Origin of the sequence: Acinetobacter sp. Marseille-Q1618, from assembly GCF_902809855.1 — a bacterium.
Classification (GTDB): domain Bacteria; phylum Pseudomonadota; class Gammaproteobacteria; order Pseudomonadales; family Moraxellaceae; genus Acinetobacter.
On the sequence record NZ_CADDWJ010000001.1, the window covers coordinates 1,038,088 to 1,268,773 of the forward strand.

The following is a 230,686-nucleotide window of genomic DNA, read 5'->3' on the forward strand; positions in this document are numbered from 1 at the left end:
CTGATTTGTTGCACGATAGATTGATAATCAATTTCTGATTTTGGTAAAGCGACTTTGTCCCCATTTGCATCACGGATGCTATCTGCACTGTAATTTTGGAAATAGGTTTGCGCATACCAGCCTGTTCCTGCGGGTACAGCACCATCAACAAAACTCGACATCCCTAAGTTAACGGTAGGTAAATCACTTGCAAAGATTTGGGCTGAGCTACAGATCAACGCCAGCGATAAAATTTTCTTATTCATGACAATATCCTTATTGTTTTGGATGAGTTTAGCTGAGGAGAAGCCACTCCTTATGGCATCTCCTTGATTTTGTTTTAAATTAAAATTGTGAAATTAGTAACGAATCATCACAGATTTAACTTCGGTATAGTCTTCGATAAAGGCATCTGAGAACTCACGTCCAACACCCGAAGCTTTTACACCACCGAATGGAACTGCAGGGTCTAAGAATGTATGCATATTGATCCAGATCGATCCCGCTTCGATTTGTGGAATTAAACGCAATGCTTTAGATAAATCATTGGTCCATAAACTCGCAGTTAAACCAAAACGAGAATGATTCATCATTTCGATCAACTCTTGATCCGTTTCAAATGGAATCACATCGACCACTGGGCCAAATGTTTCTTCGATGAATAAGGGATCATCAACACCGCTGACTTTTAAAAGCGTTGGTTCAACAAAATATCCTGTACCTTCCAGTGCTTTACCGCCTGTAATCACTTGATTATTTTGTTGTGCGATATCTAAATAATGCTTCACTTTTTCAAAGTGTGGTTTATTTGATAGAGGACCAAACATACTTGATTCATCTAATGGTGAACCAATTTTTAACTGTTGCACCGCAGCAGATACTTTGCTGACCAATTCGTCATATTTTGACTGATGTACAAAGAAACGTTCTGGTGCTGCACAAACTTGCCCTTGGTGTACAAAAGTTGCTTGTAACAATGTTGGTAAAATTTCATCAATATTGGCATCAGCAAGAATCGCAGCCGCATTTTTGCCGCCAAGCTCCAAGCTTACACGGGTTAGATCACTTGCCATGGCTTGTTTACCAATCGCAATCCCCGTTGGAACTGAACCTGTAAACGATACTTTTTTCACCAATGGTGAATTAATCAAATGCTGACCTGTATCTCCCTTACCAGTGACAACGTTAATTACACCTTTAGGGATACCTGCTTCAATTGCCAATTCAGCCAAACGCAATAATGACAAAGTCGTAAATTCACTTGGTTTAACCACAATCGTACAACCTGTGGTTAATGCTGAACCGATTTTCCATACACCGATCATCAATGAGAAATTCCACGGCACAATCCCTGCAACTACACCAATTGGTTGACGCATGGTATAAGCCGTATATTTTTCACCATTTGCAGATGGGATTGAGGGCTGCATGGTTTGACCATTGATTTTTGTTGCCCAGCCTGCGAAGTATCGTAGGAATATAACAGTTTGAGCCACTTCCAAATGACGCGAAATATTGATCAGCTTACCTGTGGTCAATGTTTCTAATTGCGCCAACTCTTCAGCGTGCGCTTCAACTAAATCAGCTAATTTATTTAACTTAAGACCACGTTCATAAGGAGAAGTATTTGCCCACGCATTTAAAAAAGCATCATGTGAATTTTTAACAGCTTTTTCTACATCGTTTTGGTTTCCCACCGCAATCGTTGAAACCACTTGTTCCGTTGCAGGGTTATATAACTCGATACGCTCTACAGCTTCTGCTGCAACATTTTCACCATCAATAAAATGCCCATGTTGGCGAGCAATAAATTGTTGAACACTTTCTAAAATTTGTACTTCACTCATCACATTTTCCTCATTTAAATTCTATTTAGGATTGACGTAACACTCTAAATTGTCACATCATAGATTCGCTGTAACTTATGCAGCACCATTTAAAATAAAATCAGAACCACGTTCACCAATCATGATGGCAATGGCATTGGTATTGCCACTCGGGACTTGTGGACAAATAGAACAATCAATCACTCTCAAGTTATTAAAACCATGTACTTTTAAACTTTGATCTGTCACTGAGTCTTGTGCTGAGTCGCCCATTTTGCAGGTTCCCGCAGGATGATAAACCGTCTTAATATTTTGACGCATCCATTTATTGATACCTTCAATATCATCAGGTTCTACATTTGCAGGTTCAATGACTTCTTTTACAACAGCTTGTAACGCAGGTTGTTTAAGTAGACGTAAACCTGCTTGTACGGCACGAATGTTGGCATCAATATCATCTTGATGTCCTAAGAAGTTAGGATCAACGATTGGCATTTCTTTCGGATCAGTACTTTTCAAACGAATCGTACCACGTGCTTTGGGTTGTAAATGTCCAACTTTAATGGTTAAGCCATGTTGTTCTGCTTCAGCCTTTTCGCCTGGAGTATTATCAAAGTTATCCAACACAGGTAAGAAGTGGAATTGCACATCTGGACGACCAAAATTATGTGTATCGATAAAACCAGCACCTTCCAAAATATTACTGGTCAATAAACCTGAACGTGTAAAGTACCATTGCAAGCCATTTTTAATGGCTTTAAAACCTTTGTCATTACCGATCAAACTATTGTTAGTCGTTACCGTTGCATTCACCGACATATGTAAATGGTCATGTAAATTATCACCAACTGGCAAATCTTTTTTACATGCAATACCAATGGATTCTAAATGTGCTTTTGGCCCAATGCCTGACAACATCAACACTTTCGGACTACCAATAGCACCTGCACTGACCACCACTTCTTTACGTGCTTTAACTGTAACAGGTGCAGCACCTTTGACACTAAAAGTAACGCCAGTTGCTGTTTGACCTTCAGTTTCGACTTTATGTACTAAAGCTTCAGTAAGTACCGTAATATTTGGACTATCAATTACAGATTTTAAATAGGTTTTTGAGGTACTTGCACGTTCACCATTTTTGGTTGTGGTCTGATAGAAACCGACACCATCTTGATCCCAGCCATTGATGTCATTGACATATTTCATACCCATTTCTTGACCAGCACGGATACATGCCAAAGTTAATGGATGACGGTAACGGTTTTCGCTGACGGGTAGAATCCCTTTTTGACCATGAAACTCATCGCCAAGACTTTCGTTATTTTCAGCTTTTTTGAAAAATGGCAGCACATCTTGGTATGACCATTTTGTGCAGCCCCATTCTGAAGCCCATAAATCATAGTCATGACGCTGACCACGACAATAGATCATGCCATTCACAGAACTTCCGCCACCTAAGACTTTACCTTGCGCTAAAATCATTTCGCGGTTATTACAATGCTGTTGTGGCACAGTCATATAAGGCCAAGATTTTTGTTGAAACACTTTAATCACTGTCGCAGGAATCGTGTGGAAGATGCTGCTATCCTTTTCACCAGCTTCCAACACCAATACTGTTCCTGCCTTTGCTTCAAGTAAACGTGCTGCAACCACACAGCCAGCAGAACCCGCGCCAATGATGATGTAATCGTATTCAGTCTTCATATTTTTTCTCTACTAAAACAAGTCCTTTAGTAGGATTTCATCATTATTTCGTGCTGATTACTTGTTCAAAAATGACATTGACCCTGTGTAAAACTGACATTTATTTTATAAATATCATTGCAAAATAGATCATTTAAAATGATGGCTTAAACTTGAGCTCGAAACGCTTTCGGTGAGATGCCCACCGTTTTTCTAAATAATTTTGAAAAATGTGCGCTATCGCCAAAGCCCCATTTCAAAGCGATATCGGTGATAGAAACATCTTTGTTTTTATTGTCTTTCAACTCATATTGCACTTTTTCCAAACGTCTCATTTGGATATATTTATGTACTGACTGCTGCTCGTTTTCAAAAAGACGATATAAATGCCGTAATGAAATACCCAAATGATCGGCAATCATCTGTGCAGTTAAATTTGTCTGTGATAAATTTTCTAAAATATATCGCTCTGCTTTACGCTTTTGATGATCTATATTTTCAATATTCTTATAATTGATCGTGGGCTTAATCAAAGCAATCAAGGCGTCTTCAAAGGCATTGCCATCTTCTTCGGCATACCACAGCTCAATATTTTCTGGTGATAAATTTTGCAACATACATTTGAGTAAATGACCACTCATATTTGCAGTCATTAATTTTCCAAAATACTCTGTTGTAATGCCTTGATTAAAAACTTTTTCACGAGAAAGATGTACCGAAATATGACTGAACAATCCTTGTGGATGCATTTCAATGGTTTCATCAGGATCAAGCAATACGATATCACCTTCGTTAAGATGAATATCTTGCCCTTGATAAGCAATACGCATTTTTCCAGTATATTGCAGGATTAAAAAACAAAACCGATCTTTTACTCGGTCTGGAATGCCTTTTTTTCGAATTAAATAAGTGGCATTACTACGAATAAAAGCAATCTCTGTTTCGCCCAATAAAAAAGATTTGACCTCTCCGATAAAAAGATTGCTTTGCTTATCAAAAGCCGTCTCAAAATCCCCACATACATTTTGGATACTTTCAGTCCATTGCATCATTTCATTGTTTTGATCGTGTGGCATATCCTGATCCTTCGGATGAATCGTTTAAATATTGACGAAAATACCCAACGCAATATCGTTCAATGATTAAATTTGTGCTTCAAATTAAATTAGCATAACTGTAATTTTTTTTCGATTTGATCTATAGAACGGTGTTTTTTATTTTTTAAACAATATATCCAAAGTGAAATATTAAACTTGAGTATTTCGGTATACTTATATCACTTTACTGCAATAATGAGCATTTAACCCATAAATATACGGGCTTTCAATTTCATAAAATAAAAGTATATTTAAATTAAAAATCAAATAGATAAAAAATAAAACAGTATTATAAAAAACTTTAAAAACATCATACGATGTAGACAATTCTATTTTTCAAAATATACCTAAAAGGTATTTATAAAAACTTTTTAGGTTCTAGTTATAAAAAAATAAGCACATATAATAAAAGTCATTGGATGATAACAGGCACCCTCCAAACAGCACTGAAAAATATGAATGCTATCAGTGTTCACAGCAGAGGTATTGTAGAGATTGAACTCACTCCCCATGTTGTTGTAAGGAAGACGATCTGATCAGGGTACGCCGAAATTTACAATATAAAGTTCATATTTTTGGCAAATTTAAGGAGACAGCCATGAATGTAAAGATTTTTGACACACAAGAAGTACAAGATTTTCTGCGTTTAGCAAGCGGTTTAGAGCAAGAAGGCGGTAACCCTCGTGTCAAACAAATCACGCATCGTATTCTTTCTGATTTATTTAAGATGATTGAAGACTTAGATATTACTTCAGATGAATACTGGGCAGGGATTGCATACTTAAATCAATTAGGTTCAAGTCAAGAAGCTGCATTATTGTCACCTGGTTTAGGTTTAGACCGTTTCCTTGATATGCGTATGGACGCTGAAGACGAAGCGTTAGGTGTTAAAAATGGTACGCCACGTACGATTGAAGGTCCATTATATGTGGCAGGCGCACCAGTAGAACATGGTTTTGCACGTCTTGATGATGGCAGCGATCCAGATGGTCAATTGTTAATTATGCATGGTGTTGTTTATGATGCAGACAATCAACCTATTCCAAATGCGCAAGTAGAAGTATGGCATGCCAATACCAAAGGTTTCTACTCACACTTCGACCCAACAGGTGAACAAGTGCCTTTCAACATGCGCCGTACCATTATCACTGATGATCAAGGTCGCTACCGTTTCCAAAGTATCGTACCTAAAGGCTATGGTTGCCCACCAGAAGGTCCAACACAGCAGCTTTTAAACCAATTAGGTCGTCATGGTAATCGCCCTGCACACATTCATTTCTTCATCACGGCTGATGGTCATCGTAAGTTAACGACACAGTTAAATATGGAAAATGACCCATTGGTTTATGATGATTTTGCATATGCAACACGTGAAGGCTTAGTGGTTCCAGTGATTGAACATACGGATGAAGCAACCATTAAAGCCAACGGTGTAGATGCACCATTTTCTGAGCTCATCTTTGATTTTAAATTAAGTAAATTAGTAGATGGTGTAGATAACCAATTGGTTGATCGCCCTCGTCTACAAGCTTAAAAGCAATAGTCAATTTACAGCAATGATTTAGAAACTGGTTGGCTGCAAGTCAGCCAGTTTTATTACAAAGGACATGTAGAGAATAAAGCGATGGATATGCACGTTTTCGAACAGGCAACACAAGATATTTTAACTGTTTTACCACAAAGTAGCGCAGATTTTGCTCGTCTTAGAGAATTGGCACGCACCAACGCAAGTCCTACAGTGACGGTGATTGGTAAATACAACCATGGCAAAAGTAGACTATTAAACGAGTTGATCGGTGAGGATATTTTTACTGTCGCTGATCGTAGAGAAACCATCGCCTTGGCTGAGCATCAACATCAACAAGTACGATGGTTAGATGCCCCCGGTTTAGATGCCGATGTATTCGGTCAAGATGATCATCTTGCACATGAAGCACTGTGGACACAATCAGATATACGCTTATTTATCCATTCTGTTCGAGAAGGTGAACTGGATTCTGCTGAACATCCTTTAATCCAACAATTACATCAAGATCAACAACGTAGCCAACGCCAAACTTTACTCGTCCTAACACAAATTGATCAAATCGCAGATCCGAATGTTTTAGCAGATATCCTTGCTTCTATTGCTAAACAAGTACCGAGTACCCCACTATTTCCTGTTTCAGCAACACGGCACAGACAAGCCATCGCAGGCAATAAACAAGTATTACTCAAAAAAAGTGGAATAATTGAGCTAAAAGAGGCGCTGACCACAGCTTTAAATCATGTGCCACAGGCACGTTTGCATGAAAAAAAGCAAATTATTACTGAAACACAAAGTCTGCTTCAACAATTAAAACAACAACATCACCAAGACCTTGCACAATTACAACAGCTCCAAATCACACAACGACAGGCATTTGAACAAGATTTAAATAAAGTATTGGATAAAATTCAGAATGACCTACAACCCTTATTGCAAATTTCGGGTACTGATGAAGCTTTAGTTCCTGATTCATTTGAAAATATGTTTAAAATGACAGCAGGAAAACAAGAACGTGCTCGCATTCAAGTGGCCTACTCTCGTGCATGTATCGATATTAACAGTCATTTAATTCGCTATGGTGTGGTGGGTTTACCTAGCCACCAACAAACTAATGTACGCAGTTTAGATACAGTCATGGTTGCCGTGATGGGCGTTTCTGTAAAATTCCGCGATGATTTAAAAAAAATCTTCTGCTCAACTTCTGGACGTGAACGTTTACAACGTGAATTTTCGCATTATTTTGAACTTTCGGCAGATCGTGAAGCCTTAAAACAAAATATCACTGCGCTCAATAAATTATTGGCATTAGATGAAAAAGCACATATTGCACTCCAACATTTGGAGCTTGAATTATGCTAAAAAACAGCGCTATTCAGACATTTATTCAACTGTCTAAAGTGTCACCAACATCATCAGACCTCACTTCACTTTTACAAGAATTGCAAAATTGGCGAGATCAACTCGGTCAAAACTTAGAACAAAGTCTATGTGCAAATCACGTACTACACCCCGAAAGCGTACTTGCTAACCAACTTCAAACATTGAAGCAATTCCTTTTAGAACATCAACAAAACTGGGACAGCAAATGGCTTGAGTTCGCCCCAGCACAGTCATTGGCTGATACCTTTGACCATAAAGTGATGCTTTTGGTTTTTGGTAAATTTAATGCAGGTAAAAGTTCTTTATGTAATCTACTTGCGGATTTTTTTCATTTTCAGGGACAACAGGTTCAATATTTTCATTTAGATCAGGGTGAAATTATTTATGCGCATACACCTTTTAAAGAAGGTGCTACCGAAACCACTGCTCGCTTGCAAGGTGTCTGTTTAGGTGAAAGCTTAGTACTACTTGATACCCCAGGACTCCACTCTGTCACCATTGAAAATGCTGAACTTACCCAACGTTTTATCGACAGTGCGGATGGAGTTTTATGGTTAAGCAGCTCATCTTCTCCAGGACAAGTTCAAGAACTAGATGCTCTTGGACGAGAATTACGTCGTCATAAGCCGTTATTGCCGATTATCACACGTAGCGATCAAGTTGAAGAAGATGAAATAGATGGCGAAATTTGCACCATGCTTTGCAACAAAAGTGCTGCACAACGCGCATTACAAGAGCAAGATGTTTTACAACGTAGCCAAGAAAAACTCATAGCCATGGCAGTTGATCCATTGCTTTTAAAACATCCCGTTTCTGTTTCGGCACAAATGGTACGCCAAGCTGAGTTTTCAGCACAGGCAATGTCTGAAGCAGGATTTGAGCATTTATTTAGCGCTTTACTGGATATTATTCATCCTATTTTAGACTATAAGCAGAGAAAACCTGCTGAAATGTATTTACATTATTTGCAAGAGCATATTCTGCAAGCTTTACAAGATATGTGTGCAAGCACTGTCAAAGACATTGAAACTCAACTGGCGCAGATGCAAGCGGCTTTAGAACAGCAACAAAATAAAATCATTGAACAGACATGGCGTAGTGTTGTACCGCAGATCCCTGCTCTACTTGATCAATATCCAGAAAGGCAATCCATTCAAGCTGTTGTTCAAACGATCCAACAATGGACAGTAGCTGCTTTATCTGAACAAATGACATTACAGTTAGCAGATTATGCTATTCAGATTGACCCAGTACTTTCTTTGGCTTTAGAACAAGCCATAAGTCATGAAATGCTTTCAGCCACGACCACAGTACAAGAAAATATATTTGAACATGAAGGTTTATATAAAGCGCTTACTGCACAATTACAGTTGCAACTGCGTGATATGAGCGACAAAATCATTGCACAATGTACTGAAATTTTAGCAGTTCAAACTTTTGAAATAGAAAAGTTTCAGCAACATATCCTAGAATCAGCGCAAGAACTATACAGAATTGCCCACGATATGCGCCATACTGCTTAAATATTCTGAGTAAAGCTTGGATGCGAAATTATACCAATCAATAAAATTTTTATAATATATTTCGGAATGTTTTTTTCTGCTTCCAATCATATATTGAGACGCGGAAACGTCATCCGCAATTGTCTGAGGCAGGACTACCAATGATGAATAATGTTTTTGCAATACATCAACCAATTTGCGGTATTTGTCGAGTTCTGCGGTGAGGAGCAACGCTCCGCAAGGTGGTTTTCTTGCGCAGTTTCACTGCTCATTTTGCCGAAACAAAAGTAGGTCGAGCCGAAGGCTAGTCGCTAAATACAAACTTTAGAAGTAAGACTCCGTCGAAAATAAACCACTTATATTATGTTAATTTCCAAGAATGGTATTACAGCATTTTCAAACAATATATGGCATCACTGATGTTAATCCATAACATCAGTGATTCAGATAAAGACATCAAAGCTCAATGAAAATCAATGTATTTTCAAGCCTGTGATCAACTAAAAATAGATGAATAGTTGTCGTAAAATACGATTAAAAAGTAACTTTAGTCCCTAAGGCAAATACTAAGGCATTATCCAAATCATGTGAGGCACCTGGATGCACGATGTATTGCAAACTTGGGCGTAACATCAGCCATTTGGTTGGATTATAGCTATAGTTTAATTCAATATTGTATTCTGCATCCGCATCATACTGTGGCTTGCCTTCACGAAAACGATCATTCACATGAATACGGTTAATACCAAAGCCTAAATTATCATTCGGCAATTCATCCACTAAACCATAATATTTCAACCCAATTTGTTGAGAGTTATCAACTTTGTTGGTGCTACGATTATGGAAAGTAAAGTTAGCAAAACTGTGTAAACCTTGCTTGCCTGAACCTGTAGAAGTCAATTGCTGATCAAAATTAAACCAAAAACCATAGGTATGATCTTCTGCTTCACCTGTGCGAATATCTTTTTGATTTTTAACCTCATCCGCAGTGTTATACATCGCACCGACACGATATGTTCCTGCCAAACCATTCAAAAATGCTTTTGGTTGCCAAATCATTTCTACAGGAATCGTCACGCCATCGGCTTGATCAGTGTCTAGATTCCAACCATGTCGTTCTAAAGCATTTTGCGGATTATATTCATATACGCCGATTTGCGCAGCAACTTCGGGGTTGACCTGATATTTTAAACGTCCGCCCCACTGTGCAATGGGCGAGTTATACCAAATTCCACTTTGCCATTTTCCCATTTGTGATGCGCAAAATGAATTATTTTGAAACTCACACGACATCACATTAAAGTCAGCACCAATCCCTAAGCGTCCTAACTTAATATTTAAGCCTTGTTCCTTAAAATTCTTTTCTAAAGACAATTCTGTTAGACGACTTTTACTATTACCTCGTCCATAATTGGCTTGGACATTGGCAATATGTGCAATAGAAGGGTCAGAAATAGCGTCCGAAGAGACACTTTGTCCTTGTCGAGCGGTTACGGTACTGCGAATGGTGACACCTTCCCAATTTACCAATTTCTCCATGTCTAAACTAGTGCCTAATAAAAATTGACTGGCATATTTTGGCGCTTGTCCCGAATCATCACCACCATCTGCCAAATAAGCAGTATCTACAATGGCTGTCGCATCCAGCTTAATGCCTTTTTCGACAAGTTCGGTTCGTTTTCCATTCCAATCCCCAAACAAATAGCTGCTATTTTTATCAAATGCACTTTGTGCTGCATAGACTGGCATACTCATCAATGAAAAAATTGGGATTACTTGTTTGATAAAATTTGACATTATTCACCCTTGTGCTTGTCACTCAAATCATGACAGCCTGCTCACTATTCGCTTTGATGATCTTTAAAATATTGTTCAATCTTTTTATTGGGTAAAAACAAAAAAACCGCCAGTACCGCTAATGCCAGTAATGTCAATTTGGTATTGATAAAACTAAGAAAAATGGATGTGCCATAAAGCAAGACAGAAATAAATAATTTATTATCTTTACCCAATAAGTGGGCAGCTAAAGAGTCCGCCCCCTCTAACTTGATCAGCGTTTTTTCCAATAAACGATAAGACAATGAACACATAAACAGAATAAATGCATACAGTGCTGTCGGGGTTTGAGCATAGTTGCTATAAGATGACCATCCTGTGGTCAACGGAATCATGGTTAACCAAAACATCAAGTGCAAATTTACCCATAAAATTTTGCCATTAATGCTTTTTACCACTTGAAATAAATGGTGATGATTATTCCAATAAATCCCGATATAAATAAAACTCAAGATATAACTAAAAATCAGATGTAACTCACCTTTAAGTGCGGATAGATCATGACCTTCAGGAATTTTAAGCTCCAATAGCATGACAGTAATAATAATTGCAAAAATTCCATCACTGATCGTTTCTAATCGGAGCTTATTCATTTGTTATCCCTCTACTGAGGCTCAACAAATCGCTGTTTTGCAGCGAGATAAGACAAATACAACACAGGCAGAATGAAGAAAGCGACACTCCAAAAATCTAAATACACATATAAAAATGCACCTAAAAATGCGCCGAGCACAAAACCAATCACAATACTTAAGCTGTGCTGTAACTTCTGTTTGTTATCCTCAGTTTTATTGCGTAGATAATTTGAAATATCAATCCCAAGCTGTGTAGTATTTCCCGTCATCATCGTACTTGGGCTGATGTGTTTAATTAAAGTTTTGCTTGAGGTATTTCGAATGGCTAAAGCAATCAAACCTAGACCACCAGTGATTGCCACAGTCACACTGTTGGCATCTTTAAATGGCTCGAAATATAATCCTGCTAGCATAAAACCTGTTAAAAAAATGGCTTCACCCAAAAACAAATAACTTAAAGTCGTATGTTTTTGAGTACTGCGGTCAATCCAATATTTAGTAATTGCGACAGTCAAAATAAATAAAGGAATTGCACCCAGTTTAATCCAAATACCTGCGCCACCTTTGACCCAAGCAGCTCCTGCCAAGACCAAGTTTCCTGTCACGTGTGCGGTAAAAAAACCAAATAATGCAATAAAACCAATGGTATCAATTGCACCACCGACAATGGTCAGTAAAATTGGATCTCGACAAATGCTCCAAAACCCTTTGGTTTTAGCCGTTTCTACATTTTCCATTTTAAAAATCCTGAATAAATCAAACTGTATAAAAATTATGCTTTTTTATAGTTTTCTCGATAGATATAGGTTAAAACCAATAAAATCGGTGGCACGATAAACAACCATAGAAGCGCAGACTTATATACGATCGCAGCAATTGCACATCCCAAAGCAAAACTCAACATGGTCGGCAAGATCGAATATACGCGTTGATAAATCTGTGCTTTTTTCTCCGTAGACGGCTTAGAAAAAAGTTCACCAATGTCTAGCATGAGCTGTGTGGTTGAACCTGTCATCACTGTGGTTGGTGATTCTTTTAACCAATGAATACGATGCATGGCATTTTGTATCGCCATTGCTGCCACCAGCAACATGCCCACAATAAAACTAATCAGCGTATCGTGTTTAGGAAAAGGTAAATAAAAAACTGAAAGTACTGCAGCCAAACTAAACAACACAAACATAAGCTTTAGAAGAAATGTATACGAGTTTTTCTGAAGTTTTAAAAATCGCTGATCAATCAGTTTGGTCAATAAAACCATCAGACAAAACATCGGCAAAGCAGCAAGTTTCGCCCATGCACCAGTTTGACTGTCTGAGACCAAAGCTGCTCCCAAAGTCACAAAGTTACCTGTGACATGTGCAGCAAATAAACCGTGCAATGCCAAAAAGCTTGCTGTATCGACATAACCTGCATTAAAACTTAAAATTTTTCCCAGATGAATTCGCATCATTTATTCCAAAGCTTTGGTTTTTAAGTCATTAAATTTTTGATCACAGGGATCAATTGTTCACCCACGACCATGCCCAACAAACCACAAAGCGCAACCAATGGTGGTGCTGGAGATTTCACATGAAGTACGTAATACAGAACACCAACAAGCAGTCCAACTGCTAAAGAAATTAAATACATTTTCATGAGGTATGCTCTAAAATCCCACCCTAAACCTCAGGTGGGAGTTTTTAAATGGTGTTTCGTTAGAAAGCAAAACATGAACAGCCTAGCGCACCCCAGAATGATTTTTTGTCTTTATCATTCACAGGAACATCAAGCATCCATGCATGTGAATGTCCGTGCATACCACAACTGCTAGAACACGCACACATTGCCGAATTATTTTGTAAAGGTTGTAAAGATGGCGCATTGCGGTTTTCAGACAAACGCCACTGACCACCAAAACGTTTTACTGGAGACCATTCAGGCGAAGCTGGTGGAAGTGGTGGATCTTCTTGTTTAAATTCCGCACCTGCATAAACCACTTTACCGTTCATGACTGTCATGACTGATTCGATAAACTGAATCTCATCACCTTCAACTGAAAAATAGTCATCTGAAAGCACAACTAGATCAGCGTGTTCACCCGTAGCTAAGGCACCCTTTTGGCTTTGCTCACCTGAGAACCATGCAGAACCTTTGGTCCAAAGTTTTAAAGCAGTCTGACGATCAAGCAAATCTTTTTCATCATATAACGGTAAACCGCCCACTGTTTTACCTGTGGTGAGCCACGCTAAACATACCCATGGGTTGTAGGATGCCACACGTGTTGCGTCCGTGCCTGCACCCACAGGCACACCAAGCTCAAGCATTTTTTTCACGGGTGGTGTGTCTTTTGCTGCTTCTGCACCATAACGCTGGACAAAGATTTCACCTTGATATGCCATACGATGTTGAATGGCAATACCACCGCCTAATGCGCCAATACGCTCAATATTTTTTTCAGATACAGTTTCGGCATGGTCAATAATAAAACGAGTTTCAAATGGTTTTTTTGCATTAACACGTTCAAAAACATTTAATAAACGCGTGATACTTTCATCATAAGTTGCATGGATACGAAACGGCCATTTCTTCTCAGATAAATGCTCGACGATTGCTTCTAATTCACCTTCCATTTTTTCAGGTAAGTCAGGACGTGGCTCATAAAAATCCTCAAAGTCACCAGCCGACCAAGTGAGGTTTTCACCTGCACCGTTCATCATGAACAATGAATCGCCATCACCTGGAAAGGTCATTTCTGTCCATTTCTTATAATCTTCAAGCTCAGAGCCTGCATTTTGTGCAAAAAGGTTATAGGCGATACGCACCGTCATTTGGTCTTTTTCATGAAGTTCACGAATAACATCATAATCTTCAGGATAATTTTGACCACCGCCCCCAGCATCAATCGCAGAGGTTAAACCTAAACGGTTCAACTCACGCATAAAATGACGTGTTGAATTGATCTGATCTTCAACAGGTAATTTGGGTGCTTTACCTAAAGTTGAGTACAAAATCGCAGCCGATGGCGTTGCTAACAACAAACCAGTCGGCTCACCTTTTTCATCACGTTCAATTTTCCCACCCGGTGGATCAGGTGTATCTTTATTAAAACCAAGTACATCAAGTGCTGCACGGTTTAGCATAGCACTGGCATATAGATGCAAAACAAATACTGGGGTATCAGGTGCAGCTTTATTGATTTCAGCCAAAGTCGGTAAGCGTTTTTCAGCAAATTGGAACTCTGTCCACCCACCAACCACACGCACCCACTGTGGTGCAGGGGTATTATCCGCTTGTTCTTTTAAGAGTTTTAGCGCATCAGCAACCGATGGCACACCTTCCCATCGTAACTCCATGTTGTAGTTTAAGCCACCACGAATGATATGTAAGTGGCTATCATTTAAACCAGGAATCACACGACGACCATTTAAGCTAATGACTTTAGTTGTATCATTTGCCAACTTCATGATGCTGTCTTCATCACCTGTCGCAACAACTTTCCCATCGGCAATTGCAATGGCTTCTACTTCTGGTTTTTTCGGATCGAGCGTTGTTATTTTTCCGTTTTTGAGAATCAACTGTACATCAGACATGATCTTCTCCATTGCATGGATAATTTGAGTTAAAAAATAAGGCATTGTTTCATGCCTTATTTAAATCTATTATTTTGCTGCAACTGGTGCTAATACTTCGTGTGGTGTTTTGGTTCTTTCTGGTGCTTTATGGACCATTGTGTAAGCATAGTCAGCGCCCATGCCATACGCACCTGAGTGTTCACGCACAATATCCATCACTGCATCATAAGTATCACGTTTCGCCCAATCACGTTGCCATTCAAGTAAAACTTGCTGCCATGTCACTGGAATGACACCTGCTTGAATCATGCGTTGCATCGCATAATCATGTGCTTCTTTGGTGGTACCGCCTGAAGCATCTGCCACCATGTAAATTTCATAGTCGCCTTCGAGCATTGCACCAAAAGAGAAAGTAATATTACACACTTCAGTCCATAGCCCTGAAACAATGACTTTTTTACGATCATTTTTTGCCAGCGCATCACGCACTTTTTGATCATCCCAAGAGTTCATTGAAGTACGCTCCAATAATGGTGCATTTGGAAATACATCTAATAACTCTGGAAAGGTGTGACCAGAAAAGCTTTCTGTTTCTACGGTGGTAATCGTGGTTGGAATATTAAAAACTTTGGCAGCTTTTGCTAAACCTACAACATTGTTCTTTAAAGTTTGACGGTCTATCGACTGCACGCCAAACGCCATTTGCGGTTGTTGATCAATAAAAATAACCTGACAATTGCTTGGTGTAAGTTGTTCTAAAAGTGACTTATTCATGTGAAATACTCTATGTTGTCGTGAAGTGATGTCAAAAGATTAATTTTATTTGGCACTAAAAACAGTACTATTTTTAGAACGCTGCATCTTATTTTGCAGGGATTGGTGCTAATACTTCATGTGAGGTTTTGGTTCTTTCTGGTGCTTTATGGACCATTGTGTAAGCGTAGTCAGCACCCATGCCATACGCACCTGAATGTTCACGCACGATATCCATCACTGCATCATAAGTATCACGTTTCGCCCAATCACGTTGCCATTCAAGTAAAACTTGCTGCCATGTCACTGGAATGACACCTGCTTGAATCATGCGTTGCATCGCATAATCATGTGCTTCTTTGGTGGTACCGCCTGAAGCATCTGCCACCATATAAATTTCATAATCACCTTCAAGCATTGCACCAAAAGAGAAAGTGATATTACACACTTCAGTCCATAGCCCTGAAACGATGACCTTCTTACGATCATTTTTTGCCAGTGCGTCACGCACTTTTTGGTCATCCCAAGAGTTCATTGAAGTACGCTCCAATAATGGTGCATTTGGAAATACATCTAATAACTCTGGAAAGGTGTGACCAGAAAAGCTTTCTGTTTCTACGGTGGTAATCGTGGTTGGAATATTAAAAACTTTGGCAGCTTTTGCTAAACCTACAACATTGTTCTTTAAAGTTTGACGGTCTATCGACTGCACGCCAAACGCCATTTGCGGTTGTTGATCAATAAAAATAACCTGACAATTGTCTGGTGTAAGTTGTTCTAAAAGTGATTTATTCATTGCATTTCATCCCGAAATTCTGATTTTCTTGACATCACTCAACACATTAAAAGTGATGATACTGCATTAAAAAATGATTTAATGTGACGATGTAAGCACTTATAAATATAAATATTTTTCGAAAAACCGCAAATACTTTTTATTTTTTATTGTAAGTATTACATGGAATTTTCAACAATTTTTTACATTAATACTGTATTCAAAATTGATTATATCTGTGCAATGTTTAATTTAAATGAAGAATCACAAAACCAAATAATATTTAATTATAATTAAATATTATTTAATACAAGCTAAACAAAAATAATATAATGATCTTATAAAAATTTTAATTTAAATAGTGAGTTAGATATAAAAGCTACTGTGATAAAAAAACGACACCAAATTGTGCATTTTCTATACATTAATGAATAGATCATCATACAAATTTGGAATCTATCTTACCTTTGAGAAGATAAATTCCAGTTAAAAAATGCGACATTTACTTTAAAAAAAGAACGCTTATTTTTGAGTTTTTGGCAAAAATAATGCCGCAACGCCGAGCAAAGGCAAATATGAACAAAACTGCATGACCCACTCTATACCTTGATGATCTGCCAAATACCCTAAAGCCGCTGCGGCAATGCCACTGATCCCAAACATTAAGCCAAACATCAAACCTGCGATCATACCTACTCGCCCAGGAACAGCTTCTTGTGCATAAACCACCATTGCAGAAAAGGCGGATGACATCACCAAACCTGAAATCATGGATAGGATTAATGTCCATTGCAAATTGGCATAAGGTAAAATCAAAGCAAAGGGTGCCATAGCTAAAAAGGAAATAATAATTACGGATTTTCGACCAATTTTATCACCGATTGGCCCACCCACAAATGTTCCGAATGCCACAGCAGCTAAAAAACCAAATAAATAAAATTGTGCATTTTTTAAGGATAAATCAAACTTTTGCATCAAATAAAAAGTGTAATAATTACTCAAGCTGACGATATATATAAATTTTGCCAACATCAGTATCGCAATGAGCAGTAATGCTCGAATTAAGGTTTTACCTTGTAATTTGTGCTGAGTTTTATGGATGCCTGCATTCATTGGTGCTTGTTTGCGCTGTATGGTCCATTTACTGACTTGGTAGAGCACCCAAATCGCCAATAATGCAAATAGCATAAACCATGCTGTGGCTGCCTGACCATTTGGAATAATAATCGCTGCTGCCAATAAAGGACCTATTGCCGAGCCTGAATTTCCTCCAACCTGAAAGGCTGATTGAGCAGTTCCAAACTTACCACCCGATGCCATACGGGCAACACGTGAAGCCTCAGGATGAAAAGTTGAAGAACCAACACCAATCAATGCGGCTGAACATAACAACATGCTAAAGTTTGCTGCAAATGCCAACCCTCCAATGCCAATCAGAGTTACACCCATTCCAATAGGTAATAAATACGGTTTCGGATGTTTATCTGTATAGAAACCAATCCACGGTTGTAAAAGTGAGGCTGTGACTTGATAAACCAGTGAAATCAGCCCAATTTGAGTAAAATTTAACTGAAAATTAGACTTGAGCATGGGATAAATAGCAGGCAATATCGCTTGAATTAAATCATTCAATAAATGCGCTATCGCCACCGCAGCAATCATAGACTTAACCATTTGTGCAGGCTGGCTCGAAATGGTTTTCGTGGAGCTGATTTCACTTGGTTGAGGGTTCTGCATATTACATTTTCTATTTCAAATTTTTAAGAACACATTATAATTCGTCATATTAAAGCTTATATTCCAAAAAATATCGCCTAACTGACAATTTACGAAAGAACGAATAGCGAACGAAAGCAATGATCAACAATGTAACTTCATCCTCTTCCCCCTTAGTCACTTCTTTGGGTTCTTTACGACAACACGGTAGTATTATTCCACCGCATTTTCATCATCGTGCACAATTGTTATATGCTGCTGAAGGTCATATTCGTGTCTATACGGCTGAACATATTTGGATTATTCCCCCACATTGTGCTTTATGGATCCCTGCTTATTATGAGCATAGTGTGGTGTCTTATGGACAAGTGCGTCTAATCTCCGCTTTAGTGGAAGAAAGCGCAGCACAAACTTTAGGACAAAGCTGCTTTTTAGTGCGTATGAGTGATTTGCTTCGGGAGTTAGTATTACGTTTAAACCAACCGACGCCCCTTGAACCTCATGTAAATCATGACTGTCATGTTTTAGATCAAGCTTTACATTTACTTATTTTTCATGAAATTCAACAATCACATAATTTTCCACTCGAAATTCCTTGGCCGCGTGATCCTCGTTTAATTCAGATTTGTACCACCTTAGTTGAACATCCCGACAGTCAAAAAGATTTAAATGCATGGGCAGATCAAATTGGGACAAGCTCTAGAACCTTGATTCGTCTATTTAAAAAACAAACTGGTTTAAATTATCGGCATTGGTTACAAAGAATGCATGTCATTTTGGCTTTAGGTTACTTAGCTGAACAAATTCCAATTTCTAAAATTGCACATAAATTAGGCTATCAAAGTAGTAGCGCTTTTACTGTTATGTTTAAAAAACAATTAGGACAGTCACCAAAACATTTTAGAAAATAATAACTTGTAAATTTTCATCAACTCTAAGCTTATTTAAAAGCCAAATTAGGTCTATGCAATAGCATATTTATCTTGCGCAATCATTGTTATGATTTAAGGCTTGATTAAACATAAAATAATTGTGCTCATGAGTTTAAATGCAAAATCTTTTATTATTGATTTATTACTCGCATCTGGCGGGCAAACTTTATCGATCAAACAATTGGTCAGTGCAGCACATATTTTAAATATCAGTGAAAATAATACTCGTGTTGCGGTCACACGTTTATGTCAGGAAAAAATGATCGAATCCGTTGCACGTGGGCAATATAAATTAACAACCAATGCCGAACGCTGGGGTTCAATCATCATCCATCGTAATCATGGATTGCGTCGTACCAAAGCATGGAATCAACATTATTTGGCAGTACTTACCACCCACTTGGGACGCACTGATCGCACTGCATTAAACCGCCGTGAAAAAATTTTAAAACATACAGGCTTTAGAGAATTAGAAACGGGATTTTTTGTACGCCCCGATAATTTAAATTTAACCTTAGATGAGTTAAAAAAAGAATTAACCCAGCAAGGCTTAGAAAGTGCAGCAACACTGATGCAGGTTGCCCAATTTAACGCTGTAACACAAGCACAAATTTCTACTTTATGGGATACGCAAAAGCTTAATCAACGCTATGAAAAATATAGCCTTCAACTTAAACAATGGTTAGCGCATGCCCAAGACATGCATCCACTCGATCTTGCTCGTGAATCTTTTTTATTAGGACGGGAAACAATTGCACTCATGTTAACCGATCCACTATTGCCCTCGCCTTTGGTCGATACAGCACGTAGAGAAGATTTTTTTCAGGCTGTTTTACAGCTCGATCAGATTGGACAACAAACATGGCGACAACTAAATCAAAATCATCTCAACTAATTGACCAACTTTTTATAAAAATTTAAGTAATTGTATTTGCTTATATTTATTTTTCATTCTCAAATATTACATAATTTTTATAAAAATTAATTGACTGTAATATTATTTTATCTACAATCATAAAATCCAATAAAAAAATTAAAGGACTAAACATGAATGCGCGAATCAGTGTCACTGAACTTTTTTCTCGTGACGAAATTGATGAACTTACCACACCATCCGACTTCGCTGGTTTATGGGCAGTAGGCTCAACTTGGGCAGTGATCGCAGGGACTTTTGCGGGCGTTGCCCTCTCTTGGGAATATTTACCGACTTGGGCTAAAGTCATCATGATTGCAGCAGCTTTGGCTATCATTGCTGGACGACAACTTTGTTTAGCGATTTTGATGCATGATGCTTCACACAATAGTTTATTTAAAAATAAATGGTTAAATAACACCTTAAGCGATTGGTTATGTGCCAAACCCATTTGGAATGATTTACAAAAATATCGTGTGCATCACACACGACATCATGCCAAAACTTCTCTCCCCGAAGATCCAGACTTAAGCCTTGTCGAGGGTTTTCCTATTAGCAAAAAATCACTGTTGCGTAAATTTAGTCGTGACCTAACAGGTTTAACAGGCATTAAGTTTTTAACAGGTCGTCTTATGATGGACTTGGAGCTTTTAGAATGGACTGTTGCCAATGATCAACGTAAAATTCCAGTAAACGGACGTACAGCTTTTGATTTTGCTAAAACGCTATTAAAAAATAGTTCAGGTGCGATCATCACAAATGCAGCCCTTTATTATGCTTTGAAAAAAGCTGGACATGCCAAACTCTACTGGCTCTGGCCGCTTGCTTATATTACCCCATTCCCTTTATTTATTCGTATTCGTTCTATGGCTGAACATGCAGGCATGCAAACTAGCCATAATGCTTTAACCAATACACGTACTACACATGCCAATTTTATTGCACGGGCTTTAGTTGCACCACTACGGGTAAATTTTCATCAGGAACATCATTTGATGGCATCTGTGCCTTATTTTAAATTACCGAAAATGCATCAATTCTTACGTGAGCGTGGTTTTGTGGAACAACCACCAAGTTATTTTGATGTGATTGCATTGTTGTCAAATAAACCTTTAGAACAACAAAAACAACTTTCAAATGGAACAGCACCATGAATATGCTCGAAAAAATCTTTGACCGTGGTGCAAAGTTTCCTGTTCGTCATATGAAATTTCAGTTTGCATCAACACAACATAGTTTATTTCAGAATAATCCTTGGGGAGAATATTGGCTTGCAACCATGTCTGCCATGTTCCCTGCAGGTGAACGATTTTTTGTACATAGCGTACGAAATTTACAACATCGTGCGCAGTCACAGGCTTTAAAAACTGATATTGCAGCATTTATTGGCCAAGAAGCCATGCATGCCAAAGAACATGAGGCTCTAAATGCGTGGATTCTTGAACAAAATATGGATACACGGTTTATTTCTGCCAATGTCGAATGGCTCATGGCAGCATTGAAACACTATTGTTCAGCCTCACAACAACTTGCTATTACCGCAGCTGCGGAACATTTTACCGCAATTTTGGCGCATCAAATTATGCGTCGTGAAGATTTACAACAGCGTTTATCAAGCAATGAAACTTTAAAAAACATTTGGTTATGGCATGCCATTGAAGAAAGTGAGCATAAGAATGTTGCCTTTGATTTATATCAAGATGCACAAGGTTCAAATGTCATGCGTGTATTGGTCATGCCACCCACGACCTTATATATGATCGGTTTAATGGTGTATGGCACAGTCAAAATTGCCTTGCAACATCGCCAAAATTGGAATCTAAGACAATGTGCTGAATTTTATCAGTTGATGTTGGATGAAAAAGGATTTATTCGCACTTTAAAAAATGACTATCTAGATTATTACCACACAGATTTTCATCCTTTACAACATGACTCAAGTACGTGGGAAAGCCTGACCAAAATCAAACTCGGTCTAAACTAGAAGAGAAAAAATAATGTCAGCAACACAACAAGAAATTCAGCAGTTTTTAGAGTTTGTTTTTCCACAAGTTAATGATCATTTTCAGATTCATGCTGTTGGCCATAAGTCCGCAGAAATTGGTTATAAAATAGATCAAAAAGCCTTACGTCCTGGTGGAACTGTCGCTGGCCCTGTCGTGATGGCACTGGCAGACTTTGCACTATATGTCGCAATTTTAGGTGAAATTGGTATTGTACCTTTGGCAGTCACAACCAATTTGAATATCAACTTTTTACGGAAACCTTCAGGGGATCAAGACTTACACGCTGTATGTAAACTCATTAAGGTCGGTAAAACTCTCGCTATTGGTGATGTTTCTATATATTCACTTGGTAGTGATGAAGTCGTTGCACATGCAGTAGGTACTTATGCTTTGCCTGCTCGCTAATCAATAGCTTGTTATACAGATAAATAAAAATAATAGATTTTAAAATCTTATTCTTTCAAGTTCTTTCAAGCAATCCTATAAAAACTCCACCTTAATAACATCATTAGCCAGCATTCTGGTGGATGATGTTATTTCCCAACATATCCAAAATAACTAGTTTTTCCTTAGCCATATGCGCTATATCACTTGCTCTTATGATGAATATTGTCTCGATTTACAAAGCACTACTCTAAAACTATAAGTCTGGCATTCAGTCAGGGAAGTGTAAATGAAATCAAAACATTTTATCGCAAATCGTATTCTAATCGCAAGTACACTGTCATTTACTACCTGTTTTATGGTGTGGGTATATTATTTATCATATAAAATAGTTTGGATAAGGACGAATAATCTGAGTCAAACGATAAATAAATTTTTGAGATGACTATTTTTCACATCTTCAAATCTATAGTCATCTTCTAATTTCCCAACTTTTGAAAATCTCGAATTGATAATTGATTGACTTCACCACGCCAAATCCATTTTAAATTACTCTCTTCAAAATGATCACCCTCAAACCATACAAACAGACCTTCCATCATTTGAGGCCAGTCAGCTTTATCTATGTGATGGCGTCCAGAAATCACAGCGATAATGGCGGCTAAGATCGTATCATGACTCACCGCAAGATTGAGTCCCTGCGCATTTTGTGGATGAGTGTTATAGATCAACTCCAAGACATCCACCACACCAGAAATAGGATGTTTCATCCCTGGTAAGGCATTATTAACAAAGCTATTAATAAAGCCTAAAGCACCTTGTTTTTGAAAATAAGGCGCAGCTTGCTGAATATCTAAAACAAAACTACCTGGTTCAACCAATAAACCTTGCTCAACGATTTCTATATGATGGGTATTATGTTTTTGATTGCTTAAATCTGCACCTTCAATCATTAAAGCTGCGGTATCTACACAACGTTGAATTGGGCTAGAGATACAATGTTGAATGACACGATCGGTATTATCTGTAAGATACAATCCCCAAGCCTGAGCCAAATCACGCCCTTGTGATGTCAATTGCAAATCATAGCCTGCTAAACCTTGCCCACTGACCATTTCACGTATCGAATGGCGTGTAAACAACGTCACAGGCGTTTCAGGGTCTGGCAATAAATCTATTGCTTTCAACATGCTTTTTGGCAGTAACTCAAGCGCCATAAGGACTCAATATGTATGTTTTCGTCATATGTCACTATACCATGACCAAAAAAACTCTCAATCTTATAAGCGCACGTTACTGAGTGCATTTAATGCTATTTTTTGATTTTCTTTATCTCTAAAAGCGATAAAACCCTCATTTAATACCGTTTCACGCTGATTATACGTAAAAGCTTGTGCTTTTAAACTTACCAGTCCGCCACCAATGCTTTCAAGCAAACCTTGCCCAGCACTAGTATCCCATTCTGAAGTCGGATGAAAACGTGGATAAATGTCGATCTCGCCTTCAAGCATCATACAAAATTTATAGGCACTGCCAGCTTCACGTCGAATCACAGGATTTTCCTGTTCAATATAATCAATATATTGCTGATATTTTGGATTTTTACTACTATGGCTTAAACCCACTTGGATGGCATCGGTTTCTACATCTTTAAACTTGCTATAACGCTCCCATGTATTTTGAGTAAATGAATATTTATAAGGTAATTCAGTTAGATAACCTAAATACATCACTTGTTCGGTTGGCACAGCAATTAAGGAAAATATGGTTTGGTGGTTTTGAATGAGACTTAAATTAATTGTAAATTCATCTCGTTCATGAATAAACTCTTTTGTCCCATCCAAAGGATCTAGCATCCAACACATGTTCCATGCATGACGCTCAGAATAATCACTTTCTTCAGACAACACAGGAATTTCAGGCGTCAAAATGGCCAATTGTTCAAGTAAATAGGCATTTACTTTTAAATCTGCCTGAGTGACTGGCGACTGATCAGGTTTTTCATCAATACTAAACTCACGCCCAGCACAATATGCTTCATATTCATCCAATAAAATTTGGCTTGCATACGCCAAAATTGGAACTAAATTCAGCATTTGTTGATCTTGTGGTGCTTGGGTGGTAATAAACATTGAGTGCAACCTACCTTCTTTTTTAAATCAGCATTCTTAAACGTATCATTTTAACATTTTAAAATGACATAAATATTTTAAATATAAAAAATCATGATCGTATTGAAGCAAATTTTTATCTTATTGTCCTGTACAAATTATATTCTTTTTTCAAATAGAGCCCTTTCTACCGCTCTACGATTGATCAGTCCTTGCATGCGTTTCCCACTTGCATAAACCCATACATCAAATTGTTCAGCTGCTTTTTGATAATTTGCCGCATTTAAATTGCGTAATAATGTAGAGTTTTTAAATGCATTAATGCCAATGTTGTAGCTTAAAGACACTAAAGCGTCAAATTGATTTTGATTTAACATGACTTGAACTGCGTGATTGACCGCATTTTCAAATTTTTGTAAATCATGCTGCATATAAGAGTTTGCCTGTTGCACACTACATGTATCAAAAGCTTTTACCGGTGTTTGATCTGGATAGCGTGTAGTCCCATAACCAATCGTCCAACAGCCTGTACCATCATCATAAGCTGTCAATGCTAAACCTTCAAAAGTACAAATCAGTTCTCGCCCTTGAGGACTGACCTGAAGTGTATCAGTTGCAACCGCTATTTGACTTTCTTCATCTACAGCAATCGCAATATCTGCATTTCTGTGTGCAGTTGCATGTTGAGATTGAAGCAACCATTTTTTTAGCTGTTGGATGAGTGTGGAAAAGGACATAAAACTCTCAAGCGATCATATAAACTTATTTTATTAATAACAGTATCATTCAATTAATATCCATAGCACAATTATATTTTTATTCAACCTAACTGTTAAAAATCTACAGGATTATATTTAGAATATTTTACAATACCTTTAAAATACAACACGCCACTTTAATTTAAAGTGGCGTGTTAAATAAAGCTATGTGTTGAATATTAAAAATTAAAATCGAAGTTTAATTTCCAAATTTAAATTCTAATCTAAGATTAAACAACACAAATTAATGTGTTACACGATTCCAAGCATCTTTAACAGCAAGTTTTGCTTCTTCCCAAGTCAGTCGTGACTCACGTTTAGTTTGTTCCCATTTTAAACGTAAATCATTTTCTACATCTTCAAAGCGAGTTTCGTGCGGATAGTCATGACGTGTAGAATAACCTAAACGATATGCATCCTGATAATCTCGATCATAATCTAGATCGCTATAAGTGGTTAATGTTTCACTATAATATGGCGTATTCAAATGCTCTGCACGCCAATACGCATCTTCTTCAGTAGGGTTTACTTTTTCAGCAACACCTTTACCTGCTAAACCACCAACTACAGCGCCTACCACACCACCTACCACAGCCCCAACTGGCCCACCTACCGCACCAATAGCAGCGCCTGTAGCCGCACCACCTGCTGCACCGACACCAGTTCCGATCGGATGAGCACCTGGCTCACCTGTAATTGGGTCTGCATTTAATTCATCTCTTTGCTCTTTTGGTAATTCTTTTACTACGTCACGATCAATATTTGGGTTAGTCATAATATAAATTCCCTATGTTATGTAAGATGTAAGTTTTAAAATTTTTAACAAGCGCTAGCTTTAACAATTACTAAGCTGATCACAATTATTAATTAAGCAAAAATTTATGAATATTGTGAATTAAAACACTTTTTGTATTGTTATGTATATCATGTTAATGGTTAATAGATAATCATATACAAATATTAAAATAATAGAATTAACATATAAAATATATAATTTTTAAAGCACATCAAGACTAGCAACTTTAACAAATAATTCAATCACTTAAAAATCCAACATATGTTGCATTTAAAATAAAAACCATTCTCAAACAACATCCATAATAAAACCTATTTACATAACAAGAATAACTTTACAGAAGACATTTAAAACACAAAATACCGATACATATACTTACTCTAGTGAGATTAATAATCACCACCTATTTATATAGGTTTACTTAAGCGTGCTAAAAACTTGCTTTCGCCTTATGAAAGCTTAACTTAAAATAAGTTTTTTAAAGTGGGTTGCTATTTCATTTTAACTTTTGTTTTATACTATTCCGTGTTCACAGAAAACCGACCTTCCTTGTATAATACCATCGGCGTCTGCAATGACCTTTCTTAATGGTTTCTTCTTCAGTTTTGCCCAACAACTTTTTTCTCATAACAATTTTTTGAAAAATAATCAGGTTTTATTTTCCATGTTACAGTTTACATTTTTAGGAACATCCTCAGGCGTACCCTCACTGACTCGCAATGTATCAGGTTTAGCGGTTCGTCACAGCAAAACTAAAGATTGGATTTTGATTGATGCAGGTGAAGGCACACAACATCGCATTCAAATGACCAATCTTAGCCTACAAAATCTAAAAGCAATTTGTATTACGCATGTGCATGGCGATCATTGCTATGGTTTGCTTGGCCTACTGGCGAGCGCAGGCATGAATGGTCGTAAAGAAGCGCTCACACTGATTGCACCTAAAGAAATTCAGACTTGGTTACAGAGTTCGATAGAATTAACAGCACTGTTTCTAGCCTACCCTATTCATTTCATTGATGTTTCAGAAATAAGAGATAAAATTGAAATTAATCCTGAATTATTTATTTCTGCTCATGCTTTGCATCATCGCGTAGCGAGTTATGCCTTCGCCATTGAAGTTATTCACCAGCAGAAAAAGTTAAATGTCGATGCTTTAAATGCTTTGTCTATTCCTAAAGGAAAATTATGGGGTGACTTACAACACGGTCAAGACATTGAATGGAATGGTGAAATTTTACAATCACAGGATTTTGTTGAAGTTACCACGCAACAAGTCAAAGCAATTGTATCTGGGGATAATGATCAACCTGAATTATTGCATCAGGCTTGTGAAAATGCCGACATGTTGATTCACGAAAGTACTTATACACAGGAAACTTTAGAAAAAGTCGGTAAAAGCCCGATGCATAGCTCGGCAAAAATGGTGGCAGCATTTGCCGAGTCTGTGAAGTTAGCGAATTTAATTCTGACGCACTTTAGCCCACGTTATCATGATACAAAAGGTATTACCTTGTTAGAACAAGAAGCCAAAAAGTTTTATACAGGACACCTGTTTATGGCGGAAGACTTAAAAACATTTGAATTGAATGCTTCAGGGCAATTAAAAGTCGTGTAATTTATTCATTTATTTTAAAACTCAAAAAAACTTAAATATTTCAATAAAAAGCTAACAATTAATATCAATATTTTTAATAACTTGAGATTTTTATCGTAATTCAATTTGTATAAAAAACTAAACTTTGCTAATTTAAGACCTCAACTTAAAACAAAGACAGGTGTCAGTCTTTAAAACGCAAATCATGCCGATACAAGTCATTGTTGAAGACAACAATATCGAACTTGCCCTACAGCAACTGCATTATAAACAATACCTTTTACAAGCCACTCGATGGTATAAAAAACGCCAAGGCTATTATGAAAAACCCGCAATTTTAAAGCGCAAAAAACTTAAAATGAAACGTATTGTGAGCCAATCACAAAACTGGTTTTCACAATGTCCTCTATATTTTCAAAGTCCAGCTAACTTATGGCTAAAAATTGACTTAGCACAACAACATCAACCTACAAGCAATAGTTTTGCTGTAGGTCGATAATGCTTTAAATTTCTCTTTTTATTTCATCACTAGAGACAGGTGTCAGTCTGTAAAACACATATTATGAGTATTCAAGTTCAAGTCAAAGATGACAATCTCGATCTGGCTTTAGAGCAACTTCGCATCAAAAGCTATTACTTAACTACGCATCATTGGTATAAAAAATGCCACGCTTATCATGAAAAACCACCGAGTAAAAAACGTAAAAAAGCCGATATGAATCTATTGATTGGGCATCGTCAGGTGTTGGATGATGACCCTTTGGCGCAACGGTTGGATATTCATTTGGAGGAATATTACCTAAATATGAATAAAAAATAATCGTATAAATTTTTCAATTAACACAAATCTACGTTGGATCACACGTAGATTTTTTGACAATTTAAATGTAAATATGAAATTTAATAAAAAAGAAGTTAGGCACTTGGCTGGTTATTTACAGGGTATTTCTGAAACAGATGGAGAAATTCGTGAGTTTTTAATAACAGCAGATTACATCAAATACAATGAAAACTTGGATATAGAAACCAACTTTTTTAAACACTACCACTTTTTTAAAGGTCAAAAACTCATCACAAAAAAAATTTCATTGAAAGAGTTAGAAGAAAAAATACTTCCTAAATTCGTACTACTCAACACGATACTTCCACCTAAAGCATTAAGTGATAAAAGACAGTTCCTCATCTTCCGAATTCTTGATTACATTTGTTATTGTTATGAATACCAATTTCCGCAAAATACGATGTATTTTTCTCAATTACAATTTGAAGATGGTCAAAATAATTATTATCTCATTATTACAAGTGAAAAATACGCCTTAGATATTTTATTTAGAGGATATAAAAATATATATTTAGATATATTTAAAGATAATTAAATCTCAAACACAAATAGTTTTTTAAAAATCAATAAATGAAATTAATTTTAATTGATTATATATATCAATATCTTAATATTTATTTTTAAAAACAAATTCAAACTTGGCACGCTCTCTGCAGTATATACAGCACATCATAAAGATGTAGAAAATTTTCACCTGCCTGCAACCGCTTGGCAGGCAGGTTTAGGGAAAGGAAAAAGCTATGACTATGTCAGTAATTGAACAAATTGAAAAACAAGCACAGAATGAACGTGCATATAACATTATTCAGGATGCTAAAGGCGTTCCAATTAAAATGTGGACTAAAGGCGTGCCTGTCGATGAAAAATCGAAAGATCAACTATTAAAAACTGCGCAAATGCCATTTATTTACAAGTGGATGGCGGTGATGCCTGACGTACATGTTGGTATTGGCGCAACGATTGGAAGCGTGATTCCAACCAAAGGGGCAATTATCCCTGCTGCGGTGGGTGTCGACATCGGTTGTGGAATGATGGCAGCACGTACTTCGCTGACTGCATCGGATTTACCTGATAACTTACATGCGTTACGTACAGAACTTGAACGTTTAATTCCACATGGAATGACCAAAGGTCGTGGTCGTCGTGACCAAGGTTCATGGGAAAATACGTCTGAACGTGTAGATCAAGTTTGGGCTGAATTGGTCACTGATTTTGAATATATTTGTGCCAAACACCCACGTTTAAAAAATACCAATAATCATAAACAGTTAGGGACTTTAGGAACAGGTAATCACTTTGTTGAAATTTGTTTAGATGAATATCAACAAGTTTGGATTATGTTGCACTCAGGTTCTCGTGGCGTTGGAAATGCGATTGGTAACCACTTTATTGAGCTAGCACGTAAAGATATGCAAAAGCATTTTATTAATTTACCTGATAAAGACCTAGCGTATTTAGTAGAAGGAACTGAGCATTTCGATGATTATTGGTTTGCTGTGGGTTGGGCGCAACGTTTTGCCATGAAAAACCGTGAGTTAATGATGGAAGCTGCTGTACAAGCTTTGCGCATCATCATGAATAAACCATTTAATGCGAAAGTTGAAGCGGTGAATTGTCATCATAATTATGTGGATAAGGAAGAACATTTCGGGCAGGAAGTTTTAGTCACTCGTAAAGGTGCGGTGCGTGCGCGTTTGGGTGAATATGGAATTATTCCGGGTTCGATGGGTGCGAAGTCTTTTATTGTGAAAGGTAAAGGAAATCAGGAATCATTCTGTTCATGTTCGCATGGTGCTGGTCGTGTACATAGCCGTACTGCTGCCAAAAAATTGTTTACTGTGCAAGATCAGATTGAGCAAACGCAAGGTGTGGAATGTCGTAAGGATGAAGCCGTGATTGATGAGATTCCGTCTGCATATAAACCGATTGAAGATGTGATGAAAGCGCAAAGTGATTTGGTGGAAGTGGTTTATACACTGAATCAGGTTGTGTGTGTGAAGGGGTGACAACTCCTCACACACTCTGATCAGGAGATAATAATGTGTAATGTCATCTTAATTAGCACAAAACAATGGATTGATTTAAGTGAATTTAATTGTGAGGATATTTCTTTTACACAATGTCTTCCCGATTATGTTCCTGAAATACATGAAATGAAATTTGAGAATCGTTGGTACATTGCAGGCTATCCAAATGAACAGTCATGTAGTTGCCATTTTAGAATTCGACCACTTGAGTTAGGTTTCAATCTACCTGAAGAATGGTTTAATGAAGATGAGCAATCTATTAAAGCCACTTTGAAAGCTTATGAAATTTTTACTCAACTAATGAAACTGAGTATAAATTTTGAAATTATTGTGTCGTGGACACAAGGTAGTGTGAATACTGATATTAATACGATTCATGACATTGATCTCGACTTTAAAAAAATCAATCAAGATGAGTTTTGCTTTATTGAAAACTCTAGAATGTTATTTAGTACGAGCAATAAATAATACAACATAATATCGTATTTTTTACGCATGAAATCAGAGTAAATCAAGAGATTCTCTTTGATTTACCACAAACACCTTACATTTTGGTGATTGCGATTCATAGTCAAAATGTAGAAAAAGAATGGCGCAATCAATGCTGTGATTAGATTGTAAAATCAGAGCAATGCTATTGGGCTTTAGCTTGGAGATATGCATGTTCAATTTGAGATGATGCATTGGATTGGAGTTACTTAGAGTTCTGTAATTATAAATTATCTGATGAGGAAGATTATCAATTCATGACCACTTGGCATGAAGACCAAACTTTGGATGAGGTTATAGAGTTTGCAGAATCCATTTCTATCAATACATTATCCGAACAGAAGATTAATCAAATCGTGATTTTAAATATTTGTTAAAAATGAGGAAAAAGAATATGAAACTCGCAGAAGCATTACTTTTACGAAGCGATCAACAGAAGAAACTCGCTTCACTAAAACAACGTATCAATGCCAATGTATTGGTACAAGATGGTGATGAACCATCGGAAGACCCAAACGAGCTGTTAAAGCAAGTATTTGCATTAACTCAGGAATCTCAAAAACTGGTTTTAGCCATTCACCAAACCAACGCTTTGGCAAAATTAACTGATGGTCGTTCGTTGTTGGCTTTATTGACTCAACGTGATGAACTTGTAGAACGTCATAAAATTTTAACGTCTGCAATCAGCAATACCCATCGTGAACCTGATCGTTACAGCACACGTGAGATTAAATGGCATAAAGTGATTCCAGTATCATCCTTGCAAAAGCAAGCCGATGATATCAGCGCCAAACTCCGTGATTTAAATGTTTTGATTCAGGCAACTAACTGGCAAGTTGATTTAATTGAAATTTAAAATCAACAGTTTAAAAGTTTTGATGTAGTTCGCTACATCAAATCCGAAATATATTGGGCGAGTACAAGATCTAAGGCTGTATAGATTGAAATAAAAGTCAGCATCATTTTTAGGTAATGAGCAAAATGGATAAATGCGGCAATGCACAAATCAATCCATCATTGATCATCATTTAAACCTTTGTGAATCAAAGTAACTATTCACATAATATTACCAAGTACTGACAATATATTTCTTCTTAAGCAAATAATTGTTTAAGATAACACCGAACATACTGGGCGAGTGCAAGATCCCCTACTTCCACAATACAGGATTGAAAATAACGTGTAGTGGCTTGCAGAGCGAGCGGGTTAGCTTAAAACTTTAAGCACAATTCAACCCATCACCTTGCACAATTTAAAACTTAGCCCATAAAGCTAAGTCACAACTCACTTGTCATTACCATGTACTGACAGTATGTTCACCCCTTTTAGGAATTTTAATGAATTACCCTTGTACTTGTTGTCATCATTACACTAGAGATCAACCTTCGGGTAATTTTGACTTTGAGATTTGTCCAGTTTGTTTTTGGGAAGATGATCCTGTACAAAATATTCACCCAAATTCAAAAAGTGGTGCAAATAAAGTTTCATTAAACGAAGCAAAAGAGAATTATAGAAAATTTGGCGCAAGCGAAGAACGGTTTATAAAATATGTTCGTAAACCAAATATTTTAGAAAAAAATAATGAAGAGTAAAATGAATACACAATTAAAACCTCAAACCATTCAACTCGATGGATCAATCGGCGAAGGCGGTGGACAAATCCTGCGTACAGCCCTTTCACTTTCTATGTTAACAGGTATTCCATTTGAACTTGTAAATATTCGTGCAGGCCGTAAGAAACCAGGACTAATGCGCCAGCACTTAGTTTGTGTACAAGCATCTCAACGCATCAGCAATGCCACTGTTGAAGGCGCAGAACTGCATTCACAAAAACTGTATTTTCAACCTCAGCAAGTCCAAACTGGAAAATATGATTTTCAGATTGGTTCAGCAGGTAGCACCATTCTGGTGTTACAAACACTACTCCCAGCTTTAATGATGCAAGCTGAAGCAAGCCATATCAATATTCATGGTGGAACGCATAATCCTATGGCACCAACTGCAGATTTTATTTCACATTGTTTTCTACCTAATCTTCAAAAAATAGGAATCCAAGTTGATTTTGAATGTGAAAGAGCTGGTTTTTTCCCAATTGGCGCAGGTCAGATTAATGCAACTATTCAACCGTGGACAACTCAAACACAATATACAGTTTTGAAAAAAGGTAAATTAATTGAGGTGAATGGCTTTGCTACAGCACTCAACATTCCAAGTAATATTGCAGATCGTGAACTTGAAGTTTTAAATAACAAGTTAGATTTAACACAACGTAAACGGTTAAATTTTCAAGGCATTAGTCAAGGAAATACTGCATTTGTAATATTAAATTATGAACATCATCAGCAAGTCTTTTCTGCTTTAGGGGAAATGAAAAAGAGTGCCGAAAAAGTCGCACATGATTTAGCTAAACAAGTGAAAACATATTTAGCAACTGATGCTGTGGCAGATGAGTATTTAACAGATCAACTGTTATTACCATTGGCTTTGGGTAAAGGTGGGGAGTTTTCTGCTCAAATGATCAGTGAACACACCCGAACTCAAGCGGCTATGATTCAAAAATTTATAGATTGTGAGATTCACTTCGAAAAAATAGACGATATTTTTAAAGTAAGCGTTAAAATCTAACGCTTACTAATTAGCAATTAACCTTTCCACTCAAAACTACTAAAAGACTCATCTTCTTTCAGGGTATTTTCAACAGCATTTGCCAACTGATTGATCATACTTTGCGTTTCAATTTTTTTAAACCAAACTTGTTGTTCATCTACATGTGCAGAAATTTGGCAAGTCAGCAGCCCTTCTTCATTTAAACGACAATTAACACCCAAACCCACAGGATGATTTTCAACTGTCACAGCTAGATTTTCTTCAGATGTCGTTGTTTCAGCCTTAAAACCGTACTGCATAAGTTGTTTTGACAATAAGTCAGTCACATATTCTTGAGTGACATGACATGCATTTGCCTCATGTTCAGCATTTTTCACATGGTTTTCGCAGTTTGCAGTAAATTGTAATGTTCTCATTGCTTCATCCAAAATGCTTTATAGTTGTATGGTTTTAGAATAAGCAATAAAAACCAAACAGCCAAGCGTTTGCTTGGCTGTTGTCGAACAAATATACAAATATTAGACTATTTATTCAGTAACTTGAATATTTAAACCCGCTTGGCTTGCCAACTGAGTAAAGGTTGGAAAACTCGTCGCCACAGTTTCAGTACCAACAATTTTAATTTCCTCTGAATTACGCAACCCTGCCATTGAAAAGCTCATTGCAATACGGTGGTCATGATGAGATTCAATTTCACCACCAGTGAAAATTGCCCCCCACTCACCTGATTTACCTTTCCCTTCAATGATGATGCCATCATCGGTTGGGGTGCAGTCGATGCCCATAGTTTTTAAACCATCTGCCATGACTTGGATACGATCAGATTCTTTGACACGTAATTCTGCAGCACCTGTCAGCACCGTTTGACCTTCAGCGCATGCTGCAGCAATAAACAATGCTGGGAATTCATCAATCGCTAAAGGTACTTGATCTTCAGGCATATGAATGCCTTTGAGTGTACGTGTACCACGAATACGAATGTCTGCAATCGGCTCACCGCCTGCAATACGTTCATTTTCAACAGTTAAGTCAGCGCCCATTTGTTTCAAAATTTCAATCACACCTGTACGGGTTGGATTAATACCAACTGCTTCAAGTGTTACATCTGAATCTTCGGTGATTGCCGCACCAACCATAAAGAAAGCTGCTGAAGAAATATCTGATGGTACTTGAATTTTAGTTGCGACTAATTTTCCACCACCCTGTAGCGAAATACGGTTGCCTTCAGTTTTTACATCATAACCAAAAGCACGCAACATACGTTCAGTATGATCACGCGTTGGCTCAGGCTCAGTCACAGAAGTTTCACCTTCTGCCCATAAACCTGCTAAAAGAATTCCTGATTTCACCTGAGCCGAAGCCATTGGCAAATCATAATGAATCCCTTTTAAGGTTTGCGCCCCTGTAATTGATACAGGCGGTGTACCACGTTCACCCGTTGTTTGAATCTGTGCGCCCATTTCACGTAAAGGTTTTGCAATACGCTCCATCGGACGTTTAGACAATGAGGCATCACCTGTCATCACTGAATCAAATTGTTGTGCAGCCAACATACCTGAAAGCAAACGCATCGAGGTACCTGAGTTCCCCATATACAGTGCTGTTTTTGGGGCTTTTAAGCCATTTACACCAACACCATGGATGGTAACTTCACCATTTTTAGGGCCTTCAATACTCACGCCCATATCACGAAATGCTTGTAAGGTGGCTAGTGCATCTTCCCCTTCAAGGAAACCAGTCACATGAGTGGTACCTTCCGCAATCGCACCAAACATGATGGAGCGATGTGACACAGACTTGTCACCCGGCACGGTAAATTTACCTTTAAATGTCTTTTCACCCGGCAAAATGGTAAATTGTTGTGTCACCTTATTGTTCTCCATCAAAGGTTTATTAGCGAGCATATGATTAAAATGCTGTCGTGCTGCTTGTGCATGCCCGAGCAGCCCCATCAATGCTTGTGAATTTTCATTTTCAATCAGTTGACGTAAAGTCGCAAGTTGCGCCTCAAAACCATCAACTGCTTTTAAAATGGCTTTTTTATTGGCAAAAAAAATGTCATGCCACATCTGAGGGTCACTGGCAGCAATCCGTGAAAAATCACGAAAACCACCTGCTGCATAACGAAAAATATCGAGATTATCTTCACGATTTGCCAGTTGCTCAACCAAGTTAAATGCCATTAAATGAGGTAAATGACTAGTGTGTGCAAGCACTTCATCATGTTTATCCACATCCATACAAATCACTTCAGCTTTTGCAGCTTGCCAAAGCTGTGTCAGCTTTTCGACTGCCCAGTCTGCACTACTTGGTAACGGTGTTAAAATCACTTTGTGATTGGCAAATAAATCAACTTTACCTGCATGTACACCTGTATGCTCTGCACCTGCAATCGGATGTCCCGGTACAAATCCCAGAGGTAAATTCTCACCAAAAACCGCTTTAGCAGCAGCAACTACATTGCCTTTAGTACTTCCCACATCAGTAATAATAGTTTTTTCAGATAAATATGGCTGAATGGTTTCTAAAATTTTTTGAGTCGCCCGTACAGGCAAAGCCAATACAATCAAATCAGCATCTTGTACTGCCTCGATCGGATCAGCATAGCCTTGTGAAATGATTCCTAAGGCTTTTGCATCATCTAAGGTTTTTTTAGAACGTGTCGACGCAACAATCGTATTTGCCAACTTTTGCGCAACAATGACACGTGCCAAACTTGAGCCAATCAGTCCAAGCCCAATAAATGCAACTTTATTAAATAAAGGTTGTGACATATTCATAACAACCTAAACTTACAATACAGCGATTGGGTAAGAACCTAAAACACGCACTTCTTTGACCAATGGGCGAATTTCTTCAATGGCAGCTTTAACATTTTCTTGCTCCACATGTCCTTCAAGGTCGATAAAGAACACATAAGCCCATTTTTCAGGCAAAGCTGGACGAGTTTCAATACTGGTTAAACTAATATTATGTTTGGCAAATGGAGCTAAAATTTCTAATAATGCCCCTGCACGGTCATGTGCAGAAATCAATAATGAGGTTTTATCATTACCACTTTGAGGTACTTTTTCACGACCAATCACAAGAAAGCGTGTGGTATTTTCAGGATTATCTTCAATATTGCTATGTAAAATTTCTAAGTCATATAAGTTTGCAGCAACATCGGATGCAATTGCAGCAGAATGCCATTCATTACGAATACGACGTGCTGCTTCTGCATTTGAGCTTAAGGCTACACGCTCAACACCTGGGTAATGTGCATCCAACCAACCACGGCACTGCGCTAAAGTTTGTTGATGTGCATAGATTTGTTTAATACTGTCTTTACGGGTATTTGCAGAAATCAAAAATTGATGATGAATGCGTAGTTCAACTTCACCAATCACATTTAAATGAGAAGCTTTAAAGCAGTCCAATGTATGATTTACGACACCTTCAGATGAGTTTTCAACAGGTACTAAACCATAATGTGCTCCACCCGCTTCTACTTCACGGAACACTTCATCAATGGTTGGCAATGGACGAATCACAGCATCTTGCCCAAAATGTTTTAATACCGCTGAATGAGTATAAGTACCAACAGGCCCTAAAAATGCAATACTTTGTGGGGCTTCTAAAGCCAAACACGCAGACATAATTTCACGAAATAAACGTGCCATCGTCGTATCAGACAATGGACCTTCATTACGATCCATGACTTTACGCAAAACTTGTGCTTCACGTTCAGGACGATAAAACAACGGATTCTCTTCTGCTGCAAATTTTGCTTTAGCAACTGCTTCCGCCAGTTTTGCACGGCGATTAATGAGTTGTTGAATTTGTTGATCTACAGAATCAATATCTTCACGGATTTGAGCAAGATCGAGAGAAGTCGTGTTTTGATCATCGTTGATCATTGTTATATCGCCCTTTTGAAAGTCAAGAATTACGAGAGGTTTGAATATCCAACCGCTGACAGTATAACAATAGTTCAATTCATTTTGTTGCAAAATACTGCTTTTATCTGAGTTTAAATCCACGCTTTGCTGCGCCAAAAGCTAGTTTTTATTCATTCGCTTTTAAACAATTTATTTACAAAGCCTCTACAGAATTTTATCACTTGGCATTTATGATAAAAACTACAGCGCAATTCGAGCCATAGAATATGAATAAAAGAATCGCCGTTTTTATTACCCATGATTTTGAAGATGCTGAATACCATGATCCTGTAGAAGCTTTTCGTGCAGCAAGCCACTCTGTGCGTAACATTGAAAAAACCGCAGGAAATATCGTCTACAGTAAGCAACGAAAATCAGCCGTAAGTATTGATTTAGGGATTGATGAAATTACTGTGCAAGATTTTGATGCGTTAATGATCCCCGGTGGCAATTCACCCTATCATCTCAAACAAGATACCCGATTTATTGATTATTTACGCAACTTTGCAAATGCACAAAAGCCGATTTTTTTATGCTGCTATAGCCCACATTTATTGATCGATGCGCAAATTGCGATAGGACGCCGTTTAACCTCAATTGAAGCAATGATTCAGGAATTAAAAGACGCTGGTGCTGTAATATTTGATCGTGAAGTTGTCAATGATAATAATCTGTATATTTCATCACGCTCTACGCAGGAGCTACCTGTATTTATTGATGAATGTTTAAATGTATTAAGTGCTTAACTCTCTTCGTATTTAATGTTTATATCCTGTTTAGGTTCATGGCAATGAGCACAATGCTTTTAAAAAGCCAATCTAAAGCTTTAATTTTTGCTGTGCCATGATGACTAAAAAGAAATGCTGCTTGCACCACGGGCAAATATCTTTCATTAAAAATCCAAAGACCACAAAAATAAAACCAAATATTCCAATCATCATGCTCAACACAAATACTAAGCCTTGATTAGAAAACACCGTGTTAAGCAGGGAATAAATCAGAAAAACTGACAAAGTTAAAACAATTAAACCAATGCCAAAATAATTTCTTGCCTACAACAACTTTTGATACTGCGCTAAAGTCGTCAGTTGCTTTTTCATATTCATAGCTGATCTTGCTTGAATGATTGAGTGAGCATTATGAATATTTGCTCTGTTATAGTAAAAAAGCCACCTAACGGTAGCTTTCTTCTGTACAACATTTTTATGTAATGCAATAGAAATAATTAACGTCCTAACATGCCACGTGCCACGATTTCTTTCATAATTTCATTCGTTCCACCGTAGATGCGTTGGATACGTGCATCTACAAAGAAACGTGAAATTGGATATTCAGTCATATAACCATAACCACCAAATAATTGTAATAAACTATCGATGATTTTCATTTGCATGTCTGTACTAAAGCTTTTCAGTGCAGCAGCTGTTTCCACATCTAGCTTGCTTTCTTTATATAAAGCTAAATTTTGATTATAGAATGCTGCTGTTGCCAACTCATCAATTTTTGCTTGAGCTAAAACAAAACGTGAATTTTGAAAGCTTCCAATTTTTTGTCCAAATGCTTGGCGCTCTTGCACATATTGAGTAGTTACATCGATTGCACCACGAATCGCACCCAATGCTGTAGCAGCGATTGCTGTACGTTCACGTGGCAATTCTTGCATCAAATATGCAAAACCTTGTCCTGCATTACCCAACAACTGATTTGCAGGAACTTTGACATTGTCAAAGAACAGCTCTGAAGTATCTTGTGAATGTAAACCAATTTTGTCTAAATTTGTGCCCTTTTTGAAGCCATCTAAATGCGTATCCACCAATAATAATGAAACGCCTTTTGCACGTGCTTGAGGATCAGTTTTTGCAGCCAAAACCACCAAATCTGCATGCTGACCATTAGAAATAAAGGTTTTTGAACCATTTAATAGATAATGATCACCATTTAAAATTGCAGAAGAACGCATACCTTGTAAGTCAGAACCAGCTCCTGGCTCAGTCATTCCGATGGCGCCAACAACCTCCCCAGAAACCATTTTAGGTAACCAATATTGTTTTTGCTCTTCATTGGCAATATGCAAAATATAAGGTGCTGCAATCTCAGAGTGACAAGAAATCGCGGTAGAAAGTGCGCCATAACCTGCGCGTGCAGACTCTTCAACCAACATTAAAGAATATTCTGTTGGGACACCATAACCACCATATTCTTCAGGCACATCTACACATAAGAAACCATTTTCACCCAAAAGTGTCCAAACTGAACGAGGCATTAAGCCTTCTTTTTCCCATTGCTCATAATGTGGAGCAACATGTTCACTCATAAAGCGCTTAAAATTATCTCTAAATAGCTCTAAATCTGCATCATACGCCAACATTTTTGATATTCCTTTTACTACACTTATTTTTTGGGTTTAGTTTCTTGGATGTTATATAATTTTTAGTAGTTTGTCATGAACATCAGTGACACATATTGAATGTTAAAAATGTCAATACGATTAAAAATGCATCTCATCTGTTTAAAAGAAATTTGTTAATAATAGCTTTTAGATCTTAATCATTTAGTGATTAAATTAAATATTCATTATAGCCAAATTAATTAATCAAACTACTTTTATTTAAACGTGAAAAATATATTTAATTATAATTATTAAAATATTTATTAAAACCTTAAAAATTAGCTTTATTACCATTATATATATTTAACCATACCTTAAATTTTAAGTTTATTTTTAGATCTAAAACTTATCTAAATAACATATTTGTCCTATGAATACATTCATTTAAAATCAATACCTTAAGAGATAGGTTGTCATTTTTTCAGTTTATTTTTTTTAATTCTCCATTTCTACAATAAATACCAAGTTTTATTCACTTGGTAAAAGGAATTTTTCTATGGATATTCACTCAGACTTTGAGAAGCCTAAAAAGCCTCAAAAGTTTTATCAAATCCTGTATGTACAGGTTATTGCAGCAATCGTTTTAGGTATTTTATTAGGGCATTTTTATCCTGATGTTGGTGAAAGTTTAAAACCATTAGGGGATGCTTTTATTAAACTCGTTAAAATGATTATTGCACCTGTTATTTTCTTGACGGTTGTAACGGGTATTTCAGGCATGAAACACATGGGTTCTGTGGGTCGTGTTGCAGGTAAAGCCATGCTTTACTTCCTGACATTCTCAACTTTGGCTTTAATTGTTGGGATGATTATTGCCAATCTGATCCAACCTGGTAAAGGGTTAAATATCGACCCAAGCACATTACATTCTGACAAAATCAGCGAATATGCAAGCAAAGCTCATGATGCTTCTATCGTAGATTTTCTCATGAATATTCTACCAACTACCTTGATCAGCCCTTTAACCAGTGGTGATATTTTACAAGTGTTGTTTGTGGCGGTGTTATTTGGTTTGTCGTTGGCTGCGGTAGGTGAACGTGGTAAACCTGTGGTTGAGTTTTTAAACCATTTAACTGCACCAGTATTTCATTTGGTTGGGATGCTGATGAAGTTTGCACCAATCGGTGCATTTGGTGCGATGGCATTTACGATTGGCAAATATGGTATTGATAGTATTGGTAATTTACTCTTACTTATTTTGACTTTCTATATCACTTCTTTGCTGTTTATTTTAGTGATTTTAGGCGCAGTTGCAAAATTCAACGGTTTTTCGATTCTTCATTTAATTCGCTATATCAAAGATGAATTATGGTTGGTATTAGGGACATCGTCATCTGAAGCAGCATTACCCTCATTGATGCGTAAAATGGAAAAAGCAGGTTGTGAAAAATCTGTAGTTGGTTTGGTTATTCCTACAGGTTATTCATTTAACTTAGATGGAACAAATATTTATATGACTATGGCAGCATTATTTATTGCCCAAGCATGTAATATTGACCTGAGTATTCAAGATCAAATCTTATTGCTCTTGGTTGCCATGATCAGTTCTAAAGGTGCTGCTGGTGTAACGGGTGCTGGCTTTATTACTTTAGCGGCAACATTATCTGTAGTGCCTGCCGTTCCTGTGGCGGGTATGGCATTAATTCTAGGTATTGACCGTTTTATGTCTGAATGTCGAGCATTAACCAACTTAGTTGGTAATGCTTGTGCAACAATCGTTGTAGCACGTTGGGATCATGCACTTGATCAACAACAATTAGACGCAACATTAAAGCGTAATAACAATGTTTCAATGGACTAATTTTTGATTAAATCATTTTGAGTTTAATATTAAAAAAGGAAGCTAAGGCTTCCTTTTTATTATGCTAAAACTGGTTAATCAAATCAGCATAAGATTTAATCAAGGATAAGCAATCGATACGTTTTGATCTAAGCAGAATAAACTTTCACACTAGTAATCATGCAAATATTGCCTATAATAAAAAACATACTTTCAATAAGATTTAATTATGAAATTTACGACACTTTTACTTGGTTCTAGCCTATTTCTTGGTTCATTTTTGAGTACTGTTCAAGCTACTGAGCTCGATGATTATTTGGTTCAACAGAAAATTATTGATGCAAACTATAAAATTAAAAATACTAAAAGATTGGCTGATGTTTTAAGTTACTTAAGTGATGAAGATTCACGCACTTTACCCTTACAAATTGATCAAAATACTTTAATTGAAAAACTACGTTTATATCCGAATTATATTGAAATTCAAGGTATTATTACTTCACCAGATTTTAAACAATTTACTCAAAATATGAGTTCACAAGATGTTAAAAAATTATTTACAGATAATTTAATACGAAACTGTGATCATTTATTTGAACATCAATTTCAACGGGTAAATCCTTATGAAGTGCGTATGAAACTTTCTACCGATGAAAAACAATATTCTTTAGAATTACAAAACACGCAATGTCAGTTTTGATTTAAAAAGTCTGATCTTTGTGCTTAGGTTGGATTATTCAAACATAGTAATTCTGAATGATATAATTGATTATGCATATTAATCCTGACCATTATTTAGAAACAAAGCGTGGTCGTCTTTGGACTGTGAAACGAAATACTGCTGCGTGGCAACAATGTTTTGCAGACCTAGACCATGCCTTAATCCATCATTCTAAAAATTCGGATGTGTATATTTTAATAGGTTGTCAGGCAAGTGGTAAAAGCACATGGGCAAAGCAGCACCTTTTAAAACATCCCGATGATATTGTATTCGATGCAATTTTAGTAAAAAAATCGGAACGAGAACCTATTTTAAAACTTGCCAAAAAGTATCATAAAGTCTGTATAGCTGTATGCTTTCAGACTCCGTTAAAAATTTGTCTGCAAAGAAACCAACAAAGACCTCAAGATCAAATTGTCAATGAAAATGCTTTAACCAATGTTTATAAAGCATTAGAAATGCCAACAGATAAAGAAGGTTTTAATCAGATCATTATCATTAATGCTTAGAAATAATATTCTAGATTTTATTTCTTATAATACCCAACATATTATTAAAATATATTATATATTAAAATAAATTTTACCAATATTATGGATTCATTGAAAGCATGTATTTAAAATACAAAATTATAAGAAAAGCATAAATAAATGTTAATTGGATTTTAAAAACCTATATTTTTGTATATTCACAAAATTTTACCGAACTATATAACAAATAAATTTAAAACTTAAAATATTCAGTTAAATTAAAATTATAGAAAAACTTAGTTAAACTTCTCTTAGGTCTATTACTGATGTTGAAATCAAACTTTAGAAGATTATTATTGATTGGCGGTGTCGTAGCATTAGCAAGTGCAACTTTAGTACATGCTGGAAATGAAGATATTCCAACAGTACAACAAGTGGACTTAAAAAAATATTTGGGAGAATGGCATGAAGTTGCACGTAAACCATTATATTTTCAAAGAATGTGTGACTACAATGTAACAGCTAACTACTCATTAAATAGTAACGGAAATGTCAAAGTAGATAATAAATGCTTTGATAAAGAGGGTAAATTAAAGCAATCAATTGGTGAAGCATTTGTTAAAAATGCACCAAAAAATTCTAAATTAAAAGTTAGTTTTCTACCTAGTATAATCCGTTGGCTGCCTGTTGCACGTGGTGATTATTGGATATTAAAACTTGATGAGGATTATCAAACTGCATTAGTAGGTAGTCCAAATAAAAAATATTTATGGGTTTTAAGCCGTACTGCCACACCAGATAAAACTGTTATCGATGAGTATCTAGATTATGCAAAATCACTTGGTTATGATTTAAGTGACATTATTTATACCAAACATAAATAATAAATAAATTGTAAATACCATTCTCCTCTTACCTTATATTTATTAATATTAAGAGTATTAAAGAGGAGAAGTTCTAAACTATATAACTTCTTTAGTTATTTTAATGTTCAAACCACCACCACGGCATCATACCGCTTTTTAAAATTTTTCGATGATTTTTATAATTTAAATCATATTTTTCAACTTCCGCCCAAAATGCAGGGCTATGATCAAAATATCGTGTATGTGCCAATTCATGCACACAGACATATCGCGTTATGGCTTTTTCACACAATACCAATGCACTATTGAGCATAATATCGTGTCGAGCTGTACAACTCCCCCAACGCGTTTTAGGTTGACGAATCGAACATTCAGCGAATTTTAAGCCAATTTCAACACTGACTTGTTGTAAATAAATCGGTAAATGCTGCTTTGCATAAGCGATCACAAATGCTTTTAAATACTGTGTAGGCTGACGATCACTGATGAATAGTTGCAAATTTTTCTCATCAAAAATAAAGGATTTTTTTTGCGTTTGATAAGTAATCTCTAAAGGCTGATCTAAATTAAATAAATTCAGCGCTATTGGTAATACTCTATCGACCTGCCCTATTTGATCTTGTTGTTTTTGCCAAGTGTCAATCATCCATTGTTCAGACTGTTTTAAAAAATCCTGAATCTGACGTTTGCTACAAAATTTAGGTACCGTTAAACGAATCTGAGTCGGCTCGACACGCAGCCGTAAGCGAGTTGCACGTGCATGATGGGTGATTTGGATTTCGGGGAGGTTTTGGGTCATTTATACTATAATTTTATTACGAAATTTGTAGTTCCCTCTCCTTTCAGGAGAGGGTTAGGGAGAGGTTGATCCTCTCCTCATCCTAACCTTCTCCCTGAGGGAGAAGGAACTTTCAATATAAATTCAATTAAGTTTCACTTAAACTTTTAATAGAACTGTATTGAACCAAAAAATTAAACCGCAGTACGTTCTTCAATACCATTATCAGTCGCAACAATGGCAATATCGGCTTTATTGATTGCGAAGATACCATTGCACACGACACCAGGAATATCGTTTAATGTTTTTTCTAACTCTAAGGCATTTAAAATATTCAGGTTATAAACATCCAAGATCACATTCCCATTATCTGTCACCACACCTTCACGATAGACTGGATCACCACCCAAAGTCACGATTTTACGCGCCACTGCAGAACGAGCCATTGGAATCACTTCCACAGGAAGTGGAAACTCACGACCTAACTGCTCTACCCATTTCGAGTCATCCACGATACATACAAATTTTTTCGCAATCGAAGCTACAATTTTTTCACGTGTCAGCGCAGCACCGCCACCTTTGATCATATGCATATGACGATCAATTTCATCCGCACCATCGACATATGCGTCCAAACCACCGACATGGTTCATATCAACGACTTCAATGCCCAATTTTTTCAAACGTTGTGCGGTTGCTTCAGAACTCGCCACCGCAGCTTCGAGTTGTAACTCTGGTAAAAGTTCAATCAGAAAATTGACCGTACTCCCAGTACCCACCCCTAAAATGCCCCCTTTAGGTAAGTGTTTTAAAGCGGCTTTGGCTGCTGCTTGTTTTTTCTCATCTTGGGTTGCATAAAGACTCATGACATTACTCGACTAAATTTCAGATTCTTTGCACATTTTGCATATTTTTAAAACGCAAATGTGCAGGGGTTTGTTACAATGAGCGCTCATTTTAAACTGTTATATGGAAAATTAACATGCTGTCTCGTTTGGTTCGACAAATTTTACAGGCAACGGTCTATGACGTTGCAATCGAAACCCCACTCGAAGCAGCGCCACGAATTAGTGAAAAGCTAAATAATAACATTCGCTTTAAACGCGAAGATTTACAACCTGTCTTTTCTTTCAAACTGCGCGGTGCCTATAACCGTATCAGTCAATTACCGAAATCTCAGTTGGAACGTGGCGTTATTACGGCTTCAGCAGGTAACCATGCGCAAGGTGTGGCACTATCTGGTCAAAAACTGGGAATTCGTGCCATTATTGTCATGCCAAAAACTACACCCGATATTAAAGTTCAAGCTGTTAAACGCTTAGGTGGTGAAGTAGTTTTACATGGTGATTCGTTTGATGTAGCAAATAAATATGCCATTCAACGCGCTGCTGACGAAGCTATGACCTTTATTCCACCTTATGATGATGAATTGGTCATGGCAGGTCAAGGAACCATTGCAAATGAGATTTTACGTCAATGGCGTGATGTAGACTATGTATTTGTGGCTGTCGGTGGTGGCGGTTTAATCGCAGGTGTTGCAGCTTATCTCGGTGATGTTGCACCTCATGTCAAAGTGATTCCTGTCGAATATGACGAGTCTGCATGTTTAAAAGCAGCATTTGAAGCCAATGAACGTGTAGTTTTACCTTCTGTCGGTTTATTTGCGGATGGTACAGCCGTTGCGCAAATCGGTGAGAAACCATTTGAAGTGATTCAATTACAAAAATCAGATAATTCAGGTCCAATTGTTGAGCGTGACGTTATCCTCGTAAATACGGATGAAATCTGTGCTGCGATTAAAGACACTTATGATGAATGTCGCAGTATCGTAGAACCTTCTGGTGCTATGGCTTTAGCAGGCATCAAAAAATATGTTGCAGAACATGAATTAGTTGGTAAAAACATGGTATCGATCGTATGTGGTGCCAACATGAACTTTGACCGTTTACGCTATATTGCGGAACGTACTGAACTTGGTGAACGTAAAGAAGCAATTTTTGCCGTCACCATTCCTGAAGAAAAAGGTTCATTCTTAAAATTCTGTCGTGCTTTGCAAGGTCGTAACATTACGGAATTTAACTACCGTGCCAGTGATGCAACTGCGGCACAAGTTTTTGTTGGGATTAGTTTAAAATCTGGCGACAAAGAACGTCATGATATTTATGAATCTTTAAAACTTCATTATGACGTAGATGATTTATCGGATGATGAAGTCGCAAAACTGCATATTCGTTATTTGGTCGGTGGTCATGCAGATATTGAAAATGAGCGTTTATTCCGTGTGGAATTCCCTGAACGTCCAGGCGCATTACTTACGTTTCTAGAACGTCTAGGACCTATGCATAATATCACCCTGTTCCACTACCGTAATCATGGCGCTGCGGAAGGTCGGGTATTGGTTGGTTTAGAAGCTGAGGATGCACAACAAAACCCAGATGGTTTAATCGAAACCTTGGAAAGTATCACTTATCCATATGAAGAAATTACCAATAATTTAGGTTATCAACGTTTTTTAAAGTAATGGTTATTTAATGATACTTTTATAAAACCAAGCCAGTTTATGATGTTATAGACTGGCTTTTTAATTTGTAGAGTCTGCGAAAAGTCAGATTCTCAAACCTTATTTTATTTTTTCTAAGAAATGAATTAATTCAATGATTGAATTCAGTTCTAATTTACGCATTGCGCTGGCACGACGTACTTTGATGGTAATTTCACTCAGATTTAATTGCGCTGCGATTTGTTTATTTAAACAACCTTTTGCAACTTGTTTGATGACCTCTTGTTCTCCGTGATTGAGTTTATTCCATAAAGTATGAAAATGTTGCTGCTCTAATTCTAACATCACGCGCTGTTTATCTTTCTGCATCGCGATTTGAATTGCATCAATCAAATCTTGGTGCTTAAAAGGTTTAAGTAGAAAATCAATAGCGCCTCGCTTCATCGCAAGTACACTCATTGCGACATCACCATGACCTGTAATAAAAATCACAGGTAGATGAATATCCAAAGCTTGCATCTGTTTTTGAAACGCTAAACCACTTTGCTCAGGCATACGCACATCTAAAACTAAACAACCATGTAAAGCGCCATGCGCATGCGCTAAAAACTGGTATGTAGACTCAAATTTTTTAACTTCAAGCCCAACGGACTGTAATAGATCCTCTAATGAATCTCGTATTGAAGCATCATCATCAATAATATAAACAAAGGCTTGTAGCTGCTGGTATTTTTTCTCTTGCATCACCGACTCTATCTCTCTTTTGCAGCAGGAATATCAAAACTAAAAATTGCACCGCCTTTTGGATTCGCTTTAAAATTTAAATGCCCATGATTTGCTTCAATAATCGTTAAACAAATACTTAAACCAATTCCGATTCCTTCCTCTTTACTACTCCAAAAAGTTTCAAAAATATGTTGTCTTTGCTCTGGTTCTACGCCATGTCCATTATCTACGATTGAAAATACGATTTTGTCCGTTTGTTGGTTAGAATATAGCTCAATTTGGCGTTGGGCGATTGGGTTATTTTTCAACGCATCTATCGCATTCGTAATTAAATTATGAATCACTTGCTGAATTTGAATCTCATCTGCATAGGCATAAATTTTAGTTTGACTGAGTTGATCATTTAACCTGATTTTATTTTTTTCTAAGTCATTTAAAGATAATGTCAATATCTCGTGAACTGCTTGATTAAAATCAAAATGCGTCAATTCAGGTTGCTTGGCTTTGGTTAAACGATGAACTCGGCGAATAATATGACTAATTCTTTGGCTATCATGGTCAATTCGTTGGATGGCTTTTAATGCTCGATCTGTATTTGGTGGATTTTGCTCTAACCATAACTGAGCAGAATGGCTACTTGTTCGGATCGCTGTTAACGGTTGATTAATCTCATGTACGATCGACTCTGTCGTTCCTTCTAAACTTTTAATGCGCGAAATACGAATCAAGCGTGCCTGAAACTCATTTGCTAAAGTCGTGACTTGGGCTTTTTTAATCATCAGAGAAGTCAATAACATCATCGATAAGATACTAATCAGCATATTAATAATCCCGATTTTGTAATTTCCAAAAGGCGTCAGTAACATACTGATGATGGTTAAAAAAACACATAACCCAAAAATATAAATAAGTCTCTTTTTAGAGGCTTGATGACCGACCAAGTAAATGACAATGTTGTAAAATACCGATATTGCGATGTCATAATCTGTGGTTGTATCACAAATAAAAATAATCAATACGATTAAAAGAAAAGTGAAATATCCAAGCCCCTTATTGAGTTGAGTTTTGTTAAAAACTAACATTTTCATAGATTAGAATTGATTTAATAAACAAGAAAAATCAAGCATTTTAAAACCCCTTGTCACTGATATTGATGATCAATTCAGTATAATCTTTAGACACATCTTAAGCAAAGCTCATTCATCTTTGGCATTCCAAAATGCCTGTTTAACCCCTTCAAAAGTTTCTGCCATATCTACAATTCGATCAATTTCATGGGCTAACACAGCCGTTGCAAACAAAGTAAATTCCATTTCGACGTCACCTCGACCAAAAGTATGATCCGTTACTTTTCGTGCTGGATAAGTAGAATGTTCCAATAAATCGATCATTTTTTCTCGTATTTCGGATTTATGATTTTCTGTACAAATCACATAAATCATATAGCTTGCTTCGCCCGTTTCTTCTCGATACGGTAAGCGATTAATTTGATTCACAACGGGACGTAATAAGGTATTACTCGCCAATACAAATAATGCAGCAACCACTGCCTCAGCTAAAAAACCAGCGCCTGCACATGCACCGACTGCACCTGTTCCCCATAAAGTTGCCGCTGTATTTAAGCCTGAAATATTCGCCCCTTCTTTCATGATGGCGCCTGCACCTAAAAAGCCAATTCCAGAAATGACATAAGCAACAATATGTATAGGCGTCTGCGTTCCGCCCATTTCTTGATAAATTCTGACACCCAATGATACAAAAATTGCAGCACCTACAGCGACCAATGTATTGGTACGTAAACCTGCTGTTCGTTGTCGAATTTGTCTTTCAAATCCAATGATCATGCCCAAAATAAATGCCGACATAATATGAATAAAGTTAATCAACAACATATTCCAGCTGCTTAAATGGATAAACTCTTGCATAAGCTAACTCTTTAATTTCTATATTTTTAATTTAAAAAACAATACGATTGAACTTGCTTTTATTTAGATTTGGCTTAGATCAAGCAAACCTAAATCTCTCAAATACAAAGGCTGTGCTTAAAAGTCATAATTCAGCCCTAAGGCGAAGCGATTCAGATGCGTTCGGTTTTTAGAAAAAACATGGTCAATATCGTAGTTTTTTGCATGTGCTAAAGAGGAATATAGTTTTAATTGTTCAGATATCGGATAGAGATAACCCACCGACATGATTTTTGGTTCGTGATAGTGATTTGATTTGTCTGAAAATTTTAGATTGGCAGATGAATAGTGTAGTTGCATTTCTCCTTGAAACAGAGGCAATGCCGTTGCGATATAAAAAGCATCGAACTTCCCATCATTAATAAACTCATCTGCGCCTAGCCCAATGTTTAAATCAGGTTGCTGCATACCATTTAAACCGACAAAACCATTTTTTTGTCGACTCCAAGCCAAAGCGATTTGTACTTGCTCAGGCAACTCATATTTCATTCCCAACTGTAATGCTTGAGGCGTTATTTTTTGATTTATATGGCTTTTAAAGTGATCAAGTTTTTCATAACCTGCTGTCAGTAGCAGTGTATCTAAAGCGTACTGCGTTGCAAAACTATACATTTTATGTGGAGATTGTTGCTCTGAAGCAGCTATATCAGGACTGTAACTGAATGCAGCAGAAAAATGATAGATTTCAGGACTAAACCAACTGACTTGGTGGGCAACTTGATAATTATCTGCTGCACGCAATAGCGCCCCCATGCCAAAATCTTTCCAAGCAGCGATTTCAATATTGGAAATATAATGCTGTGCAGCGGTATATTGGCGCCCCATACGTAATTCACCATAATCATGATGCTTTATGCCTAACCATGCAGCTTGATTAAAATGATGTTTTTCATCAACAAACTGCCCTTCTGTTAAATCAATAGCACTTTCAAGCTTGGCATTTACAATAAAATCATGGTCAAGTTGCGTCTGTAGCGCTACGCCAATAATAGAATCTGTTAAACCGCCACTTATCAGTTTAAATTGATTGGCTTGCTCATTTCCCCACGTCAAAGCAGCATCAAATGTGGCATAAATATCTAATGTATTGTTTTCATTCAGTTGAAAATGCTGCGCATGGCTAAAATTTGAAAATATAACCAAAGAGAAAGGAAGTTTTAATTTTAAAATTTGTTTTAAATATGAAGGATTTTGGACTATTTTCATCATGACTTTCTCGAACATTTTGATGATGCAGAAGAAAGCTTGCCTATTTTAAATTTGCAAAAGCTCCTCCTCATCAAAAATTATTGATAATGGTTGCTGCTTATGTTTTGGTTTAACGCCCACAAGATTGGAGTATTCCCACCTGATAGGCTGAATTTGATTGTCGTCTTCCATTTTTCTACCTTAAAGACCCTGCGTTTTTGACCATCCAGATCGGAATAGCTGTAAGCAATAATACGGTGATTAATTGGACGGGCATGGTACCATTCCAAGATAACTCAGGCATAACCCTAAAGTTTTGACCATACCAATTAATCAATGCCACACCCGGAATAAATGCCGCCCATAACACCGAAAAGACTTTGGTGATATTGAGATTGCTTCGAGATACACATTCGCCTGCCACACTCCAATGAAAACGTTGTCGTTCAATTAAAAATTGAATACGTCTTTTGGTTGCCTCTATTTCACTCATTAAATCTTCTACATAATGCATATCTAATTGTGAGCGTTGTAAAACTTGATATTTTAATTGACGCGTTGCCAGTTCTAAATCATTCACTGTATTCAAAACATGCCCAAGTAAGGAACTCAACTGATTTAAATCCGTATCAACCCGTGAAAGATCTTCAACGCCTGCGGCATATTGATTGTTCGGGTTTAACTGAAAATTGCGAATAAAAGTAACATTTTCAGAAACATTTTGATCAATATAATCAATAATATGAATCGCTTGACCTAAAAGCTGATTTAAAAATACAAAGGCAATGCTGTGAGAGCTGTCCAAATGAAGCTGTTGAAATTGCATTCTTTCTAAAGCTTGTGCAGGACGAATCACTCGATATTTGTTTTCAACGGTATAAATAGGCTGTGCATCTTCAGCGACATACCACAGTAAATCGGTCAGCAAAATCTTTTGATTTTCGATTCGGACACAACGGATACACAAGGTTTTGTTATTTTGCGCAAAATTTTTAGGCTTAAAATCTATCGCAAACTGTTGCTTTAGATAAATAAAGTCTTCCATTTCTTGCGCTGATAAACGCTGCCAAAATGTTAAACATTTGATTGCATCGAGTACATTCATCTCATCCATCCTTTATATTTGATATACAACAAAGGAACCAAAGAGAAAAAACCTGTTAGCAACATCACAATCCATTCACCATATTGCAAAGTCAGCTCTGGCATATATGCAAAGTTTTGCCCATAAAATGCCGTAATTAAAGTTGGTGGTGTAAACACTGCTGTAACCACAGTAAATACTTTAACAACCTGATTTTGCTTAATATCCATCGTGGTCATGAGTGACTGTTGTAGATTGCGTATTTTGTCATGTTGAAATAAAGCATAACGTTTCAGGCTATGGATATCTGAAATCAATAGCGAAATATGCGCATGCAAAGACGTTTGCTTTGACATACGTCTTAACCAACGGCTCGCCCGAGCCAGCATTAACTGACCTTCTATTGTTTTTGCAACCAATTCTTCTGCTTCACCCAACGCAATTGCAGTGTCCGCAATGTCAGCGACCCCTGCTTGGCTTTTAGAAAATTCAAAACCACCACTTGCCAATGCAACCAGTTCACTTCTTTCATCCAGTTGTAATGAAATTTCTCGTATCGCAATATGGGTGGTTTCATTTAAAGATTGCAAAATATGAAACAATAATTGCCCTGTGTGTAGCTCTAACACATTTTCTAAGTGTTCATTCAGTTTATGTTGAGCATGATCGAGTGGATCTGTGTATTGCATATCCTCTAAACTAATTAAAATATTTTGATTAAAGGCAAAAACAATTCTGGTTTCAACATAATGCTCTGCATATAAAACCACCAGCTCTATCGGAATAATAAAAAAGCCATTTTCTTCAATCACTGCACGATTCATCTGATCGCTAATATTGATGTTATATTGCTTTTGCAATGCCTGAATAAGATCAACTTGCTGATGATGTAAACGAATCCATGGTTGATTTTTTAGCGAAAATTGCGCTATTTTTTGTTGAATATCTAGATTCATGCTCTTTTTTCCTCAGCAACACTGACTGGCGTTAGCTCCACTGTGTTTTTAGCACTGGCATATAAGTGCAAACCTGCAAAACTCCCCAAAATAAGTGCATAGAGAATCACCACAGCAATCATGATTTCTTTCTCAATCTGCGCAGTACGTGGACGACTTGATCTGGCATGCTCAATGGCATTTTTACGCTGAATCGCAGACTGATTAACATCATCTAAAGTTAAATCTTTATTCCAAACCAGACCGTGATTGTGACTAATATCTACAACATTTTTATCATGTATATTTTTTGACATTTTCAGTTCCTCATTTTGCTATCTTCAGATTTAACGCAACCAGCCACGCTGTTTGACGTACAACAGAGGTAAAAAAGCCAAACTAATTGTTAAAATAATGGTAATCGGTTCAGCATATTGCAGCTCTAAAGCAGGCATTACCTCAAAGTTCATACTGTAATACGTTGAAATTAACATCGCTGGCAAAAACACTGCAGTGATCACAGAAAAGACTTTAACAATCTGATTTTGTTTAACATTAAGCGCCATATTATTTGAGCTATGCAACAATCTGACACGATTATGAACAAAGCTCACATGCTCCTCTACCGCTTCAATATCCTCAATTAAAGTCAGATATATGCGATTAAGATCACTTTGATCTTTAGGAATACGTGCTTGCACATGTCTTGCCACTAAAGTTAATTGCAATTGGCTTTCAATACAGTCTGAAAGTAGCTCTTCAATTATGGCTAAATCAGCTTGAGTTGTAACAACATCACTTGCCCCAAAATCTCGATCTTTACTTTCTAAACTGTTCAATACCGAACTTGTTGAAACCAAAACCTTTCCTAAATCATCATTAATACTGTCAAGTAATTGGTCTGAAGAATCATTAATCGATTGCAAGATTGTAGCGAAAGTCTCTAAAACAGACTTAACTTCTTGATTCTGACTTAATTTCGATACGATATGATCAAATAGCTGTGGCGCCTGATCTGGCTCTAAAGAGATGATGCAATCTTTTGCAACTACGAAAATCACCCGAAATGCTTGATGTTTACTGTGTTGCTGACTTAAAAACTTGATTGGATAATAACTCAGCTCACCATCTTGGTTTAAGTTATGGTGTATTGCTTTCTCAATATCGACACCTAAGTTTTTCTTAAGCGATTTAAGCATGTGGCTTTCAGAAATTTTGACCCGTAGCCAGTTAAACTTTTGATCATTCTTGTCATATTTATACATAAAAACCTCTATAATTTTTAATCACTTAATTTCAAATTTATAAGTGTGGATGAAATTAATTATTCTTAAAGAGACTATGTGAGCCTGAAGTTGAAGAAGTTTTGGTTTCAAGATGGCTATTACCAAAATGTAAAGCCGTCACCACACAAACCAATATTCCCCAACTACTCCCTAACATGACAAAAGATAGTTTTTCATAATTCGACCATTTTTTTGAAATCGTTGCAGCTTGAGTAGGTTTGATTTGTGCAATAGGACGTTGCCAAATATGCTCTGCTAAATGTTTTTGCACGATTTGATCTGTTTGATTCAATTCAGTTTTCCACATGAGCTTTATCCTATAAAAATTAGATATGTCTATAACTTTCGAAGCGTGATACGCTTTAATTTCGAACACTTCTCTATACTCATCGCGTGTATATGATGAAGACTCTTAACTCTTTAGTTTTTAAATCAGTGAGATGGGTTCACCAATAACTGAATCATATTTTGATCAAGCAATAACAAACGCTGATAGGCATCGGAAGACAGCCCATTTAAAAGATTGTTGCGTTCGGAGACAGAAAGCATGGTTAAGACATCTGCGATAATTCGACTCGATAACCCTGATAAAGCATGTGCAAAATGGCGACTACCATGTGACTTTAATAAATTTTTTAGATGTTCTGAGCGGCGGCTCATGACTGCATTACGAATTGCATATTGCAAAACTTCTTGAGATTTTCTTTTAAATAACAACATGTGAATCTCCTTGGAACATTCCTCCACAAGTAGATTTACATGCTTAAATTGCAGCAAATTTGGAAGGAATATTTAGGCGTTAATCTTATATAAACAGCGTGTATTTTGTAGACAAGCTCTACAACTCGGTTCAGGATCCATATTTCTCACCTTTCAAGTTAACAATTAGGAGGAATAAACGTATATTTCAATTCATCCCAAAATCAAAATTTCAAACATAATTAAAACTTGCCGCATTTTCTATTGTCATGGCTTCATATGCAATTATTCCTTGGCATAGAAAGAATATACTCAAGTATATAAAAACAACTTAACTATTTATTTTGATTAAAATTATTTAAAAAAATATCATAACAACTAAGTGAGTTTCATAAAAAACTACCACATCGTAAAAGTTTTTTATGTGCATTTCAAAGCTACAAATTATAATGATAATGTGGTTTTAATGATGTTTGGAAACAAGCAAGGAATGAAGGTGCTTTTTGATAAAACTTCAAGAATTTATATTAGATAAATTTTAATAAAAAATAAATGATACCAATAGCTTAAGTTTAATAATAATTTCACTATAAAATATCTGGTATAAAAAAACCTGTATCCAATGGGTAAGATACAGGTGTAAACTTAATATAACATTTAATTATAATAACATTAACATTTAAAAAATAAAACATGATAAAAATTAAATAATTACAATTCCATAATTTATTTATGGAATTATCTAATAAGCTCGTACCTACATATCAGTAAAATTTATCATAAATATAAATTAACCTTATAAAACAATAGCTTAATTAATGCTCATTTTTATTTTTTATAATTATATAACAAATACTTATGTTTACATTTTATTATAATGTCGTATGCTATATGGAACAATAAAAACAACCTCGGTGATTGTTGTTCATCTACAAACTCTTTAAACAGGGAGTTTGTAGATTTTTATTTTACATTAGTAAAACTTTCAACTTATTGATTTTTATAAATTTATAAACAATAGATCAAATTCCAAGATTTAGACTACTATTTATTTAAAAAATAAATCAAAGCAATGATGGCAAGAACAACAATTAATAGTTGTAAAATCAATAAAATCATTTGTATTCTCTAAGATTAATTTTTTAGCTTTTCTACCCTAGTGGTAAAATCTACAAAACCGATAAAAAAATACATTTAAAAACAAGAGTAATACTTGACTAAAACATATTTTATTTCTTAAAAAAACATAAATAATTCAATCTACTGCCCTATTCAGACATAAAAAATCTATCCAACTTATAAATAAAGTAAAAAACAACAATAAAACTAGATATTTCAAAGCTTTTCTCATATTTTTTTCATTCTTTTTTTTTAACAATAGGTCAAATTAATATACCAGCTCATATCTTGCTAAAAAATATAAAAATACTCTATCAAAGAAAAACTTTAGAAAAAAATTCTAGTATCAAAATAAACCTAGAAAATATTTATTTTATAAATTAAACAGAAAAATATGTATAAAAAACACACGATTGAATATAAAACAAATAATTGATTAAAAAATTTTTAGTAGATTATTTGTTGAAAATTCTGTATAAGTAAATTGCAGCAAAGTTACTTTAAGTTATTGTTTTCTATCATTTCTATATGATCTATTTTTGTACTGCATCTTGCGTATGATGACAAAAACATTTGTTTATATATCAATTAATTAGCTTTATTTCACTCTTACACATAACAAATATCAATAAAAGCAATTGTTAGTTGTCCCCATTTTTGCCTAAAATACAACATTATTAATTAGAACCATATTTTTAGGTAGCTGACGCCATGACCTTTGTTGTCACTGAAAATTGTATTAAGTGTAAATATCAAGACTGCGTAGAAGTATGCCCAGTAGACTGCTTCTATGAAGGACCTAACTTTCTCGTGATCAATCCAGATGAGTGCATTGACTGTGCCCTTTGTGAGCCAGAATGTCCTGCAAATGCAATCTTCTCTGAAGATGAGCTACCAGAAGGTCAAGAAGTCTTTATTGAACTCAATGCAGACCTTTCACAAAAATGGCCGAACATCACACAAATTGGTGATCAACCTGAAGATCGTGAAGAATGGAATGGCAAACCAGATAAATTGCAATATTTAGAAAAATAATCCATAAAAAGATCAGCTAAGCTGATCTTTTTTATAATTCCAACTAAAATTGTACATTTGTTTGCAATTTATACAGATTATCTCCTCACTATTGGCATAAAATAGTGGATTAATTCACAAGTACACTTATTAGAATGAAAGATATTTTGAAGGGCTTATTAGCCATCAGCATAGTTCCAATGATGATGACCGGATGTACATCCACCCCTCAAAAAGGTCAAACCATTGGAACGCCTACACCAAGCCAACGTATTTATATTCCACAAGAAAAAGTGGTGATTCAACATACTGCACCACAAAAAACCATGCCTGCATCCTATCGTTATTGGTTAATGCAAGGTGACAATCAGGCACGTGCCCGTGAATATGAACGTTATTTAGAGCAAAATAACGTAGGAAATATCATTCCTAGCTTCGAATTATTCCGAACTGCGCGGGATTGGCAAAAATGTGGCCGTGAAGAATACATGATCCCAAGTCGCGAGGTATGGTCAAACCAAATCGCAACTTTACGTGTGTTTAAATATTTAGTTGCCAGTAAAGTTTTAACTGATTTTGAAGTAACCTCGGTTTATCGAGACTTACCACTTAATCAATGTGCGGGTGGCGCAGGTTCTTCACGTCATTTATTTAACTCTGCGATCGACTTTCGAATTGGGCCAGCCTACCCACAAGCACAAGATTACGCATTTATTGAAAATACCAAATTTAAACTGTGCCAATTTTGGTCGCAATATGGTCAAAACTTCAATATGGGCTTAGGTTTGTACGCTTCTGGTCAGATTCATATTGATACACAAGGTTATCGTACTTGGGGGCCCGACCACAGTCGCAATAGTTCAATGTGTAATTTCTAATTTTTCATTTGAGAATAAAACATTTGCACGTAAATATAGAGGTCAATTGACCTCTTTTTTATATTCTGATGTTGAAAAATTTAAATCTGTATCGAAATAGACCAACGAGAATTGCACTCTGCGCTCAAAAGTTTAAAATGCAGCTAATTCAAAATTAGCCAATCTTATTTAGGTGAAATCATATGCAACAAATGTGGTCAGACATCGATGCTTATATCGAATCACATTTAATTCCAGAAGATCCAATTCTCACGCAAACTTTAAAACATACTGATGAGCGAGGCTTTCCTGATCATTTAGCGGTTGCACCCAATCAAGGTATGCTATTACAAATGCTCATTCAAATGAACCAATGTAAACGTGTTTTAGAATTAGGAACTTTTGCAGCATATAGCACCATGTGGTTGGCACGCGCGTTACCTGAAGATGGCTATATTCTAACAATTGAAGGACGAGACACACATGCTGCTTTAGCGCAGGAAAATATCGACAATGCCAAGTTACCACAAACCATTGATCTGAAAGTAGGACGCGCCGCTGATATTTTAAAAGCTTTGCCGAAGGATACAGCAGCATTTGACTTTATTTTTGTAGATGCAGATAAACAAAGTTATCCTGAATATTTAGAATTAAGCTTAAATTTATCACATTCAGGGACGATCATTGTATTGGACAATGTCATTCGTGCAGGCGATATTTTAGACCCAGAAAATATAAAACCAAGTATTCAAGGCATTCGTGACATGTATAAAGCCATGCAAAATCACCCAAAGATTTTGTCATGCACTGCCCTACAAACTGTGGGAAGTAAAGGTCATGATGGTTTCGCTATTGCCATTGTGAAGTAATCGTTTTTTCATATTAATAATCACTTTATTTGAATTACGGAATGATCTGTATAAAACTATGATCTAAATTGTTCGTTTTAAAATGAGTTATCCACTAAACTTGTTTGTAGATTTGTGGATAACTCATTTATAACTAAATAAGTAAATGAAAATAAATAAATATTTTTAAAAGATCAATTTTCATACAATTTAAACAACCTAAAAAACATTGATAAATATTTTTAAAAAATCAAGTTTATTGGTCATATTTTTTTATTTCAGACAAAAAAATACCATAATTACATTTCAATCATGGTATTTTTTAAATCTAAGCTTTAGGTGCTTCTATTTCACGACTAACAGCGGTACATTTGCACTTCGGAAAATACTGGTGGTCACACTTCCTAAGAAAAATTGATGAATTTTACTATGACTAAATGCACCTAAAACGATGAGTTGAATCTGATGTTGGTTTTGATAGTCTAAAATATTGTCAGCAACATCACCGTAACGATATTCAATTACCACATCTAAACCAGCCTCTTTCAGACGATTGGCAGGTTCATTTAAGATTTCAGGATGATCTCCTACATATAATAAATGGCATTGTAACTGGCGCAACAAATCACTTTTAGCGACACGCTCTAACATTTTTTGGCAAGTTTCAGAATATTCATATGCAAAAATAAAACGTGTCGGTGCTTTGAAAGTTTCACCTACAGTTAATACTGTACATTTTGCACCACGAATAAAGTTTTCAACGTTGCTACCGATTGTTTTATTTTTCTCAGCCGAGCGCTCCCCAACTCGACCAATAACCACAAAATCATCTTCTCTCAGCACATTAAAGCTTTGCTCTAAGAAATCACCTTTTTCTTGTATATGTGATGGCGTAATGCCATATTTTTGCTGAATCATTTCAGAAATATGTTTGAGCAAATTATTACTATAATCTAGTGCAAGATCACTTTGTTTCTGTTCTAGTTCTGCTAACTCTTTAAGCAACATGGCATTACTTTCAAAACCAATTACCCCACTAATCTCCCCCAAATGGTAACTCGCAGGATAATAATCCAGTACTTGTAGCAGCACTAACTCACGATTGGTTTTTTGTGCAATCCAAGCAGCAGCTTCAGCCAAAGCATTAATACAAGGTGAAGAATCAATACATGCAATTACGCGTTTCATAGTTGCCTCTCTCTGGCATTGCAGCCCTAGGTCTATTTCTTATAAATAAAAGTATCATAACTTTTTTATAGATTGGGCGTGATCATGTAATTAATTTCATTAAAATACAATGAAATTGTACAAAATGTTAATTTAATCACGGTATCGGATAAAACGAGCAGGATTTCCCGCCACGATTTCTCTTTCAGCAACATTTTTAGTGACCATACTATGCATTCCAACCACAGCGTGAGCGGCAATGCAAACCCCATCCTTGACACCAACATGCGCCCCGAGCCAGACATCTTTCCCAATTTCAATACCTTTAGAAGTGACAGCTTGTTGATAAATCGGTAAATTTAAATCCATACCATGATCAAAAGCATATAAATGACAGTACGCTGCGATACGCACTTGATCATGTAGTTTAATTCCTGAACGCCCACCATCTAAAATACAATGATGATTAATTGCTACTTCATTGCCAATGTCTAAAGGGCCATGCAAAGTGCAATCTGCTGCAATAAAAGTATTATCTCCAATTTTTATGGTACGCCCTGGTTCAGCAAAAATATGTGCGAATGGCGAAATAAAGCAGTTTTTACCAATTTCAACAGTTTCCATTTCCATTAAATACTGCTGATATTCTTGTTGCCACTGCTCTGCCCAAACACGATGTTTTGGTTTAAGCGAATAATACAACCAAGGCATATAATTTAAACGATGCTTATGCTGCTCTCGATATTTTAATAAACGATCCTCAGTCATTTTGCTCATCCATGACTTTTAAAGTTTCTCGCCCACGTGTGACATGTTGAATTTTTTCTGCCAAAGGCGTTATTTGATGTAGTTGTAAACGTGCAGAAACCATAACACCTTCTGCATTATAGTGTTCAATAAATTCAATATTATGTTGATTCAATTCATATTGGAAAATTGACCATTCACTAAACAAGCATTGGAATTGCACATCTTTCTTTTCAATCAGCTCAATCTTTTCAGCCAAGAGTAGACATTGCCCAGCACAACCACCGTAGGCACGCACCAAACCGCCTGTACCGAGTTTAATACCACCATACCAACGATTTACCAGCACAATGGTATTGGTCAATTCATTGCCTTCTATGGTTGCTAAAATCGGACGTCCTGCCGTTCCTGAAGGTTCACCATCATCATTAAAGCGAACATTGTGTCCTATTTTCCATGCCCAACACTGATGTGTAGTAGAAACATCCAAATGTTTTTCGAGAAAATCTTTAACATCCTGTTCACTCTCAACAGGTGCAGCAATGGCTTGAAAACGACTTTTTTTAATGTCTTCTTCATAAAAAACTTCGGTTGCAAGGGTAAATGGCATAAATTTAAAATTTTAAAGCGTCAATCAGCCTACAGTATAGCGTGTTTTATTTTTAAATCAGTATTCGATAGGTATAAGAATTTAAATAAAAAAAGAGAGCTTAGTGCTCTCTTAAATTATAAAAATGAGTGCTTAAACAATAAAATCATCACCCAAATACACTTTACGTACCGTTTCATTTGCCAATACTTCTTCTGGGGTACCTTCTGCAATCACCGCACCTTCACTGACAATATAAGCATGTTCACAAATCGCCAATGTTTCACGCACGTTATGATCTGTAATAAGTACACCGATACCACGATCTTTCAACTGACGAATAATGTTTTTAATATCCTCAACAGAAATCGGGTCAACCCCTGCAAAAGGTTCATCGAGCAACATAAATTTAGGGTCAGCTGCCAAAGCACGGGCAATTTCTGCACGGCGACGTTCACCACCTGAAACACTCATACCCAAAGAATCTTTAATATGCGTGATTTTAAAATCTTCCAACAATTCTTTTAGTCGCTGTTGGCGTTGTTGTTTATTTAAATCGTCACGGGTTTCCAAGATCGCCATGATATTTTCAGCAATAGTTAATTTTCTGAAAATAGAGGCTTCTTGTGGTAAGTAACCAATGCCTTTTCGGGCACGTTGGTGCATGGCTAAGTCAGAAATATCTTCATTGTCTAAATGGATTTCGCCTTTATCCATGCGTACTAAGCCAACCACCATATAGAAACTGGTGGTTTTTCCCGCACCATTGGGGCCAAGCAGTCCAACAATTTGACCACTTTGCATACTAAATGAAACGTCTTTGACCACCCAACGTTTGCTATATACTTTTGCCAGATGCTTGATACATAAGGTTTGTGGTTGGTTGAATGCTTCACTCATTAATCACGTGCCCCTGGGAAAGTTTTGCTGGCATTTGGTGGAATAATAATTTGCACACGACCTTTGGATGTTCCTGTTGAACTCGCTCCACCATCCGCTTCGATGTCACCTTTATTCATGCTGTATTTTAAGGTACCGCTACGAATACTTGCACCATCTTGATTTAAATAAGCATTACCAATCAGGTTAATAATTCCAGTTTCAGCGTTATATATGATTTTTTGCGCTTGACCACGTGCTATGCCTTTTGCTGCATCAACTTGTTGCTCAAATTTTGCAGGTGAACCAGTCGCAGTAATGGTACTGATTTGTTTGTTTTTATTAAGCTGAGCGACAATTGACGCAGCTTGTAGCTTCATCGTCCCTTGCTCGATCACGACATTACCTGAATAAGTCGTCACCCCAGTTTTATCATTATAAGTTGCTCGATCTGCCAACAATGAAATCGGTTGATTACGGTCAGACGGCAATGCAAATGACGCAGCGGAAACACAAAGTAAACCAGCGAGCCACAAAGATTGTTTTAGGAAAGTTTGTGGTTGGGATAAAAATTTAGTTCGGTACATACTTTCCTCGAATATGTGAAAATTCGTATTCACCTGTGTTTAAATCTGCATTTAAACCTTGGCTAATAAATGATGCATTTGGTGCTGTTACAGTGACTTCATGCGTTGTTTCTAACACTCGGCGTTTAGGATAACCTGTTAATTCATCCGTTAAAAACACCATTTCTCCTTGCTCACCCATTTTTGTCGCTTTGACTTGTCCTGTCAAAACTACTTTTTGGTTATCCTCATAACCATTGGCTTGTTTGGCATAAAATGTTGAATTGACCTGATTATTTTCATACATTGAGGCATTCAAATTGGTCACTTTTGAAGTTTGTTTGCGCAAATCTTGTTCGAGATGATCAACTGTCGCACGTAAATGTAAATTACCCTTTTCATCAGTTTGTACCACATGGATACCTTCAGCAGAATAGGTCATGCTCTGGGCAGAATTCGCATCCAGTTTTTTACCTTTTCCGCTGTAATAGTAATAACCACCACTCACTGCTGCAATGAGCACTGCGGTGACATACAAAACTTTAGTATCCATAAATACTCATCAACATACTGAATTTAAATACAGGACTTCACTATTAATGTGGGATTGAAATGAATTTTTCAAGGAGTTCTTGGTAAACGCCTTTAGACATCAGTAACATATCGCACACTTCACGTACTGCACCACGTCCGCCCATCGCCTGAGTAACTAAGTCTGCACGACGACGCACTTCGACATGACCATTCGGTACCGTCACTTTCATGCCTGCAATGGCAAATGCAGACAGATCAGGCCAGTCATCCCCCATGTACAAACAATCTTCAGGATCAATATTCAACTGAGCGCAGGCTTGTTTCAATGCCACACCTTTGTCTTCACGCCCTTGATAGACTAAGTCTACACCTAAATCTGACATGCGTTTTTCAACAATATTACTTTTACGGCCTGTAATGATAATGACTTTAATGCCCGCTTGTTGCACCAATTTCATACCAAGACCATCACGAATATCAAACGATTTAATTTCATCACCTGAATTGGTCATCGTGACAAAACCATCACTTAAAATTCCATCCACATCTAAAACCAACGCTTCAATATGACGTGCCTGTTCCAATAAAACATAAGAAGCCATGCTTTAGTTTACTCCCGCTTGGATTAAATCATGCATACTAATCACACCAATTACTTTATGTGCATCATCCACCACGACAAATTGGGTGATTTTCTTTTCATTCATTTTTTCTAAAGCTTCAACTGCACGTGCTTCTTGAGAAATGGTCAATGGATTTTTTATCATCACTTCGGATATCGCCAAATTCACATCAAAACCTTGCTGTTTATCAATCAAACGACGTAAATCACCATCAGTAAAAATACCCAACAAAATATCATTTTCATCAACAACAGTGGTTAAACCTAAACGTTTATTGGAAATTTCATACAATACTTTATTCATTGGGGTATCTGGTGAAACTTTTGGTAGCTCTTCGCCTGTATGCATCAAATGTTTGACATGTAATAACAATCGCTTACCTAAAGCACCCGCAGGATGAGATCGAGCGAAATCATCCGAGGTAAAGCCACGTGCTTCAAGTAGCGCCACTGCTAACGCATCGCCTAAAGCTAAAGTTGCTGTGGTACTTGATGTCGGTGCCAGACCAAGTGGACAGGCTTCTTGAATGTCCCCCAAAGTCAAAGCCACATCTGCATTTTGTGGCATTGGTCCTTTATCATGACCGCTAATGGTAATTAAAGGTACACCAACGTGTTTAATTAAAGGCATCAGCATCATGATTTCATCGCTTTTGCCTGAATAGGAAATCGCAATCAATACGTCACCTTTGACCAACATACCAAGATCACCATGCCCTGCTTCACCAGGATGCATAAAGAATGATGGCGTTCCTGTCGAAGCAAAAGTTGCTGCCATTTTACGTCCGATATGTCCTGATTTTCCCATGCCTGTGACCACAAGACGTCCTTTACACTGCAAGATAATTTCACAGGCTTGGCTAAAGCGTTCATCAATTTGTGATGCTAAAACGTGTAAAGCATGCTCTTCAACGCTTAAGGTTTCGAGTGCAACTTTTTGAAAATCAATCTGATTCGGCATATTTGTAGGATTCAAAGTCGATTTACCTGATCTTTGCAGAGAGGATCACTCGCTGCAAGCAAAAAATAATTTTGGCAATTTTATCATAGCTATGCAGCGAAGGTATTTTCTAAATGTATAATTTTCATTTTCTTAGCAATGAATGTGCATAATTTATGTAGAGAGCATCGTTTGCTCTCGTTTCATATATTTAATGATTTTGAGTTATTGATGTACCCAAAAACCATATTCATCTACGAAATAAGTATGATAATCTTCAACCTCAATATTATAAACAAAATCCTTATAAGCCTCCACACCCCAATAACCAGCATTTATAATAGAAGATATCAACTCACTATAATACAATATAGTTTTTCTATCATTTTCTCCATTTAATATAATTGTATAAGGAATTTCTGTTAAACCATCTTCCTTCATTTTCTTTATGGCGTGCCTAGATTCATAGCCTAATAATGAATAGTCATCATCACTATAAATTGCCAAAGGTTCGCCTGATCGAAAATCAATTAAATCATATGGCGTCTCCCCAACTAGGCGATTTTTATCTTCAGAATATTGAATATGCAGTGCCAGACCTTCTTCTGTTGTTGCAACCAGATATAATCCACCGATATTAAAGGGAGGTCTAGTTCTTGATGGTGTATAGGATGGATAAACAAAACCATCCCTCAATGTAAAAACTTGATGGTTCATTTCAAAATTATCTAAGCCTTCAGCGGTAATCCAACCTTCATCTTCCACCCAGAATAAGTGATTTGCAGTACAATAAACTGTCGGAAATGGCCCCATAATTGGCATTTTTTCTGCAGACTTAAATGTTTTAAGTACTCTTTTATAAGCTGTTTCTCCCTCGCCATTTTCAGGTTTAGATAAAACTAAATCACCAACTTTCAACCGTTCAATTGGTACCAGTCCTTTATCGGTACGCACCAACGTCCCTGCAACAAAACCACTATTTTTGTTCATTTTGTTTTCCTATTTTTTATTATTGATGTACCCAATAACCGTATTCACTTACAAAATACGTGTGATAATCTTCAACTTCAATATTATAAACATATTCTGAAAAAGCACCTTCAAATCGTTTTTCTATGTCCTGTAATAGCTCAACATTAATTGGATTTTCACTTAGTACATAATTACGATCATGTAAATCTAAATCAAAATCTTGTAATATTCTAGAATACTCTGCAATTTCGATATCATCTCGTCCTTTTCTTAGGACAACATACTGATCCTTTTCTTGCTCAATTGTGTCAAGATTGAATTGCTCATAACACTGATTTTTCCAATAACCCAAAAGACTGTCATTATCATCTGTTAAAATATACTGTGCAGGATATTTTCTAAAATCGATAAGTAAATATCCACCATCTTTTGCTCGATAGTCATATTTATTATTACTGAAATAAGCTACAGCAACACCTTCCGTACCAGAGCGTGCTAGATACAAACCACCTAAATTAAATACATCATGTGTGCCTTCATCTACTTCAAATACCTGTAAAGACCCTTTAATATTATTATTTAGTGGGGATTCATTTCTATGGAGATTAGATAAAGTAAAAAGACCATCTCCATCCAAATACATATCTTTAAATGGAACCCACCCTCTGCCAATCTCCCAGAATGGATGGTCATCCGTACAGAAAATATCAATCAGACCTCCCATTAATTCTTTTTTCTCAACAGATTTAAAAGTATTCACTACACGCTTATAAGCTATCTCTCCTTCGCCATTTTCAGGCAAGGATAAAACCATATCCCCAACTTTTAGTTCCTGTATTGGCACTAAACCTTTATTTGTATGTACCAATATCCCCGCAACAAAACCACTATTTTTATTCATTTTGTTTTCCAATTTTTTATTATTGATGTACCCAAATACCTCTTTCTTCAACAAAATAAGTATGATAATTATCTACTGTAAAATTATATACACGTGTTTTATAACGGTCATAAAATCCACCATGTTTATTTTGCTCAAAACATGTCATAAATCTTTGAACTACATCTAGACTTTCGTGACCTATTAATATTTTATTAATACTGTCCGACTCATCTATATCTGATTCTATACCTTGTCCATCAAAGAAATGCCCTACATTATACGCTTGTATTTTATTATCCTTAAACTCAATCACGAACTCTGGCATATGATCCCAACTCGACACTAGATAACCGATATCCTTATAAGGTGTTTCTAATACTGGCTGAGCATACATTTTTACAAGCTGACCAGATGCAGACACTTTCGCAATAGCAACTGCACTTTTTTCAAACAATTCATCTGGGCGCATCCAACCATTTACTTGTATACCATCATATTCTTGCACCCAAATAGGATATTCACCAGTGACAAAAACCACTTTTAAATCTGTCTCCCAATTTGTTGCATCACAGTTTTGGTGAAATAGCGCCCAAATTTCTTTATCTTCAGAAACAAATTTTTCTGTAACAGGTTGATATACAAAATCTCCTTCACCATTTTCAGGTAAGGATAAAACCATATCCCCAACTTTTAGTTCCTGTATTGGCACTAATCCTTTATTTGTATGTACCAATGTACCTTTAGCAAGCCCACTATTTTTATTCATTTTATTTGCCCAAGCATTTAAAGCATTCTTTTATAAAAATTTGTTATTTTGCAAAACAACTGTTATTTAAAAGTATTCATCTCAAAATGCAATCAAAAACCCATCTTTATTTTCATTTTAACTTTATGAAAAAAAATGCTTAGGTTAAGATGAAGCACCATTTTAATGAAGCATTTAGAAGACCTATGCAACCTTTTGTTCTTTACAACTCTGAGCAACGTAAAAAAGTTGAATTTGTTCCACGTAAAGAAGGACATATCGACATGTATGTATGTGGTATGACAGTTTATGATTACTGTCATATTGGACATGCCCGTGTCATGGTTGCATTTGACTACATCATTCGTTTCTTGCGCAGCCAAGGCTGGAACGTCAAATACGTTCGTAATATCACCGATATTGATGACAAGATCATTGCCCGTGCCAATGAGAATGGTGAAAGCATTACAGCACTTACAGATCGTTTTATCACGGCAATGAATGAAGATGCTGCACGTTTAGGCTGTGCTGAACCAGACGAAGCACCACGTGCAACAGATTACATCGATCAAATGCAAAATATGATCGGCACTTTGGTGAATAATGGTACAGCTTATCCATCGAACAATGGTGACGTGTATTTTGAAGTTGAAAAATTTGCCAAATATGGTCGTCTTTCAGGTCGTAAGCTAGAAGATATGCAAGCAGGCGCATCTGAACGTGTGGATGTTGAAGTAGAGAAAAAACATCCATTTGACTTTGTACTATGGAAACATGCTAAAGAAAATGAACCGTCTTGGGCTTCACCTTGGGGCAATGGTCGTCCAGGTTGGCATATTGAATGTTCTGCAATGTCGACGTGCTGCTTAGGCAATCATTTCGATATCCATGGCGGTGGTTCAGACTTAACTTTCCCACACCATGAAAATGAAATCGCCCAATCTGAAGCCTCTACAGGTGAACAATATGTAAACTATTGGATGCATGTCGGTTTCATCAATGTCGATGGCGAGAAAATGTCAAAATCTTTGGGCAATTTTTTTACTATTCGTGATGTCATGGAAAAATTCCATCCTGAAGTGATTCGTTATTTCATTGTATCATCACACTATCGTAGCCCTGTAAACTTCTCTGACTTTGCATTAAAAGAAGCAAAAAATGCGTTAACCCGTTTCTATCATGCATTTAAAGCCTATGAGCAAGTTTATGACGACAAAACTGTTGATACTCTGGAAAATGGTTTAGTTGAACGCTTTAACTCAGCGATGCGTGATGACTTTAATACATCTGAAGCGATTGCAGTTCTGTTTGAAATCATCAAAGAGTTAAATCGTGCAGTGAAAGAAGAAAATGCAGAACAATCTGCGATCTATTATTCGACTTTACGCTACCTGACAAATATTTTAGGTTTGGTACAACACGATGTCGATGACTTCTTAAAATCTGATATTGGTCAGGAAGCACTTGGTTTATCTGAAGAGCAAATTGCAGATTTAATCCAACAACGTGTCGATGCCAAAAAAGCCAAAGATTTTGCGAAGGCAGATAAAATTCGTCAGTCTTTATTAGCTCAAGGCGTGGTATTAGAAGATACACGCCAAGGCACTGTTTGGCGTCGTGCAGATTAAAGAAAACTTGTTTTCTATTCTTAATAAATTAAAAAGCAGGATTTTTCCTGCTTTTTAATTTAATGACAGTGATAATCACCAGTTTTACTATTGGTATGACAGCCTTGTGAGTTCGTCCCACCTGAATGAGCATGTGCAGCACTCACTGTTAAAATAATTAAACATAAAATGAAGAGTTTATTCAAAATAACACCTTTTAAATCAATAATATAAAAATAATAGTGTATAAATTTATTTAATTATTTCAAGTTATATTAAAAAACCGCATTCAAATATGATGCGGTTTTCTAGTTCTTAATTAAAAAATAGAAATCATTACAACCATCAAGCTGACTTCATATTTCCTGTTTCTTCAAACTGTGCATGCCAAGACAAAGCTTCACGCAATACATGTGGGGTTTGACCACCCAAAGCACATGCTCGTTCAAAATAATTCAACAAATCAGCTTTATAGCTCGGATGTGCGCAATTCTCGATAATTTTTAAAGCTCGCTCACGTGGTGCAAGTCCACGCAAATCCGCCAAACCTTGCTCAGTCACCAAAACATCAATATCATGTTCAGCATGATCACAATGACTTACCATCGGTACAACCGAAGAAATCGCTCCGCCTTTAGCAATCGACTTGGTCACAAAAATCGCTAAATGCGCATGACGCGTAAAATCTCCAGATCCCCCGATACCATTCATCATTTTTGTGCCTGTGACATGGGTTGAGTTCACATTGCCATAAATATCAAACTCAAGCGCAGTATTGATCGCAATAATGCCTAAACGACGAATAATTTCAGGATTATTAGAAAGCTCCTGCGGACGCAAAACGATTTTATCTTTATAGCGTTCAAAATTATTCATCACACGTTTGGCACATTCATCTGACAAAGTCATCGAACAGCCTGAGGCAAATTTCATTTTCCCTGAGTCAATCAACTCAAACGTACAGTCTTGTAAAACTTCTGAATACATTTCGAGATCATGAAAATTTGAATGTTCAAAACCTGCAAAAACTGCATTAGCAATCGAACCTACACCAGACTGAAGTGGTCCTAAATTTTCAGGTAAACGCCCGACTGCAACTTCATTTTCAAAAAATTGGATCAAATGTTTGGCAATCGCAAGAGTTTCATCATCTGCTTCATCCATTTTGAATGACGTATCTGGAATGTCGTTTAAAACAATCGCAGAAATTTTGCTTGGATCGACATGAATACCCACCGTACCAATAAGATCTCCTGCCTCAGTTAAAGGAATCGGTTCGCGATGTGGACGTGCTTTAGGCAGATAAATATCATGTGCGCCTTCTAGGACTGGGCTAATGGTATTGTCAATTTCAATGATGACATGCTCAGCTATTTCAATAAAATTGGCTGAGTTACCGCACGAGCCTGTTGGAATGATTTGTCCATCTTCGCTAATCGCCGTTGCCGCAATCACCGCAACATCGATTTTAGGTAAATTTTTATGACGAATATTATCTGCCAACTCTGACAAATGCTGATCGATATACATCACTTCACCATTGTTAATGGCTTTGCGTAATGTTGGATCTGCTTGATAAGGATAACGACGTGCCAAAGCATGTGCGTCATTCAGACGTCCATCAATGCGATTACCTAAACTCGCACCTGTCGCCAATGTGATTTTCATTGGATGCTTTTGTGCATAATCTGCCAAGGCAAGTGGTACCGTTTTTGCTTCTCCTGCACCACCAAAGCCACTTAAACCGACCACAGCACCATTTTGAATGAATGCAATCGCTTTTTCTACAGACATGACTTTTTCGTGCAAAGCTGCACAGCGAATACGTTCTAAACCGTTAATCATTGAAAAATCTCAAAAATACATCTAAAAATTAAAAATACAGCTTGTAAATATTCAACACCCTTGCGTACAAGGATGTTGATTCATCTTGAGTTTTAAATTTATAGAGAAACGATTAAATTAATTCAATCGCAATTGCAGTCGCTTCACCGCCACCGATACACAAAGCAGCAATGCCTTTTTTGCCACCTGTACGTTTTAAAGCATGGATCAAAGTCACGATGATACGAGAACCAGAAGAACCTAATGGATGACCGAGCGCACATGCACCACCATTGATATTGACTTTTTCACGATCTAAATTAAAACCATCAATTGCAAGCATTGCCACCATTGCAAACGCTTCATTGACTTCCCAAAGATCGACTTCTTCAGCTTTCCAACCCGTTTGTTTTAATACTTTTTCAATTGCACCTACAGGTGCAATCGTAAACTCAGATGGATGTTGTGAATTGGTCGCGTATGCAACCACTTTCGCTAATGGTTTTAAGCCACGTTGTGCTGCGATTTCTTCTGAAGTTACCACTAACGCTGATGCGCCATCTGAAATTGAACTGGCATTAGCAGCAGTAATCGTTCCGTCTTTCTTAAATGCTGGACGTAAGGTTGGAATTTTATCCACTTTGGCATTTAAAGGTTGTTCATCTTGATCAACTACAACATCGCCTTTACGTGAAGACACTGTGACTGGCACGATTTCAGCTTTGAAATAACCATTATTTACCGCTTCTACCGCTTTATTTAAAGAGCTAATGGCATAAGCATCTTGTTGTTCACGGGTATAACCTTTTTTATCTGCCATTTCTTGAGCAAGAATACCCATCGACAAACCTGTTTCCGCATCTTCCAGACCTTCTTGGAACATATGGTCAGTCACTTTGCCATGTCCCATGCGATAGCCTGCACGAGCTTTATCCAGTAAATATGGCGCATTTGACATGGACTCCATACCGCCTGCGACCACGATATTTGCAGAACCTGCTTTGATGGCATCGGCTGCTTGCATAACCGCTTTCATACCTGAACCACAGATTTTATTAATTGTGGTTGCACCTGTCGTATCAGGCAAACCTGCTTGACGCATGGCTTGACGTGCAGGACCTTGTTTTAAACCTGCTGGCAGTACACAACCGAAAATCACTTCATCAATATCAGTGGGTTGTAAACCTGCACGTGCAACAGCTTCTTTAATCGCTACTGCGCCCAAATCAGGTGCGGTACATGTCGATAATGCACCTTGAAAACCGCCCATTGCGGTACGAACTGCGTCTACAATTACAATCATTGTTATCTACCTATTCCATCTATTTTCAGTTTTGTTATGCATTTTGAGCGAGCGTACTCACTCAAAACTGTCCATGATTTATCTTTAATCATGTTTGAATCAATTATTGCAAAGCATCATTCAATCCTCCCCCTTACAGAACATGTTCCTCACCTTTTTCAAAGGAGGGAGTTTTCCATAACTTGCATAAGCGAGTCATTCTCCTCCCTTCTCAAAGGGAGTTCGGGAGGGATTATCCTTTAACCAAAGTCATTAAGCCTGCGCTGTAAAATAATCTTCAGGCAACTGCATCACCAACTCCGCACCCGCCTGAATACGTTGCTTACGTGCAGCTAAATCAGGAAGTACTTTTGCCACATAATACTGCGCCAAGACCAATTTATTTTGATAGAAGCTTTCAGACTTGGTTTGTGCAGCTTGTGCAATACGTGCAAACATATAGGTAAAGCTGAGTAAACCAACGGCATGTAAATAATCTACCGCCACAGCATTTGAAAAGTCAGGATGAGTCTTCGCCTGTTCAATAATAAACTGGGTCAATGCTTCAACTTGATTACATACATCTAAAGTTGTAGCTTTAATGCTTAAACTATCTTCCATAGACGCTGCAAACTCACGAATTTCCGCGATATATTCAGCAATGAATGCACCATCAGACTTAATGGTTTTACGACCAATCAAATCAATCGCTTGAACGCCATTTGTTCCTTCGTAAATCTGAGAAATACGCAAATCACGAATACATTGCTCCATGCCCCATTCACGAATATAACCATGCCCACCAAAACACATTTGTGCTTCTAATGCAGAATCTAGTGCTTTATCAGTTAAATAAGCTTTGGCAATTGGGGTAAGTAATGCCACACGATCATTGGCTTTACGCACCGCCTCAGCATCGTTGGAGAATTTGGTAATATCGAGTTGTTGCCCGACATAAACCGCAAAAGCACGAGATGCCTCATTATTAGCACGGACATTCAACAACATGCGGCGCACATCGCCATGTACTAAAATAGAATCAGCAGGTTTTTCAGGAGATTTCGCACCTGTCGCAGCACGACCTTGTAAACGATCAGTCGCATATTGTGCTGCATTTTGGTACGCATATTCAGATGCACCAATACCCTGAATCCCCATAGATAAACGTTCATAGTTCATCATGATAAACATCGCTGCCAAGCCTTGATTTTCTTTACCTACCAAGAAACCTTTAGCAGCATCAAAATTCATCACACATGTAGCAGAGCCTTTGATTCCCATTTTATGTTCAATCGAGCCTGCACCTAAAGTATTGCGCTCGCCCAAAGAACCATCTGCATTGACTAAGAATTTCGGCACGATAAACAGTGAAATACCACGCGAGCCCGCAGGTGCATTCGGTGTTTTTGCCAAGACGAGATGAATAATATTTTCACAAAGGTCATGCTCACCACTGGTAATGAAAATCTTAGTACCCGTGATGTTATAAGAACCATCTTCATTTGGTTCAGCTTTGGTTTTGATGATGCCTAAGTCTGTGCCTGAATGTGGCTCAGTCAAACACATGGTGCCAGACCATTCACCTGTATAAAATTTTGGTAAATAGGTCGCTTTTTGCTCTTCCGATGCAGCTTGGTCGATTGCTATACCCGCACCCACAGTTAAAAGTGGATACAACATAAACGATGGGTTGGCACTCCAGATCATTTCATCTGCAAGAACGGTCAGCATTTTAGGCATGCCCTGACCGCCCCATGCTTCATTTGCACCTAAGCCGACCCAACCACCTTCAGCAAATTGTTGGAATGCTGCTTTAAAGCCTTTTGGTGTTGTAACCACACCATTATTAAACTGTGCACCGCCTTCTTCATCGGCTGTCCGATTTAAATCAAGGATGACATTTTTAGAAAATTTTGCCATTTCTTCCAAAATCGCATTGGCTGTTGCCATGTCTAAATGAGCTAAATTTTCATTGTTTTGCCAAAATTGTTCCGCTTTAAACACATCATTTAAAATAAAATCCATGTCTTTGAGCGGTGCATTATAGATAGGCATGTCGCATTCCTTTTTACAAGCTTCTGTTTACTCTGAAGCCTTTTTACATAATAAAAATCATTGAAATGACATTTGTAATCTCAATAAGCATATGACTGATTTAAATTTGCTTGAAATATCAAATTTAAAAACATTTCTTGGCAATGTTTTTTATAGTGCAATATAGAAAATTCTAAGCGATGTGAATGATTTAAAATCAATCTCATTGGCTTAAAATATATAACATGACTCAAAAACATTGATCTGCAAATATTCAACAGTGTACGCTTTTGTAAGCCCCAAAATGGCATTACTTACTTTTACATTTCAAACTTATTAAAGTTTTAAATTGCGCAAAAACAATAAATGAAATTCTTTAAAATTGGAATTTTATTCCTTGATAATGACCTCATAGGTTCAGTTTTCTTGACAAGTAAAACATCAAAGTAGGATATTGAATGATTATGTGATTTTTCTAGTTAAAATTAGAATTTCTAGCCAAAACTAGACGATAGTTTGATTCACACTCAAGAATACCTGTTATAATTCATTTTCGTTCTTTATCCATCATTTGGAACTATTTAAATGAGTACAGTTCGCCAACAAAATTTTCTACTCAGAAAAGAGAAAATTTTAGCCATGGCAGAAACCCTTTTACTCGATAATAACCAAGATATTACCCTTGCTGAATTGGCGGCAGAGTTAGATATTGCCAAAGGCACCATTTATAAACATTTTAAAAGCAAAAACCAGTTGTACTTAGAGCTGATCATTCTTAACGAAAAACGTTTATTAGAAATTTCTAAAAACCACAACCATGATATTAAAACCTATGTATCGCAATATATGCTTTACAATATGCTTAATTCAAATCGCACAATTTTATTGCATGTCATCGAAGAACGCCTCACTAATAATGAACGTAAACTCAAAGATTTATTTGAAGAATTATATCAAGTTCGTGAAGCTCGGATTTTAGAAATTCGTGATTTATTTGCGGATCATTTAAAATCCTTGAACAGCATCATGTCCATCCGAGATTATCTTTCATACATTTGGACAGTAACCTATGGGGCATCATTACTTTTAAATTCAACCCATTATCAAAAATCAATCGGCTCACGTGAGCGTTTAATCAAACTTTATGTAAATCAAGCGCTAATGACACCAGATAAATTGACTGACACTGATCATCAAACAGCATAAATTTTAAAATCAAATCTCACTTATTAAGATAGATCTTCATTTCCTACTATCTTCATGATCTTGCAATGCATCTTCAGGTTTTAAATTTAACAACTGTCTCGGTAAAGGCATCGAATTTACCTGACTAAAAATCTCATAGCACATGTGTCTAAGCCATTGATGACTGGTTTTATGATGACAAGACATATGCCAATATTGCTTAATCGAATACGTTGGAAATGAAATCGGGGCAGGTAAAATCTGCAAATTCCCCCGTGACAATAACACCTGACTTAAATAATACGGTACGGTTGCAATCGAATCCGTATCTTGTACTACCAAGCCCACACCTAAGTAACTCGGAATACGCATCAAGACATTACGTTTTAAATCCAAATTTAACAACTCATTGGCAATATGGTAATGCCCCACCCCTGCATCAATATCAATATGCGATTCACTTAAATATTGCTCAACCGTAATTTTTTGCTCGCTCAAACGTGGGTGATCTTTTGATGCAATCACCACATAAAACTGTTCAAATAACTTTTGCTGATAAAAACCATTTTCCAAATGCGGTAAAAAACCGATGGCTAAATCAATTTCACCATTTGCCATCTGATAACTGGTTTCAGAGGTGATTGCACGGACATTTAGTTTTACATGCGGTGCGTGTTGTTTTAAATATTGTGAAATTTTCGGCAATAACACCAAATGTGAAACATCAGTCATCGCAATGGTAAATTGCTGCTGCGATGCTGCCTGATCAAAGTTGACACTAAAATTATTAATAATTTCAACTTTACTCAGCGCTTCACTGACCAATGGAAAGAGTTGTTTTGACAATTCGGTAGGTACCATTTCATTGCCAATCCGTAAAAATAATGGGTCATTATAATGTGAACGAATTTTATTCAGGATATTACTCACAGTCGGCTGACTCATTTCCAAATGATCTGCCGCCAAAGATACGCTTTTAAATTTATAAATATGATAAAAAATGCTGAGTAATTTACAATCCAGTTCAAACACGTATTTAAATCTCACCTTTTATTTTGACGTTAAATTAGTCGCATGTTGTCATCAACAGCGCTTTATATCATCTACCTTTTTTTATTATTTTCCAATGTTAAAATTTAGTCATATTTAGAGAAATAATCTATTTTCAATGTATTTGTACATTTTTATTTCAAAATAAAAAAGAATACTCTCGATAGAATATTCTTTTAACTGCCAAATCAGTTCATTTTTTAGCGGTATGCCAATTATTCTTCCACAAATAAATCGACCATGAGTTCTTCATCTGAATCCTCATAACGATATTGATCAAAATTGGTTTCACCACGCTCTGTTAAAATCTGTTCATCAATCATCAAGCGACCTGTTAGGGCTCGATTTTCACTGATTAAAATTTGATATGCTGCATCTGCCATAATGCTGGGTTTGCGAGATCTAGGGAATAGCGCTTTGCCTGCACCACCGAGTGAAAATTCAACTGCGGCTGTGGCAATCAAAGTTCTTGGCCACAAGGAATTCACACTAATTCCAAACTTCTCAAACTCTTGGTTCATACCGATGGTCAGCATACTCATGCCGTATTTTGTGATCGCATAAGGGGCATAAGTTGCAAACCATTTTGGATCTAAATTTAACGGTGGAGATAAACTTAAAATATGTGGATTTGCACTTTGTTTTAAATAAGGCAAAGCGGCTTGACTGGCAACCATGACGGCACGAGTATTAATCTGATACATCAAATCAAAACGATTTGGATCAAGCGTTTCTACACCTGATAAATTAATTGCACCTGCATTATTAATTAAAATATCAATGCTGCCAAAATGATCAAAAGCTTGTTTCATTGCCACAGCAACTGCCTCTTGATCACGTACATCGAGCTGCAATGCCAGAGCTTGACCGCCTGCTGCTTCAACTTCTTTTGCAACAGTATAAATAGAACCACCTAGTTTTGGATGCGCTTCGGTAGACTTTGCAGCAATCACGATATTTGCACCATCACGTGCAGCACGTAAGGCGATTTCACGTCCAATTCCTCGACTTGCACCTGTAATAAATACAGTTTTTCCTTTTAATGACATAGTTGCCTCGATTCTTTATTCTTTTGCCATTTGAATGTACTGAATAAAACACAGCCACCACAGTACAAAATATTCCAAAAACATCCTCTAACTCACCAAAGTGCTCATTTTTTCTAAACCCATGAGTCAGTAAAACACGTTGTAATACAGCCTAAAAAATGTCCACTTACTTTTTACATAAAGTTTGTATGCTTTAAATAGGTTATAAAAGATGATGAGAAATCAATTCACTAAATAGAAAAGAAGGTAAAAAAATATGAATTCTACGCTTATTTATTCAGTACAACCGATTGAATTTCGCCTTGATCTAAAAGACCCTTTTTTGTTTACCGCACATCATATTGATCATTACCCAATCGGCAATGAACATATGCAGCCTACCACTCCTACAACCGATGAAAAACCTTATCGAATGTACTATAGCGAAACTGGTGTACCTGGTTTTCCTGAGCATCCACATACAGGTTTTGAAACTATTACTTTGGTTGAAAGTGGTTATGTAGATCATTTTGACTCTTTAGGAAATAGCGGTCGCTATGCTGCAGGTGATGTGCAATGGCTCAGCACAGGCAACGGCGTTGAACACTGTGAAATGTTTCCTCTACTTCATACCGATAAAGAAAACCCTTTTGAGTTATTTCAAATCTGGTTTAATTCATCGCCTGAACAAAAAACCCATGATGCTGACTACAAAATGATGTGGCGTGAACATATTCCACATGTGATTGAAACTGATGCGCAAGGACATAAAGCCGATATACGTGTCGTTTCAGGTCAATTCAAAGATAAAGAGGCGATTCCTCGTCCCCCACACTCTTGGGCGGCTGCGAAAGAGAACAAAGTCAATATTTATATGATCCATTTAGAGCCGAATGCCGAACTGACCGTTCCTGCGACAACCGCCACAGCAACACGTTTTTGTTACTTTTATGAAGGAGCCTTACTGAAAATTGAAGATGAAGATATTCATTTTAAACATTTAGTTGAGCTAAAACCTAATGTTGCGATTCAACTCAAAAATGGCCCTGAAGCTGGACGTATTTTATGGTTAGAAGGTGAACCTATCGGCGCCCCTGTTGCGATGCGAGGTCCTTTTGTTTTAAACAGTGATGAGGAATTAAACCAAGCTTTTGCACGCTATCGCCAAACACATTTTGGGGACTGGCCTTGGGAAAGCCCTGCGCCTGTATTTGAGCGAACTCAACCTCGCTTTGCAAGTTATAAAAAAGGCGAACAACTGGAATATCCTGAAGCTTAAATAAAACTTTTTTCATTTGAAGCTCAGTTTTAATGATATGAGAAATGTTGTCTAGCAACATTTCTCATTTAAAATTATTTTTAAAGATAAGCTTAAAAAATTTATTTATTCAACAAGCGCTGAACCTTTAGGTTGCTCAGGCGTATAATCAATTAAATACTCTTTTAAATCAAAATGTTTTAGTTTTTGTTTTAATCTAAATGTCGTCCAAGGCCAAACTGTACTATTCCGTCCATTTTTATCAATAAAATAACTATGACAGCCCCCTTTATTCCAGACTGTAGTTTGTAGTGCGGCTTGGACTTTTTCATTGTATTTACGAGTAATTTCAGGTTCTGGCTCTATGGTTTGGATACCCAACTCTAAAGCCTGTTTGATTGCCGACATAATATAAGTTAATTGCGCCTCAATAATAATAAATGCTGAAGAACTCACTGCAATATTTGGACCAAACATTAAAAAGCCATTTGGACATCCTTCAACCATAGTTCCTAAATAACCTTCTGCACTCCCTTGCCACACATCCGACATTTTTTGATTAAAACGATTGTAAACACGGCTTGCGATCGGTGGGTTTGCAATTTCAAAACCTGTGCCTAAAATAATAATGTCTGCTTCACACTGCTCACCATTACTCGCAATCAACGTATTGCCTTGAATTTTACTTAAACCACTGGCAATTACATCGACATTTTTTTGAGCCAGTGCTGGATACCAGTTATTCGACTGCAAAATACGCTTACAGCCAATAATAAAATTCGGTGTTAATTTTTCTCTTAAAGCAGCATCCTTAATATGAAAATTTAAATGCCATTTGGCTAATTTTTGAAATTGCATCATTGCCGCAGGACTTTGAATACCCCCATTAATGGTTTCAAAAATCCCATAAACTGAACCACGCATTAACTGCTGCGTCAAAGGCAATAATTTAAACATCGCACGTACAGGTGTAAGCAGTGGCATATCTGATTTTGGTAAAATCCATTGTGCAGTACGCTGAAATATCGTGAGTTGTTTTACTTGGGGTTGGATTTGCGGCACAAACTGAATCGCTGATGCCCCCGTACCAATGACTGCAACACGCTTACCTGTTAAATCAATATCATGACGCCAACGAGATGAATGGAAAATTTCCCCTTTAAATGATTCAATTCCTTGAATATCTGGCATCACTGGTTCATGCATCGGACCACATGCCATAATGGCAAATTGCGAACGAAATTCACCTTGATTGGTTTGAATAATCCAACACTGCTCTGCATCCGACCACTTTGCAGCTAAAGCTTCATGCTCAAGTTTGACATGTGGCATGATGTTATATTTATCTGCGACATTGAGTAAATATTCTTTAATTTCAGCTTGTGGTGCAAACACGCGTGACCATGCTGGATTTTGTTCAAAAGAATAAGAATATAATGCTGAAGGTACATCACAGGCACATCCTGGATAGGTGTTTTCACGCCAAACACCGCCTAATTCAGCCGCTTTTTCTAATAAGATAAAATCATCTATGCCCATTTCTTTGAGCTTAATGGCTGCACCTAAGCCTGCAAAACCACCACCTAAAATCGTGACACGATGATAATTCTTTGAATCACTCAAATTCTGCTTGTTGTTGTTTTGCTGCATAATCAAAATCACAAAAATATAACCCATGTAAATCTGTCAAAACGGTCATTACTTGTCAATTTCCTTGTCAGACAGTTTTGTGATTTTTTTGGTAGTTTTTACCAACTGAGTAAGCATGATGATCGCTTAGCAACGCTTATTTTATCGCTAGAATACTTCTCGAATTTCAACGTTCGGATCATAAGCATCTAAGCGTTTCGCCAAAATATGTAAATTTCGGGTAGGTACGGCAGGAAATAAATGATGTTCAACATGATAAAACATATTATAGGTGATGACCCGCTTGAACTCATTGCGAACAGTACGTGCCATATAAATATGATCTTCCGTATCATGATGTACAGTCCATACTGCAAAAAATGCGGTCATACATTGTCCAATCAACATCGCAATGACATGATATTTTAAGAATGTCAGATCTAAGATAAAAAATACCAAAACCAGTACCATCACATTGGCTAAAAGCTCGGCGCTCATCCATTTTTTCTGTGTCGCTGTTCCAACCTCAAAGGCTTTTTTATGTAACATAAACGGAAAAATTGGACCAAATAAAAGTGCTTGCCACCATTTCATACGTGCACTTTTTGCTTCAACATCTTGTGCTTGCATACAGTATTGATGATGTCGCAAATGATTAATCTGCACAGCATGCATTGAACCCAACATTAAAATGCTGAGTATTAACATCGACCAATGGGTTTGTTGTCGACTAATTCCCAAAGCAAAATGAAACGCATTATGAACTTGTCGCAAACCTGTTAAAAAGAACATAAATGAACAAAATAATGCGATGGGATACCAAGCAAAATACGCCAGAATAAACGATAAAACCAACCACGGCAGTGAAATCATTAACTCAAAAACAATATCTTTTTGGCGCAAATGGACGAGATCTCGCCATTGGACTTTTTCTAATAAATGCGTATGTGAGTTCATTTTATTGCGTATTTATTATTGATCATCTTGCCTTGAAGATAAGATGAACATTCCATAAAATCAAGCAAAAATACCGTATCTATAATAATTTAATTATTCTGCCTTTGCATAATTTGCTCACTAAGCAATTGATAGACCTGTGCTAAATCTTCACGTTGTGCGTCTACTAATAAATTTCGATGCATCATTAAAATATTTTGATCACCACGCATCGCAGGCCCTGTCTGTACAATTTTGGGATCATTTTGGGTGGCTTTATTGGCAGTTTCTAAAATTAATGGATAAAGCAAATTAAAATCTACCTGATGTTGATCAACAATTTGTTTTGCCATGTCATAACAATAATTACTGAAATTACATGCAAAAACAGCCGCTAAATGCAAACTTAAGCGTTGTTCTGAAGAATATAAATAGACACGGTCACTTAGGCTATTTGCTAAATTAAACAATTTTGCTTGTTGATTATCTAAGGCTGCTTCAATAAATAAAGGTGTATTTTTCCAGTTAATTTCACTTTCAAAACTAAAGGTTTGCAATGGATAAAAAACCCCAACATTATCATAGTATTGTTTTAATACATTTAAATGCGTACTTCCTGAAGTATGCACAATCAAGGTTTGTTGGAAATAATGCGATAACTTTTGAATGGTTTGCGAAATCATCTGATCACTTACTGCAATCACACATAAGTCGATGTTCGGCTCAATGGCTTCAAAAGTATTTATCGCTTGTGCGTCTACCAAATCTGCAAGTTTTTGTGCGTGTGCTAAAGTCGGACTCATAATTTGCACAATCTGATGTTGTTTCGCAAAAATCTGTGCTAAATGTGTCGCAACTCGACCTGAACCAATAAAACTTATCCGCATGATAATATTCACTTTTTATGATTAAAACAAAACAAGAAAAACCTGTGTATTTTTCAATGAATCCATACTGAATGCAAATAAAAAACGAGTGATCATTGTCACTCGTTTTTACTTTGAGAAATATGACTTGGGAAAAAATTAATTTTTCTCTTCTTCTACACCTTGCTCATCTACTTTTCGTACAGTTCCAGTTTCAGTATTAATCACTTCAAACTCGATACGACGATTTTTAAACTGACCTTCTTTGGTCGCATTATCCGCTACAGGGTCAGCCTGACCGAAACCTTGTGCTTGTAGTTTACTTGGATCTACCCCTTTACTAACTAAATAGTCCACTACAGATTTTGCACGTTTTTGAGAAAGCGTTTTATTGGCATCAGCGTTCCCCGTTGCATCGGTATAGCCTTTCACAATCAACTCGACATTCGGTACTTTGTTAATTAAAGCAGCAGCTTGATCTAATACAGATTTATTCACTTCTGGAATTTCTGCTGATGCAGAAGCAAAGTTAATAATTTGTAAATTTAGTGCAGTAGCGATATCAAGTGGACGTACTTGATTTGGGTCAATTTGACTCAAAGCTTGTTTGGCTTTGTCGATACTTGTATTTACGGCTGTATTTTCATCCAAAATAGCAGGTTGCTCTACAACAATTTGCACATCTTTTACCAAAGGTTTGATTTTATCCGCCAAGCTTTGCAAAGTAGCTGTATCTGCACCTTGTAAAGTAATTTGATTGCCTGTCCATATCATAGATACATTCGGTACGCCTTTTAACAGTTTTAAAACACTCACCAAGGCATTTTGATCTACCAATGCAGCATTAAAGTTGTTGCTTGAGTCTGCACCGCACCCATTTACATGGGTGAAAATTTGCTTCACTTCTTTTTGTAAAATATCAATATAATTTGGATCGCCTATCTTCGCCTGACAGGTCACTAAACCGCCAGTAGCATCCGTAGAAATTTGAAAATAAGCAGGCTGCTGGTTCGTATTACTGACTACAGTACTGCTAACGGGTTCAGCTTCTTCAGTCTTACAACTGCGTAACAACCAAAATGCCAACAATAATAAAATCAATAAAGCAATTAACGGAATCCAAGGACTTGATTTCTTCTTTTCTTCAACAACGGGTTGTACAGGTGTTGGCGTTACAGGTTGAGACGTTGTGTTTGCAGTTGTTGCTAATGTACCAAAACCTAACGCAGCCAAAATACCTCTTGCCCAAGGTGCTAAACCTGTTCCAATATCATGATGATGTTGCTCTAAAAAATGTTGAATGACAGTCGGATCACTTGAGCCTGCTTCATCTTCCAGTACATTTAAAGTTGCAGGAATCGAGCGATTGAGCACGTTTTCAATTTCACCTCGAGGAACATGTTGACTAACACTATCCAAATATTGCTCTTTCAATTCAGATTGAGTATTAAAAACATCACTTAATCTTGGATTTAAGTTATTTTGGAATAATGAAATTAAGCTCGGTTTAGCCTTTAAGATCGCCAATAAAAATGGGAAAAATTCAGCTAAGGCTGTGCTTTTTTCTGTTAAATATGTAGTTTCACCTTTTAAAACTACAGGAATGACTTTTTCTTTTAACAGTGAAATTAGATTCATTCTAACGCTCCTCACATGAAAATTTTTTGTTATGTGACTTTTTATTACTGACACTAGTATGCGCCTAAAACTCCAACGATTTATTTAAGTTTTGTTATTTTACTTATGCTTAGATAACAATTTACTCACAGTAATTGGAGTAACACGAATATTTGAGTTTTTATTTGAATATAATTTAAATAAGTAAACTATGCCCTTATAGTAGTAGCCAGAGGTATACAAGACATTTCTATTTATCATACTAATCATTTTTAGAGAGTGTTTATAAAATAAATGCTCAAGTACCTAAAAAAAGCATGCCTAATTGTATTTTTATAAAATTAATTTCAAAATTTTCGAGTGCAAGTGTTATTTTAGCCAGTTCTTTATAATCATAACTCTTAACAACTCACTCATATTCTAATACCAGTCAGTTAAGCAAGTTTATTGAATAGATTTCTAAAAATCTCCCCTACCCCTCTTTGAGAAAGAGGGGAACTTCAAGTAACTAAAGTAATTTTTAGTAATCTTGCGTAGCAGTGCTACTCATCCCTCCTTTGAAAAAGGTGAGGAACATGTTCCGTAAGGGGGAGGATTAAAAAATTCTTAACTGATCAGCATTACACTCATATTCAGAATTAATAAACTCAAGTCTATATAATAAGACTAAATAATTAACGTAATCTTTTACGAAGTACTTCTTTGAAGCTTTGTTCTAGCACATCGATAGCTAACCAACGCTCAATCTCATTAGGATCACGAAAATTTTTATCATTGTAAATTTCCCAAAGTTTGGTTAATGATGCAAAGGGATATGCTCTTGAAATTAAAAAACAATTATCATTTAACTGCATATTGCCTGTTTTAATAATACGATAATACCAGCCTACGCAGCCTTGCTCTTGTAAAAATTTAGCTACTCCACGCTTATTTAATTGAGAGTCTATTTTCCAACAAGGGCGTCTAGGTCGAGTAATTTGCATTTGTACTGAACCAATTTGAAAGATATCACCAATGCAGACATTCGTTTCATGCATATCCGATACGATTAAGTTTTCTCCAAGCATGCCTTCATAGATTGTAACTGAAGGAAATTCCGTTTGAATCAACTTATAGACGTGCTGAGGCATTTGGTGAACTGCCTGTAATTGCCCACCATGGAAAAAGGATCTCCCTGTTCATCACCTATGCATCCCGTCGTCGTAACTGTAACTTTATCAACAGCATATTTATTAATTGCACTAACTTGCTCACGAACAAAAGGCATGACTTGACCGATCTGAAGGCGACGTACTGTTCCTACGACGGAGCTATTTTCTATTTTAATCATCTCGATACCTCTTATATAGCATAGGAAAGTTGCTAAAGTATGAGTGCATATAGTTCCAGAAAATATTTAGAGCATCCCTTCCTAAATAGATACAAATGTTATAAGCTCATAAACTCAATATAAAAGTAATTCTACAAAGATTCTTTTCCATAAAGCCAATTATACCCCATATCAATTAATCTATAGGGTATATATAGACATAAAAAAGCCCTAAATCATTATAATTTAGGGCTTTTTATTCATATAAATATATGTAAGTTTATATGAATTTAATATCTTGGTAGGTTTAACCAGATTCGAACTGGTGACCTCTACGATGTCAAAGAACAGTACAACTTTTAAAATCAATAACTTAAATCTTATTGGCGCCCAAGTGTCGCCCTTTATTTTGTTACAATAAAATCACACCCACCCTTTTAACTTCGCTAAATGCTTTTTACGATCTTCCAAGCCATTTACCCCACCGTTAATTTTCTTTGTAATAGATAAAATATCATTCTGATCTGCCAACTCGTTGAGCCCTTGATCGGACCAATATTTACAAGCAACAAGTATTCCAACACTTGGATAAGCCACCATATCTGGATGATTTTCAAAATCTAAACCTAGCGCTTGACCATACTTACGATAATTTGCACGTCCAGTGAGTTGAATTGATCCACGTCCCTTATAACGCTTTCCATCACCAGAATGTACATTGCCCAAGTCTTTGCGACCTTCATAAGCTGCCCCAGATGCGATTTCTTCCATGTAAATAAAGTTGCCACTTTCATGTGCCACCTGCGCTAAAAAATGTACAAAGCGATTTACATTGTCTAAGATTTTATAAGTACGCATGTGAACATTTGCAGCCAAGCCTAATTCAGATGCACGGATATTATTTGCACCGAGCTTTTTAAAAATTGCAGTAAGCGTGTCTTTACCTAAAACCCCATCAGCATTCACACCCACAATTTTTTGGATTTTGATAATTTGATCTTTATTCATTTAAATATCGCCCCAAATGTTTCTTTAATTTCAGTGATGATTTCAGATAGCGATTTACCTTTGAACATTTGGATGGATTGATAAAGGATGCCAATACATAACATGCCAAATACTGCAAATAACAACATTACAAAGCCTTGCGCCATGTGTGTATAGTGTTGATCAAGTTGGTAATATTCAATAAAAGCTGAGCCGCCATATAAACTGATTGCCACGCTAAATGTAAATTTCATAATGACACTGGGCGTAATCTTAATTCGCCCTTGGGTATCAATATCTCCTGACAAAGTTAATGCGAAAATTGCTCCAACAACAGCAGCCACAATTTTGAGTAACCAAGGCAGACCTTTTAAAGAAATCGGGTCGTTCATATTTAATCCTTAAATTTAGACAATAAAAAAGCACCCTTTCGGATGCTCATGTTTTGATGCATTTACCAAAAAACAAATTGAAATCTGTTTTTATTGTTCATACCGATTTGCTTTAACTCGACTTCAATATCTTGTTGAAGTAAGCGCTCAATTAAAAAACGGTCACGTTGCTGTCGATAATACAAATTTCCATTTTTTAGATAGGCAAAAATAATGTCTGCATTACCTGATTGATGTAGTCGATGATCATCAAGAGAAAGTTGAGGATTGAGATAATCCAATCCATATTCAGTGGTGATTTGCTTGCCTTGCGCTGTGTCATACCAATACAAATACATTTTAAAATCAGAAATATAGGCAATAGTTGGATGCATATTGAAATCAAATGCCAAACTCAAAGCTGTGACATGTTCGACTTGAATTAAGCGATGTAAAATGTCACCTGATTGCACACAAATCCAATTACCATCATAAAAACACGTCCAGATTTTGACTTGTAACCCCTGTGAAGTATCCAGTAAATCCACACCACCCCATTCATAGTCGATAAGCGGATCGTATCGATCAGGCACTAAAAAAGCCCCGAAAATGGGGCTTGATGAAAGAGTGTTTTCAGGCATCATGGTGTGTATCGCCCCCAACTTAATTCAAATGTGTACTGAATTTCCATATTTGGATTTTTTAAGATGGGCGGCTCAATTTGGATTTTATAACCATTCTGTGATGTTTCAGGACTGCAAAGTCTTGACACAGGAATTACAAAGCTTTTATGCAACATATTTGCCATATCTAGTCTTAAAATAGCCTTGTTTCTGCAACTTTTAGCTGTTGGGTATGTTGTTTTTGAGTAATCTGTATTATCAACCGTACCTTGTGGGCTTATGGTCACTGAAGTACCCGCATCTCCACTAAACACTGTCATTCTTTCCCCACCTGCCCAGTCGGTGTACGCACCAAGTAATACGTTCCCTAAAATAAAAGAGGGGGAACTGATAAAAAGACAAGTACCACTGATTGTGTGGTTACTTTTAATATTTCCCAATTTATCTAGTAAATTAAAACTCCCTGTAATTATTTCTTGAGGATACGCACGAATCTCTACAATAACATCAAGAAACTCGTCATTAAGAACAGTTAATGTTGTTGGATTACCATTTAAGTCTTTTATCAATGTTCGATTAAAAAGATTGGTACTTGTCCAACCAACTCCGATTTCCGATAAATTGCCTGCCGCAACGCCAGCATTAAATCTATAAGTTCTTCTAGCCCACGAGTAATAAGGTTTTGTTACTAATTGGTTTCCTACTGCATCTGCGCCATTTTGCGAGTTTGTACTTGCTATAAAATTATCTAAGGATGTTTGTGAAATATTTGGAATACTGTTCCCCGAGCCAACAGAAACATAGCCTAAAACAGATCCAACTGACATTCTCTCAAGACCAGAATCAAGTACGAGATTATGAAAGTAATCCGTCTCCTCAGTTGGCTTGGAAGCATCCCCTTTATGTTTGATTAATTTGAATTGTGCACCAACATTAATATTTGACTTTAAGTACATGATTTTTTAACCCTGTATCAGAACTGCATCAGTCAAACTAATATTAGTTTGAACAGATGTTGGTTCCTGTTGATATTTTAAAAAATTAAATTCTTTAGTGGTTTGCGCAGATACCACACTTATTTGAGAATTTAAGTGAAGAGGATCTATCTTTAAATTCAGATAAGATACTTCTTTTGTGATTTGAGCAGATGGCAATATTAAAGTAGAGTTAATCGACCCTATTTCAACAGGATATGTGATTTGAAGCTCTCTAACACTTGCTGTGAGCAATGTGATTGATGATCCAACGCTTTCTTGAATATTTTGAGCATCATGTACCACAACTTTTTCAAGAGATATGCTTGCTGATATCCTTTCATCAAAATAATTCGGATAAGGCTTACTCGTCAGTGCATATGCCACATTTCTAAAGAAATCCTGATCACCTTGGAACACCCCTTTTTCATCATAAACACGCAAACGATAAGAGCCATTGATACAGATCATGGCACTACCATCGTCATCCAAGATGATTGGGTTCGGGTTTAAGAAAGATTTTTCAGGGTTTTGATAAGATGGTTTTGGCATCGTAGATTCAAAGTCATGTGTATAGACTTTGCCAAACCTTAAAGCCTTCCCAAATTTATCAAAGAAAAATGTTCTAAACTCAGTGCTAGGTACCCATCTTTCTTCGATCAATTGACCTTGTTTATCAAAGATTTTTAAGTGATGATTTCCGTTTAAATAGATAAATGCACAGCCTGCCCCATCCAAAACCACAGGGTTTTTATTTAAAGCAGTTTTCTGTGCATTTTTATAAGTCGGTTTAAATTCACCTGTACCCACTTTATAAGAATAGATTTTCCCGCCAACAAGCGGTTTGCCTTGTTGGTCGAAGAATTGCATCTTGGGAAGTTGTACAGGCATTGCGATGGTTAAAAGCATATCAACCTCATTGATTTGGGAGGTTTGCTCCACTTAAAATCCCTGCTTTTACAAGTCGATCTATTAGTGATAATTCAGCACCGCTACTTGGGTTTTGTGTGGATGTTTTTGCTAAAGCGTTTGCACCTTGATTGATCTTAATGTGCGCATTTACTCCTCGACTTGGAGAGACCACCCATTTATCTACAGCACCCTTAACCACAGGTAATTTAATGAATGAGCTTAAGTAATTTGCAAAAGCGGATGCTGAGTTTGAGTGGTTGACGTTAGCACCTGGCGGTTGGCTAATTAAGTAACGACCTGCTGCATTGATATTTTTCAAATGCTTCAATTCTTCAGGCTTAAAAAATAGAGCTAACTTTCGATCGCCAATTGATTTTAAAGCATCACTCATCCCTTTTGGGCTAAAGGTATCTAACACTCCAAATGATTTTTCAGCAATGCGTTTTACAATCATTTGTTTAATGTTGTTTAACACTTCAGGGGTGTTTTCTAGCTCTTTCACCATTGATTCAAGCTGACGAACATTGCCGCGCCAAACTAGCTGATCAAATGCTTTATCAGGTTCAGCATCATTTAATGCTTTTTTCAGTGCAGGCGTGCGATCAATCAAGCCAAAACGCCCTGTTGCTGCTTTTCGTGCATCATCCCATGCAGTTTTTGCTTGCCCCTGTAGTTGTGTACCAAAGGCATTTAGTGAGTCATCCACTTCTTTTTCAAGTGAATTTCTAAATGACTGTAGTGCGTATCGTGTTTGGTTGTCTGCGCCTGAAATTCTGCGATTAAGCTGCTTCACCATGACTTCTTTTTCAGCAAGCGTAAAAGGTTTTACACCATTTGCAAAATCTTGAACTTTCTTTAAAAGTGGCGATGGGAGTAAACTTATATCAGCTAGATCTTCATCAAGAGCGTTTTTCATATTATTGGCAAATCGACCTGCATCAAGTGTTAAGTCATTGCCTGTATGCTGTTTTGCATGATTATACATTGCAGCAATATAATTGTTTCTTGATTCATCCTGTTGTCGAAGTTGCTTAAATAGATCATCACCCACTTGAAACTCATCTGCCGCATTACCACCTGTTTTAAACTCAAAATCATCAACTAGTGCTTTTAGATTTGCATGATCTTGTGAGTATTTTTTTGCAAGTGGTTCTGCACCGTCTAGCTTTGATAAATTTGTTTCTTTTGTCCAAAGTTGAGCGCTGCCTGTTGCTTGCTTGCCAGTTGGTTTAAGATCAAAACCCTTGGATTTTAAGTCAGTAAATACGCTCATGCGTTGTAATGTTTGAGCGTCAGGCGTGCGACCTTGCTGCATTAATTTTTTTACTTCATTCTTTAATTGTGCCTGTGCTTGTGCTGTTAAATCACCTAATCGAATACCATTTAAACCATCATCCATTTGACTTAAAATAATATCAATTTGACTCTCAACCTGTGCATTCGTCACATGTGTTGATGATGCAGGATTGAATTTACGGTTGAGAGAGCTGACACCACGACCAATCTTCTCGCCAATTGCTCCACCTGCTGCACCACCAACACCGCCCAAAGCGGTATTCAACATTCGATGATCTGCATCTTTCGCAAAGCTTGCTGCCCCAATGCCCGCCCCAACTGCTGCATTTTGTGCTGCAACTTTGGCACCTGCACCTGACAGTATTTTTGCACCTTGATACGTTCGCCCCAGTGCTGCCATGGGTGCGGTTGCTGCAACTTGCCCGCCCAAACGCATCCAGTCAAAACCTTGGTCATTTGCCTCTCTACGCAAATTATGGTTTTCTTCAATCTCTTTGCGTTGCTGTGTAACTCGTTCATAAGATTTGGTATCGAGATTAGTGCCTGCAACCTTATTTATGCCTTTGCTCACACCATCAGCAGCATAATTCACACCTTGTAAAACACCTGCACCCAAATCAGAAAAACCCAGTAATCCTGATTCCCAAGCCTTGGTTTTGCCTTGTTCTTTGGCTTGTGCCTTTTTACTGTCTTGTTGCATTTTTGGGAGATCAACAGGCTGATTAGAGATTTTTAGCCCCAAACCTGCGGCAAATTGGCGATTTGTAACACCAGTCTCTTGGTTTGCTTTTTTAAGTCCTGCTACAAATTTCGGATTATCAAGCAACTTATTGAAAATTTTAATATCACTTGTACCTGCGCTACGTTCATTTGCAATAAATGCTCTTGTTTGCTCACCCGCCATTATTTAGCTCCCAGTATTACCTGCCATTATTTTTTGAAAATCTGTTGCTGAAATTTTCCCCATCAATTGGGGCTTAGAGTTGTTATTCCCCATGATTTTTTGAAAATCTTCTGCTGAAATTTTACCCATTACCTTCGGTTCAGATGTACCGCCCGATATAATTTTTTGGAAGTCATCTGCTGAAATTTTGCCCATCATTTTTGGGGGAGATGTACTACTAATCTGTTCATGTCCTACATCTGTTCCAAGCTGTTTATTAATAAATTCCCAAGAGCGCTTACCTTGCTTATAAGTTGAACTCGGTAAAGATGCCCACTCAGGACCTAGTTTTAAAATTGCCTGACGATAATTTCCTTTGATCACATCGTCGAGTGCGCCACGACCCGCAATTAAAGCGATTGCCCCTAAGTCCTGATTCCTTGGTGAAAAGTCCCTTAAACCGTATTGCTGAGCTACATTGTTCCAAGTGCCATTTAAAAATTGATATCGCCCTGCAGCAGTAGTGACATTGGTTTTACCATCAGTCTGAGTGAATCTTTTTTTAATGTTTGGATGGGCTGATAAATTTTGAATAAGTTCGTTGCCAAACAGTGTGTTATATCCATGTTTTACGCCCTCAGATGCAGCAATCGTATTCAACATCTTTCGCACATTTGGATTTGCGAGTGCTTCTTGAAGCTCTTTTAAAGTTGCCATGGGTTTTCCTTAGGGAATAAAAAACCACCCGAAGGTGGTTTAATTAGTATTCATTGGTGGTGGTGGGCTTTTTATAGTATTTAGTTGCTCACCTTGTTTAATTTTTTCTATTTCAACTTGTAATTTCAGTCTATTTAATTCATACATCTGTTGTTGATACGCTTGTTCTTGAAAATAAGGAACGATTTTACTTGCTAGTTTGGATTTTTTTGCAAGCTCAAGCATTACTTCAGCGTTCCCTTGCCCCTCTTTATATATTCTATTCTTTTCCCTCTCTATAGCATTATTAGCATTGATTTCCGATATTCGATTGCCATCTTCCATCATTTTTATAATATCAATGTTTTTTACTTGTAAAGGAATAGAAGTGTCAAGAGGATAACAATTACCTCTTATCATAAAAGTAAGTAACCCACAAATTAAAATTAGTTTTTTCATTTTGTATTCCTAAGAATAAATATTTTATTCTTTTTTATTTAAAATATTCACAATTGAATTCATAACTAGAAACAGTTGCAGGGTATTTCTTATCCTCTTCTCCCTCTGTATATATTTTGAGATTATTACCATACACATCTTTAAAATTAAATATGCAGGGAGCCATACCTGTTCCTGCACAATTCTCAACCTCACGATAGCCTTTGTTCCAAAAAGTTAACCCATTCCCGTACCCTAAATTTTCTTTAGCTGTATTGATATTAAGTGTCCTAAAAGGTTGCCATTGATTACCAATAAGTAATTTACGTGCTTGATGGTAAGATTTTCCCGTGATATTTGGTATCTTTGCATGTTTTTTTGGAACACATTCGCCTGCATGCGTTATGGACGAAAATACCCAACAAAATAGAAGAATTACAATATTTTTTGACTTCATTAAATTTCCCCCACCTAAATGAGGGGAATATAGCATAAAAAATGCACAAAGCTTATTACACAAAAAGTATTTTAAGGCGCATACCCATACGAATCAAAAGTTTCAGGGGCATTTTGCTTTGGTTGTTGCCCCCCTTGTTGTGGTCGCTGTATGCCATAATTACCATAAATACCATCAATATTTTGATTTAAGGTTTCTATGATATTTCGCTGTAACCCTGCTAAACGATTCAAAACTTGCATCGCAGCTTTATTATCTCTTGGAGGATTTGCAGCAATAACCCTTGCAGCACGCTGTGCATCTCCTTCTGTTTGAGTACCTTTTGCTAACATTAAAACATCATTGACAGCTTGATTTAAAACCGTATTAAAGTTTTCAACACCCAAGCTGTTTTGATCAGACATTCCCGCAAAGTTTTTAACTTTAGCACCTATCTGATTTGCAGCACTTAAATTCAAATTACCGTCTCGGATATCTACAACCAGTTGTCCAATTTTTCGATAGTTTAAATTAGCTTGAGATAGTGCCATATTTGCATCATTAACTTGATTTAATGCTTTATCTGAAAGTTTGGGAGTACTTAGTTTTTGTTGCTCAACAACAGTATTTCCTGACTTATCGGTTAGCAAATCAACACTACCATCAGAATAAACACCGTAAACATTCCCGTTAGGGGCTGTTACTGTTTTTTCAAACTTAGGAGTATCAAACTGCTTTTGATCTTGCTCAAGTTTATTCGCTGCAGTTTGAGCGACAGTATCTATGCCGTATTTACTCGTCTGAGCGCTCAGTTGTGCATTTTCTTTTAAAGTTTGATTATCAAGACGATTATCGGCAGACGTATATTGGATTGACGCAGGGTCTTTCGCATTCGCAAAATTAATCCCACCTGCAAATTGTTTTAGCTCATCAGGGGTCATGGCATTTACAATAGTTGATTGATGTTCGTATTCTTCTGAGGGAATCATACCGGCTCTCACTAGCCCATTTAAACCAAGTAAAACCTGTGTTTTATCTCCTGTCATTGATGCTTGTTGAAATGCGCCTTGTATTGCACCTAATTTTTTACCTGAATTATCTAAAGCATAACCACCCCCTTGTTGGTTGTTTTTATATGCTTCGGATTGAGTTTTACTTATATCAGCGAGTGATTGTTGCTGATCAATTGCTGCCTTTGCTTGAGCAGCTTTTTGAGACTGCAATTGTGGCATGATCCAACGAGCGTATTTAGATTGTGGTGCTATAGATAGCATCTTATCTAAATCGCCTTGTGACTCGTTATAGATGCGAGAAAGCTCACCTTCTGATTTGTCCTTTATCCACATGTCCGCAAGTTCAGAACCATCTTTAAGCATTTTCAATCCATCAATGCCTTGCGTCATCAAAGGAATGCGAGCATCAATCACCATTAGATTGTTCCTCCAGTTTTTGTATTGCGATTTGCATATGCTGCTGCAACCGTACCTAGCTGCCCTATAGCATTACCCCAAGCATTTGCTTGACCAACTTGACCTGCTGCCAAAGCATTCGCGCCTGCCATTGTGTTATTTGCTACAGCTTGTCCTGTCTGTATTCCTGCATTACCCTGCTGCACAGCCGCACTTTGCCCCATGTTTGCTAACTGCATTAAACGGTCATAACGGTTATTCTGATCCGTTGTAAAACGGTTATAGGCATTGTTATCTTGCGACTGCCAGTTATTAAATGCCTGTTGGTGTTGGGTCTGATTTAATTGTTCTTGATTAAAGTATTGATTAAAACGCTGATTTTCAGTATTTAAATATTGTCCATACAGCCTTGCATCATCTGTCTGATACTGATTAAAGCGCCGATTTTCATCGGTTTGATATTGATTAAAAGCATTGTCATATTCTTGCGAGGCAAGATTACTATTGTAATTATTCAGTGCTTTTAAAGTAGCACCACTCAGCAATCCTCCCCCTGCAGCAGCTTGAGACTGAATCCCATCCATACCTTGTTGCTTGCGGAATTGATAGCTCGGTGATTCTTCAAATTTAAATTGCTGTGCTTCATAAGGTTCTTTGGCTTGGTAAGGGTCTGCTGCTACAAATTGCTGACTACTATATGCAGGGTTAGATGAACCATTAAAGCTAAATGGGTTGCCCTCGTAGTTTTGAGGATTAAAACCCGTTAATTGTCCAAGTGCATTTGTCCCAGCTTGGCGATACGGGTCAAGATCAGATCGAGTCTGATCATACATTTCTTTTTGAATTTCACTTGCTCGATCTGTTGATTCCGCTTGTTGTTTTGCGGCTTTTTTAGACGCTCTTGCTGATAAAGCTGCTCCTCCAACGGCACCTACAACTGCTGCCCCTGCTGCCCATACACTCATTACTCAACTCCCTGATTTGATTTACAATCCAAACCTAACATTTTTCTAAACTCTCTCACCTCATCGTCAGGAACAGTTAGCCATTCTTCAATTTTTGCTACATCTGTTTCATTGGTCGGATGAATTGTTACCCAAATGATATCTGTATGTGTATATAAAGCTCTTTTAACACCCGCAGGTGATTTTCCTATGTAGGGAGCTTCTAAAGTAATTATCTTATCTTCGGTTGTAACTGTGCATTTACCTTCTAGCAATATAAACATGTGTTCATGACGATGCGTTTTACCGACCAGCAGGGTATTTTCAAAGCAGCGAAATTCTCGCGTATAAACACCTGGCGCAAAGTGATGGATTTCTCCATGCCATGCTTGCTCTTGATTTAAAAGTAAATTTTGAAGATTATGTATTTTATCCGTATAATCTTGTTTTACTTCATCTACATGATTACAAACTAAATTATCAAGTAGTAAATTACCAATTTCATCATGTACATCTAAATCGCTCATACCGCTTGCTCCGACACTGATAACATTGCATTAACCCCATTGCCCACTAAGACCACTTTCATGCCATCGGTCAGCACATGGTTGATCACTTCAGGACACAGATAGGATTCATTTTGAGATAAAACTTTTTTCACAAGGCGCTGACCAGATTCAACCGTTGGGATATTTGAACGAATCAAATACACTTCAATGTCCATATTGGCGGCTGTGGTATTGTGAAAAGTTAAAGCACGAATGTGAGTAATAGTATTTGCAGGTACGGTATAGACTTCATTATTACCTGCAGCTAAAGCTTGTGCTTTGAGTGGGGAAAGATACTTAATCATGCTTTAATCACCTGATCTGTTGGTGGCTCAATAAAAGGAATGTCTTGCACTGGGCATAAAAAAACCGCCTGTAATGGCGGTAAATGTTCGATATGCGGTGCGGATATTGGGATGTTTTCTATTGGTATTTGCTCAGGTAAATAAACTGGCAAATAATCAAAAGTTAAATTCTGATGCTGCATAAAAATAGGAATTTGCTCAACTTGGTTTTGCAATGCTATAAGATCAAAACCCTGCTGTGCTTGAATAGACTGGCTTGGTAACTCAGCAACTTTTTGTGCTAACTCAATTAGTTGAATCAGATCGGCATCATTACGCAAATTAGATAAACGCTCAAAAAATCGAATCCATACAGGTGTCATCACACCATGTACATACATTGGCTCTTGTAAGGGCACTTGAGAAATTTGAGGAATAATCATGCTCTCACCTTTGCCTTAGCACCCATTAAAATCAAACGCCCACCGCCTGCCATACGCACTCGAAATACTCGCCCAAAGGATTGCCCGAATCTGCGAAAGATCACTCGTTTCTGATATTCCCCGATGCCACCGATGTCTTGACTCAAGTCCTCAATCCGATCATTCGACCAAGATTTGCCACGATCATCTGACCAATCAAACATCAGCAAAGGTTTAAAGTTTTGTTGCTGCCCGACCTGACAAATCAGCTCCACCTCATCAAAAATCATGCGTGTTGCATGTGGGTTAATACATGGTGTCGTACGCTCACGCACAATGTCTGCACCAAAATCCGTTTGGTTATCAGGATCAAGTACATAAACAATGCCATTTTCACGATCACCAACTAGGTGCTGACCATTGAAAAAACAATGGGTTTGCGCGCGATGATGTTCATGTTTAGAAATGCCTAAATTATAAAAACTGCGCTCATGCCACATTTGTGTAGTTGCGTCATAGACCCACGTCTTTTCAGCCGCTGGAAAAGAGATAAAATAAAAACTATGTCCATTGCGCTGATATGAAAATGCATAAGCATCATCTGTACGTTCATAAGCAGCGATTTCGGTTTCAATGGCATGATTGCTGATACGCTGCGGTTGATAGCCATTCATCATGATGATTTGGTTATGACCATGTTCAGTTTGTGCCAACCACACTAGACTTGAACCAAACACCGTAATCGAATTTTTGGCAACACAACCCACTGGAATATAAGCACCCGACATACGCTGATACGGTAAATCCTGTGAACCTGTGCTATTCCAAATCTCAGTGGTTTTTTCACCGATTAACCAAAGTTGCCCATTCGATGCAATCACACGGACCAAATCATCACTTTTGGCTTCGGCAGTGGCATAGCTCAATGCTGTTGTATCCGAACTTAACAACTTGGACCATTGAATCTGCCCAGTGTAGGGCACAGTCCAGATAAAACGTGAATCTAAAAAGGTGACTGTCGATGCACCAAAGAAACCTGAATCCTCAGTAATCTCTAAGGTTTTTAAACTGTGATCTTCGATGTTATAGACATAGGTTGCATCACCTGTAATCACCACTTGCACACTGTCATCTGCAAAGGTCACCATTTGATGACCACTAATTACACCAACTTCATGCACCACATTATCTTGGAAGCGATACAGCTTTTGCCCTGCAACCACTAAGACCCGATCACGCAGTGCATATAGACCACGAATCGCCCCTGATAACTCAAATTTTTTAGATAAACCTTCAGTCGGTAACAGTGCAGCGACTTGTGGGGTATTGCCGCTTTCAATGACCTGTGGATAGAGATTTAAAGTACGCTGACAGTCAATCGACCAATCTTTTAAATGGTAAGACTGCCCCACGATAGGTAAATCAATAACAGGCATGGCGCACTCCCACAGGCAAATCATTCTGCACATAGTAGGGCGTAGAATTACTACGCTTTAACAGATCAATCGCACTGCTTTGGTTTTTAATTAGCAACATTGAAGGTTCAACCCCAAACATTGGTGCGATTTCTAAAGCCAAGCTGAGGATTAAGGGACGTTCATATTTATCAGGAATGTATAATTGGTCTTGAGCCTCAAGGCTTGTGGGCAATACACAGGCTTTGACGTTTAAGCTTTTGGCATTGTCTACAACTCGAAAGGTCCAATACGGCGTATCTTCGCTATAAATGACTTTTGCAGTATTTTTATCATTGGAGCTTTGTTCTAAGTCCCGACGCATTTGGATTTTTTCATCATCCAAACTCGCTGTTTCGAGTACATCTTGGATTGTTTGATTGAGCGTATATATTCCTGTACCTTGCAACATGATCTCTATGTCTTGGATTTTGTAGAGATAGAGGCGTTCAGTTGCCCATTGTGCAAGGAGTGCTTTGAGGCAGTCCACTGCGTCAGCAACTTCATCGGCATTGGCATGTTCACCTGCTGCAAGGACTCCGAGTTGTTTTAATGCGGATTCGACTATTTTACTGACGTTCATGGGTATGTTCCTAAAATGAAAAAACCACCCGAAGGTGGTTTAAAAGTTAGTATTACTCTAATGGATCATCATCTATATAATGAGTTTGTACAGCTTTACCTTCAGCGAGTAATTTTGCATCTTGTAAAGACTGAACAGTCATATAGGAATGAGTTAGTTCTGTTCGGTCTCCTGGAGGATCATCATCTGTCAATGGATCCTCATTAAAAATATCTTTAATTTTACGAACACCCAAACAGTATTCTTTAGCTGGTTGATCATAATAAGTCATACCTTCAGCTCCCGCACCATTGATCAAATCAATGTGAGCTTGAATTTTTTGGTTCAATTCCTCTTGTGTATTAAAATTAAATAGTACAAAACTTTCCTCAACAGGAAATTCCGTTTGTGTACCTTCCGTCACCTCAAGTACATTGATAAAACTAACTACTACCCAAGTCATGTGTGTTCTCCTTATTTTTTATCAAAGCGGTTTTTACCATCACAATTGTAATGTTTTTCCGCTTTCTTAATTTTTAATTTGATTTGCGGGTCTGTTTCAGAATTTCTTAGATTCTTTAACCACTTACAAGGATCTTCATCTCCATTTTCTTTGTTCTGTACTCTACGTACATATTCATTAGCTTGATTCTGTTTACCCCCTTTAGAATATTTGGCATTCGCCTCTAACTGATTAACAATCGGCTGTGCTTTAGCAGCATCCTGCTCAGCTTCATTTAAGATATCCTGAGCTGCGGCAGTGGTGGCTGCTTGTGCATCTGCATCATCTGATTCTGCATTAGAAATGACTTGGGCTGCAACGGTTTCTAGTGGGAGGGTTTTTTCTTCAATCGGCTCGATGCGTGCAACACGTTGTGTAGGCTGATAGGCATCATATCTATTTTGCTCAGCATTATAACCAACACAACCAGGATATTCCCTATCTGGTTGATCAACTGATACAAACGTCCAACCAAATCCTGTCTTATTCCAAAAGGCACGGCATGCAGCAGTGGCAGAATTATATAAAACACCATCATATACCCATTGATAAGTAGGGTCTGATTCTGCGTTAGGAGGATAATATTTAATTTGGTTATTCGCAGGATCAAGCACCCAATCTACCGCACCCAATAACTCATCTACAGCGATTGAAAGTGCAAAACCACCTGCTCCACGCACCAAAACCTTACCTACATCTTTTGCAGTTGGTGCAATCATCGCATGTGATTTTTTAGCAATATCTGCAACGGTTTTTTGCGCATCAATTCGGCTTTTAGCACCATCAGGGGTTAGATTATTGATACCCCAACCATCTAGCGTGGCGACATTGGCGTTACTCAAACTGCTTGTAGCGAGCAAAAATACACTAGCAAGCCCTAAAACAAATTTTTTCATTTATTTTTCCTCAATAAAAAAGCAGCCTTTTGGCTGCTTTGGTTTAAATAAATTTCGGTGATTTATAGGCAATAAAAAACCACCCGAAGGTGGTTTGATGAATTTGAATTTAAGAGCAATCTTCTACTTCTTATTCTTTAAATCTTCTTCCGTGAAAACAGACCAAAGTTCTCCATTTGGTTTATACCATTTATAACCTAATTGCCTCATATCATCTACATAATATCCTTCTTCCGCTAACTGACCATTCATTCGCCAATATTGAAAAAAACCATTTAATTTTCCATTTCTATATTCTGATGATATTACTAAATTACCATGTTTATCCCATTGCCTATATTTGCCATGAGCCAAATTATTTAAATAATTTGACTCATAGAGTATTTTACCATCCCTACTCCAATGCTTAAGTTGACCGTTTTTTTGCATCTTTTCATCTACATAGTACTGCAACTTAATTTCTCCTGAATTATGGTATTCAGTGATCAATTGCATTTTTTCAGTATTCATCGGTAAATCCTTATTACAAATCGTTTTTACTCCAAGGTGGAGGTGCAAAAGGGTCAGGCTGCCCACCATTTCTATAGCATAATCTTAATCTATCTGCTGCACGATCTTTACATGCTCGATACCATCGATCAGGATCCTCATCAGGTCCTTCAAATCTCCATACATCACATTGATTAACCTCAAAACTCCATTCTTCATAACATACATCATCTTCTTTAGCATTCGCCTCTAACTGATTAACAATCGGCTGTGCTTTAGCAGCATCCTGCTCAGCTTCATTTAAGATATCCTGAGCTGCGGCAGTGGTGGCTGCTTGTGCATCTGCATCATCTGATTCTGCATTAGAAATGACTTGGGCTGCAACGGTTTCTAGTGGGAGGGTTTTTTCTTCGGGCTTGGCATTAGGATCGTAATTTAAATTAGGGTATTTATTTACTTCCCAACCATGAAAATTTTCACCAACACACTTCCCGTAAGGTCCACCATTATTACTATAAGTAATTTCACCAACCCAAGAACCAGCATTAGCAGCATTTTGTAAAATACAAGATGATGATGGTTCTATAGCTAGAAAAGCACTATCTGGACCATAAAGAAAAGGATATAATTTCGGATTTTTTTCAGGTGGCAAAGTATAAACAATCTGATTATTCGCAGGATCAAGTACCCAATCCACTGCATCCAATAATTCTTCCACAGCGATTGATAGTGCTAAACCGCCTGCACCACGCGCCAAAACCTTACTCACATCTTTCGCAGTTGGTAGGATCATCGCATGCGATTTTTTGGCAATATCTGCAATGGTTTTTTGCGCATCAATTCGGCTTTTAGCACCATCAGGCGTTAGATTGGTGATGCCCCACCCATCTAGCGTGGCAACATTGGCACCACTCAAACTACTTGCAGCGAGTAAAAACAAGCTGACAAGCCCTAAAACAAATTTTTTCATTTATTTTTCCTCAATAAAAAAGCAGCCTTTTGGCTGCCTTAAACGATTAAAAATGTACTTATTTTAAAAATTCACCCTGCAACAACCCAACCAACACAGGCTTAGTATCACTTTTCAAATACTTCACGCCTTTTTCATCCAAACGAACACGCAATTGCTCGACAGTCAGTGCATTCAAATCTTCCGTTTCAGGTAATGTCACTACTTCACTGGAACTCGGCTGAAACGAATCCATCATGGCATTTAAAGACTGATTTTCCTGCTCAAGTTCCATGATACGAGTTTTAAGCTGCTCATTTTCAACACGCAATTGGGCATTTTCAGTCTGTAACTGTGCATCAGCTTCCTGTGTACTTTCAGGTTCATATCCCACAACAGACTCAGGCAAATCCGCAAAATCAACCAACCCAATTTCACGGAATTGTGATTCTTCATCAAGACTATGCACCACACGACAGGAATAATTCACTGTGTCGCCTGTATACAACATTTTTGGGTATTCCATCTTGTTCTCCTAAAAATGACAATGCCCCAATCAAGGGGCAAAGTTGACACAATGTTTATTGTTGAATAATACGGCAAGCATGCAGTGGACGAACCACTTGAAAGCCATATAACACGTCTATACGCGTACGTTCATAGTCCTCATCACCATCGCCAAAGGTCATGACACGCACCGAAATTCCACTTGGCAAACGTGCGGTATATCCTTCACAAGACGCCAATACAGGTAAAGGTGCAAACGCTGTGGTAAACGCATCTTTATGGAATTCAAGATTTTGAAAACCATTCACCGATACCACACTGATCACTGCGCCATTGGCAGCCAAAGCACTCACAGTTTTCGCAGGTGCTACTGCTTTGAGCGATGGAGAAATATGTACTGCTGTTGCCGCACCGACATTAACCGTTTCACGTACGACAAACTGCTGTAATACCCCCAAGTCTTGCCCAGTAAGCGGATGAACCGCATTCACACCTGCAATGGTAAAAATCGTACCTGCAGTTAAACTGCCTGCTGTTGCTGCAGCCATCGCCAAACGATCTCCTGTTTGCGCTGCACCTGCAACGGTTAAACCTGCTGCAGTCCCGTTGTTATGTACCGCAACCGATTGATGCTCATAAAGATCAGCGCCAAAAGCACTGGACACATAACCTTGCAAATAAGCTTTTTCACTACTGCGTGTCGGATTATACATCCGAGAAACTTCATTGCTTAGTGCAACATTGGCAGTACTCGACAACAAAGCCGAACGATCCCCTGCAGGGGTTAAATACTGATTTAACTTGGCACGTGCCAATGCCAAAGCATTAGAGGGATTACCACCTGTTAATGACATTACCACTTGGTTAGCCGTACCTGCCACACCTCGCCCGATCAAATCCGCTTCTAATACAGAGGATAATGTCACGATCTGAGGACGTAAAATACGTTCTTTAAAGTCGGTAATGTCTAAAACTTTTTCTTTGGCACCAAACTGCAAAGCCACATGCTTTTGCGTATCGAGCTTAAGTTTGACTGATTCTTCGATCACGGCAGAAGCACCATTGCCCTCCGCAAATTTTGCCCCATTAAAGACTTGACCTGCCGTTGGGATTTTAATGGTGACTTCATCACCTTTCTTAAAACCTTGGACATCCTTTCCAAATTCTTCTTGACGACCTTTATTGATATTGGCAATAAAAGGCGCTTCCTCTTCTAACATCTTGGCTGCTTCACGAGCAATCATCTGATGCGTTAACACTTCATTTGGCATAATTATTTACCTTTTCGTTTATTGATTTCCGCCTTGTACCATTCGTCATCGCTCATTTTTGCGGCATCACGAATGACTGGTGCATTGGCTTGTACGGGTTTAATCGGAGGAGGTGCTTTACTGACAAGTGGCGTTACAGGTTTAGCCCAAGTATCAACCCGCTCACTGAGCAAACGTGCTGCTTTTAACTTAGAAGCATGTGAAACGCTTTCATGAAATGCCTGATCTTTGGCTATTTCATAGAGCAAACGGACTTGGGTTTGTTGGTCATAGCCAAACTCATCCGCCAACTCATCTAAAGTAATGGACATCGGCAATGGACGTTTTAAACCCGCTTGTACCACCTCATCAAAATCTTGATGCTGATCCGCAAACTGATCGATGGCAGACTGCATCGCATTGCGCTTCTCAACTTCAGACTGCTCTGAATCGCGTTGATTTAATTTTGCTAAAACACGCTCTTCAGCTTTGGCAATGTGGTATTCCTCTAAAGCATCCTCATAAGCTGCATAGCTTTCAAAGGCTTCAATGCTTGGACGCTGAATATCCTGCTTTTGCTGTGCTGCTTCATAGTCTGCTTGCTTACGTTTCAACTCGGCATTTTCACGTGCCAAATGCTCAATCCGTTCTTGCGCTCGACTACGCTTTGGCTTTTCAGGCTCTACTTTCGAATCAGGCATTTCGACTTGTTCTGTCTGTTCGACCTGTTCAGTTTCATTCGGTTCAGCTTGCCATTCTTGAATCTCTGGGCTTGCTACACCTGTATTTTGCGTTGCGGTGGTTTCAACGTTGCCTTGAGTATCAGAAGTTTCCACTGTCATCTTGCTTCTCCATAGGTGGCATTAAGTCACCTGTAGCCATTGCGCTATCCCCGACTTGGCTAGGTTCAGGAGCGAAATTTGGTTGATCCATTGCATCAGACAATAAAAAACCCTGCTCAGTGGCAGGGTCTTGAAAGTCTGATTGCGGCAGGTCAGGCGGTGGATCAAAACCTTCTGACTGCGAAATTGGTTGATCTTGATTGGATGTATCAGCGCTTGGTGCATACTGATCTACGCCCTCACCTTGTTGTAACCAACTCGGCGGTGCATTGGCAATGTCAATACGCTGCTTCAGCAACTCCACCGTACCACGTAACTCTTGTACATCGGCACGACTGGCTGCATTGATCTGCGCCACTTGAATATCCTTTTCAGCCTGTAACTGCGCTTTCATCATTTCAATGTTGCGATCTGCATTTTTATCTTGAAGCTCTTTTTGCAGCATTTCCAAATCATGCGTCATCTTTTGCACCAGTTGGTCTAGCTGCTGAATCTGCGCTTTGGCTTGTTCAGGGTCGATCTTGTCTTTGCCCAATGCCTGCGGTGGCACCAGCATTTTCACCCGTTCCGCAATTTCCTTAGCATTTAACAAAGGCGAATTGATCACGATCAAATCAGCGACCAAATTAAACAATGCAGGATTACTTTGTACCAATTGCATCATCAACGCAAAAGACTGCTCACGTTGGGTATTAAACGATGGGCCTGTATCCATACGCACATCAAAACGTCCCACAGACATATCATTTAAAATGCCATTAATCACCTTGCCCGTTTCATCGGTATTTTGCGGATCAGCATTCAAACGCACCAACTCGCTGTCCCCATCTGCACCCACGATACGACGCACCATTTCCGTATCATATAAAATCGGAAATAACCCAATCAAAACACGGGCTGAATGTCGAATGGTCTTATTTAAATTGTCCTGAAAATGAAACTGTGCAGTATCCGACTGACGTTGCAATAAACCAATGGCACGCCCCGATTGCTGATTCACCTCTTGTCCCATCTGTGGCGCATGCATATTTAAAATATCTGGAATCAACATCTTTGCCGATTCACTGGCATTTAAAATACCGACTGGCGGTGTCGCTGCACCCAGTTTAGTGGGATAGGGAATATTATTACCCATATCATCAGTGGCTTTAAAACGTAAATATTGCGCCTTAGACGGATTTTTCCATTCCTCAAAACCTGCAATACCACGATCATCGACAATGGTCATTTCATCTTGGTTTTTCTGTAAAATATGCGCTTCAGTCGACTTCCAATAATTAAACAAGCGCTGTGCATCTTTAGCAAAATGCACCAACGAAAAAATATGCCGCTCATTTTCAAGCCAAGTCACTTCACCATAGACTGGGAAAATCGGAATAAATTGACCAGGGAAAATACCTGTTTCAAGCACCTTACAACCTGTCAGTTTTGCCCAACGAATTTCAGTACGAAAAGTATCACGCTGATTGGCAATGACTTGTTTCAATTCATCTTCTGCCCATTGCTCAAGCAATACCGATTTAAAATCGACTGAACCATCCAGCAACTGACACAAAGTATCGGAAACTTGTTCCTTATAAAAATACTCTGCCACACAAACGGTTTTATCGGTGGTATTTTGCCAATGACTTGCACCGTCCATCTCAAAGTTGCTGACTGCATCCTGACCATATTGCTGTTCGATCTGTGCTTGATCCACCCATTCACAGACCAAGGCTTTGCCCATATCTGACCCATCCAAAGCCTTAGACAAAGGATCAATCAGCACCGCTTGAGGATTTTCAATGGTTTTAAAACGTGGCTCTTGATTAAAAGACTTTTCATTTACAAAATCAGTGACAATACGATAAAACCCAACGGCACTATGCACTTGGTTGGCAGCCGCAGTATCCAACGCATCTTCAAAATTCGATGATTCCTCTACATCCTTGATCAAGCCCTCTAAAATCTTGGCGACTTCAGGATCAGCACCACTGTCTACAGGCACAACTTTGGCTTGAGGACGGTTCTGCCGCATGGTATTGATTTGCTGCTGTACATAAGCCCGCACCAAATTAATTTCCAAAGTGGGTTTGCCTTCAGATTCACGCTTAGCCAACGCCGCTTTATCCCACTGTGCGCCCTTCAATGACACAAAACGCTTATCATCTAGTCCTTCATCATAAATCCGTTGCCAATGTGCTTGTGCTTCATCTCGGAATTTCTTGGCATCCGCCAAAATACTTTGATTAATTTTTTCATTATCTCGCTGATGATCTTCTCGCTTTTCGCTTTTTGGAAAAGTACGGTCAATCATTTCGCTCAGAAATTCTATATCAGATTTCATTTTATCCCATCCAAGAAGATTGACGTGTCGGTGGTGGCGGTGAAGATGGTTGAGCGACAGACATTTTATTGATATTTAAAGCGCCCTCACCAAAACCATCCGCAGCATGCGAAGCCCAATCATGTACAGGGGTTGGCTTAAACTCATCCAATTTGTCATTAAACTCACGCCGATAATTCTGCAATGCACGAATACCCTGCTTACAACGTTCTGCATCAAACCAACAATGTTTTAAAAACTGGCGTGTGGCTTCAATCCGATCCTCAACTCCAAGCCTTGCACCTTTGCTCATGCGATAACCTAAATCTGCCATGGTTTGCTCACGGCTGACCCCTGAACTTAAATCTCGTGCAGCAATATCATGTGGTGCAAAATGCTTGGCATATTGATAACCAAATTGCTGCTTTTTCTGGTCTAGCAGATGTGCATAATGTGCAAGTGGTTCATTGTTGGCTTCATAATAATCAATCACCCGAATCTCTTTGCCATACACTTGGAAAAACCAAATCGCAGTTGGGTCTAAAATACCCAAATCCCACGAGGTATAAACAGGTAAGTTTGGGTCATGCGGTACTTTGCAGATTCGATTTTCACGCTTAATCTGCTCAAATTCAGATTTATAAATCGCACCGTCTGCAATCTCTTTGGGTCTACCCAAATAAATATGCTCATATTGGTCATAATCTTCGGCTTTCATCTGTTCAGCCAAAGCAATTAACTCCGCAGGGCAATTTTTATTTTCATCATAATTAATCTGTACCACCACTGTGTCTTTGCGTTCAGGTAGTACATAATCCGCATAGACTGCATCACTTGGCAGTTTTGGATTCATGGACATGATGATCTGTGGATGTGCTGTCCGCACGACAGTCGGGATCAAAATCTGTAAAGAATAAGCGCTCACGGTTTGCGCTTCCTCAATCCACGTAATCGTTGCCCCTTCAAAAGACTTAATCGAATCTACTGTATGATTTTGTAAACCTGAAAATGAAAATTCAGTTCCATTCATACCTCGGATTTCAGTGTCTAAAACTTGATAAAAATAGCCCAAACCCAATGCCACAATACGATCTGAAAGTAATTTATGCACTGATTGCTTAATTGACTTCTGAATCTCACGACAACATAAAATACGATGCTTTTTTTGCGCACCTTCAATCAATAAATAATCGGCAATTTCCCAAGACTTTCCGCCACCACGCCCACCGTGATAGACATAGAACAATTTGAAATTATTTAAATGGGTATAAAGCGGTTTAAACTTAGACGGTACTCTTTTCTCCCTCATGTTCAAATACCACCCTTAAACTCATATCCACAGGCTGACCATCTGCCCCAGTAATTTCCACTTTGTCTTTGAACATACCCAAGTGCCTGCCCATATCCACCAATGCAGCACGCTTATCGCTTAGTTTAAATTTAGTGCGCTTCACGTTTTGTGCATCATCACCCCGACCTTCGGTGTATTCTTCAATGGTCACTTCACCTATGGCTGCGGCTTGATCACGGGTAATCGCTGAAAAGTCTGGTACAAGATCACCGCCATTGGTCACAGACACATAATCCAGCATGTTGCTAAACCCGATCTTTGCCAGTTCATTCAGCACCATGTCTTGGGTAATTTGGGTACGCTTAGAGCGATTGCCCTGTGCTTCTGTAATCTGAGTACTTAGCATTTTGGTCAGTAACTGACCTTTGGAATACGCAGTTTTTGCGGAGTATCCTGCACGAATGGCAGCTTGCGTTGCGTTTAGGTCAATCAAATATTCTTCAATAAAACATTGCTGTTTTGCAGTGAGCTTTGACATATTTCCTCCTGCAAAACCCAAATTTCAGACAATAAAAAAGCCCACAAAAATGTGAGCTTTTTTAAACAAAAATCTTGCTTAATTATATAGGATACCCTATAATATTTTCTATCAAAGCAATTCAGCAATGATGACAGTAACAGGTCAATGTTACAAATGCTCGGAGAGATACGATGAAAACCATTCTACTGATCATCGTTATTGTTCTCTTGGTTCTGATCTCTCGATCAGTTTACTAAGATAACAAGGGTTAGGTAGCTCCAACTGCCTAACCTCTCCTCCGATTAAATTTACTATAGGACAAAACCATGGCTAAATCAATACGACAGATCAATGAAGAAAGCAATGCTAAACGTGGCATTGTAAACAAAGCGTTCAAGCTTCACGAAAGCACCGTTGAGCTTGTTAAAGCTCTTGCTGAAGATACTGGCAAGTCCCAAGCTCAAATTGTCACTGAAGCTTTAAAAATGTACGCTGAAAACATAAAAAAGCCCGATTAATTCGGGTTTTTCATTTCTTCAAGACAAGATGCCTTTTTTTCTTCTCTACTACGTGAATCAACAGGATTTATAACGCATTTACAGTAAGCATAATACTTTTTCTTATCCAGTCCCTCAGGGGGATCTATACCACGACATTCAGTGATTTCTGTCCATAATCTACGGTATTCATTATTCTTTGTATTTTCTGCAATCTTTGGCTTTGAAGAAACTTCAGGTTCATATGTAATCGCGAGTATTGACGCTATTAAAAATAGGAATAAAAAAATATATTTCATTATAATCAATCCCCCCTAACTCACATTATACCTATAAGACAAACCCTGATATTAAAACAAGGTTTGTCTGGATCTTAGATATTTAAAACAATTTTAATATCTCAAGTTAAATACCAAGTAATGCCATAGCTAAAGCTGATTTCCAATTCAAAGCTGCACTATTGACACAAGCTTTTGACTGAGTATTTCCCATTAAAATGTTATACCAACTCTTAAAAAAGCTTTTAAGGAATTCTGCACCGAATTGTGCCGTCTTCTTTTGTAACCATTGCTTACTTTTATCTTTTAAAGAGTCTTCAGCAAATTTGAATGGGTTACCCACATCAGATCCAATTAAACTTTGAATAGCATCTGCCAAGGCATTAACAATTGTAGTAAAAATACCCAAACCTACCGTACAATTACGAATTTCATAAGTAATTGTTTCCAAGATATCAACTACTTCTTGGGTAATCATGCTTTCATCTACATAAATTGAATTACCATATAAGGCTTTGATAATACTTACGTATGCTTCACGTTCTGCGGTTGTCATAAGTTTTCTCCTGACATAAAAAAAGCCACCCTTGTGAGGTGGCTTTCAATTGACTTAACCATTAAAAATTTAATGGCACAAAAAAACATCCATTTAAGGATGTCGTAAAATATGTAATTTAATTAACTAAAATTTTCTTTTAACTAAGTTCGCACAGTATTTAGATTTTTCTTCGTTATTTTCCATTGCAGACATTCGAATGCACGAACAAAATTGCTCAGCCTGATTAAACTTGATCTCTTCTGGTATTAAAATGCCATAACACTTAGCATCAATCTCCCTGAGCACTGGCGATGCAATCCATTTTCCTGAGATAAAGGGATAAGCAAAACCAACGATAACAATTATGAGTAATACAATAAAAGGGAAATTGCGTTTTAAGAATTTCTTCATTCTCAAGTCTTATAAAAAAGCCCGATTAATTCGGGCTTCATTTCAGTGTTTTTCATAGACTTCGTCTACGATACACCAAATATGGCATAATGCTGTCGACAAGTCAAATCGTTTATTCAGTGAGCAAACTGCGCATTTTAAACCGAGTTGCAATCCGCACTGTGCCCAGTAATTTATCCCTTTTAACCGCATACATACTCATCTCAAAACGTTCCGCTATGTCCTCTTCGCTATACCCATCGACATAGTATTTAATGACGATTTTAAGCCATTGTTTCACCTTTGCGCTTTCTGTGTTGAGCAAATGACTCAACATATCTTCAATTGCCATTGCATGCTGTTCATTGATATTACAACGTGGCAATGCTCGTCTACGTCTGTCTATTTTAACTCCTTGCACCATATCCAGAATCTTTCCCAAACTGCAATGAGCGCCTAAGTCTTCATAATGACAATCAAGTAAAAGCCAAGAGCCATATTGTTCAAGCCATTGCTCTAAGGTTTTTTGCTTCCAATCAATCGCAATCTGAAAATTCTTTCTCGTTTGTACCGCTTCCATAGTCACCTCAACTTTTCTCAACCTGCCAAAGGGTTAAATTTCTTCGTTTTTGTCTACTCAGTGCTAGAAGTGCTATAAATTGTCTTTTTTCTATAAAGTCCTATATATATAAATAGAAAGTTAAGAAAAAATTGCATTTTTCAGCACTTATAACACTGCATTTACTTTTTCAATCTCTTTAAGCACGTAAAAAATTACCTATACGCAAAAATCAACATGCTTAAACCTAAAAACTATTTTTTATTTACATCTAAATCCGTAAACTCTGCGGATTCACGCACACGGACACCTGTAAAATGTTTGATACCGTTAGAACGTATACTTGAAAATTTTCCATTTAATCTTCGGCTAAGTGCTTTTGCAGAAGGGATATACCTAAGTTCACGCCTTGCTTCTGCATATGCTTGCCAACTGATCCATAAATTTTGTGATGTTTCCCTGAAGTCACCTTCCTCACAACATTCACGGATCCAGTCACCAAGTAAGTCCATATCCTCTTTATATTCTTCACGTGCTGCTTTGGTGATCGCAGGCTCATTCAACCCATCTTGCTGATACTCCAATGCACCTTGCACCAACCACGCTAAAACGCCTTCTATTTCATCTGCCAATTTTTCTGATCGGCTTGTGTCCTTTTTGACAGTCAAATCTTTGTCATAATTTCGAGTAAAAGGTACAAGCATCAAACGTCGCCAAATCCCATGATCACCGCCTTTAATAATGGGCTTGTGATTGGTAGGCATCACCACTGTCCATGTCGGTTTAAACTCCACCGAAACCTTGGAATACAACCCACGTGCAATAATGGACTCACCACCTGTCATGGATTTGACCAAGCCTTCTTTAAGCTCTTTGTTTTCTTCAGGCTCACCAACATAGACAAAACGTGCACCACGCAAACGCAGTAAATCTTCACGTGCGCCACCTGCGCTACTTTTACCCTCACCTAAAAAGGTTTCTGCAGGTGTCATCTTGGCGTAGTCGCCTAAGGCTTTGAAAATGGTTGTAAGGACAGTCGATTTACCGTTAGAACCATCCCCAAACGGAATGACCATGAGATTTTCTTTGGGATTTCCTAAAATGGCATACCCCATTAATCGACGGAAAAAATTAGACATCTCTTGATTGCCAAAGAAAGCATCAAGCACCGTTTTTTCAAATAAAGGACATTTGGCTCTGGGGTTATAATTGACACCTGTGCTATTGGTAATTAATAATTCTTGTGAAGGTTTGATTAAATCGCCTGTACGCAGATCCACTGCGCCATTGGCACAGCCCAATAAAAATAGATCACTGTCTAACTCTTTGATAGGAACTAATACACGAGGGTCGGACTGAGCAAGCGACACCATGTTTTTGACCATAAACGCCTTTTGACTTGCTGCACAGAATTGGTAAAACTCTGCACGTTGGGCATCATCATCGATTTTCTTGGCTTCATCGCCCATTGCCAATACAGTTTGCTTAGCGTATTGCTCAATGACCATATTCACGCAAGGTTCCCAATAGACGGAGTTCCATCGGTACCAATTACCTGTTTCAGCCACGAACATAATTTCACTGCCGTAAGCATCCAGCATTCTTGAGGCATTACCGAATTCAGTCATCGGGCGTTTTTGTGCATCGTCTAATGCAATCTGCACTTTCTTACCGCCCATGGCGATATTGACTTCACGGTGAGCAATGGTAAATTTAGTGATCTGTTTATATTGTTGTCGAAGAAGTCCTGCAAGTTCGGTACGAAGGGCCAAATCTGTACCTGCAATTTTGCCTGCTTCTTTGGCCACAACTTGAATCAGTTCCTGCGCGTCCTTGCAGTCGGCGATTTTCTCTTTCACGCCTGCAAGGACTTTGCGTTTTTCTAAACGTATTTTTTCTTGTTTCGATTCACGCCCAACTTTGAGTAACCAGTGCGCTGTGACAATGCTTTCGCCTGTCTGTTCGAAGGTGCCCCATCGGTATTCATGGTCTTCAAACGTAGAATAGTTACTTGCTGTTGAGCTCCAATCATTCCAAAGTTGCAGAGCATCATCGCTAGCACTAAATTCATGATGCAAAGACATGCCCACACGTAACCAAGTGTCGTAATCTTCATTGTCGATATAATCTAAATATTTTTTTGCGTCATCCAAATCCCATCCAATGGTTGCGGTGATTTGATTTAAAAAATCCTCATCATCGGTCAGCTCACTCGATGTCTTTGCCCCGATACGTGCTTGACTATTTTTGACACGAACAAAACCATGCGTTAAAGCCATTTCTTCAAAGGTTTTTATCGCAAGTTCAATCTGTTCTTTGGTCAGTACCGTCAATGAGTTTGCTGAGAATTCAACAAGCCCACCAAAGAAATCTACCCATTCATAGGGTTTATTGGTGTCGGGATGGGTATGATAAGCAACAAATTGCTGACCACGCCCCAAAACCTCAACCCGATGTTTAGTAATTTCCTTAAAAGGTTTATGCGCATCTGCAGCATCTGCAAACCATGCCGACATGGATTTGCCCCAGTCTGCATCTTCCGCTCGATAAACCAGTAGGATTTTTGGGGCACGTCCGATCCGTTCGCAGCAAACCCCAAGATTGTCACGGCACCAATTGGCATATTTTTCTGCAAGATCAATATCTAATACATCAATATCAATGGCACAAATCGGAAAAGGTCCTTGCCCAGTCAGTACACCGATTCCTTGATTTTGGTATCGTGGTAGATCACTGGCATTCATTCTAAAATTTTGCCATTCATCCATCACAGGGCGTTTCATACCCTGTCTTATGGGGATCAGCATATAGTGATTGGCGAGTAAGGTTTTACCGAATTCTTTGAAGTAATTCATGGATCAACCCTCCTTAGGGCCTTTTACCTTTAAAGGATGTGCCTCTTCTAAAATCCATTCTTTTGTAAAACGACCATTCGTTGCATTCGCCAGCGCTTCCGCATAGTTGGTTTCGCCTGTGTACTCTGTTCTAGGTAAATGCTGTTGTTTAATCCAACGACCAATAATCGTTGTAGAAACACCACACGCTTCACCTGCGCCCGTTTGTTTCCCATCTATGGCTCTAACCACTCTAGCTAGAGGTGTTTCATCTAAGAACATAGCTATTCCATTTTTAAAAAATTAAACATTATGTTTCTTTATTAAACCATAAGTCATAATTAAATTTCTACATTCAGTTGATTTATTTTAATAAACATTTAGTTTAAAATTTAAATATTATGTTTAATTAGCCTTAAAAAAGACAAAGGTACCTCACCTTAATTTGTAGGTAGTGAAAAATGACTATTGCTGATCGTATTGAAGAAAAAATCCGTAAAATTAAAATAAAGGATGGAAAAAAGATGTCATGGTCACGAATGGCTACTGATTTAGGTTTTTCAGCGCAAGCATCTACTCGTTGGAAAAAAGATATTATCGCAACAGATACCCTTCAAAAGATTGCAGAATACTTAGATACGAACGTTGGATGGTTATTAAATGGTGAAGGTAGCTCTGCCAAAATTAACAATACAGAATCCTCTGAATCAAATAATGAATCTTTTGAAAAAAAACAAATGGATAACAATGCACGCCTAGCATTTCAGGGAGAAGGAAGAAAAATTCCTATCATTAGCTATGTAGAAGCAGGATCCTGCAGTACTGTATTTGAACTAGATTCAACTACTGAATACATAGTTTCGTTTAATGAAGATTTGAGTGATGAAAGTTTTGCTCTAATTGTCAAAGGGTATTCTATGGCTCCAGAATTTAATCCAGGTGATGCAATTATTGTTGATAAGAAAATATTACCTTATCCTGGTGATTGCGTTGTAGCCCAAAATGAAGGGCACGAAGCGACTTTTAAAAAGTATAAACCTCGTGGATATACCGAAACTGGAACTGAAATATTTGATTTAGAACCTATAAATCCTGACTACCCTATACTTCGTTCAAATGTTCAAAATCTAAGGATTATTGGTACTGTCCTTGAACATCATAAAAAATTAAGGCGTAAGTAAGTAAGTAAAAAATAATAGCCGCTTTCATTAGCGGCTTTTTTATAACTAATAAAAACTTTAAATTTTTAAAAATTAAACACATATAAATATATTAAACAAATTGTTTAATTTTATCTTGATAAAAATAAAACTCTATGTTTAACTTTAAAACATAAACAATCTGTTTAATTTTTAAAGTGAGAATAAACAAATGAACACACCTATTGCTAATAATCACTACGTACCCTCTGTTCAAGAAATTCGCCATTCACTATGTTCTCAACTTATTGGTGCAGGCTTAAAAACTGCCACTGATATTGTGGATACAGCTAAAGCCATCGAAGCATATGTTTTCGATAGCAAAGCACAAGCAGAACTTGAAATGCGATATGCCGACAATAATGCTGTGCAATCCAATAAAAACATCGAAGAACCAAAAACAGAAACCCAAAGCACAGCGCCAGTTGCAGAACAAAAAACTGTTGAAGCTGTAGCCATTGAAACCAACGAAGTTGCTGCAGAAGAAGCACCGCAATTCACTTTCGACGATGTAAAAGCTGCTTTGATGCGCGTTGCCAAAGTCAACCGTGACAAATTGAAAGGCATCTTGGACCAAGTCGGTGCTGAAAACGTCCCTGCCATCCACGCTGACAAATACGCTGTGGTCATGCAACTTGCTGAGGGTTACTAAAATGCGTAACTCCAAATTAGACCAAATCTGTGCCAAGCGCATGAAGTCTAACGACTTTGCGCAAGCACCAAAATCCAACCGCCTTTTAACTAAACATGAAACCTTTGCATTTGCCCTCCTATTTTTAATGGCTGCGATTTGCATAGGCTATTTAACCATTAGCACCTATTTTGCATAAGGAAATCAACATGACTTCACACGCAAAATTAAGTCCATCATCTGCACATCGTTGGATGCAATGTGCAGGCAGCCTCATCTTAGAAAAAGATATTGCTGACACTCGCTCAGAACATGCAGATGAAGGCACAGCAGCGCATTTCTTGGCATCTGAATGTTTAGAGCAAGTAAAAAATGCAACTGACTTTTTGAACTGTTTTATAGGTATTAAAAAAGGCAATGCCTACTGGTTAGATACTGCTTTTGATGATAATCAAAGCCGTTTCACAGTTGACTTAGAAATGTCTGAGAACGTGCAAAAGTACCTAGATGCAGTACGTTCCCAAGCCGATGGCAATGAACTTCTGGTAGAACAACGTGTCGATTTTTCAGATTTTATTGGCGTTGAAAACTCATTTGGTACCAGTGATGCAGTTGTTTTAACTGCAAATGAAATTCAGATCCACGACCTTAAATACGGACGTGGTGTCAAGGTCAATGCTGATGACAATGAACAACTGAAACTGTATGCGCTTGGCGCATTAAACAACTTCGGTATGTTTGGCGACTTTAAACAAGTCCGCCAAGTCATTCACCAACCTCGTTTAGGTCATACCTCTGAATCTGTACTGACAGTCGAAGAATTGTATGCCTTTGCGCAAGAGGCAAAATACCAAGTCAATATTATCCGTAGTCTTGAAGAAGGACTGGACTGTGGCGATGGTGGATCGATTGCAGATTTTGAAAGCTCATTTAATCCCGGTGAGAAACAGTGCCAATGGTGTAAAGCCAAAGCCACTTGCCCTGCTTTGACTCAACATGTTTTGGAAACGGTTGCAGGCGAATTTGAAGACTTGGACGCTATCGAGATCAATGCGCAAATTGATATTGCAACAGGCGAAGTATCAAGCCTTGAAAATACCCGTTTAAGTAAATTATTTAGTGCCATTCCTTTGATTGAAAATTGGATCAAAGCGGTCAGTGGTGCTGTGCATAACAAGTTACATGCAGGTGAATCCGTCCCTGGTTTTAAAGTAGTGCAAGGCAAACAAGGCAATCGTGCTTGGGCAAATCCTGAAGAAGCTGAACAACTGTTAAAAAGCATGCGCCTTAAAACCGATCAAATGTATGACTTGAGACTCATTTCACCAACTACAGCAGAAAAACTTAAAAAAGAAAATGTCATCGGCGTTCGCCAATGGACAAAAGTTGAAGCCATGATTACACGTGCAGATGGTAAGCCAACTGTCGTACCCGAGTCTGACAAACGCCCTGCGTTGAATTTAAACCCACAAAATGATTTTGAAAACCTAGACCAATAAATCTTGATGCTTAAGGAGCATTCACAATGAAAATTGCATTATCGAACGTACGCCTTGCTTTCCCTGCTTTATTTGAAGCAAAAACAGTAAATGGTGAAGGCGAACCCGCTTTCTCTGCATCCTTTATTTTGCCTGCCAACCATCCGCAGATCGGCAAGATCAAAGCAGCCATGGAGCAGCTTGGAAAAGACAAATGGGGCGCTAAATGGCCACAGGTTAAAAAAGAAATCGAAGCCAAAGACCGTACGGCTTTACACGATGGTGATACCAAAGCGGATTACGAAGGCTATGCAGGAAACTTCTTTATCTCTGCTCGCAATAAAACCCGTGTCACAGTGGTAGATCGTGACCGCACTCCACTTGTTCAAGCAGATGGCAAACCCTATGCCGGTTGCTATGTCAACGCTTCAATCGAACTTTGGTGCCAAGACAATAACTATGGCAAACGTATCAATGCCTCTTTACGTGGCGTTCAATTCTTAAAAGATGGTGAAGCATTTGCAGGTGGCGGTGTGGCATCTGAGGATGAATTTGAGGACTTGGATATCGGTGCAACAGGTGACGATTTAGAAAACGACCCAATGTTTGCAGGTGCTTAAAAATATCACGGTGAGTGAGCATGCCCAGTTTGTCCATGGCAATTTCGACTAGCTATGAGTGTCGATACTGGAAATAACCATAGCAGTGAATAATACGTTCCCCTATTTCCGCGTAGGTATTTACCGAGTGTCGCTGCGTCAGTGCGACTTGTTTTGGGAAATAAACGGATAGCTGACCCTCTGCGTTTATTTCACCAAAGCAAAATTGCTAAGGAAATTAAAATGACAAACCTTCTCTTTCTCGACCTCGAAACCTACTGCGAAACGCCAATTAAAAACGGCACACACGCTTATGCAGAAAATGCAGAAGTCATGATTTTTGCATGGGCTCTGAATGATGGCGAAGTGCATGTTGAAGATTTAACGCAAAACGACCCTTCAGGAGAACTTTGCACATATTTGACCAATCCGAATATAACATTCATTGCGCATAATTCAGGTTTTGACCGTACTGTTTTACGCCATGCAATGCCTGAACTTGATTTAAAAATCGAACGTTGGCAGGACACCATGGTCCAAGCTTTAAGCCATTCGCTACCAGGTGGGCTTGATGTGCTATGCGACATTTTCAAGATTGATTCTGACAAGGCAAAAGACAAAGCAGGTAAACAACTAATACATTTATTTTGCAAGCCTCGCCCTACCAATCAAAAAATACGTCGTGCAACGTGCGAAACGCATCCTGTCGAATGGTCAAGATTCGTGGACTATGCCAAAAACGATATTTTAGCCATGCGTGAACTCTATAAAAAAATGCCGAAGTGGAATTATCAAGGCAATGAATTAGCACTCTGGCATTTAGACCAACAGATCAATGATCGTGGCGTTTGTATCGACCTCGAGCTTGTTAAATGTGCCATGTCTGCGGTAGAAAAAGCGCAAAAGGTCTTGGCAAAACGCACCAAAGCATTAACCGATGGTGAAGTTGAAGCCGCGACCCAACGTGATGCCATGCTGAAACACATACTCGAGGCGCACGGCGTTTCACTTCCAGATATGCAAAAAAGTACTTTAGAGCGTCGCTTAAATGATGATTCATTACCCTTAGCCGTGCGTGAATTATTGGCAATTCGTTTGCAAGCCTCTACCACCAGTACCGCAAAATATAATGCCCTTGCCAAAGGTACAAATAGCGATGGTCGTTTACGAGGAACCTTACAATTCAATGGTGCAAGTCGCACAGGACGCTGGGCGGGTCGCTTATTTCAACCGCAAAACCTACCACGACCTGCCTTAAAACAGGCTGTGATTGATGAAGGTATCGACATTTTAAAAGCAGGCTGTGCCGATTTATTTCATGACAATGTGATGGAGCTGACCTCCTCTGCTATTCGTGGTTGTATCTGTGCGCCTAAAGGTAAAAAGCTTGTTGTTGCCGATCTTTCCAATATCGAAGGTCGAGCATTGGCATGGCTTGCAGGCGAAACGTGGAAAATCAAAGCCTTTTATGATTTCGATGCAGGCATTGGACATGATCTGTATAAATTATCGTATGCAAAATCCTTTGGCGTATCGCCTGAAGCAGTAGACAAAGAACAACGTCAAGTCGGCAAAGTACAAGAATTGGCTTTAGGTTATGAAGGTGGCGTCGGTGCATTCCTTACCTTTGCTGCAGCCTATGGCTTAGACCTTGATGCTATGGCGGAACAAGCTTTCGACAGCATTGAACCAAGCATCATGAATGAAGCGATTCGTGCATGGGAATGGCATAAAAAAGAACGCCGTAGCACCTTTGGACTGAAAAAGAAAACTTGGCTTGTGTGCGACTCATTTAAACGCTCATGGCGCTATGCACATCCTAATATCTTCGCTTGGTGGTCTGAGTTAAAAACGGCTGCAACCAATGCCCTGCAAAGTCCAAATACACCGTTTAAATGCAGAAAAGTTGATTTTATCAAAAAAGGCTCTTGGCTTTTAATTCGCCTCCCCTCTGGTCGTTTCCTTTGCTATCCGGGGGCGAAAGTTGAGGACGGTAAAATCTCATATATGGGCAATAACCAATACACCCGTAAATGGGAACGCCTTTATACCTATGGTGGAAAATTTGCCGAGAACATTACCCAAGCCGTTGCTCGTGATGTCTTAGCCCACAACATGCCACTCATTCAAAATTCAGGTTATGACCTTGTATTAACAGTACATGATGAAGTGATCACAGAAGCACTCGATCTACCTGAGTTTAATCATGAACATTTATCTAGCCTGCTTGCAGCCAATCCAGTTTGGGCAAGTGATTTGCCATTAGCAGCAGCAGGCTTTGAAGCCCCAAGATATAGAAAGGATTAAACCTATGAATAAATTAATGCTTGATCTAGAAACATTAGCACTTAGTGACAAACCAGTGATTGCGGCTATTGGTGCAGTGGTTTTTAACGATGAAAAAATTATTCAAGAATTTTATGTACAAATTGACCTTGAAAGCTGCACTAAAGTTGGTCTTGAGATTGATGCTAGCACTGTCCAATGGTGGCTTACCCAATCCCCTGAAGCAATCCAAGCAACATTTGGAGGAAATCAGGAGCTCAAATGGGGTATCAGGAGCGCTTTAGAAAGCCTTATAGATTTTTACAAAGAAAATGAATGCCAAACAATTTATGGCAATGGTGCACTGAACGATATTGTTTGGATTAACTCAGCGATTAAAGCAGTTGGGTTGGAAAAACCTTGGGGGTTTAGAGAAGAAATGTGCTTTAGAAGTCTACGCAATCATTTGCCTTGGGTAGAAATTGATGATTTTGACGGCACAAAACATAAAGCAATTGATGATGCAAAGTGGCAGGCCCTTTATCTAATTAAAGCTTTAAAAAATGCGCGAATCGAAAATTGAAAAACACCTTGTGGACAAGGTCAAAACCCTTGGCGGCGAAGTCAGAAAAGTTAAATGGATCGGGCGTAATTCTGCCCCTGACCGTATCGTGATGCTGCCTGAAAATAGCTTTTGGGCAGAGCTAAAAGCCACAGGTGAAAAGCCCGCCAAAGCCCAATTACGTGAGCATGAACGCATGCGAAATATGGGGCAACGCGTGGAAATCATCGACAGCATAGAACGAATTGATGAGTTATTAAAATAGGCAATTATCTACTTTAATAAATAAATAGGCGATTTTTAACAGGTAATTACCTATTAAAATAAAATTATAGGTGTGAAATGACAACTCAAGTATATATTCCACGCACATATCAAAATGCAATTATTGATCATATTATTGATCATCCACGTTGTGGAATTTTTGCTGGTATGGGTACAGGGAAAACCTCGTCTACCCTCACCGCTTTAGAAATTTTAGAGGCTTTTGAGCCGGGTCCTGCTCTAGTAGTTGCCCCTTTACGAGTAGCTGCAACAACTTGGCCAGATGAAGCAAAAAAATGGCAACACTTAGAACATTTTAAAGTGGTTGCAGTGGTGGGTACGCCTGAACAACGGGTCTATGCGCTTAAACAACGAGCCAATGTCTACACCATTAACTATGAAAACTTGCCTTGGCTTGTTGGCTATTTAGGCACAAAGTGGAATTTTAAAAAAATTGTAGCGGATGAAAGTACCAAGCTTAAAGGTTTTCGCATTCGACAAGGTTCGGTACGCGCAAGAGCTTTAGGCAAAGTTGCACATACCAAAAGGGTTGAGCGCTTTATTGAACTGACAGGCACACCCGCACCCAACGGCTTAAAAGACCTATGGGGGCAAGCATGGTTTCTCGATCGTGGACAACGGCTAGGAACAAGTTTCGGTGCATTTACCCAACGCTGGTTTCAACAAATTCAAGTTGGAGCAGACCGTAATGCTGTGCAACTTGTGCCATTTCCACATAGCCAAAAAGAAATACAAGACAAGCTGCAAGACATTTGTATCAACATAGAAGCCAAAGACTATTTTGATATTCAACAGCCCATTGTCAATGTCATCGAGATTGAACTAAAAGGCAATGCCCGAAAGCTGTATGACGACATGGAAAAAGAAATGTTCATTGAGCTTTCAGAGTCCATTGAAGTAGAAGCATTTAATGCTGCATCCAAAACCATGAAGTGTTTACAAATTGCTTCAGGTGCAATTTACACCGATGAAAACGGTACATGGCAAGCCGTACATGATTTGAAAATTCAGGCGTTGGAATCTGTCATTGAAGAAGCTGCAGGCATGCCCGTTTTGGTGTCTTACCATTTTAAAAGTGATTTGGCACGTTTACTCAAAGCCTTTCCACAAGGTCAGCACTTAGACAAAGACCCGCAAACCATTCGAGATTGGAATGAGGGAAAAATCCCTGTGCTATTTGCCCATCCTGCAAGTGCAGGTCACGGACTAAATTTGCAAGATGGCGGCAATATTTTAGTGTTCTTTTCGCACTGGTGGGATTTAGAACAGTACCAACAGATCATTGAACGTATTGGACCAACTCGCCAAGCGCAAGCAGGTTATGACCGCCCTGTTTATCTGCATTTTATTGTTGCAAAAGACACCATGGATGAGGTGGTGATGCAGCGCAGAGAATCAAAGCGCGAAGTACAGGATTTATTGATGGAAGCCATGAAACGCAAGGGAGTTGCATCATGTTAATGATTTTAATAGCCGATTGGCTAACTCTAAATTTAATTTTAGCTGTGCATTGGGAGATGATTTGAAATGAATAAATATATCGTGGTTATTGAATCAGAAAAACCACCTCAGATTTTTCTAGGTGATCATTTTGCAGGTGGTAAAATTGTTGAATTAAAAGCAGAGGAATTACCGCATCGCGTAACTGCTGCTTGGCTTGCTCAGCGTTTTAATTTATCTCGTAAAACAATTATTGAAAAAGTAGGACCTTTAAATAAGGGGGATCAGAATAAGCATCTCTATGATCCCAAGGAAGTAATACCCCTATTGGAAAATTTGCATATTACATCTGCCAAGCGTGGTGCTAGACGTAAGAATTAGAAAAAAGCCCCATTAAATGGGGCGTAATTTTCTAAGCAGCATTCAACATTTTTGCTATCTCTGAAGCCGTTGGATTGTAATAAGTATTCAACAATACACTCAGCGTTTTATGCCCTGTCACCTTTGCCAGTATCTCTACAGGCAGTTTTTGATTATTCACCATACGAGTAATCGCTTCATGCCGTGTATCGTGAAACGTCAACTCACCATCTAAGCCAGTACGTTTTAAATTTCGTTGCCATAAAAGTCTAAATGAATTCGAGCTATGGGGGATCAAACTCCCTTTACGATCAGGTAATAAATCTAAAAGTTTTCTAGCCTTGTGGGATAAAGGTACATCACGTGAAGTACCATTCTTGGTATCAGGCAAATGCACATAGTCACCATAGTCATGTTCTTTATGAATACCTAGAATTTCACCTTTACGCATTGCTGTTTCAAGCGCAAATAAGAAACACCACGCAACAAAGTGACCTGATGTCGTTGGTACCATGTTTTCATGATAATGATCCAACCCCCTTAAGATTTTTTCGATTTGTTGTTGGCTGATACGATTTTGTCTGGATTTAGGCTTGATTGGTTTTTTGACCAAATTAAATGGATTGGATGGAATTAAAAATGCCTCACGCACACCAAAGATAAATATAACCGATCCTAAACTCATTTCTCTATGTACAGTTGCAGGTTGCACCATCTTCAAGCGTCTATCACGATTTTCAGTGATCAGTTTTGGTGTAATATCATGGATGGATTTATCAACTAGATCGCCATAGTAACGATCAAGCCACTTTAGGTGATTACGTGTATATTCTTTACTTTTTTTAAATTGGCCACACTTTTCGTAATACATATGAAAAAGCTCACGTAAAGTGCATTTGGGTTTATTTAAATTTTCCAGTTCTTTTTCATATTCAATTTGCAGCTCCATCAAGCGTCTGTGCGCCCATTGAATACATTCTTCAGAGGAATCACGTGTAGCTGCGTCACGTAGATGTTTATATTTGACTTGGATGCGCCATGCATTGCCACGTTTGACAGGTTTTTGCATAATTACTAACTCTAAATATTTGGGGCCGTAATTTGGGCGCCAAAACCATCCAAAGACACATACGTTCTTCAAAATGGCGCCCAAAAGCGAAATATAAAGCAGTTTTTAATGCAAATTTTGAGTATTTTGATTACTCAAAGCTGACCTATTTGACATGAAAAACAGGGCAAAATCATTACAATTTCACCCTTAAATTATTGATACATATCAATAAATATCTTGGTAGGTTTAACCAGATTCGAACTGGTGACCTCTACGATGTCAACGTAGCGCTCTAACCAACTGAGCTATAAACCTAGAATGGAGTAGATCATATTCACTATTTTTGATGATGACAAGTTTTTTTCACATTTCTTAATTCAGTCGAACATTCTTTAAGCAAATTTTCAAATTCCGAAACTAACTCGCTATTTTCTTGTTTTAAATAAACTATTTTTTGATACATCAGATAACTCTGTTTAAAACATTGTGGTTGATCTGCATATTCAGCCAAACGTAACATCCACTGCTGAAAGCTTTCATTCTCTTGTTGTCGATCTTCACTATTTAAATGCCTAGAAAACTTTGAAATCGTTCGCTCAAATTGACTTTGTCTGGTATAAATATTGGCTTTTTTAATCATAAAATAAGTCAATAAAATAAATAATATTCCTACAATTAAAATCATCCCATAACTATAACTTGAGTCCAGTCCTAATTTTTTCATCCAATTTTTTTGTTTATCCGTATCATAACCAACAACTTTGCTTTGCCATTGGTAACTTGCATAATCACTCCAAATACGCAAAGTTTTTAATATCGAATAATGCTGATAGCTAAAATTTGAATCCCCCAAAATATTACGGTCTTGATTGATTAAATCCTGCATCCCTTGATCGATACGTTGCGGTGAAATAATCGCTGTAGGGTCAATACGTTGCCATTTTCCATTTAAATAGATTTCAGACCAAGCATGCGCATCCAATTGACGGACTTCCCAACTTTTTTGATCAGGTGCAAATTGTCCACCTTGATAACCAATCACTACCCGCGCTGGAATTCCCACATAACGCATTAAGAGAGTAAAACTCGACGCATAATGTTCACAAAATCCTTGTCTGCTGCCAAATAAAAAATCATCAACACGATTTTCTCCTAAGCGACCGGGTAACAAAGTATAGCTAAATCCATTTACGCGATACCAATTCAAAACATTATTCACATATTTTTCAGGGTTAGATTGGCTTTGGACAAAAAGTTGCGTTGCCAATTGTTGCGCCTTGCTATCAAATTTTTGTGGATATTTTAAATTAATTCTTTCTCGATTTTCTTGATGATGCTGATCAAATATTTCTTGATTATTGCCGATCCATTGTAAATTTATAGGACTATTCACTTGAACCGCACGACGTGCTGTAATTGCACCATCTTGATGTAAATAATATCGAGATTCATTTGGTATAGACTGCTCTAAAGCAGTGATCCATATTTGATTTTGATCTGCATTTAAATATTGATAATTCAGATACTTATTTGAATGAAGATTTAGATTATGTTGAGGTAATGTATTTAGTGCATTTCGTGTCCATGTCTGACCATCATATTGATCCAATACCATTGCACGCCAATATAAATTCTCTCTCTGCGGTAATTGTTGTATATTTCCAATAATTCGAAATGCCAATGCTGTTGATTGTGATAACTCAGCAATACTACCCGGTGACATTTGATCACTTAAACCAGTTACAGCATTGTTTTTAGGAATAGGCACATGCCATAAAGGTGGAAATCTTGGGAAAAACAAGAATAGTAAAATAAAAAATGGCACGGCTAAAGCCATTACTTTTAGCACATTCAGGAGATCTGTTTTTAAGTTTTCAGTATAAACATCGGTAACTAAAAATAATGCCATTTGTACACGATATAACCCAACTAGACCGAGAGTCAAACATAGCAAAACCGTAACTGCCATTATAAATGACTGGCTAAATAAAAATAAGCTTGCACTTACAAATAATGCAAAGTTAAATAAAATAATTAAATCCCTGGTTTTTTTAGTTTCTAAAGCTTTTGCCAATAGAAACGTTGCCAATACAGGAACACCTGCATCGACCCCAAGAAAAGTAGCATAATTAAAATAGATTATGGCTAAACTAATCAGAACAAATATTAATTTATAATAGGAATAAAATTTTGGTATTTTATCTAGTGATGGTTTTTTATTAAACTGATAAATAATAAAAATTTGTACTATAAAAAATAAAGATAAAGCGATTGGAATAAAAGCAACCAATGCTAAACAAATCAATCCAAGCATTGCGATAATCATGATTTGTAGTGATTTATGCATAATTATGCCTGCGCTAATTTTATTTTAACCATTTGATAATGTGTAAATCCTACACCTTGTTCTATGTCTACATGAGGCAAAGTCACTCGGTAAACTCGCTGCTGTTGTTCACATTCATCTACAAGAGTCATCATTAAACTCAGTTTAACTTCATGTTCATCTGCAGGCATACAATGATAATCAATCTGCATAGTTTCTTGATCTACATGATCCTCAAATCTTTTAATATATAGCCCCTGACCGCGTGCAGCTTGCTTCCATGACACTGCGTTAAGCGAGTCACCTTGTTTGTATTGATTTAATTCATAGAACTCATCCCAGTCTGGCATACCAGAACTTCGTGAGCTGAATAACTCATTTTCCGACTTATATGGTTCAGGTGCAATCCAAATCGGCTCAGACATATAGATATATGTCCATGCTCGAACTAAACCTAAAGGATAAGTTGAGAAGATTTGAATCGTGGGGAGTTTAAACTGTCCTCTTTGTTGAGGTTGGAAGTTAAATTCTATTTGTTGTTGAGAATGAACGGCGACATGCTGAAACTGATCATCCACTTTGAAATTTAAAAATTTTATCGCTTGATCTGGTGTATGAAGTATTAATTTTAATGTCAATACTTCATTTACTCTTCCCACTTCAGGGAAAACAACTTCAATTTTCAAAGCATAAAGTTGTTTAAAAGTAATATAAAAACTGATACACAATATTGCACTAATTAAAAAACAAAAAGCTAAAATCAAATTATTTGCATAATTCACACCTGCAATAAATGTAATCAAAATTAAGACTAAATATAAATAACCTTGTTGATATAAAAACACTAAAACTTCTTTTTGTTTTAATACATTTATGCCTTTATATTGAAAGCGTTGATGTAACCATTTTAAAAATCGCTGTTGCAGCATTTAGGCATCCTCAACCATTTACCGCAACTTTTTGCATTAAGGCAAACGTATCTTTTTCACCTAAATTCAGCCGATGTGAGGCAACAGCAACAAAAACAGCTTTTACATCATCGACCGTGACAAAATTACGTTTTTCTAGCAAAGCATATGCTTGCGCTGCTTTTTTTAACGCCAACAAACCCCGTGTAGATAAGCCATGTTGGGTTTTACGTGTTTCAGTGGCTAAATCAAGTAAATAATCAAACACCAAGTCGTTCAAATAAATTTTTTGTACAAGTTGTTGTAATTTTATAATTTCAGCAGCTTTAAAAATTGCATTCACATTATTAATTAATATATGACGAGGACGTTGTTGTAATAAAAGCTTTTCAGCATCACGTGATGGATAACCTAAAGATAAACGCATTAAAAATCGGTCTAATTGCGACTCAGGCAAAGGATAAGTCCCACTTTGAAACAATGGATTTTGTGTGGCAATCACCCAAAATGGCTGGGGTAGCTCATAACGCATTCCATCAATGGTGACAAAACTTTCTTCCATTGCTTCCAGCAATGCGCTTTGTGTTTTTGGACTGCAACGATTAATTTCATCAGCCAATAAAATTTGTGTGAATATTGGACCTTGTTTAAATTCAAATACATGTTCACTTTGATTAAACATATTGATGCCAATAACATCACTTGCCAACATATCATTGGTAAATTGAATTCTTTGAAAATCAAGCCCTGCCAAATGTGCCAAAGCGCTTGCCAATGTGGTTTTTCCTAAACCCGGTAAATCTTCAAACAACAAATGACCACCTGCGAGCAAACTACACAATGCCAGTTTTGTTTGTTGCGGTTTATCTAAAACGATATCATTGATTTGTTGTAAAAAAGCATCTATTTTTTCATAAAATGGTGCTAATTCCTGTTCATCTATTAAATCAATTGTTTCATTTTGCTTTGTTTTTTGTCCCCAAAACACGATGAAAATTCCTATTAAATAATTATGTTTTACACCAACATACATGATTTTCTTAAATACGCAAAATTTAATATTTTTTAAATAACAATCTAAAATGTATAAACCACACTGCTATTTTTTAATTTTTAAGATGTAATCTAGATTGTGTTATTTTTAAACTCACAAATTTAGTCTTCTAAGTAAAATTCATATACATATATTTTCTTACATTTATCATTCGACATAGTATACTGCTGTGATCTATTTAGCTCATTTCTTTCTGAGTGCATTTTCATCACTATGAAAAATTCCAGTTTATCCCAAACATTTGTGAAATCTTTGAGTGTCTTAGCGATCTCCATTGGGCTTGTTGCATGTGGCAAAGGCTCATGGTTTGCTGAAGATGAGCCTCAGCTTGAAACGGAACAAATTCGTAAACTCATTCCAAACCGTGTGCAAAATCGGGAATCTTGGGCAAAAGATATGTTTGATATCTCTCAAGAGCTAAATATTCCGACCACCAAAGACAATGTCTGCACCATGATTGCTGTGGTCGATCAGGAATCAAACTTCATCGCCAATCCTGTTGTGCCGGGCTTAGGCGATAAAGCCGTCAAAGAAGTTACCACACGTTTAAATGAGAAATTTGAAGATAAACTTGGTGTCACCATCGGCGGTACAGTTGCTACCTATTTTGAGCAAGTATTAAAAACCCAACCCACACCTGATGACAACTATCTAAAACAAATGCGTAAAGTCAAAACAGAAAAAGACTTAGACGTTTTGTATCGAGAAATTTTTGCCTATATGGCACAACATTATCATGTCAGTGCACTCACAGGCGCTGCAAAACTGGTTGGACAAGACATTGGTGAAAAAATGAATCCAATTACTACATTGGGTTCTATGCAAGTGCATATTAATTATGCCAAAGAAAATAAACGCAGTAGCATGAGCACCAATGAATTACGTGATGATTTATATACCGAATATGGTGGCTTATATTATGGTATTCATCGTTTGATGCTCTACCCTGCCGATTATGACAAGGCGATTTATCGTTTTGCTGACTATAACTCAGGAATGTATTCAAGTCGAAATGCCGCTTTCCAAAAAATGGTGGATAAATTAGCAGATGCAGACTTAGCACTAGATGGTGATTTACTCTCTTATGATAAAAATGGCAGCCCTCGATCTGCGACCACCACCACAGAAAAGACCATCATTAATTTATTTGCAAAAAATAATATCTTAGTCACACCTCGCCAGTTGCGAAATGATTTAAAGAAAGAAAAAGAAAAATCTTTTGAAAAAACGCAAACCTATATTGCAATTTCCAAATTATATAAAGAAAAAACAGGTCATGAGCCTATGTATGCCATCATGCCTGAAGTGGTCATTTCTGGGCCAAAACTAAGTCGTGATTATAATACCAATTGGTATGCAAGCCGCGTAAATGGACGCTATGAAACATGCATGCAAAGAGCAAAACGTATAAAAACTTAGCCTTATTTGATTTTGATGGTACCTTGTGTAAAAAAGACAGTTTCACAGGGTTCATTTTTTACGCCTTATCAAAACGGCATATCGTGAAACAAGCCATTAAAATTTTGCCTTGGATACAAGCCTATTATTTAAATATTTATCCTGCCGATGCCATGCGTCCTAAACTCTTTAAAGCCATGTTTGCAGAAGCAAACGCTGCGGAAATTAATCAACTCGCTGAAGAATATGCGCCATATCTACTCACACAGCTTGATCAAAACCTGTATCAGCAGTTTTTAAAACATAAAAGGTTAGCTGATGATATTGTCATTGTTTCAGCCTCAGTGGATGTTTATTTGGAATATATTTGTGCGCTGTTAGAGGTTGATCTCATTTGTACTGAAACTGAAATTGTAAATCATGTATTTACAGGACATTATTCGACACCTGATTGTAGTTGTGATCAGAAAAGAATTCGTATTTTAGAAAAATATGACCTAGATCGCTATCACAAGGTGTATGCGTATGGAAATAGTGTTGAAGATTTAGAGATGTTAAGTTTGGCGGATTTTAAATTTATGGTGGGTAAAGATCAGCTTTTACCTTCACTAAAAACTGATAATAAGAAATTTGCCTAAAATTACTAGTTTTTTATTTCAGTAATGTGCCGTTTTGAATAATCCACAGATAAACAATAAAATAAGAGAAATTTATGAATAAAACCTATTTATTAAAACAGCGATCTTTTATGTTTAATGATGAAAATTATCATTGTGTACTAGAAGGTGAATATGGTGCGATTCTATATAAAAGTCACGATCTTGACCGCTTAACTGAGCAGTGGAAATCCTTAGAGTTTCAATTTGCGCATCAGAGTTCATGGCTGCAAATTATCAATAATGAAAATGGTTTGGATACAAGCTCAACTTTTCAAAAAATCATTCAGAACCATAAGACTGACGTTTACCAAGTGCTCAGTGAATTAAACCGAGAAGATCTATTCAATATTTTAATCGAATTAGATGCCAATATTTTTTCATGTATTGAATATATTGACCAAACTAAATTTTATGTCTTATGGAATGCAGCAGAAAATGACTACGACATCAGTGATGCGAATGTTCCTGAACTTGAACCACCACAAATTTTTCTCAGTAAAGCTGAAACTTTAGAAAAACTCGTCAATAATTATACTATTGCCAAAAATATTCCAGAAAAACTAGTAGGCTCTTTACACGAGTTAAGCGATTCTCCTGTATTGCTCAAAGCGACCATTGAACAATATCCATGTTTCCATTTTAACAATAATGTGCTTCAAATTACTGAACCTGAAACAGATGCAATTCTTGCTATCAATGAATTATTAAAAACGCCACTGTTTCAATATAAACAACTGACATTTGATGAGATTATTCAAATTGAACAAGCTTTCAATGAAAATTTAGAGAGCTATGATGATATTTAAAGATATTCATATAACAAAAAACCTCGCTAACTTGCGAGGTTTTTTATTTTAAATTGAGCTTTGAAAATTAATAAATCGCCATATGGTTTCTATGTATCATTTCCAAAGAACGTGCTTCACCTAACACCTGATGCACTTTATCCGATGCTAACCCTTTGACGATCTCAGCCGAACGAGAACTAAAATTCACCCGACCAACAGCCACACGATGCCCTTGCGTATCGACACACTCAACCACATCACCACGCTCAAAATGTCCTTCTACTGCTTTTACACCGACAGGCAATAAACTACGATGATTTTCTTTAATGGCTTTTACAGCACCATCATCCAACACCAAACGCCCTGCGGTTTGCAAATGCGCAGCAAGCCATTGTTGATGCGCAGTAACACGGTCATCATCAGTGATAAATAGCGTACCCAGCATCTCACCAGACATAAGCCGAGCAAGTACATTGTCACTTTCACCACTGGCAATCAGCGTTGGACAACCTGATTTTGCCGCCAAACGTGCAGCTCGAACTTTGGTCAACATACCACCGCGACCAAACTTACCACCACCGCCAGCCATATCAAATAAAGTTTCATCCATTGCACGAACAGTATGGAAAAGTTTCGCATCTGGATTTGAACGAGGGTCAGAGTCAAACATGCCTTGCTGATCGGTTAAAATAATCAACAAATCTGCATGCACTTGACCAGCCACCATCGCAGCAAGCGTGTCATTATCCCCAAAACGAATTTCATCAGTAGATACTGTGTCATTCTCATTGATCACAGGAATCACCCGCCAATCAATCAAATGTTGCAATGCATCACAAGAGTTCAAATAACGGCGACGATCTGCCAAATCATCATGAGTCAGTAACACTTGAGCCGTTTGAATAGCATGATTTTCCAAAACACTTGACCATGTTTGGATGAGTCCCATTTGACCAATGGCAGCACATGCCTGAAGACTGGGTAGATCGGTGGGTCGACTGTCAAGCTTCATACGAACCATCCCTTCAGCCACAGCACCTGATGACACGAGAATGATCTCGTGTCCTGCATTGTGTAGATCTGCAATCTGTTTCGCCCAATGCGAAATTGCATCCAAATCTAAACCTTGCCCATTTGCTGTGAGTAAAGATGATCCGATTTTAACAACGATACGTTTTAAAGCCTTGAGCTGACGTTGCCCATCTACCACTTCTATCATCTTGTCCTCAGTTGTACGTTTGCTTAACGTACGTAATACACTTCCATTTCGCCATCATCACCATCATCGTCTTCGTCATCATCACCCAACAATCCTGCAAGACGTTGTTGACGACGCATTTCACGATAAGCTTCTTTTGCGGCAATTGTTTGCTCACGTGTTTCAGCCTCCAGCTGATCACGGAAAGCTTTGATTTCTGCTGCATATTCAGGATCTTCAACTTCACGTTCGTGTTGCTGTTCGATTTGATCCATGAGGTAATACACAACATCTTTTGTCCCTTCAGAAGTTAAACCTGAAGTTTTAAACACTGGACCATCCCATTGTAATTCTGCAAGAATATGATTACACCATTCTTCTCGTTCAGATTCAGCAATTTGATCGAGCTTGTTTAAAACAAGAACAATTGGAAGTTTTGACAATGTTGGAGAGAATTTCTTTAATTCTTCCAAAATCGCTTTAGCATTATATGCAGGGTCAGAACCATCAATGGGTTGAACATCTACAATATGCAATAAAATACGTGTACGTGCCAAATGTTTCAGGAAGCGAATTCCAAGTCCTGCACCTTCTGCTGCACCTTCGATAAGTCCTGGAATATCTGCCATTACAAATGAACGGTGACTATCTGCATCGACCACGCCCAAATTAGGCACCATCGTGGTAAATGGATAATCTGCAACTTTCGGTTTTGCCGCAGAAACTGCACGAATAAAAGTAGATTTACCTGCGTTTGGCATACCCAGTAAGCCCACATCTGCCAATACTTTTAACTCTAAGCGAATTTCACGAAACTCACCTTTGGTACCATGCGTACACTTACGCGGCGCACGGTTGGTTGATGATTTAAAATGGGTATTTCCCAACCCACCTTCACCACCACCTGCAACTAAAACCTGTTGACCATTTTCGACCAAATCACCGATGATATCGCCTGACTCAGTATCGACAATGGTTGTTCCCACTGGAACTTTCAATGTGACCGATTCACCACCTCGACCAGCACAGTTTGCGCCAGCACCGTTTTTACCACGTTCTGCACGAAATTTACGGGTATAACGATAATCTACTAAGGTACTGGTATTATCGTCGGCTTGGATATATATACTGCCACCACGACCACCATCACCACCATCTGGACCACCAAATGGTACAAACTTTTCACGGCGAAAACTGGCTACGCCATTGCCACCGTCGCCAGCCTCTACGGTAATGACTGCTTCATCAACAAAGCGCATGCTGCCAATCCTCTAAAAACTTTAAAACCGCATATTCTGCCATATTTTGAAAAAATTCTCGAATAGAATTATTCAACAGGCATTAAAATTATCGCAATTTCACGTTTTTATTTTTTAGACATAGAAAAACAACAACGTGATGCTGTTTAAAATCAAAACATCTATTAAATAAACCTATAAATAACAAAACTTTAATTCAAATTTAAAAATTTGGTCGATAATTAAAGTTTTTTAATAAAATCGGATCTGAAAATGGACGAATTGGTTTTTTAGACAAGGTTAAGGTATTAATCACATTATTAGGGAAGATTTGAATAGTATTATTAAAGGCTTCAACATTCCGATTAAAAATCGTAATTGCTGCTCCAACATTTTGATTCTGTTCTTGGATATCATCCATCATGGTTAAATACAACTGATCTGCTTTTAATTCAGGATAATTCTCAACCACTACATTTAAATTTTTCATTAAATCTTGGCTTAGTTTTTCAATATGCTGTAGTTGGGAAACATCGGCATTGTTCATATTTAAGTTTAGAATTTGCTGACGCAATTCCGTGACTTTTTCTAAGGTGGATTTTTCAAATTGCGTATATTGTGAGAGTACCCGCTCTAATCCTTCTAAAATTTTAGCTTTTTGTGCTTCAAAATTAGCGACTTCCGCCCATGCACGCCGAGTTGCATTAAAATATCGTACAATATTATTGCGAATAAAAATCCCCCAGACGATCAATACCATAAAAATAGTAACAAAAATCAAAATCCCCATGTCTATTTCCCCCTAATGCATTTATGAAATCAAACTCGTCATTTGTTGTTTAAATAATTCATATTCTGGCATACGCAATCTACGTAAGTGCCCCCGTAAATGAGAAGTATCACGAATTTTCTGTTTCTGTTGACGACGAGCCAATAAATTTTGATCTCCCATGTAGCACAACATTTTTTCCTCAAAATGGAAGATCACTTCACCCGAATAGTTTTGAAAAAAATCACTTAATTTTAAAGTTAACATTGGACTAATTGTACGTGCAAGTTGTTGTTGATCATAACCAAAAATACTCACGTTTTCATTGAGAAAGATATCACTGGTTGACCACTTTTTTGTATAAGGTTCAAAAAAACTGCCATGTCGATTATTTGCAGCAACACCTAAGGGCTCTGTACCAAAAATAAAAGCACCCCATTGATTTTTATAGGTACTTTTTATTTTGTTTTGTTCGCCATTTAAGTGACTTATAGATAATTCACTTATATAACGATAATGAAATAATAACACAGGCAGTTTTTTATTTTCAATTTGCCATGTGGTTGAAATATATTGTGTAATTTCATTGCTTGCATTTCCTTTGGAAAATAAAGGGAATGCCTGTTTCAGCTTACTTATCACCAAGACGGAGTGGCTATACTGCGGTAAATACTCTGGTATCTGATTGGTTTTAAAGTCATATTTTAACTCAATCATACGATACTCTAAAAATCCAATCACCTCATCGACAGGCTGACTTGGCTCATAGATCAAGTAAGCGATAAATAAACACAAAACACCGATGCAAAAAGTTAAAGCAAAAGCAATATAAGCATGAATGATCCATCCAAAAATGAGAATCAATACACCCACCATACAACAGATTTGTGCAATAAAATTATGAAAATATAAATCCTTACAATCGCCCCATGGATGCAAACCATCTAAAATATCTTGTGGAGATTTTGCCTTTTGACCAATTTCCCATAAGCGTGCAACATTATGCATCACCTGTTGATTTTTCTGCGTGGTCAAATGCAACCATCTTTCAACTATTTCGATAGGCATAACTGACCTAAAATAAAAAATTAAATAAATGTATTGTGTATATAATTATGCTTTAAATTGTTGAAATAAAAAAGTAATAGCGTCTTGAATGTTTTCAATACTTATTTTTAGAATTTTAAAAATCCAATAAAAAACCGAGCTAATCACTTAACTCGGTTTTCAAAAAATTATTAAAATCAACTAAATGGATTAGTCAATCGCAGGTGTATAAGTACCATCTGCGATAGGTCCTTTGATACGCTCAGCTTCTGCTAGCACAAGAGCAAGCAAATTCTGTACGTTTTCTAAGGTTGCAACTGGACTTAAAGTGGTCATTTTTAATGATTGAACATTACCCACTTTCGTTACACCAATATTTGCTTCACCACGTGCAAACAGTTCATCTGCCACGTTTTGATTCAGTGTATCCAGTAGTTCTGTTGGATAACCTTCTGGTACAACACGGAACAAAACTGATGCAAATTGTGGATCAACCAGCATTTCTAGACCGTCAGTTGCGTTGATATAATCAGCAACTTCACGTGTGAGTTTAACACCGTGATCAATCATCGAACCGTAAAGCTCTTCACCTAGATTTTCAATCGTCATCCACAATTTCAACGCATCAAAACGACGTGTTGTTTGTAATGATTTAGAAACGAGGTTAGGAACACCATGCTCTTCATCGTATGCAGAATTTAAGTATTCAGCTTCATAGTGCATGAAACGATAGTTCGCTTCATCTTTCAGTAAGAAAGCACCACAAGAAATGCTTTGGAAATAATGCTTGTGGAAATCAAGCGTAACTGAATCTGACAATTCAATACCATCTAGCATAGAACGGTAATCATTTGACAAAATCAGCGCACCACCCCATGCCGCATCGATATGCATCCAAGCGCCATATTTGTTGGTGATTTCACGGATTTTTTTCAGTGGATCAATTGCCCCTGCATCGGTGGTACCCGCAGTTGCAACGACACATGCCACGATTTTGCCTTCAGCTTGCAAATGTGCCATGGTTTTTTCCAGTGCATCGACATCCATCTGTGCATTTTCATTCACAGGAACAGTGACCACTGATTGGAAACCCATGCCCATCATTGCCATGTTCTTTTGCACAGAAAAATGAGCATTTTCAGAACAAATGACTTTGACATTACGCATTGCATCGTTTGGCACACCATCACGCTGTACAGACCACGGATTACCGTTTTCGTCTTTCCAGTTTTTTGCAATACACCAGTCACGAGCCAGTAACACACCCATCAAGTTCGACTGTGTACCACCTGAAGTGAACACGCCTGCTTGACCTGCACCATAACCTACTTTTTGACGAAGCCAATCAATCAATTGTACTTCCATCAACGAACCTGCAGGGCTTTGGTCCCATGAGTCCATCGATTGGTTGGTGGCATTAATCAATACTTCAGCGATTTGACTAGTCACCATGGTTGGGCAATGCAAATGCGCCAAAGAGTGTGGATGATGTACTTTTAAACTTTTATTAAGAAAAAGTTCCACCATACGCTCAAGCGATTGGTGTAAACCTAAACCTTGTTTAGATGGTTGAAAAGAAATCGCTGAACGAAGTTCCTTAATGCTCCCACCTGTATACATTTTATCGTTTTGCAACCATGCTGCGACTGCTTTAGTCGCCTCAGCCATTGCTGACTCATAGTCAGCAATAGACCCAGCATCATTGCAGAGTAACGCTTTACGATGTTCTGCAAAATCTACCATGTATTATGCGCCTCGAACTGCAACAAGAGCTTCTGCAACTGCTTTCTTAAAGCGTGCAATCGCTTCTACACATTCTTCTTGAGTAATAATCAGTGGGCAAAGTAAACGGATCACTGTACCGCTACGACCACCTTTTTCAAGCAATAATTTATTGTTGAAACATGCTGTTTGAATCGCAGCAGCCAATTGTGAATCAGCAGGTAAAGAGCCCATATGGTCTGCTGGTTTACGTTCGTCTACAATCTCAACACCGATCATTAAACCACGACCACGTACATTACCAATACATGGGAACTCTTGTGCTAATTTTTTCAATTCAGCTTGTAAGAAATCACCACGCTCTTGTGCATTTTGAGCCAAGTTTTGTTCTTTGATGGTTTTGATGGTTGCAAGACCAGTACCCATTGCAAGTTGGTTGCCACGGAAAGTCCCCGTGTGACCTGCAGGTTGCCAAGCATCGAACTTACGCTTAATACCTAATACTGCAAGTGGTAAACTACCGCCTACCGCTTTCGACATCACGACAACATCAGGCTCGATGCCTGCATGTTCAAAAGCAAACATTTTACCAGAACGGGCAAAGCCGGCTTGAACTTCATCAAGAATCAAGACAATGTTGTGACGCTCAGTCACTTCACGGATTTTTTGTAACCATTTTGCAGGTGCTGAAACCACACCACCTTCACCTTGAATGGCTTCAAGAATCACAGCAGCAGGTTTGGTTACACCACTTTCTACATCTTCAATGAAGTTTTCAAAGTAATAAGTCAAAGCATCTACACCTGCCTCACCACCGAGCCCCAATGGGCAACGGTATTCATGCGGATATGGCATAAATTGTACGCCTGGCATTAAGCCATTCACCGCATTTTTAGCAGATAAGTTACCAGTCATCGCCAATGCACCATGTGTCATACCATGGTAACCACCAGAGAAGCTGATCACAGTACTACGACCAGTGTAGGTTTTCGCTAATTTAATCGCCGCTTCTGTACCATCTGCACCAGATGGACCACAGAACTGTAAACAATACTCTTCTTTACCACCAGGTAACTGTTCAAGTAGTGCTTCAGTAAAAGCATCTTTTAAAGGCGTTGTTAAATCTAAAGTATGTAAAGGCAAACCACTTGCTAAAGTGTCTTGAATACTTTTAATCACCGCAGGATGGTTATGGCCCAAAGCCAATGTTCCTGCCCCAGCTAAACAATCGAGGTATTTTGTACCTTCAACATCGGTAACCCAACAACCATGTGCTTCCGCTATCGCTAACGGTAATTTACGTGGATAACTACGAACATTCGATTCCATCTGACTTTGGCGAGTCAAGTAGTATTCGTTTGTGGAAGTGGCAGCAGGATTTACAGAAGTAACGCTCATATCGAATTACCATCTCTGATATGGGTTGAAAGAAATAAGTCGGGTGACTTGCGGTCCTTTGACTCGGTGCTTTATAGAAATCTAGTTAGTCAGAATTTTTCATAGCCCTAACTAGGAGGGCGATAATACAGTTTTTTTCAAGAAAATAAATATCTTTTATGAACTTATTGCTCAGTAGTTCATTGGAAAAAACATTCATCCTAACTTAGACTTAGAGTATCATCATACTATGTGACAGATGAAAGAAAACTTTGAAATATTTTAAAGATTTTTATTTATGTAGTTTTCGCAGTAAGCTTTTTTAGAAAAATTACAATAACAGATTAATATTTAAAATCTTTTTTAAAATAGAATGATTTCAAAATACACCTTAAACATTACAAATCCACCACAATATCCTCGAATCTATTCCTCAACTTGGCTTTAAGATCGAAGTATCTTCAAATTTATTCAAAAATATATTTGTATATCAATATTTTTTAAGGATTTACCATGCGTTATTTAGCTTTAACTACTCTACTTTTAGGAACAACGCTAAGCACTATGACGATTGCAGCCGAAAATGAGCCTTTAAATTACAATATTGTCAATGTTCAAGCTGACGCAACTCGTCAAGTATCAAATGATGAAATGCATGCCGTTCTTTTCATCGAGAAAACCAACAAACAACCTGCTGAGCTGTCTGCACAAATTACCCAGCTCATGAACCAAGCGATTGCCACTGCAAAGAAATACCCGCAAGTGAAAGTTGAAACAGGTTCACAAACCACTTATCCAATTTATGACAATGACAGTCAAAAATTGAAAGAATGGCGTGGTCGTGCTGAAGTTCGTATCGAAAGTAAAGATTTTAAGGCTGCGAGCCAATTAATCAATGAATTACAACAGAATTTCCAAACCCAATCGATCAACTTTACTGTTTCAGATGAACAGCGCAAAAAAGTTGAAAATGAGCTTATGGTGGAAGCATCGAAAAACTTCCAACAACGTGCACAAATTTTAACCCAAGCATGGAATAAATCTGCATATAATTTAGTGAGTTTAAATATCAATACCAATAATTATGCACCTCAACCGATCATGATGCGTGCAAGCATGGCAAAGTTTGAAGCCGCTGATGCAAGTGGTGGGCAAAATATGGCTGCTGGCGAGTCTAAAATCACAGTAAATGCGAACGGAACAGTTCAATTTAAATAAGCCTTATTTTAACAAGCTTACTAAACTTAATAAAAACAGCAGATTAATATTGTTATTCTGCTGTTTTTTATTGAAAAATCTAAAACATCATCAAAACAATCTTAAAATGTTTGCTTTGCGTTACTCATATATTTCATTTTCATGACAAAGGCATTAGAGTGGACAACCGACGATTTACTTGATTTTTACCATAATGTCGCTTCAAAACTTAAACATTGCCCTCTTTAATATTTTAAATGCACCAGATCATGCCTCATCATTCATGGTGAACTATGCAATTTTCATTGCCAATGATTTATTGTATTTAATGATTTTTGCTTTTGCTGTAATGTGGTTTCGTGGCAATGAACAAGTCAAGAAACAAATTTTAAAAGCTTTTATTTTTACTTGTATTACGCTTTCTATAAGCCAATTGATTTCTCATATTTTTTATTCGCCTCGCCCTTTTGTAATGGATCTAGGTATTACACTCATTCAACATAAGCCAACAGGTTCATTTCCCAGTAATCACATGACTATATTTAGTAGTATTGCTTTTGCCTACTATTTTTCAGCGCAACGTGAACTTGGCAAACTTCTCATTCTGGTGGCTTGGTTAGTGGCATGGTCGCGTGTCTATGTTGGCGTGCATTTCCCTATCGACATGTTGGGCGCTTTTTTACTTGCATTATTTGTCAATATTTCTGGACTTGCTGTATGGCACAAATATAAAGATTTCATTTTAAATCTGGTCTTGGCAATTTATTATCGTATTTTTAAGCCTTTGATTAATAAAGGCTATATAAAGTAAAATAGTATATCGCCTTATCAAACTTTCAAATCTCATTTTATGAGATTTGAAGGTTTATTATTACTTTCATGCTCAATATTTCTAGCATAAACTCTCTATTCTCTCCCCAAGCAGATCGATAATGGAATATCAGAGTATTTTGCTTAGTCTTGGCTTTTTCGCCTTTTGTGGCGGTCTTATTGATGCTGCAGTTGGTGGCGGTGGTTTGATTCAATTACCTGCTTTAATGCATGCATTTCCAAAGCATAGTTTAGCCACTATTTTTGGTACCAATAAAATCATTGCTATGGCCGGTACACTTTCTTCTGCATTTGCTTACTTTAAGAAAGTAACGATCAATTGGAAATTAGTACTTCCAACTATGCTGGCTGCTTTTATATTTTCTTTTTTTGGCGCAATGTCAGTTTCACTGATTCCCAAAGAATTCATGCGATATATCGTATTTTTCTTATTAATCACCATTGCAATTTATACTTTTACTAAAAAAGATTTGGGGAAAATTCACACGGTTTTACAAGCAGGCAAAAAAGAAATTGCGCTTGGAATCGTGTTTGGCGCACTTATCGGTTTCTATGATGGTATTTTTGGTCCAGGCACAGGCAGCTTCTTGTTATTTTTATTTGTGAAGGTATTTGCTTTCGACTTTTTAAATGCTTCCGCTTCTGCAAAACTGGTTAATGTTTCAACCAATGCTGCTGCAATGTTTTTCTTTATTCCCACAGGTCATGTGATTTGGCTCGCTGCAATCATATTAGCAGTATGTAATATTTTAGGCGCGATCACAGGCACAACACTTGCTATGAAATATGGCAGTGGATTTATTCGTATTTTCTTTCTGATTTTATTGATCTTTTTAATTGGACGAATGGGTTATGATTTATTCTTTTCGTCATAAATTCAAATCGCTTTGGATTAGGAAAATTTGTGCATTCAGTAGAATAAAATTATTTAAACTTTGCTTAAGAAAATAGAATTTTGCTCCCCAAATGACTTACAATCCACAATGAATGTTCACCATTTTAAAAAAATTAAAATATGAAACTGATATTTAAAATCACTCAAAATACATTTGTTGTTTGGTAAAACTATGCGCAAGGATCATAAAGCGGGTATTCGATTTTCTCGAAAAGAATCTTTACTGATTGTTGGGGTGGCTTGCTTACTTGTTATTACAACCATCATTATTTTGATGATTAACATAGAGTTGGCTTATGTATTTTTAATTGCTCTCATATTAGGGGGTTACTTATGGAATCATAGGTTTCATAAAAAAAATGATACAGATGTGCAAAGTAATTCACAAGATGATAAACAACAGCCCGTTCAAAACTTTGCCTCAAATACACATCCCAATCTCTATGTATTGCAATATCAACAATTATTTAGTAATTACCAAGATTTGCAAAATACTAGTCTGCAACATTTAAGTAAAAGCGCACAAAACAAACTTAAAAATATTGAAGAAATCATGCATTTAATGAATGACAAATTGCAAAATAGTCAAAACCAATCCTTTCAACATGAAATTATGGACATTCAAAAAACCTTAAATGCTTACCTTAGCCCAGCCTTACAACACTTTATTGATCTTCCTCAGTTTTTAAGAGATCGACAAGTTTTAGATCATCAACAAACACCCAATCAAATCATCGAACAACAATTACAAGTGATTGTAGATGAGTTTCAGAATATTGCTGAGTCGATCTATACGAATGATTTGAATCAACTGATAGATCATGGTCAGTTTTTGAAATATAAATTAAAGCAACCTGAGCTTTTTAAAATTCAGCAAAATAGTCATAAAGATTAAGCATTAAGAATGAGCAGCTAAAAGCCATAAGATGTGACTTTTTGCTTCAAACACATTTCTCAGGTTAATTGGCTTTTTCTTCTATAGAAACAAAGTCTTGCAATGGGAGGGTTTTATCTCTCAATTGCTGCTCAACTTCTTGTTGTCGAACCTGATCAGTATATTGTTGTGCTCGTTGTAACTGTGTTGCTAAATGATCCATACTTTGTTGTAAGTTGGGTAAGGCTCTGACTTTAAACTCATTGACCAAATCTATTGTTTCAAAGATTTGATTAAATGCAGTCTGTAACTTTTCAACATTGATCACACTATTCGCAGACTGTGATTGTATTTCACGGGTTTGTTGATTAAGCATCTTACTGGTCGAAACAATCAAATCTTCAGTTGTGCTATTGATGATTTTCACCTGATTTAAGACCAGTTTTTGAGTTGAAAGTGCTTGTGCAACCACCATCGCTGTTTGCAATGCCGAAACTGTCGTCATTAAGGCACGATCTACACCTTTGATCAATTCTAAATTATTCTTACGAATCAAATCTAAAGACATATAGGCTTGTACGCTTACTGCCTGCTGCGTCATTAAGTCGGTGACTTTTTGCTTTACATAGAATAAAACTTCTTCTTGTAAAACCATGGCTTTTTGTGGATCAGACGAACGTACGTTTTCAATCACTTGCTCAACTTTATGTCCAAGTTCTTGCCCAATATAACTATATTGTTCAAGTTCTTGCATCGTATCCCACATGGTACGTTTGTCACGTTCTAAAGCAATATTGTCTTTAATCAGCTCATCTTTACCATTTTCTAAACTGGTTAAAATGACATTAATATGTTCTTCTGAAGATTTATATTTATCAAAATAGTCTTCTACTCGCTCACCCAAAGGTAAAAATTTCAGCCACTTACGCACGGCAAAAAACTTTTGATTATTGGCAGGATTTAAACTATCTAAGGTTTGTTTTAGGTCAACTAAACTTTGGCTAATATTTTGGCTTTCAGTATCATCATTGAGTTGATTAAGTGATCTTGACAACAAACGATGGCTCAGTCGAGATGACTTTTTGACACTACTATAACCGAGTTGGTGTACCGCATTGACTTTATCCTGAAAGGATTTTTCATGCACAGGTAAGTCGATTAAATGCTGTAAAAATTGCTCAACTTGTAGATTTAAACTCTGCACAACTTCTGGCTTGATTTTTACTGCTCCACCCACTTGTTTTTCTTCAACCAAAGGCACCGTATCTGGTGGAGTCAACTCAATTTTCGCCATATTTCCCCTCACAATTTTATTTTACATCAGTTAAATCACTTCTTTTATTTATAACTTAAATGTTCAGCTAATTTATGAAAATAAAAGAAGTTTTGAGTTTTTATTTTAAATTTCATTAAACTTTTAGCTTTCGATTTTATCTAAGGCACGATCTTTTAAACTTAAATTTCCACGAAGAATATCCGCCAACATTCTCCAATCAGAAATAAAACTATATAAAGGCTGCTTAAAGCTTGCAGGTTTATTTTTCTCAAAAACAAAATGCCCCACCCATGCGCAAGCATAACCAGACACTAAACCATACACGAAATATTTTGCTTTACGCTGGCGAATTGCTTTACTAAAAAAATATAAACCAATACTGCTGCCCAAGGCATGCAAACGGCGACTGGTGATATTGCGATGTTCAGTTAAATAAAAGCGATAAAATTCAGAATAGTTTTTAATGGGAAGTTGAAATTGTGGCTGGCTCATCAACTCTTGCTTAGATTCAACTTGGCTATTCACGATAGTTTCCTTTTGAATAATTTTTATCTCGTTCAGAGTATAGTTTCGCTTGAAAAAAGGCAATCTGCTTTTCGACAGATTTTTTGTGTTTTGCCTAAGATCGTAACAGGATTGATCTGCTTTATTTTTCAATATCCGTTACAATTTCAATCTCTCAGTCTTAGTGTATTTTGAGTTGATATTTCAACATTTTTTTAGAAAAATTTACGCTAAGATTAAAGTTATGATTATAGTTGTTTAGGAAAATTCTATGCTTGAAGTTGAGTTAAAATTTCAGATTCCAGAAGCGCGTCGCAATGCACTCCTGAAGGCTTTAGACCCCAAAAAATCTGAAACAATTCAATTACAAGCCAAATATTACGACACTGAACATAAAACATTAGCGCAACATTCAGCAGCTTTACGTCAACGCCTCGAAGGCAGTCGATGGATTCAAACTTTAAAAGCTATGGGAAAAAGCCAACTTCATCGCTTTGAACATAATCACGATCTAGGTGAGTTAGAACAAGCACCTGAGTTAAATTTAGAGATTTATCAAACACATCCCGAAACATTACAAGTTTTAAAAAATGCCTTAGACGAAACGCATGACCAGCTTAAACTACAGTTTGAAACTGACATTCAACGTACTTTTCGTGTAGTTGAATACCAAGATGCAGAAATTGAAATCAGTATCGATATTGGTGAAATTCGCACCGAAACAGCTCAGCGGGATATTTATGAAGTAGAGTTTGAGCTTAAAAGTGGCTCGATCCAATCCCTACTTGCTTTTAGTTTTGAATGGGTAAAAAAATATCAACTCTGGCTCGATGTACGCAGTAAAGCCGAATTTGGCAATTTATTACTTGAAAATAAATCCGTCAGTCCAGCCAAGCTTGCGAAGGAACTCATTTTAAATAAAAAAGAATCCGCAGATTTTAATTTAAGACTGCTTATCGCCAATCAATTACAGCATTTATTGCCGAACATCGCTGCAATTTCTGCCAATGTTGCTGAGCCTGAACACTTACAACAGGCACAAATTGCACTGCATCATTTACATTTAAGTATTTCTTTATTCAAGGAATGGAGTGAGGATATTTCGGATAAATGGGCGTATCAATTGGCAGCATTTAAAAGCCATTTCCAAAATCTAGCGCATTTTGAACACATGCAAAATACATTAGGTGCGTTATTACAAAATCCTAAAACCGCAGAGAGCCTAGACAAAGATATTTTATATGCTAAAGAAAAATTAAATAATTTAGTGAAATCCACACTGAATGTTCAACATTATTTAGAACTTCTTATGTTCAGTCTAAATGATGAAAAGAAAACTCAAGCGCATGATTTAAAATGGTTTGCACAAAATACTTTGCAAAATCAATATAAACAACTGCAAGAAAGCTTACATCAAGCTGATTTAGCTGATCTCGAAACTTTAGAGGAATTGGCATTAAGATTAAGTGAATTAAAATTTAGTTTTCCAATTTTAACCACGATTTATGATGTCAAAAACTTGCAAAAATATGGCAAAGCACTGAATGATGCACAACATGCTTCTGAACAATATCAGGTACTTGCTTCATCTGCCTCATATTTACAACAAAGCGATCTAGAAGCGAGCGACTGGTTTGCCTTAGGTTGGCTAACAGCAAAGCAAGAAGTTTATGCAGAAAAACTATTGGAAGCGACAGAGCAATTCCTCGTCAGCCGTAAGTTTTTAAAATAATTAAATAAGCGCAGCGTGATTTAAATATCTTTGCTGCGCTGATTTTGCTGAATCAGCTCATCAAAATTAATCACTTGATCTGCATACTTCATCGCATAATTTGCGTGAGAAATCATGAAAATAGTCGACACTTGATTGCGTATAAATTGTATCACTTCTAGACTAGTTTGCTCATCCAATGCTGCTGTAGGTTCATCCATAATCAGCAACTTCGGCTTTTTCAACAATGCGCGAATAATGCTAATTCTTTGTTTCTCCCCACCCGAAAAACTTTTATAAATATGTTGTAGGTCATCATCTAAGCTCAAATTATTTTTCTCTAATAAATTGATTAAATTAAATTTAGATAAATACTCTTTCAATTCATCGTCACTATAATGATAACGACTATTATGAATTAAATTTTCCCGAAGCGTACCTGAATAGACCATAGGCATTTGGCTGACCACTGCAATTTCCTTAAAAATATTTTCCGAAAATTGCTTACTAATATCGATATTTTTATAAAATAACTGCCCTGCTTCTATACGTTCTAAACCGATTAAGTAGTTAATAAAACTGGTCTTTCCTATACCTGTTTGCCCGATTGCAACATAGATTTTATTTTGCTCAATTTCCAAGTTAAAATTTTGGATTAAGTTTTTTCCTAAATGCAATTGAGCATTTTTAAAGGTGTAGAAAACTGGCTGATCTATGATATTTTCAAGCTTCAATTGGTCAGTTTCCAAGTTAAAATATTGGTAAAATTTTTCGATGGCAATAAAGTCACCTTTCAACTGAATAATACTTTGTGACACCATGAGCAGCGGCATGGTTAATGCAATTATATAAGTACTGATCAGAACAAAGTCACCTGACGTAACATTTTGATGTTTAAATAAATATACTGTAAGAAGCATAAAGGTAAGCAAAAATGCACCAACAAAAAATACTTGTATCGCCATGATCCAAGCTAATTTTCGATAACTATTCACCATTTCATTTTTATAATGATTTAAACGCTTTTCATATAAATTCATTTCATAATTTTGTGCACCATTCACCTTAATATCATAATTGGCTTGAATTTTTTCTACAAAAAACTGACCAACTTGATTTTGTGCATCATACATGGCGGTAAAAATATCATTTCCTTTGGCTGTAAAATAAATATTCAATACAAAGGTAACAAAAGCAAAAATCATAAAATACAAAGCATAATTTAAGGCAATAGACTGTGCTAATACCCATACCATGCTTAGTATTTGAAAAATAATAGGAATTAATACGAAAAGAATCACATAAGTAATCGTGCCAAATGAGGTTGCGCCACGTAAAATATCTGTTTGATAAACGCCTACCTCTATCTTTTTCTGTTCAGCAAATGTGGTCTTAAAAAACTGTTGTACGCTTCCATGTAATAATGCAATTTTAAATTTGGTTTGTAAGTTTGCACTTAGAAATCCTTGCACATGGTTTAAAAGATTCATGAGCAACCAACCCAGTGCATAAGCTGTTGCCAAAATATATAGATTCATCCAGGTAAAGAGCTGTGTCATTTCCAGCTGAGTTGTACCTGACTTCGACTGATCGACAATTTCTTTTAAAATATAAGGTACTGCAACAGACAATAACGTATGGATTAATAAAATAAATCCCAAGATCAGCATATCTCGGATCGGATGCTTATAGCGAATTTTGACCACATTCCAAACTGAGTGGTAAATTCTCAATATCTCTAAGCGATTGTTCAACATAATTTTTATAATAAATTGATTCTAATTAAGCGTTTTATTGTATAAAACTCAGCCTAAAACCTCAGTAGAAATAACCAATTAAAACAAAATACAAACATGACACGTTTATACACAATATTTTTACGCCTTTCAGGTGCCGATAAGGTATTGTTTTAATATGAACAATAAGTCTTAATTTAGGATGTATTGCTATGCTCGAAGTAGAATTAAAATTTCAAATTGCACCAGATAAACAAGATTTGTTGGTCAAAACCATTCAAAGAAAAAACTTTAACACCCTACAACTCAATGCAAAATATTTTGATACTGATGAATTTACACTTTCTGAGAAACAAATTTCATTACGACAGCGTCTAGAAAATTCAGATTGGATACAAACACTTAAACTGCCGACTGCTCAACAATTGCAACGCTCAGAGTTTGAGCAAGACTTAGGAGAACAAGAACCCGAAAGTTTAGATTTAGATGTTTATCAAAATCAAAAAGAAATTGATAAAAAAACGCTAAAACTCTTTAAAAAAATTCAGCCAGATCTGCATATCCAGTTTGAAACACAAGTTGAGCGATTTGTCACACTCTTTAACTTCCAAAAAAGCCAAATAGAAGTCAGTTTAGATATAGGCAAAATAACTCACCAAGATCAAGTCGCAGATATTTTTGAAATAGAATTTGAACTTAAACAAGGCACGATCCAAGATTTAATTTCTTTTGTTTTACCGCGTGTTAAACGTTATGGACTATGGCTTGATGTTCGTAGCAAAGCCCAACGTGGTTTTTTATTAGCGAAAAATACTCCTGAAAATCCTGTTGAGTTTCAAACACCATTGACTCTAAATGCAGATGAATCGCCTGAACAAGCACTTAAAGATATTATAAATAATGCCTTACAACATATTTTGCCAAATAGTACCGCAATCGCTTCAGGCAATTTTCACAGTGAACATGTCCATCAAGCACGAGTCGCTATTCGTCGTTTAAGAAGTGCTTTAAAAACTTTTTCTAAATGGTCAAATCATATTGATCCAACGTGGGAAGAACAACTGGCACAACTCTTTAGGCAACTGGGTACAATGCGTGACCTCGATGTCATTGAAGAAGAGTTATTACCGCAGCTTAAAGTGGCGGGTGCGCCTGAGTTTGAATTACCTCACTATTCTCATGAAAATGAAACAGGTTTAGACAGTGTTTTTAAATCTATGCAATTTAACAATTTGATTTTGTCTCTGATCCAATATGTAAATGAAAAAAATAGTGAAAAAACCAAAGAAAACTTAAAGAAAAAATTTGAAAAAGACATTAAAAAACTTCATCAACAGATTGTAGATGATGCACAACATTATTTAGATTTAGCGATTGATGAGCGTCACCGCACACGTAAACGCTTAAAACGTTTACGTTATAGTATTGAGTTTATTTCATCTATTTATGATGCTGAAAAAGTTAAAAAATATCTCAAAGCACTTAAACCTGCTCAAGAAAGCTTAGGACAATATAATGACTTAATTGTGGCTGAGGATTTGTTTAAAAGTATGGTGGAGCATGAACCTAAAGCATGGTTTGCGTTGGGTTGGCTTGCGGCACGTCAACAACTTTTATTAGAACAAACTTCACAAGATTTAGCGCTTTTTTCAGTCGCAAAACCTTTTTGGTAAACTTTACTTATATAATACCATTCTTGGAAAGTAACATAATATAAGTGGTTTGTTTTTGACGGGGTCTTACATCTAAAGTTTATATTTTGGGACTAGCCTTCGGCTCGACCTACTTTTGTTTTGGCAAAAGTAGGCAAAACCATTGTCATCCGCAAGACTCGACAAATACCGCAAATTGATTGATGTATTGCAAAAACATTATTCATCATTGGTAGTCCTGCCTCAGACAATTGCGGATGACGTTTCCGCATCTCAATGTATGATTGGAAGCAGAAAAAACATCCCGAAATATATTATAAAACTTTTATTGACTGGTATAAGAAAAACTTGAAGAAGTTTTGAAATACTTTGGGAAATATACTTAGCGATATTTCCCAAAAACTTTCCAAGTTGTGTTGTCTGCTAAAGGATCGCTATAACTGTCATTGCGCTGTTTTCTTGGCTTGTCACGCGCATCTACCAACTCAAAATGTTGTTCTGTACTTAAAACTAAACCATTCACATAAAAACGGGTGCGTGTATATTCACTTTGTCCATGTTGGAAAATATAAGTACGCAAATCAATAAATTCACGATGTGCAACCAATGCAGCGGTATCATCGCTGTCTAACCATTGCTTCATTGCAAGAACTTGCTCAGGCTCAAACTGTCCACATTTCTCTATTAAACTGGCAAGACCACGAAATGTTTTAGATTCTTTGGCACGTGTTTTATTAATGCGAATACGATCCACATGAAAGAAAAATAGTGGTAAATTTAAATGGCTCGGCAGATGAATGGCATCCAAAACTTCATCTTGCATAAACGGCTGAAATAAGTCTTGTGCCCGTTCAATCAAGCCCGTCCATTGTTGATAATAATCAGCAACTTGTTGTTGTGTTCCATAATAAATCGGCAAGCCTTCAACATTGGCTAACTCTACAGGCGGCCAAATGTTTTGACGTAATAAAGCAATGTCACTTTTTAAACTTTGTACTGCGATTGCATCTTGCATAAGGCATCCTGAAAGTTTTTGATTTTGATTTAAATACTTAGGCTATTTTAAGTATGCTATAGTTCATTTATACATACAAGTCGTTGAGAAATTTAATATGTCAGAAAATTCCAATAATTTTGACGGTTTATTAGAGCCTGTTGAAACCGGTGCAGATGAACAATTTTACCAACGTGCAGATGAGTTTATTGCACTTGCCAATGAACTTTCAGATGCATCAAATGGTGATGAAGATTTTGCAAATTCCGCAGCAAAAGTCAGTGCATCTTTGATGTATGCCAATGCGCGTTTCAATATTTGGTTAACTGCATGTGGTTACAACAAAGCCGAAGATTTAAAAGCCAATAAAGAACAAATTTTAAACTACTTCTTAGAACAATATAAATTGATGCTTGAAGATAATTTTGAAGAATATTCTAATAATTTTGAGGAATATATGAATCCGCCTGAGGATGAAGTTAAGCGTTTCGTTTAAGGGCAAGATTGCCTATAATGTTGTTATATTTAAACCATTGTTGTGGAAATTTTCATGTCTCAAAAAATTGATGCGACGGATGTCACCGAAGAAGAAGCGTTAAATGCGGTTTTTTTTGAGCGTGCTGACGAATTTATTAAACAAGCCAATGAGTTTTGTCGTCCGCCCAAAGGTGAAAAGCCTGATCCAAGTGAATTACGTGGTCAAGTCAGTGCAGCGATGTTATTCGGCACAGCCCGTTTTAATACTTGGGTAGCTGCCAATACCTTTAAAGATGCCAATGAAATGCGTGATGCAAAAGATCAAGTTATGTCTTACATTCTTCAACAGTTTCAAATGATGCTAGAAGATAATTATGACGAATACTGCGAGCAATTTGAAAATTACTTACGCTTCCGTAAAAATGAAGAGTTTCATACACATAAACATGATCACGAGCATTAATTAATTTGCTATATGTTAAAAAGCCTTGCTCTATGCAAGGCTTTGCTTTTTACAAATTATCCCACTTTAAAATATTTGCAGACTGCATCGTTTTAGCCGAGCAATTTCTAAAAAACTATTCAGCTAATGCTTTCTCAATATCCTCTTGTAAAGCTTCTGGTTTAGTCGTTGGTGCGTAACGATTAATCACTTCACCTTTTTTATTGATTAAAAATTTAGTGAAATTCCATTTGATGCCATTACCTAATACACCTTTGCTGTTATTGGTTAAATAACGAAAAATCACATGTGCTTCAGGCCCTTTAACATCTACTTTGGCAAACATTGGAAATTTCACACCATAGTTCCGCTGGCAATATTCTCCAATTTGTTCATTACTACCGGGGTCTTGTCCACCAAATTGGTTACATGGAAAACCTAGAACTTCAAAGCCTTGATCATGATATTTTTCATATAACTTTTCCAAACCTGCAAATTGTGGTGTAAATCCACACTTACTCGCAGTATTTACAATCAATAAAACTTTCCCTTTATAATCTGAAAAAGCCTTATTTTCCCCCTCTAATAACTCAGCTTCAAACTGATAAATATTGGTCATGGATAAGTTCCCTCGTCACTTTTTTCTTCTGTTTGGAGTTCTAATGAAGCTGAGTTTACACAATAGCGTAAACCTGTGGGTTGTGGACCATCTTCAAAGACATGTCCTAAGTGCGCATCGCAGTGATGACAGATAATTTCTGTACGTTGCATACCATGCGAACCATCATCATGCTCTTCAACCGCGGCAGCATTGATGGGTTTATAAAAACTTGGCCAACCACTACCACTGTCATATTTAGTTTCTGAGGAAAATAAAGGCGTGCCACAGCAACGGCATACATAAGTTCCTTGCTGCTTGGTATTCCAATATTTCCCTGTAAATGCAGGTTCAGTTCCCTTTTGACGTGTTATTTTAAATTCTTCTGGCGATAATTCTCTTTGCCACTCTCTTTCTGTTTTATTGAGTTTTCCCATGACTATTTCCTTTACGATCATGCCACTTAAAATAGGATAATCTTATATTTACGTGATTCATCTTAAAATTTCTAGTCCTAACTTCACAATTTACAAAAGACTTACCAATGACACTAATAGCAAAAAGAAAGCAAATTTAAAATCAAGGTAAGCAAATTTATTCAATTAATTCTTTTTTGTGAGCAAATTTAATGTTAACCTTAGGCTTGTTCTTGTTCAGGATTAAAAAATGTCGCAGAAAAAAAGCGTAATTTTCAAAAATCTTCTCCCTGTGATTAAACAATATCAACAGGAAGGATTTACTCATGAAAAAATTGTCGCTTTACTCAAAGACAAACATGATCTTGATCTTGTAACAACAGAAACATTTAAAAGTTACTTATATCGTTATGCAAAAGTGAACTCCACTCTTTCCGAGAACCTCAAAATGCCGAACAGTATCCAAACCCCACGCGAAATAAAAAAATCGTCTAAGCTCGAGCATGTATGCTACGACATCCGTGGACCTGTGTTACGCGCGGCCAACGAGATGGAAGAAGCGGGGCATAAAATTATTAAACTCAATATTGGTAACCCTGCCCCATTTGGTTTTGAAGCCCCACAAGAAATTATTAATGATGTTGCGCTGAATTTACCCAACGCGATTGGCTATACAGATTCAAAAGGGATTTTCCCTGCACGTAAAGCCATTTGTCAGTATTATCAGCAAAAAGGCATTTTGAATATGCACGTCAATGACGTGTATGTCGGTAATGGCGTATCTGAACTGATCGTGATGGCGATGCAAGGTTTGCTGGATGATGGCGATGAAATGTTGATTCCAATGCCTGACTATCCTTTATGGACGGCTGCGGTCAATCTTTCTGGTGGTACAGCGATTCATTATAAATGTGATGACCAAAATTACTGGTATCCTGATATTGCTGATATGGAAAGTAAAATCACACCTAATACGCGTGGGATTGTGATTATTAACCCGAATAATCCAACAGGTTCAGTCTATCCGCGTCATGTGTTAGAGCAAATTGTCGCTTTGGCTAAAAAATATGACTTAATTTTGTTTGCTGATGAGATTTACGACAAAATCGTTTATGATGGTATTGAACATGTATCAGTTGCAGCTTTGGCAGGCAATCAACTCTGTATTTCATTTAACGGGCTGTCTAAAGCATATCGTATCGCAGGTTATCGTTCAGGTTGGATGGCAATCACAGGTGATAAATCTCGTGCGATGGATTATATCGAAGGTTTAGATATGCTTGCCTCTATGCGCTTGTGTGCAAATCATCAAGCTCAGTATGCGATTCAAACAGCGCTTGGCGGTTATCAGTCGATTAATGATTTGATTCGTCCGGGCGGTCGCTTATATGAACAACGCAATATCGCTTGGGAAATGTTAAATGACATTCCGGGAGTAAGCTGTGTTAAACCTGAAGGTGCGATGTATTGTTTCCCTAAACTTGATCCTGAAATTTATCCAATTGAAGATGATGAAAAGTTCATGTTGGATTTCTTGAAAGCTGAAAAAGTATTGTTGGTGCAAGGTACAGGCTTTAACTGGCCAACCCCTGATCATTTCCGCGTAGTGTTCTTACCTGCTGAAAATGAATTACGCGAAGCACTCACGCGTTTAGGTCGTTTCTTGTCTAAAATCCGTTAAGATTAAAAAATCGTTACAAAGCACTCAATTGATTGGGTGCTTTTTTATTTAAAATTTCAGTTATTCTATAAATTTTAAAATTAAGTAATAAAAATGAATCAGCATAAAATTAAATTTTTCCAAATCGATGCTTTTACACAATCTGCTTTTAATGGAAATCCTGCAGCAGTCTGTCCACTCGATGCTTGGCTTGATGATGACACCCTACAAAAAATTGCTGAAGAAAATAATCTTTCAGAAACTGCATTTTTTGTGAAGGAAAATGATGGATTTAGCTTGCGCTGGTTTACACCTACTGTAGAAGTCGAGCTATGTGGACATGCGACACTTGCCGCAGCTTGGGTTATTTTCAATAAATTAAATTACTCACAATCTTCAATTAAGTTCTACACACTTAGTGGTGAATTAATCGTTTCTAAAGCAGAAAACGATTATTTATGCATGGATTTTCCCACCAAGCAACTCGAAAAAATTGCAATTAATCATCAATTATTGGCTGCTTTAGGGATTGCAGAAGATGATGTTCTTAGTGCTTGGCAAGCGGATGACATTTTACTTGAAATTAAAAATGAACAAATTATTGAAAAACTTCAACCAAACTTTAATCAACTCATTCAAATCCCGACCCGTGGCGTAATCGTCACAGCCCGATCAAACAATTTTGATTTTATCTCTAGATGGTTTGGTCCTCGTGTTGGTGTGAATGAAGATCCCGTGACTGGTTCAGCACATACTTGCCTCACTCCCTTTTGGACAAATAAACTGAATTCAACATTATTAACCGCACAACAAGGGGGTAAACGTAAAGGGCAATTGAAATGCGAATTAAATGAAGATCACTCTCGCGTTTATATTTATGGTCAAGTGTGTTTGGTTATTTCAGGTGAGCTTTTATTTTCTCTTTCTGAATGAAATCATAACTTCATTATGAAACATAATCATAAATTTGAGTGATTATTCAAAAAAACACATTTTAAAAAAGGTATGTGCAAAACATCATTCTTTATATTAAGTTAAAAGTGGTACAAAAAATGCTTGGACTGTACTTAACTTCAATAAGGAAAGACGATGAAAAGAACACTGACAGCACTCACTTTAAGTCTGGGTTTATTATTACCCTTTTCAACTTTTGCCAAAAATAATGTTGTGGTAGTTGCTACAGGCGGGACAATTGCAGGTGCAGGTGCAAACTCAACCAATAGTGCAACTTACACCGCAGCCAAAGTTCCTGTAGATGATTTATTGAATGCTGTTCCACAGATTCAAAATTTAGCCAATGTGACAGGTGTACAAGCCTTACAAATTGCATCTGAAAGTATCACGGATAAAGAACTTTTAACCATTGCCCGTAAAGTCAATGAGCTGGTCAAAAAACCAGATGTAAACGGTGTGGTGATTACACATGGTACAGATACTTTAGAGGAAACAGCATTCTTTTTAGGTCTAACCGTACATACAGATAAACCAATTGTCGTGGTTGGCTCGATGCGCCCACCTTCAGCACTTTCTGCCGATGGTCCTTTGAATCTTTATAGTGCAGTTGCACTTGCAGCAGCCGATAGCGCTAAAGGTAAAGGCGTTTTTGTGCTCATGAATGATAGTATTTTTGCAGCACGTGATGTCACCAAGACCATCAATATTCATACCAATGCCTTTGCTAGCCAATGGGGGGCTTTAGGAACATTGGTTGAAGGTAAACCTTATTGGTTTAGAAATGTTGCAAAACGATTTAACAACTCTTCTGAGTTTAATATTGAAAATATTCAAGGAGATGCTTTACCACTGGTACAAATTGTATACGGTTCTGGCAATATGCTGCCTGATGCGTATCAAGCTTATGCAAAAGCAGGTGCGAAAGCGATTATTAATGCAGGGACAGGAAATGGTTCAGTTCCCAATTATATCGTACCTACTTTGAACCAGTTACAGCAACAAGGCGTACAAATCATTCGCTCAGCACGAGTTCCACAAGGTTTTGTACTCAGAAACGCTGAACAACCTGATGATAAATACGGCTGGGTGGTGGCACATGATTTAAATCCACAAAAGGCTAAACTACTTGCTGCCCTTGCGCTTACCAAAACTAAAGATGCCAAAGAAATTCAGCGTATGTTTTGGGAATATTAATTTAAATGTTCAAATAAAATAAGCGCCACATTGGCGCTTATTTAAAAATAACCATCAATCTTCTGCTGCGGCAGTCGCATCAATAGCTTCACGATATTCTTTGGCTTTGCTTAAATCTTTCTTCAAACCAAAACCACCTGTTTCATACAAGTTTGCCAAACTTTCTAGTGCAGTATGGTCGCCTTGCTCATAGGCTAACTCATAATATTTTGCTGCACGTTTAAAGTCTTTTTTCACACCTTCGCCATTTTCGTATAAAACACCAATATTTGAAGATGCAAGCTCATTGCCTTGTTCTGAAGCAGCCGTATACAGTTTAAGTGCTTTAGCATAATCCTGAGTTACACCCTCACCATCATGATACAAAACCCCTAGATTATTTTGTGCATCACGATTTTCTTGTGCCACTGCAAGCTCATAATACTTAATCGCTTTTTTGAGATCTTTTTCTACAAACTCACCCATCTCATAATTATAACCAAGGTGATATTGAGCATCAGACAGTCCACCATCGGCAGCTTTTGTGATCCACATGATTGATTTTTTTGGATCAGCTTTTACGCCATCTTCACCTGACTCTAAGGTGAAACCATAACGATATTGTGCCAGTAAATGCCCTTTTTCCGCTGCTTTTAACAGCCATTTCATAGCTTCTACATTGTTTTCTTCAACAGCTTCGCCTTCATCATACATATACCCAATCGAGTAAATTGCATCTAAATTGCCTTTTGCTGCTGCTTTTTTATACCATTCTAAAGCTTTATCTAAATCCTCTTCAACGCCATAACCTTGATAATAAGCCTCACCCAAGTCATATTGCGCTTGCGCATCACCAGATTGTGCTTTTTTGACCAATGTTGCACTATACTGAACTTCTTCTGCATAAACCATAGTTGTAATTGGTAATGCTAAACAACCCAAGAGTAAAAGTGTTCTAATTTTCATGTATTTCCTTTCAGAAAGTTCGCGTTAGATTATTGTAAAACTCGATGATATTAATTTTTTTTAATGATTGCAAAATATTCAACCATTCATTAACAAAATAAGTTCGGTCAAGTTTCATCTGCATATATAAATGAAGCGTGGTAAAATCAGAGGCGGTTTAAAAAGGGATTCATCTATGCAGTTTGTTCATCTTGGTATTCATACAGAGTTTTCGATTACAGAATCGATCGTACGGATACCTGATCTGATTTCAGCTGCCGCTCAGGATGAAATGCCTGCTTTAGCCATTACAGACTTATCTAACTTACATGCAGCGGTTAAATTTTATAATAAATGTTTAGGTAAAGGCATTAAGCCTATTTTTGGCAGTACTATTCGTTTAAATGATGCTGAGCATAAAGTAACTTTACTGGCAATGACCAAAAAAGGTTGGCGCAGTCTGACTGAAATTGTGTCACGAGGATTTATTGAAGGTCAGCAACTTTCTATACCATGTGTTCAAAAACAATGGATTTTAGAACAACAACAAGACATTATCGTTCTGCTCGGTTTACACAGTGATGTTGGGCAAATGTTGGTGTCTTCGAACCCACAGAAAGCCGAGCCTTTGCTTGAAGAGTGGATCGAAAAATTTGGCAATCGTGTCTATTTAGCGCTGACACGTACTGATCGTCCTAGAGAAGAAGACTTTAATCAAGAAGCGGTAAAACTTGCCTGCAAATATAATATCGGTGTGGTTGCACATAATGATGTGCATTTTATTAAACCTGAGGATTATGAAGCACATGAAGCACGTGTTTGTATTGCCGATGGTTATGTTTTAGGTGATGACAAACGCCCGAAAAACTATAGTCCTGAACAATATTTTAAAAGTTCAGCGGAAATGGTTGAACTCTTTTCCGACATTCCCAGTGCAATTCAAAATACAGTTGAAATTGCTAAGCGCTGTACGGTGTCTTTACGCTTAGGTTTCCATGACTTACCAGACTATCCAATCCCTGAAGGTCATACCATTAACACTTTCTTTGAACATTTGTCTGAAGAAGGTTTAGAAGAACGTTTAGCTGTTTTATATCCTGTTGAAAAACGAGATGAAGATTGGGCAGAAATACGCAAGCCTTATGATGAGCGACTTGCCTATGAGCTTGGCATTATCAATAAAATGGGATTCCCTGGCTACTTCCTGATCGTTATGGACTTTATTCAATGGTCAAAAAATAATGGCGTTCCTGTCGGTCCAGGGCGTGGTTCTGGTGCAGGTTCATTGGTGGCTTTTAGTCTAAAAATTACTGACTTAGATCCATTACGTTATGACTTACTCTTTGAACGTTTCTTAAACCCTGAACGTGTTTCCATGCCCGACTTTGACGTCGATTTTTGTATCGCAGGTCGAGATAAAGTCATCGACTATGTCGCACGTCACTATGGTCGTGATGCAGTTTCTCAGATTGCAACCTTTGGTACAATGGCTGCCAAAGGTGCGATTCGAGATGTAGCGCGTGTTTTGGGTAAATCTTACGGTTTGGCTGACCGTATTTCTAAAATGATTCCAACCAAACCATTGGGTTTGAGCTTAGAAGAATCAATTGAAGCTGAACCCCAACTGAAAGATATTGTCACCAACCCATCCAATCCTGATCATGAAGATGCTGCCGAAATCTGGGAAATGGCTCTTAAACTCGAAGGCATTACTCGAAATACAGGGAAGCACGCAGGTGGTGTTGTCATTGCACCAACCAAAATCACTGATTATTCAGCAGTTTTATGCGATGAAGATGGTACTAACCGTGTTGCCCAATTCGACAAAGATGATGTTGAAGCTGCAGGTTTAGTTAAATTCGACTTCTTAGGTCTACGAAATTTAACCGTAATCGAAGATGCTGTTCAAAATATTAATAAACGTATCCAATCAGAGATTCCTTTAGATATTGCGCATATTCCTTTAGACGATAAAGATGCCTATACCGTATTCGCTGATGCCAATACCACTGCGGTATTCCAGTTTGAATCCGTGGGCATGAAAAAAATGCTCAAAGAAGCACGCCCAAGTAAGTTTGAAGAGATTATCGCTTTCGTATCTTTATATCGTCCAGGCCCGATGGATCTCATTCCAGACTTTATTCATCGTATGCATGGCGGTGAGTTTGAGTATTTACATCCTTTGCTTGAAAGTGTACTCGAACCGACCTACGGTATCATGGTGTACCAAGAACAAGTGATGCAAGCCGCACAGTTCTGTGCAGGCTATTCTTTGGGCGGTGCGGACATTTTACGTCGTGCCATGGGTAAAAAGAAACCCGAAGAAATGGTTAAGCAACGTCAAATCTTTATTGAAGGTGCTGCAAAAAAAGACATTGATGAAAAAACAGCCAACCATATTTTCGACTATATGGAAAAATTCGCAGGCTACGGTTTTAACAAATCCCACGCAGCTGCCTATGCCTTAGTGGCTTATCAAACTGCTTGGCTTAAAGCACATTACCCGTCTGAGTTTTTAGCAGCAGTCATGTCTTCGGAAATGCAAAATACCGATAACATCGTATTTTTGATTGATGACTGTCGTATCAATGGCTTAGAAGTACTGCCACCGTCTATTAATATGTCCTTTTACCATTTCTATGCCAGCGATGAAAAAACCATTATTTATGGTTTAGGTGCGATCAAAGGTGTTGGTGAACAAGCCATGCAATCCGTGATTGATTCACGTGAGCAAGATGGTCCTTATAAAGATTTATTTGATTTCTGCCATCGTATTGACCTGAAAAAAATCAATAAACGTACCCTCGAAGCGCTGATTCGTGCAGGTGCTTTAGATTGCTTAGGGATGGAACGTTCGACCATCATGGCGCAACTACCTGAAGCCGTACAAGCTGCTGAACAAGCCCGTTCTAACCGTGAAACTGGCATCATGGATTTGTTTGGTGAAGTTGAAGAAGTTCAGCGTAAACCAGCAAAACCTGTGAAACCGTGGTCAGATGAAGTTCGTTTAAAAGGTGAAAAAGATACTTTAGGCTTGTATTTGACAGGTCATCCGATTGATGTATATCGTCCTGAACTAAAGTCTTTTATTTCTCAGCGTATTAATGAGCTTACCCCTACTCGTCGTGGTGTCACCACGGTATTTGCAGGATTAGTCGTGGATGTCGCTAACTTTCCAAACCGCATGATGATTACGCTCGATGATGGTACAGCACGTATTGAAGTTTCAGCGAATCATGAACGTTTCCAACGTTTTAAAGACATTTTGCAAAATGAAAAAGTGGTGGTGATTGAAGGCGAAATTTATGAGCGTGAAGGTTTTGATCGCCCGATGGGACGTTTAACCAAAGCTTTTAGCCTCAATGAAATCCGTCAAAAACGGGCAAATTCTATCGCCATTGAACTTAAGCCCGATATGATCAGCAAAACTTTAGCCACGGATCTACAAAAAATTCTGCTTCCCTATTGTAATGTTGATATGTGTCAGCATATTCCATTCCAAATTCAAGTTGATTATGACTATGCCAGTGCAGATGTGCATTTGGGCGCACAATGGAAAGTTGCTCCACTGGATGATTTACTATTTAAACTGCGTGAATATTTTGGTAAAGAAGCCATTCATATCCAATATCAAGTCAAGTCTAAGGCTGCAAAAACTGTGGATTATCGAGAACTTGCCCAACCTACCCAAGTTGCTCCTCCACCAGAGGATATGAGTATGGATGATGCAATGGACATGTATAACGCTGAAGTCAGTCAATTTTCTTAACATCTTCTCATTCAAGCTAAATTTTTGGAAATATCATGGATATTATTGATAATGCTGCACTTTCGCAGCATTTAAGCCATGTGCGTATTGTCATGGTCAATACCACTTTACCTGCAAATATTGGTAGTGCGCTACGTGCAATGAAAACAATGGGCTTATCAAAATTAGTCTTGGTTGCACCAAAAACCTATCCGCATCCGGATATTGATGCGTTGGCAGCAGGTGCAACCGATCTGATTGAACAGATTGAAATCGTTGAAACTTTAGAAGACGCAATTAAAGACTGTCATTTGGTGTTTGGTACAAGCGCACGTAGTCGTACTATTCCTTGGCCTTTACTAGATGCACGTCCTGCTGCACAAAAATCAATGCAAGCCGTGATACAAGAACAGCAAGAAATTGCCATTGTCTTTGGTCGTGAAGATCGAGGACTGACCAATGAAGAGTTGGCATTAGCCAACTATCATGTGACTATTCCTGTAAATACCAATTATGGGGTGCTCAATGTTGCGCAAGCCATTCAAGTGATTTGCTATGAAATGCGTATGGCAGCGATAGAATTTTCAGATAAAAAACATGATGATCAAGCGGTAATGCATGTGACGGATTCTGAAGATATGCACTGGGATGAGCCTTTAGTCACGCACGAACAAATGGAACAATTCTATCCCCATATCGAAAAAATGTTGGCAGAAATTGAATTTATGGATCCAAAAAATCCAAGATTATTACCATTACGCTTGCGCCGTTTATTTGGACGTATACAATTAGACAAAATGGAATATCATTTACTTCGAGGCATATTTAGCCGAGTTCAAGCCTTGAATAATGGCACATGGAAAAGTTCAAAATCGAAAGAGGATCAAAACTGATGCTGAAACAGCTCAAAGAAGATATCCAAGCTGTGTTTGCGCGTGATCCTGCTGCACGCAATACATTTGAAGTTTTAACCACTTATCCCGGCATTCATGCATTAATTATGCACCGTGTTGCGCACGAATTATGGAAAAAAGAATGTAAAACCTCAGCGCGTATTTTGTCCTCTTTTAGTCGTTTTGCTACAGGTATTGAAATCCATCCAGGTGCAAAAATCGGTAAACGTTTTTTTATTGATCATGGCATGGGGGTGGTGATTGGTGAAACCGCTGAAATTGGCGATGATGTTACCCTGTATCATGGCGTGACCTTAGGTGGTACAACATGGAATAAAGGCAAACGTCATCCGACACTTGAAGATGGCGTTGTGGTAGGTGCAGGTGCAAAAATTTTAGGCCCCTTTACTGTAGGTAAAAATGCCAAAGTCGGTTCAAATGCAGTTGTTACCAAAGCCATTCCTGAAGGTGTAACGGCTGTGGGAAGTCCTGCACGTTTAATTTTCAAAGATAAAGAAAAAGACAATGTGCAAGAAAAACAACGCCGTGATTATGCTGAAAGTATTGGTTTCCAACCATATGCAGCTACCCAAGATCAATCCGATCCGATGCTTGAAGGTATGCGTGTTTTACTTGAGCGTATTCAACACAATGAAATGCGAATGAATAATTTATGTCACCGCTTATCTTTGCTTGACCCTACCTTTAATAAACAACAAGCCAAAGAAACGCCATTTAGTGACGAAGAGTTAAAAATTATTGATGAACTTCGCCGTGAATGTGAAGCGCAGAGTAAATAATTTAAAAATGCCTAGCTTAAACTGGGCATTTTTTACCAAATGATCATCACTTTAAAAATAGATTCAGTAAAACACGTGTATATTCTGTATAAATTTTAAAACTTAAAGCTTTAAACGTTGCATGTTTACATGACTTTTCTTAGACTGATACGCATATTTATTTTGACTTATACAACAAATTCTTGGAAGACAAATATGACGATTAAGCCCTTAGCAGTCGCTATTTTCTCAGCTTCATTACTTGCTGCGTGTTCTACAACCTCAATCAATAAAGCTCCCGAAAAAGCTGTCAACAATGAACCAATCGTCTACACTGAACCAGAAATTTCACCACCTTTTTATGCACTGAATCCATTTAACTACGACCAACCTCCTGTTTTTGAATTAGAATTACAAAAAGCAGCAGCAGCACCTGTACAAAAAATGGAAGTGCCTGATCCAAATAATCCTGCTGCGAAAATCATTTTAGATACCAATAAACTGATTGTGCCAACAGTCAACAATACCCAACGTGCCTTAAAATATGCAGTAATTGCTGGACAAGATGAAATTGATATCACCAATATCGATGATTTTTTACAAATGGTTGAAGGTAAAGCACGTCACTATCCACCACAGTTTACCGATCGCCAAGAACGTCGTGGTTTTGAAAGTAAACTAAAAGAGGTTTCTGCTCAATTAGATACACTTGCAGCGAACCCAAATGCATCATTTGATATCTTGATCCGTGCATTTAAAGCCAGCATCATGGGGCGTAATTTAGATTTAGGTTCAAGTTACACCACAAAATCACTGGACTATGCTCAACGTATTTTAAAAATTAACAAAGATGACCAAGAAGCAAACTTATGGTTTGGTTTCTCTTTATCTGAAGGTGGCGGTCAAAAAGAAGCGATGCCTTATTTAAATAATGCAATGAAATCTGGCGTACAAGAAGCATATTTATCTTCTGTAAATAATTACTTATGGATGGATCAAAAAAAGAATGCGCTTCAAACTTTGAAAAACTACAAAGTAAAATATCCAGATGAAGCAGAAGTTGTTGACCGTTTAGTTCAAGAAGTTGAAAAAGAAGGTCGCTACAATGTTTGGCAAATATTGAAAAACCCTGCTCAATCTAAATAATTGCGCAAAGTTTCGATATTGAAACATAAAAAATAGGTTGAGTTTCATCAACCTATTTTTTTGTGAAAAAAATTGAATTTTTCATGCAATATCGTATGATTTTTCTAAAATTAATTTGTGTAGAGGATGCTCATGCAGCACAGTAAAAAAAACATACTGCTTATCCTTGCTGCGATGACGCCTTTGCTACTCAATGGCTGTCAAGTTGTCAGTGTAAAAAGTCAGAAAGTGAATGTGACCATCGCCAATGAGCGAGACAGCATTCTCACACGTAACAAAATCAGTGAGGCAAGTTTAAATGTCTTGTCAATGACAGGCAGCGAAGCCAAAAAATGTACTGAACAACCTGATCAATGTATTCAAGACTTAGAAAAAATTCCACAGATACAAGATGAACAATTGTTATCTACGGCAAGTGAAGTTTATCTTGCAAAAGCCATTGCGCTCAGCAATTCATCTAGCTGTAAAATTAGTATAATTTCTAAACACCAATCTGAAGAAAAACAAAAGCTAAATCAAACTACATATGACGATTGTTTAGACCAGCAACTGGCAATGTTAGACAAGAGTATTCGTTATAGTTATGCCTACTTGTTTAAAACAGAACGTCAACCTCAAGATCGAATTTTTGATAACAGACAAGTCCAAATTCGAGATTTTTATAATCAAGCCTTAGCCAAAATGATCACTAGCTATGGTTTACGCCACAAAGGCAATAAAACAGTTCCCAAAGATATTAAAATCGGGAAAAGTATTTATAGCATTGACTATAGTCACTACCCGCAATTAAATACAGAAGAAGTCGAAAATTTATTGTCAAGCTATAATCTCAACTTTTCAGGTTTACGCTCTCTTAACCGCAGAGACGGTTTCGGTGCAGAATTTGTTGCCATTTTGACTGCGCCTAAAAAAGCAGAGGAAGACAAATATATTGTCGATCCTGTTCATCACCACTACCAAGGCGGTGTCAACCCAAATATCCATGACCCACGTTATTTGGCAGTCAGTATTACAGCACAGCCCAAAACAGGCGAAAGTGTGGATGAAATTCTGCATAATCCAAATTTTAGCTTAAAGATTTATGACCCCTATTCAATAGAAAAAATCCAAGTGGCAAAAAAAGAATATCCACTTGCTGCAAATTTTTCTGCGCCTTATGGTTTATGGTTGGCTGAAAATAATCTAGGTGCTGCGGCTTATCTCACTTTGATAGATCGAGATCAACGTCTCACCATGCCACATTTGTATATGTTAGAGCCGTTTAACCCCAACAAAAAAGTCATTGTTTTAGTTCATGGTTTAGCCAGCAGTCCTGAAGCATGGATTCGTTTAACCAACGATATCATGGGCGATCACGTACTTCGTGAGCATTATCAAGTATGGCAAGTATTCTACTCAACCAATATGCCGATTTTAGAAAGTCGTTATCAAATTAATGCCATTATTAATCAAACTTTCAATTATATTGGCCAAGACACGCCTGCCGCTAAAGATGCTGTGTTAGTTGGTCACAGTATGGGGGGTATTATTTCTCGCTTATTGGTGAGTGATATTAATTTAACTCAGCCTGCATTTAAGCTACTAAAAAACCGTCAATTAAATCGCTTTAAAGACGACCCTATATTTAGCGCACGTTTAAATATGCAACCGATCAACAACTTTGATCGAGCTATTTTCCTTTCTTCACCACATCGTGGCACTGAGTTTGCTGATCGTTGGTTTACTTTAGCGGCACGTAAGATCATTAAACTTCCTGGTGCGTTCTTAGGTGCGTTGGCTGATACGATTCAAGATCAAGACTTAAGTGTGCAAAACTTTTTAAAAGATGTGGGCAATGGTCTTATTCAAAATGGTCCGAGTGATCTCAGTAATAACTCCAAATTTACTCAACTCACTGAAAATGTCATGCCTAAAAAAGGAATGGTTTATCATTCTATCATCGGCAATAGCACCAACAGTGAAGACCCTGATGTGATGTCTGATGGAATCGTACCTTATAAAAGCGCACATTTAGATGGTGCTGCTTCTGAGATTATCATCAAAGGTGGCCATTCTATTCAAGAAACACCACAAGCTGTACTTGAGCTAAGACGGATTCTAAGACTACATTTAGCACAATTGGGGATATACAAACCTTAAGCAAGCTAAAAATCAAAAGCCTGAGTTTAGACTCAGGCTTTTTAGTATTTAAAATAATAGGGTCTTTATTAAATGGATTTTAAGTTCAGTTGTTTTGCAGTTTTATCTGGATTTAGAAATAAAATCGCTAAAATAGCAACAACAACCAAATACACACCAATATAAGTAAAACTTTGATTCATTCCATAAATTAAGTTTGCAGCCATCTGTTCTGATAGCATTTCCCCCTTATGCGGTTGTACATACCCTGCCCGATCCATCAAATGCCCGACCATTAAAGGTGATACAATTCCACCAATAGATGACAAGGACACCAATGTTGCCATCACTGCTGCACGTTGTTGTGAGCACACACTATAACCCACAGTCATGGTTGCAAGTGGAAAAGTCATGGCTGCCCCAGCAGCAATGGTGATCAATAAAATTGCCAAATTTGCTTGAGTGTGTGGTAATAACAAAAATGAAATGCCAGAAATTAAAATAATCACGCCAAAGTTGATGCCAAGTGCCACATGAACAGTATGTCCTTTTTTCATGAGGATACGTGAAATATACCCTGCAAACATCAATGCAAAAGCTCCCAAAATCCATGGCAATGTGGACAGTGTACCGACCATTTGCGGACTTAACTGTGCCACCGTCGCAATATATTTAGGTGACCATGTGGTGAGAAAACCTAGTGGCCAAAAGCAGCCAATTCCTGTTAATACCGCCACAATAAACATTTTCGAACTAAAAATCTGAATATATGAAACAGGTTGCAGTTGATCTACAACTGCTGCGATGCTGTGTGTATCAGCATTTAAGACCTCATCGTTTTGTACTGTTTTTTGTTCAGATGTATCACCAATATGGCTATATGGACCTTCTTTACATACACAGAACCAAATCACTGTCCAAATCAGACCAACTATGCCCAAAAAGCCAAAAGCCCAACGCCAGCCTAATTGTGGATGTGCGATGATAGACGCCAAGACTGGCGCAGCAATAATCGGACCGATTGTAGTACCAGCAGCTACCATACTACTTGGAAAGCCACGTGCAGTAGGCTCAAACCAACCTTGTACATGTTGCAAACTAATCGAAGATGCGGGTCCTTCGGCAGCACCTAAAATCACTCGAGTAATCAAAAGCGCCATTGCACCACCACCAAATAGCATTGGGAACTGTAATATTGCCCAGCTCACGCCCATCACTAAAATGATCCATTTGGTTTGAATTTTCCCTGCGACAAAACCAACCACAACCCCTGAAATTGCAAATAAAAAGAAAAATGAGCTGCCAATAAAACCAAACTCGGTACTGGTCATTGCAAGCTCTGCCATCGCTGATTCAGCAACCAGCCCCAAAACGGCTTTATCTGCAAAATTGATCATTTGAAAAATCATCAGTAAGGCAGTAACTAACCATGCTTTTTTTAACAATTTTGCTGATGTGAAATCATGAGCTGAGTGATCCTTCATTTTTATACCTCCAGTTTAAGACTTTAAAATTTAAAGGTATATGTGGTTGCAATACGATCTTCGACAAAATCTGTGCCACGTGTATTTCCTGCGCCATATTTAATATCTGCACGAATATGTCGCCACTCAAAGCCTAAACCTTTAAAGGTGCCTTCAGGTATGGTGTAATTGACAATGACATTTTTCTCAGTTTCTTGGTTATCTTTTAAGCCTGGACGATAAATTTCACTACCGTTCAGATAACGTAAAGTAAGTTTTAAACCTGGTATACCTGCTTCTTTAAAGTCATAGCTATATAAAACATGCCAAGTAAACTCTTTGGCACGATAAAAACCTAATGATGACCAACTTTGTAAAAATGGTTGTGGAACATAGCCTCCCAATACAGGGATTGCATGTTCGCCCATATGCTTTTGTACACCTGCGGTTAAGGTGTTTGCACCATTTTGAATGGTCGTTTGTAGACCAACTGACTGTGTATCAATATCACCAAAATAAGCATCGCCATCTTCGGTATAGTTAAAATAACGTGCATCGACTTTGATTTTGCTTTTGCCAACGTGTTCGGTATAAGCTGCATTTAAATAATGTTGTTGATAAATATCTTCGAGTTGTCCAAACCAGTATGCACCTGATAATTTTGGATTAAAGTTATAATCCAAACCGACAAAATTTAAACCATCGCTTTCTTTGTTTGGATCGGTTGAGCCAGCTAAAGTTAATTTCTCAAACTCATCATCATCACGTGCATTGATATGGGTAAAACGACCTGCTGAGATTTTTAAATTTTCAATCTCTTTACTTTCTAACATTGCGCCTGCAAAAGTAGTAACCAACTGCCGCGAATCATCAATCGCCAATACAGGTGTTTTGGGAAATAACTCACCTACTTTGAGTTCAGTATCTTGATATTTCAGTTTTAAAGTTGCGCCCAGTTTTAAAAAGTCACGCTCTTGTTTAGCTGCCGCTGTATCATAATGAAATACCGTATCCAATCGTTCTTCGTTATGATCACTTAAACGCAGTGCATATTGAAAACCAAGGTCTAAACCGACTTGTACGGGTGTATCGGTATAACCCGACTCAAAACGACCCGTTAATCCTTGCGACCAACTTCCAAGATCTTTGTTCGTGCCCTCTAAATCTCGTTCCACATAAAAATTTCGTAAATACACCGATTTTTGGCTGTCCTGCCAAAAATCTGCATAAGCGGTATTTACACTCAGAACAGCTAAAAATGCTAGATTTACACCACGTTGCGCTTGATATAAGCGATTGAATTTGAACATTATGGAAATCCTTTCCAAATATTTTAAAATTGTTGTACTCAGTCTTTAGATGCAGTCATTACGACCGTGTAGAGATAAATAGCATCCATTTATGTTTTATAAATTCCTTTATTTTTAAAAGATTTATAAACATATAAAGATTTATCTCTCACCCTATTATTTTAATTATTAATGTAATTTTCCATATAAATTTAAGTATATGTTTATACCTTTTGACTATACTATTATCATATTTTTAAAATATTGATATATTTCAATACTGTTTTATTCATTTTCAAATAAAATAGCGAGCCATTGCTGACTCGCTATTTTTCTAAAACCGCAATATAGGCTTAAGCTAAGAACGTTTCTTGTAAATAGCGCCAGTACATTTTCCCATCCTGCTCCACCAACAAGACTGAAGCACGACGACTGGTTACACCTGCATCTTTGTGATGGGTTTCAGTATAATTCATTAAAATTGCATCATCTTTTTGCATCACAATTTCTGCATCAGAAATGACAATTTTTAAATCAGGAATATTACCTTGATTATTTTTAAACAACTGTACAACCTGTTCATATTGAATACGTTTACCTGCTGCACCCACCATTTCAAAATCTTGAGTGAAATATTCTATCAGTTCGGCAAGTTGAACATCCGTACCTTTTGCATTAAATACCGCTTGAATCAATTCATGTAAAGTGTATGTGCTTTGAATTGCTGCTTCTTTATTTAGTGCCATAATTTATCCTTATTTAGCGCCAATGATTTACCAATAATACAAATTTAAATGTAATTTTCAATTTAAAAATATATTTTATCAATAAAATATTGTTGCAAATCCTATAAAGTGTCACGCAAAAACCCTTGAAAGTCGATCTATTGCAAGCTAAAAATAGAATGACCTTCAGTCTGCATTCATCAATAAATCAATGCCTTCTGCTTCAAAAACTTCACGTACACATTCTAAAATATTAGGAATATAAGCACTCTGATCCATATTCCGAATGGACATCGAAATCGGGCTATAAGCTTCCAAATCTAAAATCGGAATATAAACTAAATTACGCATACCAATTTCACTGGCACTTTGAGGAATCAAGCAAATTCCCTCTCCCGATGCAACCAAACCCAATGCCATATGAATTTCACGCACCTCTTGCATATTTTTAGGGACTAAGCCTAATTCGGTAAAAATAGACTGAATGAGTGTAGAGAAATTGGGTTTTTGTGAGGCTGGATAAGAAAAAATCAATTCATTGGTAATTTCAGATAAATACACCCCTTTTTCAATATATTGCGCAAGAAAATGATTTTTATGTACTGCCAGAAGCAACTTTTCTTTGCGCATTAAAATCCGTTTGATCGCCGGATCACTAATTCTTAGACGACCAAAACCGATGTCAATTTTACCCAGTTTTAATGCTTCGATTTGATCCTTGGTACCACATTCAATCAGTTCAACTTCTGTGTCAGGATTTTTTTGACGAAATAAAAAAATAATCAGCGGCAATAATGCATAAAGCAAAGAACTGACATAACCAATGCGCACGACTTTATTGACCGAGCTAATACGTTTTGCCATAGAGGTCGCTTGTGCGGTATGCGTTAGGATTTGTACCGCATGTTGATAGAAAAACTGCCCTGCTTCTGTGGTTTTCACAGGACGAGAACCACGTTCAAACAATAAAATCCCTAACTCTTCTTCTAGTTTTTGAATTTGTCGGCTCAAAGGCGGTTGAGCAATACAAAGCTTTTCTGCTGCTTTGGTAATACTTTGCTCTTCGACAACCGTCACAAAATAACGTAAATGACGTAATTCCATTTTTTAAATCTCCATTTATATACCTTTTAAGTATCTAAAAATACCAATTTGGCTCTAGTTTAAGATATTACATTAATTTAGGGTATATAAATAGATTAACATTTAAGAAATATTTGCAATGTATAAGTCCATAGAAACATTGCTTGTTGAGATTCCAACCATCCGTCCGCATAAGATGGCGGTTGCAACAATGCAAACACAAACCTTAGTACTGGTGAAAGTAAGCACTGAAGACGGCTTTATCGGCTGGGGCGAAGCAACCACAATCGGTGGCTTAGGCTATGGCGAAGAAAGTCCAGAAAGTGTTAAAACCAATATTGATACTTATTTTGCGCCATTATTAAAAACATTAAATGGTTTGAATGTTGCTCAAACCATGCAAATAATTAACCGCAATATCAATGGCAACCGTTTTGCAAAATGTGCGATTCAAACGGCTCTACTTGATATTCAAGCACAACGCTTAGGCTTGCCTTTGAGTGAAGTGTTAGGTGGTCGTTTGCGTGATAGCATTTCGGTGCTATGGGTGCTCGCTTCAGGTAATACGGAAAAAGACATTGCTGAAGCACAAAAAATGATCGCAAGCAAACGTCACAATGTCTTCAAACTGAAAATTGGTTCACGCCCAGTTGAACAAGATGTCGAACATGTGTTGGCGATCAAAAAAGCATTAGGTGATGACATTTCTATTCGTGTCGATGTTAATCGTGCTTGGTCTGAACTCACTGCAATTAAAGGCATTCAAATGCTGCAAGATGGTGGTGTGGATCTGATTGAACAACCTTGTGCGATTCATAATATTGATGCAATGCAACGTCTTACACGTAAGTTCGATGTCGCGATCATGGCAGACGAATCCTTAATGGGTCCACAAAGTGCTTATGAGCTGGCAAAACATAATGCAGCCTCAGTTTTTGCCGTTAAAGTTGCACAGTCTGGCGGTTTAATCGAAGGCTGCGAAGTTGGGAAAATTGCCACCCTTGCAGGGATCGACCTCTATGGCGGAACGATGTTGGAAGGTCCTGTAGGTACTGTTGCATCTGCACATGTATTCGCTACTTTCAGTAACTTAGCATATGGCACTGAACTGTTTGGTCCATTACTACTCACTGAACAAATTTTAAAAACGCCACTTCAGTACGAAAATTTTGAGCTGAAAATCCCAACAGGTTTAGGCTTGGGTATTGAATTGGATGAAGACAAAATCGACAACCTACGCCGTCAATAATTGAAGGAGTCACCATGCTTTTCCAAGTCAAAATGGACGTTCATATCCCTTTAGATATGCCAAGCGATAAAGCCAATGAAATTAAAGCCGTTGAAAAAGCATATTCTCAAGATTTGCAACGACAAGGTAAATGGCGTCATATTTGGCGTATTACAGGTCAATATTCAAACATCAGTATTTTTGATGTTGAGAGTAATGAAGAATTGCACAATATCTTACAAGGCTTACCGCTTTATCCTTATATGGATATTCAAGTCACTGCCTTGAACCGTCATCCTTCTTCAATTCGTGAAGATGACACCTGATCAAAAAAATCAAACCATTCTAATTACTTAGGATGGTTTGAATCCGTTTTATACCACATTATTTAAAACTGAATAACGCACCATAATATTTCAAATTGATATTCAGCTTTTAAAAAATGTGCAGGCATAAATTTTTATGCATAAGTATTTTGAAATGATATTTATGCATAGCAATTCATGAAAATGTAGATAAGGTTAGTCACATGATTGATAAAAGCTCAACTTCCCTCAAGGAAGTTCTTTCCCAAATTAAAGACGGTTCAACCGTAATGATTGGTGGCTTCGGTACGGCAGGACAGCCTGCGGAACTCATTGATGGTTTGATTGAGCTAGGCATCAAAGATCTTGTCATTGTCAATAACAATGCAGGCAATGGTGACTACGGCTTAGCCAAACTTTTGAAATCTGGTGCAGTCCGTAAAATTATTTGCTCATTCCCACGTCAGTCTGATTCATGGGTATTTGATGAATTGTATCGTGCAGGCAAAATTGAACTCGAACTCGTACCACAAGGTAACTTAGCTTGCCGTATTCAAGCGGCGGGTATGGGGCTTGGTCCAATTTACACACCGACAGGTTTTGGAACTTTGTTGGCAGAAGGCAAACCGACTTTAAATTATGAAGGTAAAGACTTCGTTTTAGAAAACCCAATCAAAGCTGATTTTGCCTTAATCAAAGCCCACCAAGGCGACCGTTGGGGCAATTTGGTCTATCGTAAATCTGCGCGTAACTTTGGTCCAATTATGGCGATGGCGGCAGAGATCACTATTGCACAAGTCTCTGAAGTGGTTGAACTGGGTGCACTCGATCCTGAACACATCATCACGCCAGGAATATTTGTTCAACATGTTGTTGCTGTCGGTGCTACTGACACGACTGCACAGTAATTGAAATCGGAGAATACTATGAGCTATAGCAAACTTAGTCGTGATCAAATTGCTGAACGTGTAGCACAAGACATTCCTGATGGTGCTTATGTCAACTTAGGGATTGGCTTACCAACTAAAATCTCAAATTATTTACCAGCAGACAAAGATGTGTTTTTACACTCTGAAAATGGTTTACTCGCTTTTGGCCCTCCACCAGAAAAAGGTGAAGAAGATCCTGAACTGATTAATGCGGGCAAAGAATTTGTCACCATGCTGACGGGTGGTGCATTTTTTCATCATGGTGATTCATTTGCGATGATGCGTGGTGGTCACTTAGACATTGCGGTATTGGGCGCCTTTCAAGTTGCTGAAAATGGTGATCTTGCCAACTGGCATACAGGCGCACCTGATGCAATCCCTGCGGTAGGTGGTGCAATGGATTTGGCTGTCGGTGCAAAAAAAGTTTTTATCACAACTGATCATGTGACTAAAAAAGGTGAACCGAAAATCGTTGCTGAATTAACCTACCCTGCCACAGGCTTGAAATGTGTGGATCGTATCTACACCGATCTTTGCGTGATTGATGTAACAACAGAAGGTCTGAAAGTGATTGAAAAAGTTGAAGGACTGAGCTTTGAGGAATTACAGTCAATGACGGGTGCAAAGTTGTTTGATGCAACTGCATAAATAAAAGAAAGTCCCCCTTTATAAAGGGGGATTTAGGGGGATTCAGAACTCTATCCTCATTTTTTGAATCCCTCCCAGCCTCCCTTTAAAAAGGGAGGAGCCTTCTTACAAGGATTTAAAAATGAAAAACGCATACATCATTGACGCTATCCGCACACCATTTGGACGCTATGCAGGCGGTTTAGCACCTATTCGTGCAGACGATCTTGGTGCACTTCCGATCAAAGCTTTGATGCAACGCAATCCATCTGTGGATTGGGAAAAAGTCGACGATATCATTTATGGCTGTGCCAACCAAGCAGGTGAAGACAACCGCAATGTCGGTCGTATGTCGGCACTTTTGGCTGGTGTACCCTATCAAGTTCCTGCAACTACAGTGAACCGTTTATGTGGTTCATCTTTAGATGCAATTGCGATGGCAGCTCGTGCAATTAAAGCAGGCGAAGCAGATTTAATTATTGCAGGTGGCGTAGAGTCCATGTCACGAGCACCTTTTGTGATGGGTAAATCTGAATCTGCTTATGGACGCAGTCAAAAGATTGAAGACACAACGATGGGCTGGCGTTTTATCAATCCAAAACTCAAAGAAATGTATGGTGTAGACACCATGCCGCAAACGGCTGAAAATGTTGCAGAACAATTCAATATCAATCGTGCCGACCAAGACCAGTTTGCATTAAACAGTCAACAACGCACTGCTGCAGCACAGGCTAAAGGTTTTTTTGAGAAAGAAATTATTGCTGTGACTATTCCACAGCGTAAAGGTGATGCCATTGTTCTCGATACCGATGAACATCCACGCGCTTCAACAACGCTAGAAGGTTTAAATAAATTAAAACCTGTTGTGAAAGCAGAAGGCACTGTCACTGCAGGAAATGCTTCTGGCATTAACGATGGTGCGGCAGCACTTTTAATCGCATCTGATGATGCAATAGAAAAGTATGCTTTAAAAGCCCGTGCCAAAATTATTGCTGCAACCACTGTTGGTGTTGAACCTCGCATCATGGGATTTGCACCTGCACCTGCGATTAAAAAACTCCTCGCTCAAACTGGTCTAACACTTGCGCAAATGGATGTCATTGAACTGAATGAAGCTTTTGCAGCACAAGCCTTGGCTGTCACACGAGATCTTGGTTTAGCCGATGACGAAGCAAAAGTGAATCCAAATGGGGGCGCAATTGCCATTGGTCATCCTCTTGGTGCTTCTGGCGCACGTTTGGTCACAACTGCACTCAATCAGCTTGAAGCAACAGGTGGCAAATATGCACTTTGTTCAATGTGTATTGGTGTCGGTCAAGGTATTGCTTTGATTATTGAACGTGTTTAAGAAATAACAGCTCTTTCTTCCCTCCTTTCTCAAAGGATGAGGAATATCATTCCGCAAGGAGGAAAGAGGATTAGGAAAAGAAAATGCCAAAATTTACATCCAATGATGCCGAAATTAACTACCAAACTTTTGGTGATGCCAATCAGCCTGCCATTGTATTTTCAAATTCTCTCGGTACAAAATACAGTATGTGGCAGCCGCAAATTGATGCGTTACAAAATGATTATTTTGTGATTTGTTATGACACACGTGGTCATGGTGCTTCGTCTGCGCCACAGGGGCCCTATACAATTGCTCAATTAGGTCAGGATGTGATCAACCTTCTTGAACATTTAAATGTTAAAAAAGCCAGTTTCTGTGGTATTTCAATGGGGGGATTGACAGGTCAATGGCTTGCCATTCATAAACCTGAATATTTTAACCATGTAATTGTATGTAATACTGCAGCCAAAATCGGTCAAGAACAAGCATGGAATGATCGTGCCGCATTGGTGCGTGAACAAGGTCTAAAACCAATTGCTGCAACTGCGGCTACACGTTGGTTCACAGAACGCTTTATCCAAAGCCAAGCGACAATTGTAGAATCTTTAAGTAACGACTTAGCAGCTGGCAGCGCAGAAGGTTATGCAAGTTGTTGCGAAGCTTTGGCTAAGGCGGATTTACGTGAAGATTTAAAAAATATTACTGTGCCTGTTTTAGTCATTGCGGGTCAACAAGACCCAGTAACAACTGTTGCAGATGGTCAATTTATGGTAGATCGTATTGCAAACAGTCAATTGTTTGAAATCAATGCTTCACATATTTCTAATATTGAATGTCCAGAAGAGTTTACTCAAGCAGTACGCCAGTTTATCAAGTAATCAGCAATCACCCTTCAACTTTAAGTTAGTTTTCTCTTAAGATGTAATATCCATGTATTGCATCTTTTTTTTGCTGTAGCTTTAACTTCATATTATAAAAATAAATTTTTCAAATAGTTGATTAAAAAATACTTAATATATTTATATTTTATCCCTGCATAGGGTCCTGAATTAAATAGAATTGAGATAATATGGAGGCAACTGAAATATCAATGGCACGATTTTAGAGTCATGTCAGGATAAAGGATGGGGGTTTAGGATGTTTCAAGCCAATTTGACGTTAAATGCATTTTTAATATTCACTTATAAGCAGCACAAGAAAAAATATCACTTAGATATCAGGATGAATTATTTTAATCCACACCAAATAATCATTATGCATAGAGGCAACGCAGGAAAGTTGACTTTCTTACAGGACTTCTCAATAGAAAACAATTAATCTGATGGAATATTTACTTTCTATCTATGGCTTTAGATTAAATAGAATTGAGATAGTATGAAAGTAACTGAAATATCAATGGGATAATTTTAAAGTCATGTGAACAATAGATAAAAGAAAATTGGGCTTACCATATTGAAAACTAACTTGGAGTTAAATACATTTTTAATGTTAATTTAACCACATTATTTTTTATAAAATAAATTGCCGACACATCATTTTAATATGTCGGCTTAATGCTTAAACAATACCTGCAATATCTTTTAAGATTTTAATAAAAATTTCCTTTTCATTTTCAGGATATTTTTCAAATACCTCATTTTGATGACTGTCTGCAATATCAAACAGATAATGCGAGGTTTTTTTACCTTTTTCAGTGAGTTTAAAGAAGCCATCCACTTCAACCAACAGTCCATCTTTTTTCAAAATTTCAGCAGCTTGCTCAACTTCACGCATAGGCATGGCAATATCACGTGGTAAATCTGCTTTGTTTGATGCTGTACCGCTACCTAAAACTAACAGTAAACGTGCTTCGCTAGTACGGAAACCCGTTACCAATTGCTTTGGAATATAATCAGTTTGGTAAAACTTAAATGCTCTACTCATCAGATAGCACACATTACTGTGCAAATGACCTTGATGCATTTCACCTACATCAACTCCCGCTTCAACCGTATCTTTAAGCTGTAGCAATGGATGTGGAATCACACCTGAATACGCACCTTGATGATAAACCAGTGGACTACGACCTTCATCATGAAAATTCACCACCTTACCGACAATGATCCAATGATCACCGCCTTCTAAAATTTGGTGACGCTCACATTCAAATACCGCAGAACAATTTTCTAAGATCGGTGCAGTCCCCGCACCTTCACGATAACTGGTACCTTCGTATTTATCGATATTACGGCGTGAGAATTTGTTAGAAAGTTCAATTTGAGAACCTGATAAAATATTTACAGCAAAATGTGTTGCTTGCTCAAATACATGAAAACTTGAAGAGTTTTTATCAATACTCCACAGAATCAATGCTGGGTCAAGTGACACAGAGTTAAAGCTGTTTGCCGTTACACCGACTTTTTCACCTTCAGCATTTTGCGCAGTCATGATGGTCACACCTGTCGCAAAATTGCCTAAAGCACGGCGAAATTTCATTGGATCAATTTTCACATCATCCATTGTTTTTAATGCGTTCATTTTATTCTCTCCTGAATTTTTTGTCCTAATTTCGCATGGACTCGTTTATCTACGTCCTGAGTACTAAAATTTTGCTCAATCTGTTAAATATCGAGTACCAATCGTGCTGATTTAGATCGTGAACAGCACACTAAAATTTGCTCATTGCTGGCTTTTTCTTCATCGGTAAAATATACGTCACGGTGATCAGGTTCGCCTTCGATTACATCACACATGCATGTTCCGCAGACACCTTGCTCACATGACATTTCTATTTCAATGCCTTCACGTGCCAATGCTTGTAAAATGGTTTCTTCGGCATCCACCATGATGATTTTGCCGCTTTGTTGCGCAACTACTTCAAATGCATCGCCACCAGTTTCAACATCAACCTGAAAATATTCTTTATGAATTTGATTTTCAGGAAAGTTTTGCGTTGTGGCTAAATTAATCACCCAGTCCATAAACCCATTTGGACCACAGGTATAGATGTGACTTTGTGCGTCAATATCTTTGATTGCCGCTTCAAAGAACTCACGATGACTTGCACCTTCGGATTTAAAGTGAAACTTTGTAAATGCTGCAAGTTCACCATTTTTAATTTCATCCACAAAAGCACAACGCTCAGGACTTGAACCACAATAATGCAACTCGAAAGAAGCCCCTTCTTGTGCCAACTGATATGCCATTGTAATGAGTGGAGTGATACCAATCCCACCACCAATCAAAACGCTATGTTTTGCTTGAACCAATGGAAATAGATTTTTAGGTTCACTCACTTGGATTTGCATGCCATCTTTCAAGTCATCAAAAGCGGACACCGAGCCACCACGTGACTCAGGATCACGTAAAATTCCTAAGCGAAATAAACCTTCTTGATTTGGATTTTGGCAAAGTGAATACTGGCGCACCATGCCGTTTGGCAGATGCACATCAATATGTGCGCCTGCTTGAATTTTTGGCAAAGCGGTAGAAGTTGCAGATTCAAATTCCATGACTGCAACATTTTCACCTTCTACATGACGGTTTTTGACAACAACATTATAAAGTGTAGTCATGATTTTTCTCCCTGTTATGCATCAAGCCAGAGGCTTAACGCATAAATAATCCACCGTTAATATCCCATGTTGCACCCGTCACAAACGCTGCACTTGGACTTGCCAATAACGCACAAGTTTCTGCAATAAATTCCATACTGCCCAAAGCTTTCACAGGAATGTTTTGCACAAACTGAGTCATTTTCTCGTCTGACACGACACTATGTACGATTGGCGACTCCATTGGTCCTGGTGCGATTGCATTAACTGTCACGCCTTTCGCTGCAAACTCTTTGGCAAAAATTTTGGTTAATGTCACAATTGCACCTTTGGTCGCTGCATAGTGCGCACCTGTTGCTGTACCACCATTTTGCCCTGCCAATGACGCCATATTTACAATACGTCCATAACCTTTGTCTGCCATGTATTTGCCAATGATTTGACAAGCTTGGAACGTACCGCGTTGATTAACTTGTGTTACCCAATCAAAATCTGAGGCTGTAATTTCTAAAACAGGGGTTGCCTTGGTCACTGTTGCGTTGTTAATCAACACATCAAGCTTAGAAAATTTTTCCTCAATCCATTGCACTGCGGCATGAAAGTCAGCTTCAACTGAAATATCTAATTTCAAAGGGAACATATTGTCCGCATGCGCACTACGTGCCTTCGCATTTTCAGCTTTTTCCAATGTACTTGCAGATAAAATAACTTGATGACCTTGACTTGCAAAATATTCTGCAATGACATTTCCCAAACCTGAAGCAGCACCAGTCACTAAAACAACCTGTTTCATATTGTTCTCCTAGAGAATGTAACTGATACCCGCTAAAGTATCGGTAGAGTTAACTAAGTTAATAATTTTACGATTAATTTTAAAACCTTGTTCAGCATCACGTACCAAATGGAAGGTCACGTCTGCGGTATAGTGTTTTAAGTTTTCCTTACGGAACTCACGTAAGTTTTGCGCACAGCGTAATACGATTTCACCATCTTCATCTTTAATGATGCGTACACGAGAAACACTGCGCACTGTATTTGCTTTTGGTGAGGTTGAAATTGCTTCACCATTTTCTAAACGCTCAACACGTAATTTGCGCATATGGTGATCGTCATAGGCATAGTTCAGATTATTTTCATAATCTGTTAGGGTTGGATCGATTGGAATGATATATACGCCTTTTTCATTCCAAAGATTTAACCATGCTGTATGTTCAGAATGGTCTAACATGTCTGCTTCAGCCCAAATAAAAGCAGTGACTTCATTTAATAAATTTAGATCAATTTTCATGGCACTCTTCTCCTTAAGCCGTCATCAACTTTTTCCACTGCTGATAAGCAGCACGCATCCCTGTTTCAGCACTGACATCGCTTTTTAAACCATCTTCAGTTTTTACTTCACCCGGTAAGCCACGATTCAGCATGATCCATAAATCTTCACCTGCACTAGCCCCATGTTGCACACGTTCCCATGCTTCAGCATCGTCTGGCGTACCAAAGCCAAATGGGCCTTGGAAATGTTCGTGTAAACGTAAACGGTATTGATTAGCGATTTGCGGCCCACCATCCATGGTAATCACTGAATGGTGAATTTCAGTTTTATCGACTGAAATTGGTTGCATAACACGGAAGAACGCCATTGAACATGCAATGTTCGGGAACAAGTTCAAGTTAAAACCAGAACCCCCTACCGCACGCACGATACGGCGCACTTCAAGTTCTTCATGACCTTCGTCACGTAATGCCTGTGCCAACTCTTCAAAACGTTCTTGAATTGGACGTTCCATTAAATCTTCTTCAAGGTCAACCAGTTCAGGAATCATCACCATCACGCTGTGACCATTACCTAAATCTTCAACATAACCCGGCTGATTTTCAAAATTGAATAATTCCTCAGTTTTCTCATCGACAGAACTTAAGAACGATTTATGTACCAATGGGAAATGATAAGCATCCGTGGTGTTTTCCAACTGAATTTTCCAGTTGCCTGGGAAGGTAAAACGATGCTCACCCAACACTTTCACTGGATAACCTGCACCTTGTTTCATGAATAAATCGATCCACTTTTTCGCAGCACCGAGAAAATCTTCCAAAGGCTCTACATCATGGTTGAATGATGCGAAGATCATGCCGTTGTATTCTTCAACACGAAGGCTAATCAGTGGAAATTCTGATTTGTCTAGGCATTCACCATAGCTTTCTGGTGAAGGTACACCACGTAAACTACCATCGAGCGCATAACTCCAACCATGATACGGACAAACAAAACTGTTGGTTTTGCCTTTTTTATGCTCACATACAGTCGCAGCACGATGACGACAACGGTTCAATAACACATGGACTTTTTTCTTACGGTCACGTACTGCAACAACAGGTTGCTTACCAATATTCATGGTTTTATAGCTACCTGCATCTGGGATTTCACTCGCATGTGCAACCCAAACCCAAGTTTTATAAAAAATCTTGTCCATTTCATCTTCAAAGATCGCCGCATCTTTATATAAAGAAGTATGCGCACGATCACTTTGAACGAGTTCATTGTAATCAATATCAATGTTTTTCATTGGAATGATGCTATTCATGTCGATTATCCTTTTTCATTAATCCTTGGCTTAATTCTGGTTCGGTACTGGCAATTCAGCTGTACTGTTCCAGTGTGAAACTGGGCGACTAAAAATATTTTCAGTCTGGAAATGTTTAATTTTCCAAGCGCCATCAGGCTGTTGTTGAAACTTCACGCTCAGTTTGGCTGCATTCAAATGGCTACGACCATCGCGAAAAGTTGAGGTTTGTAACATTAGCCACGAGGCATGGGCTTGTTGCTGTTCTACATAGATTTGTTCTGAGCTGACAAAGTGAGCATTCATGACAAAATGAGATTGTTTTTGGGTGTAGCTTTTAAACATGTCATAGATTGCTTGCCATGAAGCATAACGTCCAAAAGACTTGGCATATTTCGCTCCAACGCCTTCCCAAATACTGTCTTGATCAAACAAAGCCATGATTTCATCTAAATCAGTATTGGCATCTAAAGCATCACAGATTTCCATATAGCGATTAATGCAATTACGGATCGCGGTTTCTGCTTCAAGTTTTGCTAAGCGGTTTAAGATTACGCTCAAGTCCATGTCATTCACCTTAAAACTCATTCCTTGTTCAAACGCTTATAAATAACCCGGTGTTGGTTTTAGACCAAAACTTACTGAACCTGCATTTTGTAAAGTGGCATCGCCCATGAAGGCATGTTGTGTCACCACATTGGTGTCATTCACAAAACGGCTAAATACATTGTTGGTATAAATCGCAGTCATCCCTGCCAACATTTGCATTTTACGTGCTACCCGAGCAGCAACGCGTGCGGCATGGGTACATGACAAACGCATATCACTGATTTGCTGATCTGTTGGTTTTTGACCTGCAAGCACTTCATTCCATACCACATCCATCGTTTCATAGAACCATGTACGGGCTGCTTTAAACTCTGCTTCTACTTGGGCAAACTCATATTGAGTTACTGGACGATTGGCAATTTCTGAACCACCTGTAATGGATGCTTTACCCGGTGCAAGTTTCATGAACTCTTCCAAAGCTGCTGCAGCAACACCAATCCCAACCACAGTGAGTACCTGTGTTGCCAAAGACAAAGATGGGTATTTAAAAAATGGTTCCGGCAGTTTCGATGGCTCGCCACGAACAAAAGTCCATTCTTTTGCTACCAGTACATCTTCAACCACCAAGTCATGACTGCCTGTGCCTTTAAGACCAACAGTGTCCCATGTCATTTCCACTTTGGCTTTTTTTGCTGGCATCACTGCCATACGTGGTAAGCCTTGTGCTTCATTGTCCTTGCGTGGAGAAATTCCTACACCGACAATATCTGCACCCATACATCCGCTTGAAAATTTCCAACGACCTTTTACCACTACTCCCTCATCGGTAATTTCAGCAGGTTGCGGTGGGAAAATACCGCCTGCAAAGACAATGTCAGGTGAATCTTTGTATAAAAGGTTTAATGTTTCTTCAGGCAAACTGCCTAAATAAGCAGGGCTCATGCCGAAACTTGCGACCCAACCGACCGAACCATCCGCCATAGACAGTTTTTCAATCAGTTCACAAAACTCACGCGGAGAAACTTCCAAACCACCAAAACGTTTTGGTACTAATGCACGATACACACCAAGCTGTTTAAGCTTGTCGATAATGTCTTGGCTTACATAAGCTTGTTGGTCAAACTCACCAGTGATCGCTCGTTCACGAATTTCCTGACACAATGCTTCAAAATCTATCGAGATTGCATTGTCAGAACTAAACACTTTAGATAAATCATTCATTACCTAACTCCTTGTAATTTATTACGCTGCCTTCACGACAAATTTTGCAATTGCACACACAAACTCATCCGCATTGCGTTTGGTCACGATCTGTAATCCAACAGGTAAACCCTGTTCAGTTTCTAGTGGAATTGAAATTGCTGGATGTCCAGACAAATTAAATGGACGAACCAAAGCTGTTAAATTTAAAAACGCAACAGTATTTTCAGCGTCTGCCACTTTCGGTGGCGTTTGCGGAAGTGTAGGTAAAAGCAAGGCATCATATTGGTCCAGCAGAGCATCAATTTCTTGAGTAAATTCAGCTTTGACTTGTTCTGCTTGTTGAACTTGTTGCAAAGTCGTTTCTGCTGTTTTTAATAAACGTCCTTGAACATCTGCACCAATCAATCCAGTTTTGGTTAATTCCGCATAAGCTTGCCAGTTTTCATAATTGATAATTTGCATGCCCGCATGAAAGGCTTTTTCAAAAGAAGCCACTGCAACTGGCTCTGGATGCAAATTCTTTTCGATAAAAAATTTTTCAATACATTCAGTAACCACTGTGTCTGCTTGAACATTCAACCATGCCAGTTTTGGTGCAGTCACACACGCAGTGGCTACAAATGTTGGATCAATAATTTGCATTGCGGTTTCGATCATATCTACAGAATTGGCGAATGGGCCAACACAGTCCAATGAGCTTTGTGCAGGGTGAACACCTTTACGACTTACTCGACCAAATGTCGGCTTTAAACCATAAACACCACAACACGCAGCAGGCATACGAATTGAACCGCCTGTATCTGTACCCAAAGTGAAGTCTGCAAGATGGGCAGCTACCGCAGCAGCCGAACCACTTGATGAACCACCTGGGATTAAATCTGGGTATTTCGGATTTATAGGTGTACCAAATGCATGATTAATCCCTGTAATCCCAAAAGCCAGTTCATGTAAATTGGTCTTTGCTGTAATGACACAATCAGCATTGAGAATACGATCAATGACTTCTGCATTTTGTGTTGCTGGCGCACTATTTTCTAAAGCACGACTTCCAGCAAGCGTTTTAAATCCTTGAATATCTATAGAATCTTTGACCATCACGGTCAGCTTTCCAGATCCTAATAGCATCTCCTTCGCTATAATATTCATTCACTTTTCCATGTATTTTTGTATATAGCTATAATAATAGAAAAAGTAATGTAATTGTCAAGCAATTTTTTATTACTAGAATTAAAGTTTTTTTGCTTTAATTTTTTGTATAATCAAACTTATTATTTTTTATTAAGTTATTGCTTTCGCTATGCTTACCAATTTAGAACAATTTCTTCCAAATAATGAGCCACAAAGCTTGCAAAGTTATCCATTTTTTTGGGTATCACAAGTAAATGGCAAATACACTCAACTTATTGAAAAATCTATTAAAAAATTAGGTATAGACAATACTCGTCGTAAAATTATTTTAAGTACCAATGCATTAGGACAAGCCAGCATTACTGAGATTGCGAATCTTTCTACCCTTAAACTTACCACGGCAACCAAAGCTGTTTATCGTCTTGTAGAAGACGATATTGTTGAAGTTTTTTCTTCAGAACATGATGAACGGATTTCGATGGTAAAACTCACTGAAAAAGGACAGTCGTTGGTTGAACAAATCAATCAAATCAGTCATGTAACTTTGGCAGGCATCCTAAATGCTTTTGATGAACAAGAGTTACATGCCTTAAATGCCCAATTGAAGAAATTATTTGATCTGATGCCAATCAGTTAAACAAATTATTTTAAAATTTCATCGAATCAAACACTTAAGATATATGCTTCGATTCAACTTCAAATATTGCTAAAAATGTTAAAAACTCATCTCTTTTAGATGAGTTTTTATGTTGAAATAAGTTTAATTTATCTATTGAACTTGAAAAATCATTTAATTTTTCAATACATTAAGTTTAGGCTTTAATTCAGCCGTTTCAATACGATGGTTAAAGGTATTTAATACTTTAAGTTTATAAGCATCAATATCCATTGATTGATAATCATAGAAACCTTGACCTTCACGTAAACCATTTCGTTTATTTTGCATATTATCCGCAATAATCTGTGGGGTACGATAACGCTCGCCCAATTCTTTTTGCAAATATTGCGAAGCATAATACAAAATATCGCCACCGCCCCAATCAATAAACTCCAATAAACCCAGTACAGAAAAGCGCAGACCAAAGCCAGTACGGATTGCAATATCAATATCCTCAGCCGATGCAACACCTTCTTCAACCATACGTGCTGCTTCATTCATGGCTAAAGCTTGAATGCGTGGGACGATATAACCAGCTTTGGCATTACATACTACAGCCACTTTACCGATTTCTGTGAGGAATGATTTTAACTGTTCAACCACAGCAGCAGAGGTTTGTTCTGAACGACTGAGCTCCACCAATGGAATTAAATAAGCAGGATTTAACCAATGTGCATTCACCACACGTTCAGGGTGCGACAACATTTTGGCAATATCCGTAACTAAAAATGTTGAGGTGGTCGAAGCAACAATACATTGGGGTGAAATATACTGATCTAACCAACTCAATATTTCTTGTTTGGCTTGTGTTTGCTCAGGCACACCTTCCATGATCAAATCGCATTGTTTTAAAAATGCAACTGAATCTAACTTGGCAAGCACTTGAATATTCGCTTGAATACTTGCAATTTGCTCAGCTTGAATAAACTGAATGGTGCTCAGTAAAGTCAACTCTTCCACAAGGTCTTGTTGGATTTGCTGTTGATATTGGGAAAATTCTTGAATAGAACGTACTTTGGCATCAATCAGTTTTACTTGCAGCCCTGCATAGGCAAAAGCAATCGCAATTGCCTTGCCCATACGTCCTGCTCCAATCACTGCAACGTGTTGAATTTTGGACATGACGTTACACTCCTTGTTGCAGTACTGCTTGCATTTCTTGTTTAGACTTAGTTGCTAAACCTAAATTTTCTAAGGTACGCCCTTCAGCATATAAATCACGCCCCGACACTGCTGAAGCAATATTTAACAAACCTTCTGCAACTGGTGTCGGCACACCTGCCCAACGTCCTACAGAAACGATCAAAGATAAACCCAAACGGGTGTCTTCAAGCATATAACGATGTTCTTGTAGGTTAATGTCTTCACGCCAGTCACCGCTGTCGGTTAACTTGCCGTGTGCACCACGACCATACATCCACTCATCACCCTCACCTTCTTTATTATAATGATCTGCCAGTGGGAAATGCGGTGCGGAGTAGCCCAATGCTTCACGAACTCGCATACGCTCTGCATCAAGTTGATTGGTGACACGACGAATTGAGGGTTGAGTTCCTTCATTATGAATGTCCCATGCTTCAAAATGCTCTAACGGCCCTGCATTCATCATAATCAAAGGGGGATGAATAATCGGCCCTGCATTCATCAATGCACCACTTAAGCCATCTTCAATTGGCTCTACACTTGGATAGGCTTGTTTTAAGACGTTGAAAGCATGTTCTGATAAATTACTTGGAAATACCCCTGTTGGTAAGCGTGTTGCATAACCACTCACCACAATGTTATTTACACCATGTTTACGCACCAAATAAGGTAATGTCCCAGTTTCAGCGAATGCAACTTTTGCGTTATTTCCAGCGTCTTTCATGGCTTTTGCAAAAACAAAGCTTCCAAAAGTACCTGGTGGTAAATACACCACTTGCCCTTCTTTAAAGTATGCTGCTGCTTGTTCAGCAAGATTCACATGTGTTGTTGCGGGTAATGGGATAATGACCAACTCAGCATGGGCAATAGCTTTTTCTAAATTATCTTGTAAATTGATTTGGCTATTTTCAAAACCTACCGTTACAGAACGCTCACCTTGAAAATCTTTGACAAAAAGTTTCTCTGTTGCTGCAAGTGCATGTAGTGCTTCTGCATCACGACGCCATAACACCACCTCATGCCCTTTTTCAGCCATTTCCAAAGCCGCTGCGTAACATCCGTGACCACCACCAAGTACTGTAATTTTCATGTTGAATCCTCCTGATTAACTGAATTCATCATAGAAAATTACTGAGTTTGTGACTTCTCCATATACGAATAGAATATTCAATTTACGAAGTTAAAAACTCTAAACTACACGTTTAAGCGGCACGCATTTTTAAAGTATGTGAAGGCAAACAGCCATAACGCTTTTTATAAATATTAGAAAAATGCCCAAAACTTTGAATGCCGTTTTCTAGTAAAATATCGGTCACCGTTTGGTTTTCTTGACTATTTAGCAAGGCGTGATGTACCAACTCAACTCGTAGATCACGGATATACTCTATCGGCGTTTGTTGAAAATATTGGTTAAAACCTTTTTGCAATGTACGACTGGTGACACCACAAAATTCACTTAACGCAGGTAAAGCAATATTGTCTTTAATATGCTGTTGAATATAATGCTGTGCCTTTTTCATATAGCTTGGCAATACCCGTTGCCGTTGTTCATTGAGCTGCTGAGTATAATTATTCGGAACTTTCAATAAAATGAGTTCGATCAAATATTGGGTAAAACTCGCTGAAATAAAACTCCAATTTTGAATATTATAATAGGCATGACATAAATAATTCAGTGTTTCAATGATTGAACTTAAACCCTCATCGGTACACGACATGCCACTGTCAAAAATCACAGCATCAGTGCTGGTATAGCCCAACATTTTAAATAATTGCGTTTCAACATCTTGCTGGGTCAATTTTAAAATAATATTGCGACAACGATGATTGATGATAATGCGATTTTTACTATTTGGATGGGTCACCGTCATGATGCCAACGGATTGGAGCACTTGATTCTGAGCATGCTCTACTTTGCACTGACCTTCTAAAGTGATACGAAACAAATAATTTTGTGATGCCTCATCAATGGTGATCGCCACTGGCGCACTATATTTCAAATCATACAGTGCTGAATTTCCAAAACTAAAACCATTTAATCGGGTATTTAAACTGGCAATGGCATCGACATCAAACTGATGCGGACATAAGTAATGACTAATCTGATCTTTTATAGTTTGATAATCATCTGAATTAAAAAGTAAAAACTCATCCAGATAATGCAAATGATTAAAATTAAGTAATTGATTCATCACTGCACTCCATTGACTATATTTTTTAAACGCAAAAGCCCATATCTTTACAATGGGCGATCACGCATTTTACAACTTAACTGTTTTATTCATTTTTCAATTCAAGCTTTGGGAAAATAACTTTACTTGAATTCAAACATTTATCCACCACATTAAGCTGAATGCTCTTGCTGCATACTGTTTGAAAAAGCTTTACATCCTTTCTTTAATAAAATAAATGCTAAGACACAGGCGATTCCACCGACAATAGACAAAGATGTACCCACCATGAGTGGATTTTCAAAAACTTTATCGGTCACTAATGCAACCAAAGTTGTACCGATCCCGACTGCAACCAAATTACTAATCAAAAGAAAAATTGCTGAGATTTGAGCACGTAACTGGTTAGGCGCTAACATTTGCATCGCTGTGGTAGAAATTGGCATTGGAAATGAAGCAAAAAACATTGCAGGGGCAAGTAAAGTGACTGCTAGCCAATACTCAGATACTTGAGTAAATGCAACCAAAGGTAAAACTAAACCAACGATACCAATTACGCCTGTGATCATTGGTGCATCTTTACGTCCTTTTTGAATAAACCAGTCATTCAACCAACCAGCACAGAACACGCCTAAAGTATTTGCGACCAATAACACCGTACCCAACATATAGCCTGCTTCAGTCGGTGTCATATTAAACTTACGCATAAAAAATGCAGGCGACCAACTGATCAAGCAATACAATGCCATTGCATAAAAAGTAAAACCTAAATAATGACAAGTAAATGTTGTACGATGTTTTTTCAAAAATTTGAATGCTGCACGAATGGTGACTTTTTCGACTTGACCATTTGCATTTAACTGCTGCCCTTTACGGATAGGGTCACGCACAGTCAAGATAAACAATAAGCCAATAAAAATACCCGGCAATCCCACAATGATAAAGGCAGCTTGCCATGCTTTAATTGCACCAAAAATAGGAATTTGAATTAAGTCCATATTTTTCAATAAGCCAATGACATAACCACCGACTAAAAATGCAATACCACCACCGACAAAAGACCCAATCGAGTAAACCGCAACTGCCCGACCAAGTTTATCCTTGCTAAACATATCACTAAACATTGAATATGCTGCAGGAGATAAAGCTGCTTCTCCAACACCAACCCCCATACGACTTAAAAACAACTGAATAAAGTTTTTACTTAAACCGCACAGCGCTGTTGCAATACTCCAAAAAATAATCCCAACCGCTATAATTTTGGGTCTAGAAAAACGATCTGCCAAATAAGCCAATGGCAAACCCATAAAAGCATAGAACAATGAAAATGCCAAACCGTGTAATAAGCTAAACTGTGTATCTGTCAGATTTAAATCAGCTTTGATGGGTTCAATCATCAACGCCAAAATTTGCCGATCAATAAATGAAAAGATATATGCCAACATGCATAATAAAACCACATACCATGCATAAGCACCTGATTTACTTTGTTGTTGTTCCTTATGGATATTTAAATTACTCATCCATTTTCATCCTGTGAAACGATAACTTGCGTTAATCGTTTTGCGTTTTCCTTAAGCAACACACAATGTAAAAGTTAAAATTTTGAGTAAAACTTCAAGTTTAAAATGGCAATATTTTCAATAAAATAACAATGAAATAAGCGACTTAAAAATGATCAACTTTTTAACCTTCATTGTGAATAACCCTGTCCATGAGTGCTTATTATTTACACTTTTAAATGTAATTTTCCATAACTTTTTAAGTATATTTTTATACCTTCAGGAGGTTTTATGGTTTAAAAAATAAGTAATCCACACTATAAGCCAACAGATATTCATAACTTCACAAAGTATTCATGCTTTCTATTGATTTTTCTGACAAGATATTTGAAATACAATTTGGAGAATAAAAATGAAATTCGTTAGAACATTCATGTTTATATGCAGTTTGAGTATATCAATTCCTGTATTCGCAACTGTAGGCGGGCCTGAAAGTATTGAAGTTTTAGGTTATGAAGCCAAAGAACAAAAAGTTTATATATTAAGACATTATGAAGATGGTCGTGGTCGACTCCCGCAACTGTATTATTACCAATTCAAAAACAATAAAAATCCAAGCAAAATCATTCAAGTAAATTCTTTATATATCCACCCTAAAACCAAAAAAATTGACTATGATCAAGACGATACTCAATTTAACCAAGCACTGAATAACATCAAAAAACGTTTGCAGCCCTTGCAGCCAAGCAACATGCAAAATCGTATCTCATATTCTCAGAAAGCCATTAAACAGGTAGCAACTTGGTACGATCCAGAACAAACACAAGCACAAATTCATTATACTTTTACAGTATCTAACTCAAAGTTCCAAAGTAAAGTACAAAAAGCAATCGCGTATGACACGCCCTTAAAAGTGGTACAGCAGTTTTTAATTCCGAAACAAAACAAAATGTTAGTAACTGTAGAGTATTTAGGTATTCCTTTTGAAACAGGTTATAACATTGAAGACCCAGTACTCTTACAAAAAAAATAAAAGCCTCACTTTGATCCATATTTTCATTTCATCAAATCAGGGCTTTTATGCAGACATTCTATCAAAGTGCTGCTAACATCAATCGGCAATTATAAATCTTAACTTTTAAATTAAACCGAGTAAAAACAATGAAAAAAATATTTTTAAGCACGATGATGATCAGTATCTTTCTCAGTGCATGTAGTAGCAATAACATGCCAAAAGAATGTGAAGAATCTTGGCAACACATTGAAAAAATGGCAAAAACCAGCGGTATTCCTGATGATTCAATTAAAACGCAGAAAAAAGCTTTTGAAGAAGAAGTGAATAAAATGAAGAAAGAAGAGGCAATTGAAGTATGTAAAACACAAACAGCAATTTTAAAAATGGCTAAATAATATTTTAAAATATAATCAATATATCAACTCGTATTCAATATCCACTTAGTTTTTATTATCAATTGATTAATTTGACAATTTCTAATAAATAACAAGAGCCTTGTACAAGGCTCTTGTTATGAGGTTAAGAATGCAGATGCATCAAGCAATAAAAGTTTGAATGACTTTTCCTTTAATGGTTTGATCAATTAAAGGCGTATTTTTCCCATGTGAAAGAATACTGTCTTGATTAATCAACCATTCCAACGCTGGATCAAGCAACACTAAACCAGCTTGTTGTTGCCAAGATTCGGTCATATTTGCAACTTGTGCAGGGGCAAGCGTCACTTTTTCTACCCATTCTAAGGGTGTAAACAAACCTTCTTCTACAAGTTTTATGCCTAAAGCAACATAAGTATCAAATGCTGTAATCCCTGGTAAAGTTTCAGCAAAAGGTGCAAGTTTTGCAGAACCCGTTAAGGGTTCATGATGAGTACAGATAGCATCAATCACACCCTCTTTCACGCCTTGACGTAACAATTGCTTGTCCTGTTCTGAGCGTAACGGTGGACGCACATGTGCCAAAGAGTTAAATCCATCAATCAAAGCATCAGTTAAATGCAGTTGTTGCATCGCTACATCGGCTGTGACAGGTAAGCCCTTCGCTTTGGCATTTTTAATTAATTCAACAGATGCACCACTTGAAAGCAGACCAAAGTGGGCTTTCACCCCAGTTGCTTCAATCATTAACAAATATTTAGCAATTGCAACGGTTTCTGCCAAGGCAGGAATCATTGGTAAGCCTTGACGAGATGCGATAAAACCCTCGTGAACACAACCATCTTTGGCAATTTGATGTTCTTCTGCATAGAACACCACGGTCATGTCTAAACCCGCAGCGTATTCTAAAGTACGAATCACCACATCATCATTTTCAAAAGTTGCATAGGCATTTGATACTGCAGTACAACCACCCTTTTTCAAGCCTGCCATATTTGCAGGTTGTTTGCCGAGTAAACCTTGTGTTTGTGCGCCAATGACTTGTAAATAAATACCCCCATCTAACATGGCTTTTTCCACTAAACCATGCACCAATGCGCCATTATCTTGCACAATTGGTTTTGAATCGGGTGGGGTAAATACATGTAGAATCCCATTTTCACGGGCAGCTTTACCTTCGGATTTTAATGTACCATGTTGCTGTTGTCCCGGCTCACGTAAACGTGCACATAAGTCGACCATGGTTGGCATTAACCATTTTCCACTTCCATCAATCACTTCAGTAATCTGACTTTGATCTGGACGAATGTTTAATAATTTACCATTTTCAATAAATACAGTGTCTACACGATCAGTTTTTTGAATTGGGTCTAAGACACGGACATTTTCAATTTTTACAATACTCATGACTTACCTGCCTTATAGTGCCATTGTGTCTAACAAACCTTGTTCTTGTAACTGACCTTGCATCGACAAAGCCAAAACGGCCATACGCACTGCGATACCATTGGTCACTTGATTCAAAATTACCGACTGTGCACCATCTGCAATACTCGAATCAATTTCTACACCACGGTTCATTGGGCCAGGATGCATCACGATACAATCAGGTTTTGCCAAAGCCAAGCGCTCTTTGTTCAAACCATACATTTTATAAAATTCAGCTTGTGAAGATAATGCAGGTGAATCAATCCGTTCATTTTGAATACGCAAAGTAATGATCACATCACAATCTTTGATGCCTTCATCCATTTTGTTAAATAAACGAAGACCTTCTCCATAGTCATTAAAACCGTTTGGCAATAACGTATTTGGGGCAATTACACGAATATCTTTGCAACCTAACGTTTGCAAAGCTGCAATATCAGAACGTGCAACACGTGAATGTTTAATATCACCGATAATCGCAATGGAAATGTCTTCAAAATTCTTTTTGGTTTCACGGCGAATAGTCAACATATCCAACATCGCTTGAGTTGGATGCGCATGACGACCATCGCCTGCATTAATGATTGCAACGTGTGGACAAACATCTTTGGCTATAAAGTGTGCTGCACCTGAAGAAGAATGACGTACTACAAAAATATCGGCCGCCATTGCCTCAAGATTCCACAAGGTATCACGTAATGTTTCACCTTTTGAGGTACTTGAACGAGCAATATCAATATTTAACACATTGGCTGATAGACGTTTTGCAGCCGCTTCAAAGGTAGTTCGTGTGCGTGTTGAATTTTCAAAAAATAAATTCATCACGGTGCGACCTTCAAGCAAGTTATTGGTAATTAGCTGATTTTGGTCATTAAAAAAGGACGCCGCAGTGTCCAGTATTTTGGTGAGAGTGTCTTTTGAAAGACCTTCGATGGTGATGAAATGTTTTAAGTTTCCATCTTTATTGAGTTGAATCTGGCTCGGAGTATGCAATGCTGCCAAGTGCATGAGAGATTCCTGAATCGTTAAGTTAAGGTATTATACAGATTTTCTTTTTGCGTGGCAGATGAAGATTTCAACACTTAAACTAAAATACTGTTATGTATTGAATTATAAAATAAAATTTATAGATATCATTTCAAAGAGATAATTTAACTGCGCTTGCATACTTCAAAGATAACTGGTGAATAAATTAATTTGGTAACGGCTCTAAACTCAATCAGAGCCGAGCAATTATTTATCTCAATGCACCAATATAGTGATGTGGTACTTGTGCTTTATAAATTTCTTCTTCCGTCACCTCCGCGGCATATTGGTCATATAACATATCTTCAGAGGATTTTTGGGGTGTAATTTTCAAATGAATTAAACTTAATAATTCCTCTGAAATTTCTTTTAATTCCACATCATTACAATCTAGTGCATGTTTTACAACATATTCTGCATATTGTTTATTTTCAATCAGATAGCGAACATCTATTACTCTACCTGAAACTCGTCTAAAACGATTGTATAAACGTGTTGCAACTGTAAAAGTTAAATTATTTGCACGATATTCATCAACAATTAATTCTTGCATTTAATTTCCCCAAGCTTTCAAAATTTTATAGTACCCATTAATTTTCACTTAAATAATGAGTACTTTTACATGAGCAAAATACATACCAAAATTATTGTATTTATTAAATATAAGTAAATTTTCATTCAATGCGAAAATCTAATTTTAGAACTTATCTTGCTATAAAATGCTGCCAACACATCTGTAATGAAATACCAATTAAAACAGCTCCCATGAGCATATTAAAAATTTTGGCACGATGTCTTTCATTTAAAAAACCTGCCAGTTGTTGCCCTGCTATCCCCCAAATCAATAAAGACAAATAACACACAATAAAATAGATCAATACAAAAACAGCCAAATAAAATTGATTATGAGATGCTGAAAATAAGGCGGTACCTGAAACCGCAGCAATCCATGCTTTCGGATTTAACCATTGCATCAACACACCTTGCATAAAACTTGGCATTGCAACCTTTTCTTGCTCTGTTGTTTGTATTTTTTCACCATCAGCTTTGAAAATACTCCACCCAATCCAAATCAACAACGCTGTGCCTAAAATACAAATCCCATCTAATAAAACTGGATAAATTACAAGCAATTGATATAAACCAAAACAGACGGCTGCGAGCAATAGCGTAAATCCAACTGTTGCACCTGAAATAAACCCAAACGTCTTTTTCACACCATAATTCATACTGCTACTGAGAATGGTTAAATTTACAGGACCGGGGGAAATTGACATTGAAAGCGAAAAACTAAACATGGAAAATAAAAGACTGAGCATTTTTGTGATATTTCATTTTATAAAGTTATTCTTCAATAAGGCTAAATAGCATATTTTTCAAGCGAAATAGCTATAAATAAATACCTATTTCTAATTTTTTAAAATAAATCCTTTGGCAAATCGCAAACCCTAAGTTTTCGTCATAAAAATACGTTAAAATATCAGATTGCTTTACAGTCTTTGGAAATGTTCATGAATTCGAAACCACGTCTTTCTACATATTGGGTTACCTGTGCGGATGGACTAGAAACCTTACTACAAGAAGAAATAGAAGGTTTAGGCGTTGAAAATGTTGAACGTTTTCCGGGTCGCCTTGTCTTTAAAGGAACACTTGAGCAAGCGTATCGCGTGTGTATGTGGTCGCGTTTGGCTTCACGTGTACTTACTCCGATCCATGTGCATGAGTTAGATTTTACCCATGATGCACGTGATGTGGCTGAAGAACTTTATGAAGGTGCAATGAATTTTGACTGGTCACTGATTTTTGCACCACAGAGTACATTTGCCGTTCGTTTGCATGTAGAACGTGAGATTAAAGTGAATACTCAATTTGCCACTTTACGTGTTAAGGATGGTGTGGTTGACTCATTTATGGAAGCAGTTGGTAAGCGTCCAAGTATTGATATTAAACAACCTGAGATCACTTTATATGTTTTAGCAGGTAAAACTGAACATACTTATTGCTTAGATTTATCAGGCGATTCTTTACATAAACGTGGTTATCGCCGTTATATGACCGATGCACCGATTAAAGAAAACCTTGCTGCAGCAATATTACAAAAAGCCAAACTCAAACAGCGTCATCCAGACATTATTCTCGACCCGATGTGTGGTTCAGGCACATTTATTATTGAATCTTTAATGATTTTAACTGATCGTGCACCAGGTTTAGTCCGCCGTTTTGGTTTCTTGGGTTGGAATGGGCATGATCATGATCTTTGGATGAGCATCAAAGCCGAAGCTGCTGAACGTCATAAAGATGCGATGGCGCAGCCATTACCCCAGTTTTATGCCTATGATGCTGACTGGGAAGCGGTGAAAGCCACCAAACAAAATATCATTGCTGCAGGTTTTGAATCTGTTTTAGATCAAATTAAAATTGAAGAACGCACGCTAGCGGATTGGCCAGATTTTCAAGCGGAAGGTAAATCTGCTTTTGTCGTAACCAATCCACCATATGGTGAACGTTTAGGTGATAAAGCATCAAATCGTGCGTTGTATTTAGGTCTTTCTGCGCTATTACAAAACAATTTCCCAAATCAGTATGCGGCTGTGATCGCTGCTGCTGTTGAGCAAGCCGATGTACTTGCATTTAACAATCCGCAAATTTTACGTTTAATGAATGGTAAATTACCGATTTACGTTCGCTTTGGGGATATTAAGCCTGCAACTGTTGTTAAACCGTTCCTTGCTGATTGGCAACCTCAACAATTTGAAAAAATTGAAGGCGCTGAAGACTTTACTAACCGCTTGCAAAAAAATATGCAAACTTTGAAAAAGTGGGCAGTTAAAGAAAATATTCATTGTTTACGTTTATATGATGCTGATTTACCAGACTTTAATGTTGCTGTAGATTTATATGGTGAACGTCTACATGTGCAAGAATATGCCCCACCAAAAACCATTGATCCTGAAAAAGCCAAAAAGCGTTTTAATCTTGCATTGGCTGCGATTCGTGCTGTGACAGGTTTAGGTCGTGATGCGATCTTTATCAAAACACGTGCGCGCCAAGAAGGTAAAAACCAATATTCAAAACAAAGCACTGCCTCAAAACGTTTTATCGTGCAAGAAGGTAAAGCCAAGATTTTGGTGAATTTAACCGATTATTTAGATACAGGATTATTCTTAGATCACCGTCAAATGCGTTTAAAAATTGCTGCTGAAGCCAAAGGCAAGCATTTCCTAAATTTGTATAGTTACACATCTACAGCAAGTTTACATGCAGCTTTAGGTGGCGCAGCAAGCACAACCAGTGTTGACTTATCCAACACCTATTTAAACTGGTCAAAAGAGAATTTTGTCTTGAATGGTTTAACTGTAGACCATGCAGACGAGCAACACCAATTTTTTGCAAGTGACTGCTTTGAATGGCTAAAAGAAGGTCATGAACAATATGACTTGATCTTTATTGACCCTCCAACATTCTCAAACTCGAAAAAATTCTATGGTACTTTTGACGTACAACGTGACCACATTTCACTTATTAAACGTGCAATGAATCGTTTAAGTACGCAAGGCACTTTATATTTCTCAAATAACTATCGTGGTTTTGAAATGGATGAGGAAATTGAAGCCTTATATGATGTGCAAGAAATTAGCCATGAAACCATTGGCTTAGATTTCAAACGCAATCAAAAAATCCATAGAGCATGGAAAATTACGCATATCCAAAACTAAAACAAATGTTTTAAGGAATTAGTGTGCCTCTGGACTCGTGTAAATGGTGATTTTGTCTTCACCATGCACCGTTATCGTATTTCCAAGCACACTGATTCCATATTCTGTTACTTTTGCTTTATTTGGGATAAATGGTTTTTTCTGCACTAAATTCTGTGGAAAGTGCGCTTCTTGACGCTGTTGTTCATAATCATTTAATACCACATAAGCCAAATGATCTTTTTTAATAGCATTAGACTGCTGATCTGCCAATTGGTGATTGGTTTCATTTTGATGCTCTATAGAGTTCTGCACATCCCGCTTTACTGCTGTAATCACTACAGGCGTAATTGTTCCTACATAATCAACATCCGTTGCCAGCACCTCATCTTTAATGGGTGAAATCGAGAAAGCGCTAGAACATACACAACTTAGCAAAATCCCGAGCAAGCAACATTGAGAATTTTGACCATATTTTTTCAGCCCCATGCCCATTTTAAGCTCCTATCTGTATTTTTATTATCCTATTCAACTTAACAACTTTTAGTAACTACAACAACCTTAAATCTTAACTTCCCGATAATCAGCATTTTTAAAATATATTTATTATTTTATTTCAATAACTTAAAAATATAATGTTTAATAAAATACTATTTGCCCAATTTAAACTTTCTAGATTATTCCAGTTTTATTTGATAAAAAGTTGAAATGGTTTTCTTTGGCTCATTCGTCAGTTTGGTATTTAAAATCGTAAAAAGAGCATTCAAAAATGTCATAAATTATGACAAAGCTATCACTTTAATTTGATATTTTGACATATTTAACAATTGATAAAATTTAATTTTAATTCTAAAGTGGTCTTAGATGTTTCAATCACGTTTGGGAAAATCATGCGATATAAAATTATTGATACTTATCATCATAACGATACTCAACGCTACATCGCAAAATGCTTAAAACCACACTCTCCTTTATTTATCACTTTAGAAAGTGACCGTACTTTATGCAGAGAAATTGACATCATTGATGTTAATTTAGAAACCAATAAAGCTACATGGGCAACTGGAGAAAAAATTTCCTTAAATGTTTTGAATCAATTTGATCATTTAGAAAAAATTTATGAGTTAAATTGAATACCTCATTCAGATCAAAAAATTAATTTTCAAATCAATAAGATGTTTTGAAATACATGTAGAATAATAATCATTGATTTTAAATTATATTTTATTTAGCAACATTTAACTTAAGGCTGCTAACAAATTTCTTTTTGCGTTCTCTTCAAATCTTTGTTGAAAATATTCAGTCTGAAATAATGGCTGTTGTTGATAAAACTGTGTCAAAATTTCCGCCCTTTTCACTTGATAAATATCAGGTTTTACCCAAGCATATTCTTGTTGGATTTGCTTTTCATACTCGGTAAAGCGTTGTGGTGAAGCGCCTAAGATAGCAAGATCAATATCCAATAAATATTTTAAATCATGTACTTTGGTTGGCAGATGTTTTTTAGTCGCAATAATCCATTTAGCGACTTTTTCAAGTTCAGCTTTTTTTAAAATACCCATACAATGTTTAAGCATTATTTTGGCACTTTGTTCTTCATTATCTGAGGCTTGTGGATTATAAATCACATCATGAAACCAAATGGCTAACTCAACGGCTATTGGATCATGCAGTTGATCTTTAATTTGATGAAAGAGATTTAAGCATTCCACAATATGTTGATGTGTATGATAATAATTATGTGAATAAGCATAATTAAGTATCGAGAATAATGATGATTGCGCAGTTGTGAAATTTACTCGCTCAGAAAATTGTGTCCAATACTGCTGAAATTGCTCTTGATCATTTTGCATTAGACACACTCCTCTTACAATCTAAAATCCTTAAGCGGCTTGCTCATCTCGCTTAAACACTAGTTCACCTTTTAGTGAGCTTTCGGCATCAAAATAATAACCATCCGTGTTAAAAGCTTTTAAAGCCTCAATTGTTTCAATCTGATTTTCAATCATAAATCGTGCCATCAAACCCCGTGCTTTTTTTGCATAAAAACTAATCACTTTATACTGACCATTTTTTTGATCAAGAAAAACAGGTTTGATAATCTCTGCTTCAATTTTATTTTCTTTAACTGCTTTATAATATTCATCTGATGCAAGATTTACTAAAATTTTAGTACCTGCATGTTGTAAATCTTGATTAATCAAATCGGTAATTTTATCTCCCCAAAACTCATATAAATTATTTCCCGCTGAATTTTTAAGCTTTGTTCCCATTTCCAAACGGTAAGGCATCATCAAATCCAAAGGTCTTAACAAACCATAGAGCCCAGACAACATACGTAAATGTTTTTGTGAATATTCAATATTTTTTATAGTTAGATGATAAGCATCTAAACCTGTATAGACATCACCTTTAAAAGCGAAAATGGCTTGGCGTGCATTAGAAAAGTTAAAATCAGTTGTCCAATCACGAAAACGCGCAACATTTAAACTGGCAATTTTTTCACTGACGTTCATTAAACTTGCAATTTCAGTTGCAGATAAGGCCTGACACACTGTGATCAATTGTTCTGAAGCATCCAACAGTCTTGGCATTGTGTGCTGATCAGTTGGCAAATCTGTTTCATAATCCAATGTTTTTGCAGGAGAAATTAGAGCAAGCATAAAGTTTCCAGATCAAAAATGATCTTCATAATATAACAGTTGCACTGATTTTATGCGAATCGTGTTTTTAGCCCTCAATAATCGTTAAAATAAATCATTTTGAGCAATATCCAAAGTTTATGTTTGAACATATGTTAATCCAAGGTCAAGCGGGCAACATTGATATTTTGGTTAATTATCCTGAAGGAGAGATAAAAGCTTTTGCAATTGTTTGCCATCCTCATCCTTTGCAAGGTGGCACTCCTTTACATAAAGTTCCTACCTTACTCACACAAATTTTTAATCAGAATGGCTGTATTGTTTATCGTCCTTTTTTTCGCGGTTTAGGACAAACTGAAGGTACACATGATGATGGTTTTGGTGAAACTGATGATATTTTAGCTGTGATTCAGCATCTCTATCGTTTACATCCTGAACTTAATTTTTATGCTGGTGGTTTTAGTTTTGGAGCACATGTTTTAGCAAAATGCAATGTTCAGCTTCCCCCACAACACAAACCAAAACAAATGATTTTATGTGGTTTACCCACTGCTAGAGTACGTGGTATCCGTGAATATAAAACACCACACTTACAAGGTGATATTTTATTTATTCATGGTGAAAAAGATGAAATTACTCGACTTTCTGACCTGCTGATTTGGGCTACACTACAAAAACATCTAATTACCGTTTTACCTGGTGCGAATCATTTTTTTACAGGATATTTAAAGCAATTAAATCTCGCAATTTCACGTTTTTTGAAGGTTGAATAGCCCTATTGTACTCTTCTGGATTTTTCAATCTTGTGTAAAGTTTTAGGCTCTAGACTAACAGAGTAGTTATGTTAATCTAGAGCTTAAGTAATTATTTTAGAATCATATTTCCTCAAGTTTTTACTTGGGGAAATATTTAAATAAAAAATTCACAATCATCATGTTAAAAGTGAAGTTATATGTTCATTGCACCTGAATTCCAAGAAACCCGACCTGAAGAAATTCAACGTCTTGTTCAAGATTATCCATTGGCAACAATCGTTACGCAAACCAATCAAGGTTTGATTGCCAATCATATTCCTTTACTTTTTAAGTCTGAACACATATTGCTCGGTCATATTGCCAAGGCCAATGAAATGTATGCTTTGATTACTGAGAATCAAAATGTACTTGTAATATTCAAAGGTGAAGATGCTTATATTTCTGCCAATGATTATCCGAGTAAATGGGTTGACCATAAAAAAGTACCAACATGGAATTATCAAGCGGTACATATAAATGGCACATTAAAATTCTATGATGATCAAAAATCTAAACTTGCCGCAGTGGGCATGCTGACCAAAATACAAGAACAAAAAACCAATGCAGAGCAGGCATGGAAAATGTCCGATGCACCAAAAGATTATATTATTCATTTACTTGAGGATTTAGTAGTATTTGAAATTCAAATCACACGCATACAAGCACAATCAAAACTCAGTCAAAATCGTGAAGCAACAGATTTTGATGCCGTGATTAAACGCCTCAAAGACCGTCAACAAGATAATTTAGCTCAAGCAATGTCGAACTTACCACGCGATTAGGCGATATCCGCCCACGTTAAACCAAACTTGGCTAAATACTTTTTCACCCGATCTGAATCATTGGTTGATTGGCGTTGTTCACGGGAAATGGCAAATAAACGCCTGCCCGCATCTGCCATTGATTTTGATTGTTTACACACATGAATCACACCTTCAAGTTGAATCCGATCAAACTCATCCAGTTCTGCCTGTTGTTGAGCTGACAAAATTCCATCTAAAATTGAAGTTGTAGATGCTGCGTTTTGAACATGCCAAATTTTCTGTAAGCGTTGAATTTCCGCCTCAACTTCATTTAAACCAATGCGCTCACCATTCGCCAAAGTCGCCATTCTTGTTACACTTGCAGTTAAATCACGAAAATTTCCCTGCCAAGTCGCTTCATTTGATTGGGCAAATTTTAAATATTTTTCCAAAGCATCACTATGAAAACGTAACAGACGCTGTTGTTGCGTGGCAAAACGTTGTAATTCAAACTCAATATTTGGCGCAATATCTTCACGACGATGCTTTAAATCAGGCAAGAAAAATGTCCATGTATTTAAACGTGCCCACAAATCTTCCCGAAAACGTCCTACTTGTACCTCTGTACGCAAATCTTTATTCGTCCCTGCGATCAGTTGAAAATCTGCCTGAACTTCTTTATCAGAACCCATAGGAAAAAAAGATTTATCTTCTAAGGCTTTGAGCAACATCGCCTGTTCATCTAAACCCAACTCACCAATTTCATCTAAAAATAAAATTCCACCATCAGCACTTTTTAAATAACCTGTTCGGGCATTGGCTGCACCTGTAAATGAACCTTTGATGTGTCCAAAAAGAGCCGACATTGCACCATCACCACACAATGTTGCGCAGTTCACATCAATAAAACGCCCTTCTAAATGAAATTTTTCTTTTTTCAGTTGATAAATTTGTTTGGCTAAATGTGATTTTCCGACACCTGTTGCGCCCATAATTAAAATAGGTGCTTTGGAACGTGTTGCAACCAATTCAACTTCCTGAATCAGTAAATTAAAATCTTTATTTTTCGTGGCAATATTGGCTTTGAGTTGCTGCCAATTGGCAGACTGTTCATTTTCAAAACGTTGTGTTAATGCGGCATAACGAGATAAATCCAAATCAATGATGCGATATTCTCCTTCAGGCTGTTGCTTGCCTGTGGGTGAACTTTGAATCAGTTTTGCAGGTAAATAGTGCGCATCGATTAATAAATACCAACAAATTTGTGCCACATGCGTGCCTGTAGTGATATGTAGATAATAATTATTCTTTTCTGTATCAAAAGTATAAGACTTCACAAAATCATACAATGCCCCATACATATCGGAAAAATCCCACGGATCTCGAATATTGACCTGCTGACCTGTGATCTGAGTCGATGGTGAAATTTGAGCAGCGTCTTGTTTTAAATGTTCAATTAAACTACTACTTCGGCGGTCATGCAAAAGCACCAACTCATCCACCAATAAATCTTCATGCATCAGCAAGCTCATGGTCGGACGCCAACGCTGCCAACGCTCTTCTTTTTTACCTTGATCTAGCGTAGAACCAACAAAACCAATCACCACTGTTTTTTTAGACTTTTGCATATTTTCTATAAAATTTTATAGTTTCAATATAAGCAATATAGCGAAATCCTGCGCTTTAATACAATGAATCGCTGTTATTTTACAGGTCTTTCTTAGGACAGTTGTGTTTTTAATTGCACCACAGACTTCTGGATCAATATAAGGATTTTTCGGAAATTTATGGCTATACTTGTGACCATCTATTGATTTTTAAAAATATGTACACATTTTATTTAAAAAGCTGAAAAACTTGTTGAACTTTGAAAATACATCAAGATCTTATAACTTGATTTATTATTTAAAATTCAATAATTAACAAATAAAAAGTACAAATACATTGTACTTTGAAAATACTTAAAGGTAGTTAAATATGCAACCTATCCTGATGTTTGATATGGATGGAACACTTCTTGATTTAGCATTTGATGACTTTATTTGGAATGAAAAACTACCTGAACGTCATGCTCAAACCCATCAATGTTCATTAGAACAAAGTAAAAGTACTTTATTTGAATTTTATCAAGAGCATAAACATACGATTCTTTGGTATTCATCGCAATATTGGAGTGAAAAAGTCGGTGTTGATGTTTTAAGATTACAATATGATTTTCAAGATAAAATCCAGCCACGCATAGGCTGTATTGAACTATTAGAAAACTTAAAAGCACAAGGTTATCGTTGTTGGCTACTCACCAATGCAGACAGCGCAGGTTTAAAGTTAAAACTTGAAAATGTCGATCTTGCACCTTATTTTGAAGTTATTGTCAGCAGTCAAGAAATCGGATATTCCAAAGAGTTTGTAGAATTTTGGCAAATTTTACAACAAAAACACCCTTTCGATCCGCAACACGCATTTATGATTGATGACACAGCACCTGTACTTGAAGGTGCGAAACGTTTTGGGATTGCAAATCTAATCACCATTACGCAGCCTTCTAGTTTAAAAGCTGCACGTAATCCATTAGAGTTACATTATCCAGCGATTCAACATTTAACAGAGTTATTGCCAATCTTGGCGCAATATCAAATTAAGGATGTCGATGTCAAAACAGCCTAAAAATCAAAAAGATCAAAACGCCCAAGAAAATGACACAGTCCGTGCTGACAAATGGCTTTGGGCTGCACGTTTCTTTAAAACTCGATCGATTGCTAAAGCAGCCATTGAAGGTGGTAAAGTTCATCATGATGGTGAACGCATTAAAGTTTCGAAAGAAATTCGTATCGGTATGGAACTGACGATACAACAAGGGTTTGACCGCAAGACGGTAGTAGTTAAAGCCTTGTCAAATGTGCGTGGTGGTGCGCCTGCTGCCCAGCTATTATATGAAGAAACTGAAGTCAGTATTGCGAAACGAGAATTGATTTCAACCCAAAGAAAATTGCATAATCTTGCACGACCTGAACATCGACCAAGTAAGAAAGACCGTCGAGAAATCAGTAAATTTAGACAAGAAAACGATGCAGGTTATGACCAAAATTGGTCATATCATGATGAATAAAATTAAAGATTGCAAATGCGACATATTATGTCGTAATAGCGCAGTTTAATGTAGATCAGGAATTATTTTTCTGTCACTATTGCTGTTGTGGACGAAGATCAAATTTAAAGACATCCACTTTAGCGAATAGTGAATTTATATTGTTTTGAGGTTTCAAGATGGATGATAACAAAAGTAAAGCGCTGAATGCTGCATTAAGTCAAATTGAAAAACAATTTGGTAAAAATACAGTGATGCGTTTAGGTGACAATACTGTACAAGCAGTAGAGTCAGTTTCTACAGGTTCTTTAACACTGGATATCGCATTGGGTATCGGTGGTTTACCTAAAGGTCGTATTGTTGAGATTTATGGTCCTGAATCTTCAGGTAAAACCACCATGACTTTACAAGCGATTGCACAATGCCAAAAAGCAGGTGGAACTTGTGCCTTTATTGATGCTGAGCATGCACTCGATCCTCAATATGCACGTAAACTTGGCGTAGATATTGATAATTTATTGGTTTCTCAACCAGATAATGGTGAGCAAGCACTTGAAATTGCCGATATGCTCGTTCGTTCAGGTGCGATCGATATGATCGTAGTCGACTCTGTTGCAGCCTTAACACCAAAAGCTGAAATTGAAGGTGAAATGGGCGACTCGCACATGGGTCTACAAGCTCGATTGATGAGCCAAGCATTGCGTAAAATCACAGGTAATGCCAAACGTTCAAACTGTATGGTGATCTTCATTAACCAAATTCGTATGAAAATTGGTGTGATGTTTGGTAGCCCTGAAACCACTACAGGTGGTAATGCTTTAAAATTCTATGCCTCTGTGCGTCTTGATATTCGCCGTATTGGTCAAGTTAAGGAAGGCGATGAAATCGTTGGCTCTGAAACACGTGTTAAAGTTGTTAAGAATAAAATGGCTCCTCCGTTCCGTGAAGCAGTTTTCCAAATCATGTATGGTAAAGGTGTTAACCATTTAGGTGAGTTGGTCGATCTTGCTGTTGCACAAGATATCGTACATAAAGCAGGTGCTTGGTATTCATATCAAGGTGACAAAATCGGTCAAGGTAAAAACAATGCCATTCGCCACATGGAAGAAAATCCAGAAATGGCAGCCGAAATCGAAAAATTGATTCGTGAAAAACTACTCACAACATCGAATGCTGCACCTGTTGAAGAAAAAGACGAAGAAGAACCAGACTTTTTAGATGTTTAAGTTAAATATCTAAAGTCTAAAGCTAAGTTTAAACGCCCAAATTTGGGCGTTTTTAGCATGCTAATCCATACAAGCCAATTTTGGAATCTCAACCAAAATTATTAAAATAGAAATCCACCATTTAAAGGTTACCTTCATCTACTGCCATGTCTGCTTCTAAATTTCCTAAAATGCTAAATTATGATGCACTGAAACAACAGTTTTCTTCTGAATCTGTACCTGAAATCAGACAACATGACGTAAATGACGAACAAGCATTAAGTTTTGAGCAAGAATCTCAAAAAAAATCGCAAGGCTTAACAGGCACTCGTTTGCGTTCTTATGCTTTTGCGACATTAACCCGTAAGGAGTATTCTAAAGTAGATTTGATCGAAAAACTGTGTCTATACGCAGAAGATCGCAATGAGGTTATTGCATTGGTAGAAGAGTTAGCCCAAGAAAATTATCAAAGTGATCAACGTGTTGCTGAAATGACTGTACGCAGCCAAATTCGCCAAGGTAAAGGTCCAAATCGCATCAAAATGGCATTACGTACGAAACATTTAGATAAGTCATTGGTCAATGAGGATTTACAAGACATTGATTGGTATGAGCAAGCCTATCAATTAAAAGTGAAAAAATATGGAACTGAAGTAAGTAAAGATCCGAAAATCAAAGCTAAACAAATCCGATTTTTACAATATCGAGGCTTTGAAATGGATGCGATTATGAAAGCAATTAACAAAAAATCAGATGGTTTTGATGAATGATATCAACAAGATATTCAAAATAAAAATGAAATAGAAAATAAAATTAAGGAAAAATAAGATTATAATTTTAAATCTGGTGGCAACCCTACTAGCAAAACCTCGGCACATCATAGTTCTGATACCGTTGCTACCTTCCGGTCCTGGCGGGGTTCTCAGAGTACAATTGCGAAGCCACCAGCAGGGCTACCATTGCAAGATCAAAGTATAGAGATTTTTAAATTTCTTGCAAGTAGCCATTTCTATTTTTAAGGATTTTTATGACTGTTTGATTAATTCCTCAGCAACATCAATAAAAACAGCAGTATAAATAAAGAGAATCACACTATTTCCTGTATATTTACTCAGAAATAATCACATTTTAAAAGAAATGCTAGAACATTGAAAAAGCAGCTTGCATTCCCCCGCCGAGCCGTTTTAAATAAAACCCATTCTCGAATGATATGACTGATTTCTCAATAAGAAATACAGGCAATAAAGCTACTTTTATGGATTTAACATTATGCTAAAAAAGCATGCGCTCCTTTCAATCGCACTTTTAAGTTCAGCGACTTTGTATGCTATTCCTATTGAATCTAGAGGTTTGAGTAATCAAGACCCAAATAGCAACATTTCTGGTTCCCCTACGCCTATTACTGGAAATATGAACTGGGATTTAATGCAAAAAAATCAACAATTAGAAAATCAAATCCGTGAACTACGTGGCAAGATTGAAGAACAAGACAATGCAATTGAACAACTTAACAAAGAACTGACAAACCGTTATACCGATTTAGATCAACGTTTAGAGTTAATGACACAAAAATTAGATGCCGATGCTGACGCAACTGATGAGAGCAATCCTGATACAGCAACACCAGAAACTCAAACACCATCTGATCCAAACACGTCCACCCCAACTCAAACACCTATTGCAACTACACCAAACTCGCAAAGTACAACCGAAGCTCCCACTCAAGAAACCGTGAATACCAGTAATACTACGGATTTAGAAAAAGCAGCTTATACTGTTGCTTTGGATGCTTATAAACAAGGTGGCGCTAAAAAAGCCATTGAGCCAATGCAAAATTTTATTAAAAATAATCCTAACGGTATTTATACAGGCAATGCATATTTTTGGTTAGCCGAGTTCAACTTAGCTATCGAACCACCAAATTATGAAGAAGCTAAAAAGAATTACGAAGTTGTTGCTGCAAAATACGCGAATTCATCTAAAGCACCACGTGCCTTATATCGCTTATATAGTATTGCAATGGAAGTAAATAAAAACCCTCAAACTGCAAATGTTTATAAAAACAAACTGTTAACAGCATTTCCTGATTCAGAAGAAGCGACGTATCTGAAGAAAAGTTAATGTAAATCATTTTTTATAAGCAAATAAAAAGACATCCGCTTGGATGTCTTTTTTAAATCTATAAAATTCAATTTAAAATCAGGATATTAACGGACAATACCACGTTTTGACTGAATTAAAGAATCTAATAATAGCTGTGCTTCTGGGACTTCAGGTAAAATGTCTGCTGTGATTTTTGCAATCGCTTGTTCAGTGGTTAAATTGTCTTTATAAATCAATTTAAATGCTTCACGTAAACCTTGAATCACATTTTTAGACCAACCTTTACGGCGCATGCCTTCGACATTCATTCCAAAGGCGTGAGCAGGATTACCAGATACCATCACATAAGCAGGGACATCTTTTAAAATCAAAGACGCTCCACCGATCATGCTATAAGAATCAATCTTACAAAATTGATGAATACCTGAGTTTCCACCAACAATCACATAATCGCCAATGTGGACATGACCCGCTATTCCAACATTATTCGCAAAAATATTGTGGTCACCAATTTGGCAGTCATGTGCAACATGTGTATTGACCATAAGCAAATTATGGCTACCCACTTTGGTTAAGCCATGATCCTGAACCGTACCACGATGCAAGCTACAGTGTTCACGAATTTTATTTGCATCGCCTACTTCCAACCAAGTTTCTTCACCTTGAAACTTAAGGTCTTGGCACACTTCACCCACACTTGCAAATTGAAAAATTTCGTTATCTTTACCAATGCGCGTAAAACCACCTACCACGACATGAGAATGAAGTTTAGTACCAGAATCAATGCTAACATTCGGCCCGATAATACAATACGGTCCAATTTCTACATCAGCAGCAATCTGCGCAGTAGAATCAATGATAGCGGTAGAATGAATTAAATCTTTGTTACTCATGCCTGCTCTAATTTCTGATGAGAGATGATAATTTCAGCAGTTGCTGCTACCATGCCGTCTACACTAGCAGTACATAAATATTTGTAAATGCCACGTTTTTGCATAAGTAATTCAGATTTTAGCACAAGTTGGTCACCTGGAACGACTTGTTTTTTGAAACGCACTTTCTCAGCACCAGCAAACAAAAACAATGAACCAGGTCTTGGTTTTTCATTATTCATAATAAAACCCAACACACCTGAAATTTGTGCCATCGCTTCAACGATCAACACGCCCGGCATAATCGGATAACCAGGAAAATGACCTTGCATAAATTCTTCATTGATGGACACATTTTTATAGCCAACAATGCCATTGTCCGTGACTTCTGTAACACGATCAACAAGCAAAAACGGATAACGATGTGGTAAATACTCACGAATCGTTTGGGTTTGCATGGGTAATTCTGGAACCGTAAAAGGTAGAGATTTAGACTCAGTCATAATTATTTACGCGATTTTAAAGTTGATTCAAGTTGCTCAATTTGAGCTTGCATATGATCTAGCTGTTTGACTATCTTGGTCAATGGCACATCTGCTAATTGTCGAAGCCGAACAACCGTACGTTTCCATTTAGAATTTTCTAAAATCCCCATTCCTGAAGAATAAGTTCCAGCTTCCAAAATATTTCCTGTGACCATTGACATTCCGGTTAATGTCACATTATCAGCGATTTTTATGTGACCCACTATGCCACATGCCCCTGCAAGAATACAGTTTTTGCCAATAACAGTACTGCCTGCGATACCACACTTGGCTGCAATCGCTGTATTTTCACCAATCACCACGTTATGTGCGATTTGCACAAGGTTATCAATAATGACACCATCTTTCAGAATAGTGTCATCTAGAGCACCACGATCTATACTACAATTTGAACCAATTCGCACATCATTACCAATCTGTACAGAACCCAATTGCACGATTCTGTTCCATTTTCCTTGATAGGGCGCAAATCCAAAACCTTCACCGCCGATCACTGTATTGGCATGAATCCGCACACGATTGGCAATTTTAGCTTTGCCCGTAATCGTGACATGTGAATCAATAAAGCAATTTTTTCCAACTTCAACGTGATTATCAAGCTGCACATGTGATTGAATCACCGTATCATCGCCCACGACACAATTTTCGCCAATCACTACATAATGACCAATATAGGCATTATCAGCAATGATTGCTGAATCTGCAATTTGAGCAGTTGCTTCAATACCACGTTTCAGCACCTTATCTTCAAAATGATGCGTCAAAATGGCAAAAGCCAAATATGGATTATCTACCACGATAAAATTATAATGATTACTCAATTGCTTTTTGAGTGCAGCGGTGACAATTAAAGCACCTGCTTTTGATGCCTGTGCTTCTTGCAAATATTTTTCGCCATTCACAAAAGAAATGTGCTGAGATTGTGCCTGTTCTAGACTAGATAATCCAATTAGAACAAGATCAGATTGACCAATTAGCTCACCTTGGACAAGTTGAGCTAATTCATCGAGATGAAATTGATGAGATGTCATTGATTACTTAATTGCATTAACCTTTTGGATCATTTTAGCAGTTAAATCATTCTTTGCGTCATAAGCTAAAGTTGAATTTCTATTCAAAATCATATCTAAACCGTTCTCTTGGCGCAATTGTTCAGCAGCTTGCTTAACACGTGTTTCAAAAGTCTTGTTGGTATTTTGAATTGTGGTTTGTACTTTTGCTTGTACCGACTGTTGAATAGATTGATATTCAGTCACTTTTGCTTGGTACTGTTTCTGAATTTGTTCAGGATTTGCACCTTTAGCCTGTGCCTGTTGTTGCAAGCTTTGGATATCTTTAGAAATTTTTTCAAGCTTTGCTGAGTCAGGTTTAACCATTTGCTCTAAGCTTACATTTTGTTGTTTTAAATAAGTGCTGCTTTCCACTACTTTTTCGATATCTACAACACCATATCCAGCCGCATTGACCAAACCTGTAAAACCTAAACCAATCAATGCACATACTATTTTTTTCATAATTCTACCTTCACGATATTTTGAATTTTAAAGGATAAAATGATCGAACTTAGAAAGTTCGACCAATCTCAAATTGAATTTCTTTGGTTTCATCACCTGGTTTATCATTCAATGGGAATGCATAACTGAGTGATAATGGACCGATCATGGTAATCCATGTAAAGCCAACACCTACACTATAACGCATATTATCGAGTTCAAAACCAAAATTATCTTTACAGTATTTTTGCGCATCAATACCGGTATGATCTTTATCGAAATTAAGCTTACCTTGTGGTACATCACATTGTGTATCAAAGACTTGTGCACCTTCAGCAAAAATAACAGGACGTACTTGACGCGTCCAATCCCCTTTAAATGGTAATGGTAATGCCAGTTCTGTACCAAATTGAACTAAAGCATTCCCACCAACTTCCTCAAAGTCATAGTCTTTGGTTTGACGCTCGTTAAAGGTTACACCTGGATATTTCGGACCTAAGGTACTGTTATCATAACCACGTACCGAACCATAACCACCTGCATAGAAGTTTTTGTAGAACGGTAAGTCATTACCATAACCCAGCTTACCGTAACCACGTAATACAAAATCCTTACCTAATGGCAAGAAAGCTTGTGCATCATAAACCACTTTTTGATATTCAACATCACTGCCTGGCAATGCAATTTCAGCATTGATACGATGTGACATACCACTGGTTGGGAAAATTGGGCGGTTCAAGGTGTTATATGACCAACCTAAATTTAAGTTATAGGTTAAGAACTTACCTTCAAAACTATCATCATAAGCAACTTCATCCACTTTACATTTAACACCAACAACAATATCTTTGCCTGTTGTCGGATCTTTTTCTGTAATCTCTTCTAGTTGTGAATTACCAGCACTGTCTGTCGGACAATAGCTTGAAGTATTTTTTACCTTACCACCATTTGCTAATAAGTAATCTCTTACATAAGTTGATACATAAGGACCTGTAGTTACTTTCGTACTATCAATATTCAAACCAGCACTAATGTTTTGATTTTCGTCAATCGGATAAGCAAAGTTAATCCCACCACCAAAACTGTCAGTCACATAGTTATTGACGTTATAGTCATCATCGAGTTTGGTTTTACGATAATACATATTATAACCACGACTTACCCCATCAATTGTAAAATACGGGTCAGTCACACTTAAGTTATAATAGTCTTGAGTTTCAGAACGCGATAAATCAATAGAAACACGATTCCCTGTTCCCAAGAAGTTAGTCTGGCTAACACCGGCTTGGAAAGTGATACCACCATTTTGCGAATAACCCACCGCCAAAGTACTGGTACCTGAGTGTTGTTCTTCTACCTCAATATTTAAATCGACTTGATCTGGTTGGTTCGGTACCCGTACTGGTTTCACATCTACTTTACTAAAGAAGCCTGTACGCTCTAAACGAACTTTAGATAATTCAATTTTTTCATTGCTGGCTAAAGCACCTTCCATTTGACGCATTTCACGGCGTAAAACTTCATCAGCAGTTTTTGTATTACCCGTGAAGTTAATACGACGTACTGTTACTTGTTGCCCAGGATTAATATAGTAATTCAAATCAACGGTATGCGTTTCATTATTAATTTCAGGGACAACATTGACTTCCGTATAGTAATATCCTGCATTACCATATTTACGTAATAATAACTGTTTTACAGCATTGACTTTTTCTTGTGAATAGATCGTACCATCTTTATAAATCTGTAATGCTTTTAATTCTTCTGGTTTATATAGCGCATCACCTAAAAACTTAGATTCGCCAAATTTAAACTGTTCACCTTCATCGACTGACACTTCAATAAAGATATTTTTCTTATCTTCACTAATATTTAAATTTGAGCTATTAATATCAAAGTTGATATAACCCTTATTTAAATACATTGCACGCAACGCTTCTAAGCTTGCAGACATTTTTTCACGTGCATAACGGTCATTACGCGTAATGACCGATGCCCAACCACTTTCTTTTACCGCAAAAGCACGCTTGATATCTTCGTCTTTAAAAACAGTATTACCGATTACATTAATATCAAAAACTTTAGCTGGCTTACCTTCGTTAAAATTGATATTTAGATCAACACGGTTATTTGGACGCGCCACCGATTCAACCGTAATATCCGAGTCATAACGACCTTGCTGCGAATATTGTTGTTCAAGCTCAGTTTCTAAAGTCTGTAAAGATGACTTTTTAAGGACTTCACCTTCAGCCAATCCCATTTTTTTCAAGCCTTCTTCTAAAGCTTCTTTAGGAATTAACTTATTTCCTTTTAAGTTGATTTTTGAAATGATTGGACGTTCAACCACTTTAAAAACCAAAACATCATTTTCTTTACTTGCTTGAATATCATCAAAAGAATTTGAGGCATACAATGCACGAATCGCATCTGCAATGGCAGGATCGTTAACACGATCACCACTATTAATCGGAAGCAAAGCAAGCACATTACTTTGAGTTAAACGAACCAAGCCATCCACACGAATGTCACGCGCAATGAACTCATCTGCTGCATGTACCTGTTGTACTGCTGCCATTGCACTAACGAGCGCCAATGGCATAAATAAATGTGAGTGCTGCATGCCTATTATTTTCCAGTAAGTTAATTTTTCACTCTTGCGTCTTATAAACGCATAAAATCATTAAATATTGCCAGAAGCATCATACTTCCAAGCAGTACCATACCAATTTTCAAGCCAACCAATTGTATTTGTTCAGAAACAGGTTTTCCACGCAAAGCTTCAATAAAATAGTAAACCAAATGTCCACCATCCAACATTGGAATCGGCAATAAGTTTAAAATACCAAGACTTACGCTCATCAGTGCCATAAATGAAATGAAGGTTTGCCATCCCATTTCAGCACTTTGACCCGCAACTTTGGCAATGGTAATTGGGCCAGATAAATTATCCAAACCAATTAAACCACGGACCATTTTCACCATCGAATTTAAAATCATGCTAGAAAGCTGTCCTGTTTTTTCAACAGCAACAAGCAAAGCCTCAGCAGGATTATATTGAATGGTTTGCTTATACTCAGCAGGAATATTGACTTTGCCAGATTGAGCTTGCACACCCAACATACCTGTCACTTTACCCATATTGTCACGTTGACCTTGTGGCATCACTTGTAAATGCACCACTTGACCATTACGTAACACATCAATATTTAAAAGTTTTTCAGGTGACTTTTGCACCACATCGACCACATCAAACCAATCTTTCATTTTGACTTGATTAATCGCAATGATCTGATCGCCTTGTTTCATACCTTGGCGAATGGCAGCGCCATCTTCACTCAATTTATCAACTGTTGCAGGAATATGCGGACGATACGGTACAAAGCCTAATACATCAAAAGGAGATTGAGTTTGATCTTTCAAAAAAGCTTGAATCGGTAACTCAAAGGTTTTGATTTGACCTGCACGCTCTGCTTGTACTTCGATGTGACCTGTTTCACCAACACGATCAACCAGCGCATAATTCAGCTTTTCCCAAGTTGAGGTTGGTGTACCATCAATCGCAACAATTTTATCACCTTGCTGCATTTGAACTGTCGCTGCTGGCGTATTTGGTAAAATTTTACCTACACGGGTATTCAACTGTTCTTGTGCAGGTAAAAATAAAATCCAAAATAAGAAAATAGCAAAGATCAAATTAATCAATGGTCCCGCTGCAACAATCGCGATACGTTTCCACGGTGACTGGCGATTAAAAGCATAAGGTAAATCTTCTGCACTCACATTGCCTTCACGCTCATCCAACATTTTCACATAACCACCGAGGGGTAATGCTGAAAGCTGATATTGAATGCCTGATTTTTTAGATGTCCATTTTAACAGTGTTGGACCAAAACCAATTGAGTACACCAAAACCTTAACACCAAGTTTTCGTGCAACCCAATAGTGTCCAAATTCATGAATAGCAATCAATGGACCTAAGAGGAAAATGGCAGCAACAATGATAAACAGAACATTCATAGCTTAGCTTTCCAATTGTGCAATGTATTCAGTTGCAATGTTTCGAGCAACCAGATCATGATGCAAAATCTTTTCAATGGACTCTGCTGAACTATTTTGAACGTGATTTAGTGTATGTTCAACCACCTGCGCAATTTGTAAAAATTGAATTTTTTCATTCAAGAATGCTGCAACAGCAATTTCATTGGCTGCATTTAAAACTGCTGGTGCTAAACCGCCTGCTTGCATCGCTTGTCGAGCCAATTTTAAAGCAGGAAAACGCACCAAATCAGGTGGTTGAAAATTTAAATGTGAATGTACAAATAAATCCAAAGGAGGAACATGTGTCGTAATCCGCTCAGGCCATGCAAGCGCATGAGCAATCGGGGTACACATATCTGGATTACCCATTTGAGCCAAAGTTGAACCATCTACATATTGAACCATTGAATGAATGATACTTTGTGGATGAACTACAACTGTAACAAATTGTTCTTGAATTGAAAATAAATGACACGCTTCAATCAACTCTAAGCCCTTATTCATTAAGGTTGCAGAGTCAACTGAAATTTTTTGTCCCATTGACCAATTCGGATGCTTTACTGCCTGTGCAGCTGTTACATGTTTGAGTTGTTCTAAACTATGATCAATAAATGGGCCACCTGAAGCGGTCAATAATACTTGTTTCACCCCAAGCTGCGGCTCACCATTTCTTTCGATTTGTAGATAGTTTTGTGGCAAACATTGGAAAATAGCGTTATGTTCAGAATCAACAGGAAGTAGCAAAGCTTGATGCTGTTTTGCTGCCTGCAACATCAAATCGCCAGACATTACTAGCGCTTCTTTATTGGCTAAGAGAACACGCTTACCCGCCTTTACAGCCGCTAAAGTAGGCAATAAGCCTACACCACCAATAATTGCCGCCATGACAATATCGACATCCGCATGTTCAGCAACCTGAATCAGCCCTGCTTCATCCGTGAGAATTTCAATATTTTCAATTTGATGTAATTTAAATAGTTGCTGTAGGGTATCTACTTTATTTGAGGGTACAACAACAACTTTAGGTTGATATTGTTTGCAGATCTGCGCCAATTCTTGAATGCGACTGTGTCCAGTTACAGCAAAAATTGAATACTTTTCAGGATGTTCTGCTACAACTTTTAAAGTGCTCTGGCCAATCGACCCTGTAGCACCCAAAATACAAATAGATTGAGACATCTATAAATTTACACCTATCAACTTTAAGACATACATTCCTGCTGCAAAAATTGGAGCGGCAGCCAACAACGAGTCTATTCGGTCTAATACACCACCATGACCTGGTAAAATACGACCAGAATCTTTAATACCTGCACGACGCTTGATCATCGATTCAAATAAATCACCAAGCACAGAACTAAATACTGTCACAATAGACAGAATCAAGAACAAAATATGTTGTGGAAGCGTTAATGCCAAATAATTGTATTGCACAATGACAATCACAATTGCCACTGTCACAATCCCACCAAGCAAACCTTCAATCGATTTATTTGGACTAACATCAGGTGCTAACTTGCGCTTACCGAGTTTACGTCCAACAAAGTAAGCACCACTGTCTGCACCCCAAACCAACAAGAACAAATACATCAGCCACCAAGGTGAACTTTCCCAAACTTTAAAGATGGCAGTCACAGCAGCACTAATCAGTACCAAACCAATTAAATGCAATGTCGCATTATACCAACCATCATATTCAGGATAAGATTTCACCCAAAATAGGCTACACAACCATGTCAAAATGGATGCGCTCCACAACAGCAAAGCAAGATCACTAAAATATAAAGCTAAACCAGAAATAAAAGCGGTAAATACACCAAAGCCTGCTGCTTTGAGTTTACGCACAGATTCAGTTTCATGAGGCATGAGTTTAAACCACTCATAACCTGCTGCACCCGCTGCGATAATCATTAACACTAACATTGGATATTGCGAGGTTGTTGCAAACATACAACTGAGTACCACCGCAACCAAAACCAATGCGGTTATTATCCGCTCTAACATTATAAGTTCTCTATATGCTCTTGTTGAATTTGTTCAGAGGTTTTTCCAAAACGTCGTTCACGACCAGAAAAAACATTAAACGCATATTCTAATTCTTTGACGGTAAATTCAGGCCATAATGTTTGAGTGAAATACAGCTCAGCATAAGCAGCCTGCCAAAGTAAAAAATTGGATAAACGAAAATCACCACCTGTTCGAATCAATAAATCTACAGGTGTTAAATCCCCTAGACTGATCATTTGACCAAACATTTCAGTGTTAATTTGATCCACATCAATTTTTTCATCTTTTACCAATTGTGCAATTTGCTGTGCAGTATGGGCAATATCCCACATCCCACCATAGCTAACTGCAATGGTTAAAGTCATTTGACTGAACTTAGCAGTCCTTTGTTCAGCATGCAACATTAATTGTTTCAGTTCAGCCGAAAGCCGACTGCGATCACCAATAAAACGTAAAGAAATTTCGAACTTTTCCATACGCGGAATTTGCTCATGAATTGTTTCTTCTAACAATTTCATTAACAAGTCCACTTCATATTGGGGGCGATTCCAATTTTCACTTGAAAATGCAAAAACAGTCAGTGCTTGTACACCGACTTTACGACAATGTTCTACGATTGGATCGAGAACATTTTTACCTTCACGGTGTCCATCACCCTTTTGCAATTGTTTCTTTTTTGCAAAACGATTGTTGCCATCCATGATGATGGCAACATGTTTAGGAAGATGGTTGTCTTCAGATGTGGTCATTATCAGTCTTAGACCTTCATCAATTCAGCTTCTTTGGCAGCCAAACGCTTGTCTACTTCAGCAACATACTTGTCTGTGATTTTTTGGATTTCGTCATTAGCACGACGTTCATCATCTTCAGAAATTTCTTTTTCTTTCAATAATGCTTTGATATCGCCCAAAACATCGCGACGAATGTTACGGATCGCAACTTTGGCATTCTCAGCTTCGTTACGTGCAACTTTTTGCATGTCACGACGCGTTTCTTCAGTCAACGCTGCCATCGGCACACGAATTGAATCTGCAGTGACTGGGTTTAAACCCAAGTCAGATTCACGAATTGCTTTATCAATTGCATTTACCATTGAACGTTCAAACGGTTGCACCAATAAAGTACGAGAGTCTTCCACACCAATGTTTGCCACTTGGTTTAATGGCACATCAGAACCATAGTAAGGAACCATTACACCATTGAGGATGGATGGATGCGCACGACCCGTACGAACCTTTGCAAAACCGTGGTCTAACGAGTCAAGTGACTTGTTCATACGGTCTTCAGCATCTTTTTTAAGATCGTTAATCATATGATCTTCCTTACTTATTTATCTAAATTGTATAACTAAAATTGCAGTAGTATAAAGAGCTTTATGGCTCACGCACATTAGTTTGTAACGTGAGTTCCTTCTTTTTCACCCATCACAACTGAAAGCAATGAACCTGCTTTGTTCATATCAAATACTTGCAATGGCACATTGTGGTCACGGCATAAGCAAATCGCTGTTAAATCCATCACACCCAACTTTTCGTCCAACACTTGATCGAAAGTCAGTGCTTCATATTTTACCGCATCTTCATATTTACTTGGGTCTTTATTATATACGCCATCCACTTTGGTGGCTTTTAAAATCAAATCTGCTTCAATTTCAATACCACGTAAACATGCTGCTGTATCTGTCGTAAAGAATGGATTACCTGTACCCGCAACGAATACGCACACCTCACCTTGAGTTAAATGACGAATCGCATCACGGCTTGAATAAGCTTCTACCACCGCACCGATTGGCAATGCTGACATTAAACGGGTTTTAATGTTACGGCGCACCAACGCATCACGCAGTGCCAAACCATTCATCACTGTTGCTAACATCCCCATTTGGTCACCTGTTACACGACCTACTAAGCCGTCTTTTTGTAACTGGCTACCACGATATAAGTTACCACCACCAACTACGATACCCACTTGCACACCTAGTCCAACTAAATGCGCAATTGACAATGACATTTGGTCTAATACTTGCGCATCAATTCCCATGTCTTTATTGCCAGCAAGTGCTTCACCTGATAATTTCAACAAAATACGTTCAAAACGTGGTTTTTTTGAATCTAACATCGTAAAAACTCCAATTTCTATACTTAATATTTTTTAAATTTCAAATTTTTAAGCAGACTGAATGCGAATCAACTTAGCAAATAAATCATATTCATCTGCATCAGTAATTTCGACTTCAAGTAAGTCACCTGCTTTGATCAAAGATTTGTCAATATCTTCAACAAAAACATTGCCATCAATCTCTGGTGCATCTGCATAAGAACGTGCCACAGCAACTGGGAACTCTTCTTCCAAACCATCCACCAACACGGTCATGGTTTGACCGATACGCTTTTGCAACTTAGCCGCAGAAATCGCTTGCTGAACTTCCATAAAGCGTTCATAACGCTCTTGTTTAATTTCTTCAGGTACGTGATCTGGCAAATCATTGGCAGTTGCACCTTCAACAGGTGAATAGGTAAAGCAACCTACACGGTCAAGCTGAGCTTCTTGCAACCAATCCAATAGCATTTGGAAATCTTCTTCGGTTTCTCCAGGGAAACCAACCACGAAAGTTGAACGAATCACCAAGTCAGGGCATTTTTCACGCCATAACTTTAGACGTTCTAATGTATTTTCACTGTGGGCTGGTCGCTTCATCAATTTTAAGATGCGTGGACTGGCATGCTGAAAAGGAATATCTAAATATGGCAAGATTTTACCTTGTGCCATTAGGTCAATGACTGCATCTACATGAGGATATGGATAGACATAATGTAAACGCACCCAAATTCCGAGCTGACCCAATGCTTCACACATGTCATAGAATTTGGTTTTTACTGGCTGACCATTCCAAAAGTCGAGTTTGTACTTAGTGTCTACACCATAAGCTGAGGTATCTTGGGAAATTACCAAGACTTCTTTTACACCTGCTTTTTTTAGTGCTTGCGCTTCATTTAACACCGAACCCACAGGACGTGATACTAAGTCACCTCGCATACTTGGAATAATACAGAACGTGCAACGATGATTACAGCCTTCTGATATTTTCAAGTAAGCATAATGTTTCGGTGTTAAGCGAATGCCTTGCTCTGGAACAAGGTCAATAAATGGATTGTGTTTCGGTGGTTCAGGAACATACTCATGTACAGCTTCCATCACTTCTTGATAAGCTGCTGCACCTGTTACTTTTAAAACATTCGGATGCATTTGGCGAATTTTGTCTTCGTCTTTGCCCAAACAGCCAGTGACAATCACTCGACCATTGGCATTCATTGCCTCACCGATGGCATCTAATGATTCTTGTACTGCAGATTCAATAAAACCACAGGTATTTACAACAACCAAATCGGCACCATCATAATCTGATGCCACATCATAACCCTCAGTCTTCAACTGAGTTAAAATTCGTTCAGAATCTACCAATGCCTTAGGACAACCTAAAGAAACGAAACCGACTTTGGGGGACTTCATGAATCTGCGCTCCACTAGAATGCGCGTATTGTATGTCTTTTCTCGCGATAAAAATAGTTGAAATAGCCACTCTTTGCATAATGCACCAAAATACAACCATAAAAAATTATAAATAATGCAAATGCACCATTTTAGAACATTTTAATTTTCCAGTATGATAAAACTGATGGTGTAATTCTGAATAAAGGGCAGTTTGTGCGCACATTTAATTAATCGTTCTAATTTTCTGCACAAATATGAAAAGTTGGCTTAGTTATTGCTTTATATCGGGTCGATTTAACAACAATGAATTGTCATTTTAGAGAATTCAATACCTCAGGTTCAGATGCCATTGCGCCATTTTAAGACAGGAATATTCAGCTAATGGATCAACACCCAAGCATTGATTATCGTTTATTGGTGGATAATTTAACCACTGCCATACTTTTGGTCGACTGTAACTTAAATATTTTTTATTTGAATTCATCTTGCGAAGCATTGTTTGATATTAGCCTATTACGTGCTAAAGGTCAGCCTGTCATCAATATTCTACATGCACCAAATGATGATTTTAACACGCTTGAAGCTTTACAAAATTCAATTCAAACAGGTCAAGCCTATACTCGCCGTGAAGCGATTATCAATGTCAATTTTAAAGACATGCATGTGGACTACTCTGTTTCACAACTCAACACAGGAAAACCCTATCACCCTTTACTTCTAATTGAATTAAATCCGATTGATCGGATGTTGAAAATTTCCAAAGAAGAAAATCTTATTCAACAACATCAAATCACACGCCAATTGGTGCGTGGTGTGGCGCATGAAATTAAAAATCCTTTAGGTGGTATTCGTGGTGCCACCCAACTGCTGGCACGCAGTTTAAAAGACCCTGAATATAATGAATTTACCGACATTATCATTAGTGAAGTCGATCGTTTAAGAAATCTTGCCGATACCATGCTTGGTTCACGCCAACTACCAAGTTATGAGCCTGTGAATATCCATGAACCTTTAGAGCGTGTTCGTGCTCTAATCATTAACCAAACCAAAAAGAAAATTAAAATCACCCGAGACTACGATCTGTCGCTACCCGATGTCTATGCAGATCGAGATCAATTGATTCAAGTCATGTTGAATATCAGTGTCAATGCGGTGCAAGCCATGACCGAAAATAAAGAATTTTTTGTTGATCATCAACCTGCTCTCATTTTACGCACACGCATTCAACGTCTTGTCACGATCAATGGTGTACTCAATAAATCAGCGATACGAATAGATATTGAGGACAATGGTCCGGGGATTCCGCAAGAATTATTAGAGTCTATTTTTTATCCATTAGTCACAGGACGTGCTAAAGGCACAGGTCTTGGCTTAAGCATCGCACAAAATATTATGCATCAACACAATGGAATGATTGAATGTCAATCCGTTCCGGGCAAAACCGTATTTAGCTTATATTTACCTTGGGAGTCTAACCATGTCACAAAATAAAATATGGGTCATCGATGATGATCGTGCAATGCGTTGGGTTTTGGAAAAGACTTTCAAAGAGGAAGGTTTGGATGTCACCAGTTTTGAAGATGCACAATCTGCATTAGATCAACTGAATACAGATACGCCAGATGTGATTCTGACGGATATTCGCATGCCCGGCATTGATGGTTTAACATTCTTAGGCAAAGTAAAAGGCAGCTTTCCCGACTTGCCTGTCATCATCATGACAGCACATTCAGACCTCGAATCTGCGGTTTCAAGTTATCAAACCGGCGCATTTGAATATTTACCAAAACCTTTTGATATTGATGAAGCGTTGGCATTGGTGAATCGTGCAATTTTGCATATTAACAAGCTACAACAACAAGAATCTGCCAAAGCAGCACCGATTCAATCTACTGAAATCATCGGTGAATCGCCTGCGATGCAAGAGGTATTCCGTGCAATTGGGCGCCTATCACAATCTCATATTACTGTTCTGATTAATGGTGAATCTGGGACAGGTAAAGAACTGGTTGCTCACGCACTGCATCGCCATTCACCTCGCAGTAGCAAACCTTTTATTGCCTTAAATATGGCAGCCATTCCCAAAGACTTGATCGAAACCGAGCTATTCGGTCATGAAAAAGGTGCTTTTACTGGTGCAAATACCCAACGTCAAGGTCGCTTTGAACAAGCCAATGGCGGGACATTATTTTTAGATGAAATTGGCGATATGCCATTTGAAACCCAAACACGTTTGTTGCGTGTTTTAGCAGATGGTGAGTTTTATCGTGTTGGTGGGCATATTCCTGTGCGTGTCGATGTGCGTATTGTGGCAGCTACCCATCAGGATTTGGAAAAACTTGTCCATGATGGTCGTTTCCGTGAGGATTTATATCATCGCTTAAATGTGATTCGTATTCATATTCCAAAACTGGCACATCGCTCTGAAGATATTCCAATGCTTGCGCAGCATTTTTTAGCCAGCGCAGGCAAAGAGCTTGGTGTTAGCCCGAAAATCTTACGTCAAGAAACCCAAGACTACATCAAACAACTGCCTTGGCCGGGCAATGTGCGTCAACTTGAAAATACTTGCCGTTGGCTCACTGTGATGATCACAGGGCGTGAGGTTTATCCTGAGGACTTACCTTCTGAGTTGAAGCAAATTCCACTCAATAAAGCTGACGAGCAAAATAAAGCCCAAGGTGCTATTGATCGTATTGCTGTACATCATTGGGATGAGCTACTTGGACAATGGGCAATTCAAAAGCTAAAAAATGGCGAAATGAAACTGCTTGATATTGCAACACCGATGTTTGAGCGCACATTGATTAATGCTGCACTGCAACAAACTCGTGGCCGTAAGCGTCATGCTGCTGAATTACTCGGTTGGGGACGTAATACCTTAACCCGCAAACTCAAAGAGTTAGGTATGGACTCTGCTGACGATGATGAAGAAGATGAAAGTAGTAAAGCAGTGAATGAATAACTACAGCCTTGTTCATACAACAATTCTGCAACAACCTACACTTATGTGTAGGTTGTTTTTTGATAGTTTTTTAATAACAATATCGTCTTAAACATTCAAAACATAAATTTAGGACAACAATGAAAAAAGATATATTACTGGTGAGTTTTCTTTCTTTGATTTGCACAGCATGTTCAAACAACAATCAAGTCAAAAATGATGCCCAAAAACCAGAAAACACAACATCCGCTGCAAAAGAAAATAAAGTGGCAAATTCAGATGATTGCTTTAAGTTGGATATCAATAAAAAATATACACTTAATGATTCAGATCAAACTAATGTACAAATATTACCTGTCACATTTAACAACCAAAAAGCAATTGCTGTAGTTCGACAAGTTGAAGGCGTACGCCATGACCAGATTTATGACCTCACAGGACGCACTGAATTAGGAAGTTTAGATTATGGTATCGCTGCTTTAGGAACAGATCCAAATTCTGTGATTATCAGCACAACCAATCAAGACCCACTTCCACAATATCCATCGAATCTAAAACCTAATCAAAAATTCAAACTCACTTATAACATTATTACTGATTCAGCCGTGAGTGGTGAAAAATCAGAAAGCTCAAATACCGTTGAGACTGAATTTAAAGGCTTTGAAAATCTTAACTTTTTGGATAATGAAAATAAACCTTTAGCACTTAAAAATACTTGCCATCTTTTTACCAAAGTTGAAGATGGCACGCTCGATGAATGGTTTGCTGAAGGCTATGGCAGAGTAAAATTCATCAGAAAAATGGAAAATGGTGATATTTTCATGAGTGAAGCAATTGGCACTGAGCAATAACAACGTAACCATTCAATCAGTCAGTTATATTGCAATCAAAATAATGTTGTTGTGAGTAATTGCAACAACATTATTCAAATTCTAGAATCAACCTACAGTAACTATCAATGCACAGGCTGAAAACCTAAACGTGCTTCAATCGCGTCATAACACCATTGAAAAATAAAAGTATAAACCAAAATACAAGATGTCATTCCCAAATCAAGTAATATCGCTTGCCACAGACTCATATCCATTGCATACGCCACCATTGGAATGGTCGCCAACATCAAACCACCTTCAAAACCAATCGCATGCAAAATACGAATACCCACAGTTCTTCTAAACTTATATTTATATTCTAATTTTTCAAAAAAATGATTAAAAATCATATTCCAAACCACAGAAGTAACCGCCATCGCCATACCCAAAGTGCCCGTGACTTCCATTGGAACTTCAAAAATAAAACTTAACGCAATCGCAATGATCACCAATAAAATGATTTCATAGCTGAGCGCATGAACAATCCTTCTCTTGGAAATCAACATTTTTTAATACCCTAAACAATTCGACAAGGGCAATTTTATTTTTATAATATTGAATAATAAAGTTAGATTGTTTCAATATAATTGATAGATACAATTCAATAATATCTTTTGAGTACATCCGCATGAACATTAACCAAGAACAACTCAGCATTTTTAAAGCCGTGATGGAATGTGGTTCATTTTCTGCGGCTGCTCGCAAACTCGGTAAAGTCCCTTCTGCGGTGAGTATGTCGATTGGCAATTTAGAAATTGATTTGAATCTTAAGTTATTTGAAAGAGTTGGACGTGAGCCGATTCCGACCACACAAGCACATGTTTTGTATGAAAAAACAGAACAGCTATTGATCGAAATGAATCAATGGAAACAACAAGCACTCGCTTTAGCCAATGGTTTAGAAACCTCCCTCAATATCGTGGTGGTAACAGAACTTTTACACACCGATTGGACGGAGTACATCACCCTTCTTGCTGAACATTTTCCTACCTTACAAATCAATATTTTTTCTGCTCCACAAGAAGATGCCTTAAAAATGCTGATTCATCAAACAGCACAACTGGCATTGATGTTTGAACGTGAGATCCTAGAAAGTCGTGAACAATTTGTTGAGGTAAAACGTGAAGTGTTAGTTCCAGTGGCAGCCCAACACTTTCCTCTTGCGCAAAATGATGTCGTGACATTTGAAGATATTTTGCAAAGCCGGCAAATCGTGGTGGCAAGTCGAGATAAAAGTATTAAACCTGAATTGCTTTATTCTAAAAATTATTGGCGGACAGATAATCACCATTTAGCTTGTTCCATGATTTTACAAGGCTTAGGCTGGGGCGTATTACCCTTACAAATTTTTGAGGAAAATAGTCAATATAAAAACAATTTGAAAATTCTAAATCTGGCAGATTTTACGCCAAAGTTTGAATATTATGTGGATTTGGTTTGGAGTCGAGAAAGTCATCTCGGTCAAGCTGCTCGTTTTTTGATTAATCACATCCGAAATCAACGAATTCATACAAAATAATCAAGTCGAAGACCATTTAACCACTTTCACTGAAAACACATTGTGTTATAAATGAAGTTACACGTATTTTTTATCTAAGAATTAAACAGCAATGACACAATCAGCATTAGAGCAATTAAAACAACTCACGACTATCGTTGCCGATACAGGTGATTTAACTGCTATTCAACAATTTCGCCCTTTAGATGCAACCACTAATCCTTCATTGATTACCGCAGCTGCACAGCAACCTGAAAGCAAAGAACTGATTGAGTCAGCGTATTTTCAGGCAAAACAAGAAGGTTATCAGTCAGATTTGTTGATTGAACGTACCATTGATATTTTGACTGTAAAATTAGGTGCTGAAATTTTAAAAATCGTCACAGGACGAGTTTCGACTGAGGTGGATGCTGCGTTGTCTTATGATACTGAAGCAACGATTGCCAAAGCCAAAGAGTTATTAGCACTTTATAAAGAATATGGTGTTGACCAAAATCGCATTTTGATCAAAATCGCTTCGACTTGGGAAGGCATTCAAGCTGCGAAAGTACTAGAAGCAGAAGGAATACATTGTAATTTGACGTTGTTGTTTGGTTTACACCAAGCCAAAGCGTGTGCTGATGCCAATGTCACTTTGATCTCACCTTTCGTGGGGCGTATTTTAGACTGGTATAAAAAAGCTGAAAATGTAGACCATTATCCAATTGATAAAGATCCTGGTGTTCTGTCTGTAAAACAGATTTATCATTTTTATAAGCAAAACAACATTAAAACAGAAGTCATGGGCGCAAGCTTCCGTAGCATCGATCAAGTATTAGGCTTGGCAGGCTGTGACTTGCTGACGGTTGCACCTAGCTTATTACAACAACTTGAACAAGATACGCGTACAGTGACTGCTCAAATTTCAGAAGATCATGCGCATGCACACCAACAACATGCACACACCACACTTGAAGAAGCACAATTTAAGCATGAATTAGAACACGACTTGATGGCTTTTCAGTTGTTGCAAGCAGGTATTGATGGATTCATCAAAGCGCGTGAGCAATTACAAACTTTATTACGCCAATCTTTTGGCTTAGATGCTGAGATTCAAGCTTAATTTTTAGAATCAATTCAGCATTAATTCTAATATAGAAAAACCGAGTTTAGACTTATAATCTCACTCGGTTTTTTATCTTTTATTATAAAGTGAGTGGCTTGTGTTTGGTATTACCGACATTGTAACCTTTATTATTGGTACAATTTTTATTGTGATTTTACCCGGTCCAAACTCGCTATATACCATGTCCATTGCTTCCCGTTTTGGTATCAAGGTAGGTTATATCGCTGCTTTAGGTGTATTTACAGGCGATTTGATTTTAATCCTATGTACTATTTTAGGTGCGGCATCTTTATTACATGCTTTTCCTTGGTTATTCATTTTATTGAAAATTATTGGTGCAACTTACCTTTCTTATCTCGGGATACGTTTGATCATTGCCAGCTATCATACTTGGCTCAATGCGCAACCCAGCAAAATAGAAAGTTCAGCACAAACCACATCAGAAAAAGTCCATCCTTTTCGCACAGCACTGACTATTAGCTTACTCAACCCTAAAGCTATTCTTTTTTACTTATCGTTTTTTATTCAGTTTGTCGATCCCAATTATCGTTATCCAGCCTTGAGCTTTGCAATCCTCTCAGTAATCGTACAGATCACCAGTATGCTGTATTTAAGTATTTTGATCTTTTCTGGTTTTAAATTGGCACACTTTTTTAATCATCGTTATAAAATTGCAGCAGTTGGTGTGGCATGTGTTGGACTATTATTTTGTGGTTTTGGCTTAAAACTCGCTTTTTCAACCATGTAAACCCTTGAAAAGTTTTAACTAATAATAGAATGAGAATTTTTCATGTCAAGGTTGTTTTTGCAATCTTGTGAAAAGTGTATGATTTACCCAATTTTCAGTTTATTTCAAATATTAGCAGCGGATTATGCAAAAACTTCTCCAAGACTTCTCTATTCCTGCTGTTTTTGCTGGCTTCATTACCTTTTTAGTCGGGATCAGTGTTTCTTCCGTCTTGGTCATTCAAGCTGCTCAACTTTTAGGTGCAAGCAACGCACAAATTACCTCATGGTTTTGGGCATTAGGTTTAGCCATTGGCTCATGTGGTTTATTTTTATCTTGGAAGTTTAAATATCCTGTTGCAACTTCATGGTCTACTGCAGGGCTGGCACTAATTTTAGCTTCTGGCAGTGGCTATACGCTTTATGAAGCGATCGGTGCTTTTTTAGTCTGCGGTCTTCTTACTGCTATTTTAGGCTTTTTAGGTATTTTTGAAAGAGTACTGACCTATATTCCACAAAGCTTAACCAGTGCCATGCTCGCTGGTGTACTACTAAAATTTGGCATTGAAATTTTTGCCAGCATGCAAACAGATTGGGGATTTATTCTTTCTCTTTTAGCGATTTATATTATTAGTAAACGCCTATTTCCACGTTATTGCATTGTCATTACAGTCATTTTGGGTGTAATGATCTGCCCTTTATTTATGCAGTTTAAAACCTCTAATATTCATTTGGCGTTGGCACAACCTGTTTGGATGAAACCCGAATTTACATGGTCTGCGTTATTAGGCTTAGCGCTGCCTCTATTTGTGATTAATATGGCTTCACAATACTTACCGGGGCTTGCCATGATTAAAAGTTATGGCTACCAACCTCATGTCAAACATTTGATTGGTTGGACTGGTTTGACCCAAATGATCCTTGCACCTTTTGGCTGTTTTAGTGTCAATATTGCTGCGATTAGTGCTGCGATCAGTCTAGATCATCAAGTCCATCCCGCTCCCGAGAAACGTTATATTGCCGGAATGAGTTGCGGTATTTTTTACATCATCATGGGATTATTTGCAGCAACATTAACCAGTATTTTGATGTCATTTCCGCATTTATTTATCACCGCACTCGCGGGCATTGCACTTTTTGGCACGATCAGCCATAACATTGCCATTGCCTTTCATGCTATTGAAGATCGTGAGGCTGCTTTACTTACATTCTTGTTCAGTGCTTCTGGTGTGCAATTCTTCGGCATTGGTTCTGCTTTTTGGGGTTTGTTGTTTGGTTTAGTTGTTTCGATCATTTTTAAATTTAGAAATAAAGCTTAAATATGGATGATCTTGATTTTTATGCATCATCTTGAATCTCATATTCGTCAAATAATGCCCAAACTTGTGATAGAAAAGGCTCTGGCAAACCATCCTCAAATTTTGAACTGCGTGTTAAATGCTTTCCTTCTAACACTTGCAACATTTTTTCAGGTATTTCCTGTTGTATGCTAATCTCAGCATATTCAGCAACCCAATTATATTCATCATGATCATGACTTGGGTCATAGGCAAAATTTTGATTTTTCCAAAAACCGTTTAGATATTTTTGTTCTAACTGCTGTAAATAATCATAACTTTCAATTGACCAACTTGCTTTTTCTAATACTTCTTCACGATTTTTATATTGCTTTAAATAACGCACTCCACTCATCCAATAAATCGCTAAAATCACCGCTTGATCAACATCAGCATGATCTAAAATCCAATTCAGTAAATATTGGTTTCCGTCCCAATTAGAACTAATCACAGACTGATAAATATCTTCAGGTGTCGCTTGTTGTAAAAAGTTAAGCCAAATTTGGTCAATTAGATCAGTAAAAACTGCATTTGATATTTTTTTCATCGCTTTCTAAGTGTATTTAAAATTCTCATCAATATTATAAACAAAAAAAAGCTTACCCTAGGATGGATAAGCTTGAAAAACCAAAAATATAAACTACAGCGAGAATCTGTGCTGTAGAATACTCCCTGTATAGAAAATAAACAAATATATTAAACTGATCAATTCAATCTTTTAAAAATCGAACTTTTTATAAAAATAAGGGCAATTTCAAGATTAAATCTTAAACTCTCTACAGCATTAAGACATAAAACAAAGTTTAAATCCTATTTAACCCTCACTTTTAGACCTTTGTCTTAGATTTCAGGATAACTTCCTGTGCCCTCTGGCCATGGTGATAACAACTCAAAGCCTGTATCCGTTACATAAACCATGTGTTCCCATTGTGCTGTCAAAGAACGATCTTTGGTGACTACAGTCCAGCCATCACTTAACTCTTTAACCCCTGCTTTACCTGCATTAATCATTGGCTCAATGGTAAAGACCATACCTTTTTTTAATTTTAAACCTTGACCAGGTTGACCATAATGCAACACATTCGGCTGTTCGTGATAAACCTTACCGATACCATGACCGCAGTATTCACGGACTACACTATAGCCCTCACGCTGTGCTACAGATTGAATCGCATAACCAATATCCCCCAATGTTGCATCAGGTTTGACCGCATGAATACCTGCCACCATTGCCTCATAAGTAGTTTCTACCAGTTTTTTTGCCGCAGCACTCACATTTCCCACATAGTACATACGACTGGTATCACCAAAATAACCATCTTTAATAATAGCAACGTCAATATTAATAATATCGCCATCTTTTAAAATGGTTTTTGCCGAAGGAATACCGTGACACACTACTTCATTGGGTGAAATACAGGTAGTTTTTGTATAACCATAATATCCCACATTGGCAGGAATCACTTTCAACGTATTTACAATAAAGTCATTACAAATATCATCTAAATATTCAGTACTTACACCTGGCTTGACATATTGAGCTATCATTTCTAAAACTTGCGCAGCTAAACGCCCTGACACTCTTAATTTCTCAAGATCATGTTCAGTTTTAATCGTGATAGTTGAAGCTTTCATGTCATCTGTCCTCAAATGTAAGCCGCTATTATATGCCCTATATTATAAAAATGGGCAAAGTCATTGATGAAATTAAATTATTAAGTGATTCATTTTTTCCAATGTAGTTATAAAGTGCTTAATTTTAATACAATTAAAAATATAATAACGCTCATATTTGAAATACGCTTAATCATTTAATTCAAGAAAAATATACTATTTTCATTAAGATAAATAAAATCTATCAATTCATTTGAATAGTTTAATAATTTATTTTAATACGTTTTATAAAATAAAATACAAAAGCTGCAACTTTTCACCTAAAATCTACAGTTTTTTGTAATTCCACCTCTCCTATGACGAATCTCCGTACTCAGGATATTATTGCTTTAGGGTTTATGACTTTTGCCTTATTTATTGGGGCAGGCAATATTATCTTTCCACCGATTGTTGCACAACAAGCTGGTGAGCATGTGTGGTTGGCAGCATTTGGATTTCTTATCACTGCTGTTGGTCTTCCCGTGATCACAATTATGGCACTTTCCAAAACTGAAGGTTCCATTACCATTTTAAGCTCACCCTTAGGTAAAGCAGCAAGTTTATTATTAACGATCGTTTGTTATTTATCGGTTGGCCCGCTGTTTGCAACGCCAAGAACTGCTACTGTTTCTTATGAAATAGGCTTTTCCTCATACTTTGGCGACTCTAGTCAGAGTTTATTTATTTACAGCATTATTTATTTTGCTGTTGTGACTTTGGTTTCCCTCTATCCAAACAAACTTTTGGATACTGTTGGGCATATTCTTGCACCTTTAAAAATTATTTCATTGGCAATTCTAGGCATTGCTGCGGTGATGATTCCTGCGGGTATCATTCCTCCAGCCATTGATGGCTATGTCACCAGCCCAGTATCTGAAGGTTTTGTAAATGGCTATCTGACCATGGATACGCTAGGCGCTTTAGTATTCGGTATTGTGATCATTCATGCCATTCGTTCACGTGGTGTGACAGATCGTAAACTGATTACCAAATATGCAGTCATTGCCAGTTTGATTTCAGGTGTTGGCTTAACTTTAGTTTATTTAAGTCTGTTTAAATTAGGACTGGGTAGCCATGAAGTTGCGCCAAATGCAAGTAATGGTGCTGTGATTCTACATGCATATGTACAACATGCATTTGGTGATTTAGGTTCACTGTTCCTAACAGCTTTAATTTTTCTTGCCTGTATGGTGACTGCGATTGGCTTAACGTGTGCCTGTGCAGAATATTTCTCTTTACTTACTAAAATTCCCTATAAAATTTTAGTATTCATTTTGGTTTTATTCTCTTTAATCATTTCTAACTTGGGTTTAACTAAACTGATTGCAGTTTCTGTACCCGTACTTAGCGCAATTTACCCACCTGCCATTGTGGTGATTATGTTGAGCTTTTTCTGGAAATACTTTAATCGACCAAGCTTAGTGATCGCCCCTGTAACAGCGGTTGCATTTTTGTTTGGAATCATCGAAGGCATTAAAGTCACTGCTTTTGCTGACATATTACCAACCGCGATACAGCACTTACCTTTAAATGAGCAAAATCTAGCATGGTTGCTTCCAGCAAATGTGGTTTTGGTTATTTTTATTGTCATCGACAAGATTAAAAAATAGTTTTTGGATGATTGTTTTAAAATCGTATTTTACCCAAATATAGATTTTAACAGCACTCAATAATGGTTGCGTTTACCCAACCAACTTTTATTGCTTGCAACCATCCATTACACTTTTAATGTTTCAAGTGCTTATTATAAAAAACATGCTTTTATAAAGAATTACAAATTTTACAATAAAATTAAAAATATCCACAGAGTCACACTTTTATCATATTACCCTCTTTCTATATCATAAATAATATTGTATTTTAAACACTTGCATTACTCTTTTACCGATAAACTATTTGCTCAATTTGTTTACTATTTAAGCTATTTCAAAAATAAATACTTAAATTTGATATTGTCATAATTATGTCATATAAGTTTAGGATAATAGAGGTATTTGCATTTAAAATAATAATTTGCTATGGTAAGGATCAACCAAGCAATTCTGACTAAAACAATGAGGTTTTTGTCGAGCAGACAGGAGGGATGAGGATGTTATCATTACATTCAAACAAGCAAGTCTTCATTAATTCTTTGAAGGCTAACAAAAAACTGGTGGTTTATCTGAGTACTACTTTTGCATTGATGACGATTTTATTTTTACATGGTTTGATTCAAGGCAACTTAAAACCTGAG

General features: G+C 37.5%; 228 protein-coding genes, 1 tRNA gene, 1 other RNA gene and 1 pseudogene (2 of these 231 running past the window's edge). 86 read left to right on the forward strand and 145 right to left on the reverse strand.

The features are described 5' to 3' along the window. The 4 genes from HUS24_RS04870 to feaR form a co-directional block, all read right to left on the reverse strand. On the reverse strand, positions 1-245 hold the 5' end (the start) of the coding sequence (locus tag HUS24_RS04870) for a transporter (protein WP_173910958.1). It extends 688 nt beyond the left edge of the window; 245 of the gene's 933 nt are visible here — the first part of the coding sequence; it begins with the start codon at positions 243-245; its stop codon lies off the left edge, out of view. Between the two features lie 93 nt (positions 246-338). After that, the gene (locus HUS24_RS04875) at positions 339-1,826 is read right to left on the reverse strand and encodes an aldehyde dehydrogenase family protein (protein ID WP_173910959.1); all 1,488 of its coding nucleotides are present in this window, start codon (positions 1,824-1,826) and stop codon (positions 339-341) included. Positions 1,827-1,901: 75 nt separating this feature from the next. Next, a complete protein-coding gene (locus HUS24_RS04880) occupies positions 1,902-3,509 on the reverse strand; it encodes a GMC family oxidoreductase (RefSeq protein WP_173910960.1) in 1,608 nt (535 codons plus the stop codon). 146 nt (positions 3,510-3,655) lie between these two features. Then, complete coding sequence (feaR, locus tag HUS24_RS04885; protein WP_173910961.1) at positions 3,656-4,564, reverse strand: transcriptional regulator FeaR; 909 nt, start codon at positions 4,562-4,564, stop codon at positions 3,656-3,658. A gap of 619 nt (positions 4,565-5,183) precedes the next feature. Between feaR and catA the strand changes: the two genes are divergently transcribed. The 3 genes from catA to HUS24_RS04900 all read left to right on the forward strand — a co-directional run bounded on the left by catA (position 5,184) and on the right by HUS24_RS04900 (position 9,016). Further along, positions 5,184-6,119: a catechol 1,2-dioxygenase gene (gene catA / locus HUS24_RS04890; RefSeq protein WP_065993974.1), complete on the forward strand. Its 936-nt coding sequence runs from the start codon at positions 5,184-5,186 to the stop codon at positions 6,117-6,119. A gap of 90 nt (positions 6,120-6,209) precedes the next feature. After that, positions 6,210-7,472 carry a GTPase gene (locus tag HUS24_RS04895; protein WP_173910962.1) on the forward strand — a complete coding sequence of 421 codons (1,263 nt, stop codon included), beginning with the start codon at positions 6,210-6,212 and terminating at the stop codon, positions 7,470-7,472. Beyond that, positions 7,466-9,016 carry a dynamin family protein gene (locus tag HUS24_RS04900; RefSeq protein WP_173910963.1) on the forward strand — a complete coding sequence of 517 codons (1,551 nt, stop codon included), beginning with the start codon at positions 7,466-7,468 and terminating at the stop codon, positions 9,014-9,016. Before HUS24_RS04895 ends, HUS24_RS04900 begins: the two co-directional genes overlap by 7 nt. Before the next feature lie 513 nt (positions 9,017-9,529). Here HUS24_RS04900 and HUS24_RS04905 read toward each other — a convergent pair. The 9 genes from HUS24_RS04905 to HUS24_RS04945 form a co-directional block, all read right to left on the reverse strand. Beyond that, the gene (locus HUS24_RS04905; RefSeq protein ID WP_173910964.1) at positions 9,530-10,792 is read right to left on the reverse strand and encodes a carbohydrate porin; all 1,263 of its coding nucleotides are present in this window, start codon (positions 10,790-10,792) and stop codon (positions 9,530-9,532) included. A gap of 44 nt (positions 10,793-10,836) precedes the next feature. Then, positions 10,837-11,424: a TMEM175 family protein gene (locus tag HUS24_RS04910; protein ID WP_173910965.1), complete on the reverse strand. Its 588-nt coding sequence runs from the start codon at positions 11,422-11,424 to the stop codon at positions 10,837-10,839. A gap of 11 nt (positions 11,425-11,435) precedes the next feature. Further along, positions 11,436-12,143: a YoaK family protein gene (locus HUS24_RS04915; RefSeq protein ID WP_173910966.1), complete on the reverse strand. Its 708-nt coding sequence runs from the start codon at positions 12,141-12,143 to the stop codon at positions 11,436-11,438. 35 nt (positions 12,144-12,178) lie between these two features. Further along, positions 12,179-12,859 carry a YoaK family protein gene (locus tag HUS24_RS04920; protein WP_254433803.1) on the reverse strand — a complete coding sequence of 227 codons (681 nt, stop codon included), beginning with the start codon at positions 12,857-12,859 and terminating at the stop codon, positions 12,179-12,181. Between the two features lie 20 nt (positions 12,860-12,879). Further along, positions 12,880-13,044 carry a DUF1427 family protein gene (locus tag HUS24_RS04925; protein ID WP_173910967.1) on the reverse strand — a complete coding sequence of 55 codons (165 nt, stop codon included), beginning with the start codon at positions 13,042-13,044 and terminating at the stop codon, positions 12,880-12,882. 59 nt (positions 13,045-13,103) lie between these two features. Further along, positions 13,104-14,978, reverse strand: coding sequence for an amidohydrolase (locus tag HUS24_RS04930; RefSeq protein WP_173910968.1), 1,875 nt, complete (start codon positions 14,976-14,978; stop codon positions 13,104-13,106). A 69-nt stretch (positions 14,979-15,047) separates the two neighbouring features. Beyond that, positions 15,048-15,734, reverse strand: a complete 687-nt coding sequence (locus HUS24_RS04935) for a hydrolase (protein ID WP_173910969.1) — start codon at positions 15,732-15,734, stop codon at positions 15,048-15,050. A gap of 88 nt (positions 15,735-15,822) precedes the next feature. Next, a complete protein-coding gene (locus tag HUS24_RS04940; RefSeq protein ID WP_173910970.1) occupies positions 15,823-16,509 on the reverse strand; it encodes a hydrolase in 687 nt (228 codons plus the stop codon). Positions 16,510-17,010: 501 nt separating this feature from the next. After that, on the reverse strand, positions 17,011-18,225 hold the full coding sequence (locus HUS24_RS04945; protein WP_173910971.1) for an MFS transporter: 1,215 nt from the start codon (positions 18,223-18,225) through the stop codon (positions 17,011-17,013). Positions 18,226-18,344: 119 nt separating this feature from the next. Between HUS24_RS04945 and HUS24_RS04950 the strand changes: the two genes are divergently transcribed. The 5 genes from HUS24_RS04950 (at position 18,345) to HUS24_RS04970 (ending at position 22,460) form a co-directional block, all read left to right on the forward strand. Then, positions 18,345-19,115 (forward strand): helix-turn-helix domain-containing protein, encoded by a 771-nt coding sequence (locus HUS24_RS04950; RefSeq protein ID WP_173910972.1) that lies wholly within the window; start codon positions 18,345-18,347, stop codon positions 19,113-19,115. A 127-nt stretch (positions 19,116-19,242) separates the two neighbouring features. Further along, the gene (locus HUS24_RS04955) at positions 19,243-20,031 is read left to right on the forward strand and encodes a PaaX family transcriptional regulator C-terminal domain-containing protein (RefSeq protein ID WP_173910973.1); all 789 of its coding nucleotides are present in this window, start codon (positions 19,243-19,245) and stop codon (positions 20,029-20,031) included. 152 nt (positions 20,032-20,183) lie between these two features. Continuing rightward, on the forward strand, positions 20,184-21,203 hold the full coding sequence (locus HUS24_RS04960) for a fatty acid desaturase family protein (RefSeq protein WP_173910974.1): 1,020 nt from the start codon (positions 20,184-20,186) through the stop codon (positions 21,201-21,203). Continuing rightward, on the forward strand, positions 21,200-22,033 hold the full coding sequence (locus tag HUS24_RS04965; RefSeq protein WP_173910975.1) for a metal-dependent hydrolase: 834 nt from the start codon (positions 21,200-21,202) through the stop codon (positions 22,031-22,033). The genes HUS24_RS04960 and HUS24_RS04965 overlap by 4 nt, the downstream gene beginning before the upstream one ends. A gap of 13 nt (positions 22,034-22,046) precedes the next feature. Next, a complete protein-coding gene (locus HUS24_RS04970; protein ID WP_173910976.1) occupies positions 22,047-22,460 on the forward strand; it encodes a PaaI family thioesterase in 414 nt (137 codons plus the stop codon). A 458-nt stretch (positions 22,461-22,918) separates the two neighbouring features. Here HUS24_RS04970 and HUS24_RS04975 read toward each other — a convergent pair whose 3' ends face one another. The 4 genes from HUS24_RS04975 to HUS24_RS04990 all read right to left on the reverse strand — a co-directional run bounded on the left by HUS24_RS04975 (position 22,919) and on the right by HUS24_RS04990 (position 26,083). After that, the gene (locus HUS24_RS04975) at positions 22,919-23,656 is read right to left on the reverse strand and encodes a histidine phosphatase family protein (RefSeq protein ID WP_173910977.1); all 738 of its coding nucleotides are present in this window, start codon (positions 23,654-23,656) and stop codon (positions 22,919-22,921) included. A gap of 63 nt (positions 23,657-23,719) precedes the next feature. After that, positions 23,720-24,571 carry a 3'(2'),5'-bisphosphate nucleotidase CysQ gene (locus HUS24_RS04980; RefSeq protein ID WP_173910978.1) on the reverse strand — a complete coding sequence of 284 codons (852 nt, stop codon included), beginning with the start codon at positions 24,569-24,571 and terminating at the stop codon, positions 23,720-23,722. A gap of 137 nt (positions 24,572-24,708) precedes the next feature. After that, on the reverse strand, positions 24,709-25,287 hold the full coding sequence (locus tag HUS24_RS04985) for a lysozyme (RefSeq protein WP_173910979.1): 579 nt from the start codon (positions 25,285-25,287) through the stop codon (positions 24,709-24,711). 265 nt (positions 25,288-25,552) lie between these two features. After that, positions 25,553-26,083, reverse strand: coding sequence for a hypothetical protein (locus HUS24_RS04990; protein WP_173910980.1), 531 nt, complete (start codon positions 26,081-26,083; stop codon positions 25,553-25,555). 685 nt (positions 26,084-26,768) lie between these two features. Here HUS24_RS04990 and HUS24_RS04995 point away from each other — a divergent pair. The 9 genes from HUS24_RS04995 (at position 26,769) to rtcA (ending at position 33,683) form a co-directional block, all read left to right on the forward strand. Next, positions 26,769-27,722, forward strand: a complete 954-nt coding sequence (locus HUS24_RS04995; protein WP_173910981.1) for a ribonuclease Z — start codon at positions 26,769-26,771, stop codon at positions 27,720-27,722. Between the two features lie 160 nt (positions 27,723-27,882). After that, positions 27,883-28,200: a hypothetical protein gene (locus HUS24_RS05000; protein WP_254433804.1), complete on the forward strand. Its 318-nt coding sequence runs from the start codon at positions 27,883-27,885 to the stop codon at positions 28,198-28,200. Between the two features lie 63 nt (positions 28,201-28,263). Beyond that, on the forward strand, positions 28,264-28,521 hold the full coding sequence (locus HUS24_RS05005) for a hypothetical protein (protein ID WP_173910982.1): 258 nt from the start codon (positions 28,264-28,266) through the stop codon (positions 28,519-28,521). A 103-nt stretch (positions 28,522-28,624) separates the two neighbouring features. Beyond that, a complete protein-coding gene (locus HUS24_RS05010) occupies positions 28,625-29,077 on the forward strand; it encodes a hypothetical protein (protein WP_173910983.1) in 453 nt (150 codons plus the stop codon). 211 nt (positions 29,078-29,288) lie between these two features. Further along, positions 29,289-30,548: an RtcB family protein gene (locus tag HUS24_RS05015; RefSeq protein ID WP_173911402.1), complete on the forward strand. Its 1,260-nt coding sequence runs from the start codon at positions 29,289-29,291 to the stop codon at positions 30,546-30,548. Positions 30,549-30,581: 33 nt separating this feature from the next. Beyond that, positions 30,582-31,037, forward strand: a complete 456-nt coding sequence (locus tag HUS24_RS05020; RefSeq protein ID WP_173910984.1) for a hypothetical protein — start codon at positions 30,582-30,584, stop codon at positions 31,035-31,037. A 415-nt stretch (positions 31,038-31,452) separates the two neighbouring features. Further along, positions 31,453-31,914, forward strand: a complete 462-nt coding sequence (locus tag HUS24_RS05030) for a DIP1984 family protein (RefSeq protein ID WP_173910985.1) — start codon at positions 31,453-31,455, stop codon at positions 31,912-31,914. Between the two features lie 481 nt (positions 31,915-32,395). Continuing rightward, positions 32,396-32,650: a CPCC family cysteine-rich protein gene (locus HUS24_RS05035; protein ID WP_173910986.1), complete on the forward strand. Its 255-nt coding sequence runs from the start codon at positions 32,396-32,398 to the stop codon at positions 32,648-32,650. A 1-nt stretch (position 32,651) separates the two neighbouring features. Continuing rightward, on the forward strand, positions 32,652-33,683 hold the full coding sequence (rtcA, locus tag HUS24_RS05040) for an RNA 3'-terminal phosphate cyclase (RefSeq protein ID WP_173910987.1): 1,032 nt from the start codon (positions 32,652-32,654) through the stop codon (positions 33,681-33,683). A 17-nt stretch (positions 33,684-33,700) separates the two neighbouring features. Here the strand turns inward: rtcA and HUS24_RS05045 are convergent, their stop codons facing one another. From HUS24_RS05045 to pheA, 3 genes are all read right to left on the reverse strand, one after another. Next, positions 33,701-34,081 (reverse strand): hypothetical protein, encoded by a 381-nt coding sequence (locus HUS24_RS05045; RefSeq protein WP_173910988.1) that lies wholly within the window; start codon positions 34,079-34,081, stop codon positions 33,701-33,703. Positions 34,082-34,192: 111 nt separating this feature from the next. Then, positions 34,193-36,439 (reverse strand): bifunctional prephenate dehydrogenase/3-phosphoshikimate 1-carboxyvinyltransferase, encoded by a 2,247-nt coding sequence (locus HUS24_RS05050; protein ID WP_173910989.1) that lies wholly within the window; start codon positions 36,437-36,439, stop codon positions 34,193-34,195. 18 nt (positions 36,440-36,457) lie between these two features. After that, positions 36,458-37,564, reverse strand: coding sequence for a prephenate dehydratase (gene pheA / locus HUS24_RS05055; protein ID WP_173910990.1), 1,107 nt, complete (start codon positions 37,562-37,564; stop codon positions 36,458-36,460). Positions 37,565-37,812: 248 nt separating this feature from the next. On the opposite strand from pheA, the gene HUS24_RS05060 reads away from it, so the two are divergent. Continuing rightward, complete coding sequence (locus tag HUS24_RS05060) at positions 37,813-38,331, forward strand: DJ-1/PfpI/YhbO family deglycase/protease (protein ID WP_173910991.1); 519 nt, start codon at positions 37,813-37,815, stop codon at positions 38,329-38,331. A 479-nt stretch (positions 38,332-38,810) separates the two neighbouring features. On the opposite strand, the gene HUS24_RS05065 is transcribed toward HUS24_RS05060, so the two are convergent. Beyond that, positions 38,811-39,953, reverse strand: a complete 1,143-nt coding sequence (locus HUS24_RS05065; protein ID WP_173910992.1) for an acyl-CoA dehydrogenase family protein — start codon at positions 39,951-39,953, stop codon at positions 38,811-38,813. A 517-nt stretch (positions 39,954-40,470) separates the two neighbouring features. Between HUS24_RS05065 and HUS24_RS05070 the strand changes: the two genes are divergently transcribed. The 4 genes from HUS24_RS05070 (at position 40,471) to HUS24_RS05085 (ending at position 43,829) form a co-directional block, all read left to right on the forward strand. Then, positions 40,471-41,775: a dicarboxylate/amino acid:cation symporter gene (locus HUS24_RS05070; RefSeq protein WP_173910993.1), complete on the forward strand. Its 1,305-nt coding sequence runs from the start codon at positions 40,471-40,473 to the stop codon at positions 41,773-41,775. A gap of 208 nt (positions 41,776-41,983) precedes the next feature. Continuing rightward, entirely contained in the window at positions 41,984-42,454 is a 471-nt protein-coding gene (locus tag HUS24_RS05075) for a hypothetical protein (RefSeq protein ID WP_173910994.1), read from the forward strand. A 71-nt stretch (positions 42,455-42,525) separates the two neighbouring features. Next, positions 42,526-42,984, forward strand: coding sequence for an AAA family ATPase (locus tag HUS24_RS05080; protein ID WP_173910995.1), 459 nt, complete (start codon positions 42,526-42,528; stop codon positions 42,982-42,984). Between the two features lie 287 nt (positions 42,985-43,271). After that, entirely contained in the window at positions 43,272-43,829 is a 558-nt protein-coding gene (locus HUS24_RS05085; RefSeq protein ID WP_173910996.1) for a lipocalin family protein, read from the forward strand. Between the two features lie 100 nt (positions 43,830-43,929). On the opposite strand, the gene HUS24_RS05090 is transcribed toward HUS24_RS05085, so the two are convergent. Then, positions 43,930-44,610, reverse strand: coding sequence for a SprT family zinc-dependent metalloprotease (locus tag HUS24_RS05090; RefSeq protein WP_173910997.1), 681 nt, complete (start codon positions 44,608-44,610; stop codon positions 43,930-43,932). A 173-nt stretch (positions 44,611-44,783) separates the two neighbouring features. After that, complete coding sequence (gene rpiA, locus HUS24_RS05095) at positions 44,784-45,455, reverse strand: ribose-5-phosphate isomerase RpiA (RefSeq protein WP_173910998.1); 672 nt, start codon at positions 45,453-45,455, stop codon at positions 44,784-44,786. A gap of 116 nt (positions 45,456-45,571) precedes the next feature. Between rpiA and ilvA the strand changes: the two genes are divergently transcribed. Next, positions 45,572-47,110, forward strand: coding sequence for a threonine ammonia-lyase, biosynthetic (gene ilvA, locus HUS24_RS05100; RefSeq protein ID WP_173910999.1), 1,539 nt, complete (start codon positions 45,572-45,574; stop codon positions 47,108-47,110). A gap of 99 nt (positions 47,111-47,209) precedes the next feature. Here the strand turns inward: ilvA and HUS24_RS05105 are convergent, their stop codons facing one another. The 10 genes from HUS24_RS05105 to HUS24_RS05150 form a co-directional block, all read right to left on the reverse strand. Continuing rightward, entirely contained in the window at positions 47,210-47,833 is a 624-nt protein-coding gene (locus HUS24_RS05105) for a response regulator transcription factor (protein WP_173911000.1), read from the reverse strand. Between the two features lie 8 nt (positions 47,834-47,841). Continuing rightward, positions 47,842-48,903 (reverse strand): sensor histidine kinase, encoded by a 1,062-nt coding sequence (locus tag HUS24_RS05110; RefSeq protein WP_173911001.1) that lies wholly within the window; start codon positions 48,901-48,903, stop codon positions 47,842-47,844. Between the two features lie 108 nt (positions 48,904-49,011). After that, positions 49,012-49,740 carry an MgtC/SapB family protein gene (locus tag HUS24_RS05115; protein ID WP_173911002.1) on the reverse strand — a complete coding sequence of 243 codons (729 nt, stop codon included), beginning with the start codon at positions 49,738-49,740 and terminating at the stop codon, positions 49,012-49,014. A gap of 117 nt (positions 49,741-49,857) precedes the next feature. Then, positions 49,858-50,988 carry a porin gene (locus HUS24_RS05120; protein WP_173911003.1) on the reverse strand — a complete coding sequence of 377 codons (1,131 nt, stop codon included), beginning with the start codon at positions 50,986-50,988 and terminating at the stop codon, positions 49,858-49,860. 175 nt (positions 50,989-51,163) lie between these two features. Beyond that, on the reverse strand, positions 51,164-52,072 hold the full coding sequence (locus tag HUS24_RS05125) for a CorA family divalent cation transporter (RefSeq protein WP_173911004.1): 909 nt from the start codon (positions 52,070-52,072) through the stop codon (positions 51,164-51,166). Next, on the reverse strand, positions 52,069-53,007 hold the full coding sequence (locus tag HUS24_RS05130; RefSeq protein ID WP_173911005.1) for a CorA family divalent cation transporter: 939 nt from the start codon (positions 53,005-53,007) through the stop codon (positions 52,069-52,071). Before HUS24_RS05130 ends, HUS24_RS05125 begins: the two co-directional genes overlap by 4 nt. Next, positions 53,004-53,303: a hypothetical protein gene (locus tag HUS24_RS05135; protein ID WP_173911006.1), complete on the reverse strand. Its 300-nt coding sequence runs from the start codon at positions 53,301-53,303 to the stop codon at positions 53,004-53,006. Before HUS24_RS05135 ends, HUS24_RS05130 begins: the two co-directional genes overlap by 4 nt. A 30-nt stretch (positions 53,304-53,333) precedes the next feature. Beyond that, on the reverse strand, positions 53,334-54,251 hold the full coding sequence (locus HUS24_RS05140; RefSeq protein ID WP_173911007.1) for a CorA family divalent cation transporter: 918 nt from the start codon (positions 54,249-54,251) through the stop codon (positions 53,334-53,336). 55 nt (positions 54,252-54,306) lie between these two features. After that, a complete protein-coding gene (locus HUS24_RS05145) occupies positions 54,307-54,579 on the reverse strand; it encodes a hypothetical protein (protein ID WP_173911008.1) in 273 nt (90 codons plus the stop codon). A 125-nt stretch (positions 54,580-54,704) separates the two neighbouring features. Beyond that, complete coding sequence (locus tag HUS24_RS05150; RefSeq protein ID WP_173911009.1) at positions 54,705-54,992, reverse strand: hypothetical protein; 288 nt, start codon at positions 54,990-54,992, stop codon at positions 54,705-54,707. Between the two features lie 1,809 nt (positions 54,993-56,801). Here HUS24_RS05150 and fdxA point away from each other — a divergent pair. The 3 genes from fdxA (at position 56,802) to HUS24_RS05165 (ending at position 58,830) form a co-directional block, all read left to right on the forward strand. Next, entirely contained in the window at positions 56,802-57,125 is a 324-nt protein-coding gene (gene fdxA / locus HUS24_RS05155; RefSeq protein WP_054582200.1) for a ferredoxin FdxA, read from the forward strand. A gap of 134 nt (positions 57,126-57,259) precedes the next feature. After that, entirely contained in the window at positions 57,260-57,982 is a 723-nt protein-coding gene (locus tag HUS24_RS05160; protein WP_173911010.1) for a D-Ala-D-Ala carboxypeptidase family metallohydrolase, read from the forward strand. A gap of 182 nt (positions 57,983-58,164) precedes the next feature. Continuing rightward, a complete protein-coding gene (locus tag HUS24_RS05165) occupies positions 58,165-58,830 on the forward strand; it encodes an O-methyltransferase (protein WP_173911011.1) in 666 nt (221 codons plus the stop codon). Between the two features lie 324 nt (positions 58,831-59,154). Here HUS24_RS05165 and HUS24_RS05170 read toward each other — a convergent pair whose 3' ends face one another. The 11 genes from HUS24_RS05170 to HUS24_RS05220 all read right to left on the reverse strand — a co-directional run bounded on the left by HUS24_RS05170 (position 59,155) and on the right by HUS24_RS05220 (position 67,474). Continuing rightward, on the reverse strand, positions 59,155-59,997 hold the full coding sequence (locus tag HUS24_RS05170; RefSeq protein ID WP_173911012.1) for a universal stress protein: 843 nt from the start codon (positions 59,995-59,997) through the stop codon (positions 59,155-59,157). A 132-nt stretch (positions 59,998-60,129) separates the two neighbouring features. After that, positions 60,130-60,744 carry an acyltransferase gene (locus HUS24_RS05175; protein ID WP_173911013.1) on the reverse strand — a complete coding sequence of 205 codons (615 nt, stop codon included), beginning with the start codon at positions 60,742-60,744 and terminating at the stop codon, positions 60,130-60,132. Then, positions 60,737-61,333, reverse strand: a complete 597-nt coding sequence (locus HUS24_RS05180) for a YigZ family protein (protein ID WP_173911014.1) — start codon at positions 61,331-61,333, stop codon at positions 60,737-60,739. The genes HUS24_RS05175 and HUS24_RS05180 overlap by 8 nt, the downstream gene beginning before the upstream one ends. Positions 61,334-61,465: 132 nt before the next feature. Next, positions 61,466-62,212, reverse strand: a complete 747-nt coding sequence (gene lptB / locus HUS24_RS05185; RefSeq protein WP_173911015.1) for an LPS export ABC transporter ATP-binding protein — start codon at positions 62,210-62,212, stop codon at positions 61,466-61,468. Then, positions 62,212-62,778, reverse strand: coding sequence for a lipopolysaccharide transport periplasmic protein LptA (lptA, locus tag HUS24_RS05190; protein ID WP_173911016.1), 567 nt, complete (start codon positions 62,776-62,778; stop codon positions 62,212-62,214). The genes lptB and lptA overlap by 1 nt, the downstream gene beginning before the upstream one ends. Continuing rightward, positions 62,765-63,310: an LPS export ABC transporter periplasmic protein LptC gene (gene lptC / locus HUS24_RS05195; RefSeq protein WP_173911017.1), complete on the reverse strand. Its 546-nt coding sequence runs from the start codon at positions 63,308-63,310 to the stop codon at positions 62,765-62,767. Before lptC ends, lptA begins: the two co-directional genes overlap by 14 nt. A 43-nt stretch (positions 63,311-63,353) precedes the next feature. Continuing rightward, positions 63,354-63,893 carry an HAD family hydrolase gene (locus HUS24_RS05200; RefSeq protein ID WP_173911018.1) on the reverse strand — a complete coding sequence of 180 codons (540 nt, stop codon included), beginning with the start codon at positions 63,891-63,893 and terminating at the stop codon, positions 63,354-63,356. 3 nt (positions 63,894-63,896) lie between these two features. Further along, on the reverse strand, positions 63,897-64,874 hold the full coding sequence (locus tag HUS24_RS05205) for an SIS domain-containing protein (protein ID WP_173911019.1): 978 nt from the start codon (positions 64,872-64,874) through the stop codon (positions 63,897-63,899). A gap of 204 nt (positions 64,875-65,078) precedes the next feature. After that, positions 65,079-65,843 (reverse strand): hypothetical protein, encoded by a 765-nt coding sequence (locus HUS24_RS05210; RefSeq protein ID WP_173911020.1) that lies wholly within the window; start codon positions 65,841-65,843, stop codon positions 65,079-65,081. 19 nt (positions 65,844-65,862) lie between these two features. Next, positions 65,863-66,726 (reverse strand): hypothetical protein, encoded by an 864-nt coding sequence (locus HUS24_RS05215; protein WP_173911021.1) that lies wholly within the window; start codon positions 66,724-66,726, stop codon positions 65,863-65,865. A 19-nt stretch (positions 66,727-66,745) separates the two neighbouring features. Then, positions 66,746-67,474, reverse strand: a complete 729-nt coding sequence (locus tag HUS24_RS05220; RefSeq protein ID WP_173911022.1) for a hypothetical protein — start codon at positions 67,472-67,474, stop codon at positions 66,746-66,748. Positions 67,475-67,659: 185 nt separating this feature from the next. Between HUS24_RS05220 and cysS the strand changes: the two genes are divergently transcribed. Continuing rightward, positions 67,660-69,081, forward strand: coding sequence for a cysteine--tRNA ligase (gene cysS, locus HUS24_RS05225; RefSeq protein ID WP_173911023.1), 1,422 nt, complete (start codon positions 67,660-67,662; stop codon positions 69,079-69,081). Positions 69,082-69,140: 59 nt separating this feature from the next. Here the strand turns inward: cysS and HUS24_RS05230 are convergent, their stop codons facing one another. The 4 genes from HUS24_RS05230 to HUS24_RS05245 form a co-directional block, all read right to left on the reverse strand. Continuing rightward, positions 69,141-69,266 carry a YHYH domain-containing protein gene (locus HUS24_RS05230; RefSeq protein ID WP_173911024.1) on the reverse strand — a complete coding sequence of 42 codons (126 nt, stop codon included), beginning with the start codon at positions 69,264-69,266 and terminating at the stop codon, positions 69,141-69,143. Positions 69,267-69,405: 139 nt separating this feature from the next. Then, entirely contained in the window at positions 69,406-70,905 is a 1,500-nt protein-coding gene (locus tag HUS24_RS05235; RefSeq protein WP_173911025.1) for a succinate CoA transferase, read from the reverse strand. A gap of 112 nt (positions 70,906-71,017) precedes the next feature. Beyond that, the gene (locus HUS24_RS05240) at positions 71,018-72,193 is read right to left on the reverse strand and encodes a thiolase family protein (RefSeq protein ID WP_173911403.1); all 1,176 of its coding nucleotides are present in this window, start codon (positions 72,191-72,193) and stop codon (positions 71,018-71,020) included. A 246-nt stretch (positions 72,194-72,439) separates the two neighbouring features. Beyond that, positions 72,440-74,221, reverse strand: coding sequence for an acyl-CoA dehydrogenase C-terminal domain-containing protein (locus HUS24_RS05245; protein ID WP_173911026.1), 1,782 nt, complete (start codon positions 74,219-74,221; stop codon positions 72,440-72,442). Positions 74,222-74,785: 564 nt separating this feature from the next. On the opposite strand from HUS24_RS05245, the gene HUS24_RS05250 reads away from it, so the two are divergent. Beyond that, on the forward strand, positions 74,786-75,406 hold the full coding sequence (locus HUS24_RS05250; protein WP_173911027.1) for a TetR/AcrR family transcriptional regulator: 621 nt from the start codon (positions 74,786-74,788) through the stop codon (positions 75,404-75,406). Positions 75,407-75,442: 36 nt separating this feature from the next. Here HUS24_RS05250 and HUS24_RS05255 read toward each other — a convergent pair whose 3' ends face one another. Further along, positions 75,443-76,417, reverse strand: a complete 975-nt coding sequence (locus HUS24_RS05255; protein WP_173911028.1) for a LysR substrate-binding domain-containing protein — start codon at positions 76,415-76,417, stop codon at positions 75,443-75,445. Between the two features lie 233 nt (positions 76,418-76,650). After that, positions 76,651-77,484, reverse strand: coding sequence for an NAD(P)-dependent oxidoreductase (locus HUS24_RS05260; RefSeq protein WP_173911029.1), 834 nt, complete (start codon positions 77,482-77,484; stop codon positions 76,651-76,653). Between the two features lie 256 nt (positions 77,485-77,740). Between HUS24_RS05260 and HUS24_RS05265 the strand changes: the two genes are divergently transcribed. Continuing rightward, complete coding sequence (locus tag HUS24_RS05265; RefSeq protein WP_173911030.1) at positions 77,741-78,742, forward strand: pirin family protein; 1,002 nt, start codon at positions 77,741-77,743, stop codon at positions 78,740-78,742. A 105-nt stretch (positions 78,743-78,847) separates the two neighbouring features. On the opposite strand, the gene HUS24_RS05270 is transcribed toward HUS24_RS05265, so the two are convergent. The 31 genes and pseudogenes from HUS24_RS05270 to HUS24_RS05420 all read right to left on the reverse strand — a co-directional run bounded on the left by HUS24_RS05270 (position 78,848) and on the right by HUS24_RS05420 (position 107,886). Then, positions 78,848-80,371 carry an NAD(P)/FAD-dependent oxidoreductase gene (locus HUS24_RS05270; protein ID WP_173911404.1) on the reverse strand — a complete coding sequence of 508 codons (1,524 nt, stop codon included), beginning with the start codon at positions 80,369-80,371 and terminating at the stop codon, positions 78,848-78,850. Between the two features lie 147 nt (positions 80,372-80,518). Then, on the reverse strand, positions 80,519-81,307 hold the full coding sequence (locus tag HUS24_RS05275) for a fatty acid desaturase (protein ID WP_173911031.1): 789 nt from the start codon (positions 81,305-81,307) through the stop codon (positions 80,519-80,521). A gap of 89 nt (positions 81,308-81,396) precedes the next feature. Continuing rightward, positions 81,397-82,173: a Rossmann-like and DUF2520 domain-containing protein gene (locus HUS24_RS05280; RefSeq protein WP_173911032.1), complete on the reverse strand. Its 777-nt coding sequence runs from the start codon at positions 82,171-82,173 to the stop codon at positions 81,397-81,399. A gap of 138 nt (positions 82,174-82,311) precedes the next feature. Next, positions 82,312-83,790: an OmpA family protein gene (locus HUS24_RS05285; protein ID WP_173911033.1), complete on the reverse strand. Its 1,479-nt coding sequence runs from the start codon at positions 83,788-83,790 to the stop codon at positions 82,312-82,314. Between the two features lie 653 nt (positions 83,791-84,443). Continuing rightward, positions 84,444-84,920: pseudogene (locus HUS24_RS05290) on the reverse strand (MOSC domain-containing protein); the annotation flags it as partial. Between the two features lie 581 nt (positions 84,921-85,501). After that, positions 85,502-86,086 (reverse strand): glycoside hydrolase family 19 protein, encoded by a 585-nt coding sequence (locus tag HUS24_RS05295; protein WP_173911035.1) that lies wholly within the window; start codon positions 86,084-86,086, stop codon positions 85,502-85,504. Then, the gene (locus tag HUS24_RS05300) at positions 86,083-86,457 is read right to left on the reverse strand and encodes a hypothetical protein (RefSeq protein ID WP_173911036.1); all 375 of its coding nucleotides are present in this window, start codon (positions 86,455-86,457) and stop codon (positions 86,083-86,085) included. Before HUS24_RS05300 ends, HUS24_RS05295 begins: the two co-directional genes overlap by 4 nt. A 62-nt stretch (positions 86,458-86,519) precedes the next feature. Continuing rightward, positions 86,520-87,029 carry a hypothetical protein gene (locus tag HUS24_RS05305; protein ID WP_173911037.1) on the reverse strand — a complete coding sequence of 170 codons (510 nt, stop codon included), beginning with the start codon at positions 87,027-87,029 and terminating at the stop codon, positions 86,520-86,522. Between the two features lie 47 nt (positions 87,030-87,076). Beyond that, the gene (locus tag HUS24_RS05310; protein WP_173911038.1) at positions 87,077-88,015 is read right to left on the reverse strand and encodes a hypothetical protein; all 939 of its coding nucleotides are present in this window, start codon (positions 88,013-88,015) and stop codon (positions 87,077-87,079) included. A 6-nt stretch (positions 88,016-88,021) separates the two neighbouring features. Further along, positions 88,022-88,975, reverse strand: a complete 954-nt coding sequence (locus HUS24_RS05315) for a hypothetical protein (RefSeq protein WP_173911039.1) — start codon at positions 88,973-88,975, stop codon at positions 88,022-88,024. Beyond that, positions 88,950-91,145 (reverse strand): hypothetical protein, encoded by a 2,196-nt coding sequence (locus HUS24_RS05320; RefSeq protein ID WP_173911040.1) that lies wholly within the window; start codon positions 91,143-91,145, stop codon positions 88,950-88,952. Before HUS24_RS05320 ends, HUS24_RS05315 begins: the two co-directional genes overlap by 26 nt. 3 nt (positions 91,146-91,148) lie before the next feature. Beyond that, the gene (locus tag HUS24_RS05325; protein WP_173911041.1) at positions 91,149-91,841 is read right to left on the reverse strand and encodes a glycoside hydrolase family 104 protein; all 693 of its coding nucleotides are present in this window, start codon (positions 91,839-91,841) and stop codon (positions 91,149-91,151) included. 39 nt (positions 91,842-91,880) lie between these two features. Next, positions 91,881-92,279 carry a hypothetical protein gene (locus HUS24_RS05330; protein WP_173911042.1) on the reverse strand — a complete coding sequence of 133 codons (399 nt, stop codon included), beginning with the start codon at positions 92,277-92,279 and terminating at the stop codon, positions 91,881-91,883. A gap of 34 nt (positions 92,280-92,313) precedes the next feature. Beyond that, positions 92,314-92,715, reverse strand: a complete 402-nt coding sequence (locus HUS24_RS05335; protein WP_173911043.1) for a hypothetical protein — start codon at positions 92,713-92,715, stop codon at positions 92,314-92,316. Between the two features lie 71 nt (positions 92,716-92,786). Continuing rightward, positions 92,787-94,124: a hypothetical protein gene (locus tag HUS24_RS05340; RefSeq protein ID WP_173911044.1), complete on the reverse strand. Its 1,338-nt coding sequence runs from the start codon at positions 94,122-94,124 to the stop codon at positions 92,787-92,789. Next, a complete protein-coding gene (locus HUS24_RS05345) occupies positions 94,124-95,068 on the reverse strand; it encodes a hypothetical protein (RefSeq protein WP_173911045.1) in 945 nt (314 codons plus the stop codon). The genes HUS24_RS05340 and HUS24_RS05345 overlap by 1 nt, the downstream gene beginning before the upstream one ends. Then, positions 95,068-95,574 (reverse strand): hypothetical protein, encoded by a 507-nt coding sequence (locus HUS24_RS05350; protein ID WP_173911046.1) that lies wholly within the window; start codon positions 95,572-95,574, stop codon positions 95,068-95,070. Before HUS24_RS05350 ends, HUS24_RS05345 begins: the two co-directional genes overlap by 1 nt. Then, positions 95,571-95,900 carry a hypothetical protein gene (locus tag HUS24_RS05355; protein ID WP_173911047.1) on the reverse strand — a complete coding sequence of 110 codons (330 nt, stop codon included), beginning with the start codon at positions 95,898-95,900 and terminating at the stop codon, positions 95,571-95,573. Before HUS24_RS05355 ends, HUS24_RS05350 begins: the two co-directional genes overlap by 4 nt. Beyond that, the gene (locus HUS24_RS05360) at positions 95,897-96,322 is read right to left on the reverse strand and encodes a hypothetical protein (protein ID WP_173911048.1); all 426 of its coding nucleotides are present in this window, start codon (positions 96,320-96,322) and stop codon (positions 95,897-95,899) included. The genes HUS24_RS05355 and HUS24_RS05360 overlap by 4 nt, the downstream gene beginning before the upstream one ends. Further along, positions 96,319-97,737: a packaged DNA stabilization protein gene (locus HUS24_RS05365; RefSeq protein WP_173911049.1), complete on the reverse strand. Its 1,419-nt coding sequence runs from the start codon at positions 97,735-97,737 to the stop codon at positions 96,319-96,321. The genes HUS24_RS05360 and HUS24_RS05365 overlap by 4 nt, the downstream gene beginning before the upstream one ends. Then, positions 97,724-98,338: a hypothetical protein gene (locus tag HUS24_RS05370; protein ID WP_173911050.1), complete on the reverse strand. Its 615-nt coding sequence runs from the start codon at positions 98,336-98,338 to the stop codon at positions 97,724-97,726. The genes HUS24_RS05365 and HUS24_RS05370 overlap by 14 nt, the downstream gene beginning before the upstream one ends. 52 nt (positions 98,339-98,390) lie before the next feature. Continuing rightward, the gene (locus tag HUS24_RS05375) at positions 98,391-98,780 is read right to left on the reverse strand and encodes a hypothetical protein (RefSeq protein ID WP_173911051.1); all 390 of its coding nucleotides are present in this window, start codon (positions 98,778-98,780) and stop codon (positions 98,391-98,393) included. A gap of 11 nt (positions 98,781-98,791) precedes the next feature. Next, positions 98,792-99,715, reverse strand: coding sequence for a hypothetical protein (locus HUS24_RS05380; protein ID WP_173911052.1), 924 nt, complete (start codon positions 99,713-99,715; stop codon positions 98,792-98,794). 123 nt (positions 99,716-99,838) lie between these two features. Continuing rightward, on the reverse strand, positions 99,839-100,225 hold the full coding sequence (locus HUS24_RS05385) for a toxin-antitoxin system YwqK family antitoxin (protein ID WP_173911053.1): 387 nt from the start codon (positions 100,223-100,225) through the stop codon (positions 99,839-99,841). 13 nt (positions 100,226-100,238) lie between these two features. Further along, a complete protein-coding gene (locus tag HUS24_RS05390; protein ID WP_173911054.1) occupies positions 100,239-101,174 on the reverse strand; it encodes a hypothetical protein in 936 nt (311 codons plus the stop codon). A gap of 58 nt (positions 101,175-101,232) precedes the next feature. After that, positions 101,233-101,679 (reverse strand): hypothetical protein, encoded by a 447-nt coding sequence (locus tag HUS24_RS05395; RefSeq protein ID WP_173911055.1) that lies wholly within the window; start codon positions 101,677-101,679, stop codon positions 101,233-101,235. A 55-nt stretch (positions 101,680-101,734) separates the two neighbouring features. Then, positions 101,735-102,931, reverse strand: a complete 1,197-nt coding sequence (locus tag HUS24_RS05400; RefSeq protein ID WP_173911056.1) for a P22 phage major capsid protein family protein — start codon at positions 102,929-102,931, stop codon at positions 101,735-101,737. A 2-nt stretch (positions 102,932-102,933) separates the two neighbouring features. Beyond that, positions 102,934-103,752: a hypothetical protein gene (locus HUS24_RS05405; protein ID WP_173911057.1), complete on the reverse strand. Its 819-nt coding sequence runs from the start codon at positions 103,750-103,752 to the stop codon at positions 102,934-102,936. After that, positions 103,733-106,078 (reverse strand): portal protein, encoded by a 2,346-nt coding sequence (locus HUS24_RS05410; protein ID WP_254433805.1) that lies wholly within the window; start codon positions 106,076-106,078, stop codon positions 103,733-103,735. Before HUS24_RS05410 ends, HUS24_RS05405 begins: the two co-directional genes overlap by 20 nt. A 1-nt stretch (position 106,079) precedes the next feature. Next, complete coding sequence (locus HUS24_RS05415; protein ID WP_173911058.1) at positions 106,080-107,366, reverse strand: PBSX family phage terminase large subunit; 1,287 nt, start codon at positions 107,364-107,366, stop codon at positions 106,080-106,082. Next, entirely contained in the window at positions 107,341-107,886 is a 546-nt protein-coding gene (locus HUS24_RS05420) for a terminase small subunit (protein WP_173911059.1), read from the reverse strand. Before HUS24_RS05420 ends, HUS24_RS05415 begins: the two co-directional genes overlap by 26 nt. Before the next feature lie 308 nt (positions 107,887-108,194). On the opposite strand from HUS24_RS05420, the gene HUS24_RS05425 reads away from it, so the two are divergent. Further along, positions 108,195-108,386 (forward strand): ribbon-helix-helix protein, CopG family, encoded by a 192-nt coding sequence (locus HUS24_RS05425; protein ID WP_173911060.1) that lies wholly within the window; start codon positions 108,195-108,197, stop codon positions 108,384-108,386. Here HUS24_RS05425 and HUS24_RS05430 read toward each other — a convergent pair. From HUS24_RS05430 to HUS24_RS05455, 6 genes are all read right to left on the reverse strand, one after another. Continuing rightward, entirely contained in the window at positions 108,383-108,664 is a 282-nt protein-coding gene (locus HUS24_RS05430) for a hypothetical protein (RefSeq protein WP_173911061.1), read from the reverse strand. The genes HUS24_RS05425 and HUS24_RS05430 overlap by 4 nt on opposite strands. Before the next feature lie 106 nt (positions 108,665-108,770). Then, positions 108,771-109,199, reverse strand: coding sequence for a hypothetical protein (locus HUS24_RS05435; protein ID WP_173911062.1), 429 nt, complete (start codon positions 109,197-109,199; stop codon positions 108,771-108,773). Between the two features lie 126 nt (positions 109,200-109,325). Then, a complete protein-coding gene (locus HUS24_RS05440; RefSeq protein ID WP_173911063.1) occupies positions 109,326-109,592 on the reverse strand; it encodes a hypothetical protein in 267 nt (88 codons plus the stop codon). Positions 109,593-109,704: 112 nt separating this feature from the next. Then, the gene (locus HUS24_RS05445; protein ID WP_173911064.1) at positions 109,705-110,151 is read right to left on the reverse strand and encodes an antiterminator Q family protein; all 447 of its coding nucleotides are present in this window, start codon (positions 110,149-110,151) and stop codon (positions 109,705-109,707) included. Positions 110,152-110,384: 233 nt separating this feature from the next. Next, positions 110,385-112,985 (reverse strand): phage/plasmid primase, P4 family, encoded by a 2,601-nt coding sequence (locus tag HUS24_RS05450; protein ID WP_173911065.1) that lies wholly within the window; start codon positions 112,983-112,985, stop codon positions 110,385-110,387. Positions 112,986-112,988: 3 nt separating this feature from the next. Continuing rightward, positions 112,989-113,216 carry a hypothetical protein gene (locus tag HUS24_RS05455; protein ID WP_173911066.1) on the reverse strand — a complete coding sequence of 76 codons (228 nt, stop codon included), beginning with the start codon at positions 113,214-113,216 and terminating at the stop codon, positions 112,989-112,991. A 209-nt stretch (positions 113,217-113,425) separates the two neighbouring features. Between HUS24_RS05455 and HUS24_RS05460 the strand changes: the two genes are divergently transcribed. The 10 genes from HUS24_RS05460 to HUS24_RS05505 all read left to right on the forward strand — a co-directional run bounded on the left by HUS24_RS05460 (position 113,426) and on the right by HUS24_RS05505 (position 121,804). Continuing rightward, positions 113,426-114,145, forward strand: a complete 720-nt coding sequence (locus tag HUS24_RS05460) for a LexA family transcriptional regulator (RefSeq protein WP_173911067.1) — start codon at positions 113,426-113,428, stop codon at positions 114,143-114,145. Between the two features lie 190 nt (positions 114,146-114,335). Continuing rightward, positions 114,336-114,815 carry a hypothetical protein gene (locus HUS24_RS05465; RefSeq protein ID WP_173911068.1) on the forward strand — a complete coding sequence of 160 codons (480 nt, stop codon included), beginning with the start codon at positions 114,336-114,338 and terminating at the stop codon, positions 114,813-114,815. 1 nt (position 114,816) lies between these two features. Then, positions 114,817-114,993, forward strand: coding sequence for a hypothetical protein (locus HUS24_RS05470; RefSeq protein ID WP_173911069.1), 177 nt, complete (start codon positions 114,817-114,819; stop codon positions 114,991-114,993). Positions 114,994-115,003: 10 nt separating this feature from the next. Then, positions 115,004-116,293, forward strand: coding sequence for a DUF2800 domain-containing protein (locus tag HUS24_RS05475; protein ID WP_173911070.1), 1,290 nt, complete (start codon positions 115,004-115,006; stop codon positions 116,291-116,293). Between the two features lie 26 nt (positions 116,294-116,319). Beyond that, on the forward strand, positions 116,320-116,892 hold the full coding sequence (locus HUS24_RS05480; RefSeq protein ID WP_173911071.1) for a DUF2815 family protein: 573 nt from the start codon (positions 116,320-116,322) through the stop codon (positions 116,890-116,892). A 222-nt stretch (positions 116,893-117,114) separates the two neighbouring features. Next, a complete protein-coding gene (locus tag HUS24_RS05485) occupies positions 117,115-119,178 on the forward strand; it encodes a DNA polymerase (protein ID WP_173911072.1) in 2,064 nt (687 codons plus the stop codon). A 4-nt stretch (positions 119,179-119,182) separates the two neighbouring features. Continuing rightward, positions 119,183-119,719: a 3'-5' exonuclease gene (locus HUS24_RS05490; protein ID WP_173911073.1), complete on the forward strand. Its 537-nt coding sequence runs from the start codon at positions 119,183-119,185 to the stop codon at positions 119,717-119,719. Continuing rightward, entirely contained in the window at positions 119,700-119,963 is a 264-nt protein-coding gene (locus HUS24_RS05495; protein ID WP_173911074.1) for a VRR-NUC domain-containing protein, read from the forward strand. Before HUS24_RS05490 ends, HUS24_RS05495 begins: the two co-directional genes overlap by 20 nt. A gap of 77 nt (positions 119,964-120,040) precedes the next feature. Then, positions 120,041-121,444, forward strand: a complete 1,404-nt coding sequence (locus HUS24_RS05500) for a DEAD/DEAH box helicase (RefSeq protein ID WP_173911075.1) — start codon at positions 120,041-120,043, stop codon at positions 121,442-121,444. Between the two features lie 66 nt (positions 121,445-121,510). Beyond that, positions 121,511-121,804 (forward strand): hypothetical protein, encoded by a 294-nt coding sequence (locus HUS24_RS05505; protein WP_173911076.1) that lies wholly within the window; start codon positions 121,511-121,513, stop codon positions 121,802-121,804. 31 nt (positions 121,805-121,835) lie between these two features. On the opposite strand, the gene HUS24_RS05510 is transcribed toward HUS24_RS05505, so the two are convergent. The 5 genes from HUS24_RS05510 to HUS24_RS05530 all read right to left on the reverse strand — a co-directional run bounded on the left by HUS24_RS05510 (position 121,836) and on the right by HUS24_RS05530 (position 127,056). Beyond that, the gene (locus HUS24_RS05510; RefSeq protein ID WP_173911077.1) at positions 121,836-122,852 is read right to left on the reverse strand and encodes a site-specific integrase; all 1,017 of its coding nucleotides are present in this window, start codon (positions 122,850-122,852) and stop codon (positions 121,836-121,838) included. 220 nt (positions 122,853-123,072) lie between these two features. Further along, positions 123,073-123,149: transfer RNA gene (locus HUS24_RS05515), tRNA-Val, on the reverse strand. A 22-nt stretch (positions 123,150-123,171) separates the two neighbouring features. Further along, entirely contained in the window at positions 123,172-125,181 is a 2,010-nt protein-coding gene (locus tag HUS24_RS05520) for a DUF3488 and transglutaminase-like domain-containing protein (protein ID WP_173911078.1), read from the reverse strand. A 2-nt stretch (positions 125,182-125,183) separates the two neighbouring features. Further along, positions 125,184-126,089: a DUF58 domain-containing protein gene (locus HUS24_RS05525; RefSeq protein WP_173911079.1), complete on the reverse strand. Its 906-nt coding sequence runs from the start codon at positions 126,087-126,089 to the stop codon at positions 125,184-125,186. A gap of 10 nt (positions 126,090-126,099) precedes the next feature. Beyond that, the gene (locus HUS24_RS05530) at positions 126,100-127,056 is read right to left on the reverse strand and encodes a MoxR family ATPase (protein ID WP_173911080.1); all 957 of its coding nucleotides are present in this window, start codon (positions 127,054-127,056) and stop codon (positions 126,100-126,102) included. A 279-nt stretch (positions 127,057-127,335) separates the two neighbouring features. Here HUS24_RS05530 and HUS24_RS05535 point away from each other — a divergent pair, with 279 nt between their 5' ends. The 3 genes from HUS24_RS05535 (at position 127,336) to HUS24_RS05545 (ending at position 129,985) form a co-directional block, all read left to right on the forward strand. Continuing rightward, entirely contained in the window at positions 127,336-128,541 is a 1,206-nt protein-coding gene (locus HUS24_RS05535) for a DUF1615 family protein (RefSeq protein ID WP_173911081.1), read from the forward strand. After that, positions 128,508-129,158, forward strand: coding sequence for an HAD-IB family phosphatase (locus tag HUS24_RS05540; RefSeq protein ID WP_173911082.1), 651 nt, complete (start codon positions 128,508-128,510; stop codon positions 129,156-129,158). The genes HUS24_RS05535 and HUS24_RS05540 overlap by 34 nt, the downstream gene beginning before the upstream one ends. A 74-nt stretch (positions 129,159-129,232) precedes the next feature. After that, a complete protein-coding gene (locus HUS24_RS05545) occupies positions 129,233-129,985 on the forward strand; it encodes a hypothetical protein (protein ID WP_173911083.1) in 753 nt (250 codons plus the stop codon). Between the two features lie 67 nt (positions 129,986-130,052). On the opposite strand, the gene proB is transcribed toward HUS24_RS05545, so the two are convergent. The 6 genes from proB to HUS24_RS05575 form a co-directional block, all read right to left on the reverse strand. Further along, positions 130,053-131,186: a glutamate 5-kinase gene (proB, locus tag HUS24_RS05550; protein WP_173911084.1), complete on the reverse strand. Its 1,134-nt coding sequence runs from the start codon at positions 131,184-131,186 to the stop codon at positions 130,053-130,055. A 23-nt stretch (positions 131,187-131,209) separates the two neighbouring features. After that, the gene (cgtA, locus tag HUS24_RS05555) at positions 131,210-132,424 is read right to left on the reverse strand and encodes an Obg family GTPase CgtA (RefSeq protein WP_173911085.1); all 1,215 of its coding nucleotides are present in this window, start codon (positions 132,422-132,424) and stop codon (positions 131,210-131,212) included. Between the two features lie 202 nt (positions 132,425-132,626). After that, positions 132,627-133,193, reverse strand: a complete 567-nt coding sequence (locus HUS24_RS05560; RefSeq protein WP_173911086.1) for a LemA family protein — start codon at positions 133,191-133,193, stop codon at positions 132,627-132,629. Positions 133,194-133,214: 21 nt separating this feature from the next. Further along, positions 133,215-134,240, reverse strand: a complete 1,026-nt coding sequence (locus tag HUS24_RS05565; protein WP_173911087.1) for a hypothetical protein — start codon at positions 134,238-134,240, stop codon at positions 133,215-133,217. A gap of 189 nt (positions 134,241-134,429) precedes the next feature. Then, positions 134,430-135,962, reverse strand: coding sequence for an aspartate aminotransferase family protein (locus HUS24_RS05570; protein ID WP_173911088.1), 1,533 nt, complete (start codon positions 135,960-135,962; stop codon positions 134,430-134,432). Between the two features lie 3 nt (positions 135,963-135,965). Beyond that, positions 135,966-137,339 (reverse strand): diaminobutyrate--2-oxoglutarate transaminase, encoded by a 1,374-nt coding sequence (locus tag HUS24_RS05575; protein ID WP_173911089.1) that lies wholly within the window; start codon positions 137,337-137,339, stop codon positions 135,966-135,968. Positions 137,340-137,831: 492 nt separating this feature from the next. Between HUS24_RS05575 and HUS24_RS05580 the strand changes: the two genes are divergently transcribed. The 4 genes from HUS24_RS05580 (at position 137,832) to HUS24_RS05595 (ending at position 141,136) form a co-directional block, all read left to right on the forward strand. Then, the gene (locus HUS24_RS05580) at positions 137,832-138,536 is read left to right on the forward strand and encodes an SIMPL domain-containing protein (RefSeq protein ID WP_173911090.1); all 705 of its coding nucleotides are present in this window, start codon (positions 137,832-137,834) and stop codon (positions 138,534-138,536) included. A gap of 193 nt (positions 138,537-138,729) precedes the next feature. Then, positions 138,730-139,326, forward strand: coding sequence for a phosphatase PAP2 family protein (locus HUS24_RS05585; RefSeq protein WP_173911091.1), 597 nt, complete (start codon positions 138,730-138,732; stop codon positions 139,324-139,326). Positions 139,327-139,447: 121 nt separating this feature from the next. After that, a complete protein-coding gene (locus HUS24_RS05590) occupies positions 139,448-140,221 on the forward strand; it encodes a TSUP family transporter (protein WP_173911092.1) in 774 nt (257 codons plus the stop codon). A 192-nt stretch (positions 140,222-140,413) separates the two neighbouring features. Then, entirely contained in the window at positions 140,414-141,136 is a 723-nt protein-coding gene (locus tag HUS24_RS05595) for a hypothetical protein (protein ID WP_173911093.1), read from the forward strand. A 64-nt stretch (positions 141,137-141,200) separates the two neighbouring features. On the opposite strand, the gene HUS24_RS05600 is transcribed toward HUS24_RS05595, so the two are convergent. Continuing rightward, complete coding sequence (locus HUS24_RS05600; RefSeq protein ID WP_173911094.1) at positions 141,201-142,409, reverse strand: toxic anion resistance protein; 1,209 nt, start codon at positions 142,407-142,409, stop codon at positions 141,201-141,203. A gap of 123 nt (positions 142,410-142,532) precedes the next feature. Continuing rightward, positions 142,533-142,883, reverse strand: coding sequence for a DUF962 domain-containing protein (locus tag HUS24_RS05605; protein WP_173911406.1), 351 nt, complete (start codon positions 142,881-142,883; stop codon positions 142,533-142,535). Positions 142,884-143,166: 283 nt separating this feature from the next. Between HUS24_RS05605 and HUS24_RS05610 the strand changes: the two genes are divergently transcribed. Further along, a complete protein-coding gene (locus HUS24_RS05610) occupies positions 143,167-144,627 on the forward strand; it encodes a CYTH domain-containing protein (protein ID WP_173911095.1) in 1,461 nt (486 codons plus the stop codon). A 20-nt stretch (positions 144,628-144,647) separates the two neighbouring features. Here HUS24_RS05610 and HUS24_RS05615 read toward each other — a convergent pair whose 3' ends face one another. Next, positions 144,648-146,363, reverse strand: coding sequence for an ABC transporter ATP-binding protein (locus HUS24_RS05615; RefSeq protein ID WP_173911096.1), 1,716 nt, complete (start codon positions 146,361-146,363; stop codon positions 144,648-144,650). Positions 146,364-146,554: 191 nt separating this feature from the next. On the opposite strand from HUS24_RS05615, the gene HUS24_RS05620 reads away from it, so the two are divergent. Further along, on the forward strand, positions 146,555-148,015 hold the full coding sequence (locus HUS24_RS05620) for a CHAD domain-containing protein (protein WP_173911097.1): 1,461 nt from the start codon (positions 146,555-146,557) through the stop codon (positions 148,013-148,015). A gap of 361 nt (positions 148,016-148,376) precedes the next feature. Here HUS24_RS05620 and HUS24_RS05625 read toward each other — a convergent pair whose 3' ends face one another. After that, complete coding sequence (locus HUS24_RS05625; protein WP_173911098.1) at positions 148,377-149,009, reverse strand: hypothetical protein; 633 nt, start codon at positions 149,007-149,009, stop codon at positions 148,377-148,379. A gap of 97 nt (positions 149,010-149,106) precedes the next feature. Between HUS24_RS05625 and HUS24_RS05630 the strand changes: the two genes are divergently transcribed. Further along, entirely contained in the window at positions 149,107-149,484 is a 378-nt protein-coding gene (locus HUS24_RS05630; RefSeq protein WP_173911099.1) for a DUF3144 domain-containing protein, read from the forward strand. 54 nt (positions 149,485-149,538) lie between these two features. After that, positions 149,539-149,928 (forward strand): DUF3144 domain-containing protein, encoded by a 390-nt coding sequence (locus HUS24_RS05635; RefSeq protein ID WP_173911100.1) that lies wholly within the window; start codon positions 149,539-149,541, stop codon positions 149,926-149,928. Positions 149,929-150,043: 115 nt separating this feature from the next. On the opposite strand, the gene HUS24_RS05640 is transcribed toward HUS24_RS05635, so the two are convergent. Together HUS24_RS05640 and msrB are read right to left on the reverse strand one after the other, a co-directional pair. Then, complete coding sequence (locus tag HUS24_RS05640) at positions 150,044-150,526, reverse strand: glutathione peroxidase (RefSeq protein ID WP_065992683.1); 483 nt, start codon at positions 150,524-150,526, stop codon at positions 150,044-150,046. After that, positions 150,523-150,942 carry a peptide-methionine (R)-S-oxide reductase MsrB gene (msrB, locus tag HUS24_RS05645; RefSeq protein WP_065992681.1) on the reverse strand — a complete coding sequence of 140 codons (420 nt, stop codon included), beginning with the start codon at positions 150,940-150,942 and terminating at the stop codon, positions 150,523-150,525. The genes HUS24_RS05640 and msrB overlap by 4 nt, the downstream gene beginning before the upstream one ends. 229 nt (positions 150,943-151,171) lie before the next feature. Between msrB and HUS24_RS05650 the strand changes: the two genes are divergently transcribed. The 3 genes from HUS24_RS05650 (at position 151,172) to HUS24_RS05660 (ending at position 154,729) form a co-directional block, all read left to right on the forward strand. Beyond that, on the forward strand, positions 151,172-152,602 hold the full coding sequence (locus HUS24_RS05650) for a pyridoxal phosphate-dependent aminotransferase (protein ID WP_065992679.1): 1,431 nt from the start codon (positions 151,172-151,174) through the stop codon (positions 152,600-152,602). 93 nt (positions 152,603-152,695) lie between these two features. Then, complete coding sequence (locus HUS24_RS05655) at positions 152,696-153,514, forward strand: PhzF family phenazine biosynthesis protein (protein ID WP_173911101.1); 819 nt, start codon at positions 152,696-152,698, stop codon at positions 153,512-153,514. A 156-nt stretch (positions 153,515-153,670) separates the two neighbouring features. Next, complete coding sequence (locus tag HUS24_RS05660) at positions 153,671-154,729, forward strand: type II asparaginase (RefSeq protein ID WP_173911102.1); 1,059 nt, start codon at positions 153,671-153,673, stop codon at positions 154,727-154,729. Between the two features lie 54 nt (positions 154,730-154,783). On the opposite strand, the gene HUS24_RS05665 is transcribed toward HUS24_RS05660, so the two are convergent. After that, positions 154,784-155,674 (reverse strand): tetratricopeptide repeat protein, encoded by an 891-nt coding sequence (locus HUS24_RS05665; RefSeq protein ID WP_173911103.1) that lies wholly within the window; start codon positions 155,672-155,674, stop codon positions 154,784-154,786. Positions 155,675-155,849: 175 nt separating this feature from the next. On the opposite strand from HUS24_RS05665, the gene dnaE reads away from it, so the two are divergent. The 5 genes from dnaE (at position 155,850) to HUS24_RS05690 (ending at position 164,358) form a co-directional block, all read left to right on the forward strand. Continuing rightward, positions 155,850-159,422, forward strand: coding sequence for a DNA polymerase III subunit alpha (dnaE, locus tag HUS24_RS05670; protein WP_173911104.1), 3,573 nt, complete (start codon positions 155,850-155,852; stop codon positions 159,420-159,422). Between the two features lie 35 nt (positions 159,423-159,457). After that, positions 159,458-160,294 carry an RNA methyltransferase gene (locus HUS24_RS05675; protein ID WP_173911105.1) on the forward strand — a complete coding sequence of 279 codons (837 nt, stop codon included), beginning with the start codon at positions 159,458-159,460 and terminating at the stop codon, positions 160,292-160,294. After that, positions 160,294-161,094: a serine O-acetyltransferase gene (gene cysE / locus HUS24_RS05680; RefSeq protein ID WP_173911106.1), complete on the forward strand. Its 801-nt coding sequence runs from the start codon at positions 160,294-160,296 to the stop codon at positions 161,092-161,094. The genes HUS24_RS05675 and cysE overlap by 1 nt, the downstream gene beginning before the upstream one ends. A gap of 195 nt (positions 161,095-161,289) precedes the next feature. Beyond that, entirely contained in the window at positions 161,290-162,219 is a 930-nt protein-coding gene (locus HUS24_RS05685) for an ABUW_2363 family tetratricopeptide repeat lipoprotein (protein ID WP_173911107.1), read from the forward strand. A 126-nt stretch (positions 162,220-162,345) separates the two neighbouring features. After that, the gene (locus tag HUS24_RS05690) at positions 162,346-164,358 is read left to right on the forward strand and encodes a triacylglycerol lipase (RefSeq protein ID WP_173911108.1); all 2,013 of its coding nucleotides are present in this window, start codon (positions 162,346-162,348) and stop codon (positions 164,356-164,358) included. Between the two features lie 68 nt (positions 164,359-164,426). Here HUS24_RS05690 and HUS24_RS05695 read toward each other — a convergent pair whose 3' ends face one another. From HUS24_RS05695 to catM, 4 genes are all read right to left on the reverse strand, one after another. Next, positions 164,427-165,821 (reverse strand): MFS transporter, encoded by a 1,395-nt coding sequence (locus HUS24_RS05695; RefSeq protein ID WP_173911109.1) that lies wholly within the window; start codon positions 165,819-165,821, stop codon positions 164,427-164,429. Positions 165,822-165,844: 23 nt separating this feature from the next. Beyond that, the gene (locus HUS24_RS05700) at positions 165,845-167,110 is read right to left on the reverse strand and encodes an OprD family outer membrane porin (RefSeq protein WP_173911110.1); all 1,266 of its coding nucleotides are present in this window, start codon (positions 167,108-167,110) and stop codon (positions 165,845-165,847) included. Between the two features lie 332 nt (positions 167,111-167,442). Beyond that, complete coding sequence (locus HUS24_RS05705) at positions 167,443-167,835, reverse strand: DUF4440 domain-containing protein (protein WP_173911111.1); 393 nt, start codon at positions 167,833-167,835, stop codon at positions 167,443-167,445. Between the two features lie 165 nt (positions 167,836-168,000). Then, a complete protein-coding gene (gene catM / locus HUS24_RS05710) occupies positions 168,001-168,918 on the reverse strand; it encodes a cis,cis-muconate-binding transcription regulator CatM (protein ID WP_173911112.1) in 918 nt (305 codons plus the stop codon). 118 nt (positions 168,919-169,036) lie between these two features. On the opposite strand from catM, the gene HUS24_RS05715 reads away from it, so the two are divergent. The 6 genes from HUS24_RS05715 (at position 169,037) to pcaD (ending at position 174,194) form a co-directional block, all read left to right on the forward strand. Next, complete coding sequence (locus HUS24_RS05715; RefSeq protein ID WP_173911113.1) at positions 169,037-170,146, forward strand: muconate/chloromuconate family cycloisomerase; 1,110 nt, start codon at positions 169,037-169,039, stop codon at positions 170,144-170,146. A 14-nt stretch (positions 170,147-170,160) separates the two neighbouring features. Beyond that, positions 170,161-170,451, forward strand: coding sequence for a muconolactone Delta-isomerase (gene catC / locus HUS24_RS05720; protein ID WP_005406041.1), 291 nt, complete (start codon positions 170,161-170,163; stop codon positions 170,449-170,451). Between the two features lie 203 nt (positions 170,452-170,654). Then, positions 170,655-171,338 carry a 3-oxoacid CoA-transferase subunit A gene (locus HUS24_RS05725; RefSeq protein WP_171532165.1) on the forward strand — a complete coding sequence of 228 codons (684 nt, stop codon included), beginning with the start codon at positions 170,655-170,657 and terminating at the stop codon, positions 171,336-171,338. An 18-nt stretch (positions 171,339-171,356) separates the two neighbouring features. Beyond that, entirely contained in the window at positions 171,357-172,007 is a 651-nt protein-coding gene (locus HUS24_RS05730; RefSeq protein WP_171532166.1) for a 3-oxoacid CoA-transferase subunit B, read from the forward strand. A gap of 121 nt (positions 172,008-172,128) precedes the next feature. Then, a complete protein-coding gene (pcaF, locus tag HUS24_RS05735; RefSeq protein ID WP_173911114.1) occupies positions 172,129-173,334 on the forward strand; it encodes a 3-oxoadipyl-CoA thiolase in 1,206 nt (401 codons plus the stop codon). Positions 173,335-173,417: 83 nt separating this feature from the next. Beyond that, positions 173,418-174,194 carry a 3-oxoadipate enol-lactonase gene (gene pcaD / locus HUS24_RS05740; protein ID WP_173911115.1) on the forward strand — a complete coding sequence of 259 codons (777 nt, stop codon included), beginning with the start codon at positions 173,418-173,420 and terminating at the stop codon, positions 174,192-174,194. A 679-nt stretch (positions 174,195-174,873) separates the two neighbouring features. Here the strand turns inward: pcaD and HUS24_RS05745 are convergent. The 8 genes from HUS24_RS05745 to HUS24_RS05780 all read right to left on the reverse strand — a co-directional run bounded on the left by HUS24_RS05745 (position 174,874) and on the right by HUS24_RS05780 (position 182,305). Then, a complete protein-coding gene (locus HUS24_RS05745) occupies positions 174,874-175,833 on the reverse strand; it encodes a p-hydroxyphenylacetate 3-hydroxylase reductase component (RefSeq protein WP_173911116.1) in 960 nt (319 codons plus the stop codon). A gap of 83 nt (positions 175,834-175,916) precedes the next feature. Further along, positions 175,917-176,870 (reverse strand): PDR/VanB family oxidoreductase, encoded by a 954-nt coding sequence (locus HUS24_RS05750; protein ID WP_173911117.1) that lies wholly within the window; start codon positions 176,868-176,870, stop codon positions 175,917-175,919. Between the two features lie 34 nt (positions 176,871-176,904). After that, positions 176,905-177,642 carry an SDR family NAD(P)-dependent oxidoreductase gene (locus tag HUS24_RS05755; RefSeq protein ID WP_173911118.1) on the reverse strand — a complete coding sequence of 246 codons (738 nt, stop codon included), beginning with the start codon at positions 177,640-177,642 and terminating at the stop codon, positions 176,905-176,907. A gap of 9 nt (positions 177,643-177,651) precedes the next feature. Continuing rightward, on the reverse strand, positions 177,652-178,137 hold the full coding sequence (locus HUS24_RS05760; RefSeq protein WP_173911119.1) for an aromatic-ring-hydroxylating dioxygenase subunit beta: 486 nt from the start codon (positions 178,135-178,137) through the stop codon (positions 177,652-177,654). Between the two features lie 13 nt (positions 178,138-178,150). Beyond that, positions 178,151-179,428, reverse strand: coding sequence for a Rieske 2Fe-2S domain-containing protein (locus HUS24_RS05765; protein ID WP_173911120.1), 1,278 nt, complete (start codon positions 179,426-179,428; stop codon positions 178,151-178,153). A 30-nt stretch (positions 179,429-179,458) separates the two neighbouring features. After that, positions 179,459-179,995, reverse strand: coding sequence for a nuclear transport factor 2 family protein (locus HUS24_RS05770; RefSeq protein ID WP_173911121.1), 537 nt, complete (start codon positions 179,993-179,995; stop codon positions 179,459-179,461). 15 nt (positions 179,996-180,010) lie between these two features. Next, positions 180,011-181,177, reverse strand: coding sequence for an acyl-CoA dehydrogenase family protein (locus HUS24_RS05775; protein WP_173911122.1), 1,167 nt, complete (start codon positions 181,175-181,177; stop codon positions 180,011-180,013). Positions 181,178-181,198: 21 nt separating this feature from the next. Continuing rightward, positions 181,199-182,305 carry an amidase gene (locus HUS24_RS05780; RefSeq protein ID WP_173911123.1) on the reverse strand — a complete coding sequence of 369 codons (1,107 nt, stop codon included), beginning with the start codon at positions 182,303-182,305 and terminating at the stop codon, positions 181,199-181,201. 151 nt (positions 182,306-182,456) lie between these two features. Here HUS24_RS05780 and HUS24_RS05785 point away from each other — a divergent pair, with 151 nt between their 5' ends. Further along, positions 182,457-182,924 carry a MarR family winged helix-turn-helix transcriptional regulator gene (locus tag HUS24_RS05785; RefSeq protein WP_173911124.1) on the forward strand — a complete coding sequence of 156 codons (468 nt, stop codon included), beginning with the start codon at positions 182,457-182,459 and terminating at the stop codon, positions 182,922-182,924. A gap of 153 nt (positions 182,925-183,077) precedes the next feature. Here the strand turns inward: HUS24_RS05785 and HUS24_RS05790 are convergent, their stop codons facing one another. From HUS24_RS05790 to HUS24_RS05805, 4 genes are all read right to left on the reverse strand, one after another. Then, positions 183,078-184,067 (reverse strand): 3-hydroxybutyryl-CoA dehydrogenase, encoded by a 990-nt coding sequence (locus tag HUS24_RS05790; RefSeq protein WP_173911125.1) that lies wholly within the window; start codon positions 184,065-184,067, stop codon positions 183,078-183,080. Positions 184,068-184,071: 4 nt separating this feature from the next. Then, positions 184,072-185,178, reverse strand: coding sequence for an NAD/NADP-dependent octopine/nopaline dehydrogenase family protein (locus HUS24_RS05795; protein ID WP_173911126.1), 1,107 nt, complete (start codon positions 185,176-185,178; stop codon positions 184,072-184,074). A 112-nt stretch (positions 185,179-185,290) separates the two neighbouring features. Beyond that, on the reverse strand, positions 185,291-186,280 hold the full coding sequence (locus HUS24_RS05800) for an AraC family transcriptional regulator (protein ID WP_173911127.1): 990 nt from the start codon (positions 186,278-186,280) through the stop codon (positions 185,291-185,293). Positions 186,281-186,432: 152 nt separating this feature from the next. After that, positions 186,433-187,782 carry an MFS transporter gene (locus HUS24_RS05805; protein WP_173911128.1) on the reverse strand — a complete coding sequence of 450 codons (1,350 nt, stop codon included), beginning with the start codon at positions 187,780-187,782 and terminating at the stop codon, positions 186,433-186,435. A 391-nt stretch (positions 187,783-188,173) separates the two neighbouring features. Between HUS24_RS05805 and HUS24_RS05810 the strand changes: the two genes are divergently transcribed. Further along, a complete protein-coding gene (locus HUS24_RS05810) occupies positions 188,174-188,794 on the forward strand; it encodes an aminotransferase (RefSeq protein ID WP_173911129.1) in 621 nt (206 codons plus the stop codon). A 128-nt stretch (positions 188,795-188,922) separates the two neighbouring features. Further along, the gene (locus HUS24_RS05815) at positions 188,923-189,171 is read left to right on the forward strand and encodes a hypothetical protein (RefSeq protein ID WP_173911130.1); all 249 of its coding nucleotides are present in this window, start codon (positions 188,923-188,925) and stop codon (positions 189,169-189,171) included. A gap of 141 nt (positions 189,172-189,312) precedes the next feature. On the opposite strand, the gene HUS24_RS05820 is transcribed toward HUS24_RS05815, so the two are convergent. The 4 genes from HUS24_RS05820 to HUS24_RS05835 form a co-directional block, all read right to left on the reverse strand. Next, positions 189,313-190,557, reverse strand: a complete 1,245-nt coding sequence (locus HUS24_RS05820; protein WP_173911131.1) for a dihydroorotase — start codon at positions 190,555-190,557, stop codon at positions 189,313-189,315. Between the two features lie 12 nt (positions 190,558-190,569). Beyond that, positions 190,570-191,586: an aspartate carbamoyltransferase catalytic subunit gene (locus HUS24_RS05825; RefSeq protein ID WP_173911132.1), complete on the reverse strand. Its 1,017-nt coding sequence runs from the start codon at positions 191,584-191,586 to the stop codon at positions 190,570-190,572. A 229-nt stretch (positions 191,587-191,815) separates the two neighbouring features. Beyond that, positions 191,816-192,157: a hypothetical protein gene (locus tag HUS24_RS05830; protein ID WP_173911133.1), complete on the reverse strand. Its 342-nt coding sequence runs from the start codon at positions 192,155-192,157 to the stop codon at positions 191,816-191,818. 151 nt (positions 192,158-192,308) lie between these two features. Continuing rightward, positions 192,309-192,881 (reverse strand): LysE family translocator, encoded by a 573-nt coding sequence (locus HUS24_RS05835; RefSeq protein WP_254433806.1) that lies wholly within the window; start codon positions 192,879-192,881, stop codon positions 192,309-192,311. Positions 192,882-193,115: 234 nt separating this feature from the next. On the opposite strand from HUS24_RS05835, the gene rlmKL reads away from it, so the two are divergent. After that, positions 193,116-195,320, forward strand: a complete 2,205-nt coding sequence (rlmKL, locus tag HUS24_RS05840; RefSeq protein WP_173911134.1) for a bifunctional 23S rRNA (guanine(2069)-N(7))-methyltransferase RlmK/23S rRNA (guanine(2445)-N(2))-methyltransferase RlmL — start codon at positions 193,116-193,118, stop codon at positions 195,318-195,320. Between the two features lie 18 nt (positions 195,321-195,338). Here rlmKL and HUS24_RS05845 read toward each other — a convergent pair whose 3' ends face one another. Beyond that, entirely contained in the window at positions 195,339-195,788 is a 450-nt protein-coding gene (locus HUS24_RS05845) for a hypothetical protein (RefSeq protein ID WP_173911135.1), read from the reverse strand. Between the two features lie 401 nt (positions 195,789-196,189). On the opposite strand from HUS24_RS05845, the gene HUS24_RS05850 reads away from it, so the two are divergent. Next, on the forward strand, positions 196,190-196,432 hold the full coding sequence (locus tag HUS24_RS05850; RefSeq protein ID WP_173911136.1) for a hypothetical protein: 243 nt from the start codon (positions 196,190-196,192) through the stop codon (positions 196,430-196,432). Positions 196,433-196,537: 105 nt separating this feature from the next. Here HUS24_RS05850 and HUS24_RS05855 read toward each other — a convergent pair whose 3' ends face one another. Continuing rightward, the gene (locus tag HUS24_RS05855; protein ID WP_173911137.1) at positions 196,538-197,152 is read right to left on the reverse strand and encodes a metal-dependent hydrolase; all 615 of its coding nucleotides are present in this window, start codon (positions 197,150-197,152) and stop codon (positions 196,538-196,540) included. 30 nt (positions 197,153-197,182) lie between these two features. Beyond that, on the reverse strand, positions 197,183-197,962 hold the full coding sequence (gene yaaA / locus HUS24_RS05860) for a peroxide stress protein YaaA (protein ID WP_173911138.1): 780 nt from the start codon (positions 197,960-197,962) through the stop codon (positions 197,183-197,185). 119 nt (positions 197,963-198,081) lie between these two features. Between yaaA and HUS24_RS05865 the strand changes: the two genes are divergently transcribed. Continuing rightward, positions 198,082-198,714, forward strand: coding sequence for an alpha/beta hydrolase (locus HUS24_RS05865; protein WP_173911139.1), 633 nt, complete (start codon positions 198,082-198,084; stop codon positions 198,712-198,714). A 179-nt stretch (positions 198,715-198,893) separates the two neighbouring features. Then, the gene (locus tag HUS24_RS05870; RefSeq protein ID WP_173911140.1) at positions 198,894-199,517 is read left to right on the forward strand and encodes an FMN-binding negative transcriptional regulator; all 624 of its coding nucleotides are present in this window, start codon (positions 198,894-198,896) and stop codon (positions 199,515-199,517) included. Here HUS24_RS05870 and rtcR read toward each other — a convergent pair. Further along, positions 199,514-201,106, reverse strand: coding sequence for an RNA repair transcriptional activator RtcR (gene rtcR / locus HUS24_RS05875; protein WP_173911141.1), 1,593 nt, complete (start codon positions 201,104-201,106; stop codon positions 199,514-199,516). The two genes, HUS24_RS05870 and rtcR, sit on opposite strands and share 4 nt — an antisense overlap. Before the next feature lie 349 nt (positions 201,107-201,455). Between rtcR and HUS24_RS05880 the strand changes: the two genes are divergently transcribed. The 4 genes from HUS24_RS05880 (at position 201,456) to HUS24_RS05895 (ending at position 204,538) form a co-directional block, all read left to right on the forward strand. Next, entirely contained in the window at positions 201,456-202,142 is a 687-nt protein-coding gene (locus HUS24_RS05880; protein ID WP_173911142.1) for an HAD-IA family hydrolase, read from the forward strand. Further along, positions 202,126-202,584, forward strand: coding sequence for an RNA-binding S4 domain-containing protein (locus tag HUS24_RS05885; RefSeq protein WP_173911143.1), 459 nt, complete (start codon positions 202,126-202,128; stop codon positions 202,582-202,584). The genes HUS24_RS05880 and HUS24_RS05885 overlap by 17 nt, the downstream gene beginning before the upstream one ends. A 158-nt stretch (positions 202,585-202,742) precedes the next feature. Next, a complete protein-coding gene (gene recA, locus HUS24_RS05890) occupies positions 202,743-203,789 on the forward strand; it encodes a recombinase RecA (protein ID WP_171531739.1) in 1,047 nt (348 codons plus the stop codon). Between the two features lie 146 nt (positions 203,790-203,935). After that, positions 203,936-204,538 (forward strand): regulatory protein RecX, encoded by a 603-nt coding sequence (locus tag HUS24_RS05895; protein ID WP_173911144.1) that lies wholly within the window; start codon positions 203,936-203,938, stop codon positions 204,536-204,538. Positions 204,539-204,621: 83 nt separating this feature from the next. Here HUS24_RS05895 and ffs read toward each other — a convergent pair. Then, positions 204,622-204,718: signal recognition particle sRNA small type (gene ffs / locus HUS24_RS05900), an RNA gene on the reverse strand. Between the two features lie 316 nt (positions 204,719-205,034). Between ffs and HUS24_RS05905 the strand changes: the two genes are divergently transcribed. Further along, the gene (locus HUS24_RS05905; protein WP_173911408.1) at positions 205,035-205,889 is read left to right on the forward strand and encodes a YbgF trimerization domain-containing protein; all 855 of its coding nucleotides are present in this window, start codon (positions 205,035-205,037) and stop codon (positions 205,887-205,889) included. 86 nt (positions 205,890-205,975) lie between these two features. Here HUS24_RS05905 and lpxA read toward each other — a convergent pair whose 3' ends face one another. From lpxA to rimO, 12 genes are all read right to left on the reverse strand, one after another. Further along, positions 205,976-206,764 (reverse strand): acyl-ACP--UDP-N-acetylglucosamine O-acyltransferase, encoded by a 789-nt coding sequence (gene lpxA, locus HUS24_RS05910; protein ID WP_173911145.1) that lies wholly within the window; start codon positions 206,762-206,764, stop codon positions 205,976-205,978. After that, entirely contained in the window at positions 206,761-207,246 is a 486-nt protein-coding gene (gene fabZ, locus HUS24_RS05915) for a 3-hydroxyacyl-ACP dehydratase FabZ (protein WP_173911146.1), read from the reverse strand. The genes lpxA and fabZ overlap by 4 nt, the downstream gene beginning before the upstream one ends. 2 nt (positions 207,247-207,248) lie before the next feature. Beyond that, the gene (gene lpxD, locus HUS24_RS05920; RefSeq protein WP_173911147.1) at positions 207,249-208,319 is read right to left on the reverse strand and encodes a UDP-3-O-(3-hydroxymyristoyl)glucosamine N-acyltransferase; all 1,071 of its coding nucleotides are present in this window, start codon (positions 208,317-208,319) and stop codon (positions 207,249-207,251) included. A gap of 3 nt (positions 208,320-208,322) precedes the next feature. Next, positions 208,323-208,802 (reverse strand): OmpH family outer membrane protein, encoded by a 480-nt coding sequence (locus HUS24_RS05925; RefSeq protein ID WP_173911148.1) that lies wholly within the window; start codon positions 208,800-208,802, stop codon positions 208,323-208,325. 49 nt (positions 208,803-208,851) lie between these two features. Beyond that, a complete protein-coding gene (bamA, locus tag HUS24_RS05930) occupies positions 208,852-211,401 on the reverse strand; it encodes an outer membrane protein assembly factor BamA (protein WP_173911149.1) in 2,550 nt (849 codons plus the stop codon). Positions 211,402-211,442: 41 nt separating this feature from the next. Continuing rightward, positions 211,443-212,798: an RIP metalloprotease RseP gene (gene rseP, locus HUS24_RS05935; RefSeq protein ID WP_173911150.1), complete on the reverse strand. Its 1,356-nt coding sequence runs from the start codon at positions 212,796-212,798 to the stop codon at positions 211,443-211,445. A gap of 3 nt (positions 212,799-212,801) precedes the next feature. After that, a complete protein-coding gene (gene ispC, locus HUS24_RS05940; RefSeq protein WP_173911151.1) occupies positions 212,802-213,998 on the reverse strand; it encodes a 1-deoxy-D-xylulose-5-phosphate reductoisomerase in 1,197 nt (398 codons plus the stop codon). Then, a complete protein-coding gene (locus HUS24_RS05945) occupies positions 213,999-214,823 on the reverse strand; it encodes a phosphatidate cytidylyltransferase (RefSeq protein ID WP_173911152.1) in 825 nt (274 codons plus the stop codon). Beyond that, a complete protein-coding gene (gene uppS / locus HUS24_RS05950) occupies positions 214,823-215,575 on the reverse strand; it encodes a polyprenyl diphosphate synthase (protein ID WP_173911153.1) in 753 nt (250 codons plus the stop codon). The genes HUS24_RS05945 and uppS overlap by 1 nt, the downstream gene beginning before the upstream one ends. Before the next feature lie 8 nt (positions 215,576-215,583). After that, positions 215,584-216,138, reverse strand: a complete 555-nt coding sequence (frr, locus tag HUS24_RS05955; protein ID WP_173911154.1) for a ribosome recycling factor — start codon at positions 216,136-216,138, stop codon at positions 215,584-215,586. A gap of 77 nt (positions 216,139-216,215) precedes the next feature. After that, on the reverse strand, positions 216,216-216,944 hold the full coding sequence (pyrH, locus tag HUS24_RS05960) for a UMP kinase (protein ID WP_173911155.1): 729 nt from the start codon (positions 216,942-216,944) through the stop codon (positions 216,216-216,218). Between the two features lie 48 nt (positions 216,945-216,992). After that, positions 216,993-218,336, reverse strand: coding sequence for a 30S ribosomal protein S12 methylthiotransferase RimO (gene rimO, locus HUS24_RS05965; protein ID WP_173911156.1), 1,344 nt, complete (start codon positions 218,334-218,336; stop codon positions 216,993-216,995). Between the two features lie 363 nt (positions 218,337-218,699). Here rimO and glnL point away from each other — a divergent pair, with 363 nt between their 5' ends. The 3 genes from glnL (at position 218,700) to HUS24_RS05980 (ending at position 222,113) form a co-directional block, all read left to right on the forward strand. After that, a complete protein-coding gene (gene glnL, locus HUS24_RS05970) occupies positions 218,700-219,809 on the forward strand; it encodes a nitrogen regulation protein NR(II) (RefSeq protein ID WP_173911157.1) in 1,110 nt (369 codons plus the stop codon). After that, entirely contained in the window at positions 219,796-221,283 is a 1,488-nt protein-coding gene (gene glnG, locus HUS24_RS05975) for a nitrogen regulation protein NR(I) (protein ID WP_173911158.1), read from the forward strand. Before glnL ends, glnG begins: the two co-directional genes overlap by 14 nt. A gap of 119 nt (positions 221,284-221,402) precedes the next feature. Continuing rightward, positions 221,403-222,113: a hypothetical protein gene (locus HUS24_RS05980; RefSeq protein WP_173911159.1), complete on the forward strand. Its 711-nt coding sequence runs from the start codon at positions 221,403-221,405 to the stop codon at positions 222,111-222,113. A 104-nt stretch (positions 222,114-222,217) separates the two neighbouring features. On the opposite strand, the gene aceI is transcribed toward HUS24_RS05980, so the two are convergent. Beyond that, the gene (gene aceI, locus HUS24_RS05985) at positions 222,218-222,640 is read right to left on the reverse strand and encodes a chlorhexidine efflux PACE transporter AceI (RefSeq protein WP_173911160.1); all 423 of its coding nucleotides are present in this window, start codon (positions 222,638-222,640) and stop codon (positions 222,218-222,220) included. A gap of 122 nt (positions 222,641-222,762) precedes the next feature. On the opposite strand from aceI, the gene HUS24_RS05990 reads away from it, so the two are divergent. The 4 genes from HUS24_RS05990 (at position 222,763) to HUS24_RS06005 (ending at position 226,782) form a co-directional block, all read left to right on the forward strand. Then, positions 222,763-223,653 carry a LysR family transcriptional regulator gene (locus HUS24_RS05990; RefSeq protein ID WP_173911161.1) on the forward strand — a complete coding sequence of 297 codons (891 nt, stop codon included), beginning with the start codon at positions 222,763-222,765 and terminating at the stop codon, positions 223,651-223,653. A gap of 91 nt (positions 223,654-223,744) precedes the next feature. Then, positions 223,745-224,734, forward strand: coding sequence for a transaldolase (gene tal / locus HUS24_RS05995; protein WP_173911162.1), 990 nt, complete (start codon positions 223,745-223,747; stop codon positions 224,732-224,734). A 100-nt stretch (positions 224,735-224,834) separates the two neighbouring features. Continuing rightward, positions 224,835-225,485, forward strand: a complete 651-nt coding sequence (gene leuE / locus HUS24_RS06000; RefSeq protein ID WP_173911163.1) for a leucine efflux protein LeuE — start codon at positions 224,835-224,837, stop codon at positions 225,483-225,485. Between the two features lie 124 nt (positions 225,486-225,609). Then, a complete protein-coding gene (locus HUS24_RS06005) occupies positions 225,610-226,782 on the forward strand; it encodes a benzoate/H(+) symporter BenE family transporter (RefSeq protein WP_173911164.1) in 1,173 nt (390 codons plus the stop codon). 19 nt (positions 226,783-226,801) lie between these two features. On the opposite strand, the gene HUS24_RS06010 is transcribed toward HUS24_RS06005, so the two are convergent. Next, positions 226,802-227,347 (reverse strand): DUF4274 domain-containing protein, encoded by a 546-nt coding sequence (locus tag HUS24_RS06010; protein WP_173911165.1) that lies wholly within the window; start codon positions 227,345-227,347, stop codon positions 226,802-226,804. Positions 227,348-227,640: 293 nt separating this feature from the next. Next, entirely contained in the window at positions 227,641-228,435 is a 795-nt protein-coding gene (gene map, locus HUS24_RS06015) for a type I methionyl aminopeptidase (protein WP_173911166.1), read from the reverse strand. A gap of 335 nt (positions 228,436-228,770) precedes the next feature. On the opposite strand from map, the gene brnQ reads away from it, so the two are divergent. Together brnQ and HUS24_RS06025 are read left to right on the forward strand one after the other, a co-directional pair. Then, entirely contained in the window at positions 228,771-230,063 is a 1,293-nt protein-coding gene (brnQ, locus tag HUS24_RS06020) for a branched-chain amino acid transport system II carrier protein (RefSeq protein ID WP_173911167.1), read from the forward strand. A gap of 479 nt (positions 230,064-230,542) precedes the next feature. After that, positions 230,543-230,686, forward strand: partial view of a hypothetical protein gene (locus HUS24_RS06025; protein WP_173911168.1) — the 5' portion only. The gene runs 102 nt beyond the window's last position; only the first 144 of its 246 coding nucleotides appear in the window; the start codon lies at positions 230,543-230,545; its stop codon lies off the right edge, out of view.

What these genes read in the sequence shown, in the direction of transcription:
- HUS24_RS04875 (WP_173910959.1), bottom strand. Translation starts at nt 1,826, where the DNA reads ATGAGTGAAGTACAAATTTTAGAAAGTGTTCAACAATTTATTGCTCGC.
- HUS24_RS04880 (WP_173910960.1), bottom strand. Translation starts at nt 3,509, where the DNA reads ATGAAGACTGAATACGATTACATCATCATTGGCGCGGGTTCTGCTGGC.
- feaR (WP_173910961.1), bottom strand. Translation starts at nt 4,564, where the DNA reads ATGCCACACGATCAAAACAATGAAATGATGCAATGGACTGAAAGTATC.
- catA (WP_065993974.1), top strand. Translation starts at nt 5,184, where the DNA reads ATGAATGTAAAGATTTTTGACACACAAGAAGTACAAGATTTTCTGCGT.
- HUS24_RS04895 (WP_173910962.1), top strand. Translation starts at nt 6,210, where the DNA reads ATGGATATGCACGTTTTCGAACAGGCAACACAAGATATTTTAACTGTT.
- HUS24_RS04900 (WP_173910963.1), top strand. Translation starts at nt 7,466, where the DNA reads ATGCTAAAAAACAGCGCTATTCAGACATTTATTCAACTGTCTAAAGTG.
- HUS24_RS04905 (WP_173910964.1), bottom strand. Translation starts at nt 10,792, where the DNA reads ATGTCAAATTTTATCAAACAAGTAATCCCAATTTTTTCATTGATGAGT.
- HUS24_RS04910 (WP_173910965.1), bottom strand. Translation starts at nt 11,424, where the DNA reads ATGAATAAGCTCCGATTAGAAACGATCAGTGATGGAATTTTTGCAATT.
- HUS24_RS04915 (WP_173910966.1), bottom strand. Translation starts at nt 12,143, where the DNA reads ATGGAAAATGTAGAAACGGCTAAAACCAAAGGGTTTTGGAGCATTTGT.
- HUS24_RS04920 (WP_254433803.1), bottom strand. Translation starts at nt 12,859, where the DNA reads ATGATGCGAATTCATCTGGGAAAAATTTTAAGTTTTAATGCAGGTTAT.
- HUS24_RS04925 (WP_173910967.1), bottom strand. Translation starts at nt 13,044, where the DNA reads ATGAAAATGTATTTAATTTCTTTAGCAGTTGGACTGCTTGTTGGTGTT.
- HUS24_RS04930 (WP_173910968.1), bottom strand. Translation starts at nt 14,978, where the DNA reads ATGTCTGATGTACAGTTGATTCTCAAAAACGGAAAAATAACAACGCTC.
- HUS24_RS04935 (WP_173910969.1), bottom strand. Translation starts at nt 15,734, where the DNA reads ATGAATAAGTCACTTTTAGAACAACTTACACCAAGCAATTGTCAGGTT.
- HUS24_RS04940 (WP_173910970.1), bottom strand. Translation starts at nt 16,509, where the DNA reads ATGAATAAATCACTTTTAGAACAACTTACACCAGACAATTGTCAGGTT.
- HUS24_RS04945 (WP_173910971.1), bottom strand. Translation starts at nt 18,225, where the DNA reads ATGCAGAACCCTCAACCAAGTGAAATCAGCTCCACGAAAACCATTTCG.
- HUS24_RS04950 (WP_173910972.1), top strand. Translation starts at nt 18,345, where the DNA reads ATGATCAACAATGTAACTTCATCCTCTTCCCCCTTAGTCACTTCTTTG.
- HUS24_RS04955 (WP_173910973.1), top strand. Translation starts at nt 19,243, where the DNA reads ATGAGTTTAAATGCAAAATCTTTTATTATTGATTTATTACTCGCATCT.
- HUS24_RS04960 (WP_173910974.1), top strand. Translation starts at nt 20,184, where the DNA reads ATGAATGCGCGAATCAGTGTCACTGAACTTTTTTCTCGTGACGAAATT.
- HUS24_RS04965 (WP_173910975.1), top strand. Translation starts at nt 21,200, where the DNA reads ATGAATATGCTCGAAAAAATCTTTGACCGTGGTGCAAAGTTTCCTGTT.
- HUS24_RS04970 (WP_173910976.1), top strand. Translation starts at nt 22,047, where the DNA reads ATGTCAGCAACACAACAAGAAATTCAGCAGTTTTTAGAGTTTGTTTTT.
- HUS24_RS04975 (WP_173910977.1), bottom strand. Translation starts at nt 23,656, where the DNA reads ATGGCGCTTGAGTTACTGCCAAAAAGCATGTTGAAAGCAATAGATTTA.
- HUS24_RS04980 (WP_173910978.1), bottom strand. Translation starts at nt 24,571, where the DNA reads ATGTTTATTACCACCCAAGCACCACAAGATCAACAAATGCTGAATTTA.
- HUS24_RS04985 (WP_173910979.1), bottom strand. Translation starts at nt 25,287, where the DNA reads ATGTCCTTTTCCACACTCATCCAACAGCTAAAAAAATGGTTGCTTCAA.
- HUS24_RS04990 (WP_173910980.1), bottom strand. Translation starts at nt 26,083, where the DNA reads ATGACTAACCCAAATATTGATCGTGACGTAGTAAAAGAATTACCAAAA.
- HUS24_RS04995 (WP_173910981.1), top strand. Translation starts at nt 26,769, where the DNA reads ATGTTACAGTTTACATTTTTAGGAACATCCTCAGGCGTACCCTCACTG.
- HUS24_RS05005 (WP_173910982.1), top strand. Translation starts at nt 28,264, where the DNA reads ATGAGTATTCAAGTTCAAGTCAAAGATGACAATCTCGATCTGGCTTTA.
- HUS24_RS05015 (WP_173911402.1), top strand. Translation starts at nt 29,289, where the DNA reads ATGTCAGTAATTGAACAAATTGAAAAACAAGCACAGAATGAACGTGCA.
- HUS24_RS05020 (WP_173910984.1), top strand. Translation starts at nt 30,582, where the DNA reads ATGTGTAATGTCATCTTAATTAGCACAAAACAATGGATTGATTTAAGT.
- HUS24_RS05030 (WP_173910985.1), top strand. Translation starts at nt 31,453, where the DNA reads ATGAAACTCGCAGAAGCATTACTTTTACGAAGCGATCAACAGAAGAAA.
- HUS24_RS05035 (WP_173910986.1), top strand. Translation starts at nt 32,396, where the DNA reads ATGAATTACCCTTGTACTTGTTGTCATCATTACACTAGAGATCAACCT.
- rtcA (WP_173910987.1), top strand. Translation starts at nt 32,652, where the DNA reads ATGAATACACAATTAAAACCTCAAACCATTCAACTCGATGGATCAATC.
- HUS24_RS05045 (WP_173910988.1), bottom strand. Translation starts at nt 34,081, where the DNA reads ATGAGAACATTACAATTTACTGCAAACTGCGAAAACCATGTGAAAAAT.
- HUS24_RS05050 (WP_173910989.1), bottom strand. Translation starts at nt 36,439, where the DNA reads ATGTCACAACCTTTATTTAATAAAGTTGCATTTATTGGGCTTGGACTG.
- pheA (WP_173910990.1), bottom strand. Translation starts at nt 37,564, where the DNA reads ATGATCAACGATGATCAAAACACGACTTCTCTCGATCTTGCTCAAATC.
- HUS24_RS05060 (WP_173910991.1), top strand. Translation starts at nt 37,813, where the DNA reads ATGAATAAAAGAATCGCCGTTTTTATTACCCATGATTTTGAAGATGCT.
- HUS24_RS05065 (WP_173910992.1), bottom strand. Translation starts at nt 39,953, where the DNA reads ATGTTGGCGTATGATGCAGATTTAGAGCTATTTAGAGATAATTTTAAG.
- HUS24_RS05070 (WP_173910993.1), top strand. Translation starts at nt 40,471, where the DNA reads ATGGATATTCACTCAGACTTTGAGAAGCCTAAAAAGCCTCAAAAGTTT.
- HUS24_RS05075 (WP_173910994.1), top strand. Translation starts at nt 41,984, where the DNA reads ATGAAATTTACGACACTTTTACTTGGTTCTAGCCTATTTCTTGGTTCA.
- HUS24_RS05080 (WP_173910995.1), top strand. Translation starts at nt 42,526, where the DNA reads ATGCATATTAATCCTGACCATTATTTAGAAACAAAGCGTGGTCGTCTT.
- HUS24_RS05085 (WP_173910996.1), top strand. Translation starts at nt 43,272, where the DNA reads ATGTTGAAATCAAACTTTAGAAGATTATTATTGATTGGCGGTGTCGTA.
- HUS24_RS05090 (WP_173910997.1), bottom strand. Translation starts at nt 44,610, where the DNA reads ATGACCCAAAACCTCCCCGAAATCCAAATCACCCATCATGCACGTGCA.
- rpiA (WP_173910998.1), bottom strand. Translation starts at nt 45,455, where the DNA reads ATGAGTCTTTATGCAACCCAAGATGAGAAAAAACAAGCAGCAGCCAAA.
- ilvA (WP_173910999.1), top strand. Translation starts at nt 45,572, where the DNA reads ATGCTGTCTCGTTTGGTTCGACAAATTTTACAGGCAACGGTCTATGAC.
- HUS24_RS05105 (WP_173911000.1), bottom strand. Translation starts at nt 47,833, where the DNA reads ATGCAAGAGAAAAAATACCAGCAGCTACAAGCCTTTGTTTATATTATT.
- HUS24_RS05110 (WP_173911001.1), bottom strand. Translation starts at nt 48,903, where the DNA reads ATGAAAATGTTAGTTTTTAACAAAACTCAACTCAATAAGGGGCTTGGA.
- HUS24_RS05115 (WP_173911002.1), bottom strand. Translation starts at nt 49,740, where the DNA reads ATGCAAGAGTTTATCCATTTAAGCAGCTGGAATATGTTGTTGATTAAC.
- HUS24_RS05120 (WP_173911003.1), bottom strand. Translation starts at nt 50,988, where the DNA reads ATGATGAAAATAGTCCAAAATCCTTCATATTTAAAACAAATTTTAAAA.
- HUS24_RS05125 (WP_173911004.1), bottom strand. Translation starts at nt 52,072, where the DNA reads ATGAATGTACTCGATGCAATCAAATGTTTAACATTTTGGCAGCGTTTA.
- HUS24_RS05130 (WP_173911005.1), bottom strand. Translation starts at nt 53,007, where the DNA reads ATGAATCTAGATATTCAACAAAAAATAGCGCAATTTTCGCTAAAAAAT.
- HUS24_RS05135 (WP_173911006.1), bottom strand. Translation starts at nt 53,303, where the DNA reads ATGTCAAAAAATATACATGATAAAAATGTTGTAGATATTAGTCACAAT.
- HUS24_RS05140 (WP_173911007.1), bottom strand. Translation starts at nt 54,251, where the DNA reads ATGTATAAATATGACAAGAATGATCAAAAGTTTAACTGGCTACGGGTC.
- HUS24_RS05145 (WP_173911008.1), bottom strand. Translation starts at nt 54,579, where the DNA reads ATGTGGAAAACTGAATTGAATCAAACAGATCAAATCGTGCAAAAACAT.
- HUS24_RS05150 (WP_173911009.1), bottom strand. Translation starts at nt 54,992, where the DNA reads ATGTTGTTATTTAAAAGAAAATCTCAAGAAGTTTTGCAATATGCAATT.
- fdxA (WP_054582200.1), top strand. Translation starts at nt 56,802, where the DNA reads ATGACCTTTGTTGTCACTGAAAATTGTATTAAGTGTAAATATCAAGAC.
- HUS24_RS05160 (WP_173911010.1), top strand. Translation starts at nt 57,260, where the DNA reads ATGAAAGATATTTTGAAGGGCTTATTAGCCATCAGCATAGTTCCAATG.
- HUS24_RS05165 (WP_173911011.1), top strand. Translation starts at nt 58,165, where the DNA reads ATGCAACAAATGTGGTCAGACATCGATGCTTATATCGAATCACATTTA.
- HUS24_RS05170 (WP_173911012.1), bottom strand. Translation starts at nt 59,997, where the DNA reads ATGAAACGCGTAATTGCATGTATTGATTCTTCACCTTGTATTAATGCT.
- HUS24_RS05175 (WP_173911013.1), bottom strand. Translation starts at nt 60,744, where the DNA reads ATGACTGAGGATCGTTTATTAAAATATCGAGAGCAGCATAAGCATCGT.
- HUS24_RS05180 (WP_173911014.1), bottom strand. Translation starts at nt 61,333, where the DNA reads ATGCCATTTACCCTTGCAACCGAAGTTTTTTATGAAGAAGACATTAAA.
- lptB (WP_173911015.1), bottom strand. Translation starts at nt 62,212, where the DNA reads ATGAGTGAAGCATTCAACCAACCACAAACCTTATGTATCAAGCATCTG.
- lptA (WP_173911016.1), bottom strand. Translation starts at nt 62,778, where the DNA reads ATGTACCGAACTAAATTTTTATCCCAACCACAAACTTTCCTAAAACAA.
- lptC (WP_173911017.1), bottom strand. Translation starts at nt 63,310, where the DNA reads ATGGATACTAAAGTTTTGTATGTCACCGCAGTGCTCATTGCAGCAGTG.
- HUS24_RS05200 (WP_173911018.1), bottom strand. Translation starts at nt 63,893, where the DNA reads ATGGCTTCTTATGTTTTATTGGAACAGGCACGTCATATTGAAGCGTTG.
- HUS24_RS05205 (WP_173911019.1), bottom strand. Translation starts at nt 64,874, where the DNA reads ATGCCGAATCAGATTGATTTTCAAAAAGTTGCACTCGAAACCTTAAGC.
- HUS24_RS05210 (WP_173911020.1), bottom strand. Translation starts at nt 65,843, where the DNA reads ATGAACAAAAATAGTGGTTTTGTTGCAGGGACGTTGGTGCGTACCGAT.
- HUS24_RS05215 (WP_173911021.1), bottom strand. Translation starts at nt 66,726, where the DNA reads ATGAATAAAAATAGTGGTTTTGTTGCGGGGATATTGGTACATACAAAT.
- HUS24_RS05220 (WP_173911022.1), bottom strand. Translation starts at nt 67,474, where the DNA reads ATGAATAAAAATAGTGGGCTTGCTAAAGGTACATTGGTACATACAAAT.
- cysS (WP_173911023.1), top strand. Translation starts at nt 67,660, where the DNA reads ATGCAACCTTTTGTTCTTTACAACTCTGAGCAACGTAAAAAAGTTGAA.
- HUS24_RS05235 (WP_173911025.1), bottom strand. Translation starts at nt 70,905, where the DNA reads ATGATTAACGGTTTAGAACGTATTCGCTGTGCAGCTTTGCACGAAAAA.
- HUS24_RS05245 (WP_173911026.1), bottom strand. Translation starts at nt 74,221, where the DNA reads ATGCCTATCTATAATGCACCGCTCAAAGACATGGATTTTATTTTAAAT.
- HUS24_RS05250 (WP_173911027.1), top strand. Translation starts at nt 74,786, where the DNA reads ATGAGTACAGTTCGCCAACAAAATTTTCTACTCAGAAAAGAGAAAATT.
- HUS24_RS05260 (WP_173911029.1), bottom strand. Translation starts at nt 77,484, where the DNA reads ATGTCATTAAAAGGAAAAACTGTATTTATTACAGGTGCAAGTCGAGGA.
- HUS24_RS05265 (WP_173911030.1), top strand. Translation starts at nt 77,741, where the DNA reads ATGAATTCTACGCTTATTTATTCAGTACAACCGATTGAATTTCGCCTT.
- HUS24_RS05270 (WP_173911404.1), bottom strand. Translation starts at nt 80,371, where the DNA reads ATGCAGCAAAACAACAACAAGCAGAATTTGAGTGATTCAAAGAATTAT.
- HUS24_RS05275 (WP_173911031.1), bottom strand. Translation starts at nt 81,307, where the DNA reads ATGAACTCACATACGCATTTATTAGAAAAAGTCCAATGGCGAGATCTC.
- HUS24_RS05280 (WP_173911032.1), bottom strand. Translation starts at nt 82,173, where the DNA reads ATGCGGATAAGTTTTATTGGTTCAGGTCGAGTTGCGACACATTTAGCA.
- HUS24_RS05285 (WP_173911033.1), bottom strand. Translation starts at nt 83,790, where the DNA reads ATGAATCTAATTTCACTGTTAAAAGAAAAAGTCATTCCTGTAGTTTTA.
- HUS24_RS05295 (WP_173911035.1), bottom strand. Translation starts at nt 86,086, where the DNA reads ATGAATAAAGATCAAATTATCAAAATCCAAAAAATTGTGGGTGTGAAT.
- HUS24_RS05300 (WP_173911036.1), bottom strand. Translation starts at nt 86,457, where the DNA reads ATGAACGACCCGATTTCTTTAAAAGGTCTGCCTTGGTTACTCAAAATT.
- HUS24_RS05310 (WP_173911038.1), bottom strand. Translation starts at nt 88,015, where the DNA reads ATGTACTTAAAGTCAAATATTAATGTTGGTGCACAATTCAAATTAATC.
- HUS24_RS05320 (WP_173911040.1), bottom strand. Translation starts at nt 91,145, where the DNA reads ATGGCGGGTGAGCAAACAAGAGCATTTATTGCAAATGAACGTAGCGCA.
- HUS24_RS05325 (WP_173911041.1), bottom strand. Translation starts at nt 91,841, where the DNA reads ATGGCAACTTTAAAAGAGCTTCAAGAAGCACTCGCAAATCCAAATGTG.
- HUS24_RS05330 (WP_173911042.1), bottom strand. Translation starts at nt 92,279, where the DNA reads ATGAAAAAACTAATTTTAATTTGTGGGTTACTTACTTTTATGATAAGA.
- HUS24_RS05335 (WP_173911043.1), bottom strand. Translation starts at nt 92,715, where the DNA reads ATGAAGTCAAAAAATATTGTAATTCTTCTATTTTGTTGGGTATTTTCG.
- HUS24_RS05340 (WP_173911044.1), bottom strand. Translation starts at nt 94,124, where the DNA reads ATGGTGATTGATGCTCGCATTCCTTTGATGACGCAAGGCATTGATGGA.
- HUS24_RS05345 (WP_173911045.1), bottom strand. Translation starts at nt 95,068, where the DNA reads ATGAGTGTATGGGCAGCAGGGGCAGCAGTTGTAGGTGCCGTTGGAGGA.
- HUS24_RS05350 (WP_173911046.1), bottom strand. Translation starts at nt 95,574, where the DNA reads ATGAGCGATTTAGATGTACATGATGAAATTGGTAATTTACTACTTGAT.
- HUS24_RS05355 (WP_173911047.1), bottom strand. Translation starts at nt 95,900, where the DNA reads ATGATTAAGTATCTTTCCCCACTCAAAGCACAAGCTTTAGCTGCAGGT.
- HUS24_RS05360 (WP_173911048.1), bottom strand. Translation starts at nt 96,322, where the DNA reads ATGATTATTCCTCAAATTTCTCAAGTGCCCTTACAAGAGCCAATGTAT.
- HUS24_RS05365 (WP_173911049.1), bottom strand. Translation starts at nt 97,737, where the DNA reads ATGCCTGTTATTGATTTACCTATCGTGGGGCAGTCTTACCATTTAAAA.
- HUS24_RS05370 (WP_173911050.1), bottom strand. Translation starts at nt 98,338, where the DNA reads ATGAACGTCAGTAAAATAGTCGAATCCGCATTAAAACAACTCGGAGTC.
- HUS24_RS05375 (WP_173911051.1), bottom strand. Translation starts at nt 98,780, where the DNA reads ATGACTTGGGTAGTAGTTAGTTTTATCAATGTACTTGAGGTGACGGAA.
- HUS24_RS05380 (WP_173911052.1), bottom strand. Translation starts at nt 99,715, where the DNA reads ATGAAAAAATTTGTTTTAGGGCTTGCTAGTGTATTTTTGCTCGCTACA.
- HUS24_RS05385 (WP_173911053.1), bottom strand. Translation starts at nt 100,225, where the DNA reads ATGAATACTGAAAAAATGCAATTGATCACTGAATACCATAATTCAGGA.
- HUS24_RS05390 (WP_173911054.1), bottom strand. Translation starts at nt 101,174, where the DNA reads ATGAAAAAATTTGTTTTAGGGCTTGTCAGCTTGTTTTTACTCGCTGCA.
- HUS24_RS05395 (WP_173911055.1), bottom strand. Translation starts at nt 101,679, where the DNA reads ATGGAATACCCAAAAATGTTGTATACAGGCGACACAGTGAATTATTCC.
- HUS24_RS05400 (WP_173911056.1), bottom strand. Translation starts at nt 102,931, where the DNA reads ATGCCAAATGAAGTGTTAACGCATCAGATGATTGCTCGTGAAGCAGCC.
- HUS24_RS05405 (WP_173911057.1), bottom strand. Translation starts at nt 103,752, where the DNA reads ATGACAGTGGAAACTTCTGATACTCAAGGCAACGTTGAAACCACCGCA.
- HUS24_RS05410 (WP_254433805.1), bottom strand. Translation starts at nt 106,078, where the DNA reads ATGAAATCTGATATAGAATTTCTGAGCGAAATGATTGACCGTACTTTT.
- HUS24_RS05415 (WP_173911058.1), bottom strand. Translation starts at nt 107,366, where the DNA reads ATGAGGGAGAAAAGAGTACCGTCTAAGTTTAAACCGCTTTATACCCAT.
- HUS24_RS05420 (WP_173911059.1), bottom strand. Translation starts at nt 107,886, where the DNA reads ATGTCAAAGCTCACTGCAAAACAGCAATGTTTTATTGAAGAATATTTG.
- HUS24_RS05425 (WP_173911060.1), top strand. Translation starts at nt 108,195, where the DNA reads ATGGCTAAATCAATACGACAGATCAATGAAGAAAGCAATGCTAAACGT.
- HUS24_RS05430 (WP_173911061.1), bottom strand. Translation starts at nt 108,664, where the DNA reads ATGAAATATATTTTTTTATTCCTATTTTTAATAGCGTCAATACTCGCG.
- HUS24_RS05435 (WP_173911062.1), bottom strand. Translation starts at nt 109,199, where the DNA reads ATGACAACCGCAGAACGTGAAGCATACGTAAGTATTATCAAAGCCTTA.
- HUS24_RS05440 (WP_173911063.1), bottom strand. Translation starts at nt 109,592, where the DNA reads ATGAAGAAATTCTTAAAACGCAATTTCCCTTTTATTGTATTACTCATA.
- HUS24_RS05445 (WP_173911064.1), bottom strand. Translation starts at nt 110,151, where the DNA reads ATGGAAGCGGTACAAACGAGAAAGAATTTTCAGATTGCGATTGATTGG.
- HUS24_RS05450 (WP_173911065.1), bottom strand. Translation starts at nt 112,985, where the DNA reads ATGAATTACTTCAAAGAATTCGGTAAAACCTTACTCGCCAATCACTAT.
- HUS24_RS05460 (WP_173911067.1), top strand. Translation starts at nt 113,426, where the DNA reads ATGACTATTGCTGATCGTATTGAAGAAAAAATCCGTAAAATTAAAATA.
- HUS24_RS05465 (WP_173911068.1), top strand. Translation starts at nt 114,336, where the DNA reads ATGAACACACCTATTGCTAATAATCACTACGTACCCTCTGTTCAAGAA.
- HUS24_RS05470 (WP_173911069.1), top strand. Translation starts at nt 114,817, where the DNA reads ATGCGTAACTCCAAATTAGACCAAATCTGTGCCAAGCGCATGAAGTCT.
- HUS24_RS05475 (WP_173911070.1), top strand. Translation starts at nt 115,004, where the DNA reads ATGACTTCACACGCAAAATTAAGTCCATCATCTGCACATCGTTGGATG.
- HUS24_RS05480 (WP_173911071.1), top strand. Translation starts at nt 116,320, where the DNA reads ATGAAAATTGCATTATCGAACGTACGCCTTGCTTTCCCTGCTTTATTT.
- HUS24_RS05485 (WP_173911072.1), top strand. Translation starts at nt 117,115, where the DNA reads ATGACAAACCTTCTCTTTCTCGACCTCGAAACCTACTGCGAAACGCCA.
- HUS24_RS05490 (WP_173911073.1), top strand. Translation starts at nt 119,183, where the DNA reads ATGAATAAATTAATGCTTGATCTAGAAACATTAGCACTTAGTGACAAA.
- HUS24_RS05495 (WP_173911074.1), top strand. Translation starts at nt 119,700, where the DNA reads ATGCGCGAATCGAAAATTGAAAAACACCTTGTGGACAAGGTCAAAACC.
- HUS24_RS05500 (WP_173911075.1), top strand. Translation starts at nt 120,041, where the DNA reads ATGACAACTCAAGTATATATTCCACGCACATATCAAAATGCAATTATT.
- HUS24_RS05505 (WP_173911076.1), top strand. Translation starts at nt 121,511, where the DNA reads ATGAATAAATATATCGTGGTTATTGAATCAGAAAAACCACCTCAGATT.
- HUS24_RS05510 (WP_173911077.1), bottom strand. Translation starts at nt 122,852, where the DNA reads ATGCAAAAACCTGTCAAACGTGGCAATGCATGGCGCATCCAAGTCAAA.
- HUS24_RS05520 (WP_173911078.1), bottom strand. Translation starts at nt 125,181, where the DNA reads ATGCATAAATCACTACAAATCATGATTATCGCAATGCTTGGATTGATT.
- HUS24_RS05525 (WP_173911079.1), bottom strand. Translation starts at nt 126,089, where the DNA reads ATGCTGCAACAGCGATTTTTAAAATGGTTACATCAACGCTTTCAATAT.
- HUS24_RS05535 (WP_173911081.1), top strand. Translation starts at nt 127,336, where the DNA reads ATGAAAAATTCCAGTTTATCCCAAACATTTGTGAAATCTTTGAGTGTC.
- HUS24_RS05540 (WP_173911082.1), top strand. Translation starts at nt 128,508, where the DNA reads ATGCATGCAAAGAGCAAAACGTATAAAAACTTAGCCTTATTTGATTTT.
- HUS24_RS05545 (WP_173911083.1), top strand. Translation starts at nt 129,233, where the DNA reads ATGAATAAAACCTATTTATTAAAACAGCGATCTTTTATGTTTAATGAT.
- proB (WP_173911084.1), bottom strand. Translation starts at nt 131,186, where the DNA reads ATGATAGAAGTGGTAGATGGGCAACGTCAGCTCAAGGCTTTAAAACGT.
- cgtA (WP_173911085.1), bottom strand. Translation starts at nt 132,424, where the DNA reads ATGCGCTTTGTTGATGAAGCAGTCATTACCGTAGAGGCTGGCGACGGT.
- HUS24_RS05560 (WP_173911086.1), bottom strand. Translation starts at nt 133,193, where the DNA reads ATGGGGATTTTGATTTTTGTTACTATTTTTATGGTATTGATCGTCTGG.
- HUS24_RS05565 (WP_173911087.1), bottom strand. Translation starts at nt 134,240, where the DNA reads ATGCCTATCGAAATAGTTGAAAGATGGTTGCATTTGACCACGCAGAAA.
- HUS24_RS05570 (WP_173911088.1), bottom strand. Translation starts at nt 135,962, where the DNA reads ATGGTAGATTTTGCAGAACATCGTAAAGCGTTACTCTGCAATGATGCT.
- HUS24_RS05575 (WP_173911089.1), bottom strand. Translation starts at nt 137,339, where the DNA reads ATGAGCGTTACTTCTGTAAATCCTGCTGCCACTTCCACAAACGAATAC.
- HUS24_RS05580 (WP_173911090.1), top strand. Translation starts at nt 137,832, where the DNA reads ATGCGTTATTTAGCTTTAACTACTCTACTTTTAGGAACAACGCTAAGC.
- HUS24_RS05585 (WP_173911091.1), top strand. Translation starts at nt 138,730, where the DNA reads ATGTCGCTTCAAAACTTAAACATTGCCCTCTTTAATATTTTAAATGCA.
- HUS24_RS05590 (WP_173911092.1), top strand. Translation starts at nt 139,448, where the DNA reads ATGGAATATCAGAGTATTTTGCTTAGTCTTGGCTTTTTCGCCTTTTGT.
- HUS24_RS05595 (WP_173911093.1), top strand. Translation starts at nt 140,414, where the DNA reads ATGCGCAAGGATCATAAAGCGGGTATTCGATTTTCTCGAAAAGAATCT.
- HUS24_RS05600 (WP_173911094.1), bottom strand. Translation starts at nt 142,409, where the DNA reads ATGGCGAAAATTGAGTTGACTCCACCAGATACGGTGCCTTTGGTTGAA.
- HUS24_RS05605 (WP_173911406.1), bottom strand. Translation starts at nt 142,883, where the DNA reads ATGAGCCAGCCACAATTTCAACTTCCCATTAAAAACTATTCTGAATTT.
- HUS24_RS05610 (WP_173911095.1), top strand. Translation starts at nt 143,167, where the DNA reads ATGCTTGAAGTTGAGTTAAAATTTCAGATTCCAGAAGCGCGTCGCAAT.
- HUS24_RS05615 (WP_173911096.1), bottom strand. Translation starts at nt 146,363, where the DNA reads ATGTTGAACAATCGCTTAGAGATATTGAGAATTTACCACTCAGTTTGG.
- HUS24_RS05620 (WP_173911097.1), top strand. Translation starts at nt 146,555, where the DNA reads ATGCTCGAAGTAGAATTAAAATTTCAAATTGCACCAGATAAACAAGAT.
- HUS24_RS05625 (WP_173911098.1), bottom strand. Translation starts at nt 149,009, where the DNA reads ATGCAAGATGCAATCGCAGTACAAAGTTTAAAAAGTGACATTGCTTTA.
- HUS24_RS05630 (WP_173911099.1), top strand. Translation starts at nt 149,107, where the DNA reads ATGTCAGAAAATTCCAATAATTTTGACGGTTTATTAGAGCCTGTTGAA.
- HUS24_RS05635 (WP_173911100.1), top strand. Translation starts at nt 149,539, where the DNA reads ATGTCTCAAAAAATTGATGCGACGGATGTCACCGAAGAAGAAGCGTTA.
- HUS24_RS05640 (WP_065992683.1), bottom strand. Translation starts at nt 150,526, where the DNA reads ATGACCAATATTTATCAGTTTGAAGCTGAGTTATTAGAGGGGGAAAAT.
- msrB (WP_065992681.1), bottom strand. Translation starts at nt 150,942, where the DNA reads ATGGGAAAACTCAATAAAACAGAAAGAGAGTGGCAAAGAGAATTATCG.
- HUS24_RS05650 (WP_065992679.1), top strand. Translation starts at nt 151,172, where the DNA reads ATGTCGCAGAAAAAAAGCGTAATTTTCAAAAATCTTCTCCCTGTGATT.
- HUS24_RS05655 (WP_173911101.1), top strand. Translation starts at nt 152,696, where the DNA reads ATGAATCAGCATAAAATTAAATTTTTCCAAATCGATGCTTTTACACAA.
- HUS24_RS05660 (WP_173911102.1), top strand. Translation starts at nt 153,671, where the DNA reads ATGAAAAGAACACTGACAGCACTCACTTTAAGTCTGGGTTTATTATTA.
- HUS24_RS05665 (WP_173911103.1), bottom strand. Translation starts at nt 155,674, where the DNA reads ATGAAAATTAGAACACTTTTACTCTTGGGTTGTTTAGCATTACCAATT.
- dnaE (WP_173911104.1), top strand. Translation starts at nt 155,850, where the DNA reads ATGCAGTTTGTTCATCTTGGTATTCATACAGAGTTTTCGATTACAGAA.
- HUS24_RS05675 (WP_173911105.1), top strand. Translation starts at nt 159,458, where the DNA reads ATGGATATTATTGATAATGCTGCACTTTCGCAGCATTTAAGCCATGTG.
- cysE (WP_173911106.1), top strand. Translation starts at nt 160,294, where the DNA reads ATGCTGAAACAGCTCAAAGAAGATATCCAAGCTGTGTTTGCGCGTGAT.
- HUS24_RS05685 (WP_173911107.1), top strand. Translation starts at nt 161,290, where the DNA reads ATGACGATTAAGCCCTTAGCAGTCGCTATTTTCTCAGCTTCATTACTT.
- HUS24_RS05690 (WP_173911108.1), top strand. Translation starts at nt 162,346, where the DNA reads ATGCTCATGCAGCACAGTAAAAAAAACATACTGCTTATCCTTGCTGCG.
- HUS24_RS05695 (WP_173911109.1), bottom strand. Translation starts at nt 165,821, where the DNA reads ATGAAGGATCACTCAGCTCATGATTTCACATCAGCAAAATTGTTAAAA.
- HUS24_RS05700 (WP_173911110.1), bottom strand. Translation starts at nt 167,110, where the DNA reads ATGTTCAAATTCAATCGCTTATATCAAGCGCAACGTGGTGTAAATCTA.
- HUS24_RS05705 (WP_173911111.1), bottom strand. Translation starts at nt 167,835, where the DNA reads ATGGCACTAAATAAAGAAGCAGCAATTCAAAGCACATACACTTTACAT.
- catM (WP_173911112.1), bottom strand. Translation starts at nt 168,918, where the DNA reads ATGGAATTACGTCATTTACGTTATTTTGTGACGGTTGTCGAAGAGCAA.
- HUS24_RS05715 (WP_173911113.1), top strand. Translation starts at nt 169,037, where the DNA reads ATGTATAAGTCCATAGAAACATTGCTTGTTGAGATTCCAACCATCCGT.
- catC (WP_005406041.1), top strand. Translation starts at nt 170,161, where the DNA reads ATGCTTTTCCAAGTCAAAATGGACGTTCATATCCCTTTAGATATGCCA.
- HUS24_RS05725 (WP_171532165.1), top strand. Translation starts at nt 170,655, where the DNA reads ATGATTGATAAAAGCTCAACTTCCCTCAAGGAAGTTCTTTCCCAAATT.
- HUS24_RS05730 (WP_171532166.1), top strand. Translation starts at nt 171,357, where the DNA reads ATGAGCTATAGCAAACTTAGTCGTGATCAAATTGCTGAACGTGTAGCA.
- pcaF (WP_173911114.1), top strand. Translation starts at nt 172,129, where the DNA reads ATGAAAAACGCATACATCATTGACGCTATCCGCACACCATTTGGACGC.
- pcaD (WP_173911115.1), top strand. Translation starts at nt 173,418, where the DNA reads ATGCCAAAATTTACATCCAATGATGCCGAAATTAACTACCAAACTTTT.
- HUS24_RS05745 (WP_173911116.1), bottom strand. Translation starts at nt 175,833, where the DNA reads ATGAACGCATTAAAAACAATGGATGATGTGAAAATTGATCCAATGAAA.
- HUS24_RS05750 (WP_173911117.1), bottom strand. Translation starts at nt 176,870, where the DNA reads ATGACTACACTTTATAATGTTGTTGTCAAAAACCGTCATGTAGAAGGT.
- HUS24_RS05755 (WP_173911118.1), bottom strand. Translation starts at nt 177,642, where the DNA reads ATGAAACAGGTTGTTTTAGTGACTGGTGCTGCTTCAGGTTTGGGAAAT.
- HUS24_RS05760 (WP_173911119.1), bottom strand. Translation starts at nt 178,137, where the DNA reads ATGAAAATTGATCTAAATTTATTAAATGAAGTCACTGCTTTTATTTGG.
- HUS24_RS05765 (WP_173911120.1), bottom strand. Translation starts at nt 179,428, where the DNA reads ATGAATAGCATCATTCCAATGAAAAACATTGATATTGATTACAATGAA.
- HUS24_RS05770 (WP_173911121.1), bottom strand. Translation starts at nt 179,995, where the DNA reads ATGAGTTTTAAGGTGAATGACATGGACTTGAGCGTAATCTTAAACCGC.
- HUS24_RS05775 (WP_173911122.1), bottom strand. Translation starts at nt 181,177, where the DNA reads ATGAATGATTTATCTAAAGTGTTTAGTTCTGACAATGCAATCTCGATA.
- HUS24_RS05780 (WP_173911123.1), bottom strand. Translation starts at nt 182,305, where the DNA reads ATGAATATTATAGCGAAGGAGATGCTATTAGGATCTGGAAAGCTGACC.
- HUS24_RS05785 (WP_173911124.1), top strand. Translation starts at nt 182,457, where the DNA reads ATGCTTACCAATTTAGAACAATTTCTTCCAAATAATGAGCCACAAAGC.
- HUS24_RS05790 (WP_173911125.1), bottom strand. Translation starts at nt 184,067, where the DNA reads ATGTCCAAAATTCAACACGTTGCAGTGATTGGAGCAGGACGTATGGGC.
- HUS24_RS05795 (WP_173911126.1), bottom strand. Translation starts at nt 185,178, where the DNA reads ATGAAAATTACAGTACTTGGTGGTGGTCACGGATGTTACGCAGCGGCT.
- HUS24_RS05800 (WP_173911127.1), bottom strand. Translation starts at nt 186,280, where the DNA reads ATGAATCAATTACTTAATTTTAATCATTTGCATTATCTGGATGAGTTT.
- HUS24_RS05805 (WP_173911128.1), bottom strand. Translation starts at nt 187,782, where the DNA reads ATGAGTAATTTAAATATCCATAAGGAACAACAACAAAGTAAATCAGGT.
- HUS24_RS05810 (WP_173911129.1), top strand. Translation starts at nt 188,174, where the DNA reads ATGAAATTCGTTAGAACATTCATGTTTATATGCAGTTTGAGTATATCA.
- HUS24_RS05815 (WP_173911130.1), top strand. Translation starts at nt 188,923, where the DNA reads ATGAAAAAAATATTTTTAAGCACGATGATGATCAGTATCTTTCTCAGT.
- HUS24_RS05820 (WP_173911131.1), bottom strand. Translation starts at nt 190,557, where the DNA reads ATGAGTATTGTAAAAATTGAAAATGTCCGTGTCTTAGACCCAATTCAA.
- HUS24_RS05825 (WP_173911132.1), bottom strand. Translation starts at nt 191,586, where the DNA reads ATGCACTTGGCAGCATTGCATACTCCGAGCCAGATTCAACTCAATAAA.
- HUS24_RS05830 (WP_173911133.1), bottom strand. Translation starts at nt 192,157, where the DNA reads ATGCAAGAATTAATTGTTGATGAATATCGTGCAAATAATTTAACTTTT.
- HUS24_RS05835 (WP_254433806.1), bottom strand. Translation starts at nt 192,881, where the DNA reads ATGTCAATTTCCCCCGGTCCTGTAAATTTAACCATTCTCAGTAGCAGT.
- rlmKL (WP_173911134.1), top strand. Translation starts at nt 193,116, where the DNA reads ATGAATTCGAAACCACGTCTTTCTACATATTGGGTTACCTGTGCGGAT.
- HUS24_RS05845 (WP_173911135.1), bottom strand. Translation starts at nt 195,788, where the DNA reads ATGGGGCTGAAAAAATATGGTCAAAATTCTCAATGTTGCTTGCTCGGG.
- HUS24_RS05850 (WP_173911136.1), top strand. Translation starts at nt 196,190, where the DNA reads ATGCGATATAAAATTATTGATACTTATCATCATAACGATACTCAACGC.
- HUS24_RS05855 (WP_173911137.1), bottom strand. Translation starts at nt 197,152, where the DNA reads ATGCAAAATGATCAAGAGCAATTTCAGCAGTATTGGACACAATTTTCT.
- yaaA (WP_173911138.1), bottom strand. Translation starts at nt 197,962, where the DNA reads ATGCTTGCTCTAATTTCTCCTGCAAAAACATTGGATTATGAAACAGAT.
- HUS24_RS05865 (WP_173911139.1), top strand. Translation starts at nt 198,082, where the DNA reads ATGTTTGAACATATGTTAATCCAAGGTCAAGCGGGCAACATTGATATT.
- HUS24_RS05870 (WP_173911140.1), top strand. Translation starts at nt 198,894, where the DNA reads ATGTTCATTGCACCTGAATTCCAAGAAACCCGACCTGAAGAAATTCAA.
- rtcR (WP_173911141.1), bottom strand. Translation starts at nt 201,106, where the DNA reads ATGCAAAAGTCTAAAAAAACAGTGGTGATTGGTTTTGTTGGTTCTACG.
- HUS24_RS05880 (WP_173911142.1), top strand. Translation starts at nt 201,456, where the DNA reads ATGCAACCTATCCTGATGTTTGATATGGATGGAACACTTCTTGATTTA.
- HUS24_RS05885 (WP_173911143.1), top strand. Translation starts at nt 202,126, where the DNA reads ATGTCAAAACAGCCTAAAAATCAAAAAGATCAAAACGCCCAAGAAAAT.
- recA (WP_171531739.1), top strand. Translation starts at nt 202,743, where the DNA reads ATGGATGATAACAAAAGTAAAGCGCTGAATGCTGCATTAAGTCAAATT.
- HUS24_RS05895 (WP_173911144.1), top strand. Translation starts at nt 203,936, where the DNA reads ATGTCTGCTTCTAAATTTCCTAAAATGCTAAATTATGATGCACTGAAA.
- lpxA (WP_173911145.1), bottom strand. Translation starts at nt 206,764, where the DNA reads ATGAGTAACAAAGATTTAATTCATTCTACCGCTATCATTGATTCTACT.
- fabZ (WP_173911146.1), bottom strand. Translation starts at nt 207,246, where the DNA reads ATGACTGAGTCTAAATCTCTACCTTTTACGGTTCCAGAATTACCCATG.
- lpxD (WP_173911147.1), bottom strand. Translation starts at nt 208,319, where the DNA reads ATGACATCTCATCAATTTCATCTCGATGAATTAGCTCAACTTGTCCAA.
- HUS24_RS05925 (WP_173911148.1), bottom strand. Translation starts at nt 208,802, where the DNA reads ATGAAAAAAATAGTATGTGCATTGATTGGTTTAGGTTTTACAGGTTTG.
- bamA (WP_173911149.1), bottom strand. Translation starts at nt 211,401, where the DNA reads ATGCAGCACTCACATTTATTTATGCCATTGGCGCTCGTTAGTGCAATG.
- rseP (WP_173911150.1), bottom strand. Translation starts at nt 212,798, where the DNA reads ATGAATGTTCTGTTTATCATTGTTGCTGCCATTTTCCTCTTAGGTCCA.
- ispC (WP_173911151.1), bottom strand. Translation starts at nt 213,998, where the DNA reads ATGTCTCAATCTATTTGTATTTTGGGTGCTACAGGGTCGATTGGCCAG.
- HUS24_RS05945 (WP_173911152.1), bottom strand. Translation starts at nt 214,823, where the DNA reads ATGTTAGAGCGGATAATAACCGCATTGGTTTTGGTTGCGGTGGTACTC.
- uppS (WP_173911153.1), bottom strand. Translation starts at nt 215,575, where the DNA reads ATGACCACATCTGAAGACAACCATCTTCCTAAACATGTTGCCATCATC.
- frr (WP_173911154.1), bottom strand. Translation starts at nt 216,138, where the DNA reads ATGATTAACGATCTTAAAAAAGATGCTGAAGACCGTATGAACAAGTCA.
- pyrH (WP_173911155.1), bottom strand. Translation starts at nt 216,944, where the DNA reads ATGTTAGATTCAAAAAAACCACGTTTTGAACGTATTTTGTTGAAATTA.
- rimO (WP_173911156.1), bottom strand. Translation starts at nt 218,336, where the DNA reads ATGAAGTCCCCCAAAGTCGGTTTCGTTTCTTTAGGTTGTCCTAAGGCA.
- glnL (WP_173911157.1), top strand. Translation starts at nt 218,700, where the DNA reads ATGGATCAACACCCAAGCATTGATTATCGTTTATTGGTGGATAATTTA.
- glnG (WP_173911158.1), top strand. Translation starts at nt 219,796, where the DNA reads ATGTCACAAAATAAAATATGGGTCATCGATGATGATCGTGCAATGCGT.
- HUS24_RS05980 (WP_173911159.1), top strand. Translation starts at nt 221,403, where the DNA reads ATGAAAAAAGATATATTACTGGTGAGTTTTCTTTCTTTGATTTGCACA.
- aceI (WP_173911160.1), bottom strand. Translation starts at nt 222,640, where the DNA reads ATGTTGATTTCCAAGAGAAGGATTGTTCATGCGCTCAGCTATGAAATC.
- HUS24_RS05990 (WP_173911161.1), top strand. Translation starts at nt 222,763, where the DNA reads ATGAACATTAACCAAGAACAACTCAGCATTTTTAAAGCCGTGATGGAA.
- tal (WP_173911162.1), top strand. Translation starts at nt 223,745, where the DNA reads ATGACACAATCAGCATTAGAGCAATTAAAACAACTCACGACTATCGTT.
- HUS24_RS06005 (WP_173911164.1), top strand. Translation starts at nt 225,610, where the DNA reads ATGCAAAAACTTCTCCAAGACTTCTCTATTCCTGCTGTTTTTGCTGGC.
- HUS24_RS06010 (WP_173911165.1), bottom strand. Translation starts at nt 227,347, where the DNA reads ATGAAAAAAATATCAAATGCAGTTTTTACTGATCTAATTGACCAAATT.
- map (WP_173911166.1), bottom strand. Translation starts at nt 228,435, where the DNA reads ATGAAAGCTTCAACTATCACGATTAAAACTGAACATGATCTTGAGAAA.
- brnQ (WP_173911167.1), top strand. Translation starts at nt 228,771, where the DNA reads ATGACGAATCTCCGTACTCAGGATATTATTGCTTTAGGGTTTATGACT.